Source organism: Mycobacterium sp. AMU20-3851 (genome assembly GCF_043974665.1).
Classification (GTDB): domain Bacteria; phylum Actinomycetota; class Actinomycetes; order Mycobacteriales; family Mycobacteriaceae; genus Mycobacterium.
This window is the reverse complement of record NZ_CP146371.1, coordinates 4,554,092-4,782,085: the sequence shown is the minus strand read 5'-3', so window position 1 is coordinate 4,782,085 and position 227,994 is coordinate 4,554,092. Positions and strand designations below refer to the sequence as shown.

The window sequence follows — 227,994 nt, the reverse complement described above, 5'->3', positions numbered from 1 at the left end:
GGCGCCGGCCGGCATGCTCCGGGCACGGCGCGAGAGCGAGGCGCTGGCCGCCAGTGCCGCGCGTGAGGGGTCGGCATAGTCATGGCTGAACTGAAGATCACCCAGGTGCGCGGGACCATCGGCGCACGCTGGAAGCAGCGCGAAAGCCTGCGGACGCTCGGGCTGCGGAAGATCCGCCAGTCCGTCGTCCGTGAGGACAACGCTCAGACCAGGGGTCTGATCAAGACCGTGCATCACCTCGTCGACGTCGAGGTCGTCGGCGATGAGCGCCCGCGCGAAGAGCAGAAGGGCTAGGAATCATGAGTGTCATCAAGCTTCACGACCTGAAGCCGGCCCCCGGGTCGAAGACCAAGAAGACCCGCGTCGGTCGCGGTGAGGGCTCCAAGGGTAAGACCGCCGGTCGCGGCACCAAGGGCACCAAGGCCCGCAAGAACGTCCCGTCGACGTTTGAGGGTGGCCAGATGCCGATCCACATGCGGCTGCCGAAGCTCAAGGGCTTCAAGAACCGCTTCCGCACCGAGTACCAGGTCGTCAATGTCGGCGATATCGCCAAGGCGTTCCCGCAGGGCGGCACCATCGGTGTCGACGAGCTGGTCGGCAAGGGTCTGGTTCGCAAGAACACCCTGGTGAAGGTCCTCGGCGACGGCAAGCTGGCCGTCAAGGTGGACGTCACCGCCAACAAGTTCAGCGGCAGCGCCCGCGAGGCCATCACCGCCGCCGGCGGTTCGGCCACCGAACTGTAAACAGCTCGACGTCAGAAGGCCCCTGCTCCGGCAGGGGCCTTTTGCGTTGCGGAGGTATGTGGCGTGTCCGGCGCGGTCGCCGAGTGTGCATCCGTTGCGGGGGTCTGGGCGATTTCCCGCAGTAGATGCACACTCGGTGCTGTCAGTCCGTCCCCAGCTGCCCCGACAGCCGGTCATGGCGTTCCGCGGAGTCCCGGTTGAGGCCCACGATCTCGACGCGCTTGCCGCGCGCCCGGTACTTGGTGGTGATGGCGTCCAGGGCGGCCACCGTGGACGCGTCCCAGATATGTGACTGCGACACGTCGATGACCACGGTGTCCGGGTCCGCGGCGTAGTCGAACTGATAGACCAGGTCGTTGCTGGAGGCGAAGAACAGTTCCCCGGACACCCGGTAGGTCACCCTGGCCGCATCCTCGTCGACCACGCGCTCGACGGTCATGAAGTGCGCGACCCGCCGGGCGAAGAGCACCATCGCGGTGACCGACCCGACGATGACGCCGTAGGCCAGGTTGTGGGTGGCCACCGTGACCGCGACGGTGGCCAGCATGACCAGGGTCTCGCTGCGCGGCATCCGGCGCAGCGTCGCCGGGTTGATGCTGTGCCAGTCGAAGGTGGCCACCGACACCATGATCATCACCGCCACCAGCGCGGCCATCGGGATAAGCCCGACGACGTCGCCGAGCCCGACCACCAGGATCAGCAGGAACACGCCGGCCACGAAGGTGGAGATCCGGGTCCGGGCGCCGGACACCTTCACGTTGATCATGGTCTGGCCGATCATGGCGCAGCCGCCCATTCCACCGAAGAACCCGGTCACCAGGTTGGCCACGCCCTGGCCCCAGCCCTCCCGGGTCTTGTCGGAGTGGGTGTCGGTGATGTCGTCGACGAGTTTGGCGGTCATCAACGACTCCAGCAGACCGACCAGCGCCATCGCCAACGCGTACGGGCCCACGATCTGCAGCGTCTCCCAGGTCAACGGCACCTGCGGAAGGAACAGGCTGGGCAGACTGGACGGCAGTTCGCCCTGATCCCCGACATTGGGGATGTCCAGGCCGAACGCCACCACCGCCGCGGTCAGCAACACGATCGCCACCAGCGGGGCCGGCACCGCGGTGGTCAGCCTGGGCAGCAGGATCAGGATGAGCAGGGCGACCGCGACGAAGGGATAGACCAGTGCCGGCACCCCGAGCAGATGCGGAAGTTGGGCGGTGAAGATCAGGATCGCCAGCGCGTTGACGAAACCCACCATCACGCTGCGCGGGATGAAGCGCATCAACCGGGCCACCCCGAGCACACTCAGCAGAACCTGCAGTGCCCCGGCCAGGATGACCGCGGCGACGAAGTAGTCGACCCCGTACTCGCGGGCCAGCGGGGCGATCACCAGGGCGATCGCGCCGGTCGCGGCCGAGATCATGGCGGGCCGGCCGCCGACGACAGCGATCGTGACGGCCATCGTGAACGAGGCGAACAACCCGACCCTGGGGTCGACGCCGGCGATGATGGAGAACGAGATGGCCTCGGGGATCAGCGCGAGCGCAACCACCAGACCAGCCAGCACCTCGGTCTTCAGCCGCCGAGGGGAGCGTAGGGCGCTGCGCACGGACGTCGAGTCGGCGAGACGTATCTGAGACGCCATGGGGCTCCGATCACTGCAGCATGAGAGATACCCGACGCGCGAAGGGCCGGCGGCACTGCCGGTACGGGGCCGGCGGGAAGCCGGGGCGGTCTGCGACCACGCCCGCGGACGGACCAACCCTACTCCCGGCGCCGGGAGCGACCGAAATCCCGGCAACCGCCGCGGCGGTTTCACGATCGGCGAAAATGGCGGGCCTACCTGCGCCGGTAGGCTCGGGACATGTTCGGATTCCTTCCCAACCTGCCCGGCCCCGACACTCTGTCGGCCCTGGCCCGCAAGGTCGACACCGCCCGCCACAACGGGGTGCCCGACGGCTGCGTGCTCGAGCTCGATCTGCAGACCGCACCGCCGGAGTCCACCGGTTTCGACCCGCTGACCATGCTCTCGCTCGGCGGCAGGCCGCTCACGCTGCGGCAGACCGTCGATGCGCTGCACCGCGCCGCCGAGGATGACCGGGTGGCCGGGCTCATCGCGCGGATCCAGCTGCCCGCTGCCGCGCCCGGCCCGGTGCAGGAACTGCGCGATGCCATCGCGGCGTTCGGGAAGGCCAAGCCGACGCTGGCCTGGGCGGAGACCTACCCGGGCACGCTGTCCTACTACCTGGCTTCGGCCTTCCGCGAGGTGTGGATGCAGCCGTCCGGCACCGTCGGGCTGATCGGGTTCGCCACCAGCGCGCTGTTCCTGCGCGGCGCGCTCGACAAGGCCGGTATCGAGGCTCAGTTCGTGGCGCGCGGCGAGTACAAGTCGGCGGCCAACCTGTTCACCCAGGACAGTTACACCGAGGCGCACCGGGAGGCCGATAGCGCACTGATCGGTAGCCTGCACGCACAGGTGTTCGCCGCGGTGGCCCAGGCCCGGGGCCTGCAGGTCGACGAGATCAACGCACTCGCCGACAAGGCGCCGCTGCTGCGCGACGCCGCGGTCGAGGCGAAGCTCGTCGACCGCATCGGATTCCGGGACGAGGCCTACGCGCGCATCGCCGAACTCACCGGCGCCCCCGCCCGCGCCGACGGGGAGGACGCCCCGCCGCGGCTGTTCCTGGCCCGGTACGCGAAGACGAACCCCGCCCTGCCGACGCCCCCGATCCCGGGACGCAAGGCCAAGCCGGGCATCGCCGTGGTGACCCTGGACGGGCCGATCGTCAGCGGTCGCGGCGGCCCGCAGATGCTGCCGATCGGGAACTCCAGCGCCGGCGGCGACACCATCGCCGCGGCCCTGCGCGAGGCGGTCGCCGACGACGATGTGTCGGCCATCGTGCTGCGGGTCAACAGCCCTGGCGGTGCGGTCACCGGGTCGGAGACCGTCTGGCGGGAGGTGGTCCGGGCCACCGAGGCGGGCAAACCGGTGATCGCCTCGATGGGCGCGGTCGCCGCGTCCGGCGGGTACTACGTATCGATGGCCGCCGACGAGATCGTCGCCAATGCGGGCACCATCACCGGCTCGATCGGCGTGGTGACCGGCAAGCTGGTCTCCCGGCAGCTCAAGGACAAGCTCGGTGTCGGATCGGATTCCGTGCGTACCAACGCGAACGCCGACGCCTGGTCGAGCAACGAACGCTTCACCGCCGAGCAGCAGGAGCATGTGGAGGCCGAGGCCGACCTGTTCTACACCGACTTCGTCGAGCGGGTGGCGGCCGGCCGGAACCTCACCGTCGAGGCGGTCGAAGAGGTGGCCCGCGGCCGGGTCTGGACCGGCGCCGACGCCAAGGAGCGGGGTCTGGTCGATGAACTCGGTGGCCTGCAGACCGCCATCGTCCGGGCGAAGGTCCGCGCCGGACTCGCACCCGACGCCGACGTGCGGATCGTGAACTATCCGGGATCCTCGGTGCTGGACATGTTGCGGCCCAAGGCCTCCTCGCAACCCGCAGCGGCCTCGGTGCCCCAGGCCCTCGGCGCGCTGCTGGGCGGCTCCGTCGCCGGGATCGTCGACCAGGTGGAGCGTTCCGTCACCGGTGCGCACGCACTGTGGCTGGGGGACCACCGGTTCTGAGCGGGCCCGGGTCGATCCGGGATGTTTAGCTCTCCTCACCGTCGGGCACAGCCCAACGATGAGCGCAGCGCAGCAAAGTAGGTCGGCACCGCCGCCGGACGTGGTGAAGAAGGCGGTGGCGGCCTCGGCGATCGGGAACGCCACCGAATGGTTCGACTACGGCATCTACGCCTTCGGCGTCAGCTACATTTCGGCCGCCATCTTCCCGGGGGACAGCCAGACCGCGACGTTGTTCGCGTTGATGACGTTTGCGGTGTCCTTCGTGGTCCGCCCGCTCGGCGGTTTCGTGTGGGGTCCACTCGGTGACCGGATCGGGCGCAAACGGGTCTTGGCGCTGACGATCCTGCTGATGGCGGGCGCGACCCTGGGTGTCGGGCTGGTGCCGAGCTACGCGGCCATCGGTATCTGGGCGCCGGTGCTGATGGTGGTGCTGCGGATGATCCAGGGCTTCTCCACCGGCGGTGAGTACGGCGGCGCCGCGACCTTCATGGCCGAGTACGCGCCGTCCCGCAGGCGGGGGTTCCTGGGCAGCTTCCTGGAGTTCGGGACGCTGGCCGGACTGTCGCTGGGCGCAGCCCTGATGCTCGGCTGTTCGTTGGTGCTGGGCGAGGAGCAGATGGCGGACTGGGGCTGGCGGCTACCCTTCCTGGTCGCCGCGCCGCTCGGACTGGTCGGTGTGTACCTGCGGTCGCGGCTGCAGGAGACCCCGGTGTTCCAGGAACTGGCCGAGACCGATGGGACCGAGGACGACACCGCCGGCCAGTTCAAGGATCTGGTGACCGGCTTCTGGCGGCCCATCCTGCAGTTGGGCGCTCTGGTGGTGGCGCTCAACGTCGTCAACTACACGCTGCTGACCTACATGCCGACCTATCTGGAGCGCACCATCGGCTTGTCCGCGAGCGCCTCGCTGGTGGTGCCGATCGTCGGGATGCTGACGATGATGGTGTTCCTGCCGTTCGCCGGCCGGTTGTCCGACCGGGTGGGCCGAAAACCGATGTGGTGGTTCTCGCTGGCCGGGTTGTTCCTCGCGGGAGTGCCGATGTTCCTGCTGATGGGCACCGGGGTGGCGGGCGCGATCGTCGGCTTCGCGGTGCTGGGCCTGCTCTATGTCCCGCAGCTGGCCACGATCTCGGCGACCTTCCCGGCGATGTTCCCGACCCAGGTCCGGTTCGCGGGTTTCGCCATTTCCTACAACGTGTCGACGGCGATCTTCGGTGGGACCGCGCCCGCGCTCAACGACTGGCTGGTCTCCTTCACCGGCAGCAACCTCGTCCCGGCTTTCTACATGATGTTCGCCTGCGTGGTGGGCGCCGTCGGGCTGATCGGTATCCCGGAGACCGCCCGCTGCCCGATCGGCGGTACCGAGACGCCCGGCACCCCGGAGGCGCCGGCACAGCTGGAGTACGTCGACAGCCGGGCCGGCTAACCCCGGGGCAGGACGCCGCTGACGTAGACGATCTCGCCGAGCACGTCGTGCTCACCGAGATCCGGTGTGGGCAGGCCGTACCGGTGGAACAGTTCGGTGCGCGGCACGCCGGTGACCTGCCAGCCCTTGCCGGTCAGATCGTCCGCCGCGGAACGACGTTCACCGTGGTAGGTCAGCGACGGCATGTCCATGTCCAGCCCCAGCCGGGAGAACGTGTCGGTCGCGGCGCGAGCGCGTTCCGGGTCGAAATCGCGCATGCCGGGCACGAACTCGGTGGCCACCGTGCTGCCGGGCGCGCTCAGCGCGTGGATGTTGTCGAACAACCGGTCCTGCGCATCCGGCGGCAGATAGATCAGCAGCCCCTCGGCACACCAGGCCGTCGGCTGCGCCGGGTCCAGGCCGGCGGCGCGCATCGCCGCGGGCCAGTCCTCACGCAGATCGATCGGAACGGTGCGGCGCACGGCGGTGGGAGCGGCACCCAGATCCTCCAGCGTGCGGGTCTTGAACTCGATGACCTGCGGCTGGTCCACCTCGTAGACGACGGTGCCGTCCGCCCACGGCAACCGGTAGGCCCGCGAGTCCAGGCCGGACGCCAGGATCACCGCCTGCCGGACGCCCTGTTGGCCCGCCGCGACGAAGTAGTCGTCGAAGAACTTCGTCCGCACGGCCATCTCGTCGATGTTCGACTTCACCTGGGCCGCCGCTTCCGGCGCGACGTCGGCGATGTTCAGCGTGCCGTCCACCATCATGGTGAACGCGGGGATGCCGACCGCACGCACCAGGGGAGCGGCGAACGGGTCGTCGATCAGTGCGTGCTCTTCGGCGCTGGCGACGGCGCGTCCGACGGCCACCATCGTCGCCGTCGCCCCCACGCTGGAGGCCAGGTCCCAGCTGTCACCCTCGGTTCGTGCCATCGCCAGCCCCCTGGTTCCGTGTCGCGGTCAGATATCCAGAATCCCCGATCATCCCCGTGATCCGGTCGCCGGGCGGCGGGAAACCGTTGGCCGTGTAGGCCTGCGCGGTCGGCAGCAGTTCCACCTGCCAGCCTGCCGCGTCGAGGTGCTCGGCCGCCGGGGTGCGCGGTCCGGTGTAGAACAACTCGGTCAGGTCGATGTCACTGCCGAATCGGCGGCTACGCGCGGTGAGTTCCTTGGCCCAGTCCCCGGTGAAGGCTTTGCTGTCGATGTGTTCGGTGGCCAGCGCGCTGCCCGGCCCGCTCAGCGCGGTGATGCTGTCCAGCAGCCGGTCCTGGGCGTCGGGCGGCAGATACGGCAGCAGACCCTCGGCGATCCACGCGGTCGGCAGTGCGGGATCGAAGCCCGAGTCCCGCAGCTTGGCCGGCCAGTCGTCGCGCAGATCGACGCCCACCGTGCGGCGGTCGGCGGCGGGGGAGGCGCCGGCCTCGGCCAGCACCCGGGTCTTGAATTCGATGACCTCGGGCTGGTCGACCTCGAACACCACGGTGCCGGCCGGCCAGTCCAGGCGGTAGGCGCGGGTGTCGAGCCCGGAGGCCAGGATGACGGCCTGCCGGATGCCGTCTGCGACCGCGGTCCGCAGGAATTCATCGAAGAACCGGGTGCGCACCGCGATCTGATGCAGCATCACATCGGGGCCGAACAGCGGGTCTCGGGCGTCCGGCCCGGCGGCCGCCGCCGCGGGCGCCTCGATCTCACCTCGGGCCACCTTCACGAAGTGCGGCAGTCCGACGGCCTCCACGAGTAGCGCCGCGTACGGATCGTCGATCAACGGGTCGGGGCCGCGGCTGGCGAAGGCCCGGGTGGCGGCCACCGATGTCGCGGTGGCCCCCACACTGGACGCGAGATCCCAGCTGTCGCCTTCGGAGCGCGTCGTCATCGCAGCGCGGTGAGGTAGGAAGCCTGCCCGACCTGCTGGTCCTCGTCGATTGTCGGCAGATCCAGCCGGTCCAGCAATTCGTTGGCCGACTGCGCGGAGGTGGTCCAGCCGAGCTCGCTCAGGTGCTCGGCCGCATCCTTGCGGTCACCGAGGTAGACGAGCTCGCTGAAGTCCAGATCGAAGCCGTGCGAGGCCCACTTGTCCTTCACCGACTGCATCCGTTCCCGGACGGTCTCCTCATCGACGTCGGCGGTGCTCGGGACGGCCTCGGCGGCGATCCGGCTGCCCGGGGCGCTGTTCTCGGTGATCAGTTCGAGCAGTCGGTCCTGGGCCTCGGGCGGCAGGTACCCGAACAGGCCCTCGGCGATCCACGCGGTCGGTGCCGTCGGGTCGAAGCCGGCTGCCCGCAGCGCCGACACCCAGTCGTCACGCAGGTCCACCGCCACGGCGCGCCGCTCGGTGGTCGGCTGGGCGCCGAGGTCGGCCAGGGTCTGCGACTTGAACGCGATCACCTCGGGCTGGTCGATCTCGAACACCACGGTGCCGGACGGCCAGTCCAGGCGGTAGGCCCGGGAGTCCAGTCCGGCGGCCAGGATGACCGCCTGCCGGACGCCGGCAGCGGCGGCCTGATCGAAGAACTCGTCGAAGAACCGGGTGCGCGCGGCCATCGCATTGGCGAACCGCGCGATGTTCATCTGCGGGTCGTCACCGAGGTCGGCCTCGGTGATCTCGCCGTCGACGAGCTTGGTGAAGAACTCCACACCCACCGCACGGACCAGGGGAGCGGCGAACTGGTCGTTGATCACGGGGTCGGGCCGGGAGGAGGCCATCGCGCGGGCCGCCGCGACCATTGTCGCGGTGGCACCCACGCTGGAGGCCAGGTCCCAGGTGTCTCCGTCGGTGCGTGCCATGTGGTCTCCTTGCCGAATTAATTAGCTTATGTAATGAACATGATCGACTGTACGCTCCGAACCTGAACGGCAACTGAGACCGATCTGCGCCCCGGTCGGATACGGGGGGCGCGGAGTTGAACTGTTACTCTCGTAGACTGTTTGACGCGCGGCTGCGCTGGTGATGAACCTGCAGGTAGATTGCGCGAGACTTAACCAAACGCTGGAACGATTCCAGCCCCATCGGCACGCCGCGCGATTGAAGTCGGCTGCGCAGGAGGAAGAGTGCTTTCGGCTTTCATCTCGTCGCTGCGGACTGCCGACCTCAGGCGCAAGATCCTGTTCACCCTCGGGTTGGTCATTCTGTACCGCGTCGGCGCGACCATCCCGTCGCCGGGCGTCAACTACCCGAACGTGCAGCAGTGCATCGAGCAGGTCAGCGGGGGTGACTCCGCGCAGATCTACAGCCTGATCAACCTGTTCTCGGGTGGCGCGCTGCTGCAGCTGTCGGTGTTCGCGGTGGGCGTCATGCCCTACATCACCGCGAGCATCATCGTGCAGCTGCTCACCGTGGTCATCCCGCGGTTCGAGCAGCTCAAGAAGGAGGGTCAGGCCGGCCAGGCCAAGATGACCCAGTACACCCGGTACCTGTCGATTGCTTTGGCGATCCTGCAGGCCACCAGCATCGTCGCGCTGGCCGCCAACGGCGGCCTGATGCAGGGCTGCAGCCTGGACATCATCGACGACTCCTCGATCTTCGGTCTGATCGTCATCGTCATCGTCATGACCGCGGGTGCCGCGCTGGTGATGTGGATGGGCGAGCTGGTCACCGAGCGTGGCGTCGGCAACGGCATGTCGCTGCTGATCTTCGCCGGTATCGCCGCGCGCATCCCGGCCGAGGGCAAGGCCATCCTGGACGGCCGCGGCGGCATGGTGTTCACCTTCGTCTGCATCGGCGCCCTGGCCATCCTGGTCGGTGTGGTCTTCGTCGAGCAGGGCCAGCGCCGTATCCCGGTGCAGTACGCCAAGCGCATGGTCGGCCGGCGGATGTACGGCGGCACCTCGACCTACCTGCCGCTCAAGGTCAACCAGGCCGGCGTCATCCCGGTGATCTTCGCGTCCTCGCTGATCTACATCCCGCAGCTGGTCACCCAGCTCATCGACAGCGGCCGCGACAATCCGGGCACCGGATGGTGGAGCTCGTTCGTCGCCAACCATCTGTCCAACCCGACCAGCCCGACGCATATCGCCTTCTACTTCGGTCTGATCATCTTCTTCACGTACTTCTACGTATCGATCACGTTCAACCCCGAAGAGCGGGCCGACGAGATGAAGAAGTTCGGCGGGTTCATCCCGGGCATCCGCCCGGGCAAGCCCACCGCCGACTACCTGCGGTTCGTGCTGAGTCGCATCACCCTGCCGGGCTCCATCTACCTCGGTGTGATCGCCGTCCTGCCGAACGTGGTCCTGCAGGCGGGCAGCGGTGGCGCCACCCTGCAGAACCTGCCGTTCGGCGGCGTCGCGGTGCTGATCATGATCGGCGTGGGCTTGGACACCGTCAAACAAATCGAGAGCCAGCTCATGCAGCGCAACTATGAAGGGTTCCTCAAGTGAGAATCGTTTTGCTCGGACCTCCCGGTGCCGGAAAAGGAACCCAGGCGGAGAAGCTCGCCGCCCAGCTAGGCATCCCGCAGATCTCCACCGGCGACCTGTTCCGGCACAACATCGGTGCGGGCACCCCGCTCGGTGTCGAGGCCAAGAAGTACCTGGACGCCGGTGACCTGGTGCCCGCCTCGCTGACCAACGCCCTCGTCGACGACCGCATCGACCACGAGGACGCCGCCGGGGGATTCATCCTGGACGGGTTCCCGCGTTCGGTGGAACAGGCCGAGGCGCTCAAGGAGATGCTGGCCAAGCGCGGCCTGAAGCTCGACGCCGTGCTGGAGTTCCGGGTCTCCGAGGACGAACTGCTCGAACGCCTCAAGGGTCGCGGCCGCGCCGACGACACCGAGGAGATCATCCGCAACCGGATGAAGGTGTACAACGACGAGACCGCGCCGCTGCTGGATTACTACGCCGGCGAACTCAAGACCGTCGAAGCCGTCGGCACGCTGGACGAGGTGTTCGCCCGGGCGCTGGCCGCCCTCGGCAAGTAGCACCGGTGATCGGTCGCTCATGATCAACGTGCCGGGCCTACGTCGCAAGGTCGTCCCCCGCCGCAGTCCCGGCGAGTTGGACGCGATGGCCGCCGCCGGTGCGCTGGTGGCCGCGGCGCTGAAGGCGGTCCGCGAGGCTGCCGTGCCCGGTGTCTCGACCGGTGAGCTGGACCGGATCGCCGAGTCGGTGATCCGGGACGGCGGCGGTGTGCCGTCGTTCCTCGGTTATCACGGGTTCCCGGCCACCGTCTGCGCCTCGGTCAACGACCGGGTGGTGCACGGCATCCCGTCCGACGCCGAGAAACTGGTCGACGGTGACCTGGTCTCCATCGACTGCGGGGCGATCCTGGACGACTGGCACGGCGATTCGGCGGTCACCTTCGGGGTCGGCACCGTGATCCCGGCCGACGAACTGTTGTCCGAGGCCACCCGGACCTCCATGGAGGCCGGCATCGCCGCGATGCTGCCCGGCAACCGGCTCACCGACGTGTCGCACGCCATCGAGGTCGGCACGCACGCCGCCGAGGCACGCGACGGGCGCAAGTACGGCATCGTCGCCGGGTACGGCGGGCACGGCATCGGACGCGAGATGCACATGGATCCGTTCCTGCCCAATGAGGGCGCCCCGGGCCGCGGGCCCTACCTGGAGGTGGGGTCGGTCCTGGCGATCGAACCCATGCTGACCCTGGGAACCACGAACACCAAGGTGCTCGACGACGACTGGACGGTCGTCACCACCGATGGTTCGCGGGCGGCGCACTGGGAGCACACCGTGGCCGTCACCGACGACGGCCCGCGCATCCTGACGCTCTGAGGGCCGCTGCCCGACATCGGGTCTCCTGCGCGGAAACGCACAGCCGGTAGGCAGCGTTCGCACGGTCGGGTCGACCTACTCTGGATTGAACCGGGTCGTTTGCTGATGTCTGAGCCCGGTTGAACTCGATCACCACTCACGTCGTGTCAGAGACGGAGGTTGGAGTGGACGATCCGGAGGCCGCGATGATGCGGGTTCTCTATGACGAACACGCAGGCGCGCTGTGGCGATATGCCCTGCGGTTGACCGGCGATGCCGCCCGGGCGGAAGACGTGGTGCAGGAGACCCTGCTGCGCGCCTGGCGGCACCCGGAAGTGACTGCCGACCCGGACCGGTCGGCCCGGGCGTGGCTGTTCACCGTCGCGCGTAATCTGGTCATCGACGACCGTCGCAGCGCACGGTTCCGCAACGAGACCGGCACGCCCGATGTCGAAACGGTCGCCGGCGCATCCGCTGCCGGCCCCGACGAAGTGGATACGGCGTTGGATCGACTATTGATCAGTACCGCTCTGAGTGAATTGTCCCCAGACCACCGCGCAGTGATCCGGCGAGCGTATTACCAGGGATGGAGTACCGCCCAGATTGCCGATGACCTCGGCATCGCAGAGGGAACGGTGAAATCGAGATTGCACTATGCGGTGCGCGCGCTGAGACTGAACCTGCAGGAGATGGGGGTGACCCGATGACCGGCCCCGAGCGGACCTCTGCGGGTGAGCCGGCCGACCGGTACCTCACCTGGGACGCCAGCTACGTGCTGGGCGCGTTGTCGCCAGGGGAACGCCGCGAGTTCGAGGCGCACCTGCAGACCTGTGCCCGCTGCGCCACCTCGGTCGCCGAACTCACCGGGATGCCGGCGCTGCTGGCGATGGTGGACCTGCAGGATGTGGAGGCGCTGGACGGACAGGCCCCCGATCCGCCGCTGCGACCCGCGCTACGCGAACAGCTTCTGGCCCGGGTGCGCCGGCGCCGTGAGCGCACCCGGTGGGTGACCGCCGCCGCACTCGGCGTGGCGGCCGCACTCCTGATCCTCGGGTTGGTCGCCGTCATCCGGCCGGAAACCCTGGGCCTGCAACAGGGTTCGCCGCAGACCGTGGCGATGCTGGAGATGAGCAAGGTCAACGAGACCCCGATCAACGCGAGCATCGCGATGTCCAGCTACACCTGGGGTACCCGCATCGACATGGCCTGCAGCTACGGCGACTGGGGTCAACGCGACGCCCCCGCCCAGAATCTGGGCATGGTGGTCGTCGGCCGCGACGGCAGCCATACGCAGATAGCCACGTGGCTGGGTTTGTCCGGTGCCACCGCACTGCCCAGTGGGAACACCCCCATGCCCGCCCATGAGATCGCCGCCGTGCAACTGGTTTCCGCAGACGACGGGAAAGTGCTGCTCGAGAAGAACCTGTGAATTCCCTGCCCGGGTGAACCCCAGCGCGCCGCGTTGCGTGTCACCTGCTGAACGGGAAGGCAGGTACGCCGATGGTCAGCACACACCGAGTGGTCGACCACATCGTCGAGCAATTGGCGCAACACGGTGTCAGTCACATCTTCGGGGTCGACGGCGCCAACATCGAGGATCTGTACGACGCCGCGGCCGTGCGCACCGACATCACCGCCGTGCTGGCCAAACACGAGTTCTCCGCCGCGACAATGGCCGACGGGTACAGCAGGGCCACCTCGGCGCTGGGCGTCGTGGCCGCCACATCCGGCGGTGGAAGTCTGAATCTGGTTGCCGGGCTTGGCGAATCGCTGACCAGCCGGGTGCCCGTACTGGCCTTGGTCGGCCAGCCGCCCAGCACGATGGACGGCCGGGGCAGCTTCCAGGACACCAGTGGTCACAACGGGTCGCTGGATGCCGAGGCGTTGTTCTCCGCGGTGTCGGTCTTCTGTCGGCGCATCCTGCGCCCCGACGAGATCGGCGTGGCCCTGCCGGAGGCGATCGCCGCGGCCCGGCGCGGGGGCCCGGCGGTGTTGTTGCTGCCGAAGGACATCCAGCAGGGCACGTTCGGCGGCGCATCCGTCCAGGCCGGACTGAACGGCCGGCAGCTGGGAGACCCGGGCCCGATCGCCGCGCGGCTGCGCAGCACGTGCGGCCCGGTGACCATCATCGCCGGGGAACAGGTGGCCCGCGATGATGCGCGCGACGAGCTGGAACGGTTGCGCGCGACGCTGCGGGCGCGGGTGGCCACCGTCCCCGACGCCAAGGATGTCAGCGGCGCCCCTGGGCTCGGCAGTTCCTCGGCGCTGGGCGTCACCGGGGTGATGGGGCATCCCGGGGTGGCCCAGGTGATCGCCGACAGTGCGGCCTGCCTGCTGGTGGGCACCCGGCTGTCGGTGACCGCACGGGCCGGCCTGGACGCTGCCCTGGCCGCCGTGCCGGTGTTCTCGCTCGGGTACGCGGTGCCCTATGTGCCGAGCACCCATGTCCACACCGAGGACCTGCGCGCTTCCCTGGTGCTGCTCAACGCTGCGCTCACCGGCGCCGGGCGGCCGACCGGAATCTCTGTGCCCGAACGTATTCCGCATACCGAGCTGAGCCCGCCGGGCCACCACGGGCCCGGGATCCGCTACCGCGATGCGGTCGACGCGCTGGATCGGGCCCTGCCCGACGGTGCCGATGTGGTGGTGGACGCCGGCAACTGTGGGGCGTCGGCGATCCACCGGTTGCGGGCCCGCCGCGACGGGCGCTTCCTGGTGGCGCTGGGCATGGGTGGTATGGGTTACAGCTTCGGCGCGGGAATCGGCATGTGCTTCGCGCGGGGCCGCCGCACCGTGGTGATCGCCGGGGACGGGGCATTCTTCATGCACGGTCTGGAATTGCACACCGCCATCCAGTACCGGCTGCCGGTCACCGTGGTGCTGTTCAACAACAATGCCCACGCCATGTGCGTGACCCGCGAGCAACTGTTCTACGGAGATCGCTACAGCTACAACCGGTTCACCGCCAGCCGCCTCGGCGCCGGTCTGTCGGCCATGTTCCCCGGCCTGCCCTCGGTCGACGTCACCGACCTCGACGCGCTGCCCGCGGCGTTGCGTGCGGCGCTGGCGGTGGCCGGACCTTCGGTCGTCAACATCGAATGCTCAGCCGACGAAATACCCACGTTCGCACCGTTTCTCATCAACCAGGAGGTCAAAGAACATGTCGCTGCCCGCACTTGACGATATCGCCGAACCGATCGACGGATTGATCCGCATCGAAACCTCTCCCCGGGAGAGCGCCACCCCGATCATCATGGAGATGATGCGCTCGGTGTATCCGCACGATGAGGTGTTCGGCGCATTCTGCACGGTCAACAGTTTCATCGACTGCCCCCCGGCCGAATTGTTCGACTATCTCGCCGACACTCGGTCGTTGGAGGAATGGACCTACAGTCTGCGCGGGTTCGTTCCCGCCGGTGAACCGGGGCTGTGGCTGGCCCACGACCGGTTGGGTTCGCAGACTCAGATCTTCACGCGCACGGTCGCCAACCGCGAGGCGATGACCGTCGACTACCACTGCGCCTGGGATCAGGGCCACCACCTGTGGATGATCTATCTGATGCGGGTGGTCGACGCGCAGGTGGTGTTGAACAAGCCCGGGTCGGTGGTGCTGTGGACCAACTGTCATCACCCGTTCTACGACCAGAATCCGTACCCGGAGACCGCACCCCCGGAGCGTCCGGTGTGGGTCGGTGACTTCTGGGACATGTTCGGGGCCGGTCACGAACTGGAGTTGCGCAACCTCAAGGCGATCGCCGAGTACCGGCACCGGCACGGCCTGCCGGTCAGGCCGGCCTGGATGACCGGGGCGCACCGATGAACACCACGGCGGTCAGCCTGCTCGATGTCTCGACCTACCTGCCCGGCGAGCCGATCGGCGCCGACTATTACGCGCAGTACGCCGAATCCGATGATCTCCGAGACAATCTCATGTTCCGGGCGCCGCGGTTCCGTCATCACGTCGGCCCCGACGAGACCGCCACCGACATGGTCGAACGGGCCGCCGCCGGACTCATCGAACGGCACGGCGCCGACACGCTGGCCGATATCGACGTGCTGATCACCCACACCCAGCTGCCCGACATGCCGTTCTACGGCGGCGGCGGGGCGGTGGCACACCGTCTCGGTATCAAACCGAACTGGGTGCTGGATCTGCACAATGGCGGATGCGCGTCGTTCGTGCTCGGACTCAAACTGGCGCGCAATCTGCTGGCGAGCGGGGAAGGCCGCACCGCGCTGATCGCGGTGGTGCAGAACGCGGCCGGGCAGATCTTCGACCAGGAGACGATCCGGCGCAAGGCGCAGGCCTCGGTGCCCGGCGACGGAGCCGCGGTGGGGCTGGTCGCCCGCTCGGACCGATCGCCGATCCTGGACGTCGAATGCCGCACCTACGGCGAATTCGCCGGCGATATGACCATCGCGGTGGACCCGCCCCGCAAGTGGTGGGCGGCCGGCCCGGGGGAGGGGTGCATCGGATTCACCGAGTCCAAGATCACCAAGGTGCTGGCCCGCGGCAACCGCCAGGTGCCCGAGGTCTGCTACGCGGTGTGCGACCGGATCGGCATGGCGCCCAGGGACATCGACCTGCTGGTGACCAACCAGCCCAACCGGGTGTTCCTGCGCAATTGGCGCGATGCCCTGGAACTGTCCGCATCCCGCCACGTCGATACCTTCGATGAGTGCGGCAACCTGTTCGCCGCCGGTATCCCGGTCAATCTGGACCGGGCGGTGACCGAGGGCCGGCTCGAGGCCGGCGACACCGTGCTGATGGCCGCCTTCGCCCACGCCGGGGACTTCGCCGGCGCCGCCGCGGTCCGGTGGGGTGGACGATGAGCATGCCAGACGGGCTGCCCGACCTGCGCGCCGCGGTTCCCACGGCGATCGACCCGTTGGCGCTGTCGCTCAACGAGAACCCGTTCCCGCCGCTGCCCTCGGTCCGCGCCGCATTGGCCGACTGCCTGGGCGCGGCCAACCGTTACCCGGAGTTCCTACCGGAACGGATGCGGGCACTGATCGCCGCCCGGATCGGGGTCCGCGACGATCAGGTGGTCGTGGGCACCGGCGCCACCGGGGTCATCCTGCAGGTGCTGCACGCGCTCACCACGCCGGGGGACACCATGGTGACGACCGCGCCCACCTTCGATGGCTACCCGATCTTCGCGCAGATGGCCCGATTGCGTCCGGTGACGGTGCCACTGGACGTCCACGGGCGCCACGATCTCGATGCGATGGCCGCGGCGGCCGCGACCGCGCGGGTGGTGGTGCTGTGCCGTCCGCACAACCCGACCGGCACCATCGAACCGGCGGGCGACATCGAACAGTTCCTGGCCCGGGTGCGGCCGGACACCGCGGTGCTGCTGGACGAGGCGTACGTGGAGTTTCTGGCCCCGTCCGACCGGATCGACACCCGGGAGCTGGTACTGCGCTTTCCGAATGTGGTTGTGATACGCACCTTCTCGAAGGCCTACGGGTTGGCCGGCTTGCGCGTCGGCTACGGCTTCTGCGCGCCGGAACTGGCCCGCCGGCTGTGGACGATGCAGCTGCCGTTCGGCATCGGGTTGACCGGCCTGGTTGCCGCCGCCGCCTGCTACCGCGCCGAAGACGAACTCCAGCAACGTATCCGGTCCATCGCGGCCGAGCGCCGCAGGCTGCGGGCCCGGCTGTCGGCGATGGGCGTGTACTGCACCGACGCGCGGGCCAACTTCATCTACCTGCCCGGCGATGAGCGCGGCCGCCACGGCTGGCCCGCGGTGTTCGACGGCACCGGGGTTCGGGTGCGCGCCTACGCCGACGGCGGGGTGCGGATCACAGTGGGAACCGAGCAGTCCACCCGCGCGGTGTTGTCGGCGGTGGCGGCGGCGATGGTATGAAAAGGGCATGCCCTCACACGCCGGCAAACGGGACCCGATCACGCTGGCCCGCGCCAACTGGGAGCGCGCCGGCTGGGGCGACGTCGCCGACGGCATGGTGGCCGTCACCTCGGTGATGCGCGCCCATCAGATCCTGCTGGCCCGGGTGGAGAACGCGTTGCGGCCGTACGACCTGAGCTTCTCCCGCTTCGAACTGCTGCGTCTGCTGGCCTTCAGCGCCAACGGTGAACTACCCATCACCAAGGCATCGGACCGGCTGCAGGTGCACGTCACCAGCGTCACCCATGCGATCCGGCGGCTGGAGAGCGACGGGCTGGTGGAGCGCCTGCCGCACCCGACCGATGGCCGCACCACCCTGGTGCGGCTGACTGAACTGGGTCGTTCCACCGTCGAGGACGCCACCGAGACGCTGAACAAGGACGTGTTCGCCGACATCGGGATCTCCCCCGAACAGTCACGGGCGCTGGCCACCTCGATCGAGACGCTGCGCCGGCACGCCGGCGACTTCTGAGCCGTCAGGAACTGGTCAGCGGGATCGTCGCGGTGACCGTCGTCCCGGCGTCCGGCCGGGACCGGATGTGCAGTCGGCCGCCGACGATCTCGGCGCGTTCGGCCATCGACAGCAGCCCGTAGCCGCCCATCTCGTCGCTGCCCAGCGGATGCTCGAAGGTGTCGAACCCGACGCCGTCGTCCACGATCTCGAGGCGGGCGGATTCGGTGTCGCCGTCCCGCAGGACCGCGAAGGTGAGTCGTGCGCGGCCGGCCCGGGCGTGTTTGACGACGTTCTGCAGGCACTCCTGGGCGATCCGGTACAACGCCAGCTCGATGTGATCGGGCAGCCGGTCCCGGGCCAGGTCGACCTCGATGCTCGGTTCGGGGATCGAGCGGGCCAGACTCGCCAGGCCTCCGGCCAGCCCCAGATCGTCGAGCACGGGCGGACGCAGTCCGCTGATCGCGGCGCGGGCCTCCTGCAGGGTGAGGTCCACCAGTTCGCGGGCCTTGGTCAGGTGGTCGACGGCGAACTCCGAGGGCCGGCCGGTACCGTCGGCGACCGCCCGGGTGGCCGCGTCCAACCAGTACGACAGGGTGACCAATCGCTGTGAGATGCCGTCGTGGATGTCCCCGGCGAGTCGCCGGCGCTCCAGTTCCTGGGCCTGGATGACCTGCTCGACGAAGTTCTCGTGGGCACGTTCGCGGGCCACCAGCTGACGGTGCAGCCGGGCCTGGTGCAGCGCGCCGGCGATCAGCCGCCCGATGACCAGCAGCAGCTCCACATCGCGTTCGGTGAATTCGCGACGGTGCACGGTGTGCACGTTGAGCACCCCGACCAGGCCACCCGGATCGGTCTCCATCGGCACCGAGACCATCGAGGTGAAGTCGGAGCCGCGCAACGATTCGAACGGCAGATAGCGCGGGTCGGACTCCTTGTCGTGGCTGATCACCACGGGCTGCCGGTTGCTGGCCACCCAGCCGGAGATGCCCTGGCCCAACGGCAGCCGGATCTTGCCGACCTCCAGATCGAACGGCGGGGTGGCGCCGGTCAGGGTCAGCGACCGTTCGGTGTCGTCGAGCACGTGGACGAAACACACGTCGGTGGCGGTGGCGTCGGTGATCATCCGGGCCGCCGCGGCGGCCAGCGGTTCCACCCCCGGGCCGCGGGAGGCGGCCTCGATGAGCTCGCGCAGCAGGGTCAGTTCGCGGTCGGCGGTGAGGACCTGCCCCCGGGTGGGTGGTTTGGCGCGGCTCATCTGTAGATGCCCTCGCGCAGCGCGGTGGCCACGGCGCCGGTGCGATCGCTGACCCCGAGCTTGCGGTAGATGGAACTCAGGTGGGTCTTGACGGTCTCGTCCCCGATCACCAGCTTATTGGCGATGCCGCGGTTGGACAGCCCGCTGACCACGTAGGACAGGATCTCACTCTCGCGCTGGGTGAGCCCCTGCCGCACCCCGGGCCAGAACTCGTCGCGCTGCAGGCGGGCCGCCGTGTCGGCGGCCCGGGCCGCCATCCCCGGGTCGATGGCCGTCTGCCCACGGTGCACGAATTCCAGCTGGCGTACCAGTTCGTCGCTGCTGATGCTCTTCAGCAGATATCCCGAGGCGCCCACCCGCAGCGCCTGGAAGAGGTACTGCTCGTCGTCGTAGACCGACAGCATGACCACCTTGCGCTCCGGGTCGAGCTCGCGCAGTTTCAGGCACAGGTCGAGTCCGCTGGAGCCCTGCATGCGGACATCGCAGAGCACGATATCGGGTGCCAGCGCGGTCACCACCTCGACGGCCTGCTCGGCGCCGATGGCCTGACCGACCACCTGGACGCGGTCATCGAAGGTGGTCAGCATGGCCTTGAGGCCCTCGATGACCATCTCGTGGTCATCGACCAGCACAAGACGCAACGGGCTGGAGGGCGCCATGGCATCACCTTAAAGGTGGACGGCGGCGCTGCTGGGAAAAGTTGACGAGTCCGACCTGGCCTGCCCAATCCCCCTAGCGGGGGACGCGGCCACGATGTGACATGGGCCACTCTGAGCGGGTGATCATGCATCAGGAGAAAACACGGCCCACCGTCGGTCAGTTCTGGTGGCTCGGCGACGAACCCGAGGACCCCGCGGCGTACCCGCTGCGTGGGGTGATCTTCGACCTCGATGCACTGGCGGACCTGGACCTCGACGGGCACCGGGTGGTCTACAACGCGGCGTTCGCCGCGCTCGGGCTGTCCCTGCAGTGGAGCGTCGAGCGCTACCGTCAGCTGCTGGCACTGTCCGATGAACGCCAACGCGTCACCGCCGAACTGCGCAAACGCTGTGTGGGCACCGAGTGCGACGTGCTGGTGAACATGCTGGTCGACGAGATCTGCGCGACCAAGGAGATGATGTTCGAGGAGATGATCCTCGACGCCGGGGTGACACCCCGGCCGGGTCTGCATGACCTGGTGATGGACGCCTTCGTCGCGCACATCCCGGTCAGTGTGGTGACCAACGGGCGGCGCAGCTGGGCCGAGCCGCTGGTCCGTCAGCTCGTCGGCGAAGGTCTCGTCGAATCCGTGGTGACCGCCGATGACCTGGTCGGCACCGACATGTTCGGTCACGCGCTGGCCGAACTCGGGGTGGCGTCGCACGATGCGCTGGCGATCACGGGGTCGGCCGCCGGGCTGCGCACCGCGAATGCGGCCGGACTGGCCACCGTGCTCATCGAGACCGCCGCCGGCGGGAACCGGCCGGCGGCCGCGGTGCGGGCCGGGTACACCGGGGTCACGGACCCGCTGCGGCTGGCGAGCTGTCGACGCCTACACGCCCGCTGGTGGGACCAGCACAGCCCGTCCGCCGCGTAGGCGGCAATCCGGGTCCAGCCGCGTAGGCGGCAATCCGGGTCCAGCCGCGTAGCGGCTATCCGTTGCGGATGTACTCGATGACCGCGCTGAAATCCTTGTCCGCGTGGTCTTGAGCGAATTTGGCGTAGATCTCGGCGGCATGGGTGCCCAGCGGGGCCGATGAGCCGCTGGATTGCACGGCGGCCATCGCCAGACCGAGATCCTTGTTCATCAGCGCCGTCGCGAAACCGGGCTTGAAATCGTTGTTCGCCGGCGACGTCGGTACCGGGCCGGGGACCGGGCAGTTGGTGTGCACCGCCCAGCAGTTGCCGGTGGCCCCGGTGATCACGTCGAACAGCGACTGCTTGTCCAGCCCGAGCTTCTCGGCGAGCACGAACGCCTCGCCGATGGCGATCTGCTGGACGGCCAGCACCATGTTGTTGCACACCTTGGCGGCCTGGCCGGCGCCGGAGGCGCCGCAGTGGATGATCTTGCCCGCCATGGCTTCCAGGATTGGGCGGGCGGCCTCGACAGCATCATCGGGACCGCCGACCATGAAGGCCAGGGTGCCGGCCACCGCACCCTTCACGCCGCCGGAGACGGGTGCGTCGAGTTGGGCGAACCCGTGCTCGGCGGCCTGCTTGTGCACCTCGCGGGCGTCGTCGACGGAGATGGTGGAGCTGTCGATGAACAGCGCGCCCGCAGCGGCCACCGGCAGGATCTCGGCGTAGCAGCTCTTCACCAGGGCGCCGTTGGGCAGCATGGTGATGACTACGTCGGCCCCGGCAACGGCCTCGGCGCCGCTGTCGAAGACGCTGGCGCCGTTGGCCTTCGCCGCATCCTTGGCCGCGGGGACCGGGTCGAAGCCCTGTACGGCGTGGCCGGCCGCCAGCAGGTTGGCGGCCATCGGCCCACCCATGTTGCCCAGTCCCAGAAAAGCGACAACTTTTGTCTGAAAGCTCATTCGGCCGACCTTCCTAACCGGCGGCCCGGGCCCGGGCGGCTTCTGCCCGGCCGATGACCACACGCATGATTTCGTTGGTGCCCTCCAGGATGCGATGCACCCGAAGGTCGCGGACGATCTTCTCCAGTCCGTACTCCTTGAGATAGCCGTATCCGCCGTGCAGCTGCAGTGCGGAGTCGGCGACCTCGTAGCACGCGTCGGTCACGTAGCGCTTGGCCATGGCGCACAGCTCGACCTTGTCCGGGGATCCGGCGTCGAGCGCGGATGCCGCCCGCCACAACATCATCCGCGACGTCTCCAGCGCCGTGGCCATATCGGCCAGCGTGAACCGGATGGTGGGCTCGTCGATCAACGCGCCACCGAAGGCCTGACGGTCGCGCACGTAGCCGGCCGCCTTCTCGTAGGCCGTCCGCGCGCCGCCCAACGATGAGGCCGCGATGTTGATGCGGCCGCCGTTGAGCCCGTTCATCGCGATCCCGAAACCGGCGCCTTCACCGTCGAGCCCACCGAGCATCGCGTCGGCGGGCACCCGCGCGCCCTCCATGATGACCTGTGCGGTGGGCTGGGTGTTCCAACCCATCTTGGCCTCGTTGGTCCCGAAACTCAGTCCCGGCGTGTCCTTTTCGATCAGGAAAGCGGACAGGCCCTTGGGCCCGTCGGCGCCGGTGCGGGCGATCACCAGGTAGATGTCGGAGACACCGGCGCCGGAGATGAACTGCTTGACACCGTCGAGGACCCACTCGTCGCCGTCGCGGACCGCCTTGGTCCGCACCGCGGACGCATCCGAGCCGGCCCCGGGTTCGGTGAGGCAGTAGCTCGCCAGGGCCTCCATGCTCGCCAGCCGGGGAATCCAGGTCTTGCGCTGTTCCTGGCTACCGTAGGTGTCGACCATCCAGGCGCACATGTTGTGGATCGAGATGAACGAGGCCAGCGCCGGATCGGCGGCGGACAGTTCCTCGAAGATGCGCACGGCGTCGATGCGGCGCAGGCCGCTGCCGCCGACATCCTCGCCGCAGTAGATCGCACCCATGCCCAGTTCGCCGGCCTCGCGCAGCACATCGGTGGGGAAGTGTTTGGTCTCGTCCCACTCCAGAGCGTGCGGCGCAAGGCGTTTGGCGGCGAACGCGGCAGCCGTCTCGGTGATGACGCGTTCGTCGTCGTCGAGTTCGAACACGGCCGACTACTTCATGGTCGGGATGACGAATTCGGCGCCATCCTTGATGCCGGAGGGCCAGCGCTCGGTGACGGTCTTGACCTTGGTGTAGAACTGGATCGAAGCCGGGCCGTGCTGGTTGAGGTCGCCGAAGCCGGAGCGCTTCCAGCCGCCGAAGGTGTGGTAGGCCACCGGAACCGGGATCGGCACGTTCACGCCGACCATGCCGACCTGGACCCGGGAGACGAAGTCGCGGGCGGCGTCACCGTCGCGGGTGAAGATCGCCACGCCGTTGCCGTACTCGTGCTTGGTGGGCAGGCTCAGCGCCTCTTCGTAATCCTCGGCGCGCACGATGCACAGCACCGGGCCGAAGATCTCGTCGGTGTAGATCGACATGTCGGTGGTGACATGGTCGAACAGGGTGGGGCCGATGAAGTAGCCGCCTTCGAGGCTCTGATCGTCGAAGGTCAGTTCGTCGGTGGCACGCTCACGGCCGTCGACCACGATCTCGGCACCGGCTTCCACGCCCTGGTTGATGTAGTCGCGGACCCGCTCAAGGGCGGCGCCGGTGACCAGTGGCCCGTAATCGGCCTTGGGATCCAGGCTGTGCCCGACGCGCAGCTGCTTGACCCGCTCGACGAGCTTGGCGCGCAGCCGGTCCGCGGTTTCCTTGCCCACCGGCACGGCGACGCTGATCGCCATGCAGCGCTCACCCGCGCTGCCGTAGCCGGCGCCGATGAGCGCGTCGACGGCCTGGTCGAGGTCGGCGTCGGGCAGCACGATCATGTGGTTCTTGGCCCCACCGAAGCACTGCGAACGCTTCCCGTGCGCGGCGGCGGTCGAGTAGATGTACTGCGCGATGTCGGAGCTGCCGACGAATCCGACGGCCTGGATGTCGGGGTGGGTCAGGATGGCGTCGACGGCCTCCTTGTCGCCTTGGACCACCTGGAACACACCGGCGGGCAGGCCGGCCTCGATGAACAGCTCGGCCAGCCGCAGCGGCACCGACGGGTCGCGCTCGGAAGGCTTGAGGATGAACGCGTTTCCGCATGCCAGGGCGGGTCCGGCCTTCCACAGCGGGATCATCGCCGGGAAGTTGAACGGGGTGATGCCGGCGACGACGCCGAGCGGCTGGCGGATCGAGTAGACGTCGATGCCGGTTCCGGCGCCCTCGGTGAATTCGCCCTTGAGCAGGTGCGGGATGCCGATGGCGAACTCGATGACCTCGATGCCGCGCTGGATGTCACCCAGCGAGTCGGCGACGGTTTTGCCGTGCTCGATGGACAGCAGTTCGGCCAGTTCCTGGGAGTTCTGGTTGACCAGGTCGATGAACTTCATGAACACCCGGGCGCGGCGCTGGGGGTTGAACGCGGCCCAGGTCTTCTGGGCTTCGACGGCGGAGGCGACGGCGGTGTCCACGTCGGCCTTGCTGGCCAGCAGCACCTGGGCCTGGACCTCGCCGGTGCTGGGGTTGAGCACATCGGCGGTGCGGGTGGAAGCCAGGTTGCTGCGCTGGCCGTCGATGAAGTGCGGAATCTGTGTGGTCATGACATCCGTCCAAAGGTGTGCAGATTTAGAAGTCCGGCGGAAAGCCGAGATACTTGCATATCCTAGTAATCGAGCGAGGGCTTTGGCAAGGGCCCATTGTGAGGTCGGCCGGCCGGGGGTCCGACTGTGAGCCAGAAGACGAAATCGGTGTACAGGTATGCGATCTTGTTCACGTGTGCCGACGGTGCGGCCCGGCGCGAGCCCGTCAGTCGCCGAGTTGTGCGGCGCGCAGGTTCTGCACGAACGCCTGGCTGTCGGCCCAGGTCGGGAGCAGCCCGGCGGCGCGCACCTCGTCGAGGGTCGGTGCGGCCGCGTCACGCTCGGACAGCACGGGAGTATGCCCGGCGGGCCACTCGATACCCAGTGAGGTGGCCAGGATGGTGTGTTCGCGCTGCGGTGCGTAACCCGTCGAACACAGATACATCACCGTCGAATTGTCTTCCAACGCAAGGAAAGCGTGCCCGAGCCCCTCGGACAGATACACCGTGTTGTGGGTGTGTTCGTCGAGTAACACCGCATCCCACTGCCCGTAGGTGGGGGAGCCGACGCGGATGTCGACGACCACGTCGTACACCGACCCGCGCAAACAGGTGACGTATTTGGCCTGGCTGGGCGGCAACTCGGCGAAGTGCACACCGCGCAGCACCCCGGCCGCGGACACCGAGCAGTTGGCCTGCGCCAGGTCGAAGCGATGCCCGGTCATCGAGGTGAAACCGGGAGCGGTGAACCACTCGAAGAACAGCCCGCGCGCATCGGTGTGCACCGTCGGGGTGATCTCCCAGGCTCCCGGGACCGCGAGTTCGCGCGCCGTCACTGGCCGCGCTCCGCATATTTGGCCTCGACGTCGTTCTTCAAAGGGCCCCACCAGGATTCGTTGTCCCGATACCAGTCGATGGTGGCCCGCAGACCGGCCTCGAAGTCGGTGTGGGCCGGCCGCCAGCCCAGTTCGTCACGCAGCGCCGAAGCGTCGATCGCATAGCGCAGATCGTGGCCGGCCCGGTCGGTGACGTGCTCGAAATCGTCCGGGTCGCGGTCCATCAGCCGCAGCAGGGTGCGCAGGACCGAGAGATTGTCGCGCTCCCCGTCGGCACCGATCAGATAGGTGCGCCCGATCTGGCCCTCGGTCAGGATCCGCCACACCGCGGCGTTGTGATCGTCGACGTGGATCCAGTCCCGCACATTGGCCCCGGCCCCGTACAGCTTCGCGCGGCGCCCGGTGAGCACGTTGGTGATCTGGCGGGGGATGAACTTCTCCACATGCTGGTAGGGCCCATAGTTGTTGGAGCAGTTGGAGATTGTCGCTCGCACGCGAAAGGACCGCACCCAGGCCCGCACCAGCAGATCCGCGGACGCCTTGGTCGAGGAATAGGGACTGGACGGGTTGTACGGGGTGTCCTCGGTGAAACGGGCCGGATCGTCGAGCTCCAGATCGCCGTATACCTCGTCGGTCGAGACGTGGTGCAACCGCGTCCCGTGCCGGCGCACCGCCTCCAACACCGTGAAGGTCCCGATCACGTTGGAGCGCAGGAACGGGGCCGGGTCGGCCAGTCCGTTGTCGACGTGGGTCTCGGCGGCGAAGTGCACCACCGCGTCGGTCGCGCCGACCAGCGCGTCGACCAGCGGATCGTCGGTGATGTCCCCGGTGACCAGGCGGATCCGGTCGGCCACCGGGGCCAGCGATTCCCGGCTGCCGGCGTAGGTGAGGGCATCGAGCACCGTCACCTCGACCTCGGGATTCTCGCGCAGCATCAGGTGCACGAAGTTGGCGCCGATGAACCCGGCGCCACCGGTGACCAGCAGGCGCATGGGCTAAACCCTAGTGGTCTACCCCCGCAGCCCCAGCGGGCCGGCCAGTTCGGTCAACGTCGGGATCAGCTTGTCCCAGCCACCCAGCACCTGGATGGTCACGTGATCGGCGCCGGCGTGCAGATGCTCGCCGAGCCTCGCCGCGATCGCGGACGCGCCGCCGTGCGCCACCACCGCGTCGATCAACCGGTCGCTGCCCGGCTTGGCGATGTCCTCCTCGGTGAACCCGAGCCGACGCCAGTTGTTCAGGTAGTTGCTCAGATTGAGGTAGAAGTCCACGGTGTCGCGGCCGACAGCGCGGGCCTGCTCGGCGGCATCGGGCGAAGCGTCGGTGAGCACCACCTTGTGCTCGGGTGCCAGGAACACGGTGTTGCCGATGAGATTACGGGCCTGCCCGGTGTGTTCGGGTGTGGTCAGGTACGGGTGGGCGCCGGCACTGCGGGCGGCCGCCAGCTTGAGCACCTTGGGCCCGAGCGCGGCGATCACCCGCCGGCTGGTCGGCACCTTCTGCGCGTCGAGCACGTCGAGATACTCGACCAGCACGTCGTAGGGCTTGCGGTACTCCTCGGTGTGTTCTGGGTGGCCGATCCCGATCCCGAGCAGGAAGCGGCCGGGGAAAGCCTTCTCCACCCGGTGATAGGCCTCGGCGACCTCCTCGGCCGCGGCCGTCCACACGTTGACGATGCCGGTGGCGACCTGAAGGTTCTCGGTGGCCTCCAGCAGCGGTTCGACGTAGTTGAGGTCCCCGGCCGGCGAGCCGCCGATCCAGATCGCGCCGTAGCCGAGCCGCTCGATCTCGGCGGCCTGTTCGGGCTTGGGGGTGCCGAACGTCCAGACGCCGTAGCGGCCGAGGTCGGGTTTGAGCGAGACAGCGTCAGTCATGTGCGTCCTTACGTCGGAAATTCGTCTACTGCAGGCCGAGCGGCCCGGCCAGGTCGGCCAGCACCGGTATCAGCTTGTCAGTACCCGTCAGGACCTGAACCGGAACGTGATCGGCGCCGGCGGTGAGATGCTCGCGCAGGCGGGCGGCGATCGCCTCGGTGCTGCCGTAGGCCACCACGGCGTCCACCAGCGCGTCACTGCCCGGTTTGGCCACGTCCTCGTCGGTGAACCCGAGCCGCTTCCAATTGTTGAGATAGTTCGCGAGATCGAGGTAGACCGCCAGGGCCTTACGCCCGATGGCGCGGGCGGCGTCGGCGTCGGTGGTGGGCACCACCTTGTGCTCCGGGGCCAGGAACGCGTCGGGTCCGATGAGCTCGCGCGCGGTGGCGGTGTGCTCCGGGGTGGTCAGGTAGGGGTGGGCGCCGGCGCTGCGGCGCGCCGAGAGCTTGAGCACCTGCGGGCCCAGCGCGGCGACCACCACCCGGTCGGAGGGCACATCGTGCGCGGCCAGGGTTTCGAGGTACTCGGTGAGCGCGTCGTAAGGCTTCTTGTACTCGGTCTGGGCCTCGGGATGGCCGACGCCGATGCCGAGCAGGAAGCGGCCCGGATACTGCTTGTCGATGCGGTGGAACGATTCGGCGACCGGCCCGGCCGCCGCGGTCCAGATGTTCACGATGCCGGTGGCGACCCTCAGCGAATCGGTGGCGGCCAGGATGGGTTCGACCCAGTCCAACTCGGCGGGCGGGGAACCGCCGGCCCACAGCGCTCCGTATCCGAGCGCCTCGATGTCACGGAGCTGTTCCCGGGAGAGCTGTTGCCACTGTGCGTAGTGGCCGAAGACGCCGAACGTGCCCAAGTCTGGTTTCGTCATGTCCGCGTCAACGACGGCGACCCGGTGCACATTCCGATTCGCGCGCGCTGATCCGAACTACTCGGTGCCGGCGGACGCGAGTTCGCCCGGGGTCGGGGTGATCGGTGCCGGGGCGATCAACGGCAGGCAGACCGCGAAGCGGGTGTCACCGGGCTTGGACTGCACCGAGATGTTGCCGCCGTGCTTCTCCACCACGATCCGCCAGGCCAGATCCAGGCCGAGCCCGGTGCCCTCACCGAACGGTTTCGTGGTGAAGAACGGGGTGAAGATCCGGTCGATGATCTCCTCCGGGATGCCTGGGCCGTCATCGCAGATCTCCACCCGGATCATCTGTTCGCTCTCTCGGGAGGTGCGGAGAGTCAGCGTGCCCTCGCCGTCCATCGCCTGGATCGCGTTGTCGATGATGTTGGTCCACACCTGGTTGAGATCGCCTGGATAGCACTGCAGTTCGGGCAGTGTCTTGTCCAGGTCCTTGACGATGGACACCGGCTTGCCCTTGCCCGGGCCGCCGATCTTGTCGCCGAACATCATGATCGTGCTGCGCAGCAGTTCGTGGACGTCGGCACTGCCGTAGGCGCCGCGGTCCATCTGCGAGTACTGCTTGGCGCCGGCCAGCAGGGCCGAGATCCGCTTGCTGGCCTCGGCGATCTCGTTCATCCGCAGTTCGTTGTCGATGGTGTACTTCAGCCAGCCGATCGCGCTCTGCAGCGACGCGGTCGCGTCGACCTCGTCCACCGAGGCGAGCACCTTCTCCAACCAGTCGGTGTCGAGCCCGGCTTCGACAAAAGTCGGGGCGTAGTCCCAGGCCAGCGCGATGCCGTGGTCCTCCAGCCAGTCACCGATCGCGTCCTCGCGGTCGGAGGCCTCCAGCGCGGTGAGATCGACGTCGCGGTTCTTGGCCACCTGCTCGGCGACCTCGTCCTGGATGCGGATCAGCACACACAGCGCCTCGGGGGAGAACTTGCCGTCAGCCAGCATGGCCAGCTTGTGCCGCATCTTGCCGACGGTCTCACGCAGATCGGCGACCGCCCGGGCGGTCGCGGCGGCCGGATTGTTGAGCTGATGGGTCAACCCGGCGGTGATGGTGCCTAGCGCCAGCAACTTCTCCCGCTGCCCGATGATCTGGCTCTGCCTGCGACTGCCGACGAGGTGGCCTTCGAGCAGGTGTACGGCCATCGGGAACTGGGTGCGCATGAACTCGGCGAAGTCGTTGGCGTCCAGTACGAAGCAGCGCGACGGCCGGGTCAGCTGTACCGAGGCCTGATAGCTCTGTTCCTCACCGGGGATGTAGGCCGACCACGCGCCGAAGTACACGCCCCGTTGCGAGGTGCGGTTGGTCTGGATGTCGACGCCGCCGGACCGCTTGGACATGATCAGTTCGCCGTCGATCATGACGTAGAAGCAGGTGGCGGGTTCACCCTCCTGGGACAGCGGGCCGGCCGGGAATGTCTCGATGTGTCCGGCCTCGCAGAGGATGTCCAGCTGTTCGTCGGCGAGGTGCTCGAACAGGAACAGTGTCCGCAGTTCGTCGCGGACACACGGCTCGTCGCTCGCTGTGACCGCGTTCGCTGTGACCGCGGCGTCTGGGCCCGCGCCGTTGCTGGAAGCCATGTGTCCTTCTCTCCGCGTCGTTCTAGGTCTCGGCCAGATACCTGTGCACCAACATCACCGCCATGGACCCCTCACCGACGGCGGCGGCGACCCGCTTGGCCGATTCCGAGCGCACGTCCCCGGCGACGAACACCCCCGGAACGCTGGTTTCCAGGTGATGGGGCGGACGGTCCAGCGTCCACCCGACCTTGTCGCGCAGATCGGGCCCCGACAAGATGAAGCCGTGATCGTCGCGGGCTATTCCCGCCTCCTCCAGCCACTGGGTACGCGGGGTCGCGCCGATGAAGCAGCACATCCGGTCGCAGCGCACGGTTTCGGTCTCTCCGGTCCGCTTGTTCAGCAGGGTCAGCCCGGCCAGGTGATCGTCCTCGGCGATGGTGCCGACGACTTCGGTGCAGGTCTTCACGGCGATGTTCGGGGTCGCGGTGATCCGGTCCACCAGGTACTGCGACATCCCCGCTTCCAGGGACTGCCCGCGGATCAGCATGGTCACCGACCTAGCGGTCTGCGACATGTACATCGCCGCCTGGCCCGCCGAGTTGGCGCCACCGACGATGAAGACGTCCTCACCGGCGCATTCGGTGTTGTCCGAGACCGAGGCGCCGTAGTAGACGCCCCGGCCGATGTAGTTCGCGCAGTCCGGGTCGTCGGGGTTCTCCCAGCAGCCGTTGATCTGCAGCTGGCGGTAGTCCACCCCGGTGGCGAGGATGACCGCCCGTGCCCCGATGGTCGCGTCGTCGTTGAGATGGATCGTGTGCGCGGCGCCGATGCCGCCGGACTTCAGCCGGCCCGCCTCCTGGGTGGTGATCACCTCGGCGCCGAAGCGCTCGGCCTGCCGGCGCGCCGTCGTGGTCAATGCGGCGCCGCCGACGCCGTTCTCGAATCCGAGGTAGTTCTCGATCCTGGAGCTTCGCCCGGCCTGGCCGCCGGTGGTGGCCTTCTCGATCAGGACGGTCTTGAGGCCCTCGGAGGCGCCGTACACCGCGGCCGCCAGACCGGCGGGACCGCCGCCGATGACGGCCAGGTCGTACATCTCCAGCTGTGGGCTGGTGGACAGCCCGAGCAGCGCGGCCAGTTCCGCGTCGGTCGGCGCGACCAGTTTCTCGCCCTTCTCGGTGATGACGACCGGTAGCCGGCTGTCGTCGAGGCCGGCGGCGTCGAGCAGTTGCATGCCCTTGGGTTCGTCGGCGTTCACACTGCGGAACGAATACTGATTGCGCGCCAGGAACTGCCGGACCTCCCAGGACCGGTCGTTGTACCGGTGCCCGATCACCTTGGTGTAGGGCATGCCCCGGTCACCGACGGTGCGCCATTCCTCCAGCAGCCCGTCGATGACGGGGTAGAGCTTCTCCTCCGGCGGGTCCCACGGCTTGAGCAGGTAATGGTCCAGGTCGACGACATTGATGGCGTCGATCGCGGCGGTCGTGTCGGCGTAGGCGGTGAGCAGCACTCGCCGTGCCAGCGGGAAGACGTCCATCGCCTTCTCCAGGAACTCGATGCCGCTCATCTGCGGCATCCGGTAGTCGGCGACCAGCACCGCGACGGTGTCCCCGCGCAGCTTGAGCTCTTTGAGCGCGTCGATGGCGTCGGCACCGGATTCGGCGCGGATGATGCGATACCGCTCCCCGTAGTGACGGCGCAGATCGCGCGCGACCGCGCGCGACACCGCGGGATCGTCGTCCACGGTGAGAATTGCTGGCAAGCGAGGCTGATCAGATCCGGGCATCGCCTATAAGTATGCGCCGACGGTCCAGCGGATATCGGCGCCCCGGAGCAGTTCGGCGGGGCCGCCTAGACTCCGGGACGTGACCGCCCTCGAATTCTCCGACTCGATCGACCTCCCGCTGGACCCGGACGCCACGTACGCCTTGGTCTCCGACATCACCCGGATGGGGCAGTGGAGCCCGGTCTGCAAGGAGTGCTGGTGGGACGACCCGGCTGCCGGTGCCGTCGCCGGAGCCTGGTTCACCGGCCGGAACGTGCTGCCCGAGCGGACCTGGGAGACACGCAGCCAGGTGGTTGCCGCCGACCCCGGCCGCGAGTTCGCCTGGGAGGTCAACGAGGGCTGGGTGCGGTGGGGTTTCACCATTGAAGCCGCCGAAGGCGGTTCCCGGCTGACCCAGTACTGGCGGTTCCTGCCCAAGGGGCTGGCCGGCTTCCGGGAGCGTTTCGGTGAGGACGCCGACGCCCAGATCGCCGCGCGGTCCGAACTGGCGCACAGCGGAATCCCGCAGACCCTCGCCACGATCAAGGCGACCGCCCAGCGGTAGACGGGGCCGGGGCGGCGGCGATCAGGATGAGCGCGCGACGATCACCGGTGCATCGGCCGATTCGGCCACCGTGCGGCTGACCGATCCGAGCAGCATCCCGGCGAACCCGCCACGGCCGTGACTGCCGACGACGACGAGTTGGGCCGAGGCCGCCTGGGCCAGCAGTTGATGGTCGGGCCTGTCGCAGACCACCACCCGCCGTATGGTCACGTCGGGGTAGCGCTCCTGCCAACCCGCCAGACGCTCGGCCAGCACCTCCTCGGCCCGGGGCTGGAAGGTCAGCCACTCCTCGGCGGGGTACGCGTACACCGTCAGATCGCTCCAGGCGTGCACCGCAACGAGTTCCACTCCGCGCCGGGACGCCTCGTCGAAGGCGACCGCCACCGCGGCCTCGGAGGCCGTGGATCCGTCGATGCCGACCACGACCGGAGCCTGCGCGGAATGCAGTTCGGGATCGGCCGGCGGATGGATCACCGCGACAGGGCAGTGCGCATGGCGGATCAGCGCGGCGCTGACCGAACCCAGCAGCACGCGACCCACCCGGCCGAGTCCCCGACTGCCGACCACGATCATCTGGGCGCTGCCGGACAGGTCGGTCAACACCGACACCGCATTGCCTTCGCCGACGTGCTCGCGCAGCGTGAGCGGTCCGCCATCGGTCACCGACCGCTCGGCGAGGGTTGTTGTGCTGTCGAGGATTTCGCGACCACGCTGGACGGAGATCCGGGCAAGTTCCTCGGCGACGGAGATCTCGTACCAGGTGTAGGCCCGGGTGTCGGGTCTGATGTGTGCCAGAGTGAGCGGCACATCGTGCAGGGCGGCTTCCTTCGCGGCCCACACCACAGCGTTCTCGGAGTCCGGTGAACCGTCGACTCCGACGACTATCCCGTGATGTGTCGTCATCTCGTCTCCCTCGGACCTGATCGGAACCTGTGCTCGGGTCTTTTTCGACCTTAGAACGCCGGTGCCCGAAAGCGCGGCGCAAGCAAGGACTTGGGTATCTGATGAAGCGGGCGGCGACGTCAGGCAATGTGTAGTACCGCGGCGCCGGTGACCGATCCGGATTCGAGGTCGGCCAACGCGTCGTCGGCCCGGTCCAGCGGGTAGGACGGGCCGCTGATCTCGATCCGGTGACGTTCGGCGAAGGCCAGGAACTCGCGGGCATCGTTGCGGGTATTCGATGTGACCGAGCGGATCTGGCGCTCTTGGAAGAGGTGGTGCTGGTAGTTGAGCACCGGGATGTCGCTGAGGTGGATGCCCGCGATGGCCAGGGTGCCGCCGCGGTCGAGAGCCGCGAGCGCCGGTAATACCAATTCGCCTGCGGGTGCGAACAGGATCGCGGAGTCCAACGGCACGGGTGGGGGAGCGTCGGCCCCCTGCGCGGAGGCGGCGCCGAGCTCGAGCGCCAACCTGCGGGCGTGCTCGCCCCGGGTCATCACATGGACTTCGGCGCCCTCGGCCAGCGCGACCTGCGCGGTGATGTGTGCGCTGCCGCCGAAGCCGTAGATCCCCAGCCGGCCACCGGCCGGCAGCGCGGCGCGGCGCAGTGACCGGTAGCCGATGATCCCGGCGCACAGCAGTGGCGCCAGTTCCTGGTCGTTGTAACCGGCCGGCAGGTCGTACACGTAGGCAGCGGGTGCGGTGACGAACTCCGCATAGCCACCGTCTGCGTCCCAACCGGTGTACCGGCTGTGCGGGCAGAGGTTCTCCCGACCGGCCCGGCAGTAGCGGCACCGCCCGCAGGTGTGCCGCAGCCACGCCACGCCCACCCGCGCACCGGTGGCGGGTGCGGTGACATCGCGTCCGCGCGCCACCACCTCCCCGACCACCTCGTGTCCCGGCGTGACGTGTGGACGGTGCACGGGCAGGTCGCCCTCGGTGACGTGCAGGTCGGTGCGGCATACCCCGCAGGTACGCACGGCGATGAGGACTTCGTCGTCGGCGGGCACGGGCACCTCGGTGGTGACGAACTCCAACGGGCGCGTGTCGATCGGCGCCGGTGTGCGCACCCGCCACGCTCTCATCGTCGAAAGGGGCATTCGCACCTCCGTGTCTGCGCAGGTCACCGTCCAGTCTGCCGCCGGGCGGGTGAAGCGGCCGGTTATCTGGCCACGATCACCGGAACCTTGACCGCCTGGACGACCGAGTTGCTCACCGAGCCCAGCAGGGCGCTCATGACGGCGCCGTGTCCGCGGCTGCCGACGACGACCAGCTGAGTCGATGCCGATCGCTCGACGATCCGGCGGGCGGGTTCATCGGCGACCACGACACGTTCGACCGGCACCGCGGGATGGCGCTGCTCCCAGGTGGCGAGCTGATCGCGGATCTGCGCATCGACTTCGGGACGTACCGTCTCCCAGTCGAACCCCGGAAGTTCGAACACGCCGGGGGACCACCAGGCGTGCATCGCGATCAAACCCACCTTGCGTCGGGACGCCTCGCCGAAGGCCAATGCGATGGCCGATCGGGAAGCGGGTGACCCGTCGAAACCCAACAGCACCGGCGCATCGGTGGCGGGGGCGGGTTCGTCGTCGTGGATCACCGCCACCGGACAGTGGGCGCGATGTATCAGCCCCGTGCTGACGCTGCCCAGCAAGCCGCGCGTGAATGCGCCGTTACCGCGTGAACCCACCACCACCATTGCAGCCGTGCGCGACGCCTCCACGAGGGTTGCCGTCGGGGTGGCGACGGCGAACCGGGTCGTCACCGGAACGGCCCCGCCGGTTCGTTCCGCCACGACTCGAGCAGCCTCGTCGAGGAGTTCGCGGCCGTGCTCGGCCTGCCAGTCCAGGTACTCGTCGGGGACGGGCGCCACGGGCCACACGCTGACCGGCAGCGCGCCGGCATGCACCACGGTCAGCGGGGCCCCGTGTAGTTCGGCTTCCGAAGCGGCCCATTCCAACGCGGGTAGGCATGCTTGCGAGCCATCGATCCCGACGACGATTGTTCCGGCGTCCTGCGTTCCTCCGGCCGAGTCGACCATCATGCTCCCTTCCAGAACCGCTGAACATGTCACGTTGCCCGTTCGCGGCCGCCTCGACAAGGGTCAACGCCGGTCGGCAGAGTGGGACGGCCCTGGTCTGGTGAGACCTGCGGCCTTCCCGTACCGGGCCGGTGTCAGCGGCCCGGTAGGGCATTCCCGCACGATTTTGGCGCAGGCCAGAACAGCGGGTATCGTGGACCAACGGTGCGGCCTCCGCGCCGACTCTTTGCGTGCCCTGTCCTGGAACTCGTGGTCTAGTACTTCGTCGTTCTGCCGATCCGGCCCACGTTGTGCAGTCGGTTTGGGGTTGCGCCGGTAACGGGCGCATAAGAGATACGAAACGAAGACAAGGATCGCCAACCAGTATGGCCAAGAAAGACGGTGCCATCGAGGTCGAGGGCCGCGTGGTCGAGCCTCTGCCCAATGCGATGTTCCGCATTGAGCTGGAGAACGGACACAAGGTTCTGGCCCACATCAGCGGCAAGATGCGGCAGCACTACATCCGCATCCTGCCCGAGGACCGCGTCGTGGTGGAGCTCTCTCCGTACGACCTGTCCCGGGGCCGCATCGTGTACCGGTACAAGTAACCCGCGTCCACAACCGCAACAACCACGACCTGTGGCGAGCACTCTTGTGCGAGTCACGACCGAACTGTGGCGAGCGTCCGCGCGAGTCACAAATGAACACAGAAGGATCGCGAAGCCGTGAAGGTGAACCCGAGCGTCAAGCCGATCTGCGACAAGTGCAGGGTGATCCGCCGGCACGGGCGGGTCATGGTGATCTGCTCTGACCCCCGCCACAAGCAGCGGCAGGGCTAGGTCTCGATTTTCGAGGCTGAACCAGCACCACCCACAACTGAATGCAGACCTCCCAGTACCACTGAACTGTTGGCATCTGAATGAGATGGGCAGTTCAAACCACGTCCGGCACGGAGGCCGGACCCCGATACGACGGGGAACGGACTGGGATCAGACCTCCGCATAGAAAAGGAAACACTGCCTGATGGCACGTCTCATGGGCGTTGATCTCCCGCGCGACAAGCGCATGGAGATCGCGCTGACCTACATCTACGGCGTTGGCCGTACCCGCTCCCAGGAGATCCTGGAAGCCACCGGCATCAGCCGGGACCTGCGCACCAAGGACCTGACCGATGATCAGGTGACCCAGCTGCGCGACTACATCGAAGCCAACCTCAAGGTCGAGGGTGACCTGCGCCGCGAGGTTCAGGCCGATATCCGTCGCAAGATCGAGATCGGCTGCTACCAGGGCCTGCGGCACCGTCGCGGCCTGCCCGTGCGTGGACAGCGCACCAAGACCAATGCGCGTACCCGCAAGGGCCCGAAGCGCACCATCGCCGGCAAGAAGAAGGCCAGGTAACCCCGGATGGCACAGGCAAAGAAGGGCGGCACCGCCGCCAAGAAGGGTCAGAAGACCCGCCGCAGGGAAAAGAAGAACGTCCCGCACGGCGCCGCTCACATCAAGAGCACGTTCAACAACACGATCGTCTCGATCACCGATCCCCAGGGCAACGTCATCGCCTGGGCATCGTCGGGCCATGTCGGCTTCAAGGGTTCGCGCAAGTCGACCCCGTTCGCCGCGCAGCTCGCCGCCGAGAACGCTGCCCGCAAGGCGCAGGAGCACGGCGTGAAGAAGGTCGACGTCTTCGTGAAGGGCCCGGGTTCGGGCCGCGAGACCGCGATCCGTTCGCTGCAGGCCGCCGGCCTGGAGGTCGGCGCGATCTCTGACGTCACACCGCAGCCGCACAATGGCTGCCGTCCGCCCAAGCGGCGCCGGGTCTAGGGAGGATAAGAGAAAATGGCTCGTTATACCGGACCCGCGACCCGCAAGTCGCGTCGCCTCGGCGTCGACCTCATCGGCGGCGATCAGTCCTTCGAGAAGCGCCCCTACCCGCCCGGCCAGCACGGCCGCGCGCGGATCAAGGAGAGCGAATACCGCACCCAGCTGCAGGAGAAGCAGAAGGCTCGCTTCACCTACGGCGTCATGGAGAAGCAGTTCCGCAAGTACTACGAAGAGGCCAATCGCCAGACGGGTAAGACCGGCGAGAACCTGCTGCAGATCCTGGAAAGCCGCCTGGACAACGTCGTCTACCGGGCCGGCCTGGCCCGCACCCGGCGGATGGCGCGCCAGCTGGTCAGCCACGGCCACTTCCTGGTCAATGGTGTGAAGGTCGACATCCCGAGCTACCGGGTGTCGCAGTACGACATCATCGACATCAAGGAAAAGTCGATCAACACGTTCCCGTTCGAGGCTGCCCGTCAGGCCGCGGGCGAGCGCCCGATCCCGGGTTGGTTGCAGGTCGTCGGCGAGCGTCAGCGCATCCTGGTGCACCAGCTCCCCGAGCGCGCGCAGATCCAGGTGCCGCTGGCCGAGCAGCTCATCGTCGAGTTCTACTCGAAGTAACCGGTCCGCACCCAGCCCGGGTGCGGCCACCCCAGACGGCATCAAATAGCGGGTGCCGAGAAGGAGATACACAACATGCTGATTTCTCAGCGACCCACACTGTCCGAAGATGTGTTGGCCGACAACCGGTCCCGGTTCACCATCGAACCGTTGGAGCCCGGTTTCGGTTACACCCTCGGTAACTCGCTGCGGCGCACGCTGCTGTCGTCCATCCCGGGCGCAGCGGTCACCAGCATCCGCATCGACGGTGTGCTGCACGAGTTCACCACCGTCCCCGGGGTGAAGGAAGACGTCACCGACATCATCCTGAACCTCAAGGGTCTGGTCGTGTCCTCCGAGGAGGACGAGCCGGTCACCATGTACCTGCGGAAGCAGGGCCCGGGTGCGGTCACCGCCGGTGACATCGTGCCGCCGGCCGGTGTGACGGTGCACAACCCGGATCTGCACATCGCGGCTCTCAACGACAAGGGCAAGCTCGAGGTCGAGCTGGTCGTCGAGCGGGGCCGTGGCTACGTGCCCGCCGTGCAGAACAAGGCCTCCGGCGCGGAGATCGGCCGGATCCCGGTCGACTCCATCTACTCGCCGGTCCTCAAGGTCACCTACAAGGTGGAGGCCACCCGTGTCGAGCAGCGCACCGACTTCGACAAGTTGATCCTCGATGTCGAGACCAAGAACTCGATCAGCCCGCGCGACGCCCTGGCCTCGGCCGGTAAGACGCTGGTTGAACTGTTCGGTCTGGCACGCGAACTCAACGTCGAGGCCGAAGGCATCGAGATCGGGCCGTCGCCGGCCGAGGCGGATCACATCGCCTCGTTCGCGCTGCCCATCGACGATCTGGACCTGACGGTCCGGTCGTACAACTGCCTCAAGCGCGAGGGAGTGCACACTGTCGGCGAGCTGGTGTCGCGTACCGAGTCCGATCTGCTCGACATCCGCAACTTCGGGCAGAAGTCCATCGACGAGGTCAAGATCAAGCTGCATCAGCTCGGTCTGTCGCTGAAGGACAGCCCGGCCAGCTTCGATCCGTCCGAGGTGGCCGGTTACGACGTGGCCACCGGCACCTGGACCGGTGACACCGGGTATGACTCGGACGCCGACCAGGACTTCGCCGAAACCGAACAGCTCTAAGCCCACCAGGGCCTGGGCACATACCCACCCAGCTTCGCCCGCCCGAAAGAGAATCGTCCCGGTCCTACCTGATACGGGGACCGGCCCCACTTAGGAGATAGTCGCAATGCCCAAACCCACCAAGGGTCCTCGCCTCGGCGGGTCGTCCTCGCACCAGAAGGCGCTGCTGGCCAACCTGGCCACCGCACTGTTCGAGCATGGCCGCATCAAGACCACTGAGCCGAAGGCCCGGGCGTTGCGTCCGTACGCCGAGAAGCTGATCACGCACGCCAAGAAGGGCCAGCTGCACAACCGGCGTGAGGTCATGAAGAAGATCCGCGACAAGGACGTGGTGCACGCCCTGTTCGCCGAGATCGGACCCTTCTTCGCCGACCGCGAGGGCGGCTACACCCGGATCATCAAGGTGGAGGCACGCAAGGGCGACAACGCCCCGATGGCCGTCATCGAGCTGGTCCGGGAGAAGACCGTGACGTCCGAGGCCAATCGTGCGCGTCGTGCGGACGCTGCGCAGAAGGTGGCCGCGGCTGCCGCGCCGCAGGCCGCTGTCGAGCCCGAGGCCACCGAGGGCCCGACGGTCGATGAGGCTGCCGAGGAGACCACCGAGGCTCCTGCCGAGGAAGCCAAGTCTGACGACAAGTAGTCATCCGATGAACATGCCCGTCACCGATTCCGGTGGCGGGCATGTTCATTTGGATTCCACCGAGGCTGGATCTCCCGTCGCTACACTCGCCGCGGTCCGGCTGCGTCTGGACATCGCCTACGACGGGACCGACTTCGCCGGCTGGGCCGCCCAGGAGGGGCAGCGCACGGTGGCCGGTGTGCTGGAGGAGTCGCTGTCGACGGTGTTCCGCACTCCGATCGTGCTGCGGGCCGCCGGACGCACCGATGCCGGGGTGCACGCCACCGGCCAGGTCGTGCATGTCGACATCCCCCGTGACGCGTTGGTGCATGCCTTCCCGCGTACCCCGCGGCCACCGGCCGAGCCCGAGTTCCTGCCGCTGGTACGCCGGCTGGCGCGGTTCGTCCCCGAGGACGTCCGGGTGCTCGGGATACGTCGGGCCCCGGCCGGATTCGACGCCCGGTTCTCGGCACTGCGCCGGCACTACGAATACCGGCTCAGCACAGCCCCATACGGAGCCACCCCGCAGCAGGCCCGGTTCGTCACCCCGTGGGCGCGGCCACTGGACGTGGACGCGATGGCGGCCGCCTCGCAGCGGTTGATCGGCCTGCACGACTTCGCCGCCTTCTGCAAGCACCGCGAGGGCGCCACCACCATCCGGGAGATGCAGCGACTCGACTGGGTGCGCGATGGCGATCTGATCACCGCGCATGTCAGTGCCGACGCGTTCTGCTGGAACATGGTGCGCTCCTTGGTCGGTGCGCTGCTGGCGGTCGGGATGGGCCGCCGGGACGCGGACTGGTGCGCGGCCCTGCTGGACGCGTCGAAGCGTTCCAGCGATTTCGCGGCGGCCCCGGCGCGTGGCCTGACCCTGGTCGGGGTGGACTACCCGGCCGACGAGGATCTTGCGGCGCGCACGGTGGTGACGCGGGACCTGCGCACGCTCTGAGAGTAGCGGGCGTCCTCAGAGCCGCGGCGAGACGAAGTCGGCGGCCTGGTTCACCATGCCGGCGCGGACATAGGCCGGGGCGAGGTGATCGGCCCAATAGTCCTGCCAGTTCTCCGGGTCGGTGGGGTTGCAGATCGGGTCGTCACCGTGGCACAGCTCGATGGTGCGTTCCTGATACAGCGGATTGAAGTTCGAGATCGGGCCGACCCATGCGATTCCGTTGCCGAACAACGCAACTGCGGCGACCTTCTGATCGGCTCCGGGCGGCAGTGGCCTCTCGAAGCCGAAGGCGGCGAACGGGACGGCCAGCACGACGTCGGTGACGGCCGCGCCGAGCGAGTAGCCGCCCAGCACCAGCCGGGTACCGGGACAGTTGTCCATCATGTACTGCACACGGCCGCTCATATCGTTGGCGCCGATGTCGATCTCGGTGTCGGCGGGGTAGCGCACCGCGTACAGCGCGACGTCCTTGCCCGTCTTGGAGCGCAGCGCGCTGACGAGGGCGTTACCGATCTGGCCGGCGCCGGGGGATTCGTGCCGGCCACGTGCGAAGATCAGCTCGGCGTCGGGGCAGGAGACCGCTCCCGCCGTCGGCAGCAACGCGGGCGCGGTCGTTATCGGTGTGGTCAGGGCTGCCAGCGCGATGAGCACTGCAGAAGTCAGCACGGTGAATCGGCGGACCTGACCTCTCAGCTTCAAGATCACCGCACCGATTGTAGCTGCCGGAATTGACGGTGGTGTTGCGAAGTTTCGCGGCTACCGCACCCGGGCGGCGGCGAACTCGGCACCCTGGTCGATGAATCCACCGCCGATGTAGCCGTCCTGCAGGTGGTTCTGCCAATCGCTGGCCAGTTCGGCGATGCTCGCCGGCCGGGAGTTGGAGCACACCGGGTCGGTCCCGTTGCAGAGATCGATCGTGCGGTCGCGGTAGGCCGGCGCGATCCCGTCGACACCCATCCGGTTCGAGAAATTGCCCACCAGGACGACGGCGGCCACGTGCGCGTCCATTCCGGGCGGCAACGGCCGGCCGAAGCCGAACCCCTTCTGGGTGGCCGAGAGCGCCATGACCGCGGCCGCGGCGCCCAGCGAGTAGCCGCCGACGATCAGCCGGGTGTTCGGGCATGCGCCCGCCATGTACTGGATGCGGTTGCTGATGTCGTTGGCGCCGCGCGCGAACTCGTTGTTGGCCGCGTAGTTGACGGCGTAGACGCCGACCGGCTGGGGGAGTCGCGCGTTCAGCGCACCGACCAGCGCGTCGCCGATCCGTCCGATGCCGGGTTGTTCGTTACGTCCCCGCGCGAAGATCAGCTCGGCCGGGGCGCAGGGCTCTGCCGAGGCGGCGGCCAGCTGACCGGTCGGGGGTGCGGCGACAGAGGCGATGAAGCCACCGACGGCCACCGTCGCCGCGGTGAGGACGGTGCCGATCTTGGTCGGGCGGCGCTTTGCTGACGTTCGGGTGAACACCGAACCGAGTGTACGGCGCGGTCAGAGTAGGCCGGCGACGAATCCGGCCGCCTGCTCTACCGGGCCACCGTCATAGGCGCGGTGGGCGGCGACGTCCTCGCCGCTGGTGCACACCGGATCGCCGGGATTGCACAGGTCGATGGCGCGGCCGCCCCAGACCGGGCTGGCGGTGAGCGGGAGCCCGACCTTGGCCGAGGGGTTGCCGAACACCGCGAGCGCGGCGACGTGCTGGGGTGTGTTCGGGGGCAGCGGCGCGTTGAAGCCGATGGCCGGCACCGGGACCGCCGCGATGACGTCCATGACGGCGGCGCCCTGGGAGTAGCCGCCGAGCACCAGTCGGGTGCCGGGGCAGTTGTTCATCACCCATTGGACGCGGGCGCTGGCGTCGTTGGCGCCGTTGGCGGCGGCCAGGAAGTCATAGCTGGCCGGATAGTTCACCGCGTAGCTGCCAACCGACCGTCCGCCGACCTTGCTGCGCAGCGACTCGACGAATGCGTTGCCGATGCGGCCGAGACCGGGGGCCTCGTTCGTTCCGCGGGCGAACACCACCTCGATGTCGGAGCAGTCGGCGGCCCGGGCCGGCGCCGCCGGGGTGAGGGCGATGCCGCTGACGGCTGTGAGGGCGGCTGCGGCCAGCAGGGTGAAACGAGACATGACGCGACGACGGTCCACTTGGATGCTCACGCCACACTTTAACGCGAAGCCGGGCTAAGTATTTCCCCTCGAGGCGGCGGTCACACCCGGCCGGCGATGAACCCGGCGGCCTGCGGGACGTACATCGAGGATTCGTACTTGGTGTGCGCGAACGGATTGCGGCCGCGCGAACAGATCGGATCGCCGTCGGCGCACAGGTCGATACCGCGGCCGCTGAATGGCGGGCCGGCGGCGGTCAGCGGGTGGCCGAACTTGGCGCCGGCATTGCCGAACACCGCCATGGCGGCCACGTTCCCGGCCAGGTTGCCGGGCAGCGGGGGTGCCGAGCCGATGTCGCCGATGCGGTCGCCGACCGGCGGGAGCCCGGCCAACATGCTGACGATCGCCGCGCCCTGTGAGTACCCGCCGAGGACCACTCGGGTGTTCGGGCAGTTGTCGGCCAGGTAGGCGATGCGCGCGGTGGCGTCGTAGGCGCCGTCGGCGGCCCGGAAGAAGTCGTAGGTGGCCGGGTAGTTGATCCCGTAGGTGCTCAGCGTGCGGCCTCCGAGTTGCGGACGCAGCGCCTGCTCGAGTGCGAAGCCGACCCGACCGATGCCGGGAGGTTCGCTGGTGCCCCGGGCGAAGATCAGTTCGACATCCGAGCACGGTTCGGCGGCGGCCACCGGTGCCGGACCGGCCAGGACGGCGAGGGCGGCTACCAGTGCAGATCCCAGTGCGGCCGACCGGGCCGCCATCGTGCGCAGCTTCACGATCAACATCTTCACATCTCGCGGTCAGGTGCGGGTAATCGGTTGTTCCACGGGCGGGTGTGCGGGCGGAACATCCGGCCAGTTGGCCTGCGTCACCTGGTCGCTGCGATCACCTTGGCGGGCCAGGGCGAGGCCGAGCAGCACCACCGCTCCGCCGACGGTCTGGGTGACGGTGATCGCCTCACCCACCAGGGCCCATGCGGTGAGCACGGCGAACAGCACCTCGGACAGCCCGACCAGGGAGGCGAAGCGAGGGCGCAGCCGGGCGACGCCCATGATGCCCAGGGTGTAGGCCAGCGCGGTCGGGATGAGGCCGAGGGCGATGACCGGGACGAACCAGGGCAGCGTGAAGCCGGCCACCACGGTGTCCTGCACGCTGAACCGCAACGGCAACGCGCCGGAGGCGCCGAGGGCGGCGACGGCGACCGTCCCCACGACCAGACCGCCCGCGGCCAGTGTGACGGGGCTCAGGCCGGTCCCGTCGGAACTGGCCTTCTCCGACATCATGAAGTAGCAGGCCGCGCAAATCGCAGCCGCCAAACCCCACAGCACACCGATCGAGTTGACGTGGGCACCGGCGAAGACGTCGAGCACCAGCATGATGCCGACGATGGCGAGCGCGACACCGCCCAAGGTCAGATTGCCGGGCCGACGCCGGGTGGTGGCCCACAGCCAGCCCACCACCAGGACCGGCGCGGTGTACTCGAGCAGCAGCGCGACGCCCACGGACAGATGCGAGACGGCGTTGTAGTAACAGAGTTGCGCGCCGGCGATCGGGACGACGCCGTAGGCGATGACGGTGCGACGGTGGTGCAGCGCCTCGCGGACCCAGCCCGACCGGGCGAAACTCGCGAAGACCGCCATGGCCAGCGCACCGCCTGCGAGGCGGGCGGTGACGGCTGCGGTGGGGGTCCAGCCGGCCTCCATGAGCGCCTTCGCCAACGGGCCGGACAGGCCGAAGGCGAAGGCCGACGTGATCGCGAACAGCAGGCCGAGCTGGAACCGGTTCGTGGACCGCGCGTCGGTCACCGTCATCGAGCACCTCAGGATGTAATGAGTAAAGTGGATATTGCTCATGACGTTATCGGTGACGGGAGTCATGCGTCAAATGATTTTTACTTATGACACGGAGCTCACATTGCGGGCGGCCTGCACCCTGGTCAACAGCAACCGCGGGGCGTCCGGCGGGGCCGACGGGACCACCGACACCATCGGCGGCATCCCGGGCCTGGACGCCTATCTGGCCGAGTTCGGCTGGACCGGTCGCCGCGACGGGGACGCCGCCGAACTCGCCGAGGTGCACCGGCTGCGGGAACGGATCGGTCGTATCTGGGCGGTGGCCGAGGACGAGGAACGCACCGTCGGGCAGGTGAACGCGTTGTTGTCCGACACCAAGGCCTCGCCCTGGCTGACCCGGCACGCCGAGATGCCGGAGTGGCATCTGCACCTGGCCTCGATCCACGATCCGCTCGCCCAGCGGATGGGTGCCGAGATGGCCATGGCGCTGGCCGATCTCATCCGTGGCGGGGAGCTACGCCGGCTCAAGATCTGTGCGGCGCCGGATTGTGAGGCCGTGCTCTTCGACGTGTCCCGGAACCGGTCGAAGATCTTCTGCGACACCGGCAACTGCGGGAACCGTCAGCACGTGGCGGCCTATCGGGCGAGGTCTCGGGAAGGCTGAATCAGCTCCAGTCGCGGGTGCAGCGACAGGTCCTGTCGCAGCGGGGCGACGTGCTGCGGGTTGTCCGGAGGTTTCAGCCCGGTCGATGACCCGTCACCCTTGTCCTCGGACGGCCCGGTCTGTTGGGTCTGATCCTCCTCGGCGGGCGGCTGGTGCTCGGCCTTGGATGCACTCGCCTTCGTCGAGGGCATCGCCGGTGCGGGGCTCGGGCCGGCCTGCCACCATTCGGTGGTCGGGCTCGGCGCAGGCTGCGCCGCAGACGAATACAACGATTTCGGCGTCGGCCCGACATCGCCTCCCTCGCCCTGCAAGGCCGTCTCGGGCGGGTAGGCGGACCCCGGACGCAGTCGCGGCAGTACGTCGGCCGGTGACGGGTCCGGCGCACTGCGGCCGACGTCGTCGAGGTACGGCGCGGCGACCACCACCTTCGTCGCCGGGGTGGCCGGCGGGCCAGGAGGTGCGGCCGCGGCCGGCGCGCGGGTGGCCGTAGCGGTGCGCGTCGAGGTCTCCAGGTAGTGGCGCCAGGCCTGCAGGGTGTTCAACAGCTGCTGGATGTAGTCGGGCGACGGACCCGCCGGCGGCGGTGCCGCAGCGGGCGGCAGCGGCGGCATCGCCGGCGGCATGAGTGGGTTCACCGGCGGCTGGGGCAGGCCGGGGAACGCGAGGCCTGGGACGGTCAGGCCGGGGGCGGCTGCCGCGCCGGCCAGCTGCTCCAGATACTGCCGCCAGGCCTGCAGATAGGCCAGCAGGTTCGGGTCGAAATGCGGTGTTGTCATCTTCGTGCCTCCGGGACAGGTGACGGGAAACCATTGCGGCCCACGGGCGGTGGGGTGGGAACGTCCGAAGCTGGTGGGGAGGGAACGTCCCCGGGCGACGGCGCGGGCAGGTCCAGCGGGTGCGGCATCGACTGCGCGGCATAGCGGGAGTCCAGGTTGCGCAGCGGGCGGGTGTCGGCGGGTTCGCGGTTCTCCAGGTCGAAGATGTAGCAGTAGTCTCCGGCCGGCGTGGGCATCCGGATCGGACTCGACAGATTCTGGTCGAGGAAGCCATAGGGGAACCGCCAGTCCAATGTGGTGTGCTCGCGGCGGTCGACACCGCCGGTCCCGACCCAGATGTAGTGATCCAGAATGGCGTTCACGGCATGCCGGCCCGACTCGCAGGCGGCCTCCATCGACGTCATGCGGGTGAACGTCTTCGTCCAGGTGCCCGCGAAGACGACCGAATTGTGGTGCACCTGGTAGCCGCCGTGCCGGGCCTGCCAGACGTGCCGGCGCCACAGATCGTCCAGCCACACCTCTTCGGTCGGCCGGGTTGTCCAGGAGGAGCCGTGCGGATTCCACGGGTCACCCCCGGGACGGGTCGGCCAGTCGCCGAGTATCGGTATCAGGTAAGGGGTTTCGTTGCGGACGATGCGACCGCCGTCCGGCGCCATGCGCAGCCCGCTGTCCAGGGTGTACCAGGCAGGGCAGGGCAGGACCGATTTCGAGTCGGCACCGTTGACCGCGGTGAGCGCACCGGCGATCTGGCGCCACACCTCGGCCGCGATCTCGTCGGTGCTGCAGTCGCGGGCTGCCTTCGGGCGCCCCGACGCATCCCGCAGATGTGTGGAGGGCGTGTTGAAATCACCGATGTCCACCGACAGCACCGACACGTAGCCGTCGCGCGCCAGGCTCGGGCGGTGTTCCCACATCCCGTGCTGATTGATCGAGGACAGCGCCCATTCGGTTCCCGAGTAGTACATGTGGCCGCGCAGCAGCTGAAACTCGGTGTCGAAGAAGAACTGTATGCCGGACAGTGTCTGGAACCGGTCCCACGGGACCCGCCCCATGTGATCCATGGCGTAGGGGTCCCGGCGACTGGGCGGTCTGGTCTCGCCGGGCTGCAACGGACCGCGGGGAGGCGCTGCGGACGTGGTGAACCCGTCGAGTCCGGCGACCGTACCCCCGGTCCCGGCGGCCCGCAGGGCTGCGGTCACCCGCTCGGCACCCGGCGCGTCGAGGGCCACCACGACGTAGTCCGAGATCACCTCGGTGCTGTCGGCCATCCGCACCCGCACCCGGGGCCGAAGATGCGGCGGCTGCCGCGGGTCGATGACCGGCGGGTCGATGCCCTCGACCACCGCCCGGACGAAGCGGACACCGATCTGGACCAGGTGGCGGTACCAGTGGTCGAACCACGAGTCGGTGGTGGGCCCGTTGAGGACACCGTCAGCCTTGTTGTCGCGGCGGTCCATCTGTAACTGAAGCTGAAGGTACGTGGTCAGATTGGTGCGCGCGTCGCCCCATTGCACGTCGAACGCGGCCAGCACCTTGGGCATCTCCCGCAGATAATTGTCGAACTCGGCGGTGTAGTAGAACCGGCGGGTCCCGTCGGGCTGCCTGCCGACGAAGAAATCGTAGGCCGACTGGTTCTGCAGTTCGGCGGCCCGGCGCACCGGGCTGGTCACCAGATACTGCAGCAGGCGGCTGATGAAGTTGTACACGTCGGTGGGCGCGAACCCGAGACTGGTCAGTTGTCTTCCGATGCTGACCAATTCGGCCGCGTTGCGGGGGGCCTCACGCGGGAAGACCAGCGAGGGCTTGCCGTTGACGGTGGTGCCCTGGGTGACCACCCGGCGGACGTTGTCGAGCATGGTGCGTGAGGTCGGTGTCCAGCGCGGCGAGCCGTCGGGGGAGACGGACCGGTGGTAGATCGGGATGCGATTGAACAGGTCCCAGGTGTGCAGGTAGTAGGCCGGGAAGAAGCGGAACCCGTGCTCGCCGGCGATGGCGCCGCCGGGCACCGGCGTCGTCCCGTGCCGGCCCGGGAACGGTCGCAACTGAGCGCAATTACCGTGGCCGGGGCCAGCTTTCGCGTACTGCGATGCGGCGAGCCCGCCGAGTTTCACCGGGGGGCGGTCGGCGCCGTCGCGTTCGTCCGCGCGGGCTTCGTAGACGGTGACCTCGAAGCCGCGTTCGGTGAGGGCCTGTGCGGCGGTGAGCCCGGCGATACCGGCGCCCAGGACGGCCACGGTGGGCCGGCGTGGGCACGAGGCCGGGGTGGTGAGCGAGTGGGTCATGGCGTGTCCGCCCGGAGTGCATCCATGAGCCCGGGCTGCGACGGTGCCCGGACCGCTGCGTGGACGTAGGCCCGCAACGTGTCGTGTGCGCGCAGCACATCGTCGAGGGCGCCGCGTACGTCGACCGCGCCGGTCTCGATCGCCTCGTCGAGAGTGACTGCAGCGTCGAGGATATCGAGGATGGCGGTCCGGGACGTGACGACCCGGGTGCCGGCCGATTCGTCGGCGCCCTCGCTGACCGTGAGCCGGTGGCCACCCCGCAGTGTGCAGCGTTCCTCATCGACGTCGAGGGTGACCACCAGCGGGCCGAGGGTGTCGAGGACGTGTCGGTAGCTGGCCGGGACCTCATCGGCGAGGTGCCCGACCGATCGCCCCAGCAGGGATGAAACCGATTCAGCCATGGAGGAACTCGAATACGCCGGTGCCCCGGAAATCCATCCGGCGGCCGTTGATCGAGCCGGTGACCCGGGCGGTGCCGCTGGACTCGCAGAGCACGGTCGACCCGTCCAAGGACAGTTCACTGGGCTGGGCGAGCCGCGCATAGGACTGTGGCCGGAACTGCAGATGTGCAGTGTCACCGGCCCGGTGCGCGGTCACCGCGATGTGCTCCGGTACGCCGGGCACCTCCCCGTCGAGCAGCAGGCGCATCGGCGCGGGCAGGGTGCAGTCCGCCGGCCGGCGCAGCACACCGGAGGTCTGGACCGCCACGGCCGCGTGCCGGAATATGGCCGCCGGTTCATTGTGGTGCCACACGTACAACGCTTGGGCCAGGTAGCGCAGCCGGCGCCGGTCGGTCATCCGCAGGAACACCAGCGACCACGGCTGGTCCGGGTCGCACGGCAGGACGGTGGCCCATTCCCAACCGAAGTCGTCGCCCCACCGGAATCGGCCCCAGTTGTGGTCGTGGTAGGCGATGTCGCGGTCGAACCGGTGCTCCCGGTCGCCGATGCGCAACCAACCGGTGGCGTGTAGGCGCGGGACGAACAGCCAACTCATCCGCCCGGATCCGACCGGCTGGTTGTTCACGACGAACGGCTTGCTGGCCGAGACGAAGGAGAGTTCCCCGGTGATACCGCGGGCCGGGAGGTCGATGATCAGGTGGTACCCGTCGGGCCGGATGAGCATCCGGTTGCCGCCGACGACCAACTCGCCGAGGTCGGGGGCGATGGCGAGCGCGGACTCCGGGAAGCGTTCGACGGCGCCGGACCAGCGGTCGTCATGGGCGATGACGATGACGCGTGGCGCCAGGCGGTACCGACCGTCCGGCGCGACCTCGGTGTTCAGGCTGAAGTTCACCAGCAGCCGGCAGAAGTCGGCGTGGATGACGAAGTGATGCCACTCCTTGAATGCCTCGGGGTCCGCCGTGCCCATGGTGGGTGTGCGCAGAAAGTCGGCGGTGGTGAGGGTGGCCGTCATCGTGACGACCTCGGCGTGGCGGCGTCCGGGGTGCTTTCGGCCAGGGCTTCGATGGACGACCCCAGGCTGGCGATACCGAGCAGTAGGTGGACGAAGTCATCTGCGGCGCCGGCGCCGGTCCGGTCGGGGTCGGCCACGGCGTGCACCAGGCGGCCCAGACCGGCCAGGCCGGTGAGATAGCTGATGAAACTGCAGTCGTCGGCCAGTGCGGCAACGGGGTCGGTGAGGGTCATGCGAAGCCCTCCGGGCGCAACCGGGACAGCACGGAATCGTCGAGGCCATGTCCGATGACCGCGTCGGCGAGCAGGTCGGCCCAGGCGGTGGGGGCGGCCTTGGGGTCCCGGGGACCGTCGAGGACGTTGAGGCTCAGGGTCTCCCAGATGCGCCGGAGGTTCTCGACAGCCTCGGAGGCGACCAGCCCGTCACGCAGCTTCGCACCCTCGGCTGTGCGGGCATACCGCTCACCCTCGGCCACGAGCATGTCGTGCACGCTGCGGGCGGCCGCCGGGTTGCCCAGGACGGCCCGCCGGGCGCCGAGCAGTAGGTCGAAGGCCGCGCGTTCGGGTCCGGTGTGCTCGGGCGGTGCGGGCAGCAGTGCGGGGGCGTTGCGTTCGACCAGATCCAGGGTGGCCTCCCGGATCCGCTCCAGTTCGGCCAACATGCCGATCAGCTGTTCCGGGTTCATCGGGTGCGCTCGTGGACGAAGCCGATCAGGTGGGTGAGCATGTCGCGGTGCCGGCTCGGCGGCAGCCAGTCCATGCCGGAGAGCACGGCCTCGGCGGCCTGCGCGTGTTCGGCTGCCACTGTGCGGGCATGGTCGAGCGACCCTGTGCGCTGCATCAGGTCGAACAGCCAGCGGATGTCATCGAGTGTCTTCGGGTCGCAATGTTGTTGAGTGCGTAGGAAGTTCGCGATCGCGGTGCGGCCGGAGCGGGACAGTTCGCCCTGGCCGGCCAGCCGGTCCAACAGTTCGGTGAGGCTGAGTTCGCCGTCCATGCTGGGGCGGCGCTTCCCCAGGACATTTACGGCGCGATCGCGGTCCTGCGCTGTGGCATGCCGCAGGGTGTGCAGCAGCATCAAGGTGCGCTTGCCCTCCCAGAGGTCGCCGCCGATCTCTTTGCCGTAGTCCTCCGGGTCGGCCCGCAGGTTCAGCAGGTCGTCGGTGATCTGGAACGCGGCGCCGACGTGCCTGCCGAGCGCCTCCAGTGGTGCGAGGCGGTCGATTCCGGCCCCGGCGGCGATGGCTCCGGCCTGCAGTGGGGTGATGAAGGAATACCAACTCGTCTTGAGTTCCACCATCTTCAGATAGTCCGCGTCGGCGAGTTCCCAGGTGTTGTCGCGCACCCACTCCAACTCGATGGCTTGGCCGTCGACGGTCTGGCGGGTCATGTGCGCGACCGCGCGCAGGATGCGCAGTGCCGGCCCGAGGCCGACGCGCCCGACGTTGTCGAGCAGCGGTTGCAGGGTGAGCGACAGCATCGCATCGCCGACATTGACGGCGATGGGGATGCCGTGGTCGATGTGCATCGTGGGTCTGCCTCGGCGCCACCACGATTCATCCTCGATGTCATCGTGGATGAGGAAGGCGTTGTGGTACAGCTCCAGGGTGGCCGCGGTCGGCAGTACCGCGTCGAGATGCCCGCCGAGCCCGAGGCAGATGGCGATGGCCAACGCGGGCCGCAACGCCTTCCCGCCGCGCTGCGGATAGTCGAGGATCAGGTCGTACAGGCTGCTGGAACCGTGCTGTCCTGAGCCGTACAGCTTTTCGATCTCGGCGTCGCAGGTTTCTTTGCAATCGGCGAGGTAGGCCTCCAACCGATCTGTAGGTAGCTCGACGAGAGTCGCCGTTCTATCCTTTGGTTCGCCCAGCAAGACCATCTGGATCTTTGACCCTGGTTGCGTACCTGACGCGGACGGACAGTTCGATGGTGCCCGTGGCGGTTTCGCCGACCACTTCCAGACTCGGGAATACGCTCACCGCGAGGTCTGCCGGCTCTTCGCCAGGCGACGCGTCTGTGGCCGAGCAGTGAGGTATCAGTTGCCTTCGGCCGATCAGCAGGATGCGTATGGCCTTAGCCGGGGCTGCCGGGTCCAAAGCGTCGGTTCGGTGCAGCGAGTTCACGTTCGCCGCGGCTAGCAGTTGCCGCAGAATCGTCGTGTCGCCGACGATCGTATTGAGAAGCTTCAATCCGTTCAAATTCGTGAGAAGGCAGGACGGGGCGCGATAGCCGGCATCTTCCAAGAGGGCTCTGGCCTCGATCAGAGCGTCTTGTAGGTCTTGAGGGCCCGTGCTCGTGATGGCGACGGAGGCTTTCGCCTTCAGGAGCTTAGGTAGCACGTCACGGTCTACTTTTGCGGCGAGAGCGACGGTTGTTGCAGTCGCGGCGGCAATCAGCGAGTCGGGAGTAGGCGCAGTCGCTTGGGCCACCGTTATTTGTAAGGGCTCTTGCTGGGGCAGCACGTCGACAAAAAGAGGAGAGCTGATGTCGCCGTTCGGAACTCTTGTCTTGCCTGGGTCGCAGATGTCCCAGTGCGGTATCGCTTGCCAGGCGATGGAGGTGCGCGCGAAATTCTCCCGTATCTCTTTGTTGACAAGAGCCAACCGCTCGGCGCTCAGGTACATACCGCGACCCCCCTAAGGTCCAGTGTGTGTTTTGAATGATCGCAGATCACGGCGTTGCGCGTACCGAAACCGAGTGTCCGCCGATCGAACTATTTCTGGTGTAGCGCCACCTCTCGGCCCGGGGGCAACTCCCCGCGGGCAGCTGCCTCGCAATGCGCCAGATGCAACGTGGCGACCGGATCACCCGGCAACAGAATGCGGCAGCTGTCGAAGGCCTCCCGCGCCCGTGCCACATCACCGGCGTCGAACAGTGCGAAGGCCTCATCGAAGGCGGGCTGTGCAGCGCGTTTGGCGTCGCGCAGGGGCTCCGGGTCCTCGTCGTACACCTCGTAGACGGTCACCGGCCGGCGCCTGTTGACCACCATCACGCGCTCCATCCGGCGGATGTGGAACAGGTCCGGCCGGGCCAGCCGCTCATAAGTCGCATCGGAGATGAGCATCGCCGAGTCGTAGCGCTTGGTGGTGCCCTCGATCCGGGCGGCCAGGTTCACCGCGTCACCGATGACGCTGAGCACCATGCGGTTCACCCCGCCGACGAGCCCGAGACCCACGACACCGGTATTGATGCCGATGCCCACCCGGAACGCATGTGATCCGTGCGCCTGGCGCTCCCGGTTGTGTTCCTGCAGCGAGCGCAACATGCCGAGTCCGGCCCGCAGGGCGTTGTCGGGCTCGGATTCGAACACCGCGAGAATCTCGTCCCCGCGCAGATCCTGGATCACCCCGTTGCAGGCGATGATCGGCAGCTCCACGGCCCGGAAGAATCCGGTCGCGAGGTTGTTCGCCTCGGCGATGTCCATGTCTTCGAGCAGCGTGGTGTAGCCCCGGATGTCGGAGACCAGGACCGTCATCTCGCGTTCCACGCGACGGCCGCTGCGGACCCGGCGAATATCGTCCAACTCCAGGATGCGCAACAACTCGTTGGGCACGAACCGCGACTGCATGTCCAGAAGCGACTGTCGTTGCTCGTCGGCCGCCCGCAGCCGCGCCTCCAACTGGAAGTTCCACAGCGGTGCGGCGCACTGGGCACACACGAACGACACCGCCTCCTCATGCTCGGGGGTGAAGGTGCGATCCGGGTCCTCCTGCTCGGCATAGATCACGCCGATCACGTTGTCCTGCAGGCAGATCGGCACCGCAAGGATCGCCGGAGTCTCCTGAACCGGGTCACCGGTGACCCGGACCGGAGCGCGGGAGCCCAGCACCTGGTCGATGATCTCCTCGTGGTACGGCACCTGAGTCCACGGACCCTCGACGGTGGAGGTGCCGCCGTGTTCGTGCACGGCCCGCACGGCGAGCCGGTCGGCCTCGCCGGTGAGCCCGATGATCCGGCTCGCCCCCGTCATGGCCGCGACGGTGCCCAGGGCCAACCCGGCCAGGCCGTCGGGCGTCCGCGCCGCCGACAATGTGCGCACCAACTGGTGTGCGCTGACCGGGTCGATGCCGGTCACCTCGTCCTGCACCAGATCCCGGCTGAGCAGCCAGGGATGCGCGTGGGCCAGCCGGTCGGTGCGCACCGTCATGCCGACGCTGAGGAAACCCTGATACGCCGCGCGGAGCATGTGCTGGTGCAATCTGGTCCGGCCGGTCTGCGCGTACAGGATCGCCGCCTCTTCGTACGCGGTGGCGGCGATCAGCGGAAGCTGATGTAACTCGGCCAGCTCGATCGCCTGCTCCAACAGCCGTTCGGCCCTGCGGTGGTCCTTACGTGCCCGCGCCCACGCCCCGTCGATCAGCGCATACGGCGCCGCATAGTTCGCCGGTGAGTCGGCGGCCCAATTGCGGTGCAGGGTAAGAGCGGTGCGGACCGCCCGCCTGGTGGACCGGTCCTCGGGCGCGGCGTGGATCCGGGTGAGCGCGCACTTCAGATGGATGAGCTGCATGACGGGATTCCCGTCCATGCCGGCGATCTGCTCCATGGCGTCGTCCACGACGGCGAGTGCCCCGGTGTAATCGCCCGACCAGAAATGCAGGCCGAGTTTCATGGTGGCCGCCACGCTGAGGGCCACCCCGTCGCTTTCCATCCGCGCGGCGGGGACCACCACCCGCTCGTCGTAGCCGCTCTCCCCGGCCAACAGGTAGGCATCCTCGCTGCGGCCCATCAGGTTGAGGCAGATCTGCTGGACGGCCTGACACAGCGTGGCCGGCGTCGGCTGGGAGCGGATGCCGGGGATCACCGACTGGGCCAGCGCGTCGATCTCGGTCAGCGGTCGGCCCACCCAGAAGGACTGCGACAGCAGCGCCGCGGCCTGGTAGCCGGCGAACTCCTGGTCACCCTGGTCGAGAGCGTGACCGATCGCGTCGTGCAGCCGGCTCAGGTTCTGCCGGACCGGCTCTTTCCAGTGCCGGATGAAGTGCAGATAGATGAACAGCGTGTGCGGGTACGCCTCGCGGAACTCCTCACGCTCGGCCAGCGCCAGCGCCACCTCGCCGAACCGCTGACTGCCGGTGCGGTCTCCGGTCACCACCAGCAGAATCGCGTAGTTGGCCAGCATGAGCGGCGACGCCGGGGTGTGCCCGTGTGCCAGCGTGAGGTTGAGCTGCTTGCGCACCAGGAGCGGGAAGTAGTTCGGCTGGATGCTGTAGCAGACGTGGAAGAGCTCACCGAGGATGCGCTGGATCTCGATCACCCGCGGGTCCTCGCAGTAGGACAGTTCGAGCAGCCGCTGATTACCCCAGTGCCGCATGGTCAGCTTCATGGTCGCCACCGCGACGCCCATCCGTGGCTTGCCCGGATTGCGTGGCAACGGCTCGCCCAGTTCCTCCAGGGCTTGCAACCCGGCCTCCAGGGCGTCCTGCAGGCGGTTCTGCGCAATCCGGCCCTTGATCCGGAAGAACGCCAACCGGGCCCGGTCGGCCGGGTCGTGCAACACATCCTCGGCCTCGTCGAGCAGGCTGTGCAGGGCAGGCGCATCGCAAACCAGCAGGGCCGCCTCCGCCGCATCGAGATGCAGTTCGCGGCTCTGCTCGAAGGATGTCGTCCAACGTTGCTCACCGAGCAGTTCCAGCGCATGGCGGCAGTAATCCAGCGCGAGCGGGAAGGACGCCTGGGCCCGGGCCCTGCGCGCGGCGCGGCGCAGGACCTCGACGAAGCGTGCGCGTTCGGACGCCTCGATCAACCCGCGGCCCCCGATGCCGATGTGCCGCGCCGCTTCGAAGAGGCGGTCGTCGCCGAGGGCGACCAATCGGCGGCCGAGACGGAGATGGGTGCGGCGCGCGTCCTCATCGGAGAGACCGTTCCGCGCGGCTTCTGCCACCCGGTCGTGGCTGAACCGGTAGCGCGCCTCCCGGCTGATCGCATTGGCGATGCGCCGACCTGACCTGTCCAGGGCATCGAGCAGCCGAAGTTCGAGTGCCGCCCACAGGGCCTGCGCCACCACGTCGGGGGGCTGGGCGGCGGCGGCGATGGCGTCGTCGAGGTCGAATTCGGCACCGATGCAGGTCAACGACCGCAGCGCGGCTCGATGCGCGGGGTCCAGTTGGTCGAGGTAGCGGCCCATCGACTCGGCGGCCGACGCGGTGACCTCGAGCGCGGTGAGTGCGCGCAGATCCCAACCCGGCGCTCTGCCCGGCCCCACCGGGGCCAGCGCACCCGCCTGCTGCGCCCGGTACAGCAGCTGGCGGATCTGAAAGGGATTGCCCTCTGTGCGGTGGTGGAACTCGGTCGCGACGTCGGCGAGCTCGACGGTGCGGCCGCTGACCGTGGCCAGCAGCTCCTCGATGTCCGGGCGGGACAAGGGTTGCAGGTGCATCTCCCGCAGGTTGGCCGAAGCGAAACCGGCTGTCTGCGCGTCGAATTCACCGGCCCGGTGGGCGCCGAGGACCAGCACGTCACGCGGTGAGACCGCCAGCAGTTCCGATAGCATCAACAGCGTGTCACGGTCGGCCCACTGCAGATCGTCGACGGCGAGGACCACCGGCCGGTAGGCCGCGGTCTCCGAGATCAGCCGGATCGCCGCGCGGTGTAGCCGGCGCCGGGAGTCGGCGGCGTTCAGTTCGGTGATGCGCGGGGATTGTCGAAGGGTGGACGCCAATTCGGGTACGAGTTCCTCGAGCACGCCGGGTAGCGTCGCCATCCCGGTGCTCAACTGCTCGCGCCACCGATCGCGCTCGGCCGGCGGGGTCGCCTCCATGGTGTGCACGAGCGCGGCGAAGGCATCCCGCAGGGCGGAGTAGGGGGCCGGTGCGTGATCACGGCACCGCCCGTAGGCGAAGACGCAGTTGCGGTCGGCGACCTCGCTGCCGAATGCCTGGAGCAGGGTCGACTTGCCGACGCCGGGGACCCCGCTGAGCAAGACGCATGCGCCGTCACGACCGGCGGCGTCGACGGCGGCCCGCAACTCTTCGAGTTCGTGCTTGCGGCTGACCATCCGGCCGTCGAAGTCGTACAGGGGTGTCGTCATGGACGGTGTCTCCGCACGCCCGGGTCGGACGAAGACCGGCGGAACTGAACGGTCGGCCGCATCGTCCGATCGCCCCGCGAGGATGCCGATATGAGGCCCATGACCTGACCGAATCTCCTCACAACCGCCGCTGCAGGGGTGAACGTCTCATGATCGAGATGTGCCGAAGCTTAGCTCCGTTTCGGGGCCGACGGGCCTTTTGGGACGGCCTCTGACCAGATCCGGAGATCGCGGTATGAGCTCTCGGCTAACGACTTTGGGTCCCGGATGCCGGCGCCCGAGGGCTCGGGGCCGCCGTCCCGAGAAACCCTTGATCACGCAAATAAGTTGCTGCTCAACGTATCCGTCGTGATCGGCCGCCTTGATCTCTTCGCCATTGTGGCCGCGGGGCCCAACTGCGGCGGCAGATTCCCGGCTGTGGCGTCAATCCTGGCAGACGGCTGTGAACGCTACCGGCGAACTCGCGTTCGGTAGCAACTGGTGCGACCCGGGCCGCCCGGCGACGGTTAGGTTCGAACCGGGGGGGACACATGGTTCGGCACACGGTGACACGGCTGCAGGCCAGCGGCTACCGGTTCTTGCGGCGCAGGATGGAGTACGCGCTGGCCTGCCGGGACACCCGCATGCTCGACGACCCGATCCGGAATCAAGCGATCGCATTGACCGCCGGTGTGGTGCTGGCCGCCATCGTGCTCGTTGCCTGCGTCGCGCTGGCGCTGCTGCGGCCGCACGGGAGTCTGGGGACCGACCCGATCGTCATGGTCCGCGAGTCGGGTGCGTTGTACGTCCGGGTGGGTGACACCTTGCACCCGGCGCCGAATCTGGCATCCGCCCGGCTGATCGCCGGGGCACCGGGCCTGCCACGGCTGGTGAGCGCCCAGATGATCGCCGGCGCCAAAGACGGCCCGGCGATGGGCATCCCGGGCGCGCCGGGCACCATCGCGCCCGCGCTGGAACCGGACCACACGGTCTGGACGGTCTGCGATGACGACGCCGGCCGCACCACCGTGTCCATCGGCCCGCCCGCCGACCTGCCGGTGGCCCGACCGGTGCTGGTCACCACGGCGCAGGAACATGCCCCGGGGGTGTATCTGCTGCACGGCGGCAGGCGCGCCGCCGTGGATATCCGCGACCGCGCCGCGGTGCGTGCGCTACGTCTGGACGGTGTTGTCCCACGCCGGGTTTCACCGGCGCTGCTGGACATTCTTCCGGACGCGACGCCGATCACCGCACCGCGCATCCCCGGCGCCGGAGAACCCGGTCCCGCTGCGCTGCGGGACTTTCGGGTCGGTGAGGTCCTGCGGGTCCCGCGCGCCGACGGTGCCGATCACTACCTGGTCCTGGCCGACGGCGTGCAGCGGGTGGAGCGGGTCGCCGCCGACCTGATCCGATTCGCCGGGACGCACGCCGACAGGTCGATTCCCGATGTGGCGGCGTCACGTCTCGCCCCGGTGCCGGTGGTGCAGGCGGTGCCGGTGACCGATCTGCGCGAGACGGTGGCACCGGGATCCACCGGTGCGGTCCTGTGTGCACGCTGGCATGCCCAGGCGGGCACGTCAGATCCGGATACCGCGGTGCTGACGTCCGCCGTCCTGCCGGCACAGCACTCGCTCGACCTGGTCCAGGCCGATGGCAGCGGGCCGCGGGTCGATGCCGTCGCCGTCCCGGCCGGACGCAGCGCCTACGTCCGGGCTGCCGGAGTGGCCGGTGACGGTGTGCCGGCCGGGCCGCGCTACCTGGTCACCGGTGCGGGTGTGGCCCACGGCATCGGTGACAGCCGCGACGCGGCATCGCTCGGGCTGCCGCAGTCGCCGGGCCTCGCACCCTGGCCGCTGCTCGCACTGCTACCGCGCGGACCCGAACTCAGCGCCGCCCGGGCCTCGGTCGTCCGGGACAGCATCATCGGTGCGCCGTCGTGACCGGCGGCCGGGCAACAGCACCGCGGACACCGCCAGCACCGCGCAGACCGCCGCGCCGGTCAGCGCGAACCGGCCCGCACGGCCGTCGGCCGCGGCGACCGTAGTCGGCGCCGACGGGCGGCGGGAACCCGGCGGCGCGGGCTCGCCGATACCGCGAACCGCCGCCAGCACATCGACCACACCGTGCCCCACCGACGGGTTCCAGCCGGAGGCCGGCCGACGCGCCGTGCTCTCGATCCGCTGCATCACCTGCCGCGCGGTCAGCTCCGGGGCGGCCGCGCGAATCAGCGCCGCGATCCCCGATACCACCGGTGCGGCGTAGCTGGTACCGGAGATGGGTTGCGGCTGACCGGGATCGGGCATGGTGTCGACCAGACCCTCACCGGTCGCGCTCAGGGACGTCACCGCTTCGCCCGGCGCCGCCACATCGACCCACGGCCCGGCGAGACTGAACGTCGATGGCGCTCCGCCGGCGTCCACCGACCCGACCGTCAAGACGTAGTCGTCGTACCAACTCGGGCTCGCGACGACCTCGACGCGGTCCCAATCCGGTCGGGACGGTGCCGCCGGGTCGGGCAGCGGATTCTGCTCGGGGCAGGTGCCCCGCCCGCCCACATTGCCCGCGGCGGCCACCACAACCGCATTCCGGATGTCCACCGCATAGGCCAGGGCCGCCCCGAGTGCCCGGTCGTCGAGTGCGTCGGCGACCCCGAGACAGGCGACCGACGATATGTTGATCACCGTGGCTCCCTGATCGGCGGCGGCGCGCACCGCGGCTGCCAACGAATCCACATCACCGACCCCGCTGCCCGTGGACCCGTCGGCGACACGAAACTTCATGCTGGACTGCCGAATCCCCAGAATCGTCGCTTCGGGGGCGACCCCACTGAAGCTGCCCGGATCGGAGGCCGCCCCGATGATCCCGGCGACGATGGTGCCGTGACCGTCGCAGTCGGCGGTCCCGTCCCCGTCAGCGACATAGTCCCCGCCGGGCACCAGATGCGGCAGCAGTCGGTGCCGCGCCACCCCGGTGTCGATGACGGCGACGATCTGTCCGGCGCCGCGGGTACGGACCCAGGCAGCGCGCAGATCGGGCCGGTCGACCTTGGGCACCGTCCGCGCAACCGGCGCTGCCGCACACGATTCGGATTGTGTCGTGGGGTGGCGCGGGGCGGCCGGCCCCGCGCGGGGGAGCAGCCGGTCGTCGACCGGTGGCGGTGTCACCGCACGCACCGGAGCGGCGCTGAGGACGGGGGCGCCGATCAGCAACGCCGCCGCCAGGACCCGGATGAATCCGCTCCTCATCCCAGACTCAACGATCGGACCACCTGGTAGAGCCCCGCCACCCAGCAGGCCAACGGCACCACGGCGGCCATCAACAGGTATTCGGCGATGTCCACGGTGCGCGACCAGGACGGCGCCCGTGCGGCCCGCCCGGCGTAGCACCAACCCGCCAGCGCCAGCACCGCCGCCGGCCCGCCGTAACGCGGCACCGAAACCGTTGCCAGTGCGACCGTGGCGGCGGCGCCCAGCAGGCCACACCACCCCGCGGCGGACCGGCAGGCCGGGTCGGCGTAGAAGCGCACCCGCAGCAACAGCAGCGCCGAGATGACTGCGGCCAGCGCCACGGCCTGCGGCCACGACGGTGAGCCCCTGCTGCCGAGCGCGAGCATCCCGACGGCCAGGGCGGCGGCCACCGAGCTGCCGGCCACCACGCCGGTGAACACCGCGCGGCCGCGGACAGCGGCGTCATCGGAGACGGGACCGGTGTCATCGCTGCGCCCCGGCAGCCTGGGTCGCGGCCCGGCCAGGCCGATCGCGAGCCGACCGGCGACGGTCAACACTCCCAGCGACAGCACGCCCAACACCGCGCCGTGGCTGCCGAGACCGGCCGGCAGCAGCAGCCGTGGCGCACCCACCGCCGTCAGCAGCGCGAGAGCCGTGGCGGTGGCGGTGCCGAATCGGACATCGGCGCCGCAGGTACGCAGCAGCCACACCGACACCGCGCAACCCACCGCGGCCCCCAGTACCACGCCGGGCATGCCCGCCGGGGCCGGCACAGCGAGAAATCCGGTGATGCAACCGAATCCGATGGCAGCGCCGTGCAGAGTCAGCCGCATCGCGGTGGCCGAGCGGCGCGCGATCAACACGCAGGCCACGCTCGCCGCGGCAGCGAGGAAAACCACGACCGGCGTCGGATCCGCGGCGCCGGAGTATCCCAGCGCGACCGCCGCCACCGTGCAGGCACCGGCCCAGGCCGCGGCCGGTGCCACCGATGCCTCGGGCCGGGCATCCGCGGTCGCCACCGCGCGGAACACATTCTGCGGCAGCGGGCCCGGAGGCGGGGCCGCCCACGGGGAGAGCACGATGACGTCACCGTCGACGATCCCGCTCTCGTGCAGCGACATCGACTCGTCGCACCGCCCGCCGCAGATGCGGTCCAACCGCCATCCCCGGGGCGCCGCCGCGTCGGGGGCGGAGCCGACGTCTGCGGTGACGAGTCCGACGATGTCGGGCAGCAGCACCCCCAGCGCCGCGTGCCGGGGCAGGGCAACGTCGACGGCACGCGCCGCGTCGGCGCACTGAATCGAGACCCGGCACAACGGATCGTCCACCCCGCCACCCCCTGACAAGCTCCCCGGGATCACGCTAGCCGCGCCACCGACCCCCACTGCGCACCAAAATTCGATGGAACCGTCGCCACCTCCGTCGCGTCTGAACAACATGGAGTTCCGGTCGGAAAGGCGGTCTGCGGCCCCACCCATGCCCGCCGGGCAGATACCGGTGCGCCAGCCGCCGGAGGTGCCCGTCATCGAACCGGCAGGCCCGGTGGCGCGGCTGCTGCCGATCCTCATGCTCGTCGCCGTCGGCGGCATGATCGTGCTGTACCTGAGCTCGCCGGCCGGTTCGGGCGCATCGGCCACCCGTAACCCGATGTATCTGATCTTCCCGGTGATGATGGTGGTGTCGGCGCTGGGCACGCTGGCCCACGCCGGGCGTGGACGCACCGCAGAACTGGACGCCGGCCGCCGCACCTATCTGCGCTACCTCGACGAACTGGCCGATCAAACCGCGGAAACCGCAGCGCTTCAACACCTTTGCCTGCACCAGCGGCATCCGGACCCGGCGATGTTGTGGACGATACCCGGGAGCGGGCGGATGTGGGAGCGTCGCCCCGACGATCCGGACTTCGGTCGGGTCCGGGTGGGTCTGGCGCCGGGACCGCCGGCCACCCCACTGGTCGCCGCGGCCCCGGATCCGGCGACCGAGAGCGACCCGGTGACCGCGGGCGCGCTGGAAGCTCTGGTGACGGCCCGGTCGAGCGTGCCGGACCTGCCGGTCACCGTGGAGCTGACCGGGCGCATCGGGTTCGGTCCCGACCCGTCTGCCGCTCACGGTCTGGTGCGCGCCATCGTCTGCCAACTCGCGGTGTGGCACGCGCCCGCCGACCTTGGTGTCGCGGTCATCGGAGACGTTGAACAGCAATGGGACTGGCTGAAATGGTTGCCGCACCACGTGCGGCACCCCGGTACCCGCGGACCGGCGCGCACCGTGGTGGTCCGCGCCGGTGCCGGGGCGGTGCCGGCCGGTCCCGATGTCGTGGTGCTCGACCTCGCCGGGGACGGTGACACCGTCATCGACCCGGCAGGTCTCACCCACCCGGATGCGCTGTCCACCGCCCAGGCGACGATGTGTGCGCGCCGGCTGGCTCGGTGGCGTGCGGGCAGCGGCGGCGCACAGTGCCGGGGGTGGGCGCAGTTGATGGGCGTGCGCACCGTCGCCGACCTCGACCCGGCGGTGCTGTGGCGAACCCGCCCGGACCGGGACCGGTTGCGGGTACCCATCGGGCTCGGTGCGGGGCCCGAGGATCGGGACGGGCCGGTATACCTGGACCTCAAGGAGGCCGCCGAACACGGTATGGGCCCGCACGGTCTCTGCGTCGGGGCGACCGGATCCGGGAAATCCGAGTTCCTGCGCACCTTGATCCTGGGCCTGGTCGCCACCCATGCGCCCGACGATCTGAACCTCGCTCTGATCGATTTCAAGGGCGGCGCCACCTTCCTGGGCTTCGACCGGTTGTCGCACGTCTCGGCGGTGATCACCAACCTGGCCGAGGAGGCGTATCTGGTCAGCCGGATGCACGACGCGCTCGCCGGCGAGATGAACCGCCGACAGCAGATCCTGCGGGCCGCGGGCAATCTCGGCAATATCGCCGACTACCGCCGGGCCCGCCGAGCCGACAGCGGTCTGCCCGCGCTGCCGGCGCTGCTCATCGTCATCGACGAGTTCTCCGAACTGCTCAGCAAGCACCCGGATTTCGCGGAGTTGTTCGTGGCGATCGGACGGCTGGGCCGGTCGCTGGGCATGCATCTGCTGCTGGCCAGCCAACGCTTGGACGAGGGCAGGCTGCGCGGCCTGGAGACCCACCTGTCCTACCGGATATGCCTGAAGACGTTCTCGGCCGCGGAATCCCGCGCGATCCTCGGTGTCCCGGATGCCTACGAATTGCCCGCCGCGCCGGGTGCGGCGTACCTGAAGACGTCGGACGGACGGCTGCTCCGGCTGCGCACGGCCTTCGTCTCCGGGCCGGACATCCGGGTCGGGACGCTCCGGAACGCCCGGCCGCGATTGTTCACCTGCGCGTCCGACCCGGCGGAGGATGGCCCGGCCCCGGACGGTCACGACAGCCCGACGGTTCTGGACATCGCGCTGGACCGGTTGGTCGGGCACGGCACCCCGGCGCACCGGATGTGGCTGCCCGTGCCGGCGACGTCGCCCACCCTGGATGACCTGCTTGCCCGGCATGACCACACGCCGCTGAGTGCACCGATAGCTCTGGTGGACAATGCTTTCGCGCAGCGCCGGGATGTGCTCACCGTCGATCTGGCCGCCGCCGGTGGACATGCGGCGGTCATCGGGGCGACCCGGTCGGGCAAGTCCGAACTGCTGTGCACACTGCTGTTGGCGCTGGCCGCCAGGCACACACCCGCCGAGGTGCAGTTCTACTGCCTGGACTTCGGCGGCGGAGCACTTGCCGCACTGCAGGACCTTCCGCACACCGGCGTGGTGGCCGGCCCCGGTGACGGCGAGTTGGCCCGTCGCACGCTGGCGCAGCTGCAGGCGCTCATCCGGCGCCGGGAGAGCGGCGGTCGGGAACCGGCCCCGGACGGTTACGGCGAGGTGTTCCTGGTGGTGGACGGGTGGGGCGCGATGCGCACCGCCGACACCGAGGGCCAGGACGGCATGGAGGACGCCATCACCGCGATGGCGATGTACGGGCTGGCCTACCGGGTGCACGTGATCGTGGCCGCGTCGCGGTGGGCCGAGCTGCGACCGGCGCTCAAGGACCAGCTCGGCAGCCGTATCGAACTGCGCCTTGGCGAGCCGGCGGAATCGGAGATGGACCGCAAAGCGGCGCGCCATCTCACCGACAGCCCGCCGGGGACCGGCATCACCCGCGACGGCCGGCTGTTCCGGGTGGCGCGACCACGGCTGCACGGAGCGGATCCCGCCACCGCCGCGGCCGCGATACGTGCGGAGTCCGCTGGACATGCAGCCGTACCGGTCCGGCTGCTGCCGACGTCGGTGCTGCGCAGCTCGGTCCCGGCGGCCGGGGCGAGCGCCACGCATGTGACGATCGGGATCGGTGAATCCGAACTACGGCCACTGGCCGTGGATTTCGCGGCGTCCCCGCATCTGATCGTGCTCGGGGACGCCTGCTGCGGCAAGACTTCGACCCTGCGCACCCTGTGCGCTCAGCTGACCTCCAGCTGTACGCCGCAGCAGGTCGAGTTGCACATCGTCGATGTGCGCCGGACCCTGCTCGGAGCGGTCGACAGCGGGCACCTCGCGGGCTATCTCTTGTCGGCCGCCATGCTGGCCGAGCACCTCGGCGGGTTGATCGAGCGGCTCCGCACCCGGCTGCCGGGTGCGGCGGTGACCCACCAGCAATTGCGCGACCGGTCGTGGTGGTCGGGCCCGGAGGTCTACCTCATCGTCGACGACTACGAGTTGATCACCGGCGCCGGGCACGACCCGCTGGCGGCACTGCTGGAACTGCTGCCGCATGCCCGCGACATCGGTCTGCACCTGGTGCTCGCCCGGCGGGCCGGGGGCGCGGCCCGGGCGATGTTCACCGCGGTGCCGTCCACCCTGCGCGAGCTGGGGAGCGCCGGCCTGCTGATGAGTGCGGGACCCGAGGAGGGCACGCTGCTGGGTTCGGTCCGGCCCGTTCGCCTGCCATCCGGGCGGGGCACCCTGATCGTGCGGGGGCGCGCCGATGAACGGGTGCAGATCGGATGGACCGCACCGCCGTGACCGCACTCGTGATCGGCCCGGCGGCGGTATCGGGCGGGGAACCGGTTGCGAATGAAATGGTCTGTGCGGCAATCGATGCGATCGACGACCGGCACACCATCGTCGAGGACCGGGTGGTGGACGTCGACGCGCTGTGGGAGACGGTCATCGCCGCGGCCGTGCCGGGCCCGGTGCCCCGACTCACCCTGGTGTGCCCGGGCTGGTGGGATGACGACCGGGTGGCCCGCATCCGTCGGGCGGCCGGCCCGGACCGGACGATCGTCGTCCGGCGGCGGCACGAGATCCACCGGCCCGGTGGATGCCGGGTGGAGATCGCACCGGATTTCGTGTTGTGCCGCACCGCGGGCCGACCGGTCGCCGCGATACCGAGATCGGGGACGCCCGGGGACGTCGCCCGGGCGGTCGTGGCCTCCATCGGTAGCGGCGGTCCGGTGCTCATCGATGTGCCCGCACGCGTTGCCGGAGCCAATGACCTGGCCGCCGCAGTCGCCCGCGGGCTTCGCGGAGGCGGTCTGGAGGTCGAGATGATCGACGATGCGGCCCTGGGTACGGCGGAACTCGACGGTCCCCCCGACGGCCGGCCGCGTCGGGGGATGGTCTGGGCGGTGTCGGCGGGGGTGCTGCTGACCTGCGGTGCGCTGCTCGGCGCCGGCGGGCTCGGGCCACCCGGGCAGGACGCCGAGGAGCCGGTGGTGCTGTTCACCGAGGGGCGGGTGACGGTCCGGCTGCCCGCCGGCTGGAACATCACCCGCGTCACCGGCAGCGCGGGTTCGCCACGCGTACAGGCGGATTCGCCGGGCGACCAGCGCGCCGCGATACTGCTCACCCAGTCGCCGGCCGGTCCCGACCCGGCACGTACCGCCGCCGTGATCGAAGCGGCGCTGGACCGCCAGCCCGCAGGGGTATTCACCGAGTTTCGTGCCGAAGACTTCCGCGGCGGCCGTGCCGTCACCAGCTACATCGAGGTACGCGATCGACGCGAGATCGCCTGGGCGGTCTTCGTGGACGGCCCGGTGCGCATCGCCGTCGGATGCCAGCAGCCCGCGGGCGGCCACGGGCCGATCCGTGCGCAATGTGACGAGGCGATCCGGTCGGCACGTGGCACGCCGTGAAATCGATTTCGGCGCAGACGGAACCGAATCGGGCGTCGCTGCGTCCTACTCACAACGGCACCACACCGAACACGGGGGAGAGCGATGATGTCCGCATTGAACACCGACCTGGAACTCATGCATTCGGTCTCGGGCCAGATCGACGCCCGCAACGAGGAGGTCCGGGCCATGCTGGGCGCCTTCATCGGGCGCATGTGCAGCGTGCCCGCATCGGTATGGGGCGGTGCGGCAGCGGTGCGCTTCCGGGAGGTCGTGGACAGGTGGAACGCGGAATCGATGGCGCTGCATACCGCGCTGGAACGGATCGCCGAGACCATCCGGCTCAATGAGCGGACCCTGCGTGAGGCCGGTGACGGTCACTCGCACCGGATCGGCGCCGTGAGCAGCGAGCTGTAGAGGAACCGGACCGATGGACATGATGCTGACCTACAACTTCGACGAGATCGAGTACACGGTGCGCCAGGAGATCCACACCACCTCGGCCCGGTTCAACGCGGCGCTGGAGGAACTGCGCGCCCAGATCGCCCCGCTTCAGCAGACCTGGACCGCCGAGGCCGCCGAAGCGTACCGGGCCGAGCAGGTGCGCTGGAACCAGTCGGCCGCTGCACTCAACGACATCCTGTTCCGGCTGGGCAACGCGGTGCGCGAGGGTACCGAGGACGTCTCGGCCACCGACCGCCGCGCCGCGACCGCCTGGGGGAGGTGACGCGGGCGCCTGGTGGTGATGACCCTGTGCGGTCCCGTCTCGGGGGGAGAGACCGGCGGGACCGCACAGTCATCGACGGTCCGGTCGGTGAACACGGGTGGCCGCCCTCGGCCGTCAACTATCCTGGGCACATGCGCTGCCTCGAGTGGTCGGCGCAGTGCCGGGACAGTGGCGTCGGCTCGACGCCGGGAGTGTGAGCATGGTGGCGATATCGGACACTGCCGGCGGCTGCGGGCCGTCGGCGAAAGTGCGTGCGCTCCATGAGCTCTTCGTCGCAGGTCAGGTCGACGCTTCCTATCTGGATTCGGTACCGCTGCGCCGGGTGGTGGCCGAGAGCTGGCAACGCAGTCTGGCGACCGGGGTGGACCCCGATGGCACGGGTCGGCACGCCGCCGCCCTGACCGCGCTGGAGGAGGCACGCAGTTCCCATCCGCTGGCGCCGACCCTGCCGCTGATCCGCCGGTTGCTCGTCGAGGATGCCGTGGACTCCGGTGTCGTGGTCGCCATCACCGCCGCGGACGGCACCCTGCTCTGGGTCGAGGGGGACCGGCGCGCCTGCCAGAAGGCCGAGGCGATGAACTTCGTTCCCGGTACGAACTGGAGTGAGAACGTCGCGGGTACCAACGCCCCGGGCACCGCGCTGGCACTGGGCAAAGAGGTGCAGATCCGTGGGTCCGAGCACTACTCGCGCATCGTGCACCCGTGGAACTGCACTGCCGTACCGGTCCACGACCCGACCACCGGCGTGGTGCTGGGCGCCATCGACCTCACCGGTGGACCCCGCGTCGCCGCCCCGGAGACCCTGGCGTTGGTCCGGGCCACCGCCGTCGCCGTGGAGAACCAGCTGGCGCTGCTGCGGCTGACCCGCCCGGCCATCGACACCGACACCGGCACCGCGAGACTGTCGGTCCTCGGTGCGGACCGGCCCCGCTGGCAGGCCGGCGGCTCCACCCCCGTCACCCTCACCGGCAGGCACGCCGACATCCTGGTGCTGCTGATCCGCCATCCCGAAGGTCTGAGCGCCGACCATCTGGCGATCCTGCTCGACGAGAAGGACCTCGACGTGGTCACCATCCGCGCCGAGATGTCGCGGCTGCGCCGGGTGATCGGCAAGAACTTCGTCGAGTCGCGTCCTTACCGGCTGCAGGAACCGGTGACCAGTGACCTCGGTGATGTGCTCGACGCGCTACAGGCCGGCAACGTGAACGGCGCGTTGAACGCCTACACCGGAGCGCTGCTACCCCAGTCGGTGTCCCCGGCCGTCGGGCGGCTGCGCAACGAGCTGTTGGCCAGCCTGCGCGGCGCCGTGCTGGCCGAATCCAAGGGCGGCAACGTCAGCCTGTTGCGGCGTTGGCTGCAGTTGCCGGAGGGCCGCGAGGACCGGCACGGCTGGAAGCTGCTGCACGACCACGCCGCCACCGATCCGGTCGCGCGGGCCAGGGCCCGTGCACATCTGGCCGGTCTGGACGCCGAACTCGGCTGAAACCCGAGCAACACTCCGCGCACCCCGGTTGAACTGGGGTTTCGTCGCTCGAAAAGCGAGTTGTCGGGGCCGATGCGCCGTCCCAGGATCGAGGCATGGACATCGACAGCTACGCAGCCTTCCTGCCGCCCCACCGCCGCGAAATGGCGATGGCGCTACCCCGGTCGACCTGGCTGCCCTGGCGCGGCCGGCGCATCCACATCGCTCGCGCCGGTGCGCCGGGCGCCCCGGTGCGAGCAATCCTGGTGCACGGCGGTGGCGGATACTCCGGTGCGCTCTGGCCGCTGGCCGGTCTGGTCGCCGCCGACCCGGAGATCGACGTCGAGGTGCTCGCACCGGACCTACCGCTGTACGGCTACACCGAGGAACCCGACCCCGGATCCGTGCGCTACACCGACTGGATCGATCTGCTGTGCGACATCGTCGCCGCCGAACGGGCCCGCGACGACCGTCCGATCATCCTGTTCGGCGCCAGCATGGGCGGGATGCTGGCCTATGAGGTCGCCCACCGGACAGGCCTGGTTGACGCGGTACTGGCGACCTGTCTGCTGGACACCGCCGATCCCGTCGTGCGCCGCGCGGTGGCCCGTCACCCGTCCCTCGGACGCGTCGGTGCCCGCGCTTTGCGCGCCATCAGCCCGCTGCTCGGGTCGGTACGGCTGCCGATCCGCTGGCTGGCCGACATGTCGGCGATGAGCAACGACCCGGCGCTGTCGCGGCTGTGCGCCGCGGACCCGCGCGGCGGTGGGGCGCGGGTGCCGCTCGGCTTTCTGTCGAGTTGGCTCAACCATCGGCACACGGCGCCGAAACAATATCGCGGCGCACCGGTCACCCTGGTCGCTCCGGCCGCGGACGCTTGGACGCCCCCGGAGCTGAGTCTGCGCTTTCTGCAACAGATTTCGGGGGACACGACGGCGGTGCTGCTGCAACGCTGCGGGCACTATCCGATCGAGGAACCCGGACTCACCCAGCTGGAGGCGGCGGGCCGTCAGGTGGTGCGGGCCGTGCTGGGGCAAGACGCGCAACGGTGAGTCGCAGCTGCTCGATGTCGTAACCGTGGTGCGGCATCACCCGGTGCAGCTGGGCGTCGACCAGCGCCACGATACTGCGCGCGGTCCGTTCCGGATCCTCGTCGGCATATCCCGTCGCTTCGCTCGCCCCGACGGTGCCCCGGTCACATCGCTTGAGGTGATAGGCGACCTCGGCGCAGAGCCGGTCCTCGAACATCCGCATCTCGTCCAGATCCGCGGCCGTCGTCGCCACCCGGTGCAGCAGGGCATGCAACCGGGGGTGCTCGGCGTGCAGGTCCACCAATTCGTGCAACACCTGATCCATGGTGTCCTCGAAGGACGGGGCGGTGACCCGGAGCTGTTCGAACAGCGCTGTCAGCCGGGCGTCGGCGTCGCGCACGTGCCGCGCGGCCACCGCGTGCAGCAGCGCGCCCTTGTCCGGGAAGTACTGGTAGAGGGTGCCGATCGAGAGTCCGGCCCGCTCGGCGATGCGGTTGGTGGTGGCCGATATGCCCTCCCGGGAGAAGACCTGCGCAGCCGCCTCCACCAGGATGGCCAGCGTCTCCTTGGACCGGGCCTGAAGCGGACGTCTGCGTGCGGTACCGATACCGGCGATGTTCTCCGAAGTCGCGGCCCGTTGCAACCATGATGCAACGGTGCAACCCCTAGGTTGAGTGACGAGCGACACACCGCCAGTGTCCCGATCAGGAGAATGCCATGACTGTTTATGCACGCCCGGGCGCCGACGGTGCCCTGATGTCGTTCGATGCCCGCTACGACAACTTCATCGGCGGTCAATGGGTCGCCCCCACGGCCGGCCGGTACTTCGAGAACCCCACCCCGGTCACCGGTCAGGTGTTCTGCGAGGTGGCCCGGTCCGACGAATCCGATATCGAGAAGGCGCTCGACGCCGCGCACGCCGCCGCACCTGCCTGGGGCAAGACCTCGGTCGCCGAGCGGGCACTGATCCTCAACCGGATCGCCGACCGGATCGAGGAGAACCTCGAATCCATCGCGCTGGCCGAGTCCTGGGACAACGGCAAGCCGATCCGCGAGACCCTGAACGCCGACATCCCGCTGGCGGTCGATCACTTCCGGTACTTCGCCGGGGCGATCCGCGCCCAGGAGGGTTCGCTGTCGGAGATCGACGACGACACCGTCGCCTACCACTTCCACGAGCCGCTCGGCGTGGTCGGCCAGATCATCCCGTGGAACTTCCCCATCCTGATGGCGGTGTGGAAGCTGGCCCCCGCCCTGGCCGCGGGCAACGCCGTGGTGCTCAAGCCGGCCGAGCAGACCCCGGCCTCGATCCTGTATCTGGTGTCGTTGATCGGTGACCTGCTGCCGGCCGGCGTGCTCAACGTCGTCAACGGCTTCGGTGTCGAGGCCGGCAAGCCGCTGGCCTCGAGCAACCGCATCGCCAAGATCGCCTTCACCGGTGAGACCACCACCGGCCGACTGATCATGCAGTACGCCAGCCAGAACCTGATCCCGGTCACCCTGGAGCTGGGCGGCAAGAGCCCGAACATCTTCTTCAACGATGTGCTGGCTGCCAACGACGCCTACCAGGACAAGGCGCTCGAAGGGTTCACCATGTTCGCCCTCAACCAGGGTGAGGTGTGCACCTGCCCGTCGCGCAGCCTGGTGCAGGCCGATATCTATGACGAGTTCCTCGCGATGGCGGCCATCCGCACCAAGGCCGTCCGTCAGGGTGACCCGCTGGACACCGAGACGATGATCGGCGCGCAGGCCTCCAACGACCAGCTGGAGAAGATCCTGTCCTACATCGAGATCGGCAAGAACGAGGGCGCGCAGGTGGTCACCGGCGGTGAGCGCGCGCAGCTCGGCGGCGATCTGAACGGCGGATACTACGTCGCGCCAACGATTTTCACCGGCAACAACAAGATGCGGGTCTTCCAGGAGGAGATCTTCGGCCCGGTGGTCGCGGTCACGTCGTTCACCGACTACGACAATGCGATCGAGATCGCCAACGACACCCTGTACGGCCTCGGCGCCGGGGTGTGGTCGCGCAACGGCAACACCGCCTACCGTGCGGGCCGCGACATCAAGGCCGGCCGGGTGTGGACGAACTGCTACCACCAGTACCCGGCGCACGCCGCGTTCGGTGGGTACAAGCAATCCGGCATCGGGCGCGAGAACCACAAGATGATGCTCGACCACTACCAGCAGACCAAGAACCTGCTGGTGAGCTACAGCAACAACGCGCAGGGATTCTTCTGATGAACCCCATGAACGCTTGCGTGAAGAGTCGAGTGATCTGATGGAGACCGCGGCGGCCCGGGTTTCGATCACCCGGGCCGCTGCGGCTCTGGTGGTGCACCTGCAGAATCGGCACGGGGCGTTGATGTTTCGGCAATCCGAAGCCAGTGGCGATGATCCCGCGCCGGTGTGCTGCCCGGTCGGTGAGTTCTCGGTCGGAGACAGTGACGTCCTGCTGGGCATGCTCGACGTGGTCTCCGCGCGGCAGCCCTACGGGGTGCCGGTATGGGTGTCGGGGCCGGCGTTCCCGGTGTGGGAGCACAGCCAGATGGTGATCGATGTGGCCCCCGGACGCGGTGCCGGATTCAGCCTCGAAGCATCCGAAGGTGTGCGATTCTTGTCGCTGGCCCGCATCGTCCCGGCGCGCCACGTCGAGGCGAGTCACGGTGATTCTGCCCGGGGCCAACCGTCTAGAGGTTAGGAGCAGTGTTGCCGGATTTCGTCGCGGCCATCGATCAGGGGACCACCAGCACGCGCGCCATGATCTTCGATCACGCCGGTGCCGAGGTCGGGCGCCACCAGTTGGAGCATGAGCAGATCATGCCGCAGGCCGGCTGGGTGGAGCACAACCCGGTGGAGATCTGGGAGCGCACCGCATCGGTGCTGATGTCGGCGCTCAACAACACCAATCTGCAGCCCGAAGACCTTGCGGCGCTCGGGATCACCAATCAGCGCGAGACGACGCTGGTATGGAACCGGCGGACCGGCCGGCCGTACTACAACGCCATCGTCTGGCAGGACACCCGCACCGACCGGATCGCCACCGCACTGGACCGCGACGGCCGCGGCGACGTGATCCGCCGCAAGGCCGGCCTGCCGCCGGCCACCTACTTCTCCGGCGGCAAGATCCAGTGGATCCTGGAGAACGTCGACGGGGTCGCCGAAGCCGCCGCGAAGGGCGATGCACTGTTCGGCACCAGCGACACCTGGGTGCTGTGGAATCTGACCGGCGGAACCCGCGGAGGCGTGCACATCACCGATGTGACCAACGCCAGCCGCACCATGCTGATGAATCTGGAGACCCTGGACTGGGACGATGAGTTGTTGTCCTTCTTCGGGATTCCCCGGCAGATGCTGCCGCAGATCTGCCCCTCCTCATCGCCGGAGCCCTACGGTGTGACGTTGGCCGCCGGACCGATGGGTGGCGAGGTGCCGGTGACCGGCATCCTCGGTGACCAGCAGGCCGCGATGGTCGGGCAGGTGTGTCTGAAGGCCGGCGAGGCCAAGAACACCTACGGCACAGGGAATTTCCTGCTGCTGAACACCGGAGAGAAGATCGTCCGCTCGGAGAACGGGCTGCTGACCACGGTCTGCTACCAGTTCGGGGACGCCAAACCGGTGTATGCCCTTGAGGGTTCTATCGCCGTCACCGGGTCGGCCGTGCAGTGGTTACGCGATCAGTTGGGCATCATCAGCGGTGCCGCCCAGAGTGAGGCGCTGGCCCGCCAGGTCGAGGACAACGGTGGGGTGTACTTCGTGCCGGCATTCTCCGGATTGTTTGCGCCGTATTGGCGTTCCGACGCCCGGGGCGCGATCGTCGGGCTGAGCCGGTTCAACAGCAATGCCCACGTGGCGCGCGCGACCCTGGAGGCGATCTGCTACCAGAGCCGCGATGTCATCGACGCCATGGAAGCCGATTCCGGAGTGCACCTTGATGTTCTGAAGGTGGATGGTGGTATCACCGCCAACAATCTGTGCATGCAGATTCAGGCCGACGTGCTGGGGGTGGATGTCGTCAAACCGGTGGTGGCCGAGACGACCGCACTCGGTGCGGCCTACGCCGCGGGCCTGGCGGTCGGCTTCTGGGACAACGCCGACGACTTGCGCACCAACTGGCAGGAGGGTCAGCGGTGGAGCGCGCGGTGGTCCGATCAACAGCGAAGCGACGGCTACGCAGGCTGGCAGAAGGCGGTGCAGCGCACGCTGGACTGGGTGGACGTGTCCTAGCGAGGTATGTTCCCGCCCCGCGCAAGGAGAGCTGCGGGGCGGGAGCATTCACGATCGACAGCCGAACTACAGCGCGGCCACACCGGCCTCGGCCACGGTGACATCCTGTTCGACGCTTCCCGCGCTGACGCCGATGGCACCTACGACTATCCCGTCGACGGTCAGCGGGATACCGCCACCGAAGACCACCAGGCCGCCGGCCGTCTGCTCCAGACCGTAGAGCTCGGCACCGGGCTGTGCGAGCGGCATCAGGGCGCCGGTGGGCGCGTTCATCAGGATGGACGTGCGAGCCTTCTTGATCGAGATGTCGATGCTGGCCTTGATGGCGCCGTCCATCCGGGCGAACGCCACCAGGTGCCCGCCGTCGTCGACCACCGCGATGTTCATCGGCTGGCCGATCTCGCCGGCCTTGTCGATGGCCGCGTTGACCACCTTGGTTGCACTGGTCAAGCTGATGGCGCTCATGACGAACCTTTCGAATGGGTTTTCCCGCAACGAGTTTTGACGTTATCGGGGTACTCTGTCGCACTTCGATGATAATCGGAACATCGCTGCCTCGGCGGCAGATTGCGGCGGACGCACCGGCGCCCATTCAGGCCCTAGCCAAATACTGACCCAAAGTTGTGTTCCGGCAGTACTTCCGGATGGTTGCCGGCCCGGGATACGTCAGAAGCCGCACGGACATCCACGGCTCGGCAAACGCTGGTGGCAAAGCGTTCTATGCCGATTGGGTTAGGTGGTTCAGTGGCGAACATCGACATCTTCGTATGGGAGTTCCTCGGCACGGCGGTGCTGTGTCTGCTCGGCAGCGGCTCGGTGGCTGCGGTCGTACTCAAGAACTCGTATTCCCATGGTGGGGGCGGTGATTGGTTGATCATCGTGCTCGGGTGGGGATTCGCGGTGTTCACCGGCGCCAGTATCGCTGCACCGGCCGGCGCGCATATCAACCCGGCCGTGACCTTGGCGGTGGCGATATCGGGCGGGGTGCCGTGGGCGCAGGTACCGGTCTACTGGGCGGCGCAGGTGCTCGGTGCCTGCATCGGAGCCTCATTGGCCTGGGCGGCCTTCAAGCTGCAGTTCGACAATATGGACGACAATTCCGGTACCCGGGGGATCTTCTGCACCTCACCGTCGGTACGCAGTTTCGGCTGGAACGTCGTCACCGAGGTCATCGCCACGTTCGTGCTGATCTTCTGGATCCTGACCAACCCCGAGGTCAACACGACATTGGGCTACGCAGCCGTGTCCTTCGTCGTGATCACCATCGGCTTCGGGCTGGGTGGACCGACCGGCTACGCCATCAACCCCGCCCGCGATCTGGGTCCTCGTATCGCATACGCGCTGTTGCCGATTCGGGGCAAGGCGAATGCCGACTGGGGCTACTCCTGGGTGCCGGTACTCGGACCGCTGGTGGGTGCCGCGCTGGCCGCCGGACTGGTCGCGGTGTTACCTGCCTGACCGATGCTCGGATGCGGCCCGTCAGAGCGCAATAGCGCTCTGCGGGCGCATCGCCGGCGGTACGGCCGACCCGGGCACGAATCCGGCCACTGCGCCGATCACGGTGGTTGCCGGTGGCCGCACCGAGCCGTCCCGTGCGGCGGACGCGATGGTGGCCAGGTCGGCGCGGATCTCCTGCTGGCCGGCCAGCGTGCCGTCGGCGATCAACGCCGCCGGGGTATCGGGCGGCATCCCGGCTTCGATGAGGGTCCGGGCGATCGCCTCGAGATTGGCAACGGCCATCATCAGCACGATCGTGGTGTTGGCCGACGCCAGCGCCGCGTAGTTCACCGTGCACTGCGGATCATCAGGCGGCACATGCCCGGACACCACGGTGAATCCCTGTGTCAGACCTCGGTGCGTGACGGGGATGAGCGCCGCGGCGGGTGCGGCGATGGCCGAACTCACACCGGGTATCACCTCCACCGCGATCCCGGCGCGCACACAGTCGTCGACCTCCTCACCGCCGCGGCCGAAGACGAAACCGTCCCCGCCCTTGAGACGCACCACCGTGCGCCCGGCGCCGGCGTGCTCGATCAGCAGCGCATTGATGGCGTCTTGCTCGGTCCGGTGGCCCCCGGGGATCTTGGACACGTCGATGATCTGTGCCTGCGGCGCAACCTCATTGAGTGCTCCCACCGGCGCCAGTCGGTCCGTGACGATGACGTCGGCGCCGGCCAGCGCCGCTCGTCCGGCGACGGTGAGCAACCCCGGATCCCCGGGTCCGCCGCCCACGATGACCACCCGGCCGGCCCGTTCGTGCGCGGCGGGGCCGCGCTTGCCATCGTGTGCGTCGATGCAGAACATCCCGCGCGCTGTTCCCTGGGTGACGGCCCGGCGTTCGCAGTCGGTCAGGCCGCCGCAGTCGAACAGCACTTCGGTGTGATCGAGGTCGGTAACCTCGAAATAGCGCGGGTACCAATCGATCAGCCCGCGATCGGCGAGATCGGCCACATAGGCCGAGGGCTCAGGTGTGAATACCGCGACGACGGCACCCGCGGCGACCAGCGCGCCGACCACCGGCACGGAGTGCTCGGCGCAGCCGAGCACCGCGACCGTGCGGCCGCGCACCGGCAAATGGACCCCAACCCCCTCAGGCATGATCGCGCGCCCGCAACACCGTGGCAACCAGCGCCGCCCGACTGCGCACGTCGAACTTCGTCTTGATGTTGTGCAGATGGAATTTCACGGTGGCCTCCGAGATGAACAGGGAACCGGCGACGGCGCGGTTGTCGAGGCCCTCGACGACCAGGTCGAGTACCTCACGTTCGCGACGGGTCAGGGTGCCGGGGGCCCGGGCCTCGGACTGCCGGCGAAGTTCGTCGACGAGGGTTTGTGCGCTGCGCGCATCCAGTGCGCGGTGACCGTCGATGACGCGCACGACGGCGCGGCGCAACTCCGCAGTCGAGGATCTGCGGTCGACCACACCGTCGGCGCCCGCGGTGATCATCGGTAGTGCGCGTTCGCGGGGGTCCTCACCGTCGATGACGGCGACCACGCGGGGAGGCGGGTCGAGGCCCGCCAACAGGGCCGGCAGGACGGGGCCCATTTCGGCGTCGACGACGAGTAACTGCGGTGCCAGGCCGAGCAGTCGCTGTAGGAGTCCGGGTCCGTGCGCAAGATCACCGACCACCGCGACACCGACTCCTTGTGTCATGACGTGGATCAGCCCGTGCCGCAGCAGCTCGTCGTTCATGACGAACACCGTGCGCGGGGCGGCGTGTGCCGCGAAAGGCAGTGGAATACTTGGATTTTCGACTCGGCCATCGGATTCGACGGCGTTGTTGTCCCGCTCGGTCGGTGCAACGCGGGTCTGTGGCCAGCCCATGGTCAACTCCGTCCTGCTCATGAAGCGGCGAATGGTAGCGGAACCGGCGTTGCAAAGAGGTTGCAGCCCGTTACCGAGTGGCGGGGATCAGCACGCAATCTCCGCACAGCATGCCGCCCGGCCGCTGGTAGTACAGACAACAGCTGTTGCGGCGGAAGCGATCGCCGGCGAACGAGCCCGTCCCGGTCAGCGGCTCGAGTGCCAGCAGCTGGCTCACCAGGGCCCGCCCCGCAGCTTCGGATTGCGGTCGTGACATGGCCAGTACCGTCACCGCACCGTTGGATGCCGAGGTGATATTGCCCAGCGTGACCCGAGATGAGAGCGAGGCCAGCGCCTCCAGCCTGCAGCCGAGTTCGACCAGAACCTGCACCACGGTGTCGACGATGGTGGCCGCGCCGGCGGGTCTCCACTCGGGACTGGCGACGGCGAACTGTGGGGCGTGCGTATCCGCCGGGCGCCACCGCACCGCGGCGGCGTCGAGCACCGGCACGGCGCCGGAGCACACCGCGGCCCCGATCACCGGAGAAAGCAGGCGGGCAGCCACGCCCAGGTGAAACGACGATGCCGCCATCCGTACCGGCACCTCAGTTGACTCGCAGCCCGCGGCGGCCGCGATGGCCGACCGGGTGGCCTCGACATGTCCGGTCAGCACCGAGTCGCCGAAAAGCTCTGGTAGAGGGCGCCATTGCTGCTGCGCGGAAGCGACGGACAGGGTGAAGTAGCCGCCCAGGTCTGCCAACGTCGCCAGGTATCCGGCGGTGGCGCGCGGCGCGTCGAATGGGGGAGTCACGGTGGTTGCAGGTTAACCACGGGCGGCGAGCCGGGGCGAGGGTATGGCCGGAACCGGCCGAGAAGTCGGGGTCATTTCGGCCGCCCGGGTGAGGTCGGCAACTGTCTGCAACCTTGTTGCAACGTGACGGGAGCCACAATGGCCACAGTGCGGTACCCCGCCCCATATGGACACAGTCAGGTGACCTCACCTGGGTCATCCCTCTCACCTGGGAGCAGTGCATGACAGAACCGACCCTCGATCCGACGGTGGATTACCCGTTGAGCCTGAACCGGCAGGATCTGCTGTTCACCCCCAACGGCAAGCCCATCGCCGACATCACCATGGAGGCCGTGATGTCTGGTGACGTCACGGCTTCGGACCTGCGCATCACACCGCAGACGCTGCGCCTGCAGGCGCAGATCGCCGAGAAGGTGGGTCGCAGCCAGCTGGGCGCAAACCTGCGCCGGGCGGCCGAGATGACGGCGATCAGCGATGAGCGTGTTCTACAGATCTATAACGCGTTGCGGCCCAACGCTTCGACCAAACCGGAGCTCGACGCGATCGCCGACGAACTGGAGAACCAGTACGGGGCCACCATGCTGGCCGGACTCGTCCGCGACGCCGCCGACGTCTACGAACGTCGCGACATCCTGGCCACCAACGAATAGGAGTTGAACCGGTGACCGCAGTTTCGCCTGAACAGGCACCCGCGCCGAAGCGGCAGTCCGAACGCACCCGGGTGCTCGAAGAACGTCCGGTCAACCTGGACGGTTTCGTGCAGGAGTGGCCCGAGGTCGGGATGGTCGCCCTCGACAGCGCGTTCGACCCCGAGCCCAGCGTGCGGGTGGTCGACGGGGTGATCGTCGAGATGGACGGCCGAGCCCGCGCCGACTTCGACTTCCTCGACCAGTTCATCGCCGACCACGCGATCGACGTGCAGACCACCGAGCAGTCGATGGCGATTCCGGCACAGGAGATCGCCGCGATGCTGGTCGATCCCCGGGTCAGCCGTGACGAGGTCATCGCGGTGACCCGCGGCCTGACCCCGGCCAAGCTGCTTGAGGTCGTCAAGACGATGAACATCGTCGAGATCATGATGGGCATGCAGAAGATGCGGGCCCGCCGTACCCCGGCGAACCAGGCGCACTGCACCAGCGCCCGCGACAACCCACTGCAGGTGGCGTGCGAGGCCGCCGAGGCGTCGCTGCGCGGATTCTCCGAAGTGGAGACCACGTTGGGCGTCGTGCGCTACGCACCGTTGGTGGCGATGGCCCTGCAGATCGGTAGCCAGGTGGGCACCGGCGGCCGCCTCACCCAGTGCGCGCTGGAGGAGGCCACCGAGCTCGAGCTGGGCATGCGCGGTATCACTGCCTACGCCGAGACGATCTCGGTCTACGGCACCGAGTCGGTGTTCGTCGACGGCGACGACACCCCGTACTCGAAGGCGTTCCTGGCCGCGGCCTACGCCTCGCGCGGTATCAAGATGCGGTTCACCTCGGGCACCGGATCGGAAGTACAGATGGGCAACGCCGAAGGGCGTTCGATGCTCTACCTGGAGATCCGCTGCATCCTGGTCACCAAGGGAGCCGGTGTGCAGGGCCTGCAGAACGGTTCGATCTCCTGCATCGGTGTCCCGGGCGCGGTGCCCGCCGGTATCCGGGCTGTCGCGGCCGAGAACCTGATCGCGTCCGCGGTCGATCTGGAATGCGCATCCGGCAACGATCAGTCGTTCTCGCATTCACCGATGCGCCGCGTGGCGCGCCTGCTGCCGCAGTTGATGCCGGGCACCGATTTCATCACTTCGGGCTACTCGGCAACACCCAACTACGACAACATGTTCGCCGGGTCGAACGTCGACGCCGAGGACTTCGACGATTTCAACACCATCCAGCGGGACCTGCAGATCGACGGTGGCCTGCAGCATGTGAAGGAGGCCGACATCCTCGCGGCCCGCCATCGTGCCGGTAAGGCCTTGCAGGCGGTGTTCCGGTATCTGGATCTGCCGGCCATCAGCGATGCCGAGATCGAGGCGGCGGTCTACGCGCACGGCAGTCGGGAACTGATCCCGCGCGATGTGTTGGAGGATCTCAAGGGTGCCCAGCAGGTGATGGACCGCAACGTGACGGGTCTGGATCTGGTCAAGGCGCTGGAGTCGACCGGCTTCTCGGATATCGCCGAGAATCTGCTGACCGTTCTGCGCCAACGCGTCTCGGGTGACCTGCTACAGACCTCGGCCATCATGACGCGCGACCTGCAGCCGTTGTCGGCGGTCAACGATCGCAACGACTACGCCGGCCCCGGCACCGGTTATCGCCCGACGGGGGCGCGCTGGGAGGAGATGAAGCGCCTGCGTCACGTGACGAGCGCCGAGAACCCGGAAGTTGAGGTGGAGTGAAATGACAGGCAGACTCCTGACATTCGCCGATGAGAAGCCGGCCGAGCCCGGCAAACGAACCGACGAGGTGCTCGTCGGCATCTCGCCAGCCTTCGCGGATTTCTTCAGCCAGACGATCACCGGGCTGTCACATGCCGACGTGATCCGCCAGATCCTGGCCGGTATCGAGGAGCAGGAGGTGTCGGCGCGCATCGTGCGGGTCAGGCACAGCAGCGACCTCGCGGTCGTCGCGCACACTGCGGCGAAGCTGTCCGGCTCGGGGATCGCCATCGGGTTGCTGTCGCGCGGTACCACGATGATCCACCAGCGGGATCTGCCGAGGTTGTCGAGCCTGGAACTGTTCCCGCAGTCTCCCCTGATGACGCTGGAAACCTACCGACAGGTCGGCTCGAACGCGGCGCAATACGCCAAAGGCGAGTCACCCGAACCGGTTCCGACGCTCAACGACCAGATGGCCCGCCCGCGCTGGCAGGCCAAGGCCGCGCTGCTGCACCTGAAGGAGACCGAGCAGATCGTCCAGGGCGCCAAGCCGGTCGAGGTGATTCCGCAGTTCGCGCAAGCGCTGGCGACGAACTGATGCTCACCGTTGTCGGTGTCGACATCGGCAACTCGACGACGGAGGCCAGCGCAGCGACCATCGGTCCCGGCGGTTCGATAACGTTCCTCGGGGCGGCCCTGGCGCCGACCACCGGTGTCAAGGGCACCCCGAGCAATGTCGAAGGTGTCGCCGATGTGGTGGACCGGGCACTTCGGGCGGCCGGTGTCGCCCTGGGCGATCTGGATACCGTGCTGCTCAACGAGGCGACCCCGGTGATCAGCGGGATGGCGATGGAGACCATCACCGAGACGATCATCACCGAGTCGACGATGATCGGGCATGATCCCCGCACTCCGGGCGGCCGGGGTCTGGGCGTGGGCACCACGGTGGCGTTCGAGGCGCTCGCCGACATCACCGGCGGCGACCCGGTGATCGCGGTGGTGCCCAGCGGGGTGGACTTCGAGGTCGCCGCGGAGACGATCAATGCAGCGGCCCGACGCGGGGTCGTCATCGCCGGCGCCATCCTCGGTAATGACGACGCCGTCCTGGTGGTCAACCGGCTCGATACGGCCATCCCGGTCATCGACGAGGTGTCTCGCATCGATGCCGTCCCACTGGACATGCTGGCCGCGGTGGAGGTGGCCGGCCCGGGCCAGTCGATACGCACCCTGTCCAATGCCTACGGTCTGGCCACCATCTTCGAACTCGACGCCACCGCGACCAAAATGGTGTCCCCGGTGGCGCGCGCGTTGACCGGCAACCGCTCCGCCGTCGTCGTGCGCACTCCGGCCGGTGACGTCGCCGACCGCACCATTCCGGCGGGATCCCTTGAACTCAACGGGGAGAGCCGCCGCGCGACGGTCGACGTGTCGCGCGGCGCGGTTGAGATCATGGCGGCGGTCGAGCGGGTGAGCCCGCTGTCCGATGTGAACGGGGAGGCGGGCACCAATACCGGCGGCATGATCGCCAACGTGCGTCAAGGCATGGCCGACCTGTCCGGTCACGCGGTCGCCGATGTGCACATCAAGGATCTGCTCGCGGTCGATACCTTTGTGCCGCAGGAGGTCCGTGGCGGCGTCGCCGGCGAGGTGGCGCTGGAGAACGCGGTCGCACTGGCCGCGATGGTGCGTACCCGGGAGAGCGGGATGCAGGCCGTGGCCGCCGCGGTGGCCGGTCGATTGCGCGACGCGGGCGCCGAGCGGGTCCAGGTGATCGTCGGCGGCGTCGAGGCCGAGATGGCCGTCCGGGGAGCGCTGACCACCCCAGGAACCGACAAGCCACTGGTGGTGCTGGACCTCGGTGGGGGATCGACGGATGCCGCGCTCATCGAGACCGACGACACGATCACTGCGATGCATCTGGCGGGCGCCGGTGATCTGGTCACCAAGCTCATCGATGCCGAACTGGGACTGGACAACCTGGAACTGGCCGAGGACATCAAACGCTTCCCACTCGGCAAGGCCGAGAGCTTCTTTCACGTCCGGTTGGAGAACGGCACCGTGCAGTTCTTCGAGAAGCCGCTTCCGGCAACTGCGTTCGCCCGCGTGGTGACGTTGGACGGGTCGGGTATGAATCCGATTCCGGGCCGTCATTCGATGGAGCGGATCGCCACGGTGCGCCGCACCGCCAAGGAACGCATCTTCGTCGTCAATGCGTTGCGGGCGCTGCGCAGCGTGGCACCCGGCGGCGACCTGCGTCAGATCGGCTTCGTGGTGCTGCTCGGTGGCTGTGCGCTGGACTTCGAGATTCCCGACCAGATTGCCGATGCCTTGGCGCCATATGGGATTGTGTGCGGCACAGGGAATGTCCGTGGTACCGACGGTCCCCGTAACGCGGTGGCAACGGGGCTGGTGGCGGCCTACGCCGCCGAGGTCGCCGACCGTGGCTGACGGCTTCCGGAAAACGAGCGGGCAACCGCAGCGACCAGCCATCGTGGTGCTCACCGGCGGCAGCGCAGCGGCGCTGCGTGAGGTGCTGGCCGGTATCGAGGAGGAAGGCGTGCCGCACGTGGTGCAGCCGGGCGGGTCGGCGGATGCGGCCGAGCTCGCCATCCGGGCCGCAGCCGAGTCCCCGCTGCAGGTGGGCGTCGGAATCGGCGCCGCGGGGGATGTGAGCGTCTGCCACGCCAAACTCGAACAGCCGATCTTCGAGCTCCCTGCCGCAGCGGCACCGGGCCAGTTGCGGACTCTGGGGCACAACTCCGCCCGGATCGTGGCGGGACTACCCCTGAAAACGCTCACCGACCGTGCCATCAGCCATCTTTGAGGCCCTTTTGAGGCCATATTGGGGTGGACAGCGCGGGGTTTACCGACGATACTGCTCTATCAAAGGTCGGTAAACATACCTTTAGGCTGACTCGTCTTTCGGGCAGTCGAACGTGCCCGGTCAGCCCGGTGGCTGACAGATGCTCCAGACGCCGACCCGGCGCCCCCGATCACCGTCGATCGACCGCATTGCACTGTCAACAAAGGAGTTTTGAAGTGGCCGGTGTCGAAGAACACCTCGAGAGTGCGGACTATCTGCAGAAACGCCAACTGAAGTCCGGCAGCGCGGGCTGGTTGCTGCTGGCCGGTCTCGGCGTCAGCTATGTCATCTCCGGTGACTACTCCGGCTGGAACTTCGGGCTGGAGCAGGGCGGTTTCGGCGGCCTGGCCATCGCCGCGGTCATCATCGCCGGCATGTACCTGGCTCTGGTGCTGGGCATGGCCGAGCTGTCCTCGGCGCTGCCCGCCGCCGGTGGCGGTTACACCTTCGCCCGGCGCGCGTTGGGTCCATGGGGTGGATTCGCCACCGGCACTGCAATTCTCATCGAGTATGCGATCGCCCCTGCGGCCATCGCGACCTTCATCGGTGCCTACGTCGAGTCGCTCGGGCTGTTCGGCATCACCAACGGCTGGTGGATCTATCTGGCCGCGTACGCGCTGTTCATCGGCATCCACCTGTCCGGTGTCGGGGAAGCGCTCAAAGTGATGTTCGTGATCACCGCCATCGCGCTGGTCGGCCTGCTGGTCTTCGCGATCGCCGCGATCGGGCATTTCGACATCGCCAACCTGACCAACATGGCCGTCGACGAGACCGCCGCCGGCGCATCCAGCTGGCTGCCGCACGGTTACATCGGGATCTGGGCCGCGATCCCGTTCGCCATCTGGTTCTTCCTCGCCATCGAAGGAGTGCCGCTGGCCGCCGAGGAGACCGCCAACCCCGAACGTAACGTCCCGCGCGGCATCATCGCCGGCATGGGCGTCCTGCTGATCACCTGTGTCGCCGTGTTGTTCCTGACCACCGGAGCCGGTGGCGCAGAAGCGATGTCGACCTCGGGCAACCCGCTGGTGGAGGCGCTCGGTGACGGCACCGCGGCCAAGGTGGTCAACTACATCGGGTTGGCCGGCCTGATCGCGAGCTTCTTCTCGATCATCTACGCCTACTCGCGGCAGCTGTTCGCCCTCTCCCGTGCCGGGTACCTGCCGAGGGCGCTGTCGGTGACCAACAAACGCAAGGCACCCACCCTGGCGCTGATCATCCCCGGCATCATCGGTTTCGTGTTGTCGCTGACCGGCCAGGGCGACCTGCTGCTGAACATGGCGGTGTTCGGGGCGGCGCTCAGCTACGTGCTGATGATGGTCAGCCACATCGTGCTGCGGGTGCGCGAGCCCGATATGCCGCGGCCCTACCGCACCCCGGGCGGCGCGGTGACCACCGGTTTCGCCCTGGTGATCGCCGTCCTCGCCGTCATCGCGACCTTCCTGGTCAACCCGGTCGCCGCCGGCTGGTGCCTGGCCGTGTTCGCCGCGTTCATGCTGTATTTCGCGGTCTACAGCCGGCACAAGTTGGTGGCCAACTCGCCCGATGAGGAATTCGCCATGCTCGCGAGTGCGGAGAGTGAACTGAAGTGATCTACCGGCAGCAGATCTCGGGCGTGAACTACGCCTTCGACGGACTCGTGGAGGTGATGGCCAAGGCCACACCGCTGCGCTCGGGCGACCAGCTCGCCGGGTGCGCAGCCGAGCACGACGCCGAACGGGCAGCCGCCGCCTGGGTGCTCGCGGATCTGCCGCTGCAGACCTTCCTCAACGAGGACATCGTCGCGTACGAGACCGACGAGGTCACCCGACTGATCATGGATACCCATGACCGGCAAGCCTTTTCGGCGATCTCTTCGCTGACCGTCGGTGGCCTGCGGGACTGGCTGCTGGAAACCTCCTCGCACGACGACAGCGCGGCCCGGATCGCCGCCGTCGCGCCGGGGCTGACCCCCGAGATGGTGGCCGCGGTCAGCAAGATCATGCGCAACCAGGACCTGATCGCGGTCGCGGCCGCCACCGAGGTGACGGCCGCGTTCCGCACCACCGTCGGGCTGCCCGGCACCCTGGCGACCCGGCTACAGCCCAACCATCCCACCGACGACCCCCGCGGTATCGCCGCGGCGGTGCTGGACGGGTTGCTGCTGGGGTGCGGTGACGCGGTGATCGGCATCAACCCGGCCACCGATTCCCCGCACGCCACCGCGGATCTGCTGCACCTGCTCGACTCCATCCGGACCCGCTACGACATCCCGGTGCAGTCCTGCGTGCTCTCCCACATCACCACCACCATCGGTCTGATCGAGGAAGGGGCGCCGGTCGATCTGGTGTTCCAGTCCATCGCCGGCACCGAAGGCGCCAATTCAGCCTTCGGCGTGAACATCGCACTGCTGCGCGAAGGGCGGGACGCCGCGACGGCTCTCGGGCGCGGCACCGTCGGGGACAACGTGATGTACCTGGAGACCGGGCAGGGGTCCGCGCTGAGTTCAGGGGCACACCTGGGGGTGGGGGACAAGCCGGTGGACCAGCAGACCCTGGAGACCAGGGCCTACGCGGTGGCGCGTGACCTGAACCCGCTGCTGGTCAACACCGTCGTCGGTTTCATCGGCCCGGAGTACCTCTACGACGGTAAGCAGATCATCCGGGCCGGGCTGGAGGACCACTTCTGTGGCAAGCTGCTCGGCCTGCCCATGGGCGTGGACGTCTGCTACACCAACCACGCCGAAGCCGACCAGAACGATATGGACACCCTGTTGACGCTGCTGGCCGCGGCCCGGGCCGCATTCGTGATCACGGTGCCCGGCGCCGACGATGTGATGCTCGGCTACCAGAGTCTGTCCTTCCACGATGTGCTGACCACCCGGCGGACCCTGGGGTTGCGCCCGGCCCCGGAATTCGAGGCCTGGCTGCAACGCGTCGGCATGGTCGACGACGCCGGCCGGCTCACCCCGTTCGATCTGGCCCACTCACCGCTGCGCGCACTCACCCAGGCGCCCGCATGAGTGAGCAGGATCCGGCTGTGCGGGAGTTCTGGGCCGACCTGCGCAAGACCACCCAGGCCCGGATCGGGCTGGGCCGGGCCGGGACCGCGCTGCCCACCCGGGAGGTGCTCGAACTGGCCGCCGCGCACGCCGCGGCCCGCGACGCCGTGCACATCCCGCTGGACGTGGAACAACTCGGCGCGGCTGTCGGCTCGGTCGGCATCGGCGAGCCGATTGTGGCCACCAGCCGGGCCACTTCCCGCGACGAATATCTGCGCCGGCCCGACCTGGGCCGGGCGCCGGCCGAGGACATGGACATCCCGCACGCCCCGGCCGACATCGGTTTCGTCCTGGCCGACGGGCTGTCGCCGACGGCGCTGAGCCACCACGGCGCCGCGCTGCTGGGCGCTCTGGTGGAACAGCTCGGCGACCGGTACACCCTGGCGCCGCCGGTCATCGCCACCCAGGCCCGGGTCGCCCTCGGCGATCACATCGCCGCCCGGCAGGGGGTGCGCACCGTGGCGGTGATCATCGGGGAACGCCCCGGCCTGAGTGTGGCGGACAGCCTCGGCATCTACCTCACCCACCTGCCGCGGCCGGGATGCACCGACGCCGACCGCAACTGCATCTCCAACATCCATCCCCCCGACGGGCTGGGCTACGCCGAGGCGGCGCGGGTGGCGGCCGGGCTGGTCCGCGGCGCGGTGGCGCTCGGACGCTCGGGTGTCGCCCTGAAGGACACCTCGCGCCTGGAACTGGACGCCCAGAGTGCACTGGACCGGGAAATCTCCTGAGGGGCCGGGTTCACGGCCGTCCGGACGCGTTTTGACCTGGGCGGATAACGGCCGGTAAGCTGCTCGGTTGGCGTGAGCTGCCCTTCGCCGGGCGCACGGGTCCCGGGTCAACGTCGGTCGCCGGAATCCTGAATCGCGCCCGCCTGACCGGCATCAACAACCCGAGAGTAGAAGGTAAGCACTGTGCCTACTTACACGCCGAAGGCGGGTGACACCACGCGTTCGTGGTACGTCATCGACGCCCAAGACGTGGTGCTCGGCCGTCTCGCCGTCGAAGCAGCCAAGCTGCTCCGCGGCAAGCACAAGCCGACATTCACGCCCAACGTCGACGGTGGCGACTTCGTCATCGTGATCAATGCCGAGAAGATCGCCGTCAGCGGCGACAAGCTCACCAACAAGTTCGCTTACAGCCACTCGGGTTACCCCGGCGGTCTGCGTAAGCGTTCCATCGGTGAACTGCTGGAGAAGCACCCCACCCGTGTCGTGGAAAACGCCATCATCGGGATGCTGCCGCACACCAAGCTGAGCCGCCAGGTTCAGAAGAAGCTGAAGGTGTACGCCGGCCCGGATCATCCGCACGCCGCGCAGCAGCCGATTCCGTTCGAGATCAAGCAGGTGGCCCAGTGACTGAGCTGAACGAAACCGAGGCCGTGGTCGAGGTGACCGAGGACGCCGCTGAGGCGCCCGAGGTGACCGAGAGCTACGAGACCGCTGCTGTCGAAGGTGACGCAGTCGAGGAAGCCGCTCCGCGTGAGCCGGTCTACATCGACCGCCCGATCCAGACCGTTGGCCGCCGCAAGGAAGCCGTCGTCCGCGTCCGCCTGGTGCCCGGCACCGGCAAGTTCCACCTGGATGGCCGTTCGTTGGAGGCCTACTTCCCGAACAAGGTGCATCAGCAGCTGATCAAGGCTCCGTTGGTGACCGTGGACCGGGTCGATAGCTTCGACATCTACGCACACCTCGACGGTGGCGGCCCGTCCGGGCAGGCCGGTGCACTGCGCCTGGCCATCGCCCGTGCACTGATCCTGGTGCAGCCCGAGGACCGTCCGGCCCTGAAGAAGGCCGGCTTCCTCACCCGCGACCCGCGTGCCATCGAGCGCAAGAAGTACGGCCTCAAGAAGGCCCGTAAGGCTCCGCAGTACAGCAAGCGCTGATCTGCTCTGCTTTACGCCGCCGGGTGTGGATTCCGATCCACACCCGGCGGTTTCTTTTTTCGTGACCTTCTTTGCTCGCCGCCGTGGGATCCGATCGCTCGGCTCGCCGTCGAGCCGTGCGCAGCCCCGCACTTCGCCACTGTTCAACGGGAAATCCGCAGTGATACGGCGGACACGGGCGCCGAGCACAACCCGCACGCCGAGGAGTTGGCTCATTCGGCGGTGTTTGCGGCAGATCGGGCCGGGCAGGTTTGACAACGCCGCCGACGGTGCAAACCCTGGGAGTGGAGCGGGGACGCCGTCGTGCGTCCGAGGCAGACCGAATCTGTCGCCGGAACGAGTCAGTCAGCTCGTGGGGGACCGGACCGCTTCACTGACTGAAAGGATGAGTTTCTTGACGAAGAGCACTTTGACCCGCATCACTGCCGGCGCCGCCATGGGCGGAGCGTTTCTGCTGTTCGGAGGTGCCGCGGCGGCCAACGCCGAGCCGGCCGACGGACGCGTGGACCTCGCCATCGGGACGGCAGGCGTGCTGACCAGCGTGCCCATCGAGACGGCCTCGCAGATCGCCGCCGGTGTCTGCGACACCGACCTGCCCACCATCGCCTCGACCGCCGAGGGCGTGGACTCCAGCGGCACCCAGGCCAGCGTGTGCACCAGCGCCGAGATCGGGGCGGTCGACTTCCGCCAGAACACCGCCGGTGCCGAGGACGGCACCTCCGGCGTGATCGACGCGCCGGGTACCGCCGAGGGCACCTCGTACTCCGAGGAGCCCACCGAGGAGCCGGCACCTGATGTGACCGGCGACGAGGAGCCGGCCGTCGAGGGTGAGACTCCGGTCACCACCACGACAGTTCCCGCACCGAGCCCGGTCGGCTGATCTGGTCCGATAGCGCCACCACCGCCCGCACCCACCTGGGGTGCGGGCGGTGCCGCGTTTCGGGCCGGTCCCGGATATCGATTCGGTACCGACTGCGGCGCACGTGTTGCCGGTTGGCTCTTTCGGTGCTGTCTGTGAGAAATTTATGGGCATGGCTCGACTGTTCGGCACCGATGGCGTGCGCGGAGTCGCCAATCGCGATCTGACCGCGGAATTGGCGGTGGCCCTCGGTTCGGCCGCCGCCCGCCGGCTGACGTCCGCCGGGACCGCCCGGCGCCGGATCGCGGTGGTGGGCCGCGACCCGCGGGCCAGCGGCGAGATGCTGGAGGCGGCCGTGATCGCCGGGATCACCAGCGAGGGTATCGATGCGCTGCGGGTCGGGGTGCTGCCGACACCCGCGGTGGCCTATCTGACCAATGCCTACGACGCCGACTTCGGCGTGATGATCTCCGCATCGCACAATCCGATGCCCGACAACGGCATCAAGATCTTCGGTCCCGGCGGGCACAAGCTGGACGACGCCACCGAGGACCGCATCGAGGAACTGCTGAACTCCGGCCCGGGGACTCGCCCGGTGGGTGCCGGGATCGGGCGTGTCGTCGATGCCGAGGATGCCCTGGACCGGTACCTGCGCCACGTCGCCAAGGCCGTCACCGCCCGGTTGGATGGCATCAAGGTCGTGGTCGACTGCGCCAACGGCGCCGCTTCGGTTGCCGCGCCGTTGGCCTACCGCGCCGCCGGGGCCGAGGTGATCACGCTGCACGCCGACCCGAACGGTCTCAACATCAACGACCGCTGCGGTTCGACGCACATGGAGGTTCTGCAGGAGGCCGTGGTGGCGCACGGGGCCGACCTCGGGCTGGCCCACGACGGTGACGCCGACCGCTGCCTGGCCGTCGATGGCACCGGGGCACTCATCGACGGCGACGCCATCATGGTGATGATGGCGCTGGCCATGCAGGAGGCCGGCGAACTGGCGTCGGACACCCTGGTCGCCACTGTGATGAGCAATCTCGGCCTGCACCTGGCGATGCGTGCGGCCGGGATCGAGGTTCGCACCACCGCCGTCGGCGACCGATATGTGCTCGAGGAACTGCGGGCCGGCGAGTTCTCGCTGGGCGGCGAGCAGTCCGGCCACATCGTGCTGCCGACCTTCGGAACCACCGGTGACGGGATCGTGACCGGCCTGCGGGTGATGTCGCGGATGGCCCAGACCGGGGCGTCGCTGGCGGCGCTGTGTGCGCCGATGCAAACCCTGCCGCAGGTGTTGATCAACGTGGCGGTCGCCGACAAGGCCACCGTCGCCGACGCCGTCTCGGTGCGCGCGGCCGTCGCCGAGGCAGAGGCCGAGCTCGGCGATACCGGCCGGATTCTGTTGCGGCCGTCGGGAACCGAGCAGGTGGTGCGGGTCATGGTGGAGGCCGCCGACGAGGTGACCGCGCGTCAGCTTGCGGTCCGGGTGGCCGAATCGGTCAGCCGGCAGGGCTAGTTCGGCTCAGCAGGGAACCGATCGCGGTGCTGCCGCGTCCAACTCGGGTATGGGATTCATCGACGCTGCCCGGGTGGATGTCGCCGCCGTACTCGATGCCGCGCACCGCTATGACACCGTGGCCGCGACGCTGGACGGTGCGGCCCAGCGGTGCCTGACGGTGTTGGCCTTCGGCGGCGCGCGGGCCGGGCGCGAGTACAGCGCCGAGGGCGAGGACCTGCGCCGGGCCGTCGACCGGACGGTCGACGCGCTGCGGGACTGGTCCCGCGGCTGCCGGGACCTGGCCGCGCAGTTGAGGGTGTCGGCCGCCGAGTACGTGCAGGTCGACGACCGCGCGGCACGCCGGATCGGGTGAGGCGATGAGTGAGCTCGCGCCGGGTTTGCCTGCCGTGCAGGTGATGTCCGAATATGTCCGGGCGGTCCGACTGCTAGGGCACCCCACCCCGGAACCGACCCGTCTGCACGCCGCCTACACCGCGGAGGACGGGATGGATCTGCAGGCGCTGGACGCCGACGCCCGCGCGCTGTCGGTGGCGGCCGCCACCGCCGAGGAGACGCTGCTGCTGCAGGATCAGGTGCGCCGCGCACTGGACGGGGCCTGGCGGGGCGTCGGGGCGCAGGCGGCCGTCGAAGAGCTGCGCCGCCACGCCATGGCGGCCGCCGGTGTCGTCGACGGTCTGCGCGGTGCGGCGGTGGCACTCGATGAGCTGCGAAACCGGCTGCGGCAGTTGGTCGATGACAAGCTGGAAGCCACGCTGGAGGTCGAAGCTCGCGGAACGCGAACGGAATGGCTGGGCGCCGCCCGCACCGTGACCACCGGCGCCGGGGACCGCGCCGCGGCCAGCGAGCTGGTGGACCAACGGGTCGCACCGTTCGTGGCACACGACATCGGCGTCGACTGGGTCTCGTCGATGCGGGATACCGAGGACGCCATCCGGCGGGCATACCGGGAGGCTGCCGCCGGGACCGTGGCCGCTACGTTCGACCACCCCGGTCCGTTCACGCCACCGAGGGCGGAACCTGCTGCTGCCGAAAGGGTTTGGGCGCCACCCCCGGCGCCGGCCGCGATGACTGCCCCGGCCGCCTACATTCCCGCGCCACCGGCACCCGACCCGGCGGCGGGTCCCGCCCCCGCCGAGGCGGCCCCGCCGACCATGCCGGCTCCGGTGATGCCGGCCGCAGCACCCGCAGCCGCACCCGCGTCGGTGGACCCGGGAGTCCTGTCCGGCGGAGCAGTGTCTCCGCTGGGATCCGGAATGTCCGGGATGTCGGGGCTCTCCGGACTGGGCCAGTCCTTCGCCGACCTGCTCGGCGGCCTGCTTGGCACCGGGGGAGCGGCGCTGGGCGACAGCGTCGGCGGGACGGACGGTCTGGACCTCGGGCCGGACGATGATCCGGAGGACCTCGAGATCGATGGCCCCACCGGAGACGCAGAAACCGGAGACGACGTTGCTGAAGACGACGTTGCTGAAGACGACGTTGCCGACGACGAAAAACCCGGGGACGAAGAACCCGGGGACGAGGCACCCGACGATGAAGAACCCGAAGATGAAGAGCCCGGGGACGACCGAGTCGAGCCCGGTGACGACGTAAGTGCGGAGTCCGCCGAGTCGGACGCGCCCGTCGCACCGATCGAACCCGTTGTCCCGCAACCGGAACCGCCGGCACCGCCACCCGTGCCCGATCCGCCGGCCGATCCGGTCGTCGTCCCCGTCGAGCCGGCCCCGCCGCAGACCCCGTGCGAGATCGCGGCTGACGAATTGCCGCAGGCCGGGCCGTGACCGGTCCCCGCTACGGTGTCATCCGGCTGGTGACCAGATCCCAGCCCTCGACCGGGTTACCGCGAATCACAAAGTATCCGGTGTTCTGCAGGGGTGCGGTCAGAAACGTGCCGGCGTCGGCGCCACGCACGTTCATGGCGACCCACATCATGATGGCGGCCCCGTGCGAATACGCCACGGCGTTGTTGTCCCCGCTGTCGTAGATGGTCGCGACGGCCTCGTCGTAGCGCGCGTCGAACTCGTTGCCGTCGATGGAACCGGGTATGCGGGCGGCGCGGTCCCCGCTCACCCATCGCAGCGGTGCCTGGGCGTAGGTGGTGCCGGCGTCGGCCTCCGGCAGGCCCTCATAGTCGCCGGCCTCGATCTCGCGCAGCCCGGGCAGTACCACGATGGTTTCCCGCAGCGCAGTGGCCATTGGCTGGGCGGTCTGCTGCGTCCGGACCATGGTGGACGCGTAGACGCCGTCGTAGGTGTTGCCCTTGCCGCGCAGGGCGATGGTGATGGCGTCGGCTTGCCGCCGGCCGAGGTCGGTGAGTTCGGGGCCCGGGGTGGAACTGTCGATGAGTCCCGAGGCGTTACCGGCGGACTGTGCGTGCCGAACGAGGGTCAGCGTGATGTCGCGCAGCTGGGCTGCGGCGATCGGCGCCGATACCAGCGTCAGCGCGAAGGTCAGCAGCAGGGCCGCGATCGCCCGCCCGAGCCCGGTGGTGGTTGGCACAGTGCCTCCCTCAGGTGAACACGAAAATGGTCGCCGTCAACGTATCTGACGGCGACCATCTTCTCGGTCTCGATCCGCCGAAGCGGATCAGCGGGTGCCGGAGCGCGCGGTGCCCGACCCGCTGCGGCGCGGACGCCCGCGCCCGCCGGCCTGGCCGCCGCCGGAGTGGCCGCCCTGGCCGTGGCCGCCGCCCGAGTGTCCCGATCCGCCCGAGCCGCGCTGCGGCCGGCGCCGGCGTCCGGGCTGCTGCGAAGTGCGTGCCGGTGCTTCCGGGGTTTCGATGACCAGACCACCGCTGAAGGAGCGCTCGCCGGGGGCGATCTCCTGCAGCACCGGGTGCGTGGCACCGCTGAACTTGGTGATGGTCGGCTTCACGCCCGCCTTGCGGGTCAGCACCCGGACATCGGCGACCTGATCGTCGAGCATCAGGGTGACCACGGTGCCGTCGTTGCCGGCACGCGCGGTGCGACCGGACCGGTGCAGGTAGGCCTTGTGCTCCACCGGCGGATCGGCGTGCACCACCAGGTTGACGTCGTCGACGTGGATACCGCGCGCGGCGATGTCGGTGGCCACGAGCACCGAGGCCGATCCGTCGGAGAACGCGCCGAGGTTACGGGTACGGGCATTCTGGGACAGGTTGCCGTGCAGCTCGACTGCCGGGACGCCACGCGAGTTCAGCTTGCGGGCAAGGCCTTTGGCGCCGTACTTGGTACGGGCGAACACGATGGTGCGACCGGGTGAGGCAGCCAGGTCGGCCAGCACCTCGAAGCGGGCGGCGCCGTCCACATGAAGGACGTGATGCACCATGGCCGAAACCGGGGACTGCTCGGAGTCGACGCTGTGCACGATCGGGTCGTGCAGGTAGCGGTCGACCAGGACGTCGATGCCGTTGTCCAGGGTGGCCGAGAACAGCAGCCGCTGGCAGTTGCGGGGGGTGCGGTCCAGCAGGCGCTTCACTGGCGGCAGGAAGCCCAGATCGGCCATGTGGTCGGCCTCGTCGAGCACGGTGATCTCCACCGCGGACAGGTCGGCATGACCGGACTTGACGTGATCTTCCAGCCGTCCGGGGCAGGCGATGACGATATCGACGCCGTCGCGCAACTTCTGGATCTGGGGTCCGGCGCTGACGCCGCCGAACACGGTGGCCGAACGCAGGTTGGTGGCCTTGGCCAGCGGCGCCAGCGAGGCGTCGATCTGGGTGGCCAGTTCCCGAGTCGGGGCCAGGATCAGCGCGCGGGGCTTGCCGGAACGCCGCGGGGCGGCAGAGGCCGCCAGCCGAGTGACGACGGGAAGCAGGAACGCGTAGGTCTTGCCGGATCCGGTGCGACCGCGGCCGAGCACGTCACGGCCGGCCAGCGAATCGGGCAGCGTCGCAGCCTGGATGGGGAAGGGGGTCTCGATACCGTTGGCAGCGAGCGTGGTGACAACGGCCTCGGGCAAGCCGAGGTCGGCAAAGGTAGACAAGTAGATGCTCCAGAAATAGAAACGGTCGTCCTGCCCGGCGCGGATGGTCCCGCGGCGCTCGGTGTGACGATCAGCAGAGCTCAAGAATGGCCCTGGCGAAGCGGCAAAAGGCAGAACAGACGATGCCGCTGTTACTCAGGATACCCAATGATGTCGCCAGCCCCCAATTGTGAGGCGAGCGTCACCCCGCACGCTGGAGCTACAGGTCGCGGGTCAGCGACACCAGTTCCTCGGTGAACCGCACGGCCTCGGCATCGTCGGTGGCCAGCGGGTGTACCAGCATGGTGGTCACGCCGGCCTCCTTGTAGGCCGCCAGCCGGTCCTTCACGAAGCCGCGCGGACCGACCAGTGAGACCTGGCGCACCAACTCGTCGGGCACCGCGGCGATTGCTTCGGATTTCTTGCCGGCCAGGAACAGGTCCTGGATGTGATCGGCCACCTCGCCGAATCCGTACCGGGTCGCGAGGTTGTGGTAAAAGTTCTTTCCGCGGGCGCCCATGCCCCCGATGTACAGCGCCAGTTGGGGCTTGGCCCAGGCCAACCGGTCGTCGAGATCCTCACCGATGGCAAGGCTGGCGCTGACCATTATGTCCAGCGGTCCCAGGGCCGGGTCGCGTTTGGCGAAGCCGGCGCGCAGCGCATCGCCCCACACCTCGTCGGCCTTCTCCGGGTAGAAGAACACCGGCTGCCACCCTTCGGCGATTTCCGCGGTCAGCTCAACGTTTTTCGGCCCCAGCGCGGCGATCGTGATCGGGATGTTCTCCCGCACAGGGTGATTGATGAGGCGAAGCGGTTTGCCCAGGCCGGTGCCGCGGTCGGCGGGCAGCGGGATCTGGTAATGCTTGCCGTCGTAGTTCACCTTCTCGCGGCGCCACACCTGGCGGCAGATGTCCACCACCTCGCGGGTACGGCCCATCGGCGCGTCGAACGGCACCCCGTGGAAGCCCTCCATGACCTGGGGGCCGGAGGTACCGATGCCGAGCCGGAAGCGGCCGTCGGAAACGTAGTCCAGCCCGGCCGCCGTCATCGCCAGCAGGGTGGGGGTGCGCACATAGATGGGCACCACACCGGAGCCGAGCTCGATGGTCGAGGTCTTGGCGGCCAGGTAGCCGAGCTGGCTGATGGCGTCATAGGAGTACGCCTCGGCGACCAGCGCGATATCGGCGCCGATCTTCTCCAGTTCGACGACCTGCTCGACCGCCTGCTTGAACCCGCCCGCGTAGCTCATGAAGATGCCTGTCCGCATCCGTCAGTTATACACCAACCAGTTGGTTGACCACCCGCCGTGTGTCCGTTGCGACACGCCTGCCCCGGAGATGGACGGATCGTGCACGGTGTTCGAGCACGACCCGGAACATCTGCCCGAGGTGCGGCGAGGCCTGCGGCCGATGACCAAACCCGTTGTCACACCGGCCATTTGCCAGTTCTGGATCCGCCTGTCCCATCAGGATTTCGATCGCAGCCGATGACCACTGAGACATGCACGGGCGCTCCGCCCGACGGGCGGCTGCGCAATGATGGCGGGATGCGCGAAACAACCGGTTCAAGCGCGATCGTCGATGGCTTCGCCCATGCCGCGGCCAACACCGATGTCATGGTCATGGATCAGATGAACGACCTGTTCGCTGGCCTGCTGCTCGAGCCGGAGGACGTCGGTAACCGGTGACACCCCGGTAAGCCCTGCTCAGCCCTTCAGCAGGGCGGCCACCTTGTCCTCAAGGGTGGGCTGCTCGGCGTCCGGCACCGGCGCCACGGTCTTGGGCAGCAACACGTCGGGATCGGCGAAATCGCGATAGGTCTTGTCGCCGGCGAGCACGTGCAGCAGGTAACCGGTGAGCAGGGCGCGGGTGGCCTTTTGCGTGCCGCGGTCCGCACCGGGCAGCCCGAACGCCTTGGCCAGCCGGCGTCCCTCGATCAGGCCCCCGGGCTCGGCCTTGTGCACAGTCCGCAGGATGGCCGTGGGCCAGGCCCGCGACAGCGCGTCGGCGTTGGAACGGATGGCGGTGCCGTCGGCCGGTGCCCGCAGGATCAGCCCGGAGCTCTTCAGCGTCGCGGCGGGCTGTTCGGCCGGCGGGCTGCTGACCGCGGGGTAGAGGGCGGCGACCGCCTGCAGCCGGGACCCCAGCCCGGCGGCGGCGAACACCGCGGCCGAGCCACCGAAACCATGGCCGACCAGGCCCAGCTTGGTCGGGTGCACGCTGATCTTGCCGGGCCCCAGCCGCACCCCGGCGATGATGTCCAGGGTGGTGCCAAGGTCGAAGGCGAGATTGAGCACCGACGGTGCGAACGACCGCTCGGTGTCGGGCGCCGCGGCGACGATGCCCCAGGACGCCAGGTGCTCCAGGGTGCCGGAATACCGGTCGGTCCCGGTCAGCCAGTCGTGACCGAACGCGATACCGGGCAGATTCAGCCCCGACTCGGGGGTGTAGACGACGCCGGGCTGGCCGGCGAACGCGAGATCTCCGCGCAGCACGCGATGCGGTCCGCGCCGGGTCAGAGCAGCGAAGAGCTGCTTCGTCTTGGCCACCCGTTGACCGTAGCCCACGGCCGCCCGGCCTACGTTGCAGGTGTGACGTTGCGGCCGACGGCGATGTCGGTGCTGTCCCTCGTCGGCGGGGCGGCCGCGCTGCCCGGTGGCCACGCTCACATGGTGCGGGGCACCACGTCCTGTACTTCGCGTTTGGGGTGGTCGCGGGCCCTGCTGGGCCAGTTGACATCCGCGCGAGCGAAAGCCGGGCCGTCGCTGCACTACCCTTGACGCCTATGTGTGGAATCGTCGGCTATGTCGGGCAGCGCCCTGCCTGCGAGATCGTCGTCGATGCGCTGCGCCGGATGGAATACCGCGGCTACGACTCCTCGGGGGTCGCCGTCCTCGACGGTGCCGGTGGCCTCGCCGTGCAGCGCCGTGCGGGGCGGCTGGCCAACCTCGAAGACGCTTTGAAAGACGCGGCCGAATCCGGTGAGGCGCTCGGCGGCACCTCCGGGATGGGGCACACCCGGTGGGCCACCCATGGTCGGCCCACCGACCGCAATGCCCACCCGCACCGTGACACCAGCGGCAAGTTCGCCGTCGTGCACAACGGCATCATCGAGAACTTCGCCTCGCTGCGCGCCGAGTTGGAGGTTGCCGGGATCGAGTTCGCCAGCGACACCGACTCCGAGGTGGCCGTGCACCTGGTGGCGCAGGCCTACCGCAACGGAGAGACCGCGGGCGACTTCGTGGGGTCGGTGCTGTCGGTGCTGCGCCGGCTCGAAGGCCATTTCACCCTGGTGTTCGCCTTCGCCGACGAACCCGGCACCATCGTCGCCGCGCGCCGCTCGACCCCGCTGGTGGTCGGCGTCGGCGACGGCGAGATGTTCATCGGCTCCGATGTGGCGGCGTTCATCGAATACACCCGAGAAGCCGTCGAACTCGGCCAGGACCAAGCGGTCGTCATCACCGCCGACGGGTACACGATCAGCGACTTCTCCGGCAACACGGACGTCCCGACGCGGCCGTTCCACATCGACTGGGACCTGAGCGCCGCCGAAAAGGGCGGTTACGAGTACTTCATGCTCAAGGAGATCGCCGAGCAGCCCGCCGCGGTGTCGGACACCCTGCTGGGGCACTTCGTCGACGGCCGCATCGTGCTCGACGAGCAGCGCCTCTCCGATCAGGAGCTCCGCGAGGTCGACAAGGTCTTCATCGTGGCGTGCGGCACCGCCTACCACTCCGGCATGCTGGCCAAATACGCCATCGAGCATTGGACCCGGCTGCCCGTCGAGGTCGAACTCGCCAGCGAATTTCGGTACCGCGACCCGGTTCTGGACCGCAGCACCCTGGTGATCGCGATCTCGCAGTCCGGCGAGACCGCCGACACCCTGGAGGCCGTGCGGCACGCCAAGGAGCAGAAGGCCAAGGTTCTGGCCATCTGCAACACCAACGGCAGCCAGATCCCGCGGGAGGCCGACGCCGTGCTCTACACCCGGGCCGGCCCGGAGATCGGCGTGGCGTCCACCAAGACGTTCCTGGCGCAGCTGACCGCGAACTATCTGGTCGGGCTGGCGCTGGCACAGGCCCGCGGCACCAAGTACGCCGATGAGGTGGCCCGCGAGTACCACGACCTGGAGGCCATGGCCGATCAGGTGTCGCGGGTGCTCACCTGCATGGAGCCGGTGACCGCGCTGGCGCAGCGATTCGCCCAGGCTTCGGCGGTGCTGTTCCTCGGTCGCCACGTGGGCTACCCGGTGGCGCTGGAAGGCGCGCTCAAGCTCAAGGAACTGGCCTACATGCACGCCGAAGGGTTCGCCGCCGGCGAGCTCAAGCACGGACCCATCGCGCTGATCGAGGATGATCTGCCGGTCATCGTGGTGATGCCGTCGCCCAAGAGTGCGGCCACCCTGCACGCGAAGCTGCTGAGCAATATCCGCGAGATCCAGGCCCGCGGTGCCATCACCGTCGTCATCGCCGAGGAAGGCGACGACACGGTGGCCCCGTACGCCGATCACCTCATCGAGATCCCGGCCGTGTCAACGCTTTTCCAGCCGCTGCTGTCGACGATTCCGATGCAGGTGTTCGCGGCCGGGGTGGCGCAGGCGCGCGGCTATGACGTCGACAAACCGCGAAACCTGGCCAAGTCGGTCACCGTCGAATAGCGCTGTGGGAGTCGGGCATTGGCGTAGCGAGGCGGCCCGTGCACATTTCGCTGCCGCCTACGACGCCGCGCTGGCCAGACTTCCCGCGGTCGAAGAAACCTGCGATGTACCGACCACTTTCGGTGATGTCCGGGTCTACCGGTTCGGCGGTGGCCCGGGCCGGCCGGTAGTGCTGCTGCCCGGTCGTAACGCCTCGACCCCGATGTGGGCGGACAACCTGCCCGGACTGCTCGCGCACCGCAGCGTGTATTGCCTTGACCTGCTGGGGGAGCCCGGCATGTCGGTGCAGCGATCGCCGATCACCGGCGTCGAGGACCAGGCGCGCTGGTTCGATGAGCTGCTGATCGGCCTCGGCCTGGAATCGGTGCACCTGATGGGGGTTTCGTTCGGGGGTTGGACCGCGGTCAACTACGCGGTACACAACCCGGCCCGAGTCGCCTCTTTGGTGCTGCTGGATCCGGTGATGACCTTCGCGCGCATACCGATTCGGACCATGCTGGCCTTCATTCCGATGGGCCTGCCGGGGGTTCCGCAGGGGTTGCGCCGTCGGGTCCTGCGCTGGATGTCCGGCGGGGTGGAGATCGACGAATCCGAACCGGTGCTGAAGTTGATCAACTCCGGCACAGAGAATTTCGTGCTGCAGCAGCCGGCGCCGACCCGCTTCACGCCGGAGCAGTTACGCGGTCTGCAGATGCCTGTGCTGGCGATCCTTGCCGGTCGCAGCGTCATACATGACGCCGACCGGGCGGCGAGGTCCGCGCGGGAACTGTTGCCCAATGGTCAGGTGGAGTTGTGGGGAGCGGCATCGCATGCACTCACCGGCGAGTTTCCCGATGAGATCACGGCTTCGGCCGGCGCATTCTGGACGCGTGTCGACGGTTCGTGAACCGGACCGTCACCCGGCCTGGGCTGCCCATTGGCTGGGCGGCTGGCCGAAGTGACGGCGAAATGCCCGATTGAACGTTCCCGGGTCGGTGAAACCGCTGGAGTGGCAGGCGTGTCTCACCGAGGCGCCCTGGGCGATCAGTGTGCTCGCGAGTTCCAGTCGCCTGCACCGGATCTCGTTGGCCGGCGATCGACCGTCCTCGGCCAGTAACTGCTGCACCGTGCGCAGTGAGAGGTGGAATTCGGCCGCCAGCCGGGCCGCGGTGAACTCCGGGTCTCGGAAGCAGGCGTCGATATGGGTCAGTAGACGTGCCCGCAGCGCTGTGCGGTGCCCATAATCGCGGTGTCGGTCTGACGCGATCCGTTCGGAGGCATCGGCGAACGCCAGTAGCCGGGTGCCGTCGGTACCGAGGGGTCGTGCCGACCAGGTGACCGGGATCGGTTGGCCCGCCCGGGTGATGAACCATTCGTGCGCCCTGTCGGCAGCGGAGCCGCAGCCGTCGAGTATCGGGCAGGAGTCCGACGGGTACCGCGACCCGTCGGGATGCCATTCATGCAGGGTGTCGTGGCTTGGGGCGCCGATCACGTCGTCATCGCTGCGGTAGCCGAGCATCCTCAGCGCGGCCTGATTCGCCAATGCCACCGTGCCGTCCGGGCCGATCACCCACAGTGGGGTCGGCGCGACGTCGATCACCGCCGAGAGGGTGCCGGCGTCGAGGACGGTTTGGTTCAACACGCTCCCACCTGGCTTCCGATTTGTGCTCACGCTAGGGGCGGCGGGTTTCGACGGCTTTCTCCGCTCGTTACGGCGTGGTTAAACGGTGTCACCCGTGCGCAAAATGCCGTACTCCCTGCGTGTTTTGCCATGGGCAAACCGCCCCGGCGATTGTTGTCATGGGGTTACCACCACTGCGAAGGAGAGTGCCGATGGCCTACGACCCCACCTCACCCGTGATCGACGAGATCGAACGACGTCGTCTGGAAACCGGGATCAGTTGGCAGAAGCTCGCCGACCACGTCGACCGGCCGCTGGTGTGGACGGTGGCCGCGATGCTGGGCAGTCACCCGATGCCCAACGCCGAGGCCCGCGCCGTCGGTGACCTGCTGGGTCTCGGCCCGGAAACCGTTGCAGCCCTGCAGCGCCAGCCGTACCGGACCGAGAACACGGCCGTGCTGACCGACCCGACGATCTACCGCTTCGTCGAACTGATCAATGTGTACGGTCCGGCGTTCAAGGCGCTGATCCACGAGGAATTCGGTGACGGCATCATGAGCGCGATCAACTGCAACGTGAACTTCGAACGCCGGGCCGACCCGGATGGGGACCGGGTCGTCGTGACCATCGACGGCAAGTTTCTGCCGTACCACTGGTGATTGCGGGCAAAGGAGATAGCTCATGTCATACGTCAAACCGGCCGACCTCGCTGTGCGGATCATCGATGCCGGTGAATCGAAGGTGTTCATGTCCACCCGCGACACCCTGATCCGGTCCTTCATGGCCGGCGCCATTCTGGCGCTGGCCGCGGCTTTCGCGGTGACGATCTCGGTGAAGACCGGGGAGCCGCTGTTGGGCGCGGTGTTGTTCCCGGTGGGTTTCTGCATGCTGCATCTGCTCGGGTTCGACCTTCTCACAGCGGTGTTCACGCTGGTGCCGCTGGCCTGGCTGGACAAGCGCCCGGGGGTGACGGTCGGCCCGATGCTGCGGAACTGGGGACTGGTGTTCCTGGGCAATCTGGCCGGAGCGCTGACCGTCGCGGTGTTCATGGCGATCTACTTCACCTACGGGTTCAGCGTGGAACCCGACGCCGTCGGGCAGGCGATCGGTCAGATCGGCGAGGGCCGCACCGTGGGCTATGCCGATCACGGCGCCGCCGGGATGCTGGCGCTGTTCATCCGCGGCGTGATGTGCAACTGGATGGTGTCGATGGGTGTGGTGGGAGCCATGATGTCGGACAGCCTGCCGGGCAAGGTGATCGCCATGTGGATGCCGATCATGGTGTTCTTCTACCTTGGCTTCGAGCACTCGATCGTCAACATGTTCCTGTTCCCGTCCGGGCTGCTGCTCGGCGGTGAGTTCACCATCATGGACTATCTCCTGTGGAACGAGATCCCCACGGTGATCGGGAATCTCGTGGGGGGACTGGCGTTCGTGGGCCTGGTGATCTACGCGACTCACGGCAAGACCGGCCCGCTGCGTAAGCGCTCCACCGACCTGGTCACGGTCGATCCGGCCCCGCTTTCGGTGCCGAGCAAGGTCTGAACCGTTCGGGCTCGCGGACCGGCGCTCGTCGGTCCGCGAGCCCGTCGGTTGAGATCCGTCCCACGAAGGCCGCCCGAAGTGTCACCGATGTCCTGATACATCACAGTCAATTGTCGGACCCTCGAGGCATAATCGAAACTATGTTCGATAGGGCTGCGTTGGCGGAGATGAGTGGGGAACAGCTCATCTGCGCGGTGACGGCCGCGACCCGGGCCGAGGCCATGGCCGCCGCGGACCGGTTGGCCTTGATCGCCGAGGTGGCCGCACGGCAGTGCGACAGCGAGGACGAGGTCAGTGCCTGTCAGGTGATCGACGGCTGGGCGTACGCCAAAGCCCAGGTGAGCGCCGCGTGCAACGTGAGTGCGCACGCCGCGTCGACGCAGATGCGGATCGGGGTGACCCTGCGCGAGCGGCTGCCGCAGGCGGCTGCACTGTTCGCGACGGGTGCCCTGTCGGCGAAGGTGATCGGGGAGATCACCTGGCGCACCAAACTGGTCACCGACGAAGAGGCGCTGGCCTTGATCGATGACGGTATCGCCGGAGAAGCCGCCCGGTACGGGATGTTGTCGGAGGCGGCGTTGATCCGGGCGGTGGATCTCTGGGTGGAAAAGTATGACCCGATCGCGGTGATCCGGTCCAAGGCCGTCGCCAAGGACCTGTACGTCGAGTTCGACGATCGGGACGACCCCAACGGGGTGTGCTCGTTCTGGGGTCGGCTGCGGGCCACCGACAAGGAAGCGGTCAAGCAGCGCCTGCATGATCTGGCCGCCACCGTGTGCCCGAACGATCCGCGGCCGCTGCGGGAACGTCTCTCCGCTGCCATGGGTGCCCTCGGAGTGGTGGGGCCGTCGCTGCAGCGGTTGGCCTGCCAATGCGGTGACCCGGATTGTGAAGGCAGCGGCAAAGACCCGCGGTCGACGGCGGTCGTCATCTATGCGCTCACCGATCAGGTGCCCGGAGCGCAAGCACGCCCCGGACCCGGGCTCGGGCCGACGCCTGAGCCCGCGCCGGAGGGGGTCGCGGGGCGTACTCCGTCTGCGGAGCACGCCACCGAAATAGCGCCCGAGCCCGCCGCGGAACCCGATATCCCGGGCCAACCCGCTGCCCATGCCGAGCCCCGGCCTCGGCCCGCGGCCACAATGCCAGGCGCGGGTGCCGGAATCACCCTCGACGGCGCCATCATCCCCGCCGCCATGCTCGCCGACCTCATCGCCACCGGCGCCAAAGTCCGCACCATCGCCGAGGCCGCGAACCTACCCACCGAACGCCAATACCGGCCCTCCACCGCACTGACCGCATTCGTGCGCATGCAATCGCAAACCTGCAGCTTCCCCGGTTGTTCGAAACCGGCGCACCGCTGCGATCTGGACCATGTCGCGCCGTGGCCGGCCGGGGCCACCCATCCGGGCAATCTGCGTCCACTCTGCCGTGAACATCATCTACTCAAAACATTCCGCACCGGGCCGAACGGCTGGACCGTCACCGCCCGCCCCGACGGCCGTACGGAGTGGACTTCACCGACCGGGCACACCTATGTCACCACTCCGGGCGCGTCGATTCTGTTCCCGCACTGGAACGTTCACACCGACGTGCCGCCGCCACGACACATCAGCCTGATCGACCGCGGTGCCGAAGATTCCAAGATGCCCACCCGGGCCCGCACCCGCGCCCAAGACCGCGAATACCGCATCAACGCCGAACGCACCCGCAACGCAACCGAACTCGCCCTCGCGGCAGCATCAAGGGAACGGAATGAGGACCGAATCACCAAGGGGGTCACCACGCCAGACGACATGTTCGCCAGTCGGGCCGGCAGCGGCGGCGACCCGGACCCACCACCTTTCTAGTCGGCCGTCACGCTCGCAGTACGCTGGGGCCCAGCGCCTCGTACCGATGCGCCTCCGCGCTCGGCAACTCGGTGCCGGTGATGATCGACTCGAAATCGGAGATCTCGGCGAATCGGCAGAAACTGGTCTGGCCGAACTTGGAGTGCGCGGCCACCAGAATTCTTCGCGAAGCCACCCGCACCGCGGTCTGTTTCACCGCTGCCACCGCCGGATCCGGGGTGGTGAGGCCGTGGTCCAATGCGATGGCGTTGGTGCCCAGGAACGCCACGTCGATGACCAGGGAACGAAGTCGTTCCAGCGCCCATTCATCCACCGTGGCAAGCGTTCTGCCGCGCATCCGACCGCCCAGCAGCAGCACGGTGACGGTGCTGCTGTGGGCCAGCGCCTCGGCCGCCAACAGTGACGAGGTGACCACCGTCAGCTCCCGCTCGGCGAGCAACTCGGCGATCAGGCGGGGGGTGAAACCCTCATCGAGGTATACGGTCTCGGCGCCGTGCAGCTGGTCTGCCGCGGCGCCGGCGATCCGGTGCTTCTGGGCCAGGTCGACCTGGCTGCGGTACTCGACACCGGATTCGAAAGCCACCGTCTCCAGCGGGATCGCCCCGCCGTGCACCCGCTTGAGCAGTCGGCGGCCGGCCAGCACCTTGAGGTCACGGCGGATCGTCTCCGTCGCCACCTGCAGTTCCTCGGCCAGCGCGGGTACCTCGACACGCCCCCGGTCGCGGGCGAACTCGACGATCTGGCGCTGGCGGCTATCCGAATCCACGGTCACATTCTGGTCGGTGTCATGCCCCGGCGTTCAGCACGGCCTGGATTTCCTCCGCGGTGCCGGCCGAGCGGAGTTGGGCCACCCGATCCTTGTCCAGGAAGACGTGGGCGATGCGGGTCAGTAGCGCCATGTGATCGTTGCCGGCACCGGCGATCCCGACCACGAACGCGGCGGGCTTACCGTTCCAGTCGATGGGTTCGGGGTAGCGCACGAACGAGATACCGGTGCGGCGGATCGCGGTCTTGGCATCGTTGGTGCCGTGCGGGATGGCCAGCCCGTTACCCATGTAGGTCGAGACCGACTTCTCCCGCTCGTGCATGGCGTCGACGTAGGCGGGTTCGACCGCGCCCGCGGCGACCAGGAGCGCGCCCGCCTCGTCGATGGCCTGTGCGGCGGTGCCGCCGCTGCCGTCGAGCACGATCGAGGACAGCGGCAGCACCTCGGTGGCATCCCCGGCCGGCGTCTCGGAGGGGGCTTCCGCAGTGGGCGCCGGCGCGGCAGCCCCTTCGGTGTTGGTCTGCCGCAACCGCTCGACGATCTCGTCGTAGCGCGGGCTGCTCATGAAGTCGTCGACGGACACCTGCACGGCGGACCCGGTCTTCTGGGTGGCACGGGCGGTCAGGTCCCGGTGCGTCACCACCAGATCGTAGGTGTCGCTCAGGTTGGAGATCGCCGAGTTGGTCACCTTGACGTCACCGAAGCCGGCCTGCTGAATCTTCTTACGCAGCACCGAGGCTCCCATCGCAGAGGAACCCATGCCGGCGTCGCAGGCGAACACGATGGTCTTGATCGGACCGGTGTGGCCGGCTCCGGCGCCCACCAGGGCGGCCGAGACACTGGACTTCTTGCCCTTCATGGATTCCATCGACGCGGTGGCCGCGGCCAGATCGGGTTCATCGGTGGCCTTGTCGGTCTTGAGCAGGAATGCCGCCACGATGAACGACACCGCGGTGGCGCCGAGCACCGCCAGCGTCACCCCGAGGAAGCTGCCGCTGGCGGTCTGGGCGTAGATCGCGATGATCGATCCCGGTGCGGCCGGTGCGCGCAGACCCGACCCGAACAGCACGTTGATGAACACGCCGGTCATGCCGCCGAGGATGGTGGCCACGATCAGCTTGGGCTTCATCAGGACATACGGGAAGTAGATCTCGTGGATGCCGCCGAAGAACTGGATGATGGCGGCCCCGGGAGCGGACGCGCGCGCCGCGCCCCTGCCGAACACCATGTAGGCCAACAGGATTCCCAGGCCGGGCCCGGGATTGGTCTCCAACAGGAACAGGATCGACTTGCCGGTCTCCAACGCCTGGGTGGTCCCCAGCGGGGTCAGCACACCGTGGTTGATCGCGTTGTTGAGGAACAGCACCTTGGCCGGCTCGATGAGGATCGAGGTGAGTGGCAGCAGATCGTTGTTGACCAGAAAGTCGACGGCGTTGCCGGCGCCCCGGGTGAACGAGGACACGATGGGACCGATGCCGAAGAACCCGAAGATGGCCAGCAGCATCCCGAGGATGCCCGCGGAGAAGTTGTCCACCAGCATCTCGAAGCCGGGCCGGATCTTGCCTTCCCACAGTGCATCCAGCTTTTTCATGCACCACCCGCCGAGTGGGCCCATGATCATGGCCCCCATGAACATCGGCACGTCGGCGCCGGCGACCACGCCCATGGTGGCGATGGCGCCGACGACGGCACCGCGGTTGCCGTGGATCATCCGGCCGCCGGTGTAGCCGATCAGCACCGGCAGCAGGTAGGTGATCATCGGGCCGACGATCCCGGCGCCGTCATAGGCGCCCCAACCGCCGATCTTGGCGACCCACCCCTCCGGATTCTTCAGGTCGGAGAAGATCGCCTGCAGCCAGCCCTGTTCGATGAACAGGGCGGTGATCAATCCCCAGGCGATGAATGCGCCGATATTGGGCATCACCATGTTCGACAGGGCGGTGCCCAGTTTCTGCACCCGCACCCGCACACCGGTCCGCGGCGAGTCTGCGGCTGACGCTTCCAAGGTGGACATCCGATGACCTCCGGTTCCGCCGGCAGATGGGTGATGCCGGTCACAAGTATCACCAGTACACCGCATACTCGGGCAGCTTTGCAAGCGATTCGGGCAAAAACGGGCATAGAAATCTGTGGTTTTATGACCGGATCGGCGTTAGGCTCCTGGCAAGCCCACCGAAAGGACCGCGCATGCTAGCCCTGCGTTTCTATGCCCCCGAAGACGTCCGGCTGGAGGACGTACCAGAGCCACAGTGCGGTCCCGACGAAGTGAAAATGCGGGTCCGCAACTGCTCCACCTGCGGCACCGACGTGAAGATCTTCTACAACGGGCACCAGAACCTGACGCCGCCGCGCACCATCGGCCACGAGATCGCCGGCGAGATCGTCGAGGTCGGCGCCAATGTGAACTCGGCCCACGGGACCGATTGGAAGGCCGGTGACCGCGTCCAGGTGATCGCCGCGGTGCCGTGCGGGGAGTGCCATGAGTGCCGCAAGGGTTGGATGGCGGTCTGCCAGAACCAGACCTCGATGGGCTATCAGTACGACGGCGGATTCGCCGAGTACATGATCGTGCCCGAGCAGGTCCTCAAGGTCGACGGACTCAACAGGATCCCGGACAACGTGGGCTTCGACGAGGCCTCGGCCGCAGAGCCTTTCGCGTGCGCCATCAACGCCCAGGAACTGCTCGGCATCGAGGAGGGCGACACCGTGGTGGTGTTCGGCGCCGGCCCCATCGGCTGCATGCACATCCGGATCGCGCGCGGTGTGCACAAATGCGGACCGATTTATCTGGTCGACGTGAACGACGCCCGGCTGAAGATGTCGGCCGACGCTGTCAACCCCGACGGGGTCATCAACGCCGCCGAGGTCGACGTCGTCGAGAAGGTCATGGAACTCACCGGTGGCCGCGGCGCGGACATCGTGATCACCGCGACCGCCGCCAACATCGCCCAGGAGCAGGCCATCGCGATGGCCGCACGCAACGGCCGGATCTCCTTCTTCGGCGGGCTGCCCAAGACCGATCCGACGATCACCTGCGACTCCAATGTCGTGCACTACCGCCAACTGCACATCCACGGCGCCAACGGTTCTGCGCCCGAACACAACAAGCGCGCGCTGCAGTACATCTCCACCGGGCAGGTGCCGGTCAAGGATCTGATCACCCGCCACATTCCGCTGCAGAACGTGCTCGACGCGTTCGGCATCGTCAAGAACGGCGAAGCCATCAAGGTCACCGTCGAGCCGTAACCCGCCGGGCGGGACAGGTCAGCCGCCGACCGCGACCAGATAACCGGCGATGCCCAGCACGCATGCTGCTGCGCACAGTCCCAGGGTCCCGACCGCGTAGGGCCAGGCCCGGGACCGCCGCACCAGCTGGGCGATGGTGACCACCAGGCCGGTGGCCCACAGGCCCGCGGCGGCGATGAAGCCGGTGAACATGGCGCTCACCCCGGCGTCGATATCGCACGTCTCGGGTGGGCAGGTGTCGGTGAACGCCATGAAGAAGATCCCGAAGAAAGCCGCGACGGCGCCGCCGACGAGGGCCAGCGCCAGCGCGGTGACCGACACGGCGATGTCGACCCCGGAAACGGGTGGCTTGGCTGCGGGTGGGGGACCGTAGGTCACGGGGTCTGATCGTATGGCCTGGCGTGCGCCGCGGCCGCTGGATCGGTCCCACAGATCGACCGGCCCGCGTAACCTGTTGGCGCGCGCCTATCGACGGAACGGGAGCTGATGCGGCACTACTACACCGCCGAGGCCATCCGGGCCGCCGAAGCGCCATTGCTCGCCTCGCAACCAGAGGGCACCCTGATGCGCCGGGCCGCCTACGGGCTGGCCCGGGTCATCGCCGGCGAGCTCGCGCAACGCACCGGTGGCGTCAACGGCCGGCAGGTGTGTGCGGTCGTCGGCTCCGGGGACAACGGCGGCGACGCCCTGTGGGCGGCGACCTTCCTGCGCCGCCGCGGCGCCCAGGTTTCGGCGGTGCTGCTCAGACCCGGACACACCCACCCCGCGGCGCTGGCGGCGTTCCGCCGCGCCGGCGGCCGGCCGGTACAGAACATCCCGGCGGCAACGGATCTGGTGATCGACGGGGTGGTCGGGATCTCCGGGCGCGGCCCGCTGCGCCCCGATGCCGCCGCCGTCTTCGCAGAGTGTGCCGCGCCCGTCGTCGCTGTCGACATCCCGAGCGGCATCGACGTGCACACCGGTGCCGCCGACGGGCCGCACGTGCGGGCGGCCGTCACGGTCACCTTCGGTGGTCGCAAACCCGTACACGCGCTGGCCGATTGCGGCCGGGTCGAACTCATCGACATCGGACTGGACCTCGCACCCAGCGACGTCGTCGGGTTGGAGGCGGCCGACGTCGCGGCCCGCTGGCCGGTGCCGGGACCTCGTGACGACAAGTACACCCAGGGTGTCACCGGAATCCTGGCCGGCTCCGCGACCTATCCGGGTGCCGCCATTCTCAGTACCGGCGCCGCCGTGGCGGCGACCTCCGGCATGGTCCGTTACGCGGGCAGCGCGGCGCACGAGGTGGTCACCCGGTGGCCCGAAGTGATCGCCACAGCCGATGTCGAATCGGCCGGCCGGGTACAGGCCTGGGTGGTCGGGCCCGGGCTCGGCACCGATGAAAAGGCCGCGGCCGCATTGCGGTTCGCGCTGTCCACCGACCTACCGGTGATCGTGGACGCGGATGCGCTGACGCTGTTGGCCGCCGAACCCGCGCTGGTGACCGACCGGCGTGCTCCCACCGTGCTCACCCCGCACGCGGGGGAGTACCGCCGGCTGGCCGCAGCGGAAGTGGGCACCGACCGTGTCGCCGCGGCCCGCGCCCTGGCCGAAACTCTCGGTGCCACCGTGCTGCTCAAGGGCAACGTCACCGTCATCGCCGACCCCGGGGCGAGCGAAGAACCGAGCGGCACCTACCTGAATCCGGCCGGGCAGTCCTGGGCCGCCACGGCCGGCTCCGGTGACCTGCTGTCCGGGGTGGTCGGGTCCTTGCTGGCCGCCGGGATCCCCGCCGCCGAAGCCGCGGCGATGGCCGCCTTCGTCCACGCCCGGGCCGCCCGGCTTGCCGCCGAGGACCCGGGCCCGCACCCCGCGCCCACCTCGGCCGGGGGCATCCTGGCCCACCTACGCACCGCCATCGCATCGTTGAACGGAAAGGGAAATCCCGAATGACCCGCAGGCACAAGCCCAGAACGCACATCGCCCCCGCCTACACCGGACGGTTGTCGACCGACCCGGTGCCCGCACTGCGGCTGCCCGGCGAATCGATGGATCCGCAGGCGGCCTACCGCTACATCCACGACGAGCTGATGCTCGACGGCAGTTCGCGGCTGAACCTGGCGACGTTCGTCACGACCTGGATGGACCCCGAAGCCGAACGGTTGATGGCCGAGACGTTCGACAAGAACATGATCGACAAGGACGAGTACCCGGCGACCGCCGCGATCGAATCGCGGTGTGTGGCCATGGTGGCCGACCTGTTCCACGCCGAAGACCTGCGCGACGACGATCCCGCCACGGCCATCGGGGTGTCCACCGTCGGGTCCAGCGAGGCGGTCATGCTCGCCGGGCTGGCCATGAAGTGGCGGTGGCGCGAGAAGGTTGGTGGTGCCAAGGGCGAGAGCTGGAAGGGACGCACCCCCAACCTGGTCATGGGCTCCAACGTGCAGGTCGTCTGGGAGAAGTTCTGCCGCTACTTCGACGTCGAACCGCGCTATCTGCCGATGGCGCAGGACCGTTTCGTCATCACCCCCGACCAGGTGCTGGACGCGGTCGACGAGGACACCATCGGCGTGGTCGGCATCCTGGGCACCACCTTCACCGGTGAGCTGGAGCCGATCGCCGAGATCTGCGCGGCACTGGACACCTTGGCCGCCGACGGCGGGGTGGACGTCCCGGTGCACGTCGACGCGGCCAGCGGCGGGTTCGTGGTGCCGTTCCTGCATCCCGATCTGGTCTGGGATTTCCGGCTGCCGCGGGTGGTGTCGATCAACGTCAGCGGCCACAAGTACGGGCTGACCTACCCGGGGATCGGGTTCGTGGTCTGGCGCAACGCCGAGCACCTGCCCGAGGATCTGGTGTTCCGGGTCAACTACCTGGGCGGGGACATGCCCACGTTCACGCTGAACTTCTCCCGCCCGGGCAACCAGGTCGTCGGCCAGTATTACAACTTCCTGCGCCTGGGACGGGCCGGATACTCGCAGGTCATGCACTGCCTGTCGGACACCGCGCGGTGGCTGGGGGACCAGCTGCGGGAGAGCGAGCATTTCGACGTGATCACCGACGGGTCGGCCATCCCGGTGGTCAGCTTCCGGCTGCGCGGCGACCGCGCCTACACCGAGTTCGACGTCTCGCACGCCCTGCGCGCGTACGGCTGGCAGGTACCGGCCTACACCATGCCCGAGGGCGCCGAGGACGTCGCGGTGCTGCGGGTCGTGGTCCGGGAAGGCTTCTCCGCGGATCTGGCCCGCGCCCTCAAGGACGACCTGATCACCGCGCTGAAGAACCTGGACGAGCTCAAACCCGACGGTCAGTACGACACGGTGCGGCCCTTCGCGCACTGACACGAACCGGAGTCACTGGGCCCGGCATGAGAAAATCGGGTCGATGCACGCCACCGACCCGACCCCGCCGACCGGACCTCAGGTCGTCGTGGACCTCGACGCCATCGCCCACAACGTGCGGGTCCTGCGTGAACATGCCGGCCCGGCCGCGGTCATGGCGGTGGTCAAGGCCGACGGATACGGTCACGGCGCCGCCGCGGTGGCACGGGCCGCGCTGGCAGCCGGGGCGAGCGAGGTCGGGGTGGTCACGGTCGGCGAGGCGCTCGCACTGCGCCGCGACGGCATCGCCGCCCCGATCCTGAGCTGGCTGCACCCCCCGGGCACCGATTTCGCGCCCGCCCTGGACGCCGATGTGCAGATCGCGGTGTCCTCGTCGGCCCAGCTGGACGACCTCGTCGATGCGGCGCGGCGCACCGGGGTCACCGCCGTGGTCACGGTCAAGGCGGACACCGGACTGAGCCGCAACGGCGTCAGCGCCGCCGATTACCCGGCGCTGCTGACGGCGCTGGCCCGCGCGCAGGCCGACGGGGCGGTGCGGGTGCGCGGCCTGATGAGCCATCTGGTGCACGGCGACGACCCCGACAACCCGTTCAACGCGGTCCAGGCGCAGCGGCTGACCGGGATGCGGGAGCAGGCCCGCGAGCAGGGCGTGCATTTCGAGGTGGCCCATCTGAGCAACTCCCCGGCCGCGCTGACCCGCCCGGATCTGCGCTTCGACATGGTGCGCCCGGGCATCGCGCTGTACGGGCAGACCCCGATCCCGGCGCTCGGGGATATGGGCCTGCGCCCGGCGATGACGCTGAAGGCCCCGGTGGTGATGGTGCGGCCGATCAAGGCCGGTGACGGGGTGTCCTACGGACATACCTGGGTCGCATCGCGCGACACCACCCTGGCCCTGGTGCCCCTGGGCTACGCGGACGGCATCTTCCGCACCCTGAGCGGCCGGTTCGAGGTGTCCATCAACGGACGGCGGCGGCCCAACGTCGGGCGGGTCTGTATGGATCAGTTCGTCGTCGACCTCGGCCCCGGTCCGGTGGACGTCGGCATCGGCGACGAGGCGATCCTGTTCGGGCCCGGCGACTCCGGTGAACCGACCGCCCAGGACTGGGCGGAGCTCATCGGGACCATCAACTACGAGGTGGTGACCAGCCCGCGGGGCCGGATCACCCGCGTCTACCGCGGCGAGACGGGCTGAGACCATTGGCCGACGACGACGACGCGCGCTGGCCGGTGGCCGGCTGGCTGGCCGGCCTGGCCGGGCTGACCGCGGTCGGTTCGGTGGCCGGGGCCTCGGTGGCGCGTTCACTGGCCCGCCGGGTCAGCGCCGACGACCCGTATGCGGGTGAGGATTTCGGACTGCTGCACTCCGACCGCAGCACCGTGGTCACCACGAATGACGGTGTGCCACTGGCGGTGCGCGAATGCGGACCGGAGAACGCCCCGTTGACGGTGGTGTTCTGTCACGGCTTCTGTCTGCGGATGGGGGCGTTCCACTTCCAGCGGGACATGCTCGCGCGGCAGTGGGGCGATCAGGTCCGCATGGTGTTCTATGACCAGCGCGGTCACGGTCTGTCCGGCGATGCGTCGCCGGACACCTTCACCGTGCCCCAACTCGGCCAGGACCTGGAGTCGGTGCTGGCGGTGATGGCGCCGCGCGGGCCCGTCGTACTGGTCGGGCACTCGATGGGCGGTATGACGGTGCTGGCGCACGCCCGGCAGTACCCGCAGCGCTACCCGACCCGCATCGTCGGCGCGGCATTGATCGCGTCTGCCGCGGAAGGGGTTTCGCGGTCTCCGCTCGGGGAGATCCTGCGTAACCCGGCGCTGGAGGCGGCCCGGTTCATCGTGCGGTACGCCCCCGGGGTCGTGCACAACGGACGTGGCGTGGCCCGATCCATCATCGGGCCGGTGCTGCGTGCCGCGTCCTACGGCGACGAGGACGTCAGCCCCAGCGTGGTGGCCTTCAGTGAATCGATGATGCACGACACCTCGGTGCACACGCTGGTCGGATTCCTGCACGCGCTGGAGGTACACGACGAGACCGAAGGCCTCCGGTCACTGGCGAAGATCCCGACGCTGATCGCCTGCGGCGACCGGGATCTGCTCACCCCCAAAGAATATTCCCAACAGATGGCCGTGGCGCTGCCCAAGGCCGAGCTGGTGATCGCCGAAGGCGCCGGGCATCTCGTCCAGTTGGAGCGGCCCGAACTCATCGACGAGGCACTGGTACGTCTGGTGGAACGGGCCACACCGTCCAAACTGGTGGCGCTGACCCGCAAGATCAAGGAACGGACCCGCAACCATGGCTGAACGCAGCGGCGGTACCGCCGAACTGCTCACCCCCGAGGACACCGTCGCCCTCGGCGCGCGGCTCGGCGCCGAACTGCGCGCCGGCGACGTGGTGGTGCTCTCCGGTCCGCTGGGCGCCGGGAAAACCATGTTCACCAAGGGAATCGCGGCGGGGATGGATGTCGAGGGGCCGGTCACCTCGCCCACCTATGTGCTGGCCCGGGTGCATCGCGCCCGCCGGGACGGGGCCCCCGCCCTGGTGCACGTGGACATCTACCGACTGCTCGATCACGGTGGCGACCTGCTCGGTGAACTCGATTCGCTGGATCTGGACACCGATCTCGAGGACGCCGTGGTGGTCGTGGAGTGGGGAGAAGGGCTGGCCGAACGGCTCTCGGAGAATCATCTGGACATTCAGTTGCATCGTGACGCCGATTCCGAGAAGCGCACCGCGACATGGCGATGGAGCGTTTCATGATCGTACTGGCCATCGACACCGCCACTGCAGCGGTGACCGCCGGCATCGTCGAGGTGGGTGAGAAGATCACCACCCTGGCCGAGCGGACCGTCATCGACGCGCGCGCCCACGCCGAGCGCCTGACCCCGAACATCGTTGCCGCACTTGCTGATTGCGGTAAGACGATGAGCGACCTGGATGCCGTGGTGGTGGGCTGCGGCCCCGGGCCGTTCACCGGGCTGCGGGTCGGGATGGCGACCGCCGCCGCCTACGGGCAGGCGCTGGGGATCCCGGTACACGGGGTGTGCACGCTGGATGCCATCGCCCGCGCGACCGACGGTGAGGTCCTCGTCGTCACCGACGCCCGTCGCCGCGAGGTGTACTGGGCGCGCTACCGCGACGGTGTGCGGGTGGCCGGACCGCAGGTCGACGCACCGGCCGCGGTGGATGCCGGGGGTGTGCAGCGGGTGGCCGGGTCGCCGACCCTGGGCGCGACGTTCGGGTTACCGGTCATCGAACCGGAGTATCCGTCGGCGGCCGAACTCGTTGCCGCCGTCGCGGACTGGTCGGCAGAGCCGGAGCCGCTGGTGCCGCTGTATCTACGCCGCCCGGACGCCAAGACCCTGGCCGAACGAGGGCTGGCGTGACGGGACCCGACATCACGGTCGACGCCATGACCCGCGCCGATGCGGTCCGCTGCGCCGAACTGGAATCGCAGTTGTTCGCCGGGGACGACCCGTGGCCACCGGCGGCCTTTCTGCACGGGCTGAGCGGCAAGCACAACCACTATGTGGCGGCCCGGGCGGACGGTCGGCTGATCGGTTACGCAGGGATCTCCCGGCTGGGCCGCATCCCGCCGTTCGAATACGAGGTGCACACCATCGGGGTCGACCCGACCTATCAGGGCCGCGGCATCGGGCGGCGGCTGCTCGAGGAGCTGCTGCGCTTCGCCAAGGGCGGCGAGGTGTTCCTGGAGGTGCGTACCGACAACGAAGCCGCCATCAACCTGTACCAAAGCGTCGGATTCGCCACGGTGGGCGTGCGCAAGCGGTACTACAAGGTCAGCGGCGCTGATGCCTACACCATGAAGCGAGACCCGGCATGATCATTTTGGCCATCGAAAGTTCCTGCGACGAAACCGGAGTCGGGATCGCCCGGCTCGACGACGACGGTGCTGTCACCCTGCTGGCCGACGAGGTCGCCTCCAGCGTGGACGAGCACGCCCGCTTCGGCGGTGTGGTGCCCGAGATCGCGTCGCGGGCGCACCTGGAGGCCCTCGGCCCGACCATGCGGCGGGCGCTCGACACCGCCGGGGTGACGCGCCCGGACGTCGTGGCCGCCACCATCGGCCCGGGCCTCGCCGGTGCCCTGCTGGTGGGAGTGGCTGCGGCCAAAGCGTATTCGGCCGCCTGGGAGGTGCCGTTCTACGCCGTCAACCATCTCGGTGGGCACCTGGCCGCCGACGTGTACGACCACGGACCGCTGCCCGAATGCGTGGGGCTGCTGGTTTCCGGCGGGCACACCGAGCTGCTGCATGTGCGTTCGCTCGGTCAGCCGATCATCGAATTGGGCAGCACCGTGGACGACGCGGCGGGGGAGGCCTACGACAAGGTGGCCCGCCTGCTGGGCCTCGGGTATCCGGGCGGCAAACCGCTCGATGACCTGGCCCGCACCGGCGACCGGGACGCCATCGTCTTTCCCCGCGGCATGACCGGACCCCGCGACGAGCCCTACGTCTTCAGCTTCTCCGGGCTCAAGACCGCAGTGGCCCGGCACCTGGAGCGCAACCCGGACGCACCGCGTGCCGATGTGGCCGCGGGCTTCCAGGAAGCCGTCGCCGATGTGTTGACCGCGAAGGCGGTGCGCGCCGCGACCGACCTGGGCGTGTCGACGTTGTTGATCGCCGGTGGGGTGGCGGCCAACTCGCGGGTACGTGAACTCGCCGAGCAACGGTGCGCGGCGGCCGGGCTGACGCTGCGGGTGCCCCGCCCGCGGCTGTGCACCGACAACGGGGCCATGATCGCGTCGTTCGCGGCGCACCTGATCGCCGCGGGGGCGCCGCCGTCCGGGCTGGACGCGGCCAGCGATCCCGGGCTCCCGGTGGTCAAGGGTCAGGTGGCATGAGCCGAGCAGCCGATCCCGCCGATCGATTGGCCGTGCACGAACTGCTCTACCGGTACGCCGAGCTGATCGATGCGGGTGATTTCGACGGCGTCGGGGTGTTGCTGGGCCGCGGCACCTTCATGGGCGTCGCGGGAGCCGAGGCGATCGCCACGCTGTTCGCGACGACCACCCGCCGGTTCCCCGAGCACGGCAACCGGACCCGGACCCGCCATCTGGTGCTCAATCCGATCGTCGAGATCGAGGGGGCCCGGGCGTGGGCCCGGTCGACGTTCTGCGTCGTGCAGCAGACCGACCGGGTGGCGCTGGCACCCATCGTCGTCGGCCGCTACGCCGACACCTTCGCCCGCGACGAGCAGAGTTGGTACTTCACCGAGCGGAAGGTCGACGTCGAGATGATCGGGGACGTAACCGATCACCTGCTGATCGATCCGCGCTCATTCGGTTGAGCCGGAACCGATCCGCGCCTCGTTGATCTGGTGCACGCGCACGCTGACCTCCAGTTGGAAGCGGTCGGCGGGATTCTTCAGCGACAGGCCGGTCAGCTCCTCGATGAGCTTGATCCGGTACAGCAGCGAGTGCCGATTCAGATACAGCGCCCGGGCGGCGGCGCTGGTGTTGATGGCCTCGTTCAGCAGGATTTCCAGGGTGTGCACCAGCTGTCCCCTGCGGGTCTTGTCGTAATCGACCAGCGGCTGCAGCGTCTTCAGGATGGTCGCCATGCTCCGGGGATGCTGGCGCAGCACCTCGGCGAACTGCTGCGGCCCCACCGACCCGTCGGGTACCGGCGCGGCGGCGACGGTCACCGAGTGGCCCTGCCCCGGCGGCAGCAGCACCCAGCTGACCAGGCTCTCCGGCAGGCCGCTGAGCTGCCAGGCGGATTCGACGAGTCCGGAACCGGCCGAGGCGGACAGCGGCGCCGAAAAGTGCGTCATCACCAGATCGTCGGTGATCGAGGTCTTCGGGGTGACGCCGGAACTGCTCGCCAACCGTCTCAGCGTCTCGGCGAAATCGTGCGCGTGCTCGGCCCAGTGCGGGTCCTCGTCTTCGCGGCGGCCGATCACCATCTGGATCGGTGCGTCCTCGGGCGCGCTGACGAGCGGGAGCAGTTGCTTCTGCACGTCGGCGAAGGGGACCTCCCACGGCAGCATCACCAGCGGGAACTCGTGGCGGTCGGCCAACGGCACCAGCTCGGACAGCAGCTCGCGGGTGTCGATGTCCGGCGGCCCGCCGAGCGCCACCCCCGCGGCGGGCGAGGACATCAGGAAGGTGAGGAACTCACGCACGCCGGGCTGGCGAACATCGGTACCGGTCGTCAGGACGAAGTCGCCGGCGCGCACGAACGCTTCGGCGGGTGCGTGCATGATGTCCACCCACAGCACCTCGCGGGTCAGCCCCCGGTGCCCGGCGAGCACCGAGCCCTGATCCAGCGGTGGGACCGTCAGGGCCCTCGCCACGGTCAGCGGCGCACCCTGAGACATGTCGCCCTTTTCCTCTCGAACTCGACGGGTCGCTGATACCGCCGCATTTCGACGGTATCAGCGACCCGCATGGTGCCGAGAACGCTCCTCGGTCAGGCAGCCGGGGTCGGCGCGTCGTCCGGTGCCCGTCCGCTCAGGGCGGCGCCGATCGCCAGGAACACCACCGGCGCGATGCCGAAGATGAGCGCCAGCGTCGTCGATCCGCCGACGACCAGGGTCAGGTTCGCGATGATCATGGCGACCACCGCGGCCAGCACGATCGCCGCCACCACGGACAGGACGATGATGTTCGTCGGGCCGCCCCGGCGCTTGAAGAAGATGCCGACCGAGATCGTCGTCAGCAGCCACAGGATGGACAGTCCCCAGATGCCGAGGCCGCCGAGCGGGCCGAAGATCTGCAGCACCGGGTCCAGCCCGATAACCACGAACACACCCATGATCACCATGGACAGCACGGTGACCAGGATCGACGCGTTCGCCGGGGAACCGAGTTTCGGGTGCACCTCGCCGAGCTTGCGCGGCAGCACATTGTCGCGACCCAGCACGAAGGTGTACCGCGCGGCGATGTTGTGGAAGGCCAGCGCGCAGGCGAACACACTGACGAACCAGAACAGCGTGGTCAGGTCCTTGCCCAGGATGCCGAGGTACTTCTCGGCGGTGTTGACCATGTAGTTGTCCGGGTCGTCCTTGGCGACCTGGATGGCGTCGTTGCCGCCGTTGCCCTCGACCAGCGCCCAGCTGGAGAAGGCATAGAAGGTGGCAACGATCCCGACGGCCCAATAGGTGGCGCGGGGGACGGTGCGGTCGGGATCGCGGGCCTCGTCCCGGAAGACGGCGGTGGCCTCGACACCGACGAATCCCCACAGCGCGTAGAGCAGCGCGATGCCGAATGCCCCGGAGATGCCGGACGGGGTGAAGGAATCACCGGTGATGCCCTTGTCGCCGCCCTGAAGCACGATGACGAGGTCGAGCACCACCAGGATGGCGACCTCCGACACCAGGAAGATGCCCAGCACTTTGGCGCTGAGGTCGATGTCCCGGTAGCCGAGGAATGCGATCACCAGCAGCACCACACCGGTCAGCACCCACCACGGGACCGCCGGGCCGCCGACGATCTCCAGGAGGCTGGACAGGATGACCCCGTCGTAGGCCGCCACCGCCAGCAGCGTCGCCATGTAGGCGGGCAGCGCGAGCACCGCGGCGCCGGTGCCGACGGCTTTGCCCAGGCCCTTCTGGATGTAGGCGTAGAAGGCGCCGGTATCGGAGACGTACTTGGACATCGCCACGAAGCTGGCCGCGAACAGCAGGAAGATCACCCCGGCGACGAGGAACGCCACCGGAATACCCGTGGTGTCGCCGAGCGCCATCGCGATCGGGACATTGCCGCCCACGGTCGACAGCGGCGCGGCCGCGGCCACCACCATCAGCACGATGGCGGGTACGCCCAGGTTGCCACGCAGATGGCCGCGGGTATCCGGTGGCTTTGTACCGCTGGGCTTTTCGCCGGCGTTGACAGCTTCAGTCATGGGTTGAACCTCCTCTGCGCACGGAGCAGGCGTTCATCGGCTCCGAGTCCGGGGAAAGTCTGCGAGACGGAAAGGGTGTCTGCCATAGGTCTGCGTCAGTTTCCAACATTTTGTTGTAATCGGTTCTCAACTTCGGGCGTTCCGGTGTGGTGTTCTCACACATGTTGTTGGAAGGTCGCCGCGTACCGTTGTCCGTCGCCGGTGCCCGGGTCGATGCTGTGTCCACCGCCATGAGATGTCCACCTCGACGATGATGCCCACCCGCGACGTAGAGAGGCCACCAGTGAACAGCCCCGAACCCGAGCCGGACCACCGGCTCGGACGCATTCGTCTGCTCGACGAGCAACGCGTCAACCTCGACGGCTTCGCCGAACCGGACCCCGCGCTGGGCATGATCTCGCATCTTTCCCCGCACGACCCGGAACCGTCCTGGGTGGTCGACGACGCAGGCAGGGTGCTGGAGATGGATTCCACCCCGGCGGCCGACTTCGACACGATCGACGAGTTCATCGTGGGGCACGCGATCGACCACGCCCAGGCACCCGAGTCGATGGCGATGTCCGAGGTGGAGCTGGCGCGGCTGATCGTCGACTCCAGCGTGCCGCGCGCGGACGTGCTGAAAGTGTGCTCCGGGCTGACCCCGGCGAAGATGGCGCGGGTGGTGGCGGCCCTGCATCCCGTCGAGATCCAGATGGCGATGATGAAGATGCGTGCCCGCAAGACGCCGGCCAATCAGGCCCACGTCACGAACCGCCTCGATGATCCGCTGCTCATCGCCGCCGACGCGGCCACCGCCGTCGCGTACGGCTTTCGGGAGCTCGAGGCGACGGTGCCGGTGCTCGACGACGCGCCGGCGGTGGCGGTCGGGTTGCTGATCGGCTCGCAGGTGCCGGCGCCGGGGGCATTGACGCAGTGCTCGGTGGAGGAGGCCCGCGAGCTGGAACTCGGTGTGCGCGGCCTGGTCTCGTACGCCGAGACGGTGTCGGTCTACGGCACCGAGCAGGTGTTCACCGATGGTGACGACACCCCGTGGTCCAAGGCGTTCCTGACGTCGTCGTATGCGTCCCGCGGTATCAAGATGCGGTTGTCCAGCGGCGCCGGCTCCGAAGTGCTGATGGGTGCCGCCGAAGGTAAGTCCATGAACTACCTGGAGTCCCGGTGTGTCGCCCTGGCCAAGGGCATCGGCGCCCAAGGCGTTCAGAACGGCGGCGTCGACGGCGCGGCGATCACCGCCTCGGTGCCCGGCGGTGTCAAGGAACTGCACGCCGAGAACCTGATGGTCATGCTGCGCGGGCTCGAATCCTGCAGTGGTAACGACTCTTTGATGAGCGAATCGACGATGCGCCGGACCAGTCGCACGCTGCCGACGCTGTTGTCCGGATCGGACTTCATCTTCTCCGGTTTCGGCTCGGTGGTCTCCTACGACAACATGTTCGGGCCGTCGAACTTCAACGCCGACGATCTCGACGATTACCTGGTGATGCAGCGCGACTGGGGCGTGGACGGCGGGCTGCGGTCCTGCGACCCGACGACGCTGGAAGCCATGCGCCGCCAGGCCGCCGAGGCCACCCGCGCCGTGTTCGAATACCTGGGTTTGGCCGACTTCGACGACGACCACGTGGAAGCCGTTGTCGCAGCGGCGGGTTCGAAGGACCTCCCGGAGAACGACGGGGTCAAGGTGCTCAGCGCGGCACGGATGATCGACCAGTCGGGGCTGACGGTGCTCGACGTCGTCGCCGCGCTCGCCGAGACCGGGTTCACCGAGCTCGCGGACCGGGTGCTGGGGATGTCCCGGGCGCGGGTGATCGGCGACTACCTGCAGACGGCGGCGATCTTCGACGAGGAGATGAACGTGCTGTCCGCCCTGGAGGACCCGAACGACTACCGCGGGCCCGGCACCGGGTACCGGCCCACGCGCGAGCGGCAGGCCCAGATCGACACCGTGCGTCAGGCCCGGTCGGTCGCCGACCTCGTCCGGGAGCAGGCGGCCTTCGCCGAGGACGAGCGGCTACGGGTGCTGGGCCCGGCCCAGGTGGGTTCGGACCCGCGCGAGGTGGTCGTCGGTGTGTCTCCGGCGTTCGGCACCCAGCTGTTCCGCACGTTGTCCGGGATGACGATCTATGACGTGCTCGAACAGATCCTCGCCGGCCTGGAGGAAGAGAAGTGCGTGCCCCGGCTGGTCCGGATCGCCGACAGCATCGACCTCGGGGCGATCGGCAAGACGGCCGCGGGTCTGTCCGGGTCCGGTATCGGGGTCGGGCTGCAGGCCAAGGGCACCACGCTGATCCACCGTCGTGACCTGCCGCCGCTGGCCAACCTGGAACTGCTCAGCGTGGCGCCGCTGATCACCCCGGAGATGTACCGGACCATCGGGATCAACGCGGGTCGGCATGCCAAGGGCGCCACACCGGCCCCGATGCGCAACGCCTACACCGACGAGGCGATCACGGCGCGGTATCACACCCGGGTGGTCTCGATGGTCGCCATCGAGCGGTCCGAAAGCCTTGCCCTCGACGGCGGTCAGCGCCGTCGGCACGTCGAGATGGAGTTCAAGCGATGACCGCGATTTCGCATTCGGGCCGCCACGTCACCGAGGTCACCGTCGAGGCCGCACGCGACGGGGAACTCGTCCTGGACGACATCCGGATCAGCCGGGAGACGCTGCTGCGGCAGGCGGAGAATGCCGAGCGCAGCGGATCGGCGCAGCTGGGCCTGAACCTGCGCCGCGCGGCCGAGATGACCGCGCTGAGCGCCGAGGACATGCTCGCGTCCTATGAGGCGCTGCGCCCCGGCCGTTCGTCGTTCGAGGAGCTGGAAGAACTGGCCGGGCGCCTCGACGCGCACGATGCGCCCACCTGCGCCGCGCTGGTCCGCGAGGCCGCGGTCGTGTATCGGCGGCGCGGCCTGCTGCGATGACCGTGTGGGCCGGTGTCGACATCGGCAACGCGACCACCGAGGTGGTGCTGTGCCGCGACCAGGTCGTCGTGGCCGGCGGGCGAACGCCCACCCGTGGCGGCAAGGGCTCGCCGCGTGCGATTCACGGTGCCGCACAATTGGTCCGGCGACTGGCGGACAAGCACGGCGTGACCGTCGACCGGGCGGCGTTCGCGCCGACCCCGCCGGTGCATTCGACCGTCGAGCAGGTGCGGTTGCAGGCACAGCGCACCGGTCGGCTCACCATCGTGACCCGGTCCGCGGCCACCACCGCCGGTGACGCCGCGGGGGTGGGCACCCCGGTGCCGGTCGACTGCCTCGACACGGTCGAGCGGGGTCGTCCCGTGATCGTCTGCGCGGGCCCCGAACACGGTTACGCAGCGGTGGCCGGCCTGGTCAATGCGGCCGTCGCGGCCGGATGTGACATCACCGCGGTGCTCACCGCCAACGACGAGGCGGTGCTGGTGTCCAACCGGCTGCTGACCCCGCTGCCGGTCGTCGACGACGTCGACGTCGAGCAGGTACTGAGAGCGGAGCTGGTCGCCGTCGAAGTGCGCGACGGGGTGTCGCCGCTGCAGCGGCTCACCGATCCGTTCTGGCTCGCCGACGCGTTCGGGCTGGGCGACGCCGAGCGGCCCGATGCGCGCGTCATCGCCGATCAGCTCTTCGACAGCGTGTGCGCGGTGGTGGCCTTGGGTGACCGTGCCGACGCGGACGAGCCGGCGCCGCCGGCCCCCGAGCTGCCCGGCGGATCGGTCCACGTCGTGCGGTTGGCCGATATTGCCGGCGAAGCGAATTCGCGTCGCGGGTCGGTGTCCGTCGACAGCCTGGTGATGGCGAGGATGGCCGGCGACGGAGAACCGCCCGCCGAGGCCGAGGCGCTCGCCGACGCGCTCGGGGTGCCCGTCACCCGCATCGACTCCGAAGCGGGGGCGGCCCGGGCCGGTGCACTGACCACCCCCGGCCTGCCGGCTGAGGTCGTGGTGGTGGATGTCGGCGGCGGCACCGTCGACGTCGTGGCCGAGGAAGACCGGATCGTGCTACCGGGTGCGGGTCAACTGTTGACCACCGCGACGGCGGCGGCGCTGGACATCTCGACGAGCGCCGCCGAGTACGCCAAACGTGCCGAGGCGGTCACCGCGGTCACGGTGCAGCTCGTGGAGGACGAGCACGGCCGGCGCCGGTTCCTGGACCGCCCGCTCGACGGCCGCAGTACCGGCTGGCTGTTGACCGAAGCGCCCAGCGGTCTGCTGCCCTTCACCTCGGCGCTGTCCGGCGCGGAGTGGCGCAGCTGGCGGTTGGCGGCCAAGCGGCTGGTGATCGGCGGCAATGTGCTGCGCGGCCTGCAACAGGTGGCCACCGGTGCGACGGGGGTACTGCTGGTCGGCGGCGGAGCGGGCGACGACGAACTCGTCCGGGCACTGGCCGAGCGGCTTGGCCACGAGGTCACGGTGGGGCGCGGCAACGTCGCTGGTGAGCTGGGGCACCGCTTCGCGGTGGCCTACGGGCTCGTGGTCCTGGCGTCCGCCGGCGCTGCGTAGGCACAACCCACCCTTGAGTGCTAGCACTCTCGTGTATAGAGTGCTAGGTGGCACGCGGCCCACCCCAGCGCCGGCACCCGCGACGACGGAGCGAAGGTACGGACGCATGCCGAACACCTGGTAAATCCGAGGTCCCGGAGCAATCCCGGACTCACACTCAACTAAGTGGAGGGCTCCCATCGTGGCAGTCAACATCAAGCCACTCGAGGACAAGATCCTCGTTCAGGCCAACGAGGCCGAGACCACGACCGCTTCCGGTCTGGTCATCCCGGACACCGCCAAGGAAAAGCCGCAGGAAGGCACCGTCGTCGCAGTTGGCCCCGGCCGCTGGGATGAGGATGGCGAGAAGCGGATCCCCCTGGATGTTGCCGAGGGTGACACCGTCATCTACAGCAAGTACGGCGGCACCGAGATCAAGTACGGCGGCGAGGAGTACCTGATCCTCTCCGCGCGCGACGTGCTGGCTGTCGTCAACAAGTAAGCACTCGTGTATCGCCCCGGATGTCCCCGTCGTATCGGGTGACGTCCGGGGCGCTATGCATCAGGCCAAAGGACATTTATGAGCAAGCAGATCGAATTCAATGAAACTGCGCGCCGCGCCATGGAGGCCGGCGTAGACAAGCTCGCCGATGCCGTCCGCGTCACCCTCGGCCCGCGCGGCCGCCACGTGGTGCTGGCCAAGGCGTTCGGCGGACCAGTCGTGACCAACGACGGCGTCACGATTGCCCGCGAGATCGACCTGGAGGACCCCTTCGAGAACCTGGGCGCCCAACTGGTCAAGTCGGTCGCCACCAAGACCAACGACGTCGCCGGTGACGGCACCACCACCGCGACCGTGCTCGCCCAGGCCATCGTGAAGGCCGGCCTGCGCAACGTCGCGGCCGGTGCCAACCCGATCGCGCTGGGTTCGGGCATCAGCAAGGCCGCCGACGCCGTGTCGGAGGCGCTGCTCGCCGCCGCCAAGCCGGTCAGCGACAAGACCGCCATCGCGCAGGTCGCCACCGTGTCCTCGCGGGACGAACTGGTCGGCGACCTCGTCGGCCAGGCGATGACCACCGTCGGCGCCGACGGCGTCGTCACCGTCGAGGAGTCCTCGACGCTGGAGACCGCGCTCGAGGTCACCGAGGGTGTCGGCTTCGACAAGGGCTACGTCTCGGCGTACTTCGTCACCGACTTCGACGCCCAGGAAGCCGTGCTGGAGGACGCGCTGGTGCTGCTGCACCGCGACAAGATCAGCTCGCTCCCGGACCTGCTGCCGCTGCTGGAGAAGGTGGCCGAAGCCGGTAAGCCGCTGCTGATCATCGCCGAGGACGTCGAGGGAGAGGCGTTGTCGACCCTGGTCGTCAACGCCATCCGCAAGACCCTCAAGGCCGTCGCCGTCAAGGCGCCGTTCTTCGGTGACCGCCGCAAGGCGTTCCTCGAGGACCTCGCCGTGGTGACCTCCGCCCAGGTGGTCAACCCCGACGTCGGCCTGGCGCTGCGCGAAGCCGGTCTCGACGTGCTGGGCTCGGCACGCCGGGTCGTGGTGACCAAGGACAGCACCGTCATCGTCGACGGTGCGGGCACCCAGGACGACATCGATGCCCGCAAGGCGCAGCTGCGCAGCGAGATCGAGGCCACCGATTCGGATTGGGACCGCGAGAAGCTCGAAGAGCGCCTCGCCAAGCTGTCCGGTGGCGTCGCGGTCATCAAGGTCGGCGCGGCCACCGAGACGGACCTGAAGAAGCGCAAGGAAGCCGTCGAGGACGCCGTCGCAGCGGCCAAGGCGGCCGTCGAGGAGGGCATCGTCACCGGTGGTGGCGCGGCGCTGGTGCAGGCACGGTCCGCACTCGACAGCCTGCGTGGATCGCTGTCCGGTGATGAGCTCGTCGGCCTCGAGGTGTTCGCCACCGCGCTGTCGGCCCCGCTGCACTGGATCGCGACCAACGCCGGTCTCGACGGTGCCGTCGTGGTTAGCAAGGTCGGCGAACTGCCGGCCGGGCAGGGCTTCAACGCCGCCACGCTGACCTACGGTGATCTGCTCGCCGAGGGCATCGTCGACCCGGCCAAGGTGACCCGCTCCGCGGTGCTCAACGCGGCGTCGGTCGCCCGGATGATTCTCACCACCGAGACGGCAGTCGTGGACAAGCCGGCCCAGGAAGAGGATCACGGCCACGGCCACCACGGTCACGCGCACTAGTTCATAGCTCGACGTGAACACCCCCGGTCCTGTTGGACCGGGGGTGTTTTCGTGCAAGCATGCAACGCCGCGGGTGTCACGCAACCAGTTTGAGCGGCGGGCTCCCGGGCATGCGGCCGGCTGGCACGCTGCGGGTGTGAGCGGAAACCGACGACCCCGTACGCACGACCCCGATCGGCCCGGCCCGGACGTAACGCGTCAATTCCATTGTGTGCAAGGCCATCCGCGCGCGTGCCTGGCGGTAGCCCAGCCGCACGCCGGTCGCCGCGGCGGCGAGCAGCCCGCTCAGCCCCGGCAGCGCGGCGGAGAGCAGCGCCCACAGCGAGATCGCCGCCAGGGCGGTGACCACACCGCGGACCGGTGTCGGGTGCGTCCCGTCGGCATCCCGGGAGCCGGTGAGCGCCATCGCGGCGGGCAGCGACGAGGTGAACGCCAGGGCCGCACCGAGTCTCAGGCCGGCGGCGAGCGCGTTGTCGAGCGTCGATGAACCCCGCTTCGGTGACAACGACCGCGACAGGATCCGCTCCAGGACGAGCACGATCGAGTTGGCCGGGAGGAATGCGCTCGGCACTCGCGCATCGCCACCACCCTGGCCGGCCCACGGAATGCCGAGTGTGGCACGGAAGTCCGTGACCATCTGGATGACTGCGGTGACGATGTCGAGGGCGGTGGCGACCAGATTGCTCAACAGGTAGGCGACGGCTGCTCCGAGTCCCGGTGCGGCAACGGAGACGACCGTAGGTTTCGGTATCGCACTCACGGGTGCCGGTGGGCCCTGGGCGGGAGCGGCGTCCGGGATCGGTGCCGGCGCAGGCTCGGGCGCGGCCTGCGGGCCGCTCAGGGCGGCCGCCATCGGAGCCGTCAGCTCTGCCGTCTGCTGTGCGACCGACGACGGGGCCACGGTCTCGGTTCCGGTTTTCACTTCGGTGGTGTCCGACCCGTGCCCGGCAGCGGCGGGCTCGGGGACGGCGACGACCGGGTCGGCCACGGGGGCCGGTGCGTCCGTCGGCGGTGTGTCATCCGAATCGTTCGATGGCGCGAACACGGGGGAGCGAGGTTCGGTGTCCTCATTTGCCCCGGCAGATGTGCCCGATTCCTCATCGTCAGGACCGGTGCTGCCGCCGGAATCGTCAGACGCCGATGGGCTGTCGTCCCTGGCCGAGGGGGTCGGGGTGTTGTCGCTGTCGCCGCCGGATTCGCTGGTGCTGTGACTCGAATCCGATGAGGCCGGGCCGTCGGGTTCGGCCGATGCGACCGCACCGTTGATACTGCCCATCACGAGTCCGGTGGACAGTAGGCATGCACCCGTGATCAGGTGAATACGCGTGGCAATCGGGGTCTCCTACGTGACGCCGTAAATCGGCACCCAGCAAACAACATATGTGTGACCCACCTCACAGCAGGGCTCAATTCTCCGTGCCCGACCCGAATGCTGTCAATGGATCCTTTTGCCGCGGGTGTGCACGGGTCGCGGAATCAGCTGAACGCACGGTCATGCATGCTCATGCTGTGTTTGCGATGAGTAAAGTCTGCGACGCCGACTCCGCTGGGTCCAGGGAGAACTAGTTCCTGCGTCGTCGACGCGCGCTCACGCTGGCGCGAGGGCGGGTAACTCGATGTTCGCGATGCAGGACCGGTCCACACCGGGTCCGGGCTCATCGACGAACGCGGTCATGATCGACTGGGCGCACGACGAGTCCGGTATGACACCGTGTCCGCTGCCAGGGAAGTGCAGCACCGTGGAGTTGGGCAGCCCCCCGGTGACCTCGTCCACCCAGGCCGGCGCGGTGCTGGCGTCGAAGGTGCCCGACAGGATCAGCGTGGGTACCGCGCTGTATACCGGCTGCCGGGCGGTGGGGTCGGATCTGCCGACATCCCACGCGCGGCACTCGTCGAAGATGTAGCTGCCCGTCGGGGTCATCCGCAGGACGGCGTCGGGCAGGCCCGGCATCGCCTTGCGCGCTCCGGCCAGGGCGTCCTGCGGGGTCGTCCAGTTGGCCATCTCCTGGCAGTAGGTGCCCAGCGTCAGCCCGTAGCCCAGCAGTCCGCGCTGCTCTGCCGGCAGGTCGCTCGCGGCGATCGCCTCGGCCGCCGGGGTCACGTCGCCTCGCGACGCGGCGTAGATCATCCGCGCGATATCGGCCACCTTGGTGGCGTCCCTGCTCCAGTCGACCACCAGCGGGACGAGCTTCGACCCGTCGACGGTGACGGGCACGTCGCGCCCCGCCGGGTCGGTCACCCGGACCTGTGCCGGTGCCCGGTCCAGGGCGTCGACGGTCCTGGAGAAGGTCTGCTGCAGATCGGGATACACAGCGACGCAATGGGGTTGATCGGCGCACGCTTCGGCGATCGCGGCCAGTGCGCCGGCTGGGGCCTCCCACCATCGGTCGACGATGTCGATGTTCGGCGGCACCACCGAATCCAGCACCACCGACCGGATGCCCTCCGGGTGGTCCCGCAGGATCTGCAATGCCAGGTCCGAGCCGTAGGACACCCCGTAGAGGTTCCATTCCCTAATGCCCAGTGCGCTGCGCAGATCGGCATGGTCGGCGGCGTTCTCCAGGGAGTTGTAGGCCGCGAAGTCGACGCCCGAGCCGGCCAACCGGTCCCGGCAGGCTGCCACGGCGGCCGCGGCGAGATCCGCGGTCGACTGCCGGGCGAAGACCAGATCGATTGACTGCGTGGCGAACTCGTCGGTCTCCGGGCAGGACAGGAAGGGGTCGCTGTGGATGGTGCCGCGCGGGTTGACGAAGATGACGTCGCGGTCGGCGTTCATTCCGCCTGCGATGACCGCGGGGGCGCTGAGTGTCCCGGCGCCGCCCGGACCGCCGGCCAGATAGACGATCGGATCCTCGGCGGGCACGTCGCTGAGCGCCTCGGCCCGGGCCACCAGGATCCGGATGGTGCGCCCATCGGCCACGCTACGGTTCTCCGGGACGGTCAGGTACCCGCAGGTGAACTCCGGCCCGAGGTTGGCCTCGGCCGCTCCGGGGAAGTTCGGTCGCGGACACGGGGCAGACGCATACAACAGTCGGGTCGTCTCGCGGGGACCGGCGGTGTCCTGCGCGCAACCCGCCACCGCGGCGGTGAGCACGGCCGACAGGATTGCGCTGAGCGCCGTTCGGGATTCGCCCAAGCGCATCGTTGCTGGCCTCCCACCGGACTGTCCCCTGCTCGGACGGTAGCCGACCTCGGAAATCGGCGGGGCCGTTCGGCGTCGATATCTGCCGTGCCGGGGGTGTTTTCGACCGGCGCCCGGCGGTACCCTCGAGTCATCGAGGTGAGAGACGATGAAACTTCTTCACACGGCCGCAGCAGGCGTATTGGCACTCGGTATCGGCGCCGGAACGGTGATCGGCGCGAGCGTGGCGAGTGCCGCTCCCGGTGCTCCCGGCATCGACTTCCCGCAAAAGCCCCACCATGGTGGTGGATGGGATGACTGGGGTCCCAAACCGGGCAACGGGCATGGCCCGTGGGGCAAAGGGGGTTTCGGTTTCGACGGTATCGACGCGTGTATCAGCGCGACCGCCCCGTACGGCAACGTGTCGGGCTTCGTCTGTATCTAGAGTCCGCTTGAGACACAAAGGTGTTCGCGCATCCGCTGCCCCACCTGCGGGCTGTCCACGATGCTGCCGAGGCCAGGATGCCGTCGTGCCGCGCGCACGGACACCGAGGGTTGTACGCCCGGTGTGTCAATCGTGTAGATCGCCCACCGGTGCGGGCTGAATGGTCACCAGACGGTATGTGCCCGGTCGGGTCTCGTCGGTCACGAACCGCACCACCAGGGTGTCCGGCGGGAACCGGGTGGCCAGACCGTTGAGGGTTCTGGACAGGAACACCTGCGCTTTGGCGTTGCCATACCAGTTGGGATCGGCCGGGTCGGTACGGAGACCGCTGACCTGCTCGATCGCCTCGTCCCAATCCCGCACCGCTTCCGGGAGGGGATCGGGGAACCCCGTGGACTTGCGGTACGCGTCGTGCTGTCCGGCAAGCGTTATCGGGGCTGCGGTGCCGACCGGTGTTCCGGTGATGGTGCCGTCGACGACGTCGGCCGTCACCGATACCAACCGGGCGGTGCAGACACCGTCGGGATCGCAGGTATCGAGCGGGTTCGCCTGCGCGGGCGAGACCGCGGCCATGGCCGGGACCGTCAACGCGGCGACAGCGGCCAGTGCGCGGCCACGGATGTTCAGCACGGGACCTCCTCCCGGGGTTCGACGTCACTGAACTTCTATTCGGTGAAGCCGTCTCCGGAGTTACAGTCCGCTGCCCGCGCGGCGGGGTCAGGCGCTGCGGCGCATCCCCCGCTTGAGCAACAGTTCGCGCTCGGACTCGGACAGCCCGCCCCAGATGCCGTAGGGCTCACCGACCGCCAGCGCGTGCGAGCGGCACTGGGTGATCACCGGGCAGGCCCGGCACAGTTCCTTGGCGCGCATCTCGCGCTGGGAGCGGGCCCGGCCACGCTCACCGTCGGGGTGGAAGAACACCGAGGAATCGACACCCCGGCATTGGCCCTGCATTTGCCAGTCCCAGATGTCGGCGTTGGGTCCGGGCAGTTGCTGCGGTTGTGGCATTGGAAAACCCCTCTCTTCGCACACATTTCGCGAAGACGCGTGAGTGCGTGAGTCGCGGAACTGAACCGAGCTCTTGTCGCCGATGACTACTCGTGCACACAACGTAGAAGGGCTACCGAAAAGTCGTCAATAGCCTCGCCCGTCAGGAAATCGCATAACCGCAGGGTGCGAATTTACTTCACGTTCATCATGTTCACTTGCGGGCAACGGAACAGGTGCTTTATATCCCGGCCCGGAATGCGCGATGGGAGCATTTTCCCAGTTCGCCCGGATTTCATCCATTTCGCGAACGCGGGCCCGTTGATCTCTCGGTAACTTTGCGAACACCAACTGTTAACCAAGGTCGATTTGATCACCTTTTCCGGCGATTGCGGGGCGTTGATAGCGTCCGTGTGCGATGTCTACCCCGATCACCAGCCCCACTGCGGCCCTCACCGAGGCGGCCTTCGGGGGCAATCCCGAGCTGTGGCCGCTTCCGCCGGCATCCGATCCGCGCGACCGCTGGCTGCGTGCGGTGGCCGCCGGCGGACAGGGTCACTACGGTGTCGCGCTGACCGAACTCGATGCGATCACCCGGCACCACGGCGGTCCCATCGTCTCGCTGGCGCACAGCACGCGGGCGTCGTTCCTGCGTCAACTCGGCGGTCACGACCTCGCCCGCGGATGGGACGGCCGGGCCTGGGCGGCGGCCGGCACCGACCCTGAGGCCGGAGCGGACGCGCTCGTCGGTCTGGCCGCCGATGCCCTCGGGGTCGGCCGGCTGGCCGCGTCGGCGCGGCTGCTGGAGCGCGCGCAGCAGGTGCCCGGCACGCCTCGCGGCGCGGTCCGGTCGGGATGGGTGTCCGCGGAGCTGGCGATGGCCGGCGGCGACGGCGCGGTTGCCGTCACACACGCCGAACGTGCCGTCGAACTCGCCGACACCCTGGGCTCCACCCGGCACCGGGTGAAATCTCAGGTGGTGCTCTCTGCGGCGCTGTGCTGCGCCGGTCGACTCGACGAGTCACGTGAGGTTGCCGACACCGCGTTCGCCGAGACGGCCGCGTTCGGGCTCATCCCGCTGCGCTGGGCGCTCGGGTGCCTGCTGGCCGATATCGGCAGTAGCAGGCATTCCGCCCAGCAGGTCGCGGTCATCCGTGACGAGGCCGCCGATACAGTGCGACGCGGAGGCGGCGTGTGGACGCGTCGCTGAACCGGTTCACCCCGTCTCGGTCGTTAGTGTTTACCTGACGCAATCGTCCGCGCGAGTCCTCATCACCGAGAACGCCCCATCCGTAACGCTGGAGAGATCAACCACGATGACAATTTCGGGAGAACGTCTCGATGATGTCGTCGCTGATGCTGTAGCGGGGGATCGTGACGCTCTTCGGGTGGTCTTGGAGACCATCCGCCCGATCATCGTCCGGTACTGCCGGGCACGGATCGGGTCTGCCGAACGAAGTGGTCTGTCCGCAGACGACATTGCGCAGGAGGTGTGCTTGGCCGCCATCACGGCGTTGCCGCGCTACAAGGATCAGGGACGTCCGTTCCTGGCCTTCGTGTACGGCATAGCGGCGCACAAGCTTGCCGATGCGCACCGAGCATCGGCACGCAACCGCGCCGAGCCCACCGACAACGTGCCGGAGCGGTTCTCCGGCGAGGCCGGCCCCGAACAGTTGGCCCTCGACGCCGACGCGTCGGCCCGGATGGAGCGGCTGCTGGCCATCCTTCCGGAGAAGCAGCGGGAGATCCTCATCCTGCGTGTCGTCGTCGGGATGAGCGCCGAGGAAACCGCGGAAGCGGTCGGTAGTACCCCCGGCGCGGTGCGGGTCGCCCAGCACCGTGCCCTGGCCAAACTCAAGTCGGAGATCACTGCGGGAGGTGAACATGCCTGATTTCGGTCGCTGGACCGCCAACGGCGGTGACCCCTCCCTCAATGACATCAACCGCGCCGACAAGTTCCTGGATGCGCTCGCCGCCGAACAGGCGCCGTTCGCCACCGACCGCGGTGACGCCGATCTGGCCTTCCTGCTGTCGGGCTGGCGCGACGAGGTCCGTCACGTCCCGATGGATCACATCCTCACCCCGTCGCAGGCGGGCGCGGCACTCGTCGACGCGACGACCGTGCGGCGCCGGCCGAACCGGCTGTCGCTGGCGGTCGTCGGCTCGGCCGCCGCGGCGGTGCTCTGCCTCGGCGGTTTCGGCGCCGCGGTGTTCGCGGCGGGCCCGGGCGACGGTCTTTACGGCGTGCGCAGCATGTTCTTCGGCGACGAGCGGGCCACCCGCGACGACGCGGTGGTGCTGGCCGCGCAGACCGAGCTCGCCCAGGTGCAGCAGCTGGTCGAACAGGGGCAGTGGGATCAGGCCCAGGACAAGCTGGCTGCATTGTCGTCGACGGTGCAGAGCGTCGACCGGGTCGAGCAGAAGCAAGAACTGATCGAACAGTGGAATGCGTTGACCTACAAGGTCGTCGAGCAGAATCCGGCCGCGACCCTGCCCCCGCCGGGGGAGCCGTTGCCGGTACTGCCCGCATCGCCTCTGACACTGCTGCCCGTGCCGGTGATCGAGGATCCCGCCACGGTCACCACCGAGCCCGCAGATGGGTCCGCGACCACCGAGCCGGCGACGACCGAGCCGGCCACCACGTCGGCCGAGACGACGCCGCCGGAGACCACGAGTCCTTCGGAGACCAGCCCGTCGGAGACCTCGCCGGTCGAGACCAGCACGGCACCGACGACCACCGCACCGACGGCCACGACGCAGCCGAGCACGACGCAGCCGACCACGACGGTGGCCCCGACCACGACTGCCTCGCCGACGAGCACGGCGGCACAGACACCGGTCACCACCACCGCACCGACGACCACGGCGCCGAGCACCACGAGTGCGGCCGCGACCACGACGGCACCGAGGACCACGACGGCACCGCCCGCCGCGACGACCACGACGACGATCGTGCAGTCGAGCGCCTCGGCCCCGCCGCGGGCCAGCGCACCGCCGGCCTCCGCACCCGCGGAGCCGAGCACCGTCCAGGAAGCGCCTGTCGTGGAGGAGGAGCCGGTCATCGAGCAGCCGACGCAGCAGCGTCCGGCAGAGACGGTTCCGCCGGTGGTCACCACGACGACGGTCGTTGTGCCGTCAGACGGCGAGGAGTAACCCGCGGGTCAGCGGTAGCCGTCGGATTCCGAGGCCGCCTCGTTGAGCGAGGCGTCGGCATATCCGCGGCAGTAATCCCAGGTCACGTAGGCGTCGGGCTCGGGATCGTAGGCGGGCTCATGCGGGCGGACCGTGCCGTCGACCAGCAGCTGCAGCAGATTCGCGCGCAGCATGTCCCAGTCGTGGTAGTGGTCCTGCTGGCATTCGTCGCAGCACACCACCAGGCCGCGAATTCCCCTGTGCGCCAACAACGCCTCATAGACCGCCAGGTCAGCCAGGTCCGCTTCGACGGCACTGCGTTCCTGCGCGTCCAGCGGCAGGCCGGGCTCAAGCGCATCCAGCGCCGCCGACGGATCGTGCGGGTCGTCGGCGAACGGGTCTGGTGGCAGGCCAGGCGGGAGGTCATCTCGCACGGATCTAGCCTACGCAGCCCCGCTGGCTTCGCGCCACCGGTTCACCCGGTAGCGCGCCGCATGTCGCACCGAGACGACGTCGTACGGCGTGGCGGTGAGCGATGTGGCCGGTGCCGATAGACTGGCAACCTAGATTCGCGACTGTTCTTAGTGGAGGCTCCACCCATGTCGATCGCTGAAAGCAGCGTCCCGCTCGCCATCCCGGTTCCGACCGGCGGCGATGATCCGACCAAGATCGCCATGCTGGGGTTGACCTTCGACGATGTCCTGCTGCTGCCGGCGGCCTCGGACGTGGTGCCGGCCAATGTGGACACCTCCAGCCAGCTCACCAAGCGCATCCGGTTGCGGGTGCCGCTGGTCAGTTCGGCCATGGACACCGTCACCGAGTCGCGGATGGCCATCGCCATGGCGCGTGCCGGCGGCATGGGCGTGCTGCACCGCAACCTGTCCATCGCCGAGCAGGCCGGCCAGGTCGAGACCGTCAAGCGGTCCGAGGCCGGGATGGTCACCGACCCGGTCACCTGCTCGCCGGAGAACACCCTGGCCGAGGTCGACGCCATGTGCGCGCGGTTCCGGATCTCCGGGCTGCCTGTGGTCGACAGCGCGGGCGCTCTGGTGGGCATCATCACCAACCGCGACATGCGCTTCGAGGTCGACCAGAACAAGCCCGTCGCCGAGGTGATGACCAAGGCCCCGCTGATCACCGCGCAGGCCGGCGTCTCGGCCGAGGCGGCGCTCGGGTTGCTGCGCCGACACAAGATCGAGAAGCTGCCGATCGTCGACGGGAACGGCAAGCTGACCGGCCTGATCACCGTCAAGGACTTCGTCAAGACCGAGCAGTTCCCGCTGTCCACCAAGGACAGCGACGGCCGCCTGCTGGTCGGTGCGGCCGTCGGTATCGGCGATGACGCCTGGACCCGGGCCATGACGCTGGTCGAGGCCGGGGTCGACGTGCTGATCGTGGACACCGCGCACGCACACAACCGGATGGTGCTCGACATGGTGAGCCGGTTGAAGGCCACCGTCGGCGAGCGCGTCGACGTGGTCGGCGGCAACGTCGCCACCCGCGCCGCCGCCGCCGCGCTGTGCGATGCCGGCGCCGACGCGGTCAAGGTCGGGGTGGGTCCCGGCTCCATCTGCACCACCCGCGTGGTCGCCGGTGTCGGTGCCCCGCAGATCACCGCCATCCTGGAGGCCGTCGCGGCCTGCTCGCGCAAGGGCGTCCCGGTGATCGCCGACGGCGGTCTGCAGTACTCCGGCGACATCGCCAAGGCGCTGGCCGCCGGCGCCTCGACGGCGATGCTGGGCTCGCTGCTGGCGGGTACCGCCGAATCCCCGGGGGAACTGATCTTCGTCAACGGCAAGCAGTTCAAGAGCTACCGGGGCATGGGCTCGCTGGGCGCCATGCAGGGCCGTGGCTCGCAGAAGAGCTTCTCCAAGGACCGTTACTTCCAGGACGACGTACTTTCCGAGGACAAGCTGGTGCCCGAGGGCATCGAGGGCCGGGTCCCGTTCCGCGGCCCGCTCGGCACCGTCATCCACCAGCTGACCGGCGGCCTGCGGGCTGCCATGGGCTACACCGGGTCGGACACCATCGAGCATCTGCAGCAGGCGCAGTTCGTGCAGATCACCGCGGCGGGGCTGAAGGAAAGCCACCCGCACGACATCACGATGACCGTCGAAGCCCCGAACTACTACGCGCGCTGACGAGCGCCTGCGCGAGGAACCGACAACTCAGTAGCCCGAAAGGCATCCCGTACATGCGCGACATGGTTGAGATCGGCATGGGCAGAACCGCCCGCCGGACCTACGAACTCAGCGACATCAACATCGTCCCGGCCCGCCGGACCCGTTCCTCCAAGGACGTCTCGACCGCCTGGCAGTTGGATGCCTACCGGTTCGAGATCCCGGTGCTGGCCCACCCGACCGACGCGCTGGTATCGGTCGAGTTCGCCATCGAGATGGGCCGGCTCGGCGGTCTCGGGGTGCTCAACGGGGAAGGGCTGATCGGTCGGCACCGCGATGTCGAGGCGAAGATCGCCCAGGTCATCGACGTCGCGAAGACCTCCGAGGACGAGTCGGCCTCGATCCGGCTGCTGCAGGAACTGCACGCCGCCCCGCTGGACCCCGAACTGTTGGGGGCGGCGGTGGCGCGCATCCGGGAATCCGGTGTCACCACCGCGGTGCGGGTGAGCCCGCAGAACGCCGCGGCCCTGACCCCGGCGCTGGTGGCGGCGGGCCTGGACCTGCTGGTCATCCAGGGCACCATCATCTCGGCCGAGCGCGTCGCCAACGACGGTGAGCCGCTCAACCTAAAGACCTTCATCTCCGAACTCGACGTGCCGGTGGTCGCCGGCGGCGTGCTCGACCACCGCACCGCACTGCACCTGATGCGTACCGGCGCGGCCGGCGTCATCGTCGGCTACGGCTCCACCGCGGGAGTGACCACCAGCGACGAGGTCCTCGGCATCAGCGTGCCGATGGCCACCGCGATCGCCGATGCAGCCGCGGCGCGGCGCGAGTACCTCGACGAGACCGGCGGACGGTACGTGCACGTGCTGGCCGACGGGGACATCCAGACCTCCGGCGACCTGGCCAAGGCGATCGCCTGCGGCGCGGACGCCGTGCTGCTCGGCCCGCCCCTGTCGGTGGCCGCCGAGGCGCAGGGCGACGGGTGGTTCTGGCCGTCCGCCGCCGCGCACCCGTCGTTGCCGCGCGGTGCCCTGCTGCAGATCGCGCTCGGTGAGCGCCCGCCGCTGGATCAGGTGCTCAACGGCCCGTCCGACGATCCGTTCGGTTCGCTGAACCTGGTAGGTGGGCTGCGCCGGTCGATGGCCAAGGCCGGGTACTGCGACCTGAAGGAATTCCAGAAGGTCGGGCTGACCGTCGGGTCGTAGTCCGTTCGGCGGCTCTTTACAAGTTAGGCACTCCTGTCTAGAAGTTACCGACCGGTAGCGCCATACTGGGAGCATGCGGACTGACTCGACCACGCACTACGACGTTCTCATCGTCGGCTCGGGCTTCGGCGGCAGCGTCAGCGCCCTGCGGCTCACCGAGAAGGGCTACCGCGTCGGCGTGCTGGAAGCGGGCCGCCGGTTCTCCGACGAGGAGTTCGCCAAGACCTCGTGGAACCTGCGTAAGTTCCTGTGGGCCCCGCAGTTCGGCATGTACGGCATCCAGCGGATCCACCTGCTGCGCAATGTGATGATCCTGGCCGGCGCGGGCGTGGGCGGCGGATCGCTGAACTACGCCAACACCCTCTATGTGCCGCCGGAGCCGTTCTTCAACGACCCGCAGTGGAAGGGCATCACCGACTGGCAGGCCGAACTGCTGCCGCACTACGAACAGGCCAAGCGGATGCTCGGGGTGGTCACCAACCCGACGTTCACCGACGCCGACCGGATCATGAAGGAGGTCGCCGACGACATGGGCGTGGGCGACACCTTCGTGCCCACGCCGGTCGGGGTGTTCTTCGGTGAGGGCGAGAAGACCCCCGGCAAGACCGTGCCCGATCCGTACTTCGGCGGGGTCGGCCCGGCTCGCACCGGCTGCATCGAGTGCGGCGGCTGCATGACCGGCTGCCGCTACAACGCCAAGAACACCCTGCTGAAGAACTACCTGGGCCTCGCCGAATCCGCTGGTGCCCAAGTGCATCCGCTCACCTCCGTGCGCGAGTTCGAACAACGCCCGGACGGGGTGTGGGAGGTGCGCACGGTCCGCACCGGCGGCAAGCTGCGGCGCACCAGGAAGACCTTCACCGCCGACCACCTGATCCTGGCCGCGGGTACCTACGGCACCCAGAAGCTGCTCTTCCGGATGCGGGACAAGGGCATGCTGCCGGAGCTGTCGGATCGCCTCGGCGTGCTCACCCGCACCAACTCCGAGTCCATCGTGGGCGCCGGGCGGCTCACCGTGGGCGACGACCTCGACCTGACCCACGGCGTGGCGATCACCTCATCGATCCATCCCACCCCGGACACCCACGTCGAACCGGTGCGCTACGGCAAGGGCTCCAACGCGATGGGCCTGTTGCAGACGCTGATGACCGATGGCACCGGACCCGAAGGCACCGACGTGCCGCGCTGGCGGCAGCTGGTCGAGACCGCCCGCAACGACCCGCGCGGCACCCTGCGACTGCTCAACCCGCGGCGGTGGAGCGAGCGCACCATGATCGCGCTGGTCATGCAGCACCTGGACAATTCGATCACCACCTTCACCCGCAAGACCTGGTTCGGCTACCGGATGCTGGACAGCAAGCAGGGCCACGGACTGCCCAACCCGACCTGGATCCCGGCCGGTAACGAGGTCACCCGCCGGATCGCGGAGAAGATCGACGGGGTGGCCGGTGGCACCTGGGGCGAGCTGTTCAACATCCCGCTGACAGCGCACTTCCTCGGCGGCGCGGCCATCGGCGACAGCCCCGACACCGGCGTCATCGATCCTTACCACCGGGTGTACCGGTATCCGACGCTGCACGTCACCGACGGTGCGGCCATCTCGGCCAACCTCGGCGTCAACCCCTCGCTGTCCATCGCCGCGCAGGCCGAGCGGTCGGCCGCGCTGTGGCCGAACAAGGGCGAGGCGGATGCCCGTCCGGCGCAGGGCGAGCCGTATCAGCGGCTGTCGCCGGTCGCCCCGGTCCGCCCGGTGGTGCCCGCCGATGCGCCCGGCGCGCTGCGCCGGCTGCCGATCGAACCGGTCAGCTCGGCGGGGTAGGCCAGACCGGCCGGGTCGGCCGCCGACGCATCGGCTCGCGCCCGGGCGGCTGCGGAGGCGGGGGCAACAGCGGATGCCGGAGTTGCACCGGCACCGTGGTCGGCGCGTTGGTCCCGATGACGAGTTCCTCGCCGGCATGCCGGATCGTCAGCGCATGATCCGGCCCGTCCCGAACGGTGTAGGTGACCTGGTCGTGCTGGGCCTCCACGGTCACCCGGAAGTCCCGCCAGCGCAGCCGGAATCGCAGACACGCGATGCCATCGGGTAGGTGGGGATCCAGCGACAGCACCCCCTGGTCGTCACGCAACCCGCCGAAGCCGGCGACCAGCGCGGTCCAAGCGCCGGCCAGTGAAGCCATGTGCAACCCGTCGCGGGTGTTGTGGTGCAGATCCCGCAGATCGATCAGGGCCGCCTCGTAGGCGTAGTCGTGGGCCAGCTCCAGGTGGCCGACATCCGCGCACATGACCGCCTGGGTACAGGCCGACAGCGACGAGTCGCGGGTGGTGCGTCGCTCGTAGTAGTCGACATTGCGTGCCTTCTGTTCCGGGCTGAAGGAGTGGCTCTGCCACTGCATCGCCAACACCAGATCCGCCTGTTTGAGGACCTGGGCGGGGTAGAGCCGCACGTACGGTTCGTGCATCAGCAGCGGATAGGTGGTGTTGGCGGTGAAATCCCATTCGGCCAGCGTGGTGAATCCTTCACACTGCGGGTGGACGCCGAGCTCCTCGTCATAGGGGACGTGTGCGGCGTCGGCGGCATCGCGCCAGGCGGCGGTCTCCTCGGTGGTCACCCCGAGCTGATACGACGAGTCGGGATGGCGGGTGCACGCGTCGGCGGCCACCCGGAGATTGTGGGCGGCCATCAAATTGGTGAACACGTTGTCCCGCACCACCGCGGTGTACTCGTCCGGTCCGGTCACCCCGTCCAGATGCCAAACTCCGTGCCGGTCATGGTGGCCCAGGGACATCCACAGCCGGGCGGTCTCCACCAACACCTCGAGTCCGCATTCGATCTCCAGCGAATGATCGCCGGTGACACTGCGATAGCGCTCGAACGCCATTGCGATGTCGGCGTTGATGTGCCACGCGGCGGTGCCGGCCGGCCAGTAGGCCGAGCACTCCTCACCCCGGATGGTGCGCCACGGGAAACTGGCTCCCTGCAGGTCGAGCAGAGCCGCGCGTTCGCGCGCGAGATCCAGCGTGGACGCCCGCCAGCGCAACGCGTCCGCAGCGGCTTGCGGCACCGTGTACGTCAGCACCGGCAGCACGAAACCTTCACTGTCCCAGAAGGTGTGACCGTCGTAGCCGGTGCCGGTCAACCCCTTGCCTGCGATGGCGCGCCGCTCCGCACGGGCGCTTGCCTGCAGCACGTGGAACAACCCGAAACGCACCGCCTGCTGACAGTCCGGATCCCCTTCGACCTCGACATCGGCGCAGTCCCAGAACTCGTCGAGGTAGGCGCGTTGGGAGTCCAGCAGTCCCTGCCATCCGCTGTACCGTGCACCGGTGATGGCCGCGGCGGCCTGATCGCGCAACGCCGGCCGGGACCGCAGGCTCGACCACCCGTAACCCAGGTACTTGACCAGGCGCAGCCGCTGTCCCGGCCGCAGCCCGCAGATGACGGTGGTGCGGGCGATGTCCTCCCGGACGTCGGTGCTGACCTCGACCCGGCCCGGTACGTGCACATCGTGGTCCATCGCGGCGGCCATCATGAGCTCGCTGCCGCGGGTGCGGTGCACCAGCAACGCTCCATGATCGGCGCCCTCGTGGTGGACGGCTTCCAGGGGTTGCCGCAGCACCGCGGCGACGCGCGGGTCCTCGGAGGTCTCCGGGACGTCCTCGTTGGTGACGAGCTCCGATTGCACTGTCACCCGGACGAATTGGTCCAATGCCTCCACGACGTACTCGATGGCGGCCACGCCGCGGTGCGCCAGCGACACCAGCCGGGTGGAGGTGACGCGGATCTGCTTGCCCGCCGGCGAGCACCAGTGCGCGTGCCGGGTCACCGTGCCGGCCCGCAAGTCCAGCACACGCTCGTGGCCGATCAGATCGCCGTACCGGACATCGAAGGGCTCGTCGTCGACGAGCAGCCGCAGGATCTTGCCGTTGGTGACGTTGACGACGGTCTGGCCGGCCTCGGGATAACCGAACCCGGCCTCGGCGTAGGGCAACGAGCGAACCTCGAAAAAGCCGGCCAGATAGGTGCCGGGCAGACCGTAGGGTTCACCCTCGTCGAGATTGCCACGCAGTCCGATATGCCCGTTGGACAGTGCGAACAACGACTCCGACTGGGCCAGCAGCCCGAGATCGAGCCGAGTCTCCCGGATCTGCCAGGGTTCCACCGGGTAGGCGTCGTCGGTGATCATCATGGCGGCTACAGCAATTCGGCCAGATCAGAGACCACGGCGTCGGCCCCGGCGCGGCGCAGCTCATCGGCCTGGCCCACCCGGTCGACTCCCACCACGAATCCGAATTGCCCGGCCCGGCCCGCAGAGACCCCGGACAACGCATCTTCGAACACCGCGGCCTGCGTCGGCGGGACGCCGAGAAGCGCTGCAGCATGCAGGAATCCGGCCGGGGAGGGTTTGCCCGGTAGGTGTTCCTCGCGCAATGTGACGCCGTCCACCCGCTGCTCGAAGTACCCGGCCAGACCGGTCACCTCCAGCACCTGTCCGGTGTTCGAACTCGAGGACACCACCGCGCAGCGCAGTCCGGCGGCCGCCGCGGCGTCCAGGTACCGTCGAGACCCTTCGAACACCTCCACCCCGTCCGTTTCCAGCGTCGTGTGGAACCGCGCGTTCTTGGCGTTACCGAGTCCGTACACCGTTTCGGTATCGGGGCCGTCATCGGCGGTGCCGTCGGGCAACGTGATGCCCCGGCTGGCCAAGAAGGACCGGACGCCGTCCTCGCGCAGCTTGCCGTCGATGTGGCGCAGATAGTCCGAGTCCACGTCGAACGGCACGAACTCGGTGCCGGTGCGTTTTGCACGTTCGCGCAGGTAGTCGTCGAACATCGCCTTCCAGGCCTTCTTGTGCACGCTGGCGGTGTCGGTCAGCACACCGTCGAGGTCGAAAAGCCCGGCCTTCGTCTGGTCCGGCAAACCCAACATGTTCCCCTCCCGTGACCCGTCCGATAACCACGGGCCCCGGCTACCACTTCACCATGCAGGCGTCGGTGCGGGTGCCTACTTCGGCAATCGTTTCCCGATCCGATGCGGATTCACCTGCCGGCCGCACGCCCGGACCGTCCCGCCATCGGCTGCCGCGGGGCCCGGCACCGGTGACTTCGGCGGGTCCTCGCGGCCCGATCTGTCCGCCGAAGGTATTGGCCTTCAATGGCATTGGAGCGACGAGTCACGGTGCTCCGATGCCCGGCAGAGTCGGTTTCGCGCTGATACGATGCGGGTGACAACGGCGCCGGCGGCGCTCGCCCCCTGAGGAGGTGCCGACGTGGCATTCGATACCCCAGTGGGCGGACAGCGAGCAGCCCGGCACATCCGGCTCACCTCGCACAGCGCGGGAGCCAATGCGCCGGTCATCCACTGGGGCGCGGCCACCGCGGCCGAACGCGGCCCGGTGGTGGGGACCACCGGTAGTCGGGAGCACCGCAACGTCATCGGCACCCACAGCGGGTCCTACGGCGTGTACCGGGCGCTGGCGGTGGCCGCTGGCGCGCTGTCCCCGCAGCACCGGGCCGACCTGACCAACACCGCGCCGACCGACGTCATCGGCCCGCACCCGCAGTGGCGGGATCCGGCCGCCATCGTCAGCCTCGACCCGTGGGGTGCCGCCGTGGCAGACGTCTTCGCCGCGGAACTCGAGGCCGGCAGTGACATCCGGCCGACCATCGCCGTCACCAAGGCCCATGTGATGCTGCCCGAGGTCGCCACCGCGCTGCAGCAGGGTCGGCTGCGCCCCGACGGCAAGGTGCTGCTGGACAACGGGGCCGCGGTGGTGACGAAGGTGGCCGTGGAACCGGTCTGGCATCTGCCGGGCGTCGCGGCGAGATTCGGGTGCACCGAGGCCACGCTGCGCCGGGCGCTGTTCGAGGAGACCGGCGGTATGTATTCGGAACTGGTCACCCGCGGCGACCTGGAGGTGTTCCTGCCCCCGATCGGCGGCCAGACGGTCTACATCTTCGGCAACCCGCGCGATCTGGCCGACGCCGGTGTGGAACTGACGGCGCGGGTGCACGACGAGTGCAACGGTTCCGACGTCTTCGGCTCCGACATCTGCACCTGCCGGCCCTACCTGACCCACGCCATCGAGGAGTGCATCGCCGGCACCCAGCGCGGCGGGGTCGGGATGGTGGCGTACTCCCGCAAGGAGGGCCGGGCGCTGGGGGAGGTCACCAAGTTCCTGGTCTACAACGCCCGCAAGCGCCAGGCCGGGGGTGACACCGCCGACCAGTACTTCGCCCGCACCGAATGCGTTGCGGGCGTGCAAGATATGCGCTTCCAGGAGCTGATGCCCGACGTGCTGCACTGGCTGGGCATCACCCGGATCCACCGGTTGGTGTCGATGAGCAACATGAAGTACGACGCCATCACCGGCTCCGGTATCACCGTCGACGAACGCGTCAACATCCCCGACGAGCTCATCCCGGCCGACGCCAGGGTCGAGATCGACGCCAAGATGGCTGCCGGTTATTTCACCCCGGGGCCGGTGCCCGACGCCGAGGACCTGAAGAACACGGTGGGCCGGGGATTGGCGTGAACCCGGCGGCGACATTGCGCAGCACCGCCGAGATCCGGTCCCGCGCGAACCACCTGCTGGCCCGCGCCCGGGACGGCGCGTCGGCCTGGTTCACCGTGCACGATGACGCGATGGACGGGGCCGCCGCCGAGGTCGCCGAACTGACCGCCGCCAGATTCCCGGACCTCGACATCCCCTTCCACAGCCGTTGGCGGCACTTCGAGGCCGGCGGGGTGGACCGCAAAGGCGACCTCGACCGCCTGCTCGTCGACCTGGACCCGGCCGGGCAGGCCCGCGCGATGATCGATCTGGCCGTGGTCAGCGTGCTGCTCGACGCCGGCGCCGGACCGGACTGGACCTACCGCGAAACCGACACCGGACTGCAGTTCAGCCGTTCCGAGGGGCTCGGGGTGGCCAGCTGGCATGCGTTCACCGCCGGCGTGTTCTCCTCCGATCCGGCGCGCCCGCTGCAGGCCGACGCCGCGGGCCTGATCGGGCTGGACACCGCGCGGCTGGCCGGGCACCTGCAGCTGGGTCCGGACAACCCGCTGGTCGGCTTCGAGGGCCGCGCCGAGCTGTTGCGTCGGCTCGGCGCCGCGCTGGCCGCGCAGCCCGCGGTGTTCGGGATCCCGGGCCGGCCCGGGGGCCTGTTCGACCTGCTGGCCCCCGCGCCGACCGCCGATCACCTGCTGGGCGTCCTGCTGGCGGCGCTGTCGGGAATCTGGCCCGCGGGCAACACCATCGACGGCGAGCCGCTCGGCGACTGCTGGCCGCACCCCGCCGTGCCGGGGGCGGGGCGCACGCAGGGCTGGATGCCGTTCCACAAACTGTCCCAGTGGCTGACGTACTCCCTGCTCGAACCGTTCGGGTGGGCCGGTGCTCCGGTCGGTGGCACCGACGCGCTGACCGGGCTGCCCGAGTACCGCAACGGCGGACTGTTCCTGGACACCGGGGTACTGACGCTGCGCGACCCGGGCTGGGCCGAGCGCGGATGGACCCCGGCCGACGAACTGATCGTCGAGTGGCGTGCGTGCACGGTCGCGTTACTCGACGAACTCGCCGTGCTGGTGCGCCGGCGGCTCGGCGTCACCGCCGACCGGCTCCCCCTGGCGTGTGTGCTCGAGGGCGGCAGCTGGGCCGCCGGGCGGGCATCGGCGCAACGACTACGCGGCGGACTACCCCCGCTGACCGTCCACAGCGACGGCACCGTCTTCTAGAGAGGAGCTTGGAAGATGACGCCCGAAGTGCATGTGATCGAGCATCCGCTGGTTGTCCACAAGCTGAACACACTGCGTCGTAAAAGTGTGTCCACCAACAGTTTCCGGCGCCTCGTCAGCGAAGTATCGGCGCTGATGGCCTACGAGGTGCTGCGTGACATCCCGCTGCACGAAGAGGAGATCGAAACCCCGCTGGAGACCATGACCGCGAGGGTGATCGACGGTAAGAAGCTGGTGTTCGTCTCCATCCTGCGGGCCGGCGGCGGGATCCTGGACGGCATGCTGGGCCTGGTCCCCAGCGCCCGGGTCGGCCACATCGGGCTCTACCGTGACCCGCGGACCCACGTCGCGGTCGAGTACTACTTCAAGGTGCCGGGCGATCTGCACGAGCGCGACGTGGTGGTGGTCGACCCGATGCTGGCCACCGGGCACACCGCGGTCGCCGCGATCGACCGGCTCAAGGAGCACCACCCGCGCTCGATCAAGTTCGTCTGCCTGCTGGCCTGCCCGGAAGGACTGGCCGTGCTGCACGGAGCGCACCCCGACGTCCCGGTGTACACCGCGGCCGTCGACCGGGAACTCGACGAACACGGCTACATCGTTCCCGGCCTGGGTGACGCCGGGGACCGGCTCTTCGGTACCTGACGACTAGACTGTCCGGGTGGAACCAGCCGCTACTCGCCCCGTTCTCGTCATCGACTTCGGCGCCCAGTACGCCCAGTTGATCGCCCGACGCGTCCGCGAGGCGCGGGTGTTCTCCGAGGTTCTCCCGCACACCGCGACGGTGGAGGAGATCAAGGCGCGCGACCCGCAGGCGATCGTGCTGTCCGGCGGCCCGGCCAGCGTGTACGCCGAGGGTGCACCGCGGCTGGATCCGGCGCTGTTCGACCTGGAGGTGCCGGTCTTCGGTATCTGCTACGGCTTCCAGGCGATGGCACAGGCCCTCGGCGGGACCGTCGCGCACACCGGGACCAGCGAATACGGCCGTACCGAACTGAATGTCACCGGCGGCCAGCTGCATTCGGACCTGCCCGAGACCCAGCCGGTGTGGATGAGCCACGGTGACGCGGTCACCGAGGCCCCCGAAGGCTTCGAGGTGGTCGCGGCCAGCTCCGGCGCACCGGTGGCGGCCTTCGAGAACCGGGCCCGTCGGCTGGCCGGCGTGCAGTACCACCCGGAGGTACTGCATTCCCCGCACGGTCAGCAGGTGCTCAGCCGGTTCCTGCACGAGTTCGCCGGGATCGGCCCGGCCTGGACGCCGGCCAACATCGCCGACCAGCTGATCACCCAGGTGCGTGAACAGATCGGCGACGGCCGCGCGATCTGCGGACTCTCCGGCGGCGTGGACTCCGCGGTGGCCGCGGCGCTGGTGCAGCGCGCCATCGGGGACCGGCTGACCTGTGTGTTCGTCGACCACGGTCTGCTTCGCGCCGGGGAGCGCGCCCAGGTGGAGCGCGACTTCGTCGCGGCCACCGGCGCCAAGCTGGTCACCGTCGACGTGGCCGACCGCTTCCTGGAGGCTTTGAGCGGGGTGACCAACCCGGAGGGCAAACGCAAGATCATCGGCCGCGAGTTCATCCGCGCCTTCGAGGGGGCGGTGCGCGACGCACTCGGTGACGCCGAGGGCGAGGTCGAATTCCTGGTGCAGGGCACCCTGTATCCCGATGTCGTGGAGTCCGGCGGCGGTTCCGGCACGGCGAACATCAAGAGCCACCACAACGTCGGCGGCCTGCCCGACGACCTGAAGTTCAAACTCGTCGAACCGCTGCGCCTGCTGTTCAAGGACGAGGTGCGCGCGGTCGGGCGCGAACTGGGTCTGCCGGAGGAAATCGTTGGGCGCCAACCGTTCCCGGGTCCCGGTCTGGGCATCCGCATCGTCGGTGAGGTGACCGCGTCCCGGCTGGACACCCTGCGCCGCGCCGATGCGATCGCCCGCGAGGAGCTCACCTCCGCCGGCCTGGACCAGCAGATCTGGCAGTGCCCGGTGGTGCTGCTGGCCGATGTCCGCTCGGTCGGTGTGCAGGGCGACGGCCGTACCTACGGGCACCCGATCGTGCTGCGTCCGGTGTCCAGCGAGGACGCCATGACCGCGGACTGGACCCGGGTGCCCTACGAGGTGCTGGAGCGGATCTCGACCCGGATCACCAACGAGGTGCCCGAGGTCAACCGGGTCGTGCTGGACGTCACCAGCAAGCCGCCGGGCACGATCGAGTGGGAGTAGCCTGCTTCTCGGCGTCCAGCGCTGACTCAGCCCTCGGGCTCGGCTTCCTTGTCGATGAGGTCGCCGAGGATCTGGCCGACCGCCGACTCGATGGTCGACTCGATCGAGAACGCCAGCGTCGCCGACACCGCCGACACCGCCTGGGTGCGGAATCGCACCAGCGTGGTGAGCAATTCGGCGATCTCGGTATCCGGCGGCAGCGCAGCGCCGGGGTTGATCCGGTGCAGCACCTCCTCGATTCCGGCCTGTACCAGCAGCCCGCTGATCTGATCGACCAGCGGGGCGATCTGCTCGTGCAGGCCGATGAGTTTGTCGATGGACACCCCGTACTGGCGGATGTCGTTGAACGCCTCGATCAGCTTGGGGCGCACCACCACGGCCTCGTCGTCCTCGAGCTTGATCACGCCGAGCGCGACCAGGCGCTCGAAGCCCGGATCGTCGTCGAGGAGGCTTCGCGCATCGGCCGCGCTCATCCGTTCCGGCTTCTCGGTGGCCCAGCTGCCGACGATCGCCGATTCCAGACCGAGCAGCTCACCCACGCCCTTGCCCTGCTCCCAGGCCGAGAGCATCTCGTGCACGTGAGCGATGTTGTAACCGCGGTCCAGTAGCGAGGTGATCAGCCGCAGTCGGGTCAGATGGGTGTCGTTGAACAACGCGATGCGCCCCACCCGCAGTGGGGGATGCAGCAGGCCGCGGTCCCGGTAGACCCGGATGTTGCGGGTGGTGGTCCCGGCCAGCTGCGCCAACTCGTCGATGCGGTACTCGCCGGAGGCGGCGACGCCGTGCGGCTGCACGGCGGCGTCGAACAGCTGGGTGACCGCGTTCTCGACGACATCGCGGGAACTGCGGCGGATCTGGCGGGGGGCACGGCGCAACCCGGTGAGGATCGTGGAGATCGCGGCGGCCGACTGCCGGGGTGGCTTGGCCACCATCAGCCGGTGCGGGTTGTCGTGCGCGCCGCGCGCTCCACCGCCGTGTAGTCACCGAATCGGAAATCCCGCATCTGTCGAAGATACTGGGTCGCGAATCCGGGGTACATCGATGCGTTGAATCCGTCCGCGGTCAGATACCAGCTGGTGCAGCCGCTCATCCAGGTGGTCCTGCGCAGCCGGCGCTGCAGCGCGGCATTGTGGCGCTGCTGGACCTCGGCGCGGACGTCGAGATACCGCAGATCGTCCCGCAGGATGGTGCCGATCGCGTTGACGGCGTAGTCGATCTGGCCCTCCGAGTACACCAGCAGCGAATTGTGGCCCGGGCCGGAATTGGGCCCGGTCATCATGAACAGGTTCGGGTAGCCGTGCGCCTGAATGCTCTTGTACGCCTGGGCCCCGGCGGCCCACTCCTCGGCGAGCAGCCGTCCGCCCAGCCCGGAAACCGGGAACGGCGGGCCGGACAGGTGCACGTCGTAACCGGTGGCGAACACGATCGCGTCGAGGTGGTGTTCGATACCGTCGCTGGTGCGGATACCGACCGGGCTGATGGTGGCGATCGGCCAGTCGACGAGCTTGCAGTTGTCCTTCTGCAAGGCGGGGTAGTAGTCGCTGGAGATCAGCATGCGCTTGCAACCCGGGGTGAAATCCGGGGTGAGCTGGCGGCGCAACCACGGATCACTGACCTGGCTGTGCAGATGCGCCTTGCCCAGCCGGGCGACCAGGCCGGTCAGCGGTGTGTCCCAGACCAGTGCGGTGGCGGTGATCTCGTGGCCCCAGAAGAGCAACTGCCGGGCGAGGTCCTGGGTGGCCGGCACCTTGGCGAACAGGGCCTTGGCGGCCGGCGGGGTGGCGATGTCCAACCGTGGCATGACCCAGCCCGGGGTGCGCTGGAAGACCTTCACGAAACCGGCCTGCTTGACCAGTTCGGGCACGATCTGCACGGCACTGGCCCCGGTACCGATGACCGCGACCCGCTTGCCGGTGAAGTCGTAGTCGTGATCCCAACGGGCACTGTGGATCTTGTGACCCCGGTAGGTGTCCAGGCCGCGGATATCCGGAAACTTGTGGTCGGTGAGCGGTCCGGAGGCCAGCACCACGGTGCGGGCGCGCAGCTGTTTGTGACCGGCGGTCTCGACGGTCCAGACGCCGGCGGTCTCATTGAAGGACAGTCCGTTTACCTCGACACCGAATTGGATCCGGCGGCGTAGGTCGAAGTCGTCGACCATCTCCTCGATGTGTGCGCAGATCTCCCCGGCCGGCGAGTACGCCCGAGACCAGTTCGGGTTCTTCGCAAACGAGTACGAGTACAGCAGCGACGGGATATCGCAGGCCGCACCGGGATAGGTGTTGTCCCGCCAGGTGCCACCGACCCGGTCGCCTCGCTCGAGGATGACGAAGTCCTCGACGCCGGCCTCGACGAGTTTGATGGCGGTGCCGATGCCGCTGAACCCGGCACCGACGATGATCGTGTCGTGAACCTCGGGTGCCATCTCAGGCCGCCGGCTTGTAGGTAAGTTCCTTGAACCAGGACGGGATCGGTTTCAGCAGGGCCTTCGGCAGGTGATCCGATGCGGCCACCATCGGATTGGCCACCCAATGGTAAGGATTTCGGGCGTTGACAACCATCCGCGAATGCAGCTTCAGAATCTGGTAGGTCGGCACCTTCCAGGTGTGTTCGGCGCGGCCACCGAGGTCCTTGAACCGCATCATCGCCTTGTAGAGGCGTTCGGGTTCCAGGCCCATGTCGACGATGTTGTTGCGCATCCGGTTGAGCAGCGGGACGTAGATGATCATGCCGATGATCAGCCCGGGGGAGGCGACGCTGCCCACGAAATCGATGGCCAGCTTGCGGGCCTTGGCGTGACCGATCATGTTCAATACCTCGAAATCCACGGCGATGTGCCGGGATTCGTCATTGTTGATCTTCTCGAAGACCTGATGACAGACCGGGTCGTCGACCTCGTCGAGCAGGAACTTCAGCAGCGCGCCGTCCAGTGCCACCTCGAGCATCGGGATGACGGTCCCCAGCACCGACAGCGACATATCGTCGGCGTAGGTGTCCAGCCAGTCGATGGCCAGCCGGATGTTGACATTCGGTTCGGGCATCTCCCCGTCTTCGAGCATGCCCCAACGCTTCATCAGCGCCAGTTCGGCGTTCGCGTGCCGCTGCTCCTCGGCATGGAAGTAGCGGTAGATCTCGGCCAGCGTCGGGGTCGGCGCCTTCTTGGCCAGCGCGGCGAATCCACGGGCACCGACGTTCTCGATCCAGCACAGGTCGGCCATGAAAGCCTTGAGCTTGGGCCGGAATTCGTCACTGATGGTCTCCGCGCCGGGCGCATCCCAGTCGATATCGGCCAGCGCCCATTGCCGATCCTTGATCTTCGCCAGCATGACATCCATGTCGAGCGCCACGGTCAGACCTCCTGGGGTGCGGTGATGCGGGTGGTGAGGCCGACGGCACGGGTGTATACCGTCGGGGTGAAACGTTTGATGCCCCAGCCGATCCGGGCGTCGGGTTGGGGCATGCAGTACAGGCCGCCGCGGTCGTTGGTGTCCAGGCACATCCGGGCCACCCTCTGCGGGGAGAACCCGACCCAGCGCATCAGCTTGTCGGCCAGCTGATTCGACTGGTCGGTAATCCGGTCGGAATTGAGGATGTTCGTCTTGACGAAGGTCGGGCACAGCGCGGTGACGTTGATCCCGGTGCCGGCCAGTTCGGCGGCCAGGGTCTCCGACAGGGACAGGGTTCCGGCCTTGCTCACGTTGTAGGCGGCCATCCCGGGTGCGGCCCCGAACGCCGCCGCGGAGGCGACATTGATGATGCCGCGCGGCTGGTCGGTCTGCGCGGCGCGCAGGATCGGGGTGAAGACGTGGCAGCCGTGGATCGGGCCCCACAGGTTGACCCCGAGGACGAAGTTCCAGTCGTCCAGGCTGACCTCGCCGATCGGGGAGCCACCTGCCCCGACCCCGGCATTGTTGATGACCAGGGTAGGGGGGCCGGCGAACCAATCCTGGGCGGCGTCGGCGAGGGCCTGAACGTCGTCGATCTGCGAGACATCGCAGCGGACCGCGGTGGCCTTACCGCCGTTGTCGATGATGGCGGTCGCGGTGGCCTGCGCGCCAGCTTCATCGATGTCGCTGCAGACCACCCGACCGCCTCGGGCAGCGAGCTCGAGGGCGAATGCGGCGCCGATACCGCTGCCGGCGCCGGTGACGACGGCAGCGGCGCCCTTGCTCCTGCGGCGCGGGCCGGCGAACGGGTTCATCCGGCCACCTCGACAACCTGATTGCCCTGCAAGGCTTTTGAGATGAACGCGGTGGCCGTGCGCATGGCGGGTGCGGCTTCGGGGGTGAGTCTGGGCAGGGCCTGGAAGACATGCACCTGGTCTGGCCAGATCTGCAGCTCACTGTGCCCACCGGCGGCGCGGATCTGCGCGTCGAGGGTGCGGGCGTCGGCCTGCAGCATCTCGGCGCCACCCGCCTGGATCAGGGTGGGTGGCATCCGGCGGCCGCCGGAGACGTCGAGGGTCAGCCGGGGATGGTCGAGATCGGTCCCGGCGCAGTACAAACCGATGAGGCGCGCGGCGTCGGCGGCGCGGATCGCCGGATCGTCGCGCAGGGCCTCGCGGGCGCGGGCCAGCCCGAAGGTGAGATCGAACAGCGGGGAGAACAACGCCATGGCCGCCGGATGCGGGTTGTCGGGTTGCAGCAGCAGATCCACGGCCAGGTGCCCGCCGGCGGAATCCCCGGCGATCACCATCCGGTCCGGGTCGTGCCCGCAATCGGTACGCAACCAATCCCACCCCGCGCGCACATCGTCGGCCGCGGTGGGGAAGCGGTACTTCGGTGCCAGCCGGTAGTCGATGCAGAAGACCGGCATGCCGGTCAGTCGGGACAGCCAGGCGGTCAGCCTGCGGTGTGTGCGCGGCGAACACAGCGCGTACCCGCTGCCGTGAATGTAGTAGATGGCTGGTGAGTGGTCGGTTGCGCGAGCGCTGCGGACCCACTCGCCGACGACGCGGCGACCGTCGGCGAGCCTGACGTCCACCGGTTCGACCCGGGTGCCCGCCAGCGAGGGCCCGAAGGTGTCCATGACGCGCGCCACGATCTGCCGCGAGGCCCACAAGCCCCAGGCCTGCTCGGGCGGGAGCACCGCGCTGATCTGGCGCAGAGTGGCGTGGCTGACGCCGGCGGCGCCCCGGGAACGCAGGGATCCCCGCGCGGGCAGGGTCGGTTCGGGCATGCGGACCTCCGTTATCGGAATGTCCGAGGAGTACACCCCCAATGGTGACATTTGTCAATGTCACCATTGGTCGCTGCGACTATCGCGGCGGGTCGCCGCGCCAGCTGAAGCTGTTGACGTACTTACCCATGTCCAACGCCAGCTGCAGGTTGGCGGCCGACGGCTTGCCGGAACCGAAGTCCGGGCCGAAGGCACGGTACGGGCCGACGGCCGCGGCCACCAGGGCCAGGTCGTTCTTGACGGCGACCATCACCATGACGCGCATCCGGGTGGAACTGCTCATCGCGCCCTGCGGCCACAGGTCGGCCACCAGCCCGTAGCCGGGTTGGTAACCGACCATGGTGTTCGGGATCTCGTAGGCGGTCTTGGTGTCCGGGTAGGTCCTGTTCACCAGATCGACGGCGATCTCTCGTGGGCTGCGCCCCTCGGCCGGCTGGCTGAACAACTGCATCGTGCCGCCGTCGCCGGCCTGCAGCACGGCGGTGACGCCGTTGTCGTGTTTGGCGACCTCGTAGGCCGCGCCCGCCACCGGGTAGGACACCGAGAAGGCGCCGTCGGTCGAGGTGAAGCGCGGATTGATCTCCACGGCGCGGCTCATCGGCGGGCTGCCGCAGTCCGGCGGGCAGATGTACTTGGGCGCGGGCTTGGAGATCGCCCCGGACAGCGCGACCAGACCGCCGGCCAACACCACGATGGCGATACCCAGGACCAGCGCCACGTGGCGGAAGGAGGTCTTGGGCGGTTGCAGTGTCTCGAACGTGCCAGAGTGCAACGAATAACCGGGCGCCAACCCGACGACGATCTCCCCCGACGCGGGCTCTTCGGCGAGCCGGATCGGGCGGTCCTCACGGCGGGTGCGCCGGGACCGGCGTGAGGATGCGTGCATGGCCGCACCGCAATTCGCGCAGAACGGTGCATCGGGCACCACGTGGTCGCACTCCAGGCACAGGATCGGTTCGTCGGTGCGGATCTCGTCCTGCGCCTCGTGCAGCAAGGCCAGGTGCAGGCCGATCCGCAGGGCGAACAACGCCAACCCGGTCAGCGTCAGGTGCAGGACCAGCTGGAGCAGCTGGGGGAGTTGGGCGACGTCGACCACACCCAGTGCGGCGTACACCGCGATCACCACGAGTGCGATCAGGATGAGGACCCCGCGGACGAACCCGCGGTTCTTGAGAACCTTCGACGGCGGCCGGGTGAACCACAGCGCGGTACCGATCAATCCACCGACGGCAGCGGCGGTCAGCGGCATGGCGATTCCGCGGATCCCCGCCTCCACGAGCAGACCGTCCAGCGGTCGCACCCGGTTGATCATCCCGGTGGTGAACTGCGGCGCCAACCGGGTCAGGGTGGCCGCTGCGGTGAAGGTCAGGGCGCCCAGCGCGCCGATCGCGTAGCCGTCCAGGGATTCCCGATTTCCCCGCCACGCGAACCTGGCCACCAGTGCGGGTACCAGCATGAGCATCATGCTGCCCACCGGCACCCCGATCCCGTCGCGCAGGATCCGGCCGCCGGCGATACCGGCGCCCAGTGGGACACCGTAGGCACGCGCCAGTGCCGCGCCGGTGAGCAGCACCCACCCGACGCCGAGGATGATCCCGAGCGTCACCGTCAGGGCCAGGGTGCTGCGCGGAATATCCCGGGACACACCGGATTCGCGGAGGTACAGGGCGAACAGCAGCGGAAGGCCGAGGGAGGCGATCGCGATCAGCGCCGCGGGCATCCGCAGGACCGTGGCCACCGTCAGGGCGGCCGCCAGCAGGCCCAGCCCCATCAGGAAGACCTTGCGTGATCGCGGCGGCAGATGCGGGAACAGCGAACTGGTCAGCGCGGGGGAGAGCAGACGCTGACCGGGCGCGGCGCTGAAGGCGCGGGCGCGCAGCCAGTGCGGGCCGTCGCCGCTCTTGTGCTCGGCCAGTGGCACGCCGCAGAGCCCGCAGTACTCGCCTGCGGGAACATCGATCTGGCAGACCTGGCATTCGACCATGCCCGGAGCGCTCATCGGTGTTCTCGCTTCTTCGCGCAAGCGCTCATCAGGCCTGCACCTGCTGTGCGATCTGGAGGTTGCGCACCAGATTGTCGACGTCCGGGGTGCCCAGTCCGGTGACCAGGTCGTAGCCCGGACCGGCGTTGTCGACGGCGTTGCCGCCCAACGTGACGTCGCGGAAGGCGGGCCGCGGTGCGCCCTGGGCGATGCGGTAGAGCAATGGGTTGATGTCGCCGATCAAGCTGCCGTTGTTCTCCAGCAGGTACTGGTTCATCACGGCGGTCAGGGCGGCCCAGATGGGCGCCGACTGTGAGGTGCCGCCGCCGACGACCATCTGGTCGTTGAGGACGATCTTCACACCGGTGAACGGGTCGGCCACCGCAGCGATGTCCGGTGTCATGCGCTTGCCGATATTGCGCTGGGGCGGGACCGCACCGGCCGCGAGACGCTGCCAGGGCGGCAGATCGAACAGTGCGGAGACACCACCACCGGTGCCCTGGGACAGTGGGACGTCGAACCAGGTCTGCTCGGACACCCATCTCCCGTCGGCGTCGGTGGACAGGGTGGTGCCGCCGACGCTGGTCATCTCGGGTAGGGAGGCGATCGAGTCCAGCCCGATGTCATCTGTGCTCGGCGGTGACGACCAGTCTTGTCCGCCACGGCATTCCATACCGGCCAGGTCGCCGCTGGCGTTGTAGGCGGTGGTGCCGTGCGACTGGGCGGTGCGCAGCGCGGACCGGACCGGGGCCAGATCGGCGGCGGTGATGAGTTTGTCGCAGCCCCAGCCGATGGAGAAACTCCACACCGCACCGGGGAATCGGCGGTCGGTGTCCTCGAGCATCTCGCCGATCTTGCGGTAGCCGCCGCCACCTTCGACGGTGGGGCGGGCGTTCACCACGATCTTGCGCGCATCGGGGGCAATGGCATGTGCCACTTGAAGATCCATCGAGAGTTCGCCGCGCGGCTCGCCGGGCGACCCGCCGACGACCTCCGGGGTGAACTGCGGAAGCCCGTAGGTGGAGCTGAACTTGTCCAGGTCGGACTGGTGGAAACCGTCGAAGGCGAAGATCACGATGTCGATGCCCTTGCCGGTGAATCCGGCCCGGGCCAGATCGTCGGCGTTGTAGGTGTTCAGTAACGCGCTGGGGGACAGCCCCTGGTCGGGGACATCGAGGGGGATGTGGTCGGGCCGGGACATGTGATGGGGTGTGTAACTGAGGATCCGGCCCATCTCGGACACCTCGGCACGCAGGTGCTCGGGCACCGCCGGCTGATGCGGTGAAGCGTAGAAGAGCTGTCCCCGGCGTCCTCGGTAGTCGCGCACGGAGACATCGAATGCCCGCTCGACGGCATCGGGTGAACCTTCGACGATGACCCAGTCGTCACCGGGACGCCACTGGACCGACAGCGATTGGTCACGGGCCCAATCCATCAGTGCGGTGGGGCGCGATTCATCGGTGAGGGTGGCGGTGAGCTCGATGCTCTGTTCGCGGGCGGGTCCGAGGTCGGTGGACGCGCCCAGCAGCGAGGCGAAGGGACCCTCGATGAGTTTGTCGTCGGGGTGGTGGTCACCGAGGGAGAGATCGACGGCGAGTAGCCCTGCTCCGATGAGGAGCAGGGCGGTCAGGGAGCGGGCGAGCACCGTTTTCATGGCTGTGCTGCGAACGAAGGGCGGGTCCGAATGGCATCCGGACCCGCCCCGTTCATGATGGTTGCGCTCAGTCGTTCTGCTGCGGGTCGAAGGTCTGCTGAGGCGCGGTCACCGGCGGGGTGAAGACGCCGCCACCGGGGTTGATCGACTTCTCGGTCGGCGTCAGCGTGGGCTCCGTGGTGGTGGTCGTCGTGGTGGGCGACTCTTCGGGCTTGTCGCTGTCGGTGCTGCACGCTGCGGTGAAGCCGATCATCGCGAGGATGGCGGCACCGCCCACCGCTGCCGAGATGCGACGACTCAGTTGTGATGCCATGTTCGGTCCTTTACTCGTATCTGTGAGGTGAATCGTCGGTCTGCGCGATGGTTCGCGAAAACCGTGTGCAGCAGTCCCATTCGGAGATCGGGATCTGGTGTCAGAGACTGTAACGCAGCGCCTGTATCAGTGCATTCCCTTCTCGCGGACCTTGATCAACGGACGCGCGGCGCCGATCTGGGCGGTCCGGTCACCGCTTGACTGTCGGGGCCGGCGCGGTGTTTACTCGAGGCATCGAACAGGTGTTCGAATATGGACTGTTTCCGATGATGCTGGAGGTGCTGCTGTGGTGGCGGCAATGGACCTGGAGAAGCATCGGAAAGAGCGCGCTGAACAGGTAGAACAGCTCCGTCGAAGGATAGCCGAAGTCTCCGGGAGAATGGCGACCCCGGATGTGCGCAGGGTATCCGGAGATACCCTGCAATCCGTCCCGGAGAGTTTGCTGAAAACCTCGGAGCGGCCGTTCAATGCCGCCGTCGAGGAGTTGCCGGAGCCCGAGGTCCCCGGCCCGCTTCCGCAGCTGTTGCCCAGGGGGACGGTGGCGGTGTTGTCCGGGGCCCGGTCGCTGGCCCTGCGGATGGTGGCCGCCGCCACCGCCGAGGGCGGGCACGTGGCGATCGTCGGGCAGCCCGATGTCGGTCTGATGGCGGCCGTCGAGATGGGAGCGGACCTGAGCCGGGTCGCGGTGATTCCGTACCCGGGTTCGGATCCGGTCGAGGTGGCCGCGGTTCTGCTGGACGGCCTGGACCTGGTGGTGCTGGGGCTGGGGGGTCGCTCGGTGCCGATGAGCAGGGCGCGGGCGGTGACCGCGCGCGCACGGCAGAAGGGGTGCACCCTGCTGGTCACCGGCGGGGAATGGCACGGAGCCTCGGCACGGCTGGACGCCCGGGTCTGCGGGTACGAGATGGTCGGCGCCGGTGACGTGGCCGTCCCCGGACGAGGCCGGATCGGTCGGGTCCGGGTGGACACCCGGACCAGGAGCCGGATCCCCGGACGGCCGCGCCTTGCAGCCGGTGGTTGACGATGTCCCGGGTACTCGCGCTCTGGTGCATGGACTGGCCCGCGGTCGCCGCGGCTGCTGCCGCGGGGTTACCCGCCACCGATCCGGTGGCTGTCACCCTGGCCAACCGGGTCATCGCCTGCTCGGCGGCGGCCAGGGCGGTCGGGGTCCGGCGCGGGTTGCGTCGCCGCGAGGCGCAGGCCCGTTGTCCGCAACTGCATGTCGTCACCGCCGATCCGGCGCGCGACGCCCGTCACTTCGAGGCGGTGACATCGGCGGTGGACGACGTGGTGCCGCGGGTGGAGGTGCTGCGCCCCGGCCTGCTCGTGGTCGCGGTCCGCGGGGCGGCGCGCTACTTCGGGTCCGAACACACCGCCGCCGAACGGCTGGTGGATGCGGTGGCCGCGGCAGGGGCCGAATGTCAGACCGGTATCGCCGATCAGTTGCCCACCGCGGTCTTCGCGGCCAGGGCCGGATGCATCGTCGAGCCGGGGCAGGATGCGTCCTTCCTGTCCGGGTTGTCCATCCGGCAGCTGGCCGCCGAGCCCAGTCTCGCCGGGGCGGGGCGAGAGGAGCTGGCAGATCTGTTGTGGCGGATGGGTATCCGCACCCTCGGGCAGTTCGCCGAATTGTCGCGAACCGATGTTGCGTCCCGGTTCGGCGCGGACGCGATCAGCGCTCATCGGTTCGCATGCGGCGAACCCGACCGCGGACCGTCCGGACGGGATCAACCCGTCGAGTTGGATGCCGTGCTGGACTGCGACCCGCCGATCGATCGGGTGGATGCGGCGGCCTTCGCCGGCCGGTCCCTGGCCAGGGAACTGCACCGCCGGCTGGAGGGGGCCGGGGTGGGTTGCACCCGGCTGGCCATCTCGGCCGTCACCGCCAATGGTGAAGAAATGGACCGGGTTTGGCGGTGCGCAGAACCCTTGACCGAGGATGCCACCGCCGACCGGGTACGGTGGCAACTGGACGGCTGGCTGACTCGGCGGGCTGGAGCGCAGCGACTCGGGGAATCGGATCGGCGGCGTGACGACCGTCCGACGGCTCCCATCGTCACCCTGCGACTGCTTCCGGTGGAGGTGGTCTCGGCCGGGGCGCTGCAGCTTCCGCTGTGGGGATCTTCCGGCGATGACGATCGGTTACGGGCCCGCCGGGCCCTGGTGCGGGTGCAGGGGCTGCTCGGGCCAGAGGCGGTCCAGGTGCCGGTGCTCAGCGGCGGGCGGGGCCCGGCGGAACGGATCACCTTCACCGCGCTGGGGGACGAGCCGGTCCCACAGTCCGACCCGACCCAGCCCTGGCCCGGACAGTTGCCCGAGCCGTCGCCGGTCGTATTGCTCGACGATCCGGTGGAAGTGCTTGATGCCGAAGGGAAACCGGTACGGGTGACACACCGGGGCATGTTCTCCTCGGATCCGGTGCGGCTGGAATCATCGGGGCACGGCGGTGACCTGAGCTGGTGGACCGGGCCCTGGCCGGTCGATGAACGGTGGTGGGACCCGGAACGCAAGCCGGTGGGCCGGACCGCACGGGCCCAGGTGCTCGTCGAAGGAAAGGACACCGGGGCCGGTCGCGCCATGCTGCTGTGCTACCGGCAGAGCCGCTGGTATGTGGAGGGCATCTACGAGTAGTCCGCGTTCAGGTCAAACGGCGGGCGAACGGGCCGACCCGCTCGATGAACCGGTCGAAGAACGCCGTCGGATCCACCCCGATACCGATGCGCGCGTTGTGATCCCGGCCCCAGTGCCCGCGCCAGTCGGCGACCGTCATCCCGCGGGTCAGGGTGCCGGTCAGCTCGACATCGACGGTCGCCTGCTGGTACTGCACGAGATCGGGGTCCAGGGCGACGGCCGCGGCCAGCGGGTCGTGCAGGTGCGCGAGATAGCCCTCGCCCTGGTCGAAATGGAATTCGAAGTAGAAGCGCAGCGCATCCTCGAGCACCGCGATCAGCGGGTTGGACGCCGTCGAACGGGTGCCCCGCTCGTCGAGCACGCTCAGCTGCGCGGAGTCCGAACCCGCTGCGGCAGCCAGCCGGCGGAGGATCGACGGAGTTATCGCCACATTCTCGGTGAGATTGAGCCCCAACACGATCGGCAGGTGTGTCGGCGCATGCAGACCCCACGCCGCACCCCAGACGGCGAATACCTCGGCTGCGGCCTCCGGGTCGACGTGGGTGTTCCACTCCGCGACCGCGGTGGTGTTGCCGCGGTAGTCGAACGCACCGCCCATGATCACCAGCCGGCGCAGCAGCCGGGGCAGGGCGGGCTCCACGCGCAGCGCCAAGGCCAGGTTGGTCAGCGGGCCGGTGGCCAAGCCGATGAGCTCTCCCGGATGCTCGCGGGCGGCGGTGACCCAGGCGTGGGCGGCGTCATACGAGGTGAGTGAGCGGTCGGTATGCGGCAGCCGGGCGTAGCCCAGCCCCTCGGGCCCGTGGGTGTCCTCGGCGGTGCGCAACGGAATGCTCAGCGGGGCCGCCGCACCCAGGGACACCGGGATGTCATCGGCCCCGAACAATTCGAGTAACCCCAGGTTGTTGACCGCCACCTGAGCGGCGGGCACGTTGCCCGCGGTCGACGCGATGCCCACAACCTGCGCGTCCGGGCTGGCGAACAGATACGCCAGCGCCATCGCATCGTCCACTCCGGTGTCTACATCGGCGAACACCGGTAGCGGTCGGTCAATCACCCTGCCCACGATAGGGCGGGGCGATCACCAGTGCACACCCGGAATCGTCCGCACGGCGCGTTTGAGCGGCCGGGGGACACGTACCGAACGGGTCGCGCGGGCCGGTCGCCGCGGTCGGCGTTGCGGCGAACCGGCGTCGGGGACCGTCTCGCCGCGTGCGGCCGCCGAATCCGGGTAGCCCAGGTACAGCTGATGCAGCACCCGGCGGGACAACCGCGGCGTGAAGTACGTGCCCAGATCCGCCAGCGTGCCCAGCGGGGTGTCGATCCGGGCGGGCTTGTCGACCAACCCGCGCACCACCATCGCCGCGGCATGCTCGGCGGAGATCGGCGGCACCGGGTTGAGCCGGCGCGACGGTGTGATCATCGGGGTACTCACCAGCGGCATATGGATGTTGGTGAAGGTGATGTGATCCGACAACGTCTCCGTCCCGACCACTTCGGAGAACGCATCCAGCGCCGCCTTGGTCGGCAGATAGGCGCTGTATTTGGGGCTGTTGGCCTGCACGCCGGCGCTGGACACGTTGACCACATGGCCGAACCGGCGTTCCCGCCAGTGCGGCAGCAGCGCGAGCACCATCCGGACCGCGCCGAAGTAGTTCACGGCCATCACCCGTTCGTAGTCGTGCAGCCGGTCGGTGGACGCGGCCACCGACCGGCGGATGGACCGGCCGGCGTTGTTGACCAGGTAATCGACATGGCCGAACCGGCCCAGGATGTCCTTCACCGTATGGTCGACGGACCCGGAATCGGTGACGTCACAGGTGAATGCGTGCGCATCGCCGCCCGCGGCGCGGATCTCGGCGATCAACTCATCGAGCGCGTCGCCGTTGCGGGCCAGCGCGAACACCGTGGCGCCACGCCGTGCGACGGCGAGCGCTGAGGCCCGCCCGATACCGCTGGAGGCGCCGGTGATGATCACGTGCTTGCCGACCAGCGGGCCGGTCGGGTCATCGCGCCGCGCCCGGTCGGGGTCCAGGTGTTCGGCCCAGTAGCGCCACAGTCTTCCTGCGTAGGAACCGAACTCGGGCACCTCGATCCCGGTCCCGGCCAGCGCAGCCGCGGTCCGGTCCGCGGTGAACGTCGGTGCCAGGTCGACCACATCGAGGATCTCGGCGGGCAGGCCCAGCTGGGTGGCTGCCATGTTGCGCAACACTCTGGTCCGGCCGGTGGCCTTCAGCACCGGGGCCACGGCGGCCCCGGGTATCGGCACACTCAGCGGGGGCAGCCCGGCTTCCTTGGCGACGCCACGGTAGATGCCCTGCAGGCCAATGGCTTTCGGAGCGGTGAGATGGAACGTCTGCCCGTCGGCGCCGTCGGCGTGCATGAGGTGGACCAGCGCCTGGACCACGAAATCCACCGGCACGATATTGGTGCGCCCGGCGTCGGGCACTGCCATCGGGGTCACCCGCGGCAGCACCGCCAGTTTGGACAGCACGCCGAAGAAGTAGTACGGCCCGTCCACCTTGTCCATCTCACCGGTGCGCGAATCCCCGACCACGACACCGGGACGGTAGATCCGGTACCGCAGCCCGGCGCTTGAGCGCACCAACTGCTCGGCCTCGAACTTGGTCCGGTGGTACGGACTCGGCAGGTTCTGGGCCACGTCGAAATCGTCCTCGGTGTACTGCCCGGGAAAATCGCCGGCCACCGCGATCGAGGACAGATGGTGCAGGGTCGCGCCGAGCCGCCGAGTCAGCCCGATCACGGCCCGGGTGCCCTCGACGTTGGCGGCGCGCTGCGCCTGCTCGGGGGCGGTCATGTCATAGATCGCGGCGCTGTGCACTACGTGGTCGACGGTGCCGAGCTCGGCGGTGTCCACGCCCAGCCCGGGTTCAGACAGGTCGCCGACCAGCGGTTTCACCCGCGGGCCCCAGTCGCGAGCGAGGCGCTCGAAGCGTTCCAGGGACTCGCGCCGGACCAGCACCGACACTTGTGCGTCCGGATGTTCGGTCAGGATCCGGGTCACCACACGTCTGCCAATAAACCCGGTACCGCCGGTAACGACATAGTGCATGTGGTCATGGTGGTCCCCGGGTGGGGAAAGGTCAACTGTAGATTCTCAGAACCAGTGTCATATTCTCGCGATGGCTGTCATGTCGATTTCATATATGACACGAATCTGAGACAACTTCGCTGCGGGTGCCTGGTGTGAAAGGGGTTGGCCGCTCGGTCAAATGCCCTACTAGTAGGGCTACGATCGATGGGTGAACGAAGTCAACGAAGGCGAAACGGACCCCTCTACGGGATCCGGGCGCGCGGGAGTTTCGGAGCGCCGACGTCGTTACGTCGGATCGCGCATTACCCACCTGCGCGAGGATCGCGGACTCAGTCTGGAGGACCTAGGCCGGCGGGTCGGGCTGCTGGCCGGCGTCATGAAGGCTGTCGAAAGTGGTAGACGCGGAGTCACCTTTGAGTGCTTGATCGATATCGCCAACGAGCTCGGTGTGACTGCTTCCGAACTCATCGAGGGCATGGAATAGCAGTCCAGGCGTGATGGACATTGCCGTTAAGTCGTGCCGTGCCTGATAACTTAAGGACGTGCCGACCCGCCCCAGCCAGGACGATCCCAAACGTGTGAAAGTTTGGGAGAAGCGGCGGCGTGCAGTAGGTGCTCGCATCGTCGAACTACGCATCGAAAGAGGGCTGACGCAAGAGCAACTCTCGCTCAAGTCTGGCGTCTCCAGGAACATCATCATCGATGTTGAATTCGGCCGACGTGGGCTCCTGTACGAGCGCCTTGGGGACTTGGCGAAGGCGCTGGGTGTGACGGCTTCCGACTTGCTGGAGGGGATCAAATAGTGCAGTCCGGCACATCAATCGCTGTCTGATCCAGGGACTGCCCCGGGTTTGGTGGTGTCGCCATACTTGGTTTCAGGCCGCGGTTGCGACTGGTGTGTGGAGCAGTTCGAACTCTATCGGGGTGAGTCTGCCGAGGGCGCGTTGACGCCGGCAGCGGTGGTAGGTCCGCTCGATCCACGTGACGATGGCCAGGCGTAGCTCGGCCCGGGTGGACCATCGTTTTCGGTTGAGCACATTGCGTTGCAGCAGGGCGAAGAACGACTCCATGGCTGCGTTGTCTCCGCAGGCGCCGACGCGGCCCATCGATCCGTGTAATCCGTTGTACAACAGCGCGTGGACAAACTTCGCGATCGGAACTGACTACCTCTGTCGGAGTGGACGACCGTCTCGACCGGTGAGCGCACGCCACGGCGTGATCCAGGGCGGCAACCGCGAGTGAGGACTTCATTCGTGAGTCGATTGAGTAGCCATTGATCCGGTCGGATGGTCCAAGGCAAACGAGAGTTGTCACCGGGTTACGGCGGTGAGCCTAGCGGGTCCTTGCGTGACTACCTACGGCCCCGCAGGTCACGTCATGGTGTCGGGTTCCGGAGGGTCTGGGCGGCTCAGACTCTGTTTCACGTGATGCCGGGTTGGCCGGTGTTCAATTTCTTGCCCGAAGCCCGAGGTTCGACGGACCGAATTGGCAAATTTCTCCGAGCCTACGCCCGGGACGTGCCGCCTGTTGACGACGGTTGAAAATCCGGCCAGTCGCGACGGTTGAAAAGTAGGCCACCCAATCAGATTGGATGGGTGATCTCCTTGGAAGACTGGGCCTTGATCCGGCACCTTCACCGCAGCGAAGGGTTGTCGCAGCGGGCTATCGCACGAGAGCTGAGCATCGCGCGAGACACGGTGGCCAGCGCGTTGGCCAGTGATGGTCCGCCGAAGTACGAGCGGGCGGCAGGTCCGTCGGCGATCACCGAGGTGGAGCCGCGGCTTCGGGCGTTGTTGTCGGTTTATCCCCGGATGCCGGCGACGGTGCTCGCCGAGCGGGTCGGCTGGACCGGCTCGATCTCCTGGTTCCGGGAGCGGGTCCGGGCGATCCGTCCGGAGTATCTGCCTGCTGATCCGGTCGATCGCCTCGAGCATCCGCCGGGTCGGGTGATCCAGTGCGACCTGTGGTTCCCGGCACCGAGGATTGCGGTCGGGTTCGGTCAGGAGGCGATGCTGCCGGTGCTGGTGATGGTGGCCGCGTTCTCGCGGTTCGTCGCCGCGGTGATGCTGCCCTCGCGCCAAACCATGGACCTCGTGGCCGGGATGTGGCAGCTGCTCTCGCAGAACTTCACCACGGTGCCCCACGAGTTGTGGTGGGACAACGAAGCCGGGATCGGCCGTCGCGGCCGATTGAGCGAACCCGTGACGGCCTTGGTGGGCACGCTGGGGTCGCGACTGGTGCAGATGAAGCCTAACGACCCCGAATCCAAAGGAATGGTGGAGCGAGTCAACCGGTATCTGGAGACCTCGTTTCTGCCCGGTCGCAGCTTCAGCTCACCGCACGACTTCAATGATCAGCTCGGGCAGTGGCTTCCGCTTGCCAACAACCGACGGGTGCGGGTGTTGGATGGTCGTCCGGTCGACTTCCTCGATATCGATCGCGCGCACATGCTGGCGCTACCACCGGTGCCGCCGACCGTCGAGACGGTGACCTCGGTGCGGCTGGGACGCGACTACTACGTGCGGGTGGCCGGCAATGACTACTCCGTGGACCCCCATGCGATCGGCCAACTCGTCGAGGTGAGCACCACCCTGAGCCGTGTGACGGTGACCCGGTCAGGGCGCCTGCTGGCGGCTCACGACCGCTGCTGGGCGGCGCGACAAACCCTCACCGATCCCACCCACGTGCAGGCTGCCGCGGTGCTGCGCCACCAGTTCCAGGCCGGCCCGCCTCCGGCGGCAGGTGATCAGCTGGTGCGCGACCTGGCTGACTACGACCGGGCGTTCGGCGTCGACTTCACGACGGGCACAGTCACTTCCGATGGTGAGGTGGCATAAGCATGGCCGAGGATCCGATGAAGGCCGTCCTGCACTACGCCCAGGCTCTCAAGGCGCCGCGCATCCGCGACTCGGCTGCCCGGCTGGCCGAGCAAGCCCGCGACGCGGGCTGGACCCACGAGGAATACCTCGCCGCGGTCCTGTCACGGGAGGTCGCGGCCCGGGAAGCCTCCGGCGCGGCGACGCGTATCCGATCCGCCGGTTTCCCGACTCGCAAATCGTTGGAGGACTTCAACTTCGATCACCAGCCGGCGCTGAACCGGGACATGATCGCCCACCTGGGCACCGGCGCGTTCCTGGCCAAGGCCTCCAACGTCGTTCTCCTCGGGCCGCCCGGAACTGGCAAGACCCACCTCGCGATCGGATTAGCGGTCAAAGCTGCCCAGACCGGGCACCGCATCGCGTTCGCCACCGCGGTGGATTGGGTGGCCCGACTCAAAGCCGCCCACAACGCCGGGCGGCTCCCTGCCGAGCTGGTCAAGCTGCGGCGCATCGGTCTGCTCGTCGTCGACGAGGTCGGCTACATCCCCTTCGAGCAGGACGCGGCGAACCTGTTCTTCCAACTCGTCTCCAGCCGCTACGAGCACGCCTCACTGATCCTGACCTCGAACCTGCCCTTCGCCCGCTGGGGCGACGTGTTTGGAGACCAAGTGGTGGCCGCGGCGATGATCGACCGCATCGTGCACCACGCCGACGTCCTGACCCTCAAAGGCTCCAGCTATCGGCTCAAAGACACCGGAATCGACACCTTGCCCTCCGCCAGAGCCGACAACACGGCACAATAACCACGACCACGTGGCCTACTTTTCACCGTCGCTTCTGGCCTACTTTTCGACCGTCGTCAACACCGCCGAATTAAGCATCGGCGCGCAGCCGCAGCGCCGGACCCGCCCGAGGCGAGTCCGGCGCTGCGGCGTCAGCTATCGCGCTCAGCTCTGTACGCACAAGACTCGTGGCGGAAGTGGCATAGATTATGGCAGACGAGGCTTTATTGACATCCTGTCAGTAAAGGGTCACTCTTGTGATCTGTGTCATCCATCTGATGCGAGACGCACCCGATTGCGGGAACTTCGGTGGAGGTGTGAACGTGCGGACTGTTCCGATATGCAGCGATGAGGTCGCCATACGCCAAGAGCAACGCGCTCGGAACTTTCGGCGCGTTGACCCGCAGTCGGCGGAGTTCCGAAGGATTCGAGACGCCTTTCTCTGCTCGGGAGTGGCCGACGGTGACGACCTCCAGGCGCTCGGCATCGCCCCCGCGGTACTCCAGTCCTGGCGCCGGAGCTTGCAGTACGGACTCTCAGCGCAGTCGCTGCACCCACTTGCCATCGGTGTGGTCGATAACGACAGTCCGCTCGTCCGAGCAGCCCATTCGGTCATCTCCCATCGGGAACTTATGTTGAAGCAGTCGATGTGCGGACTCTCGCTGACTGACAACAACGGCGTCGTCCTGCGTCAATGGGTTCGAGACCCATCCCTTGACCGGTGGCTGGGCGATCATGGACTCGTCCCGTCTGCATCTGTCGACGAGACCACGATCGGCACCACTAGCGGAATCTGTTTGCTCAATGAACGACCAACAATGATCTGCGGTCCTGAACATTTCTTCGACGGCTACGCCGCCGTCACCTCCGCCGGCGTACCGGTGGTGCACCCGGTGACCCGACGAACCGTCGGATCGCTGAATCTGACCAGTCGGGTACGCGATACCAGCCCGGTGTTGTTGTCATGGTTGATGGAACTTGTCCGCGATATCGAGGGCGTCCTGCAGGCTTCAGCAACACAGCGCGAGCGCGCACTCTTGGATGCGTACCTCAGTGAAAACCGCGACACCCGCCATCCTCTCGTCGCACTCAACGATCACACAATCATTACCAATGCCACCGCTGCTCGCCTGCTCAGCTCAGTCGATCAAGCGTTGCTGTGGGAGCACGCATCGCGTGCCATTGGCGAACGGATCCAGGACCCTCGCGAGGTGATTCTTACCAACGGGACCCTGGTGTCGATCCATTGCCGCGAGATCCTCGGCGCCACCGAATCCGCCGGCGCAGTGGTCCGCATCCGACACGTCCCGGAATCCCGAATCCGAGCCCTACAGGCACCGCAACCTGTCTCTCTGCCCGGTCTGGTTGGCGAGGGTCTGCAGTGGCGTGAACTTTGCCGAGCCGCCGCGGCGGCCGACCGGCAAGAGCGGGTTCTTCTCGTCGGCGAACGCGGAACCGGGAAAACGGCAGTGGCGCGGGCGATGGCGGGCGAAAATGCTATGGTGCTCGATGCGTGTGAGGTCGCGGTGACGGGCACCGCTGCGTGGCTGCAGCGACTCGCTCACACGCTGCAATCTGACGCGGTGTCCGCAGTCATCATTCGGCGCTGCGACGAACTCGACCCGGCAACCGCCGACTCGGTGACTAATGCACTACTCACACAACGTAATCGGGCCATTCGAGTGTTGGCCACAACGCGTGACTCTGTCGAACACAGCCACTCAACTAGCCTGGGTACCGCGTTTGCACTGGTTCTGAGTGTTCCACCGCTCAGGGAACGGTACGAGGACCTGCCGGTACTGCTGGACGCCCTGACCCGCAAAGCCTGCCGGCGCCTCGGCAGAACGACGGGGGAGGTCCGATGGATGCCCGATGCGGTACAAGCGCTCTCACGCCTGCAGTGGCAGGGAAACATCACCTCACTCGACACCGTTGTCAACCGAGTGCTGCAATCCACGAGCAATCAGTACATCAATACCGCGGACCTACCCGCCGACGTCGTTGCGAGCGCGTCGCGGCGGAAACTCGCTGGTCTAGAACACGTCGAAGCGAACGCCATCACCGCCGCACTTCGCGCAACCGGCGGCAACAAAAACCGGGCCGCCGAGAATCTCGGCATCGCACGTTCCACGCTGGACCGCAAGATCCGATCGCTTGGGATCGACCTCACCACCGCGGCGTTTTAGGCGCAGCAAGCCAGCACCTCGCACCGTTAACTGACGCGCGGTCACTGTGTAGGCGATGTCGTGGAAATCGTCGATTGGGTTCGAACCTTACTAATCACGTTGAAAAGGAAGAGCTTTGCACCATTAGATGTAGCGTTGGTGAAGAGTCCAGGTCCGGCTGGTAGCCGTGACGAGGACGCTGCAGCAGCCTGGTGGAGGGCAGGCGGGGACCGGCGAGGGCATCGGCTTGGGTCGGTCGGGATACGTGCCCGACCCGGCGCCTCACCTTAGCCCCTAGCCTTCGAGGTGCACCTTGATCCGCATGTGCGTTAGCTGCAGCTGCGCGGCCACGCACAGTGCGGCTGTGGACACAGGCCGGCCGCGGTCATCCTCACGGCCGACGATCTTGAGGCAATGGTGCGAGCAGGCTGCGAAGTGCCGAAATCCCCTGCAATCTCGCGTATTAGAGCCTTAGCCTGCGGCCCACGGCGATGACATCGGCTCGGAGCTCGAGGTACAGGACGTTGGCACGAAACTGGCCGCTTTCATAAAGATAAATCCTCATGGGAAGTCAGTCAGAAACTGAGGCAGCCCTAGCGGAGAGGATCGCGGGGGAAGTACGTCGCCGGAGCTACAGAAAGCAATTCGCGGCGGGGCTCGCTATGACTGTAGCGAAACGCAACACCGCGTCTGTGGGGGGCGTTCTAGCGTGGAGACGTCGGTTGAGTGTCGTTAATGCTCGACATTATCGAAGGGAGACAACGTGGGTCGGCTCGATGGCAAAGTTGCCTTCATCGCCGGTGCGGCACGCGGACAAGGTCGCGCGCACGCCATTGCTCTCGCCCGCGAAGGGGCCGATATCGTAGCGACGGACATTTGCGGCCAGATCGCCTCAGTCGACTATGACATGGCATCTGCCGACGATCTTCAGACGCCGGTAGAGCTTGTCGAGCAACAGGGTCGGCGGGCGATCGCAGTGCAGGCAGACGCCCGATCTCAAGCGCAGCTCGACGGCGCTGTGGCCGGATCCCTGGCCGAGTTCGGATCGCTTGATGTTGTCGTGATCAACCACGGTATCTGGACCCGCGGTCAACTTCGGGAGCTCGCAGAGCAGACGTGGAGCACTCGGTCAGTCGATGGGAGTGTGCCGACCAATCTGGGTGAACACCGTGTTGCAACGCCGGGAAACTGATGAGGCCGTCAACGGATCTCTTTGATCTCCACGGCCGCGTAGCCGTTGTCACCGGAGCTGCTGGTGGTCTCGGATCATCGTTCTCGCGGACCCTGGCCCAGGCCGGGGCGCGAGTCGTGTGCGCCGATTTCGACACCGAGAAGGCCTGCCACGTGGCGGAAAACTTAGTTGCCTCTGGATTTAGCGCGACCGCCGTCGGCGTCGATGTCACCGATGAAACCTCGGTGGCAGCCTTGGTAGACATTGCTCTTAGGCGATATGGGCAGGTCGACATTCTGGTCAACAACGCCGGAATCGGTGATATGCGCGCCGTACCTATGCACCGAGTGCGAGTCGAACACTGGCGGCAAGTTCTCGCTGTCGACCTGGACGGTGTATTCCTCTGCAGCAGGGCGATTCTCGGTCACATGGCTGATCGCAAATCGGGGAAGGTAATAAATATTGCCTCGATGTATGGACTGCAGGGCTCCGTAGTGACTCCGATGCCGGCGTACACTGCGGCAAAGGGCGCGGTGGTGAACCTGACCCGCGAATGCGCTTTACAGTACGCCGCCCACAATGTGCAGATCAATGCGTTGTGCCCCGGGTACGTCCGCACCGGACTGGCCGGGGGTGTATACAGTGACCCAGCCTTCGTCTCGAAGCTCACGGCTCAGGTGCCGATGGGACGTATCGCCGAAGCACACGAACTCGACGGTGCGATCCTGATGCTGGCGTCAGCCGCCTCGGACTACATGACCGGTCAAACATTGGTTCTCGACGGCGGCGTCTCGGCCGGGTGACGGCCTCCGGCAGGAATGCTGGTGCGAATTGGAACAGCGCATGCCATCGCGAGGGGCTTAGCGTTGAGAAACATACTCTGCGCCCTGAAACTACGAACCCCGAGGATCATTTCATGAGTCATTCCTGTAGGTCGATTGATGAACCGGTGTCTTCGCAGGCGCCGCGGCCGGAGCGCTCGGCGACGACCCGATGAGTGTCGGCCAGGTGATCTACGAGGTCAAGGACGCCGTGGCGACGGTGACACTCGACCGCCCGGACGCACTGAATGCGCTCACCATTCGAATGATGCGTGAGCTTGCCGATGCCTTCGATTCCGCAGCGACCGATGACTCGGTACGTGCGATCGTGATCACCGGCGCCGGGGACCGCGCGTTCTGCGCCGGCGGCGATATGGCCGAACTAATTCCGAGGCTGACCGCCGGAGAGCTTGAGATCATGGTGCCAGACGCCGGAAAGCGCCATTTCAGTGACGTTTTCAAGCCTATCGTGGCGGCCGTCAATGGTGTGTGTGTCGGTGGTGGCCTTGAGATTCTCCTGGGTACCGACCTGCGCGTCGCCGCAGACGCCGCGGTGTTCGGAGTGCCGGAGGTGCGGTGGGGTTTGATCGCCGGTGGGGGAAGCCATATCCGGCTGCCGCAGCAGGTGCCATGGGCAATCGCCATGCAGCTGTTGATCACCGGCGATCACATCGCCGCTGACCGTGCCTACCAAGCAGGTCTGATCAACGAGGTTGTCACCGACGGTGCTGTGCTGGCCCGAGCGACGGAAATCGCTGTGGCGATAGCACGTAACGCGCCGCTTGCGGTACGAACCGCCAAAGAGATCGCGGTGCGGGGTCTTGCCAACGAGTCGGCCTTTCATCTGGAATACGCACTCAACCGCCAGATCATCACCTCCGATGACGCAACGGAGGGTCCGCGGGCGTTCCTTGAGAAGCGTCCCCCGCATTTCACCGGTAAGTAAGCGTGCCGCTCTGGAGCACCCGGCGGACCGGAGAGCCGAAGGGCGATGGGGGGCCTCTGTTCAAGGGGCTCGCTCAGCACCTCGTTGACAAGGAGGCGCCGTGCAGGTGAAAGGTGTGCTCGGCGAGAGTCTCCAGATGGCGATCGCCCCGAGTAATCGGTAGGCGATCCTGTTGTGATGGACACTAAGGTGTTTTGCGCACCGTAGGCCAGTGACGCCGCAGTGGCGTAGCGCCGGGGCAGTTTGCCGAGCTGATCACATGACATCCAGGTACTGTCGGGGCAATGGCGCGGCAGCGCAAGAAAGAGCCAAAGCTGCGGAAATCTGGACCGGCGGGTGCGTCTTGGCGTACGCGCCGGCTACGGCACCGGCTGCCGAGAACCGCAGGACGTGGGAACGGGGAACTTGTCGGCTGTCGTCTCGACCAGCTGCACCGGGCAGATGGTCCATCAGTCGACGTAAACTCCACGCCGGTTCAGTACGGGCGAGACTTTCTCGACCCTGGCTTGGTGGACGGGAACGCTCGGGCCGACCGCCACAGGGCCGCCGAAGATCAGCGATAGCCGCATTCCGTGAGTTCATAGTTCATCGGTGTATCACCACGGCTCGATGATCTGGATGCGTTGGACTGCTGCTGGCGAGACGAACGGTTGGGGCGCGGGGACTCGCGCCTGAGACAAGGACCTGTCTCAGGCGCGAGCGGACCTGACGACCTACAACGTCGTTCCGGCATCCACCGGTATCGCCGCCCCGGTGATGTATCGCGCGTTTTCCGAAACCAGGAACAGCAAGGCATTGCTGACATCCTCGGGCTCGACCCACGGGACGGGTAGCTTGTTGGTTGCAGTCGATGCGACCTCGAAGTCTGCCCGGCTAGGATTTGGGTTGTCGGGACAGAAGATTCGGTACGTTCCCTCGTTCTGGATCATCGGAGTGTCCACCTGGGTGGGATGCAGCGAATTTACCCGGATTCGATGTGGCGCGAGCTCGACAGCCAGGCTGCGCATTAGGCCGACCAACCCATGTTTGGCCGCCGTGTAGTGCGAGATATGCGCGTATCCCTTGAGTCCGGCCGCCGAGCTGGTGAGCACGATCGCCCCGCCGCGCTGTCCGCCCAAGATGTGGGGAATAGCGACCGTGGTGGTGTGCCATACCCCGGTCAGGTTGATGTCGACCATCTGTTGCCACGTTCGGGATGAGATCTCGTGGGACAGGTATGGCTTGCTAGCGATGCCGGCATTGGCCGAGACGATGTCGAGGCGTCCCAGCTCAAGAACCGCATCGTTGACGGCCTTTTCGAGCACATCGAGATCCCGGACATCGGCTTCGATGCGAATGGCGTGACGTCCGAGTTCTTCCACAGCTGCCGCGGTCTCGGCCAACTCTTCGGCGGTCCCGGATGGATAACCTGTGTCGACGATCTCGCGAGGCACGTCGACCAAGATGGCGTGGGCGCCTTCCGCGGCCAGCTTGAGTGCGTGCGAGCGGCCTTGACCGCGGGCCGCGCCGGTGACGAGGGCGACCTGGCCTTCAAGTGCAGACATGACTTCTCCCGATTTCGTCAGGCGGGCTCAGCGGGCGTTGGAGGTGCGTTCGGCGTCGAATCGCTTCTGCGCCTCCGCTTGGCCCGCTTGGGTGATGTCGGCCGCGGATTTGTTGCTGTTGACGGTCTGATCGAACCCGCGCTTGCGGGAGGCGAGGTCACCGTTGAAGTGCGGAGCAACCTGCTGGGCGATGAGTTCGAAGCTGCGCAGCGCCGCCTGTGTCGAGGCCCATTCGCCGTGCAGGACAAGGAACTTGCCGAATCCTCCTGACTTCTCCTGGAGCCGACGGATCTGGTTGATGGCCATCTCCGGAGTGCCGATGACGGCCAGCCCGGACTCGTTGATGGAGTCGATGAGGCTGTCGACGTCTGCGGATTCCTCGAATCCGGGTGTGATGTGCGCCAGGTAGTTCATCAGTTCGAGCAGACCGTGCCGTACGTCGGCACGCGCCTGCTCTTCGGTGTCGGCGACATGCATGATGCCGGTGAGCCGCCATTCCTCACGGCGGACTGACTTGCCGTTCTCAGCGGCGATTTCCTCAGCGATCTGCCAGTGGTTGGCCAACAGTTCCACGCCGACCGGGTTGGTTGCGGCAAGTGACAGAATGCCGGTGCCGAACTTGCCTGCAAGTTTCGGTCCGGTCGGGGAAACTGTTGCTGTGACGGCTATCTGGAAATCGGAGTAGGGAGCGACGTGCAGGTAGGCGTCGCGGCAGGTGTACCAGTCGGCTTCTTCGGTGACGGTTTCGCCGGCGAGCAGGCGGTTGATCACCGAGAAGGACTCTTCCATCTTCCGACGGTTGTCGAGCGGGTCGATTCCGATCATCTTTGCGTCGTCAGCGAGCTGGCCGGGGCCGGCGCCGAAGATCATCCGCCCGTTGCTCAGGTGATCGAGCATGACCAGACGATCGGCCAGCATGAACGGGTGATGGTAGGGCAGGGAGACGACGCCGAGGCCCAGCTTGATCCGATGGGTCCGCTGTGATGCGGCGGCAACGAAAAGCTCGGGGGAGGCGATGATCTCTACGCCGCCGGAGTGATGTTCGCCCATCCAGAACTCGGCGAAGCCGAGGCGGTCGAGGTGCTCGACCAGTTCGAGATCGTTCTGGATGGAGAAGTGGGCGTCAGAGGTGGGGAGATGCCAGGGAGCCAGGAAGGCCCCGAACTCAACGTGCGGGTGCAGGACGGTCATGGGTGTTGTCCGATCGTGGTGAGTGGCCGAGGGGGATTGGTAATGCTCAGCCGCGCAGGGACACCTGCACGGCCTCTTCGAACTCGCGCAGGTCGAAGTAGTCGCGCCACCCGATGATTTTTCCGTCGCGCAGTTGCAACACGCCCAGGACCGCGAGTGGGTAGGTTTTGCCGGTCAGTAAGGCGGTGAGCACGTCCACGCGTTCGGTGTAGACGAAGCCGTTGGCCGATGCGATGTGATACGTCTCGACCGCTTCGATCTTCATGACACCGAACAGTCCGGTCAGTGTGGCGTGGACAGCCTCCCGGCCGTAGGCCGGCGCCAATGGCATGTTCTGGTACATGCCGTCCTCGGCGAAATAGGTGATCAGTCGGTCGGCGTCGTTGGTGGTCAGGTCCTGCATGAATCGCAGAACCAGCGACTCGTCCGCGTTGGCGGCCTGCTGATCGGCTTGGTCCGCGGACACCCACTTCGGAACTTCAACCTCAAGCGTCATTGCTTCGAACTCCTATCTAGCGCAGGGAACATGGCAGGACACCCACGCTATGTGGGCTGCATCACCACGGTTGTCGCAGTTCGCAACAGCGTCAGGACGTGCTGGTGGCGCCGCGGCTGCGCAGTGCGCTCAGTCCGGCCGACACCAGCTCAGGGACGCACGCCGCGGCGGCTGACGCGGTGTGGTCGGCGGATGCGCCCGCCTCGGTGCGGAAGGCGATTCCCTCCGCGATCACGGCCAGCTTGAAGTGCGCAAGGGCGATGTAGAACGACCAGTGGTTCAGGTCCGTGCCGGACGCGAGCGCATAGTGCTGGGCAAGGGTGTCCGGAGACGGCAGCCGCGGGCTGGTCCAGGCTGCATGGGTGCCGAGAATGGTGTCCAATGCCGTGGAGCGGTAGACGCACATGAGTGCGACGTCTGTCAGCGGATCGCCGATGGTCGACAGCTCCCAGTCCACGACTGCACGCACCAGGCTGGGGCCGGAAAGATCAACGATTGTGTTATCGATACGGAAGTCTCCGTGGACGATGGCAGGCCCCAGTGATCTTGCCGGAATGCGTTCTGCGAGTGCCGCAGCCAGCAGGTCGACGTCGGTGAGATCGCGGGTCCGTACCCGATGCCACTGCTTGGTCCAGAGGGTGACCTGCCTGGCGAGAAATCCGTCCGGTCGGCCGAAGTCGTCGAGTCCGACCGCGCGGTAGTCCACCTCGTGTAGGTCGACCAAGGTGTGGATGAGTTCGCTGGTCAGTGCTTCGATCTGCTGGTCGCTGAGATCGTCGAGGTCGGTGCTGTCGCGAATCACCTGTCCTGCGACGAATTCGGCGACTGTGATTGGTGCGCCGGTGTACGAGCCGTTGACGTCGCAGGCCACTGTCGCCGCCACAGGCACCGCGGTGCCTTGCAGGGCGCGCATCACTCGATACTCCCGGGCGACGTCATGGGCCGAAGGCGTCAACCCCCGCGCCGGCGGACGGCGCACCACCCACACCGACGATCCGTCGGTCACCCGATAGGTCAGGTTGGAGCGCCCCCCGGCAAGTAGTTGTGCCGACAGAGATCCGGACAGGGCTATACCGTTGTTGATCAGCAGGGCCTGCAGCTGAGCCAGGTTCAACGCGTGGTCGCTCATTCGGAGTCTTCCGCTTGTCGACGTGCAGCGCGGATGGCGCGCTTGGCAATGGCCCAGCGGTGAACCTCCGATGGGCCGTCGTAGACCCGGAAGGGGCGCACTTCGCGCGAGATGCGCGCCACCGGGTAGTCGTCGGATACTCCCAGCCCGCCACACATCTGCACACTTCGGTCGACGACTCGGTCGATGGCTTCAGCTGCAAACGTCTTCGCAATCGATGTCTGGGTGGACGCGGCCTCGCCCTGGTCGAGGTGCCAACAGGCCTGGACGAGCAACGCCCTGGTCGCGGCGAGGTCGATTTCGTTGTCGGCGACCATCTTTTGGATCATGCCCAGATCGCCGAGCTTGCCGCCGAATCCGCCCCGCGCCGCGACATGTGAGAGAGCGGTGTCATGGGCGCGCCGCGCCGATCCCAACCACCGCATGACATGGGTCATGCGCGCTGGACCGAGGCGGATCTGTGCATACTGGAATCCCGCATCGACTGCACCGAGGACGGCGTCGTCACCGACGCTGACCTCGTCGAAGGTGACTTCGCAGTGTCCTCCGAGCATGGACTTGTCCATGGTCGCAATATGCCTGCCGACGGTCAGTCCGGTGGCATGCGCATCGACGAGGAACATGGTGGCTCCGCCGCGATCGCCAGGGCGACCGGAGGTGCGTGCCATGACTATGAAGAAGTGTGCGCCGTCGGCGCCGGTGATGAACCACTTCCGGCCCGAGATGTGCCACCGTCCGGCGCGGTATGTCGCAGTGGTGCACAGCATTGACGGATCCGAACCCGCACCCGGCGAGGGTTCGGTCATGGCAAAGGCAGACCGGCAGTCCCCGGCCGCCAGCGGCTGTAGGTACGTTACCTTCTGCTCTGGGCTGGCCGCATGGGCCAACAGGTGTAGGTTTCCTTCGTCCGGTGCGGCGATGTTGAGGCTGAGTGGGCCGAACAGCGAGTAGCCGGCTTCCTCGAAAAGCGTTGCCCGATCCACCATTCCGAGTCCCAGACCGCCGTACTCACGTGGCGCGTGCGGTGCGAACACCCCCGCCGCCCGTGCCTCTTCCTGCAATCGGACCCGCAGCACGTCGTTGCCTGCGGCGTGGATGTCGCCGTTGTGCTCGTCATCGACCGGCAGCACGACATCGCGGATGAACGTCGCAGTCCGCGCGGCGAGCTCTGACACGTGCTGGGGAAAGCTCAGACTCACAGCCATCGGAGATCCTCGGGTAGGGGGCAAGAGGCGGGCGAATGCCGGGCAGGGGCTACGGTGCAGCTATCGCCGGCACTTTGGACCGTAATGAGCAGCTCAAACGACGAGTGTCGCAATTCGAGACGGGGCGGCCACGGCGCGACCGCGCCAGCGATGAGTGTTGTTAATTGCGACACAAGCCCGGCCCGTGGCAGATCTATGGTTCGGATCTGACCTCGGGAAAGACGATCAAACTGCACCCGGGCGAGCGAATTCGAAGTCGAAGGAAGATCGGCATGAACCTTGCGAGTGTGTTCCACCATCAGGCGGTAAAACATCCGACCAAGCTCGCCATCCGCGACGCACAAGTCCAGCTGTCGTACGCGTCGCTGGACGATCAGTCGGCGCGAGTGGCGGCGTTTCTGGCCGGCGAATCGATCAAACCCGGGGACCGGGTCGCCATCTACATGGCCAATAGTGCGCAGTACATCGTTGTAGCACTTGGCATTTGGAAGGCCGGCGGTGTCCTGGTGCCGTTGAACACCGCAATTCCGCCGGCTCCGCTGCGGCACGCCGTCGCCGATTCCGGGGCGCGCATCGTCTTCGCCGACCCACAGACGGCCCCTCGGCTCGTGCGCGACTTCGAGGGGTTTGAGATCGCCGACCGGCTCGTGGTCTGCGGCCCGGTCGGCGAGGACGTACGGCCACAGTGGACCTACGAACAGGTCCTCACTGCCCCGCCGGCACCGACCATTGAACCGCGGCTCGACGGCGACGACGCGATGATCATGTACACCAGCGGCTCCTCCGGCACCCCGAAGGGCGTTCGACAGACCCACCGCAATATCACGGCGTACATTTCGGCGATCACCCAGATCTGGGACTTCTCCGTCGACGACTTCGCCGTCATCTGCACGCCGTTCTTCCACGTCGGCGGCATGCAGTTGATGATCCTGCCGATGCTGCTTAACGGCGCCTCGGCCTACACCCTGGCGCGATGGAACGCGGCGCAGTGGCGACAGGCGGTCCAGGATTGCAACGCCACCTATACGGCGCTGGTACCGACCATGGTCGTCGATGTCGCCAATGCCTTCGAGGACGACCCGGCGGATCTGTCGTCGGTGCGACTGTGTGCGATCGGCGGCTCGGTGCTGCCTGAAGGTCCGGTGCGGCGGTTCCTCGGTGCGACCGGTATCCGCAACGCCGTCAACATCTATGGCCAAACCGAACAGTCCGGTGTGGCGATCTGTGAGCGACCGGGCGAGCAGGACCACCCTCGTGTGCTGGGCCGGCCGCTGGAACAGCTCCTGTCCTGGAAGCTGGTCGACGTCGGCACCGGCGCCGACGTCAGTGACCACCCCGGCCAGGTCGGCGAGCTCCGGGTGCGCGGCGATGCAGTCACTCCGGGTTACTGGAATCTTCCCGACGTCAACGCCGAGAAATTCGTCGACGGGTGGTTGAGGACCGGCGACCTGATGCGGACCGACACCGACGGTGTACTGCATTTCGTCGAGCGATCCGACGAGATGATCATCTCGGGCGGCGAGAACGTTTACCCGCAGATGATCGAGAACAGCCTGGCATCCTGCCCGGATGTCGCCGAAGTCGCGGTCATCGGCACTCACCACGAACGCTGGATTCAGCAGGTGACGGCGATCGTGGTCCCACGTTCGGCCGCCGTCACCAGGGACGACATCATCGCCTACTGTGCGGATCACCCCGACCTGCAGGGTCTGCAACGGCCACGCCGAATAGAACTGGTGGCGGCGCTGCCGCGTACCGGCAACAACAAGATCGACCGCACGCAGCTCAAGCGCGACTTCGTCTGACGATGAGCCACCTCCGACTGTTGTGGATCAATGGCAAGCCCGTCGAACCACGCGATCCGACAACCCGACGGCGGCGCCTGCCCGTGGAGACCACCAGCGACGGATGCCGAATCGCGTGGCTGGTGGTCCCGGTGGCGGCGTCTACCGCACTGACTGTCCGCGACTCTGCTGCGCGGCGACGGCCGAGAAAGGCACTGCGACGCATCAGCATCGTGGTGCTGCTCGCCGCGTTGATGGTGTTCATGTTCAACCTGATTGCGGCAGTTGGCATGCACAGCGTGCTCTCCCGTTCGACACCGAGCACCTCTATGGGGCCGGCGCTACCAAGTTAAGGATCGCGTGATGGACAGATCTGACGAGATGAGCTTCGCCTGGGCGCTGGCTGATGCCGCCAAGCCGTTCATCAGTGCCGGTGCGTACACCTGGCTGTGCGTGAAGATCGGGGCCGGCGAATACCGCCACGCGATCCTGGAACTGCTGGAAAGATTTGTCGCCCGAGACGCGGAGTTTCCACTCGCGCTGGCGCCGTCGCTATGGGCGTGGGTGAGTGGATTCGCCGGCTGCAGCGCCGAGGAGCGGTTGCGGACACTGGGGATGGGTCTCAGACTCGGCCCCTATGTCCCCGAGCCCGTGCCGCCGCCCCCGCCGCCGCTGGTGGCACGACGTCCCTACGCCGCCACGAAGAATCGGGCCACCCGACTGCGATTGATCTCGACGCAGGCACACGCATCCTGACCGGTGCGCGAAGGCGTGCCGTCTGAGTGATTTCTTGCCGTAACGTTGTACAACACAAAGCCGCCCCGCCGTACGGCGGGGCGGCTTTGCTTGTTCAGGCGATCAGAGGCGTTCGATGATGGTGGCGTTCGCCATTCCGCCGCCTTCGCACATGGTCTGCAGCCCGTATCGTGCTCCGCTGCGCTCCAGGTTGTTCACCATCGTGGTCAAGAGGCGAGTTCCCGAGGCGCCGAGGGCGTGTCCGAGCGCGATGGCACCGCCGCGCGGATTGAGCTTGGCGGGGTCGGCATTCAGTGATCCGGCCCAGGCCAGCGGGACCGGCGCGAAAGCCTCGTTGACCTCGAATGAATCGATATCGTCAATGCTCAATCCCGAGCGTTCCAGCACCTTTGTCGTCGCCGGAATCACCCCCGTCAGCATGTAGAGCGGGTCGCTGCCGGTGACGGCGAAGCTGTGAAAGCGAGCCCGCGGGCGCAGGCCCAGCTCGTTGGCTTTGTCCTCGGACATGATCAGGACTGCCGAAGCTCCGTCGGTCAGTGGTGACGAGTTTCCGGCGGTGATGGACCACTCGATCTGGGGGAACCGCGCGCTGTACTCGTCGGCGGCGAATGACGGGCGCAACCCGCCCAGTCCCTCCGCAGTTGTGGAGGCGCGCACCGTCTCGTCGATGGTATGGACGCTGCCGTCTGGCAGGGTCACCGGCACGATCTCGTTGTCGAACTCGCCGGCGCGGTACGCCTCATCGGCAAGTCGATGCGACCGCGCGGCGTATTCGTCGAGTGCTGCGCGGTCCAACTTCCAGTCCGCAGCGATCAACTCGGCCGAGATACCCTGTCCGACAAGGCCATCAGGGAAGCGCTCCGCCAACGGCTTGACGTTGGCGTCTTGGCCCTGCGAGCTGGCACCCATCGGGATCCGGCTCATCGACTCCACGCCGCACGCGACGACGATGTCGTAGGCGCCGGCGAGCACCCCTTGCGCCGCGAAATGCGCCGCCTGCTGGCTTGAGCCGCACTGCCGATCCACGCTGGTGCCCGGTACCGACTCGGGCAGCCCCGCGGCAAGCGCCGCTGTCCGGGCGATGTTCAGTGCCTGCTCGCCGGTCTGAGACACACATCCGGCGATGACGTCGTCGATGAGTGCGGGATCGAAGTCGTTGCGTGCCAGCAGAGCTTGCAGGGTCTGCTGTAGCAGGTTCACCGGGTGCACGCCCGACAGCGCCCCGCCAGGCTTGCCCTTGCCTGAGCCGGTGCGCACGGCATCGACGATCACTGCGTTGATGGTCATGTTTTTCTCCAATCGAGAGGTGTTGCTGTCGAGAACTTCTCGGGTCAGGCGCGCCAAAGGCTGGGCCCGGGACGAGTCAGGGGTAGGTAGGGCACGGTCACCTTCTTGGTGAGCCGGGTCAGGCATACGGTGGCTTCGGCGACGTCGGCGGCGGTCATCATGTCCGCCGGATCGACGCCGGGGAGTGCGGCTGTCATGTCGGTGGCGACATAGCCCGGGCACACCGCCGAGGCATTGACCCCGTGAACGTACTCTTCAACCGATAAGGTTTCGCAGAGGGAGATCATTGCCGCCTTGGTGGCACCGTAGGCAGAGTTCAGCGGTTCCCCCGCCAGTCCGGTCATTGAGGCCATAGCGATCACGCGGGCGCCGAACGGCGACTGTTGTCCGGCTCGTCGCAGTGCTGGTAACAAACTCTGAATCAGCGCATAGGGTGCCCGCAGGTTGATGGCGAGCAGCTTGTCCAGCCGTCGTAACGGAAAGTCGGACAGCGCGCCTATGGTGCCCATTGCCGCGTTGAGGATGAGGGCGTCGATCGTGTCCAGGTCCGCGGTCGCTTCTGAGATGATCTCCACCGCATCCGGATCGGCCATGTCGGCCGCGACCGGAGTGATCCGACGCCCGCTCTCGGCGCTCAGCGCGGAGGCGAAATCTGCGATACCGCTGGGATTTCGAGCGGTGACGAGGAGATCCCAGCCCTCCGCGGCCAGCTTGGTACAGATCTGGGCACCGATTCCGCGACTGGCGCCGGTCACCACGGCGGTCCGTCGGCTCACTTGGGAGCCATTCTGATGGCGCCGTCGAGGCGAATGGTCTCGCCGTTGAGCATGGGGTTGACCACGATGTGCTCGACCAGTGCGGCAAACTCGTCGGGGTGCCCGAGGCGCCGAGGATGAGGGACCTGGCTGGCGATGGATTCCCTCGCAGGAGCAGATAATCCCTGCAGGATCGGCGTGTCGAACATGCCGGGAGCGATGGTCATGACCCGGATCAGTTGGCTGGAGAGATCGCGTGCGAGCGGCAGGGTCATGCTGGCGATCGCGCCTTTGGACGCGGCGTAGGACGCCTGCCCGATCTGGCCGTCAAAGGCTGCCACCGATGCGGTGTTGACGATGATTCCGCGCTCGCCGTCGACGGGTTCTGTTGCCGCAATCGCAGCTGCCGCCAAGCGGGTGACGTTGAATGTGCCGATCAGGTTGATATCGATGACGCGACGGAAGCGGTCCAGCTCGAGCGGGCCGTCCTTGCTGATGGTTCGGGCCGGGTCGCCCACACCGGCACAGCTGACGACGATGCGCAGCTCGCCCCAGCCGGTCGCTTCGTCGATGGCGGCTTGGACCGTTTCCGGATCGCGCACGTCGGCTCCGAGCAGGCGGATGCGCGAGTCCGGCGCGGGGGACTGTGCGACGGCGCTCGGCAGATCGATCCCCACCACGCGGGCTCCCGCCGAGACGAGCCGTCGGGCGGTGGCGTGGCCGAGTCCGGAAGCGGCGCCGGTGATCAACGCAAGGGAATTCTCTAACTTCACTGTGGTGGTGTCGCTTTCGCTGCGCGCCCCAAAAGGGCTGGTTGGCGTTTTCAACCTCGCACCTCGTATTGCATCGTGGTCGTCGCAATCCGCGACAGTCGGGCCAGGGTGTAGTGATGTGCGACATAGTCGGGGGCCTCGGCTTTTCTAGGGTTGGGTCATCAGCACGCCACGATCCACGCAGGAGGCGACACCATGAGCAGTCCACAGCAGCAGACGGATCTGCCACATCACATGACACATTCAGGATCGGACCCAGCGTCTGCGCCGGTGCGTCGCCTGCACCCGCGCTCCACCGTCCAGTCAGCTCATCGCTCCGCCCCGCACGACGCCGTTGGGATCGCCGTCCAACGGTTACAGGCCGGCGAGATGGTCATCGTCATCGACGACCCGGACCGGGAGAACGAGGGCGATCTGGTGATGGCTGCGCAGTACGTCACTCCGGCGGATATGGCGTTCATCGTCAGGCACACCACAGGAATCATCTGTGCGCCCATGACCGACGCGCGTGCTGATCAACTGGGTCTGCCGCTGATGGTCACCACCAATACCGACCCGCACGGTACCGCGTTCACGGTGTCGGTCGACGCCTCCGGGACCGGTACCGGCGTCAGCGCGAGTGCCCGGGCGGCGACGGTTGCCGCCCTCGCCGCAACCACGACGAGCGCTCACGATCTGCGCGTCCCGGGGCACATCTTTCCGCTGCGTGCGCGCGCCGGTGGCGTGCTCGAACGGGGCGGGCACACCGAAGCCGCCGTGGATCTGCTGCGCCTGGCTGAGCTGTACGAAGTCGCGGTAATCAGCGAGCTGGTGGCAGACGACGGCGACATGATGCGCGGGCCGGATCTCATGCGCTTCGCCGCTCAGCACGATCTGGCGGTAGTCTCCATCGCGGAACTGGTGGCCCACCGCCAGCAGGCTGAGGCGACGGTGCGGTTGTGCGGGCGGGCGGACCTGCCGACCGCCTATGGGGTGTTCGAGGCCCAGTCCTACCGCGACGACGCTGCTGGGCTGGAGCATCTGGTGCTGATCGCCGGCGACCACAACGAGCTGATGGACCGTCCCGATGGCGTCCTGACACGGGTGCACAGCGAGTGCCTGACCGGCGATCTGGCAGCGTCGCTGCGCTGTGACTGCGGAGATCAGCTGCGCGAATCGCTGCAGCTGATCTCTCGCGACGGCGGCATTCTGATCTACCTGCGGGGCCAGGAAGGCCGCGGAATCGGCCTCGGTGACAAACTTCGCGCCTACACGCTGCAGCAGGCGGGCCGCGACACCGTGGACGCCAACCTTGAGCTCGGTCTTCCGGTTGACAGTCGCGACTACGCGGCGGCCGCGCAGATACTTCACCAGCTCGGCGCGACGCGTATTCGGTTGATTTCCAACAATCCTGTCAAGAGCGAGACGCTGGCCGGGTACGGCATCGAGGTGCTCGACTGCGTGCACCTACCCAGCCGGGCCACCGCGCACAACATCAACTATCTGCGCACCAAGAAAGACCGCCTCGGACATGCGATCAATCTCGGTCCGAGCGAGCAGGCGCCGTGCGGGTGACTCGCTGCACCGTTGCGGCGCCGAGCAGTTCGAGCGTCGCACCGGGGTGGAGGTCGGTCAGCTGAAGTAGCGGTACACAGCCTGCGCAACACAGACCGGCTTGACCTGACCTTCAGCCTCCAGACTGGCGTGCACCGTGACGCTGAGGCCGCCGGTGACCTCGGTGACCTGCACGATTCGCGACTGGAGGCGCACCCGGGTACCAGCTGGCAGGGGCGCCGGAAACCGCACCTTTTCCAGGCCGTAGTTGAGAACCTGCGAACAGTTGTGCACGGTCAACACAGTTGCGAGCATCGGACCCACGAGAGACAGCGACAGATATCCGTGTGCGATCGTGCCGCCGAAGGCGCTCGTGGCCGCGCGCGCGACATCGACGTGAATCCACTGGTGATCGCGCGTGGCGTCGGCGAACTGGTTGATGACCGTCTGGTCGATCAGCCACCAGTCGCTGGTTGGTAGGTCGCAGCCTTCCAAACGGCGAAGAGCGTCAAGATCATCGCAGGTGACAACGTCACCGGTTGAATTGTCAAAAGTCATCGACTCACGTCCTCAGGTAGGCCAAGCGGTTGAGCGTCGACCGTTGAGCGTAGGGACCGGCGGGCACTCTGGAGTGTCCCAACCCGCGACACCGGCATCCACGGCACTGACTCAGACTGCGACATCCACACACCGGCGGGCGCGGCACGATCGGCAGTGTGGTCACGCATGTGTGATCCCCACTCCAGGAGGACAACCGACCCATGAGCGATGAGTCGCCGGAGGTGGCACTAACCCGTGCCGCCGAGGATTTCCTAGTTCAGCACGACCCCGCGACGACCGAGCGCACAGACTTCCTGCGTGCTCGTTTCGATGCCGGCCTCGCGTGGGTGCACTATCCGGAGGGCCTGGGCGGCCGGGGCGCCGATTCTGAATTGCAGCAGGTCGTCGATGCAGTCTTCGACGCCGCCGGCGCACCCGATAATGCGCCGCACCGCAACGTGATCGGACTAGGGATGGCGGCGCCCACGATCCTGCGGTTCGCGAGCGAGGAGTTGCAGACGCGCTGGCTCAAGCCGCTGTGGACCGGTGAAGAGATCTGGTGTCAGCTGTTCAGTGAGCCCGGTGCCGGTTCGGATCTGGCCGCCGTCGCAACCCGCGCGGTGCGCGACGGCGACGGCTGGCGAGTCTCGGGACAGAAGGTGTGGACCTCACTGGCGCACGACGCCGCCTGGGCGCTGCTCGTTGCGCGCACCGACCCCGGCCAAACCAAACACCGTGGTTTGACCTATTTCGTCTGCGACATGGCCAGTGCCGGTGTGGACGTCCGACCGCTGCGGCAGTTGACCGGGGAAGCCGAGTTCAATGAGGTGTTCCTCGACGAGGTCTACATTCCCGATGCACTGCGGTTGGGAGAGCCTGGCGAGGGCTGGAAGGTCACCCAGTTGACGTTGATGAACGAAAGGGTCGCCATCGGAGCGGGTAACACGCCGCGCGAAGGTGGTCCCATCGGATTCCTGGCCAGGTCGTGGCGGGAGAGCACCGAACCATGGAATCCCGCATTGTATGACGACGTCCTCAAGCTGTGGATCGACGCGGAGGCGGCACGCCTGACGACAGCACGGCTGCGCCAACAGATGGAGGCGGGCTTGCCCGGGCCCGAGGGTTCGGGCGCCAAGCTTTCCTATGCCCGCCTGGCTCAGCAGGTCGCCAGCATCGAGATCGATCTGGCCGGCGCTGACGGGCTGCGTTACGACGACTACAGCATGCGCAGGCCTGATCTGGACGTGGAGGAAAATCGTCCTGCGGCTTACCGATTCCTGCGGACCAAAGGTAACTCGATCGAAGGCGGTACCTCGGAGATCATGCGCAACATCATTGCCGAGCGGGTGCTCGGACTTCCCGCCGAGCAGCGGGTCGACGTCGACATCGCATGGAAGGATCTACCCCGATGACCCTGGCCAATCCGCCGGTACCGGACTTGTTGTACGCCGAACTGGAAGATGAGCTGCGCGAGACGGTTCGCGATGTACTGAAGAGCAAAGCCGAATGGGCTGATGTGTTGGCGCGAACCGAATCGACAGCGACCGTCGACACCGAACTGTGGACGACGTTGGCCGCCGATGTCGGACTGGCGGGGTTGGTCGTCGCCGAGGAGCACGGCGGTGCGGGCGCATCGTGGCGGGAGGTTGCCGTGGTGCTCGAAGAGCTTGGGCGTGCGGTCGCGCCGGTTCCGTTTCTCGGTGCGGCGGTGACAACGCCGGCGCTGTTGACTGCACTGCACCTGCACGATGAGCTGGCCGCCGCGGCATCCGGTGAAACCGTTCTCGCAGTGGCTGTTCCCGCCGACCGGCTGCCGTGGAGCGATGCTGAGTTAACCGATTTCACAGCAGATTCCGACGGGCGTTTGACCGGGACCGTGCGATCGGTGTGCGATGTCGGGAACGCCGACAGCTTGCTCATCCCTGTCGGTAACACGCTCTACGCCGTCGATCGGTCTGCCGCACAGATCGAACCGGTGGTCTCGCTGGACATGACCCGCCAACTCAGCGATATCTCGCTGGACGGTGCCGTGGCGCGCCGCTTGGGCGCCCACGAGGTCGGTGCGGCGGTGCGGTCTGCCCTGACGGTTTCCAGCGCGCTGCTGGCATCCGAGCAACTCGGACTCGCCGAGCAGTGCCTGGAGATGACCGTTGACTACCTCAAGGATCGCCGCCAGTTCGGTCGGGTGTTGGGTTCTTATCAGAGCATCAAGCACCGACTGGCCGATTTGTGGGTTGACATCACCCAGGCCCGGGCGGTCGCGCGCTACGCTGCGGCCTGCGCAGCATTGGGTAGCCCGGACCTGCCGATGGCCAGTTCACTGGCCCACGTGGTGTGCTCGGCGACTGCGGTGCGTGCGGCCGAGGAGTGCATCCAACTGCACGGTGGTATCGGCTTCACGTGGGAGCACCCGGCCCACCTCTACCTCAAGCGCGCCAAGTCAACTCAGCTGCTTTTCGGCTCTACCGCAGCCCACCGGCGCCGAATTGGTGAACTGGCGGCGTTGGACGCAGCGTCGGTGCAGGCACTTGCAGGAGTGTCGGCGTGACCGATTTGAGTGGACGCAGCGCCGTCGTCACCGGCGGGAACAGCGGCATCGGATTGGCGCTGGCGGTAGGGCTTGCGCGCGCGGGTGCAGATGTCGCTGTGTGGGCGCGCAATCCGGAGCGCAGTCGCGCTGCCGTCGATGAGCTGGAATCCTATGGTGTGCGGGCCCTTGCGGTGGCCTGCGATATCGGTGACGAACAGTCGGTCGTCGAAGCCACCGCGCAGACGGTGCAGGCCTTTGACAAGATCGACATCCTGATCGCCAACGCCGGGATCGCGGACGCGAAGGGATATCTGGACACATCGGTTGAAGATTGGCATCACGTGATGCGTACCAATGTGGACGGGACCTTCTTGACCACCCGTGAGGTGGGCAGACATATGGTCGAGCGCGGTCAGGGTGGCGCGATGGTGGTGGTGTCGTCCACGGTGGCCCGGTACGGCGCGGCGACCCAGGCTGCCTACGCGGCCAGCAAGAGCGCATGTGCATCACTGGGGCGCACGATCGCCGTAGAATTCGCTCGCCATCAGATTCGCTGCAACATCCTGATTCCTGGCTGGGTGGCCACACCGATGAACGATCACCTGCGTGCCAATGAGAAGTTCTTCGACGTCACCGTGCGACGGACCCCGGCACGGCGTTGGGCTGAAGCGTCTGAATTTCACGATGTTGCAGCATTTCTCGCTGATCCTGCACTGACATTTCACACCGGCAATGAAGTCGTCGTCGACGGCGGCTACACCATCTTCTGACCATCGACAGTCGAAGACCACACCCAGAGGGGACACATGACCATCAGCTTCGATTTCGCTCAGCGCACAGTACTGATCACCGGCGCCGCGCAGGGCATCGGGAAGGCGTTGGCCCAGCACTTCGCGGGGTCCAATGCCCGGGTAGCTGTCGTCGATCGGGACGAAACCCTGCTCCGGTCGGAATGGGCGGGACACGGTGCGAACATCTTGCTGATCGCAGCAGATGTGGCCGATGCAGAGGACGTGGGGCGCGCGGTGGCCGCAGTCGTCGAGACCTGGGGCAGTATCGACGTCGTGGTCAACAATGCCGGCATCGCGCGTGACGCCGTGGTGTGGAAGCTGTCCGACGAGCAGTGGGCGTCGGTACTGGCTGTCCATCTGGGTGGCACGTTCAACATCACCCGTGCCGCCGTTTCGCATATGCGTGCCAACGGTTTTGGACGGATCATCAACGTGACCTCCTACACCGGTATGCACGGGAACATCGGCCAGTCGAATTATGCGGCGGCCAAGGGGGGAATCATCGGGTTCACCAAGTCCGTGGCCAAGGAGACTGCCCGGTTCGGAATCACCAGCAACGCCATCTCGCCCAACGCTGCGACGGCCATGGTCGCCGCGGTGCCTGCCGACAAACTCGCAGAGATGACCGCCACCGTCCCGCAAGGTCGCTTTGCCGATCCTTCCGAAATGGCGGCAGCCGTGGCCTTCCTGGCCTCCGAAGAGGCTGCGTACATCACCGGTGTAGTGCTACCGGTCGATGGAGGTGTCTCGATGTAGCCCTCCCAGGCGTCAGCACTGCCGACCCCATACCTGTTGCCCCCCGGCCGAAGATGTCCGGGGGGCAACTGCTTTTAGCCGTTTCTGCGTCGGCGTGCGCTGACTCGTCGAAACCATTGAGGGCGAGGTTCGGTGTCCGAACCTCGCCCTCAATGAGTCTTTGGCACGTCTAGCCGAACAGCCCAAGCGCGGTCTTGCCGATCAGGTCATAGGCCTGGTTGCTGTTGACAGGGTGGTAGATGCCCGCGCGTGCGTCGCGGAACAGTTTCTCCAGTGGTGCACCCCGCCGGATACCACCGCCACCGAGCAGTCGCAACGCGGTGTCGGTGACATTGATCGCGGCCTCGGTTGCTGCGACCTTGCCAATGGACACCCGTGCTGGACGTTCGATGGGATTCCAGTTGGCGTCGGCACCGTCGAACAGGGCCTCAGCGGTACCGCGGACGGCCCACTCGGCGGTCTGCAGCTCGGTCCAGGCCTTGCCGAGCTCGTACTGGACATAGCCCACGTCACGGACTGCCTTCTCTTCGCCTTCCTGCGTGCGGCCCAGGCTCTTCTTGCTCAACGATTCACTGACCAGCCTGAGCGCGCGCTCACCCACGCCGAGGTAGACGCCGGCGAACGGGAAGCAGGCCCATTCGATTTCGTTGAACAGGCCGTTGCGGTAGGAGCCGCTGTAGGCCTCGGCGGGCACCGGTACCTTGTCCAGGATCAGTGTCTGGGTTCCGCTGGCGCGCATCGACATCGTGTTCCAGGTCCGCCGGATCGACAGACCCGGGGTGTCGGCGGGAATCACGAAAACAGCTTCACGCTCGGCATGCTCGCTGAATGTCTCGGGCAGGCTGCCGTCCTCGTTGCTGATCACCGCGGTGAAGGCCACGATGTCGGCGTTCTCGATGTAGGTCGCCCAGTTCTTGGCACCGCTGGCAAGCCAGCCTCCGTTACCGTCCGGCACGCAGACAGTGTCGGACAGGCCGCTGATTCCGGCCCGTTCCTCACTGAGGGTGCCCGACAGCATGGAGCCGTCCTCGACGATCTTGCTGAACAGTCGTTCGCGGGCCGGTTCGTCGAGCAGCTCGCGGAAAATGCCGACCATCACGTGATGCATGTTGAACGAGAGCGTGATTGCCGGGTCGCCATAGGAGGCCAGTTCCTTCTCGACCAGCGCAGCGGTCCACACGTCGGCACCGAGACCGCCATACTTCTTCGGGATGACCAGTTTGGGTAGGCCGCTCTCCTTGTACAGCGGGACCAATTCCGACGGGAACAAATTGTCCTCGTCGGCCCGCTTGCCGAATTTCTCGAATTCGACGGCGAGTTTGCGCGCGCGAGCCACGAGTTCTGCGCGCTCTTCCGCGGTGACTTCGACAACATGCTTGGGGGTGGTGGACATATCAGCCTTCCTTACTTTGCTTTTGAATGCTTTTGATGGTGTGAATCTGTCACTACGACTTGCTTGCGAGTCCTTTACTGTGAATGTTTGCGGTTATAGATGAATGTTCGCCGACCGAATGCCAGGTCCGGTCCTGATAAACCAGCCGACTTCCGTCTGCTGTCCGGACGTGCTCGGGGCGGCGACGTGCTTCGATCACGTCCGCGATAACAATTGTGGAACCCGCCGTACGGATCTTCTCGATGCTGCGGATCAGCAGGATGTCTGCGGCGGAAGGGAAGTATGGTTCGCCGGAGGGCAATCGGTCCCACAGTGTGGTATCCGCGAACCGGTCGATCCCACTGGTGGCGCAGAGCTGCGCCAGTGCCAGATCATGTGCATCGAGCAGATGCACAACGGCCGTGTCGGATTCGATGAGCGTGGGCGCGCTCGACGAGGCGTCGGTCACCGTGAATATCAGCCGCGGGGGGTCTGCGCTGAGTGAGGTGACCGAGGTGGCGGTCAAGCCCACTGGGCCTGACCCGCAGTCGGCAGTGATGACGGCAACGCCTCCTGGGTGGCGACGGAACGCGTTCTTGAAGTGTTCGCCGATCGGTCGCTCGTCATCGGTCTCATCGTGTTGGCGTGCGTTGGTCATGCCCGGGAGTCCCTTCCGGTTGATTGCGGCGTTCCATTTCGGCCGGTGAATGGCGCGGAGGTGTGTCCCGATATACTCAATTGGTGCGAATAAATATCGATGATTCGCCCTTCTCGATTGAGGGCCTCGACATTTTCACGGAATTCTCTGCGGTCACCGCTGATGAGCAGTGGCGCACGAGAACCAGACCCGGTGTGCGCGTGGACATAGAGAGCGAACACGTCTGGATCGACTCCGATCTGATCGCTGCCGCAGCGGACCGCGCCGAGTTGCCGCCGTCCTGGCGCGAGGGCTTCGAGCGCATGCGCAGCTTTGCCGACACCAAGGGTTGGCTGGATGACCGCGGTTGGATTCGTGCTCACGTGGTCACCGGCGGATGAGAACCGGCCTGCGCTGATGGTGCAACCTGTCTCGACGAACACCTTGTTGGCCTCTCAGGGGTTCCGGGAAGGTGCACTGCGCGCCCTCGCTGACCGTGACCACACGCTATGTTCAGCGGTACGTTGTGAGGTGTCGCACAATGAAACGGTGCCGGACGGCGAGGGAGCGATGTTCACTCAGTGGCGGCGGTGTAGCGCCTGCCGGCCGACCCTCAACGCGGGCAGGTGTTTTCGATGACCGGATTGGCGTCGTCCAACGCCGGCTCGCCGGCAAAGCGGACGCGACTGGAAGCCGATGATCGGCGCGACCAGATAGTGGCCGCCGCCCGGCAGTTGTTCGCGCAACGGGCTTACGAACAGGTGTCCACCGGTGAGATCGCGGCGGCGGCGGGTACTACCCGTACCAACGTGTTGTATTACTTCAAGTCCAAGCGGGATCTGTTCCTCGAGATCGTCGATCGCTTCTCGCGGATACCCGATGCCGGAACCGTCGGTGAGACCGACGCCGATGTGCGCACCCGGGTGCGCACGGTTCTGTTGCGGTGGCTCGACGGCGTGGAGCGCAATCGGGGTACTTACCTCACAATGGTGCACGCGTCGTCGAGTTCCGATCCGAAAGTCAGTGGTGCACTTCGCAACAGCATGCAGACCTGGGAAGAGAAGCTGCTGCGCATCGTAGCCCTCGATATCGACGATCCGGCCAACCATGCGATGGTTCGTAGCTTTCAGTCCATGGTGACCGACGCGACCAAGGCGTGGCTGGAGTCTGGCGAACTGGACAAGGCGCAGGTCTTGGCGTTGTTGACCAACTGCTTGATCGCGGTGGCGCAGAGCGCATCGGAATCGGTGTAGGGCCCGCCCGTCCCCGGATCAGAGGACGGCGTTGTCCATATCGATACCCAATGAACGCATCTTGCGGTACAGCGTCGAGCGGGCGATGCCGAGCATCTCGGCGGCCTGGTGCTTGTTGCCACCTGAAGTGCGGATTGCGTCGACGATCGCTGTTGCTTCGGCGCGCTCCAAGCCGACGAGCCGGCGACGCGAGGTGATCGCCGCCAGATGTGTGGGAAGTTCGTTCGCGCTGACGTAGTTATACCCGGTCTCGGAAACAATCTGTGTGACAAGTCGTTTCAGGCCTGCGATGTTGTCGGGCCAGTCAACCCGCGCCAGGGCACGCAGCGCATCAGGCATCCACTGCACGGGGTCGCGGTCGGCGCCCGCTTCGGCGGTGAAGTGCGCCACCAAAGTCGGGATGTCGGTCGGGCGCTCGGAAAGCGGTGGCACAGAGATCACGGACGGGAAGGTGGCGAGCGCGGCGTCGGTGACATGCTGGCGATGTGGCCACGTCGCGGATGTGGCGATGATGCGGGTACTTGTGGCGCGATGGGCCAGCAGGTCGCACATCGATGCCACCATTTCCGGGGCCAGCTGGTCGAGGTGGTGGAGGAGCACCGTAACGTTTTCGGGTCGGCACAATGCCGGCGCGGCGGTCGTGCTCAACCAATGTGGGTTCGCCGCGGAGGCAGCAGCGTCGAGCTCAATCGTCGGCTGGCCCTGGCTGCATGCGCGGGCCAGCGCGGACTTGCCCACGCCTCGTTCACCCACCAGAAGTAGGCCGGGGGACCCCTTCGCACGGGCGATCTGGTCGACCACGGAGGTCCATCGCTCGCTGTGACCGATGAGCCCGGGCAGTTCGACCGCGGTGACGCTACCCCCAGGACGGGTCTCGGCCCGCTTGAGCTTGAGTACCACGCCGATCACGGAGCCGTCGCTGACAACCGTGTGGTGATCGACGACCACTGGTTGGGGGCCGCCCAGTGCGGCGGGTCGGCCGGCGCTGTCCGGATCGCTGAGCACCCGTGCGGCGTACTCCCACAGCACCGCTTGATCGACGGAGCCGAGCATGCGGGTGGCGGCGGCGTTGGCGACCACAGTCTTCTCGTTGACGGCCACCACCGCGTGTCGGGCGTCGCGCCGCTCGTTGACGAACGCCCGCATGAGCCCCTGTTCGGCGGTGGTGGCCGAATCCAAGAGGCACCGTTCGACTTCGGTGGCGATATCGCAGACCCAGGGCACCGCCAACGGCGAGGTATCGCGGAAACGGGTGATGAGATTGACACTGCCCACGACGCGTTGGGTCACGGGGTGGGTGATCACCATGCCGGCGGAGGTGAACTCGACGAACTGGGCGCCGAAGTGTTCGGGTCCGCGCACGAAGGTGGGTGCGGAGGTGATCAGTGTGCTGCCGCTGGTGGTTCCCAAAGTGGTCTCCGAAACCAGGAATCCCGGCTCGACGTCCAGGCGCGCAAGGCGAGCCATCAGATCGGCGTCGCCGACCCAGTGCCGGAGAATGACACCCGCCGCGTTTGTGAGGAACAGACACGACTCTGCGGCAGACAGGCCGTCCATGCGTTTGCCCATGACCGTGACGGCCGCATCGAGAAGGCGTAGGTCTTGCTCGGGGGTGGGTTCCCCGCTCGGTCCGACCCGAGCGGGGCTCAACCCGTAGCGGACGCTGCGCAGCCACGATTTCAGCACGGTGTCCGAAATTTGCCGGTCCTCGCCAAGCGCTCGCTGGCGCTCGCGAAGCATCTGCTGAATATGCTCGGTGACGGGACCGGTATCACTCAGGTTCGAGTCTGTGACGTGACGCACATCGTCATTATGACGCTGCTACTGACACCCTGTCAAGGTACTTGAACTGTGCGTTCGGCAGCGATGGGAACAAAGTGTGCGATGTCCAGGATCTGGCCCGTGCGCTCGGAAGACCACTGCGCGCGCACACGGGTGCCGAACGGCAGGGCGTCACGGACATCTTTGCTGGGGTCGAATTCCACGCCGACCACCCAATGCATCAACAGGGTGCTGGCGCCGTCGAGCCGGATGGCGCCGACTGCGTACGGGGGCTCGGGGCTGCCACGGAATCCGTGCCAGGCAACAGTGAATACCTCGACGGTGCCCTCTGCGGGCAGCTCCACCCACTCGCCGGTGGGCACGAAGCAGGATTCGCAGTAGGCCTGCGGCGGCACGAATACCCGGTCACAGTCCGGGCAGCTGTTGCCCAGGATCTTCTGCTCCTGCAGACCTTCCATGAAGCGGCTCCACGTCGCGCCGAGGTGAATGTCGTAGTGCAGGTCCCAGTGGACGGCCTGCGTGCGTGCGGTCATGACGTGGAGCTCCTTTGGTAGGTTTCGAACACAGCCAGGTTCTCGAACTGGAAGAACGTGCCACCGGTGCCGTGGGCCAGGGACCGACGAGCGCCGCTGACCTGAATCGGTGCCGGGGCGTCACCCATGACCTGCAGTGCGGCATAGGCGTAGGGGGCCAATTCCCCGGCGACACCGGCGTTGGTGCATTTCGGTCCACCGGACATGTTGACCGGCAGGCTGCCGCCCAGATCGGTCGCACCGGATCGAATCAGTTCGATGCCCTGGCCTGGGCCGGCGAATCCAAGTGCCTCCAGGGCCAGCGGCTGCATATGGGCGTAGGGAGCGAAGATCTCGACGACATCGAAGTCGCGCAACGGATCCCTGACATCGGCGAGCGCGTAAACCCTACGGGTCAAGATGGCCAGATTCTGCATCTGCGAGAAGTCGCCCTTACCTCCGCCCAGATAGGGGTCACTGGACATGCCCATGGCTTTGATCAGTGCCGGGGTGGCCGAAAGATCATCACCATCGTCGGGATCGGCGACCACCATGGCCACCGCCGAGGTCGACACCGGGCACACCATCGGTTGCGTCAGCGGTGAGGACAGCGGGCGACCGCTGACAACGTCCTCCTTGGACACGGGGTAGCGCAGGTGCGCGTGTGGATTGCGTTGCGCCTTTGTGTGATCGGCGACGACCACGGTGGCCAGATCGTCGGCGGACATGCCGAATCGTGCTTGATAGGCACTTGCAGCGAAGGCGCCCATGTGGTAAGCACCCATGCCCAGCGGTTGCTCGATGATCATCGGCGAGTTCGTGTTGATCGCGGCCTGCAGGTCCGATGCCCCGAAGAATGTGGGCCCACCGACCACCAGGACACGGCGGTGGGTGCCGGCGCGCACCATCCGTGCGGCCACCTGCATCAGGTTGCCGCCTGTGGTTCCGCCGGTGTTGATGATGGTCAGCGGCAGATGGTCGCCGACGCCGAGCAACCGCGTCTGGCTCTTGCCCGCCAGCACGGTGCCTTCGAATCCGTCGATGTTGCCGGTGACCACAGCGTCGAGGCTGTCGGGTCGAACACCACTGTGTTCGAGGGCCGCCCAAGCAGCCTGCTGGCACAGTTCCAGGACAGAACTCTCTTGTTTACGCGGGGAGGTCGCGTCGGTCAGGCCGACGCCGACGACTGCGGCACGGTAAGGCATCAGGCCGCCTCCACCACGAACGTCGTGACATCATCAGAGATCGGACCGGTGATGGTGTCCACTGAATGAGCGACCCCTACCGCGCCGGCCGGTGTGTCTTGCAAACCCTCGACGACCTCCAGCAGTCGCAGCGCGCCGTTGGCCAGGCCGGGGAAATTGGCGCGCACACCCCCGCTGGGATTGATGTCGGTGCCTGCGGATGCTCTGATTCCCAGCGCGGCCAGAATCGGGTCGTGCAGCGCAGGCGTCAAGGCGGTGGCTTCCAGGACGGTAGGAGCCAGCAAGTCGGCCGTCAAACCGGCACCTGCGTAGGCCTTTTCGGCCGCGCGCCGGGTGGTGGCGGCCGGATCCTTCAGCCATTCACCGGACCAGGTGTAGGAACCGGTGGCGTGACCGAAACCGGTGATCCGGGCAGTACGGCCCAAACAGCGACCGGCGCGAGCGGGCGAGGCGAGCACGACTGCGATCGCGCCGGTCGACTGCGCGGGCAGCATCAGTTCGTGCAAGGGCCAGGCGACGGCCGCAGAATCCAGCACGCCCTGGTGGTCCACCGGCGAACGGCGTATAGACCGCTCCCGTGATGCTCCACGATTGATCTCCGCTGCGGCCAGTTCTGCCATTTGTGTCACCGATACACGGTCCGAATCCACCTGGCGGCCGGCCTGCAGCGCCAACGCGATGTCGGCGGTCAGGCCGACGGGGCGGTCAAAGTGCGGCTCGAAAGCCAGATTGGACACCTGCGCGGCGAACCGGTCGCGTTGCACTGCATCGTGAGAACGGGTTTCGGGATTGTGAACCACCACCGCGACGGCGACCTCAGCATCGCCGGCGGCAATGGCCGCCGCGGCTGCACAAATCGCCACTCCCGAATCCCCTTCGACGCGGAACGCGTCAGCCAGGTAGCCCCCGGTAGCAGTCGTCGTAAGGCCGGCGGAAATGCTGCGCCCGTCAACCACATCCAGCGATGCCAGCACCGACAGGCCCACATCCTGCTTACGCAATCCCGCTTCCTTCAGTCCGCGAAACACGACGTCGAACACCAGCTCGTCGAGCATCGCGTCATGTTCGGGCACGAACGGCGTCGCGGCCAGGCCGACGACGTGGACCGGGTCCATCGGACGCGGTCCGGATCTCAAAGTCATCTCACTCCTCAAGGTCGAGTAGGCCAGACACTAAGAGCCTGGCCCGCCGGACGGATGTCCCATCCCGCGACAGAGACCTGAGCCGCAACTGACTCAAACTGCGACACAATTCACATCGGCGCCGATGGCAGCCTGCTGGACATGCCGACGCTCGATGAGGGGCTTCCAGCAAACGCTGACCCGAACGCCACCGCGCCACGGCCAGCAACCGATCAAGTGACGCCGACGTTAATTGTCGACGCGCTATTGGACACGACGGCCCAGCATGAGCTCCGCACGGCACTGCGCGACCTGCTTGCCGCAGCCGCAGTTATCGCCGCCCACGAACGTCCATCCAGCAACGCGGCTGAAGGCCCTTCGATCTGGCGGCTGATGACATCGCTTCTTGCCCGCGCCGCAGTGGCAACTGACGCAGATTCTCAACACCGACAACGGATGTGGGACACCCTGTCGGTGGTTGCACAGGAACTCGGGCGGGTCACCGTGGACGTTCCCTTTCTGACAAGCTCGGTCGCCGCGGTCACCATGACCGAGCGATCCGCCCAGCACGCACTGACCTCCGCACTGCGTCGAGGTGCCACCACAGCAGTGTTTCTAACCCCCTACGAACAGCCTTTTCGGCTGAACTCCACAGGTAGTTTCCACGACGGCAGGGTATGGGCGAGCGTTCCTGGCGTCGCAGGGGCCGGGCAGGCAGACCTGATGTTGATTCTCAGCGGCGACAAGCTCCTCTGCATCGACTCGGCCTGGGCCGAACTGAGGCTAACTGAGTCGCTCGACGCGACGCGCACGCTGGCCGACGTGACGCTGACTGGCGCGCACGCTACGGTCCTGGCCGAGGATGATCGAGCGCTGGCGGCAGTGGCGCGCGCATCCCAGGCAGCGTCAGCGATTTTGGCCGTCGAGCAGGCCAGTCTTGCCGAGACCAGTCTGCGGATCCTCTCCCGCGAACTTGAGGTAGCCTCCGTCGAGCAACTGCGGGCCGGCGTCGACAAAGCAGCCGGGGCGGCTCACTACGCCGTGCAATGCCTGGCCGCAGACGATCCCCACACGGACGTCGCCGTAGCGACCGCGCGGATGGTCTGCTCCACGGTCTCGGTCCGGGCGGCATCCGCAGTTCAACAAATGCGCTGCTCGCACGGCCGGGCGGTGTTCCCGCTCGCAGAGCGCGCCCTGGGCAGCGCCATGGCCTTCGGTGGACCGAAGTGGCATCGCCGTCGGCTCGCTCAGTTGCTCACTTCCCATGCCGTCCTAGATAACCCAAGTTAAGGAGCACCCGTTGACCTCATTACCTGTATCCGATCGTTCTGCCACGATTTCGTTGCAACCCACCGATGAAGAGGTTGCGCTGCGCGACGCGGTGCGCGGCGTCGTCTCGCGGTTCGGGCATTCCTACTTTCAGGAGTGCTCGCGCACCGGTGAGCCCATGCAGCGGCTGTGGGACACGCTGGGGCAGTTGGGCTTTCTCGGTCTGAACATTCCCGAGGAGTTCGGCGGGCAGGGCGCCGGGCTGACCGAGTTGGCCATCGTGCTCGAAGAGCTCTCTGCCGGTGGCTGCCCTGAATTGGCGATGGTGCTCAGCCAGGGAATCGTGGGGTCCATCCTGCCCCTGCACGGCAATGACGAACAGAAGCAGCGGTACCTGCCCGGTATCGCCAGTGGTGCAGAGAAGTTCGTGTTCGCCCTGACCGAACCCGACGCCGGGTCCAACTCGCACAATGTGTCGACCACCGCAGTTCGCGATGGCTCTGATTGGGTCGTCAACGGGACCAAGTACTACATCTCGGGCATCGACCATGCAGATCATTTCCTGTTGGTGGCCAAGACCGGGGTCGACGAGAAGACCGGGCGTGGTGAGCTCACCTTGTTCATCGTCGATGACGTGAACCTGCCCGGCTTCGACAAGCAACTAATTTCCACCGCGCTGCGCGCGCCGGAACGCCAGTACACTCTTTTCTTCGACGGGATGCGGCTGCCGGGGGACTGCGTGGTCGGCGAGGTGGGGCGCGGATTGCAGCCATTGTTCGACGGACTCAACCCCGAGCGGGTGCTCAGCGCCGTGATCTGCACCGGAATCGGTCGCTACGCTTTGGACAAGGCAACCGACTATGCCCGGACCCGGCGGGTCTGGGGCGGTGCGCCGATCGGCAGTCACCAGGGCGTCGCACATCCGCTGGCCGAGGCCGCCATCGAACTCGAGGCAGCCCGCACCATGGTTTGGCGCGCGGCGGCGCTGTTCGATGCTGGTTTGACCGCCGGCGAGGAGTCCAACATGGCCAAGTTCCTGGCCTCACGCGCCGGAATGAAGGCTCTGGACACCGCCATTCAGACCCACGGTGGTAACGGACTGGCCGAGGAATACGGGCTGGCCGACCTGTGGTCGATCGTGCGACTGCAGCAGATCGCCCCGGTCTCCACCCAGATGGTGCTCAACCACTACGCCCAGCACGCACTGAAACTGCCGAGGACCTACTGATGACCGTCAGCGTCGAGGAATTGCAGCAGCAGCTTTCCGGGAAGTCGCTACCGGGTGGCTCAATCGTGATCGAGGCGCACGAGGCGGCGATTGTCGATGACGCGCTTCGCGCCAACGACGTCGCCGACGGCGTGGCCCATCCCTTCTGGTTCATCGTGACGTCGCTGCGCTGCATGGGTATCTCTGTCGAAGAGCTGTGTGCTCTTGCAGTGCAGGGAGATTCGGATCTGCTGCTGTTTGGGCAATGCGAGGTCGAGCAGGACCAGCCGATGCTGGTGGGGCAGCGTTACAGTGCGGACGCGGTGATCTCTGCGGTCGGTTCGACCACCACCCGCGACGGATCGCGGCTGGACAACATCGATGTTGTGGTGAGCATCCGCGATGCTTCGCGCCTTGCGGTAGGAAGCGTGATGAGTCGCTACCTGTTCAAGAGAGGACGATGAGATGACGAGCTTACAGTCAGCGACCGTAGGGACCGAGCTGCCGCCCTGCACGGTCACCTGCGTCCGTGATGAGGACATCCGCATCGTGGCGTTGGTTCTGCGGGATCCCAATCCCATTCACTACGACCTCAAAGAGGTTGCACGCCTTGGTCTCGGTGACCGTGCGGTCAACCAGGGGGGCGCGACGATGGCCTACATCGCCGGCTACCTTGCCGAGCTGACCGGCAGTCGTGCCGCGATCAAAAAGCTGTCGTGCTCATTCCGCGGCAACGTGTTCGCCGGCGATGACGTGACTATCGGCGGCACAGTGACTTCGGTGACCTCCTCCGATCAGGGGCAGTTGGTGGGCTGTGACGTGTGGGCCGATGTCGTGGGCGGCAAGCGGGCGATAACCGGATCGGCACTGATCCGCGTCTGAGCATGGAAGGTGCTGGAGCACAGACCTTCACATCGGTCCTGACAAAGGGGATAGCAGTGGGTAGAACTAGGCAGAGCAGCCTGAGTGGCCGCGAGGGATGTCGATGATACAGCTCGGCTCGACACCCTTCGCCAAACCTCTTCGCGCAGTTGGCGGCTTCTTCGGAATGACGCTCGACGTCCTGGTGGGCATCTTCACCTCGCCTCTGGCATGGCGGGAGTACCTGGTGCAGTCGTGGTTCGTGGCCCGGGTATCGATGTTGCCGGCGGTGCTGATGATCATCCCGTACGCGGTCATCAACACCTTCATCTTCAACATCCTGCTCGGTGAATTCGGCGCCGCCGACTTCTCGGGGGCCGGTGCGGCATTCTTCAACGTCAATCAGATCGGGCCCATCGTGACAGTGCTGGTGACCGCCGGCGCCAGCGCCACCGCGATGTGCGCAGACCTGGGTGCGCGCACCATCCGCGAAGAACTGGATGCGCAACGGGTGATGGGTATCGACCCCATCCAGGCGATGGTCATCCCGCGGGTGTTGGCTGCGACCACGGTATCGGTCGCGCTCATGGGTCTGGTGGTTCTCGTCGGGATGCTGGCCTCGTTCTTCTTCTGTGTCTTCGCGCTCAACGTCTCGGCAGGTGTCTTCGTTTCCGGAATGACCGTGGTGACTGGTCTCGGCGACGTCGTTGTGTCGATCATCAAGGCCTTCTTGTTCGGGTTGGGCGCCGGTTTGATCGCCTGCTACAAGGGAATTTCGGTCGGTGGCGGGCCCGCCGGCGTCGGCAATGCCGTCAACGAAACCGTCGTCTTCTCGTTCATGGTGCTATTCACCATCAACATCATCGTCACCGCTATCGGTGTCCAATTCACGTTGCAATGATCCCGGACGGAATCAACTGATGACTTCTTCAGCCCCCGCCAAACGATTTCCGCGGCTGGCACGAACGCGCGTCCGCATGGTTGCGGGTTGGGACCGCGTCGCCGAACAAACCGAGTTCTACTTCCTCACGTTGGCGCGCATCCCTGACGCGGCGATCAACTATCGACCCGAGGTGCTGCGCTTAATTGCCCAAATGGGTCTCGGCTCAGGTGCATTGGCGTCTATCGGCGGAACGATCGTCATCGTCGGCTTCATGACAATGACGACCGGTGCGATCGTCGCGGCCCAGGGTTACACCCAATTCCAGTCCGTGGGCGTTGAGGCTTTCACCGGCTTCGCCTCGGCGTTCTTCATCCCGCGCCTCATCATTCCCGGCACGGCGCAGGTGACCTTGACCGCGACCATCGGCGCCGGCGCGACCGCCCAGATCGGCGCGATGAAGATCAACGAGGAAGTCGATGCACTGGAAGTGATCGGAATTCGCAGCGTCACCTACCTCGCCGCCACGAGAGTGCTGGCGGGCACCATCGTGGTGATCCCGCTGTACGCCACCGCCTTGATCATGGGGTTCATCGCCGCCCGGTACGGCACCACCCTTGTCTACGGGCAAGCAGGGGGCGTCTACGACCACTACTTCAACACGTTCCTCAACACCCAGGATCTGGTGGTCTCCTTCGCTCAGACCATCGCCATGATAGTGATCGTCATGCTCATCTGCACCTACTACGGGTACACCGCCGGTGGGGGACCGGCAGGGGTGGGCGAGGCAGTCGGCCGCGCTGTGCGGGCATCGATGGTGGTCGGCGCAATCGTGCTGATGGCCGTGACGCTGGCGGTCTACGGTCAGTCCGGCAACTTCCATCTGGCGGGATGAACAGATGAACCCAACTCACAAGAAGCGACGCATCTCCAAGCGATGGTGGCCTGTAGTTCTGATATTAGCCGTTGTCGCACTTGTTTTCGCGTCCGCGGCATCGTTTCTTGGTTCCTTCCGCTCCGTCGTGGCTGTGACGCTGAACTCTGATCGTTCCGGGCTAGTTCTGGAGACCGGCGCCAAGGTCAAACTGCGCGGCGTCGAGGTGGGCCGGGTTCGGACCATCAGTAGCGGCAGCCAGGGCGGCGCTCAGATGGCGCTGGACATCGATCGTGACCAGATCCGCTTCATCCCGGCCAATGTCGAGGCCAGGATTGCCGTGACGACGGTGTTCGGTGCCAAGTTCATCCAGTTGACCCTGCCGGAAGACCCCAGTCCGCAACGCCTTTCCTCCGGCGCGCAGTTGCAATCGTCTAATGTGACGCCCGAGGTCAACACGGTGTTCGAAAACGTTGTCGATCTACTGGAGATGGTCGACCCGGTCAAGCTCAATTCGGTGTTGACCGCCGTGGCTGACGCGTTGCGCGGGCGCGGGGAGCGCATTGGTCAGGCGACCACCGGCCTCAACGAGGTCCTGACGGCGCTCAACACCCGCAGTGATGTCTTCCGCGAGGACATCCGTGCGCTGGGTGACTTCAGCCAGACTTACGCGGCCGCGGCCGACGATATCGTCTCCATTCTGGACACGTTCTCGACCACGAGTGCCACGGTCACCGATCGCCAGGATGCGTTGGATGGCCTGTTGCTGAATACGATCGGCCTTTCTCAAGATGGAACGAGTCTGCTGACCTCCAGCAAGGACAACCTGGTCACCGCGATCAACAGCCTGGAGCCGACTACACGACTGCTGCAGATGTACAGCCCCACCTATACCTGCACGCTGCAGGGTGCCGACTGGCTGATCGAGAACGGAAAGGGACTCTGGGGAGGTGACGGACGGACCTTCGTCGTCGATGTCGCTCTGCTGCCCGGCAACGATCCCTACCGGTACCCCGACCATCTGCCCATCGTCGGCGCCAAAGGTGGTCCGGGCGGTAAGCCGGGCTGTGGATCGCTACCCGATGTGACCAAGAACTTCCCGGTGCGGCAGTTGATCACGAATACAGGCTGGGGGACGGGACTGGACATCCGGCCCAATCCCGGTATCGGCAGTCCCTGCTACGCCAACTATTTCCCGACCACGCGGGCAGTGCCGGAGGCGCCGAGTATCCGCAAGTGTCTGCCCGGCCCGGCCCCGGGTCCGCAACCCTACCCCGGGGCACCGCCCTACGGTGCGCCGCTCTATGGACCCGGCGGTGTGCCGCTCTGGCCAGGGGTTCCCCCTGCCCCGGCCCCGGCACCCGCCCCGCCTCCGGTCCAGGCTGGGCAGCCATGACGCCGCGAATCGACAACGACGTCGACAATGAGGAAGGACGGACGCGATGACCAAGGATCTTGTCGGAGTCATCTGGCGACTGGCGGCGTTCGTGACCGCCTGCGCGCTGGCTCTAGCTGCAACCATCATTGTGTTCGCGCAGTTCCGATTCGGTAGTGACACCGACGGATACAACGCACACTTCAGCAATGTCTCGGGCCTCCGCGAGGGCGACATGGTCCGGGTCGCAGGTGTCGAGGTCGGAAAGGTCAAAGGCATCGAGGTCAATCGCGATGCCACGGTGCGGGTCAACTTCACCGCAGGGCGCGAAGCGGTGCTGACCGATGGCACCCGCGCCGAGATCCGTTACGACGATCTCATCGGAGGGCGCTATATGGCACTTACCGACGGCGCGGCCAGCGCCAAGGTGCTTGCGCTGGGCTCGACGATCCCGCTGGACCGCACCCAACCGGCGCTGGACCTGGACTCGGTCACCGGCGGATTCCGGCCGTTGTTCCGTGCTCTGGACCCCGAACAGGTGAACGAACTCAGCGGTCAGCTGTTGGATGCATTGCAGGGTGAGGGTGCGACCATCGGCTCGTTTCTCAACCACGCGGCGGCGGTCACCAACACGCTGGCCGACCGCGACGTGCTAATCGGCCAGGTCGTTGACAATCTGAACGTTGTGCTGGGATCACTGGGCGGCCAGAGTGACCAGTTGGACAAAGCAGTGACCAACCTGTCGGAACTCGTGGCCGGACTGTCGGAGCGTCGGACCGACATCAGCAACGCCGTCGCACACACCAACGCCGCGGCGGGGTCGATCGCCGGACTCCTGGAGGAGACACGGCAGCCGGTGCAGCGTGTTCTGCACGAGACCGATCGGGTCGCCGGCAACGTGCTGCTCGACCACGAGTACTTCGACAAGATTCTCAACGAGCTCCCCGACAAATACCGAATGCTCAACCGGCAGGGTATGTATGGCGACTACTTCAGCTTCTATTTCTGCGATGTCGTCCTCAAACTCAACGGTAAAGGCGGCCAACCCGTCTTCGTCAAGGTGGCCGGCCAGAGCACGGGAAGGTGCGCGCCGCGATGAAGATGAACAGAACGTTCTCGGAACGAAACCCGCTCGTACTGGGCACTGTCGGTCTCCTAGTCGTGATCGTGTTGGCTGCCGCGGCGCTGGGCAACCAGATGCTCCCCTTCATCAACCAGAACAAAAGCCACACCGCATACTTTTCTGACGCCGGTGGGTTATTCACCGGTGCCATCGTGCAGGTCTCGGGCTACCCGGTCGGCAAGGTCACCGACATTGAACTGGAGGGACCGGGTGTCCTGGTCACCTTCAACGTCCCCGACGATTTGCACCTCGGTGAGCGAACCGAGGCCGCCATCACCACCAAGGGACTGCTCGGCACCAAAGAGTTGGACGTCATCCCGCATGGGGAGGCTGAGCTCGATGGAGCTATCCCGATGGATCGGACCACCTCTCCCTATCAGCTGCCCGATGCGCTCGGCGAACTCGCCACCACCATCAGCGGTCTTGACACCAATCAACTCTCGGACTCGTTGTCTACGCTAGCCCAGACATTCGCCGATACGCCTCCGCAACTGCGCGACGCTGTCCAAGGGGTGGCGAGGTTCGCCGACACCCTCAACAGTCGTGACGAACAGTTGCGCACGCTGCTGGACAACGCCGCCAAAGCGACCGGTGTGCTCGCCGAACGAACCGACCGGATCGTAAGCCTCATTCAGGACACCAACGCGGTTCTGACCCAGCTCCGTTCGCAGAGTGCCGCGCTGGATCAGCTGGCCGGCAACATCTCAGCGGTCTCGCAACAGCTTAAAGCGTTCATCGCAGAGAACCGCGCCGAACTTAAGCCTGCGCTGGAGAAGCTGAACGGTGTCCTAACTATCGTCGACAACCGCAAGGAACGCATTCAGGAAGCCGTCAAGGGGCTTAGTACCTACGCCATGTCCCTCGGCGAGACCGTGGCGTCAGGGCCGTTCTTCAAAGCCTACGTAGTGAATCTGCTGCCGGGTCAGTTCGTCCAGCCCTTCGTCGATGCCGCCTTCTCCGACCTCGGCTTGGACCCGAACGTCCTGTTGCCCTCCGAGCGAACAGACCCCCAGGTCGGCCAACCCGGTACGCCGGCGCTCCCAGTGCCGTACCCGCGAACTGGTCAGGGCGGGCCGCCGCGGCTCCACCTACCGGACGCCATCACCGGCAATCCCGGTGATCCGGGGTGCGGGCCGCCCGGGGTGCCGCTGCCCGGCCCGACAGGCTGCTACCCCTACCGCGAGCCGGAGCCGGCTCCGCCACCGGGTGGCCCACCACCGGGGCCCCCTGCCATCGATCCGACTGCTGCCCAATCAGTGCCCGAACCCACACCCTCGCCAGTCTTCGTACCGGCACCGGGTGAACCGCCCGTGCCAGGAGGACAGGGATGACCACGTGGATTCGACAACCGAAGGTTCTATTAGGCCTCGGCCTGGTCGTGGTTCTGGTGGCTGCCGGCTACCTCGCTGTCACCATCACCGAACGCATCGGCCGCACTTTGGTGGTCGGCTACTTCGACAACAGCACCGGACTATTCGAAGGTGACGACGTCCGCATCCGCGGAGTGAAAGTTGGACGAGTCGACAAGATCGAACCAGAGCCGGAGCGCACCAAAATCACGTTCTGGTTCGACAGCGAGTACAAAGTTCCCGCGGAGGTCAACGCCGTCATCCTGTCCCCACAGCTCGTGACCGGCAGGGCAATTCAGCTCACCCCGCCCTACGCGGACGGCCCTACAATGACTGCCGGGGCGGTGATCCCGCAGGACCGCACGGCGGTACCGGTGGAATGGGATGACGTGCGTGCTCAACTGGAACGGCTCACCGACATGCTTCAACCCACGCCCGGGGGACAGGTCAGCACGCTCGGCGCGTTGATCAACACTGCCGCCGACAACCTGCGCGGCCAAGGCGCTGATATCCGCGAAACAGTGGTCAAACTGTCCCAGACCGTGTCGGCACTGGGCGATCACAGCAAGGACATCTTCGGCAGCATCAAGAATCTGTCGACACTGGTCACCGCACTTAAAGACAGCGGGGATCTTCTCGGTCAACTCAACGTCAACCTCGCCGAGGTTTCCGGCCTGCTCGCTGACGACCCCCACGAGGTGGGCCAGGCAGTGCAAGATCTGAACTCGGTCGTCGGCGATGTGCAAACGTTCATTGCCGAGAATCGTGAACCCATCGGCATAGCCGCGGACAAGCTTTCATCCATCTCCACGGCGGTTGCCGCCAGCCGCGATGACCTGGAACAGGCTTTGCACATTCTGCCGACCGCGGCTGTGAACTTCAACAACATCTACGAACCTGCCAACGGGTCACTGACCGGCGCATTGTCGGTGAACAACTTCGCCAACCCGATCTCATTTCTGTGCGGAGCCATCCAGGCAGCGTCTCGGCTCGGGGCTGAACAAGCATCCAAGCTGTGCGTGCAGTACCTGGCTCCGATTGTGAAGAACAGGCAGTACAACTTCCCCCCGTTGGGGGAGAACCTCTTCGTCGGCACCCAAGCTAGGCCCAACGAAGTGACCTACAGCGAGGACTGGATGAGGCCCGATTTTGTTCCCCCAACACCGGTTGCACCAGCTGCGCCGGCAGGTCCGATGCCTGGGGCCGCACCGGCTCCGCTTGCGGCCGAGGCGCCACCGCCGGCCGTGTCCACCGACCCTGCCGCCGGCTTGACCGGCATGATGACCCCACCCGGAGGTGGATCGTGAGGACAGTGTGGGCACGACGGGCGACTGCAGTCGCCACAGCGCTGATCCTGGGCGTTTCCCAGGCAGGTTGTAGCTGGCGGGGCGTCAATTCGCTGCCGCTACCGGGCACCGAAGGAAAAGGCCCGGGCTCCTACACCATTCAGGCCCAGATGCCGGATGTGAACAACATCCAGCCCAACTCGCGGGTTCGGGTGGCCGACGTGACCGTCGGACACGTGTCGAAGATCGAATTGCAGGGCCATCACGCCCTGGTTTCCATGAAGCTCAATCGCGATGTCAATCTTCCCGAGAACGCAACGGTCAAGATCGGGACAACAACGATCTTTGGTTCTCTGCACATCGAGCTGGCCGCGCCCACCGACGAGCCTGCCCAGGGGCGACTGCGTCAAGGGTCCCTCATCCCATTGTCGCGAGCCGGTGCGTTTCCCACCCCGGAACAGACCCTCGCGTCACTTTCGTTAGTACTGAACGGAGGTGGGGTCGGGCAGCTCGGCGACATCACAGAGGCGCTGAGCACCGGGTTCCGGGGACGTGAGGGCGACGTTCGCAGCCTCATTCAACAGTCTGAGACGTTCGTCGCTACCCTCAACGACCAGAGCTCAGACATCATCACCGCCACCGAGAGTTTAAACGAACTAGTTGGCAAGTTCGCCGCCCAGCAACCGGTTCTCGACCGCGCCGTGACCGCTATTCCAAATGCTTTAGCGGTTCTGAACAGCCAGCGCGGCAACCTCGTTGAGGCCGCAGACCAGCTCGGCAAGTTCAGTGCGCTGACCACCGAAACGGTTAATCAGAGCAAGGAAAATCTGGTCAAGGAACTGCACCAGGTCGGCCCGGTGCTGGAGGCGTTGGCCAATGCCGGTCCCAGCCTGACCAAGTCGTTGGGTCTGATCCCCACTTACCCGTTCCCCAATGCCAATATCGACAAGTTCCAACGCGGTGACTACACCAACCTGACCGCAGTGATCGACCTGACGTTGAGTCGCATCGACGCCGGGCTGTTCACCGGGACGCGCTGGGAGTGTGACCTGACCTGGCTGGAGTTGCAGTGGGGCCGCACGATCGGCCAGTTCCCCAGCCCCTGTATGGCCGGCGGACCGGGCGGTGTGAGCAACCCGCTGACTGCCCCCTACCGGATGGATCAGGGGCGCTGACATGCATCTGAATCGCCAAGCACGCATCCAGCTGGCCATCTTCTCGGTGTTGGCTTTAATCGCGCTGGCCGCAATGAGTGTGAATTACATGAAGCTCCCGGCCAAACTATTCGGAATCGGTCACTACACAGTGTCGCTGAAGCTGCCTGTGACCGGCGGACTCTACGAAACCGGCAATGTTACCTACCGCGGGACCGAGATTGGGCGGGTGAAATCGGTACGCCTCGACGAGTCCGGTGTGGTTGCCGAGTTGATGCTGCGGTCCGACATACCGGTGCCCAGCGATCTGCGCGCCGAGGTGCACAGCCAGTCGGCAATCGGGGAACAGTACGTAGAACTGCTGCCCCGGGACGGAACGGCGCCCCCGTTGAAGAACGGGGATGTCATCGCCGAACACGACACCGCTGTGCCCGAAGACATCAACAATGTTCTCGACGCTGTCGTCACTGGGCTGCGGGCGGTACCCCGCGAGAATCTCCGCACTGTGGTTGACGAATCGTTCACCGCAGTTGGTGGCTTGGGCCCTGAACTGGCCAAGATCGTTGACGGCGGTATTGATCTCTCCATCGACGCGCGGGAGAACCTGGATCCGATGCTGTCACTGATCGACAATGTGAAGCCAGTGTTGGACTCGCAGACCGAGACGTCGGCGGCCATCACCAATTGGGCAGACCATGTGGCTACCGTCACCCGCGACCTGGCCGTACACGACGGTGACCTCGTAGGCGTCATCGACCAGGGCGGGCCGGCTCTGGGTGAGGCTCGTCGCCTCGTGCAGCGTCTGCAACCCACCTTGCCGGTCCTGATGGCAAACCTGGTCAGCGTGGGACAGGTCGGTCTTGCCTACCACGACAACATCGAACAAGTCCTGGTGCTGCTTCCACAACTGATGGCCATCAACCAAGGCTCGTTCGCCGCCAACGCGAACACCAAACAGGACTACGCGGGCGCGTACCTGAGCTTCAATCTCAACCTGAACCTGCCGCCGCCGTGCACGACGGGATACCTGCCGACTCAACAGATGAGAGCGGCTTCCGAGCAGGACTTTCCGGACCGCGCACCTGGCGATCTGTATTGCCGTGTCCCGCAGGATTCCCCGTTCAACGTACGCGGCGCGCGGAACACGCCCTGTGCGACCGTGCCCGGTAAGCGTGCCGCCACGGTCAAGGAGTGCGAGAGCGACGAGCCCTATGTGCCCTTGAACAACGGATTCAACTGGAAGGGTGACCCGAATGCCACCGCGACCGCACAGGACGTCCCCCAGTTGCGTCCCTCCACCGACCAGGGAGCTCCACCTCCACCCATTGCGATCGCCTATTACGACCAGACCACCGGCTCCTACGTCGGACCTGACGGACGCCGCTACACGCAGGCTGACCTAGCCCAAACTGCGCCAAAGGACAAAACATGGGAAACGATGATGCTTCCACCAGGACAATGACCGCTACCGAAGAACTGGGTACCGAGAACAGCGATCCCGCTGCGGATTTCGACGGCTCCGAGTCAACTGATCTGGCAGAACCGAATCGGCGGCAGGAGGCTCGCCGGCGATCCTTCTGGCACCCGGTGGCCTTCGGGGTTGTGATCATGGCAGCGTTTGCCGCAATCGCAACGTGGCAGGGGTACCGGTTCTACCAGGATCAGCAGGCCGTACGGCACAGCGAGCAGTTCCTGCAAGCAGCCCGCCAAGGCGCGCTCAACCTGACCACCATCGATTGGCAACACGCCGAGGCCGACGTGCAACGGATCATGGACGGTGCCGCAGGGGAATTTTACGACGATTTCGCGCAGCGGGCACAGCCGTTCGTGGAGGTCGTCAAGCAGGCTCAGTCGGTGTCGGTGGGCTCCGTCACCGAGGCTGCTTTGGAGTCACAGACAGGGGCCGAAGCGCAGGCGTTGGTGGCGGTCTCGGTTAAGACAAGCAGTACCGCGGGTGCAGAAGCTGTCCCCAGGGCGTGGCGCATGCGTATCTCCGTTCAACAGTCCGACGACCAGATGAAGGTGTCCCGCGTGGAGTTCGTGCCATGAAGCTGAATACATTTCCCCGAGGTGCCAACTCGAAGTATCTTGTCTCTGGCGCAGATCCAGTCGAGTCTGAAGACGACGCCGAACAGGCGAAGAGCCCGGATAGTCCTGTCGGAGAGTCGATTTCCGAAGCCAGCGAGATTTCTTCGGGGAGCCGACGCGCTCGATTGCGAAAGTTGGGCACGCGCGTCGGCATTCCCGCGCTGATCGCGTGTCTGTCCGCAGGGACCGGTTACGTCACCTGGCAGAACATTCAGCAGCAGCGAGACGTCGCTGCGGCATCCGAATCTGTGCGGGCGGCCACCGATACAACCGTTGCGCTGCTGACATATAAACCTGACACCGTCGACAAGGACCTCGAAGCGGCCCGAAATAGGCTCACAGGTCAGTTCCTAGACTCGTACACCACGTTGACCAGAGACGTGGTTATTCCTGGAGCTCAACAGAAGAAGATCGCCGCGACGGCGACGGTCCCTGCCGCAGCCCCGGTTTCGGCTTCAGATAGCCACGCGGTGGTACTGGTGTTCGTCAACCAGACCGTCACCGTCGGCGCGGACGCGCCGACCAGCAGCACATCCAGCGTGCGCGTTTCCCTTGATCGGGTCGATAGCCAATGGCTGGTGTCGGGGTTCGATCCCATCTGAGTACAGAGCGATAGCGTCGCAGAATGTTGCGTTTCAAACCTCTATGTATGGAGACAGAGCTCGATGAAATCTGGACACCTGCTCATCGCCGCCGCACTTATGGGCTCATCGCTGATCTTCTCACCTGCGAGCGCCGGCGCAGACAACGACAACAACACACTCGTGCCGAACAACAAGCGCCTCAACGACGGGGTGCTGGCCAACGTCTACACCGTGCAGCACCAAGCCGGCTGCGCAAACGACGTCAAGATGAACCGGCAACTGCAGACCGCTGCGCAGTGGCACAGCATCGATGTGTTGAACAACCGCGTCCTGAGCGGTGAACTCGGCACAGACGGGTCTTCGGCCCAATTTCGCGCGGAGGCAGCGGGATTCCGCGGACAGGTTGCGCAGACCGTTGCCATCAATCCCGCGTTGGCCATCAATGGGGTGGACATCATCAACCGCTGGTATCACGATCCTGTTGCGTTCGGGGTGATGTCTGACTGCTCGTACAGCGAGATGGGTGTGTGGTCGGTCAACAGTCTGGACCGCAGTGTGGTCGTCGCGGTGTACGGACGCCCAAACTGACTGCTGTTTTTTTGACTAACACATTTCACTAATTCCCCAGAGCAAAGGAAGCCTGCATGGACCCCAACCCGGACTACGACGCTAGCGACGAAATTGAGTTCTTCTTCAGCTGGCTGCCCTGGGCGCTCAGAGGGGTTCACCCTGCCCCCGCGTATCCGCCGGTGTAGACGTGCATACCATCATGGATGACCCGCTCGGGCCCATCGTCAGGCTAATGCGCGCCGTCCTGATCTGCATCTTGGCGCTCTGCCTGTGGAATTCCGGCCAAGCCCGCGCCGATACCGTCGAGACGTTGATGGTCCCATCGGCGGCGATGGGCCGAGACATTCCGGTCGCGTTTCAATCAGGGGGGCCGCGGGCCGTGTTCCTTTTGGACGCTTTCAACGCACCGCCCGATGTAAGCAACTGGGTTACCGCGGGCAACGCGATGAACACCTTCGCGGGTAAGGGTGTATCGGTCGTCGCCCCGGCTGGTGGGGCCTGGAGCCTGTACACCAACTGGGAACAGGACGGCTCCAAGCAGTGGGAGACCTTCCTGTCGCATGAACTGCCAGAATGGCTTGTCTCCCACAAGGGCCTGTCGCCCGCCGGGCACGCGATTGTGGGTGCCTCGCAGGGCGGCACAGCGGCTTTGGCGTTGGCGGCCTTCCACCCCGATCGCTTCGGCTATGCCGGATCATTGTCGGGATTCTTGAACCCCTCCGCGACGACCATGAACGGTGCAATCAATGCCGGTCTCAAGGTATTTGGCGGGGTCGATGCCAACCGGATGTGGGGTCCGGCGCAACTGGGGCGGTGGAAATGGCACGACCCCGATGTGCATCTGCAGCTTCTGCACGACAACAACACTCGGCTCTGGGTCTTCAGCCCCGCGACGACCGCCTGTAGTGACCCGGCCCCGATGATCGGCTACTGCGACCAGGCGCAGGGCAGCAACCGCAACTTCTACCAGCACTACCGAGCAGTCGGCGGACGGAACGGCCATTTCGACTTTCCCGTCGATGGACAGCATGATTGGGCGACATGGGCTTCCCAGTTGGACGGGATTGCCAATGACGTGGCAACAGCGCTACGCGAGGAGAGCTGATGCACAAGCCCTCAAACAGTGCTCGGCGCGGAATTATGGCCGGGACGGCGCTGCTGATACTCACCTCCCTGATGCCGGCGGTACCCGCGTCAGCCGATCCAGTATCGGATCCCTGCCAGTTGGCCTTCAGTCTCTTCTGCCGATTCGTTCCGATACTTCCGGAGTTGGAACATAGTGTGGATCTGACCTTGGACCAGCCGCCCGCAGATCCCGCGGTGCCGTTGCCCGAGTCGCTTCCGCCACCGAGCCCGTGCGCGGCGGGCTGCGTCTAGTACGACGTATCAGCGAATGAGAATGTGAGGAGAGAAGCCGATGGGTGTCCAAATCGACGTGACCAATCTGAGCAAGTCGTTCGGGTCGTCGAAGATCTGGGAAGACGTCACGATGTCGATTCCCGCGGGTGAGGTCAGCGTGCTGCTGGGCCCCTCGGGTACGGGTAAGTCGGTGTTCCTGAAGTCGCTGATCGGTCTGCTGCGCCCCGAGCGCGGATCGATCGTCATCGATGGCACCAACATTCTGGAGTGCTCGGCCAAGGAGCTCTACGAGATCCGCACCCTGTTCGGTGTGCTGTTCCAGGACGGCGCGCTGTTCGGCTCGATGAACATCTACGACAACACCGCCTTCCCGCTGCGCGAGCACACCAAGAAGAGCGAATCCGAGATCCGCAACATCGTGATGCAAAAGCTCGAGTTGGTCGGTATGCCCAACGACGGGCACAAGTTCCCCGGTGAGATCTCCGGTGGTATGCGCAAGCGTGCCGGTCTGGCCCGCGCGCTGGTGCTGGACCCGCAGATCATCCTGTGCGACGAGCCGGACTCCGGTCTGGACCCGGTCCGTACCGCCTATCTGTCGCAGTTGCTGATCGACATCAACGCCCAGATCGACGCGACGGTGCTGATCGTGACGCACAACATCAACATCGCCCGCACGGTGCCGGACAACATCGGCATGCTGTTCCGTAAGCAGTTGGTCATGTTCGGTCCGCGTGAGGTGCTGCTGACCTCCGAGGAGCCGGTGGTCAAGCAGTTCCTCAACGGTCGTCGTATCGGCCCGATCGGTATGTCGGAGGAGAAGGACGAGGCGACCGCGGCGGCCGAGGCGGCCATGCTCGACGCCGGCCAGCACGACGGTGGTGTCGAGGAGATCGAGGGTGTGCCGCCGCAGTTGACCGCGACGCCGGGTATGCCCGAACGCCAGGGTGTGGCCCGTCGTCAGGCCCGGGTGCGCGAGATCCTGCACACGCTGCCCCCGGCCGCCCAGGAAGCCATCCGCGTGGATCTCGAAAGCGCTGTTACGACCGCGCACGATCCGACCGCGCCGATCCCGGTCTTGGGCGGACCAAAATGACCGACACCGTTCCGAAGCGATGTGTGCGGCGGTTGTCTGTGATTGCGGCCGCGCTGGTGAGCGGTCCGCTTGCTACGGGCGTGGCGGTCCCGGCGGCAGCCGTTCCGGCTCCGGAGGTCGAGTACACCTACAACGTAATCGTCCGACGACACTTTGACTTTCCGTACAACGATGCACTCGGTTACGGTTTCTCCGTCTGCGACAAGGTGTCTCGTGGCGTTACCTATCGCGACGTGATGGCGGCGGTCAAGGCCGAGATTTTCCCGAACGACGAGCAGGCGGCGAACTACGTGGTGTCCTACTCCGTCGGCCTTCTGTGTCCGGCGCAGATCGCGCAGCTTCGGCAAACCGCGGCAAACGACGCGGCACCTTAAGGGTCGCTGTGAACAGGTCCGACGAGACAGCGTTTGCCTAGTAGGGCTCGATCAGGCCGGTGGGTAGTTGGACGAGGCAGACTCGGCTCGGCTATCTATTAGTGCAGGCAACGGTAAACAGCGCGAGGTGATTGTCGAGTTGTTACGCAGCTTTCTGGCCGCTGACACCGCGTTGCAACCAGTGTCGATGGCGTCGCTATGGTCGTGGTTTGGGGATTCGCCCAAAGCGGCACGGAGACATCTGTGCGGGATCTCGCAGGTCGCATCCGCGTTTCACACGACGGCCGCGCTGACGCTGTGCGGTTCGGTGTCCGCCGGTGCCCGTCCGCGCCGAAGCCTCGGCGACTTACTTCGATCGAGTGAGTCTGTGAGTCGACCGCAGATATTTTCTGTCGCTGCGAAAACCCCGGGCTTCGAGTCGCTTCGGTCTTGACCCGACACGGCGGGTGAGGGCCTCTTCCATTTGATGAAGGCGCCGTACTTAACTGAGCTCGGCCGATTGCTCGGCATTCATCTTCGCAAGCTCGTCGACCCGCGCGCGCCGCCAGGTGATCCCGGATGGTCGTCACAATGAACTCCCCGCGCCCCTGCAGATTGGTGCCGTAACCCTCAGCTGCACGGTGCCGCTAGCGATGACATCGCCTTCGATGATCGCTGCTTTCGGTAGCGGGTGGTGCCGTCGTCGTTGGTGTCGGCCACGACCCGCATGGGCCGTCCGCTCGGGCCGAGATCGATGGCGATGTCCCACTCGGTGTCGCGCTCGCGAGATAGAAGTTATGACCGTCGACTTCGCCGCACCATTGCTCGGGTGCATAGCCGCCGTGTTCGTGCACCACGACATTGTGACGATCCGCCAGCCACGACTGCAGACGTGCCTCATCGGCCTGCTGGGTAGCTCGCAGGTGCCGCCCTTCGGGGGTCTGCCAGAACTCGTTCATGTCATCGATGAACCTGCGGAACACGTCTGCCGGTCGCCACTGGCCGCCGGCAGTTACATCAAGTCCGTCATGCATCGGCGATCACCTCTCTGGATTTGAGCGCTTCGCGGCGGCCTTGGATCAACAGCAGCAGGTGCACGGGCCCGTGAAGTTACGCTTACATGGATAGGCGGCGGTTTGATCAGAAGCCCCAAGCCATCCGACTGAAGCGGTGCTGCCCTACTAGTGATACATTGACGGGGTCGGTGTGGCCCGTTTGTTCTGACTGCTGAGAAGCGGTGCACTCCCGCTGTCTCACAGGGGTTTGGTGATGGCCTTTCATGGTGCGCACTTGCGCACGCTTCCTCTTCGGGTGGAGCCGTGCCCCGGCGAAGCGATGGATTCATGGCTGGAAGCTGTTGGCCGCGCTCATCGTGTGACGTTTGGCTCTGTGCTGGATCGCTGTGGAATTGATACGCGCAATTCGAATCGCAGGCCATGGCAGCAGATTTTTCTCACGCCGCCTTCCGGCACGATCGATGACATTGCGTACGTAACCGGGGTGCCTGCCGACGCCGTGTGTGCGACAACCTTGGCGGCGGACGACGGTGAGGTCACACTGAGCAGTCATCGTTGGGCATGGCGGTGCAGCAGCCGGGCATGTCCCAGCTGTTTGGCTGAGTCAGGTGGTCGATGGCGTCTGCAGTGGCGGCACAATCTGTCTTTCCTTTGTGTCGCACACGCCTGTCTCCTCGTCGATACATGCGCGTCATGCCAGCGTCCCTGGCGGACACGGCGCCACCATGTCAGTGCAATACCGGAGATGAATCGCTGCGCTAATGTGTCACCGACTCCGTCGGCGACGGGCGCGATGTGTGGGGCGTTTCTACCGTCCGTGCGGTGCACAGTCCTGTCGGACAACCATCTAGCAGTTCGTGCGCAGCGGCTCTTAACTGACCTTGGTGGGTCGGGGACGGTGGCGTTGGGCCTCTACGGCGCACCGGTTCGAACCGTTTCTGTTCTGCAGGACGTCAGGGTGCTGGCTCAGTGGATGCTCAAAGCAGCGGACCTCACCGCCCTGGATGGGATCCTGTCGACTCTGGATGCGCCGGTGCTCGACGCGCAGGCCACGCACACTCCTGCTGAACCCGACCGGTTCACGCAGCGTGCCGGAATCCACCCGGTTGCAGTCGATATGGCGGTCGGCTGCACTCTGGCGATGGCGGTCCTGGACAGTCCCAGCCCCTGTGCGGCCGAGGAACTATTGTCGAGAGTCATGTCCGTTGTGCATCCCGAATGGGCATTGCGCCTGGTGCGGGGACGGGGGCGAACGCTACTGAGCGACTATGCCTCTACCGCGCTTGTGTCGGCATTCAACGGGGTCTTCCGGGCGCGGTCCGGTCCAATCGCCCTCGACACGAGGTAGCCGCGTTGTCGCCGCTGCAACAGAGGCGTCCCAGTGTGTCCGACGCGTATCACGTGACGGTGCGGGAAGCCGCGGGGGGGCTTCGGCGGGCCGGTCTTCACGGGAACCTCGGGGGGTCCGGGAGGCACAGCGGACGGTCGTTCGCAGCGCGGCTGATTCCTGTGTGGTCGACTTGCACCGCACTTGGCGACGCCGCGGAGCAGCCACTCCCGGCCACTTGACTAAGTACAACTAGTAAGGCGTATGACTAGTAGTGTGATCGGCACGGATTCCTCACTCCGAGCGGATCAGCTACTCAGACCTATTTCTGGCCCTCTGCCGCCCGGTCATGCGATGAAGTGAAGGCGAGATGCGCTGTGGAAGCCGATCGGCGCGGTCCTGGGTCGTCCGTTCGTAGTAGCAAACGGCCCCTCACGCAATCTTCCAGCCGTGATGCTAGCGGTGATTCGTGAGCGCTGGACTGTATGGTTCAATTTGTCGAACGATTACGCCGGACAATCGATTTCGATCGCTGAAGCAGAATGCGAAACAAGTTGCCGTGCAATCGGAATAGATACTGTTCTAACGATCCGCGCAGTGTATTAGTCGATCGAGCGTCCCGTTGATCGCACGAAAAACTCGCCGGTCATGGAAATGTTGCCAATAGCGGCAATAGATTTCGCTTGCGCTACTTGGCGATCTGACCCATGCAGGTGCGGATCGGCATCCAGTAGTCCCATCACTGATATTCAAAAGTGTTCTTGACGAACACAATTCACTAGGCGCATGATCAGCAACAAGGTTCCGGTAGCTGACTGCATGTAGCTGCCAAGAGGGACTCACTGCAACGTCCTCACATGGAGAAAGGGGGCAATCTGACAGAAACCCAGTAGGACGGGGTCGCGCGGGACCCCGCATCTTCTAGTGCAGTCAGGCCCACGCGGGGATCTGCTGCGCTCATCTTAAGAAGTACAGCGTGCCGGGCGGCCACCCGGCACGCTGTACTGCCTTCAGAGGTACTGCCTTCAGAGTCTCTGACAACTCTTGGCCCTTGAGGAGGACCATGTCAATTTCACTATGCTCGCGACCAACTGTCAAGCAACAAAACCGCATTGGCAGATCTGGTCTCACCACAGACATCCGAGATCATCTGCACCAGAGCTTCGCCGGCGGTCGTGGGTGGTCGCGATGATGCCCACCGCGCTCGCTGCCGCCGACGGGCCGGCGGTCGCGAATCCGACGATCACAGTCCGCGACGCTGACGGTGCCGAGCGCGAAAGCAGTTTCGGCAGCGCCTCCGAGGACGTGCTGCGTACTGCTCAGCCGTGGCGCACCTTTCGGTGGTACGACGGCCAGCGGCACTACTCCGGGACTTATGCCACTGCGACGATGAACCAGAGCGTGACCTATGAGTCCAGGCTTGAACTGGCTCGGTTGTTGCTGGCCGACTTCGACCCGGACGTCACTCATATGGTGTCGCAGCCATTCCTGATGCGCGCTGTCGTCGACGGCAAGACTCGCAGGCACGTGCCCGACTTCCTGCTGTTCGGTCAAAACAAAGTCACCGTGGTAGATGTCAAACCACGCTCGCATCTCGACGATCCGACCGTCGTGGCGACGTTCGCCTGGGTACGGAAGGTAGTGGAGAACCGCGGCTGGTTTTTCGAGATCGCATCCGAACCAGACCGCGTCCACTTGAACAACGTTCGGTTCTTGGCCGGTTTTCGCCACCCGAAGGGCATCTCTTCGGAGATCCTGCGCGATCTCCGAGACCAGGTGCTCGTTGGACGCACTTTGGCCGAATCGACCGCACTCATCGATGCACCCGCACCGTGCGTGCGGGCAGCCCTTTTCCACATGCTGTGGCGCCACGAGCTGTCAGTGGACCTGACACGCCGACTGTCATCGCATACCACCATGGAGGTAGTGAAATGAACGACAAATTTGTCCCTGTCCGTATCGGGACCCGATTCAGCTGCGAAGGCGCGATTTGGGAGTTGATCGAGATCAATTCGCAGTACGGCGGTGAGGTCGTGGCGGCCAACGGCGCGTACGTGCGGCGCATGACGATGACCGAACTCCTCCACGACACCCGCCACCGATTCCTGCCCATCGACCCGCACCGCGGTGAAGACGAGTTCAGGGAAACCTCTGCACTGCTCCTCGGACAGCTCTCAGCGAAGGAATCGGCCGAAGTTCACGATCGGGCCGGTCACATCCAGGAGGTTCTCACCGGGTACCGCTCCGGCAGCGCAGAGCTCGCGCTGCCACACGAACCCGCACCGCCGTACGACCCGACCCTGCCGCTGGAGTCCCGCTACGCCGCCAAAGCCGCCGAGCTCGGCGTCACCGCTAGGTCGGTGAAGCGTTGGACGGCGGACTTTCGTCGCTACGGGGAGGCGGGGCTGCTGACCAGCCGCAGCTACAAAGAGCCAGACGTCGATCACCGCTGGATGGCTGAAGCGCAGGCGGTGATGGGCAGCTTCGCTGACCGGTCGCGTCCCTCCAAAACCGCGGTGATCCGCCGAACCAACCGCAACTGCGTCGAGCGCTTCGGCGAGGGCGAAGTCGCCCAGCCGTCGCGAGCGACGGCGTTCCGCGCCTTGAAGATTCTGGAGAAACGCCAACCGCTGTTTCGGCACAGCACGAAACGCATCCGGGACATGCATCAGCGCCCGGCCCGCCCGTATGGGAACCTTCCCTGCGCCCGGCCGGGGGAGTACGTCTACCTCGACACCACCCCGTTGGATGTGTTCGCGATGGACCCGCTCACGTTGCGATGGCTGGGTGTGCAGCTGACAGTCGCCCTCGATAGGTACACGAGATGCGTCGTGGCGCTCGTGGTGACGGTCGGGGACGCCAAAGCCGTCGACATCGCGTCAGTGCTCTACGAATGCATGAAGCCCCGCCCCGCACCGGAGCATTGGCCGGCCTACGCGTCTTGGCCCGAACACGGTGTTCCGCGCTGCATCCTGATCGACCCAGACGCCATCGAACAGGCCCGCCCGAAACGCAATAAGGCCGGACGTGCCTCCAGTGGGCCCGCGATCACCCCGGACACGATCATCGTCGATCACGGCAAGGTGTATCTGTCTGAGCACGTGTGCAGTGCCTGCGCGCGGCTGGGGATCTCCATTCAGCCGGCCAGAGTCCGTGAGCCCCGCGACAAGGGGCCGGTGGAGCGGTTCTTCCGCACCCTCCGCGAGGACCTGATTCAGCACCTGGACGGCTATAAGGGACCTGACGTGTACTCCCGCGGCGTTGACGTCGAGAAACGCGCGTTCTATTACGTCGACGAACTCGAACAGATCATCCGCGAATGGGTGGCTACGGTGTATCACCACCGCCCCCATGAGGGACTGGTCGAACCAGGTTTGCCCGACGCGGCGTTCACGCCGGCGCAGATGTATCACCACGGGCTGGCCCGCGGCGGATACATCGAGACACCGAGCGACCCGCATCTCGCCATGGAGTTCCTCAAGGTCGTGCCACGAATCGTTCAGCACTACGGCATCGACTATAAGAACCGGATCTACGAGGGGCCCATCGCCGTCAAGCTGCACGGACAGCCCAGCCCGTACCACGGGAAGTTCAAGAACAAGTGGCCGGTGTACGTCGATCCTCACGACATCCGCTGCGTGTACATGCGCGACCCCGTCGACCACAGCTGGCACGCATTGGAGTGGAAGGACGCCAAAATGCTGGATCAGCCGCTGGCTGAGGAGGCATTGGAGTTCGCTCGTCGGCTCGCGGCCAAACGCCACCGGTTCATCAATGACGAACTAGCGATGGAGGAGCTGCTGACCCGGTGGGAGATCGGTAGCAAAAGCACCGCCGTCGAGCGCCGTGTCGCGATCAACATGGCCCGCCGCGACCGAAAGCTGCTCAGCGCGGACGCGCCCAAGACCGACACGGAGACGGCCACCGATCTGGCCTCCCGTGCCGGGTTGAGAAGGGCTGCTGCGCAACAACACCCGGAACCCGAAGCGGGGGACGACGACCTGGAAACCGAACTCCACGATGACTACACCGGAGGTGATGACGATGACTTCTACGCCGAGGCGTTCGAAGACGCCTGACACGCAGACCCACCGACGCTCGGCGTCGATGGCCAACATCAGCCTCACCCGCAAGGAGGACTGGCAACGATTCGTCACAGCCCCAGCCCGCACCCAGCCCGAACGGGTGAGCCGGGCCGAGCTGACCGCCCTGTCCGATACCGCACGCGCCCAGTACAACCGGATGCGCCGGGACTGGCACGCCAACCTGGGACCGTTCAAGACGCCGCAATTCAAGTCGGTGCGTGAGCAATTGTGGACGATCGTGGAGAGCAACCTTCATGACGGCGACAGGGTGAAGGGCGCCATCGCCCTCGATGCCGAGCCCGGTCTGGGCAAGACCACCGTCGGTCAGCAGTTTTGCAAGGAATTCCACCTCCAGCAGATCGCCGAGGACGGCGCACGCACCTCCGACGGGCACGAACGATGGCCAGTCTGTTGGGTATCCCTGACGGGCAACACCACACTGCGTGACCTCAACCGGGACATGTTGTCGTTCTACGCCCACCCCGGAGCGGATCGGGGCACGGCCAACCAGTACCTGCAGCGAGCGCTCGATTGTGTGTTGTACTGCGAAACAAGGCTATTGGTGATCGACGATCTGCATTTCCTGCGCTGGCCATCGGCCCAGAGTGTGCAGGTGAGCAATCACTTCAAGTTCATCGCCAACACGTTCCCGGTGACGCTGCTGTTCATCGGCGTCGAGCTGAAGAAATCCGGTCTCCTGGCCGACCGCACCGGCAGCAATGTCGTCGCCCAGACCGCACGGCGCACCACCCTGCTGGGGATGGACAACTTCGACATCGACGAACAGGAAGGCCGCGAGGTCTGGCGAGCCCTCCTAAAGACGATCGAGTCGAAGATCGTGCTGACCAACAGCGGCCAGGGCATGCTCGCCGACGTCCTGCCCGACTATCTCTGGGCACGGACCGATGGGCGCATCGGGTCGTTGATGACCTTGATCAACCGCGGCTGCTCGCAGGCGATCCGCACGGGAGTAGAAGTCTTGACCCAAGAATTGCTCGACACCATCCCGGTCGACGTCGCCGCCGAAGAAACCCGCTCAGGCAATGCCGCCGCCATCCGCAGCGGCCAAAAGAAGGCGAGAACCAACTGATCCGAACACTGCCGCTGCGCGCACAACCACAGGCCGGGGAAAGTCTCACCTCGTGGTTGTGCGCGTACGCGCACCTCAATGACGTCACCTGGCGCCAAATGCTGACCGCCGCCGGTCTGCATCGCCGCCGCGGCGACATGAAACACGTCGGCTGGGCCGGCTACCTGCACACCCACGAGATCGACACACTCGCCGCCGCCACCGCAGTCGATACCGACCAACTCCGCTCGATGACGCTGCACCGCTTCCAGCCCCTCGGCATCACCGCAGCCCGCCGCCCCACCCACACCGACTACGGCACGCTGACCACCACCGCACGTCCGACGCGCTACTGCCCACAATGCTTGGACGAGAACGACGGTCGATGGCAACTGGCATGGCTGCTGGGCTGGACCTTCGCCTGCACCCGGCACAACCGCCTACTCGCCGACACCTGCCCCCGATGCGGACGACCGCCCATGCGCTCCGCTCCGCTGACTGACGTCGTTCCCGACCTGCGCTTCTGCACCCAGTCCGGCGGACGGCACGGCCACACCGTCTGCGGAGCGGACCTGCGCGGCCACAAGCGCGGACTCGTCCCGTCGTCGGCCATACTCGACGCCCAACACACCATCAACACCCTGTCCGCCGGCGACACCACCACATTCACCCTCCACGACCAGCACGCCGCCACCCCCGCCCACGTCCTGGCCGACCTTCGTGCGCTCGCACGCGACATCGCCACCAGCTATGCAGCACCGAAGCACCGACCAGGGCAACCCAGCATCGATACCTGCATCGATCGGGTAGCCGACGCGTTCACCATCGCCACACGGACGCTCACCGCCCCCGACATCACCCGCGCAGCCACCGTCATTCGCACCACGTCGGCATCCACGCCGACGTCAGTGTCGGCCAGGCTTCAGCGAGCCGTCGACACCGCCTCCTCACATCCGCGGGTCGCGGCGGCCGAACTGGCCGCACTTGACCCAGACCTTCCCATCGCCGACGTGCTGCGCTACCGCACCTGCACGCCCCACCCGGCGATACCGCGGCGCCCCGAAGCCACGCTCACCTCGCTGACGCGGCGCCTGCCGACCCTGCTGTGGACGCCGTGGGTCACCTACCTTCTCGGCGACGGCCACGACTCTCCAACCACCCAGCGGATGCTGGCCTGCGCCGTCGCTCACGTCAGCACCACCGCACCCACGGCCGCCATCGCGACCATGCTCGGCAACACCGCCCATGACTCCGCGGACGTGTACGCCGCACTACGGTCGTTGGCGGAGTGCCCCAGTCGATCTGCAGTCGCCGGCCGCGTCATCGAACTGGCCGATCACCTCGCTGCGACGCCCGCCCGCATCGACTACCACCGCCGCCGCCGACTCGACTACAGCGATCTGCTCGCCGACCAACGGTCCGGAACACCCGTTGCCTTCGATGCTCAGCGCTGCCTCGCGTTCGAACATCTCAGCGGTCTCCCGAGGACCGGTGCGCACTGGTACCGCCAGACGCCTTCTTTCGCCCGGCGGTGCCACGCGGTCGCTGCGGCAGGTGCTCTGGACGGGCCGGGTGTGCATACAGCGATGGAAGAATTCCTGCAGCAGCAGGGGATCGACGAGCCTCTCATGGCCGTGCCGCCGCTTCACGTCACGCTGTTGTGACTATATATAGCAGCGTGGTTGGAATCAGCAGCCGCGGCCTTCAGCGCCGTCCTGGCGGCGACACGTCCGGCAGCGCGGTGATGGACACGATGGTCGAGGACTGTCGCCACAACTCGCGCTCGGCCAGAGCCTCCGGATCGTCAAACCACACCAACGACGTTCCACCCACTCGGGGCCAACGCTCAATCCTGCTGATCGGCATCGCACACTCATCGTGGGCGAAACCACCGGAGAGGCTCGTCGGCCCAGGCCTGCGGGTGTAGGTCATCGCGTCCAGGTCCCACACATGTGTGCTGCCTTGCGTCGTCACCAACCAGCATCCTGGCGAGTCAGGTGTCAGCGCTCCCACTTCTCGAATAGCAGGATTGGAGGGGGCTGTGTTGTTCGGCGGATCCGGGGACGTTGGCATGCGCAATCATCCTCGCTGGACAGGCTGCCGTCGCGCAGCGAGAAACGCCTGCACCGCAGCGGAGCGCCGATGATCGTCCGGGACGATTCGTCCCGCCAGTGCCGCTGATGCTTTCGTGGATCGCGCACCGGCCGTCTTCAACGCGGCCTTCGACACCACCACCTTCTTCGGGGTGTTGGGTGTCATGGGTGTACCTCCACAATGTCGCGATGTCGGTCGACGGTAGCGCTCGGTCACGCTGTCGGTGCCATTACTTTCTGGACTGCGGCGTTAGTTTGGCTGGGCAGGGACGTATCGGAGGGTGTCCGCGCACGAAGCGCACAACGTTTTCACCCGCGGGCCTGGCGCCTGGTGAAGGAAACCCGTCGCGCCGCATCGCTCACACGTGATAGCCGACGCACGCTCGGCGCCGTCTGTGATCGCATCCATCGCGTCCAAGGTCTCGTGGTCGACGTCCTCGCTGCTGGGCCGGTAGTAGTAGCGCAGCGTGCCGAACTTCTCTTTGACCTGATGCACCACATACTCGGCGTCGAGTCCCGCTAGTAGGGCATCGGTGGCGATAATTAGTGGGTACCAGCCCGCATCGACGCTGATCGAGCGACCCCACCCATCAGGAATGCGCCGCAGGATCACCTCGATCGCCCCGGCATGTTCGCCGGCGTCTGCTGGGACATGAAGTGCATTACGGTAAGTTTTCCAGTCGATATCCGACGACATCAGGCGTGCAAAGGCGCCGTCAACGTCGTCGGGGGTGGCGGAGCCATTGCGCAACCCCTCACCCATAGCCGCCACATCCGATTCAAGAGCGCGCCAACGGATTCTCTCGGCATCGGTGGGTTCTGGAATGTCACCCACTGACGGCATCAGAGCCCCGCCTGAACCACTCCGGCCATGTGCCATTCCGTGCGACCGGGAGTGCAGCCATGGTGGCACCGTCGTACATCGCTACGGTTGTTCGAGATTGTCAGCGGGCGTCAGGCCGAACCGGTTCGTCAGATAGTCCGAGGAAAGCGGCTGTTCGATGGGTCGGGGGGTGTCGTCGACTCTGGACACCTCCGATCCCCGTGGCGGCGTAGCCGGCTCACGCTCGTCCTCCGAGGAGGCACGTGTGGATGGTCGCGCGCGCTGATGCTCTTTGCGTGACTCGCGCCGCGCCTGGGCGTACGACATGCCCGGATGTGCCATCTGATACTCCAGCGCAGCATCCTTTGCTTTGCGGTTCTTGACCACAGCTCACCTCCAGCTCGGTGGACCGGTGTAACAAATCGTGTCGCCTGTCGAATTCTGTCGTCGACAACGACTGTAGACGTAGTGGATCGGATCTAAAGACAAAGCAGCGCAGACTGTTTCAATTTCCCGTGTGCGGAAACATTTCCTGTCCCGGGAACTTTTCCTTGTGCTGAAGCTTCAGACGTATTGCGGCCAGAGTTGAATGAGCACAGACTGGCGCTAACCCATATCGCTGCTCCGGCCAACGAGGTGATCACGATGCCCGACGACGACAAGACGCTGGGGGACAAGGGATCATCCTCGCCCAGTCGGTGGCGATCTGCAGGGACCTTCCAACAGTTTCTCGGACACATGCAGGAGTTCCGGCGGACGCCAGAGGGTCGGCAGTTTGAAGCCGCCAAGCAGGCCGCCGAGGCTGACCTCCAGGCATGGCTGGCTGATCAACCTGGCATCGTCATGCAGCGACACGAAGGGCAGGTGCCCGAGCAGTGGCAGGGCCAAGTCGACGGACGCAGCTTCCACTTTCGCGAGAGGGGCGGAGAATGGGCCATCGAATTGGACCTTCAGAAACAGCCAGATGGCTCTGCGCGGGGAGAACTCATCGCCACGGGCACGATCGCAGACGAAGAATATGGCGAAAGCCCACGGCAGCGGGCAATGTTCATCGCCACTACCATTCGCAATTGTGTGAAAAACCTACGGTTCGACGTAGCTTCGGCGAGGGGTTACACGTACCGAGTCGAGTGGTCACCGGAGGACGACGAGTTCGTTGGACTCGTTGCCGAGTTTCCGTTTCTCTCCTGGTTGGCGCCCACTGAGGGCGAGGCGTTGCGTGGCATCGTCGAACTCGTCCTGCAGATCACGGCTAATGGATCCGACAGCGATGGACTGGGACACTCGTGAATGCGTTTAGCGATGTGTCGGATCCGTCGGGTAGCTGAACTCTGAACTCCACAGCGCCGGACAGGGCTCTTGCTGCTCTACAGGCACGATGGGACGCACCTGCCGACGTGCTTGCCATCGCGCGGCACTGCGTTTCCGTGTCGTGTGGTGAAAGCGCAGCCAGCCCTGCTCGCTGCATAGGGATTGGTGCCCATTTCAGGAAGATAAATGCTGTACGAACTGACCGGTTTGATCCTGGTCGTACCCTGCTAGCAGGGCACGACCACGCGGTTGATATGACGATACAGACATGTATATGCCCGGAAGGCTGAATGACGATAGGCGAGCTCGGCGAAGGTGACACTCGTCGTCGAGAATCGAGCCGGGGCCACACATGGAAATGCCTCCGCGATCGCGGACCGCGGAGGCTTTCTCCGACCAAGCTGGCACTTGAATCGAAACGGGGTCTTGGCGAACCCCTTATCCTCTCCCCAGAAAGGTTGTCTTGGCGGACGGTGTACACGATAACCCGGATGGCGTCGCACAGTTGGCAACACGCGACGAGCGGTTTGAACGAGCGCGTCTGGTGAATGCGATTCTGCTTCAGAATGCCGCCGCGCCAACGCTGTGTTTACGGCTGAATCGAGAATGTGTACATCACGGCCCGGCGGCCAGGAAACCCTGCTAGTAGGGCTCAGGTAACTCAGTTACTTTAAGCGAAGCGAGCAAAGGCTAAGTACGACTAGCAGGGCTTTCCCGGCGCGCGATGCTAAATATGCCGGTGTCAGCCAGAGACCGATCGAACGGGGGAGGCAATCCAATGGTGTCTTCGAGAGACGCCACGCGGCAGGACGTGGTCAGCTTAATTCGTCACACCACAGAACTGGCGGGGTCACGTAGCACCGTCGCCACCCGGATTGATCAGCTGGCTTACATTCAAGGCGTGATCACGGCATCAGAACTGGTCGACCGCGTTCGCCGCCGGTACGGAGCCCCGTAGTCCGCCGAGCGTCTACAGCTCTATATGGAGAACAACTCCATATAGAGCCATATAAAGCCATAGACAACGATCTAACGCGGCAGACCGACGCGTGGGCGACCCGCTGCTTCGAGGTCGCGGCGCTAGGACCTCAGTTTTGGGATATCAGCGGGGGATTGCGGGGGATGTCCGTGCGCAGGGTGCCCGGGTAGCACGGTGAGGTGCCGATGAGCAGTGGTGAGGCGTTGGCGTTGTTCCTCGCCTCCAAGTGCAGCACGTAACCGGCCGGCGTGTAGCCGAATCTGTTGGGCTTTTCGAAGCCGTCGCGTTCGATGACTTGCCAGCCCCATTGTGTCCAGGTGTCTCCAGTCGCGGCGATGACGTGGTTGAAATCTGTTCCGGGTGGCAACTTGAGATCTCGCCAATCCTCCACGTGCACGGGGGAATCCGGTCCTGCCGGGTCGTCTTCGCAGTACCTGTCCATCCGCCCGATGCGATACCGCGAACCGTCCAGTGTGGTGCCCGCAGGCAAGATGTTGGCGGTGTCCTGGAGCAACCGCAGAACGGTGTCCTGGGCTTCCTGCTGACTGGTCGGGATCTTCGGGTTCGGCACGGTCGGTGTGGCCTCCATCGGACCTCCTGGGATCGTCGTGGCACCGGATGGTGACGCCCGCCCGAGGGGCGACGTGGGCTCTTGTGGCGGCGTAGAGCATGAGACCGCGGCGCCTGCCGCGAGAACGAGTGCCGCAATCCGCATCATCAATTGAATCCTCCCCAAGGCCGCCGACGAGGGCCACACCAAAACGACCATAAGCGTCCGCGTACCTCATTACGCTGCGGTGTGCAGGCAACGGGGGAGGATCTGCAGTGACTAATGCAACGTCGGGGTGGTATCGGGATCCGTGCGGTCACGCCGAACTGCGGCGGTGGACGGGCAGCGAGTGGACCAGCCGGACACAGGGCCCGCCGCTCGGCGCCGGTGAGTCGGAACGGCGCCGCGGCGGTAGCCACGCCCTGGTAGCCGGCTCGTACGTCGGTGACGCAGCTGGCGTCGTCCTTGCCGCCGTCCCTTCAACGTCGATAGCTCCGAATGTGAGGAGCCGCACAGGTGAAACCACCGCAGCCCCGGTCGGCCATTGTCCCTCCAGGGATCGTGGCCACGACGATCAAAACGGCAGCTCACGCAGTGTTTCGCGAGTGTTGGGGCAGGCCCGGATCGGTTGATGCGATCACGCCGGAGCGAGAGTGGGTGTTGAACAGCTATTTACCCGGGCCATTGCGATGACTTGAGGCGTTTTGTCGGTACGCCAGGGTAAACAGAATCTAGTAGTCCACAATTCGTGTCAGGGGGCTAGTTGAACGTGGTGGGCGCATGAAACCGGTTGCCGAATTGATAGTCGATCACAACACGCTTGTCGATGTCACCCGCAAACACGCGGCAGTCACCCTGCTCCGACTAGAGCACCCAGAGGTCCTCGTCACGGTGCTCGACAACACCTTCGCGCCCGACCGTGAAGCAATTCCCGCGGACGAGTTCGAGGGCGATGTTGAAACAGTCCTCCGAACACTGCGCCAGGCGGGAATCGCAACACCACGCGCCCGTGAAGTTGACGGCGGCAGCGCCTCCGTACAAGCTCTGTGTCGAAGCTGGGTTGACGGTGGTTGGCTATGGAAGACGCCTGACGGCGAAGCCGGAACACCGGTCTACAGCCGCACAGCAGAAACCCACGAATCCCTTGAATGGCTCCGACAGCTCACCACCGCGCGCCGCGACACCGGCGCCCGGCAGGTCGGCGTCCTCATCGAACAGATGGAGGATATGGCCGCCAAGGTCAGCGGCGACCGCGACCGCCAACTCGCCCGCATCCGCGCTGATATCGCCGCACTCCAAGAACGCGAACTACGTATCCTCAAAGGTGAAGAAGCGGGTATCACCCTCGATGACTTCCAACACTGGTACGACAACATTCGCGCCCTTCAACGCCGCATCAGACTCGGAATTGTGTATGCGGCGCAGCAACTCCCGAAAGAGCGCCGCAAGTTCCTCGACGAAATCGCCGCCGACGAGATGGACGGCATCACTCACATCCACGCCTACGACGAGGCATGGCGCAGGGTGCTCGACAACTCGCAAGGCCGCGCCGCCCGCGAGGCCAGCGACATCCTCTCCGATGCCGAACTGAGATTGAAGTTCGGGCGCAACACCGACGCCATCATCAACAGCGAGCAAGCCGAAGTGCTACTCGCCAACGAAATCCGTGAATTACGAGACTACCCCGTCGCCCTCTACAACCAGTTCGCCCCGCTCCTCACCGTATTCACCGACAACCTCGAAGACGCAGCAGACGCATTCCGGCGCCGAACAGAATCCCTCGCCCGCGGCGGGTGGACCGACGCACTGCGGCAAGCCTGGAAGGCGCTCCGCGACAACGACAGTCGCGCACTGCCTATGGATGCACTGCCCGAACCTGCGAACGCTGACATTGGCGCCTCGCCCGCCTTGCCAATCGTCCGCGCAGTCGCCGAAGACACCCCGCCATTGGACAAGGCAGACGTATCCACTGCCGCACCAATGAATGTGGAGTACCTAGCCCGTTGGGGTGAACCGCATCCACGCGAAATTGAGGCCCATATCAGCCGCACCCTGGCAGATGCAGACGACGGAGTAACGATCTCATTGGCCGACGTGTGGGCCGATGCACCGCACAATCTTCGCCGCTGGGTTGAACTGTTCCCGTACTTCACCTACGCCACCCGACACGGCGACGACGGTTCAATCCACGAACACGCTGGCAGGCGAGTGACTGTCGAAACCACCGGGCCAGAAGGAGAAGTGATCGCCTGCGTGGTGCCGGCCATATCCTTCGTCAAACTCACGGATACTCAACCATGAGCGAACTCGCAACACGCAACGAGCCACTATTCGACGGTGATCTCGGTACCGCCGACGCCGATGTCCGCCAGGTGATGATCCGCCTGCTCATGGATCGAGTCTTCAACGGCAACAAGCACCTTCAATTATGGGAGACTCTCGAAAAGCACGAGAAACTGATCCGGTCGCGTTTCCATGAGTTTTACATCGACATCATCATCAGCACCGAGCAGCGCATCGCGTACAAGGCGCAGATCACGCCATCCGACGACAAACACAAGCCGTTGAAGGTGTTGCGTTCACGGCGCATGAGCCGTGAATTCGCAGCCGGAGTGCTCACCGTCTACGACCGCTGGCACCGCGCTCGCCTCGCGAACCGCGCCACCACGAAAGTCACATTGCGCGACTTCGAGGAAGCATTCAACTCTCTGCTCACCGACGCAGACCGCAACCGCACTGCGCGCGCATCCAACGCCAGCGCAGCGCTCGAAGCGCTCCACGAAGCCGACCTGATCATCGGCGCCAAACCAAGCGACGGCGCAACAGAATGGGAGATTTCGCCGGCAGTTCCCGTCATCTACACAGCAGAGGCGCTGCACCACATGGCCGAAATGCTCGGCGGTCCCAACAGCGACGATGACACCGACGCCGAGGTCGGTGACGCGGAATGACAAGCGCGCTGCGGATGGATCGCTGGTGCCTGTACGGCATGCAAACCTACAACTGGGGCGGGTTCAACGGACATTTCCAACTCGACCCGGCGCCACCCACCGAGGTCACCGTCATCAGCGGCGACTCCGGTACCGGCAAATCAACCCTCATGGATGCCGTATCTG

Annotated in this window: 218 protein-coding genes and 4 pseudogenes (2 of these 222 only partly in view); 137 read left to right on the top strand and 85 right to left on the bottom strand. The window is 67.1% G+C overall.

Features of this window, described 5'->3' with window-relative positions:
- The 3 genes in view from rpsE to rplO are tightly spaced (at most 5 nt apart) and all read left to right on the top strand, a layout consistent with a single transcriptional unit that may run on beyond the window.
- On the top strand, positions 1–79 hold the 3' end of the coding sequence (rpsE, locus tag V4U86_RS22815) for a 30S ribosomal protein S5 (RefSeq protein WP_395308161.1). 590 nt of this gene lie to the left of the window's left edge; only the last 79 of its 669 coding nucleotides appear in the window; its start codon lies beyond the left edge, outside the window; it ends in the stop codon at positions 77–79.
- A 2-nt stretch (positions 80–81) separates the two neighbouring features.
- Entirely contained in the window at positions 82–294 is a 213-nt protein-coding gene (rpmD, locus tag V4U86_RS22810) for a 50S ribosomal protein L30 (protein WP_236433567.1), read from the top strand.
- Positions 295–299: 5 nt separating this feature from the next.
- Positions 300–743 (top strand): 50S ribosomal protein L15, encoded by a 444-nt coding sequence (gene rplO, locus V4U86_RS22805; RefSeq protein ID WP_395308160.1) that lies wholly within the window; start codon positions 300–302, stop codon positions 741–743.
- Between the two features lie 142 nt (positions 744–885).
- On the opposite strand, the gene V4U86_RS22800 is transcribed toward rplO, so the two are convergent.
- On the bottom strand, positions 886–2,379 hold the full coding sequence (locus V4U86_RS22800; protein WP_395308159.1) for a SulP family inorganic anion transporter: 1,494 nt from the start codon (positions 2,377–2,379) through the stop codon (positions 886–888).
- A gap of 219 nt (positions 2,380–2,598) precedes the next feature.
- On the opposite strand from V4U86_RS22800, the gene sppA reads away from it, so the two are divergent.
- Positions 2,599–4,368 (top strand): signal peptide peptidase SppA, encoded by a 1,770-nt coding sequence (sppA, locus tag V4U86_RS22795; protein WP_395308158.1) that lies wholly within the window; start codon positions 2,599–2,601, stop codon positions 4,366–4,368.
- Positions 4,369–4,426: 58 nt separating this feature from the next.
- Entirely contained in the window at positions 4,427–5,794 is a 1,368-nt protein-coding gene (locus tag V4U86_RS22790; RefSeq protein ID WP_395308157.1) for an MFS transporter, read from the top strand.
- Here V4U86_RS22790 and V4U86_RS22785 read toward each other — a convergent pair.
- The 3 genes from V4U86_RS22785 to V4U86_RS22775 are packed head-to-tail and all read right to left on the bottom strand — an operon-like array spanning position 5,791 to position 8,559.
- On the bottom strand, positions 5,791–6,708 hold the full coding sequence (locus V4U86_RS22785) for an SAM-dependent methyltransferase (protein WP_395308156.1): 918 nt from the start codon (positions 6,706–6,708) through the stop codon (positions 5,791–5,793). The two genes, V4U86_RS22790 and V4U86_RS22785, sit on opposite strands and share 4 nt — an antisense overlap.
- Complete coding sequence (locus V4U86_RS22780; protein ID WP_395308155.1) at positions 6,689–7,648, bottom strand: class I SAM-dependent methyltransferase; 960 nt, start codon at positions 7,646–7,648, stop codon at positions 6,689–6,691. The genes V4U86_RS22785 and V4U86_RS22780 overlap by 20 nt, the downstream gene beginning before the upstream one ends.
- Complete coding sequence (locus V4U86_RS22775) at positions 7,645–8,559, bottom strand: class I SAM-dependent methyltransferase (protein ID WP_395308154.1); 915 nt, start codon at positions 8,557–8,559, stop codon at positions 7,645–7,647. The genes V4U86_RS22780 and V4U86_RS22775 overlap by 4 nt, the downstream gene beginning before the upstream one ends.
- Before the next feature lie 264 nt (positions 8,560–8,823).
- Here V4U86_RS22775 and secY point away from each other — a divergent pair, with 264 nt between their 5' ends.
- The 10 genes from secY to V4U86_RS22725 all read left to right on the top strand — a co-directional run bounded on the left by secY (position 8,824) and on the right by V4U86_RS22725 (position 17,868).
- A complete protein-coding gene (gene secY / locus V4U86_RS22770) occupies positions 8,824–10,152 on the top strand; it encodes a preprotein translocase subunit SecY (RefSeq protein ID WP_395308153.1) in 1,329 nt (442 codons plus the stop codon).
- Positions 10,149–10,694: an adenylate kinase gene (locus tag V4U86_RS22765; protein ID WP_395308152.1), complete on the top strand. Its 546-nt coding sequence runs from the start codon at positions 10,149–10,151 to the stop codon at positions 10,692–10,694. Before secY ends, V4U86_RS22765 begins: the two co-directional genes overlap by 4 nt.
- Positions 10,695–10,713: 19 nt before the next feature.
- Complete coding sequence (gene map, locus V4U86_RS22760; protein ID WP_395308151.1) at positions 10,714–11,508, top strand: type I methionyl aminopeptidase; 795 nt, start codon at positions 10,714–10,716, stop codon at positions 11,506–11,508.
- A 164-nt stretch (positions 11,509–11,672) separates the two neighbouring features.
- Positions 11,673–12,194 carry a sigma-70 family RNA polymerase sigma factor gene (locus V4U86_RS22755; protein WP_395308150.1) on the top strand — a complete coding sequence of 174 codons (522 nt, stop codon included), beginning with the start codon at positions 11,673–11,675 and terminating at the stop codon, positions 12,192–12,194.
- Positions 12,191–12,916, top strand: a complete 726-nt coding sequence (locus V4U86_RS22750) for an anti-sigma factor family protein (protein ID WP_395308149.1) — start codon at positions 12,191–12,193, stop codon at positions 12,914–12,916. Before V4U86_RS22755 ends, V4U86_RS22750 begins: the two co-directional genes overlap by 4 nt.
- Positions 12,917–12,987: 71 nt before the next feature.
- The gene (locus V4U86_RS22745) at positions 12,988–14,667 is read left to right on the top strand and encodes a thiamine pyrophosphate-binding protein (protein WP_395308148.1); all 1,680 of its coding nucleotides are present in this window, start codon (positions 12,988–12,990) and stop codon (positions 14,665–14,667) included.
- Complete coding sequence (locus V4U86_RS22740) at positions 14,648–15,307, top strand: SRPBCC family protein (RefSeq protein WP_395308147.1); 660 nt, start codon at positions 14,648–14,650, stop codon at positions 15,305–15,307. The genes V4U86_RS22745 and V4U86_RS22740 overlap by 20 nt, the downstream gene beginning before the upstream one ends.
- Entirely contained in the window at positions 15,304–16,320 is a 1,017-nt protein-coding gene (locus V4U86_RS22735) for a 3-oxoacyl-ACP synthase III family protein (RefSeq protein WP_395308146.1), read from the top strand. Before V4U86_RS22740 ends, V4U86_RS22735 begins: the two co-directional genes overlap by 4 nt.
- Positions 16,317–17,357, top strand: coding sequence for a pyridoxal phosphate-dependent aminotransferase (locus V4U86_RS22730; RefSeq protein ID WP_395308145.1), 1,041 nt, complete (start codon positions 16,317–16,319; stop codon positions 17,355–17,357). The genes V4U86_RS22735 and V4U86_RS22730 overlap by 4 nt, the downstream gene beginning before the upstream one ends.
- Before the next feature lie 7 nt (positions 17,358–17,364).
- Positions 17,365–17,868, top strand: a complete 504-nt coding sequence (locus V4U86_RS22725; RefSeq protein ID WP_395308144.1) for a MarR family winged helix-turn-helix transcriptional regulator — start codon at positions 17,365–17,367, stop codon at positions 17,866–17,868.
- Between the two features lie 4 nt (positions 17,869–17,872).
- Here V4U86_RS22725 and V4U86_RS22720 read toward each other — a convergent pair whose 3' ends face one another.
- Positions 17,873–19,105: a GAF domain-containing protein gene (locus V4U86_RS22720; RefSeq protein WP_395308143.1), complete on the bottom strand. Its 1,233-nt coding sequence runs from the start codon at positions 19,103–19,105 to the stop codon at positions 17,873–17,875.
- Entirely contained in the window at positions 19,102–19,764 is a 663-nt protein-coding gene (locus V4U86_RS22715; RefSeq protein WP_395308142.1) for a response regulator, read from the bottom strand. Before V4U86_RS22715 ends, V4U86_RS22720 begins: the two co-directional genes overlap by 4 nt.
- A gap of 101 nt (positions 19,765–19,865) precedes the next feature.
- Between V4U86_RS22715 and V4U86_RS22710 the strand changes: the two genes are divergently transcribed.
- Positions 19,866–20,681 (top strand): HAD hydrolase-like protein, encoded by an 816-nt coding sequence (locus V4U86_RS22710; RefSeq protein ID WP_395308141.1) that lies wholly within the window; start codon positions 19,866–19,868, stop codon positions 20,679–20,681.
- Positions 20,682–20,736: 55 nt separating this feature from the next.
- Here V4U86_RS22710 and mmsB read toward each other — a convergent pair whose 3' ends face one another.
- The 9 genes from mmsB to V4U86_RS22665 all read right to left on the bottom strand — a co-directional run bounded on the left by mmsB (position 20,737) and on the right by V4U86_RS22665 (position 31,221).
- Entirely contained in the window at positions 20,737–21,624 is an 888-nt protein-coding gene (mmsB, locus tag V4U86_RS22705) for a 3-hydroxyisobutyrate dehydrogenase (protein WP_395308140.1), read from the bottom strand.
- 13 nt (positions 21,625–21,637) lie between these two features.
- On the bottom strand, positions 21,638–22,798 hold the full coding sequence (locus V4U86_RS22700; protein ID WP_395308139.1) for an acyl-CoA dehydrogenase family protein: 1,161 nt from the start codon (positions 22,796–22,798) through the stop codon (positions 21,638–21,640).
- A gap of 6 nt (positions 22,799–22,804) precedes the next feature.
- Positions 22,805–24,325: a CoA-acylating methylmalonate-semialdehyde dehydrogenase gene (locus V4U86_RS22695; RefSeq protein ID WP_395308138.1), complete on the bottom strand. Its 1,521-nt coding sequence runs from the start codon at positions 24,323–24,325 to the stop codon at positions 22,805–22,807.
- A 205-nt stretch (positions 24,326–24,530) separates the two neighbouring features.
- Positions 24,531–25,139 (bottom strand): dTDP-4-dehydrorhamnose 3,5-epimerase family protein, encoded by a 609-nt coding sequence (locus V4U86_RS22690; RefSeq protein WP_395308137.1) that lies wholly within the window; start codon positions 25,137–25,139, stop codon positions 24,531–24,533.
- Positions 25,136–26,131, bottom strand: a complete 996-nt coding sequence (rfbB, locus tag V4U86_RS22685; protein ID WP_395308136.1) for a dTDP-glucose 4,6-dehydratase — start codon at positions 26,129–26,131, stop codon at positions 25,136–25,138. The genes V4U86_RS22690 and rfbB overlap by 4 nt, the downstream gene beginning before the upstream one ends.
- A gap of 18 nt (positions 26,132–26,149) precedes the next feature.
- A complete protein-coding gene (locus tag V4U86_RS22680; RefSeq protein ID WP_395308135.1) occupies positions 26,150–27,013 on the bottom strand; it encodes an LLM class F420-dependent oxidoreductase in 864 nt (287 codons plus the stop codon).
- Positions 27,014–27,038: 25 nt separating this feature from the next.
- A complete protein-coding gene (locus V4U86_RS22675) occupies positions 27,039–27,884 on the bottom strand; it encodes an LLM class F420-dependent oxidoreductase (protein WP_395308134.1) in 846 nt (281 codons plus the stop codon).
- 57 nt (positions 27,885–27,941) lie between these two features.
- Positions 27,942–29,495, bottom strand: a complete 1,554-nt coding sequence (locus V4U86_RS22670; protein WP_395308133.1) for an ATP-binding protein — start codon at positions 29,493–29,495, stop codon at positions 27,942–27,944.
- 22 nt (positions 29,496–29,517) lie between these two features.
- Complete coding sequence (locus V4U86_RS22665; RefSeq protein WP_395308132.1) at positions 29,518–31,221, bottom strand: FAD-dependent oxidoreductase; 1,704 nt, start codon at positions 31,219–31,221, stop codon at positions 29,518–29,520.
- A gap of 79 nt (positions 31,222–31,300) precedes the next feature.
- On the opposite strand from V4U86_RS22665, the gene V4U86_RS22660 reads away from it, so the two are divergent.
- Complete coding sequence (locus V4U86_RS22660) at positions 31,301–31,765, top strand: SRPBCC family protein (RefSeq protein ID WP_395308131.1); 465 nt, start codon at positions 31,301–31,303, stop codon at positions 31,763–31,765.
- 21 nt (positions 31,766–31,786) lie between these two features.
- Here V4U86_RS22660 and V4U86_RS22655 read toward each other — a convergent pair whose 3' ends face one another.
- From V4U86_RS22655 to V4U86_RS22645, 3 genes are all read right to left on the bottom strand, one after another.
- Positions 31,787–32,668, bottom strand: coding sequence for a universal stress protein (locus V4U86_RS22655; protein WP_395308130.1), 882 nt, complete (start codon positions 32,666–32,668; stop codon positions 31,787–31,789).
- 119 nt (positions 32,669–32,787) lie between these two features.
- Positions 32,788–33,804 (bottom strand): zinc-binding alcohol dehydrogenase family protein, encoded by a 1,017-nt coding sequence (locus V4U86_RS22650; RefSeq protein ID WP_395308129.1) that lies wholly within the window; start codon positions 33,802–33,804, stop codon positions 32,788–32,790.
- A gap of 62 nt (positions 33,805–33,866) precedes the next feature.
- Positions 33,867–34,748 carry a universal stress protein gene (locus V4U86_RS22645; protein WP_395312172.1) on the bottom strand — a complete coding sequence of 294 codons (882 nt, stop codon included), beginning with the start codon at positions 34,746–34,748 and terminating at the stop codon, positions 33,867–33,869.
- A gap of 365 nt (positions 34,749–35,113) precedes the next feature.
- Between V4U86_RS22645 and infA the strand changes: the two genes are divergently transcribed.
- The 8 genes from infA to truA all read left to right on the top strand — a co-directional run bounded on the left by infA (position 35,114) and on the right by truA (position 39,865).
- A complete protein-coding gene (infA, locus tag V4U86_RS22640; protein ID WP_003418601.1) occupies positions 35,114–35,335 on the top strand; it encodes a translation initiation factor IF-1 in 222 nt (73 codons plus the stop codon).
- A 117-nt stretch (positions 35,336–35,452) separates the two neighbouring features.
- A complete protein-coding gene (rpmJ, locus tag V4U86_RS22635; protein WP_003879483.1) occupies positions 35,453–35,566 on the top strand; it encodes a 50S ribosomal protein L36 in 114 nt (37 codons plus the stop codon).
- Positions 35,567–35,750: 184 nt separating this feature from the next.
- On the top strand, positions 35,751–36,125 hold the full coding sequence (gene rpsM / locus V4U86_RS22630) for a 30S ribosomal protein S13 (RefSeq protein ID WP_067963615.1): 375 nt from the start codon (positions 35,751–35,753) through the stop codon (positions 36,123–36,125).
- 6 nt (positions 36,126–36,131) lie between these two features.
- Positions 36,132–36,548, top strand: a complete 417-nt coding sequence (gene rpsK / locus V4U86_RS22625; protein WP_019512358.1) for a 30S ribosomal protein S11 — start codon at positions 36,132–36,134, stop codon at positions 36,546–36,548.
- Positions 36,549–36,563: 15 nt separating this feature from the next.
- A complete protein-coding gene (gene rpsD / locus V4U86_RS22620; protein ID WP_395308128.1) occupies positions 36,564–37,169 on the top strand; it encodes a 30S ribosomal protein S4 in 606 nt (201 codons plus the stop codon).
- A 75-nt stretch (positions 37,170–37,244) separates the two neighbouring features.
- Positions 37,245–38,297, top strand: a complete 1,053-nt coding sequence (locus V4U86_RS22615; protein WP_395308127.1) for a DNA-directed RNA polymerase subunit alpha — start codon at positions 37,245–37,247, stop codon at positions 38,295–38,297.
- 106 nt (positions 38,298–38,403) lie between these two features.
- Positions 38,404–38,937, top strand: coding sequence for a 50S ribosomal protein L17 (rplQ, locus tag V4U86_RS22610; protein ID WP_395308126.1), 534 nt, complete (start codon positions 38,404–38,406; stop codon positions 38,935–38,937).
- A 7-nt stretch (positions 38,938–38,944) separates the two neighbouring features.
- Positions 38,945–39,865: a tRNA pseudouridine(38-40) synthase TruA gene (gene truA, locus V4U86_RS22605; protein ID WP_395308125.1), complete on the top strand. Its 921-nt coding sequence runs from the start codon at positions 38,945–38,947 to the stop codon at positions 39,863–39,865.
- Positions 39,866–39,880: 15 nt separating this feature from the next.
- Here the strand turns inward: truA and V4U86_RS22600 are convergent, their stop codons facing one another.
- The 5 genes from V4U86_RS22600 to V4U86_RS22580 all read right to left on the bottom strand — a co-directional run bounded on the left by V4U86_RS22600 (position 39,881) and on the right by V4U86_RS22580 (position 43,767).
- Entirely contained in the window at positions 39,881–40,579 is a 699-nt protein-coding gene (locus tag V4U86_RS22600) for a cutinase family protein (RefSeq protein WP_395312171.1), read from the bottom strand.
- A gap of 42 nt (positions 40,580–40,621) precedes the next feature.
- Complete coding sequence (locus V4U86_RS22595; RefSeq protein WP_395308124.1) at positions 40,622–41,329, bottom strand: cutinase family protein; 708 nt, start codon at positions 41,327–41,329, stop codon at positions 40,622–40,624.
- A 21-nt stretch (positions 41,330–41,350) separates the two neighbouring features.
- Entirely contained in the window at positions 41,351–41,983 is a 633-nt protein-coding gene (locus V4U86_RS22590) for a cutinase family protein (RefSeq protein ID WP_395312170.1), read from the bottom strand.
- Positions 41,984–42,063: 80 nt separating this feature from the next.
- Positions 42,064–42,741: a cutinase family protein gene (locus V4U86_RS22585; RefSeq protein WP_395308123.1), complete on the bottom strand. Its 678-nt coding sequence runs from the start codon at positions 42,739–42,741 to the stop codon at positions 42,064–42,066.
- A 15-nt stretch (positions 42,742–42,756) separates the two neighbouring features.
- Positions 42,757–43,767, bottom strand: a complete 1,011-nt coding sequence (locus V4U86_RS22580; RefSeq protein WP_395308122.1) for an EamA family transporter — start codon at positions 43,765–43,767, stop codon at positions 42,757–42,759.
- Between the two features lie 73 nt (positions 43,768–43,840).
- Here V4U86_RS22580 and V4U86_RS22575 point away from each other — a divergent pair, with 73 nt between their 5' ends.
- The gene (locus V4U86_RS22575; protein WP_395308121.1) at positions 43,841–44,413 is read left to right on the top strand and encodes a CGNR zinc finger domain-containing protein; all 573 of its coding nucleotides are present in this window, start codon (positions 43,841–43,843) and stop codon (positions 44,411–44,413) included.
- On the opposite strand, the pseudogene V4U86_RS22565 reads toward V4U86_RS22575, so the two are convergent.
- The 8 genes and pseudogenes from V4U86_RS22565 to V4U86_RS22530 form a co-directional block, all read right to left on the bottom strand.
- Positions 44,386–47,471 (bottom strand): annotated as a pseudogene (locus V4U86_RS22565) (FAD-dependent oxidoreductase). The gene V4U86_RS22575 and the pseudogene V4U86_RS22565 sit on opposite strands and share 28 nt — an antisense overlap.
- Positions 47,468–47,872 (bottom strand): SCP-2 sterol transfer family protein, encoded by a 405-nt coding sequence (locus V4U86_RS22560; RefSeq protein WP_395308118.1) that lies wholly within the window; start codon positions 47,870–47,872, stop codon positions 47,468–47,470. The pseudogene V4U86_RS22565 and the gene V4U86_RS22560 overlap by 4 nt, the downstream one beginning before the upstream one ends.
- Entirely contained in the window at positions 47,865–48,887 is a 1,023-nt protein-coding gene (locus tag V4U86_RS22555; RefSeq protein ID WP_395308117.1) for a hypothetical protein, read from the bottom strand. Before V4U86_RS22555 ends, V4U86_RS22560 begins: the two co-directional genes overlap by 8 nt.
- Positions 48,884–49,120 carry a hypothetical protein gene (locus tag V4U86_RS22550; protein ID WP_395308116.1) on the bottom strand — a complete coding sequence of 79 codons (237 nt, stop codon included), beginning with the start codon at positions 49,118–49,120 and terminating at the stop codon, positions 48,884–48,886. Before V4U86_RS22550 ends, V4U86_RS22555 begins: the two co-directional genes overlap by 4 nt.
- Complete coding sequence (locus tag V4U86_RS22545) at positions 49,117–49,572, bottom strand: hypothetical protein (RefSeq protein WP_395308115.1); 456 nt, start codon at positions 49,570–49,572, stop codon at positions 49,117–49,119. The genes V4U86_RS22550 and V4U86_RS22545 overlap by 4 nt, the downstream gene beginning before the upstream one ends.
- Positions 49,569–50,765, bottom strand: coding sequence for a polyprenyl synthetase family protein (locus V4U86_RS22540; RefSeq protein WP_395308114.1), 1,197 nt, complete (start codon positions 50,763–50,765; stop codon positions 49,569–49,571). Before V4U86_RS22540 ends, V4U86_RS22545 begins: the two co-directional genes overlap by 4 nt.
- Positions 50,737–51,510, bottom strand: a complete 774-nt coding sequence (locus V4U86_RS22535; RefSeq protein WP_395308113.1) for a hypothetical protein — start codon at positions 51,508–51,510, stop codon at positions 50,737–50,739. The genes V4U86_RS22540 and V4U86_RS22535 overlap by 29 nt, the downstream gene beginning before the upstream one ends.
- Before the next feature lie 89 nt (positions 51,511–51,599).
- Complete coding sequence (locus tag V4U86_RS22530) at positions 51,600–55,913, bottom strand: AAA family ATPase (RefSeq protein WP_395308112.1); 4,314 nt, start codon at positions 55,911–55,913, stop codon at positions 51,600–51,602.
- A gap of 530 nt (positions 55,914–56,443) precedes the next feature.
- Here V4U86_RS22530 and eccB point away from each other — a divergent pair.
- Positions 56,444–57,832, top strand: coding sequence for a type VII secretion protein EccB (gene eccB, locus V4U86_RS22525; RefSeq protein ID WP_395308111.1), 1,389 nt, complete (start codon positions 56,444–56,446; stop codon positions 57,830–57,832).
- Here the strand turns inward: eccB and mycP are convergent.
- Positions 57,758–59,137 carry a type VII secretion-associated serine protease mycosin gene (gene mycP / locus V4U86_RS22520; protein ID WP_395308110.1) on the bottom strand — a complete coding sequence of 460 codons (1,380 nt, stop codon included), beginning with the start codon at positions 59,135–59,137 and terminating at the stop codon, positions 57,758–57,760. The two genes, eccB and mycP, sit on opposite strands and share 75 nt — an antisense overlap.
- Complete coding sequence (eccD, locus tag V4U86_RS22515) at positions 59,134–60,447, bottom strand: type VII secretion integral membrane protein EccD (protein WP_395308109.1); 1,314 nt, start codon at positions 60,445–60,447, stop codon at positions 59,134–59,136. Before eccD ends, mycP begins: the two co-directional genes overlap by 4 nt.
- Before the next feature lie 109 nt (positions 60,448–60,556).
- Between eccD and eccCb the strand changes: the two genes are divergently transcribed.
- From eccCb to V4U86_RS22485, 6 genes are all read left to right on the top strand, one after another.
- Positions 60,557–64,150, top strand: coding sequence for a type VII secretion protein EccCb (eccCb, locus tag V4U86_RS22510; RefSeq protein ID WP_395312169.1), 3,594 nt, complete (start codon positions 60,557–60,559; stop codon positions 64,148–64,150).
- A complete protein-coding gene (locus V4U86_RS22505) occupies positions 64,132–65,262 on the top strand; it encodes a type VII secretion-associated protein (protein ID WP_395308108.1) in 1,131 nt (376 codons plus the stop codon). The genes eccCb and V4U86_RS22505 overlap by 19 nt, the downstream gene beginning before the upstream one ends.
- An 87-nt stretch (positions 65,263–65,349) precedes the next feature.
- Positions 65,350–65,658, top strand: a complete 309-nt coding sequence (locus tag V4U86_RS22500) for a WXG100 family type VII secretion target (protein WP_395308107.1) — start codon at positions 65,350–65,352, stop codon at positions 65,656–65,658.
- Positions 65,659–65,671: 13 nt separating this feature from the next.
- Positions 65,672–65,968: a WXG100 family type VII secretion target gene (locus tag V4U86_RS22495; RefSeq protein ID WP_395308106.1), complete on the top strand. Its 297-nt coding sequence runs from the start codon at positions 65,672–65,674 to the stop codon at positions 65,966–65,968.
- 199 nt (positions 65,969–66,167) lie between these two features.
- Entirely contained in the window at positions 66,168–67,451 is a 1,284-nt protein-coding gene (locus V4U86_RS22490) for a helix-turn-helix domain-containing protein (RefSeq protein ID WP_395308105.1), read from the top strand.
- Between the two features lie 95 nt (positions 67,452–67,546).
- Positions 67,547–68,482 carry an alpha/beta hydrolase gene (locus tag V4U86_RS22485; protein WP_395308104.1) on the top strand — a complete coding sequence of 312 codons (936 nt, stop codon included), beginning with the start codon at positions 67,547–67,549 and terminating at the stop codon, positions 68,480–68,482.
- On the opposite strand, the gene V4U86_RS22480 is transcribed toward V4U86_RS22485, so the two are convergent.
- Positions 68,415–69,104: a TetR/AcrR family transcriptional regulator gene (locus V4U86_RS22480; protein ID WP_395308103.1), complete on the bottom strand. Its 690-nt coding sequence runs from the start codon at positions 69,102–69,104 to the stop codon at positions 68,415–68,417. The genes V4U86_RS22485 and V4U86_RS22480 overlap by 68 nt on opposite strands.
- Positions 69,105–69,178: 74 nt before the next feature.
- Here V4U86_RS22480 and adh point away from each other — a divergent pair, with 74 nt between their 5' ends.
- From adh to glpK, 3 genes are read left to right on the top strand one after another with little or no spacing between them, the layout of a single operon-like run.
- On the top strand, positions 69,179–70,702 hold the full coding sequence (adh, locus tag V4U86_RS22475; protein WP_395308102.1) for an aldehyde dehydrogenase: 1,524 nt from the start codon (positions 69,179–69,181) through the stop codon (positions 70,700–70,702).
- A 40-nt stretch (positions 70,703–70,742) separates the two neighbouring features.
- Positions 70,743–71,162 carry a DUF779 domain-containing protein gene (locus V4U86_RS22470; RefSeq protein ID WP_395308101.1) on the top strand — a complete coding sequence of 140 codons (420 nt, stop codon included), beginning with the start codon at positions 70,743–70,745 and terminating at the stop codon, positions 71,160–71,162.
- Positions 71,163–71,221: 59 nt separating this feature from the next.
- The gene (gene glpK, locus V4U86_RS22465) at positions 71,222–72,688 is read left to right on the top strand and encodes a glycerol kinase GlpK (RefSeq protein WP_395312168.1); all 1,467 of its coding nucleotides are present in this window, start codon (positions 71,222–71,224) and stop codon (positions 72,686–72,688) included.
- 66 nt (positions 72,689–72,754) lie between these two features.
- On the opposite strand, the gene V4U86_RS22460 is transcribed toward glpK, so the two are convergent.
- The gene (locus V4U86_RS22460; RefSeq protein ID WP_395308100.1) at positions 72,755–73,153 is read right to left on the bottom strand and encodes a GlcG/HbpS family heme-binding protein; all 399 of its coding nucleotides are present in this window, start codon (positions 73,151–73,153) and stop codon (positions 72,755–72,757) included.
- Positions 73,154–73,432: 279 nt separating this feature from the next.
- Between V4U86_RS22460 and V4U86_RS22455 the strand changes: the two genes are divergently transcribed.
- Entirely contained in the window at positions 73,433–74,146 is a 714-nt protein-coding gene (locus V4U86_RS22455; protein ID WP_395308099.1) for an MIP/aquaporin family protein, read from the top strand.
- 21 nt (positions 74,147–74,167) lie between these two features.
- On the opposite strand, the gene cobA is transcribed toward V4U86_RS22455, so the two are convergent.
- The 3 genes from cobA to V4U86_RS22440 form a co-directional block, all read right to left on the bottom strand.
- Positions 74,168–75,256, bottom strand: coding sequence for a uroporphyrinogen-III C-methyltransferase (gene cobA / locus V4U86_RS22450; RefSeq protein ID WP_395308098.1), 1,089 nt, complete (start codon positions 75,254–75,256; stop codon positions 74,168–74,170).
- Between the two features lie 22 nt (positions 75,257–75,278).
- Positions 75,279–75,881 carry a LuxR C-terminal-related transcriptional regulator gene (locus V4U86_RS22445; protein ID WP_395308097.1) on the bottom strand — a complete coding sequence of 201 codons (603 nt, stop codon included), beginning with the start codon at positions 75,879–75,881 and terminating at the stop codon, positions 75,279–75,281.
- Between the two features lie 202 nt (positions 75,882–76,083).
- Positions 76,084–76,803, bottom strand: a complete 720-nt coding sequence (locus V4U86_RS22440) for a (2Fe-2S)-binding protein (RefSeq protein ID WP_395308096.1) — start codon at positions 76,801–76,803, stop codon at positions 76,084–76,086.
- 221 nt (positions 76,804–77,024) lie between these two features.
- Here V4U86_RS22440 and V4U86_RS22435 point away from each other — a divergent pair, with 221 nt between their 5' ends.
- From V4U86_RS22435 to V4U86_RS22370, 14 genes are all read left to right on the top strand, one after another.
- Positions 77,025–77,453, top strand: coding sequence for a diol dehydratase small subunit (locus V4U86_RS22435; RefSeq protein ID WP_395308095.1), 429 nt, complete (start codon positions 77,025–77,027; stop codon positions 77,451–77,453).
- 11 nt (positions 77,454–77,464) lie between these two features.
- Positions 77,465–79,180, top strand: coding sequence for a propanediol/glycerol family dehydratase large subunit (locus V4U86_RS22430; RefSeq protein ID WP_395308094.1), 1,716 nt, complete (start codon positions 77,465–77,467; stop codon positions 79,178–79,180).
- A 1-nt stretch (position 79,181) separates the two neighbouring features.
- On the top strand, positions 79,182–79,757 hold the full coding sequence (locus tag V4U86_RS22425; protein WP_395308093.1) for a propanediol/glycerol family dehydratase medium subunit: 576 nt from the start codon (positions 79,182–79,184) through the stop codon (positions 79,755–79,757).
- On the top strand, positions 79,757–81,607 hold the full coding sequence (locus tag V4U86_RS22420) for a diol dehydratase reactivase subunit alpha (RefSeq protein WP_395308092.1): 1,851 nt from the start codon (positions 79,757–79,759) through the stop codon (positions 81,605–81,607). Before V4U86_RS22425 ends, V4U86_RS22420 begins: the two co-directional genes overlap by 1 nt.
- On the top strand, positions 81,600–81,983 hold the full coding sequence (locus V4U86_RS22415) for a glycerol dehydratase reactivase beta/small subunit family protein (RefSeq protein WP_395308091.1): 384 nt from the start codon (positions 81,600–81,602) through the stop codon (positions 81,981–81,983). Before V4U86_RS22420 ends, V4U86_RS22415 begins: the two co-directional genes overlap by 8 nt.
- A gap of 215 nt (positions 81,984–82,198) precedes the next feature.
- On the top strand, positions 82,199–83,611 hold the full coding sequence (gene eat / locus V4U86_RS22410; RefSeq protein ID WP_395308090.1) for an ethanolamine permease: 1,413 nt from the start codon (positions 82,199–82,201) through the stop codon (positions 83,609–83,611).
- Entirely contained in the window at positions 83,608–85,020 is a 1,413-nt protein-coding gene (locus V4U86_RS22405) for an ethanolamine ammonia-lyase subunit EutB (protein WP_395308089.1), read from the top strand. The genes eat and V4U86_RS22405 overlap by 4 nt, the downstream gene beginning before the upstream one ends.
- Entirely contained in the window at positions 85,017–85,793 is a 777-nt protein-coding gene (gene eutC / locus V4U86_RS22400) for an ethanolamine ammonia-lyase subunit EutC (RefSeq protein WP_395308088.1), read from the top strand. The genes V4U86_RS22405 and eutC overlap by 4 nt, the downstream gene beginning before the upstream one ends.
- 183 nt (positions 85,794–85,976) lie before the next feature.
- Positions 85,977–86,420, top strand: coding sequence for a 50S ribosomal protein L13 (rplM, locus tag V4U86_RS22395; protein ID WP_073856408.1), 444 nt, complete (start codon positions 85,977–85,979; stop codon positions 86,418–86,420).
- A 62-nt stretch (positions 86,421–86,482) separates the two neighbouring features.
- A complete protein-coding gene (gene rpsI / locus V4U86_RS22390; RefSeq protein WP_395312167.1) occupies positions 86,483–86,947 on the top strand; it encodes a 30S ribosomal protein S9 in 465 nt (154 codons plus the stop codon).
- Between the two features lie 394 nt (positions 86,948–87,341).
- Complete coding sequence (locus tag V4U86_RS22385) at positions 87,342–87,827, top strand: hypothetical protein (protein WP_395308087.1); 486 nt, start codon at positions 87,342–87,344, stop codon at positions 87,825–87,827.
- A gap of 151 nt (positions 87,828–87,978) precedes the next feature.
- A complete protein-coding gene (gene glmM, locus V4U86_RS22380) occupies positions 87,979–89,316 on the top strand; it encodes a phosphoglucosamine mutase (protein WP_395308086.1) in 1,338 nt (445 codons plus the stop codon).
- Positions 89,317–89,365: 49 nt separating this feature from the next.
- On the top strand, positions 89,366–89,671 hold the full coding sequence (locus V4U86_RS22375; RefSeq protein ID WP_395308085.1) for a type VII secretion target: 306 nt from the start codon (positions 89,366–89,368) through the stop codon (positions 89,669–89,671).
- 4 nt (positions 89,672–89,675) lie between these two features.
- Positions 89,676–91,097, top strand: coding sequence for a hypothetical protein (locus V4U86_RS22370; RefSeq protein WP_395308084.1), 1,422 nt, complete (start codon positions 89,676–89,678; stop codon positions 91,095–91,097).
- Positions 91,098–91,107: 10 nt separating this feature from the next.
- Here V4U86_RS22370 and V4U86_RS22365 read toward each other — a convergent pair whose 3' ends face one another.
- From V4U86_RS22365 to V4U86_RS22355, 3 genes are all read right to left on the bottom strand, one after another.
- Positions 91,108–91,815, bottom strand: coding sequence for a histidine phosphatase family protein (locus V4U86_RS22365; protein WP_395308083.1), 708 nt, complete (start codon positions 91,813–91,815; stop codon positions 91,108–91,110).
- 87 nt (positions 91,816–91,902) lie between these two features.
- The gene (locus V4U86_RS22360) at positions 91,903–93,279 is read right to left on the bottom strand and encodes a DEAD/DEAH box helicase (protein WP_395312166.1); all 1,377 of its coding nucleotides are present in this window, start codon (positions 93,277–93,279) and stop codon (positions 91,903–91,905) included.
- A 199-nt stretch (positions 93,280–93,478) separates the two neighbouring features.
- Positions 93,479–94,525, bottom strand: coding sequence for an LLM class F420-dependent oxidoreductase (locus V4U86_RS22355; protein ID WP_395308082.1), 1,047 nt, complete (start codon positions 94,523–94,525; stop codon positions 93,479–93,481).
- A gap of 88 nt (positions 94,526–94,613) precedes the next feature.
- Here V4U86_RS22355 and V4U86_RS22350 point away from each other — a divergent pair, with 88 nt between their 5' ends.
- Positions 94,614–94,748 carry a hypothetical protein gene (locus tag V4U86_RS22350; RefSeq protein ID WP_395308081.1) on the top strand — a complete coding sequence of 45 codons (135 nt, stop codon included), beginning with the start codon at positions 94,614–94,616 and terminating at the stop codon, positions 94,746–94,748.
- A complete protein-coding gene (locus V4U86_RS22345; protein WP_395308080.1) occupies positions 94,745–94,945 on the top strand; it encodes a hypothetical protein in 201 nt (66 codons plus the stop codon). Before V4U86_RS22350 ends, V4U86_RS22345 begins: the two co-directional genes overlap by 4 nt.
- A gap of 18 nt (positions 94,946–94,963) precedes the next feature.
- On the opposite strand, the gene V4U86_RS22340 is transcribed toward V4U86_RS22345, so the two are convergent.
- Positions 94,964–95,806 (bottom strand): dienelactone hydrolase family protein, encoded by an 843-nt coding sequence (locus tag V4U86_RS22340; protein WP_395308079.1) that lies wholly within the window; start codon positions 95,804–95,806, stop codon positions 94,964–94,966.
- A 42-nt stretch (positions 95,807–95,848) separates the two neighbouring features.
- Here V4U86_RS22340 and V4U86_RS22335 point away from each other — a divergent pair, with 42 nt between their 5' ends.
- From V4U86_RS22335 to V4U86_RS22325, 3 genes are read left to right on the top strand one after another with little or no spacing between them, the layout of a single operon-like run.
- Positions 95,849–96,037: a hypothetical protein gene (locus V4U86_RS22335; protein ID WP_395308078.1), complete on the top strand. Its 189-nt coding sequence runs from the start codon at positions 95,849–95,851 to the stop codon at positions 96,035–96,037.
- Positions 96,038–96,042: 5 nt separating this feature from the next.
- Positions 96,043–97,914 (top strand): glutamine--fructose-6-phosphate transaminase (isomerizing), encoded by a 1,872-nt coding sequence (gene glmS / locus V4U86_RS22330; RefSeq protein ID WP_395308077.1) that lies wholly within the window; start codon positions 96,043–96,045, stop codon positions 97,912–97,914.
- A 4-nt stretch (positions 97,915–97,918) separates the two neighbouring features.
- Entirely contained in the window at positions 97,919–98,800 is an 882-nt protein-coding gene (locus V4U86_RS22325; RefSeq protein WP_395308076.1) for an alpha/beta fold hydrolase, read from the top strand.
- Positions 98,801–98,809: 9 nt separating this feature from the next.
- Here V4U86_RS22325 and V4U86_RS22320 read toward each other — a convergent pair whose 3' ends face one another.
- A complete protein-coding gene (locus V4U86_RS22320; RefSeq protein WP_395308075.1) occupies positions 98,810–99,535 on the bottom strand; it encodes a helix-turn-helix transcriptional regulator in 726 nt (241 codons plus the stop codon).
- Positions 99,536–99,726: 191 nt separating this feature from the next.
- On the opposite strand from V4U86_RS22320, the gene cynS reads away from it, so the two are divergent.
- The 3 genes from cynS to V4U86_RS22305 all read left to right on the top strand — a co-directional run bounded on the left by cynS (position 99,727) and on the right by V4U86_RS22305 (position 102,906).
- Positions 99,727–100,173 (top strand): cyanase, encoded by a 447-nt coding sequence (cynS, locus tag V4U86_RS22315; RefSeq protein WP_395308074.1) that lies wholly within the window; start codon positions 99,727–99,729, stop codon positions 100,171–100,173.
- Between the two features lie 22 nt (positions 100,174–100,195).
- Positions 100,196–101,059, top strand: a complete 864-nt coding sequence (locus tag V4U86_RS22310; protein WP_395308073.1) for a formate/nitrite transporter family protein — start codon at positions 100,196–100,198, stop codon at positions 101,057–101,059.
- A 140-nt stretch (positions 101,060–101,199) separates the two neighbouring features.
- Positions 101,200–102,906, top strand: a complete 1,707-nt coding sequence (locus V4U86_RS22305; protein WP_395308072.1) for a DUF222 domain-containing protein — start codon at positions 101,200–101,202, stop codon at positions 102,904–102,906.
- A gap of 7 nt (positions 102,907–102,913) precedes the next feature.
- Here the strand turns inward: V4U86_RS22305 and V4U86_RS22300 are convergent, their stop codons facing one another.
- Positions 102,914–103,672: a DeoR/GlpR family DNA-binding transcription regulator gene (locus V4U86_RS22300; RefSeq protein WP_395308071.1), complete on the bottom strand. Its 759-nt coding sequence runs from the start codon at positions 103,670–103,672 to the stop codon at positions 102,914–102,916.
- 19 nt (positions 103,673–103,691) lie between these two features.
- The gene (locus V4U86_RS22295; protein ID WP_395308070.1) at positions 103,692–105,686 is read right to left on the bottom strand and encodes a PTS mannitol transporter subunit IICBA; all 1,995 of its coding nucleotides are present in this window, start codon (positions 105,684–105,686) and stop codon (positions 103,692–103,694) included.
- A gap of 173 nt (positions 105,687–105,859) precedes the next feature.
- Between V4U86_RS22295 and V4U86_RS22290 the strand changes: the two genes are divergently transcribed.
- A complete protein-coding gene (locus V4U86_RS22290) occupies positions 105,860–106,918 on the top strand; it encodes a zinc-dependent dehydrogenase (protein WP_395308069.1) in 1,059 nt (352 codons plus the stop codon).
- 18 nt (positions 106,919–106,936) lie between these two features.
- On the opposite strand, the gene V4U86_RS22285 is transcribed toward V4U86_RS22290, so the two are convergent.
- Entirely contained in the window at positions 106,937–107,296 is a 360-nt protein-coding gene (locus V4U86_RS22285; RefSeq protein ID WP_395308068.1) for a hypothetical protein, read from the bottom strand.
- 108 nt (positions 107,297–107,404) lie between these two features.
- Here V4U86_RS22285 and V4U86_RS22280 point away from each other — a divergent pair, with 108 nt between their 5' ends.
- The 9 genes from V4U86_RS22280 to V4U86_RS22240 are packed head-to-tail and all read left to right on the top strand — an operon-like array spanning position 107,405 to position 115,560.
- Positions 107,405–108,853 (top strand): NAD(P)H-hydrate dehydratase, encoded by a 1,449-nt coding sequence (locus V4U86_RS22280; protein ID WP_395308067.1) that lies wholly within the window; start codon positions 107,405–107,407, stop codon positions 108,851–108,853.
- Entirely contained in the window at positions 108,850–110,244 is a 1,395-nt protein-coding gene (locus V4U86_RS22275; RefSeq protein ID WP_395308066.1) for a glutamate decarboxylase, read from the top strand. Before V4U86_RS22280 ends, V4U86_RS22275 begins: the two co-directional genes overlap by 4 nt.
- 43 nt (positions 110,245–110,287) lie before the next feature.
- On the top strand, positions 110,288–111,439 hold the full coding sequence (alr, locus tag V4U86_RS22270) for an alanine racemase (protein WP_395308065.1): 1,152 nt from the start codon (positions 110,288–110,290) through the stop codon (positions 111,437–111,439).
- A gap of 5 nt (positions 111,440–111,444) precedes the next feature.
- Positions 111,445–112,554: an alpha/beta fold hydrolase gene (locus V4U86_RS22265; protein WP_395308064.1), complete on the top strand. Its 1,110-nt coding sequence runs from the start codon at positions 111,445–111,447 to the stop codon at positions 112,552–112,554.
- Positions 112,547–113,011, top strand: a complete 465-nt coding sequence (gene tsaE, locus V4U86_RS22260; RefSeq protein ID WP_395308063.1) for a tRNA (adenosine(37)-N6)-threonylcarbamoyltransferase complex ATPase subunit type 1 TsaE — start codon at positions 112,547–112,549, stop codon at positions 113,009–113,011. Before V4U86_RS22265 ends, tsaE begins: the two co-directional genes overlap by 8 nt.
- Positions 113,008–113,637, top strand: coding sequence for a tRNA (adenosine(37)-N6)-threonylcarbamoyltransferase complex dimerization subunit type 1 TsaB (tsaB, locus tag V4U86_RS22255; RefSeq protein ID WP_395308062.1), 630 nt, complete (start codon positions 113,008–113,010; stop codon positions 113,635–113,637). The genes tsaE and tsaB overlap by 4 nt, the downstream gene beginning before the upstream one ends.
- A 26-nt stretch (positions 113,638–113,663) precedes the next feature.
- Entirely contained in the window at positions 113,664–114,095 is a 432-nt protein-coding gene (rimI, locus tag V4U86_RS22250; RefSeq protein ID WP_395312165.1) for a ribosomal protein S18-alanine N-acetyltransferase, read from the top strand.
- Positions 114,092–115,114 (top strand): tRNA (adenosine(37)-N6)-threonylcarbamoyltransferase complex transferase subunit TsaD, encoded by a 1,023-nt coding sequence (gene tsaD / locus V4U86_RS22245; protein ID WP_395308061.1) that lies wholly within the window; start codon positions 114,092–114,094, stop codon positions 115,112–115,114. Before rimI ends, tsaD begins: the two co-directional genes overlap by 4 nt.
- On the top strand, positions 115,111–115,560 hold the full coding sequence (locus tag V4U86_RS22240) for a nuclear transport factor 2 family protein (protein ID WP_395308060.1): 450 nt from the start codon (positions 115,111–115,113) through the stop codon (positions 115,558–115,560). Before tsaD ends, V4U86_RS22240 begins: the two co-directional genes overlap by 4 nt.
- Here the strand turns inward: V4U86_RS22240 and V4U86_RS22235 are convergent.
- Together V4U86_RS22235 and V4U86_RS22230 are read right to left on the bottom strand one after the other, a co-directional pair.
- Positions 115,549–116,592, bottom strand: a complete 1,044-nt coding sequence (locus V4U86_RS22235) for a PucR family transcriptional regulator (RefSeq protein ID WP_395308059.1) — start codon at positions 116,590–116,592, stop codon at positions 115,549–115,551. The genes V4U86_RS22240 and V4U86_RS22235 overlap by 12 nt on opposite strands.
- Positions 116,593–116,684: 92 nt before the next feature.
- The gene (locus tag V4U86_RS22230; protein WP_395308058.1) at positions 116,685–118,118 is read right to left on the bottom strand and encodes an APC family permease; all 1,434 of its coding nucleotides are present in this window, start codon (positions 118,116–118,118) and stop codon (positions 116,685–116,687) included.
- A gap of 283 nt (positions 118,119–118,401) precedes the next feature.
- Here V4U86_RS22230 and V4U86_RS22225 point away from each other — a divergent pair, with 283 nt between their 5' ends.
- The 5 genes from V4U86_RS22225 to groL all read left to right on the top strand — a co-directional run bounded on the left by V4U86_RS22225 (position 118,402) and on the right by groL (position 124,772).
- A complete protein-coding gene (locus tag V4U86_RS22225) occupies positions 118,402–120,678 on the top strand; it encodes a propanediol/glycerol family dehydratase large subunit (protein WP_395308057.1) in 2,277 nt (758 codons plus the stop codon).
- The gene (locus V4U86_RS22220; RefSeq protein ID WP_395308056.1) at positions 120,675–121,034 is read left to right on the top strand and encodes a diol dehydratase small subunit; all 360 of its coding nucleotides are present in this window, start codon (positions 120,675–120,677) and stop codon (positions 121,032–121,034) included. The genes V4U86_RS22225 and V4U86_RS22220 overlap by 4 nt, the downstream gene beginning before the upstream one ends.
- Positions 121,031–122,593: a diol dehydratase reactivase ATPase-like domain-containing protein gene (locus tag V4U86_RS22215; protein WP_395308055.1), complete on the top strand. Its 1,563-nt coding sequence runs from the start codon at positions 121,031–121,033 to the stop codon at positions 122,591–122,593. The genes V4U86_RS22220 and V4U86_RS22215 overlap by 4 nt, the downstream gene beginning before the upstream one ends.
- Before the next feature lie 178 nt (positions 122,594–122,771).
- Positions 122,772–123,074 carry a co-chaperone GroES gene (groES, locus tag V4U86_RS22210; protein ID WP_036421278.1) on the top strand — a complete coding sequence of 101 codons (303 nt, stop codon included), beginning with the start codon at positions 122,772–122,774 and terminating at the stop codon, positions 123,072–123,074.
- Between the two features lie 78 nt (positions 123,075–123,152).
- Positions 123,153–124,772, top strand: coding sequence for a chaperonin GroEL (gene groL / locus V4U86_RS22205; RefSeq protein ID WP_395308054.1), 1,620 nt, complete (start codon positions 123,153–123,155; stop codon positions 124,770–124,772).
- A 76-nt stretch (positions 124,773–124,848) separates the two neighbouring features.
- Here groL and V4U86_RS22200 read toward each other — a convergent pair whose 3' ends face one another.
- The gene (locus V4U86_RS22200) at positions 124,849–125,760 is read right to left on the bottom strand and encodes a hypothetical protein (RefSeq protein WP_395308053.1); all 912 of its coding nucleotides are present in this window, start codon (positions 125,758–125,760) and stop codon (positions 124,849–124,851) included.
- A gap of 73 nt (positions 125,761–125,833) precedes the next feature.
- Between V4U86_RS22200 and V4U86_RS22195 the strand changes: the two genes are divergently transcribed.
- Complete coding sequence (locus V4U86_RS22195) at positions 125,834–125,983, top strand: hypothetical protein (RefSeq protein ID WP_395308052.1); 150 nt, start codon at positions 125,834–125,836, stop codon at positions 125,981–125,983.
- A gap of 377 nt (positions 125,984–126,360) precedes the next feature.
- Here the strand turns inward: V4U86_RS22195 and V4U86_RS22190 are convergent, their stop codons facing one another.
- Complete coding sequence (locus tag V4U86_RS22190; RefSeq protein WP_395308051.1) at positions 126,361–127,914, bottom strand: alpha/beta fold hydrolase; 1,554 nt, start codon at positions 127,912–127,914, stop codon at positions 126,361–126,363.
- Positions 127,915–128,062: 148 nt separating this feature from the next.
- Here V4U86_RS22190 and V4U86_RS22185 point away from each other — a divergent pair, with 148 nt between their 5' ends.
- Positions 128,063–128,338, top strand: a complete 276-nt coding sequence (locus V4U86_RS22185) for a hypothetical protein (RefSeq protein ID WP_395308050.1) — start codon at positions 128,063–128,065, stop codon at positions 128,336–128,338.
- Between the two features lie 126 nt (positions 128,339–128,464).
- Here the strand turns inward: V4U86_RS22185 and V4U86_RS22180 are convergent, their stop codons facing one another.
- Both V4U86_RS22180 and V4U86_RS22175 read right to left on the bottom strand, forming a co-directional pair.
- Positions 128,465–128,968, bottom strand: a complete 504-nt coding sequence (locus tag V4U86_RS22180; RefSeq protein WP_395308049.1) for a hypothetical protein — start codon at positions 128,966–128,968, stop codon at positions 128,465–128,467.
- Positions 128,969–129,055: 87 nt separating this feature from the next.
- Complete coding sequence (locus tag V4U86_RS22175) at positions 129,056–129,346, bottom strand: WhiB family transcriptional regulator (protein ID WP_395308048.1); 291 nt, start codon at positions 129,344–129,346, stop codon at positions 129,056–129,058.
- A gap of 397 nt (positions 129,347–129,743) precedes the next feature.
- On the opposite strand from V4U86_RS22175, the gene V4U86_RS22170 reads away from it, so the two are divergent.
- The 3 genes from V4U86_RS22170 to V4U86_RS22160 all read left to right on the top strand — a co-directional run bounded on the left by V4U86_RS22170 (position 129,744) and on the right by V4U86_RS22160 (position 132,478).
- On the top strand, positions 129,744–130,535 hold the full coding sequence (locus V4U86_RS22170) for a hypothetical protein (protein WP_395308047.1): 792 nt from the start codon (positions 129,744–129,746) through the stop codon (positions 130,533–130,535).
- 106 nt (positions 130,536–130,641) lie between these two features.
- Entirely contained in the window at positions 130,642–131,217 is a 576-nt protein-coding gene (locus tag V4U86_RS22165; RefSeq protein ID WP_395308046.1) for a sigma-70 family RNA polymerase sigma factor, read from the top strand.
- Positions 131,210–132,478, top strand: coding sequence for an anti-sigma-D factor RsdA (locus V4U86_RS22160; RefSeq protein ID WP_395308045.1), 1,269 nt, complete (start codon positions 131,210–131,212; stop codon positions 132,476–132,478). Before V4U86_RS22165 ends, V4U86_RS22160 begins: the two co-directional genes overlap by 8 nt.
- Before the next feature lie 8 nt (positions 132,479–132,486).
- On the opposite strand, the gene V4U86_RS22155 is transcribed toward V4U86_RS22160, so the two are convergent.
- On the bottom strand, positions 132,487–132,891 hold the full coding sequence (locus tag V4U86_RS22155) for a DUF5319 domain-containing protein (RefSeq protein ID WP_087019751.1): 405 nt from the start codon (positions 132,889–132,891) through the stop codon (positions 132,487–132,489).
- A 165-nt stretch (positions 132,892–133,056) separates the two neighbouring features.
- Here V4U86_RS22155 and guaB point away from each other — a divergent pair, with 165 nt between their 5' ends.
- From guaB to V4U86_RS22140, 3 genes are all read left to right on the top strand, one after another.
- Positions 133,057–134,598, top strand: a complete 1,542-nt coding sequence (gene guaB / locus V4U86_RS22150; RefSeq protein WP_395308044.1) for an IMP dehydrogenase — start codon at positions 133,057–133,059, stop codon at positions 134,596–134,598.
- A 62-nt stretch (positions 134,599–134,660) separates the two neighbouring features.
- Positions 134,661–135,788, top strand: coding sequence for a GuaB3 family IMP dehydrogenase-related protein (locus V4U86_RS22145; RefSeq protein ID WP_395312164.1), 1,128 nt, complete (start codon positions 134,661–134,663; stop codon positions 135,786–135,788).
- Between the two features lie 73 nt (positions 135,789–135,861).
- A complete protein-coding gene (locus V4U86_RS22140) occupies positions 135,862–137,607 on the top strand; it encodes a GMC oxidoreductase (protein ID WP_395308043.1) in 1,746 nt (581 codons plus the stop codon).
- Here V4U86_RS22140 and V4U86_RS22135 read toward each other — a convergent pair.
- Entirely contained in the window at positions 137,591–139,972 is a 2,382-nt protein-coding gene (locus V4U86_RS22135) for a glycoside hydrolase family 65 protein (RefSeq protein WP_395312163.1), read from the bottom strand. The two genes, V4U86_RS22140 and V4U86_RS22135, sit on opposite strands and share 17 nt — an antisense overlap.
- 8 nt (positions 139,973–139,980) lie before the next feature.
- A complete protein-coding gene (locus tag V4U86_RS22130) occupies positions 139,981–140,715 on the bottom strand; it encodes a beta-phosphoglucomutase family hydrolase (protein ID WP_395308042.1) in 735 nt (244 codons plus the stop codon).
- Positions 140,716–141,055: 340 nt separating this feature from the next.
- On the opposite strand from V4U86_RS22130, the gene V4U86_RS22125 reads away from it, so the two are divergent.
- The 4 genes from V4U86_RS22125 to guaA are packed head-to-tail and all read left to right on the top strand — an operon-like array spanning position 141,056 to position 145,738.
- Positions 141,056–142,321: a GTP cyclohydrolase II gene (locus V4U86_RS22125; protein ID WP_395308041.1), complete on the top strand. Its 1,266-nt coding sequence runs from the start codon at positions 141,056–141,058 to the stop codon at positions 142,319–142,321.
- Entirely contained in the window at positions 142,318–143,517 is a 1,200-nt protein-coding gene (locus tag V4U86_RS22120) for a URC4/urg3 family protein (RefSeq protein WP_395308040.1), read from the top strand. Before V4U86_RS22125 ends, V4U86_RS22120 begins: the two co-directional genes overlap by 4 nt.
- 15 nt (positions 143,518–143,532) lie before the next feature.
- Positions 143,533–144,162, top strand: a complete 630-nt coding sequence (gene upp, locus V4U86_RS22115; protein ID WP_395308039.1) for a uracil phosphoribosyltransferase — start codon at positions 143,533–143,535, stop codon at positions 144,160–144,162.
- Between the two features lie 16 nt (positions 144,163–144,178).
- Entirely contained in the window at positions 144,179–145,738 is a 1,560-nt protein-coding gene (gene guaA, locus V4U86_RS22110; RefSeq protein ID WP_395308038.1) for a glutamine-hydrolyzing GMP synthase, read from the top strand.
- A 26-nt stretch (positions 145,739–145,764) separates the two neighbouring features.
- Here the strand turns inward: guaA and V4U86_RS22105 are convergent, their stop codons facing one another.
- From V4U86_RS22105 to V4U86_RS22070, 8 genes are all read right to left on the bottom strand, one after another.
- The gene (locus V4U86_RS22105; RefSeq protein WP_395308037.1) at positions 145,765–146,670 is read right to left on the bottom strand and encodes a MerR family transcriptional regulator; all 906 of its coding nucleotides are present in this window, start codon (positions 146,668–146,670) and stop codon (positions 145,765–145,767) included.
- Positions 146,670–148,160 carry a flavin-containing monooxygenase gene (locus V4U86_RS22100; protein WP_395308036.1) on the bottom strand — a complete coding sequence of 497 codons (1,491 nt, stop codon included), beginning with the start codon at positions 148,158–148,160 and terminating at the stop codon, positions 146,670–146,672. Before V4U86_RS22100 ends, V4U86_RS22105 begins: the two co-directional genes overlap by 1 nt.
- Before the next feature lies 1 nt (position 148,161).
- Positions 148,162–149,082, bottom strand: a complete 921-nt coding sequence (locus tag V4U86_RS22095; protein WP_395308035.1) for a ferritin-like domain-containing protein — start codon at positions 149,080–149,082, stop codon at positions 148,162–148,164.
- A gap of 2 nt (positions 149,083–149,084) precedes the next feature.
- On the bottom strand, positions 149,085–149,936 hold the full coding sequence (locus V4U86_RS22090) for an SDR family NAD(P)-dependent oxidoreductase (RefSeq protein ID WP_395308034.1): 852 nt from the start codon (positions 149,934–149,936) through the stop codon (positions 149,085–149,087).
- Positions 149,933–150,913, bottom strand: coding sequence for an alpha/beta hydrolase (locus V4U86_RS22085; protein WP_395308033.1), 981 nt, complete (start codon positions 150,911–150,913; stop codon positions 149,933–149,935). Before V4U86_RS22085 ends, V4U86_RS22090 begins: the two co-directional genes overlap by 4 nt.
- 79 nt (positions 150,914–150,992) lie before the next feature.
- A complete protein-coding gene (locus tag V4U86_RS22080) occupies positions 150,993–152,912 on the bottom strand; it encodes a zinc ribbon domain-containing protein (protein ID WP_395308032.1) in 1,920 nt (639 codons plus the stop codon).
- 31 nt (positions 152,913–152,943) lie between these two features.
- On the bottom strand, positions 152,944–154,548 hold the full coding sequence (locus V4U86_RS22075) for a S53 family peptidase (protein WP_395308031.1): 1,605 nt from the start codon (positions 154,546–154,548) through the stop codon (positions 152,944–152,946).
- Positions 154,549–154,615: 67 nt separating this feature from the next.
- Positions 154,616–154,861 carry a hypothetical protein gene (locus V4U86_RS22070; RefSeq protein WP_395308030.1) on the bottom strand — a complete coding sequence of 82 codons (246 nt, stop codon included), beginning with the start codon at positions 154,859–154,861 and terminating at the stop codon, positions 154,616–154,618.
- Between the two features lie 286 nt (positions 154,862–155,147).
- On the opposite strand from V4U86_RS22070, the gene V4U86_RS22065 reads away from it, so the two are divergent.
- Both V4U86_RS22065 and V4U86_RS22060 read left to right on the top strand, forming a co-directional pair.
- Complete coding sequence (locus V4U86_RS22065; RefSeq protein ID WP_395308029.1) at positions 155,148–155,882, top strand: hypothetical protein; 735 nt, start codon at positions 155,148–155,150, stop codon at positions 155,880–155,882.
- Positions 155,883–155,884: 2 nt separating this feature from the next.
- Entirely contained in the window at positions 155,885–157,492 is a 1,608-nt protein-coding gene (locus V4U86_RS22060; protein WP_395308028.1) for a DNA polymerase Y family protein, read from the top strand.
- Between the two features lie 7 nt (positions 157,493–157,499).
- Here V4U86_RS22060 and V4U86_RS22055 read toward each other — a convergent pair whose 3' ends face one another.
- Together V4U86_RS22055 and V4U86_RS22050 are read right to left on the bottom strand one after the other, a co-directional pair.
- Positions 157,500–158,489: a nucleoside hydrolase gene (locus V4U86_RS22055; protein ID WP_395312162.1), complete on the bottom strand. Its 990-nt coding sequence runs from the start codon at positions 158,487–158,489 to the stop codon at positions 157,500–157,502.
- Positions 158,490–158,570: 81 nt separating this feature from the next.
- Entirely contained in the window at positions 158,571–160,562 is a 1,992-nt protein-coding gene (locus V4U86_RS22050) for an SDR family oxidoreductase (protein ID WP_395308027.1), read from the bottom strand.
- A 190-nt stretch (positions 160,563–160,752) separates the two neighbouring features.
- On the opposite strand from V4U86_RS22050, the gene V4U86_RS22045 reads away from it, so the two are divergent.
- Both V4U86_RS22045 and V4U86_RS22040 read left to right on the top strand, forming a co-directional pair.
- Positions 160,753–161,028, top strand: a complete 276-nt coding sequence (locus V4U86_RS22045; RefSeq protein ID WP_395308026.1) for a helix-turn-helix domain-containing protein — start codon at positions 160,753–160,755, stop codon at positions 161,026–161,028.
- A gap of 58 nt (positions 161,029–161,086) precedes the next feature.
- A complete protein-coding gene (locus V4U86_RS22040; protein ID WP_395308025.1) occupies positions 161,087–161,347 on the top strand; it encodes a helix-turn-helix domain-containing protein in 261 nt (86 codons plus the stop codon).
- Between the two features lie 72 nt (positions 161,348–161,419).
- Here the strand turns inward: V4U86_RS22040 and V4U86_RS22035 are convergent.
- Positions 161,420–161,831 (bottom strand): annotated as a pseudogene (locus V4U86_RS22035) (DDE-type integrase/transposase/recombinase); the annotation flags it as partial.
- 317 nt (positions 161,832–162,148) lie between these two features.
- Between V4U86_RS22035 and istA the strand changes: the two are divergent.
- From istA to V4U86_RS22005, 6 genes are all read left to right on the top strand, one after another.
- Positions 162,149–163,381 carry an IS21 family transposase gene (gene istA / locus V4U86_RS22030; protein WP_395311938.1) on the top strand — a complete coding sequence of 411 codons (1,233 nt, stop codon included), beginning with the start codon at positions 162,149–162,151 and terminating at the stop codon, positions 163,379–163,381.
- A gap of 2 nt (positions 163,382–163,383) precedes the next feature.
- A complete protein-coding gene (gene istB / locus V4U86_RS22025) occupies positions 163,384–164,166 on the top strand; it encodes an IS21-like element helper ATPase IstB (protein ID WP_395307447.1) in 783 nt (260 codons plus the stop codon).
- 431 nt (positions 164,167–164,597) lie between these two features.
- Positions 164,598–166,331 carry a sigma-54-dependent Fis family transcriptional regulator gene (locus V4U86_RS22020; RefSeq protein ID WP_395308024.1) on the top strand — a complete coding sequence of 578 codons (1,734 nt, stop codon included), beginning with the start codon at positions 164,598–164,600 and terminating at the stop codon, positions 166,329–166,331.
- 742 nt (positions 166,332–167,073) lie between these two features.
- Positions 167,074–167,502 (top strand): SDR family NAD(P)-dependent oxidoreductase, encoded by a 429-nt coding sequence (locus tag V4U86_RS22015; protein ID WP_395308023.1) that lies wholly within the window; start codon positions 167,074–167,076, stop codon positions 167,500–167,502.
- On the top strand, positions 167,502–168,284 hold the full coding sequence (locus tag V4U86_RS22010) for an SDR family NAD(P)-dependent oxidoreductase (protein ID WP_395308022.1): 783 nt from the start codon (positions 167,502–167,504) through the stop codon (positions 168,282–168,284). The genes V4U86_RS22015 and V4U86_RS22010 overlap by 1 nt, the downstream gene beginning before the upstream one ends.
- A gap of 190 nt (positions 168,285–168,474) precedes the next feature.
- On the top strand, positions 168,475–169,248 hold the full coding sequence (locus V4U86_RS22005; protein WP_024453072.1) for an enoyl-CoA hydratase/isomerase family protein: 774 nt from the start codon (positions 168,475–168,477) through the stop codon (positions 169,246–169,248).
- Positions 169,249–169,961: 713 nt separating this feature from the next.
- Here the strand turns inward: V4U86_RS22005 and V4U86_RS22000 are convergent.
- From V4U86_RS22000 to V4U86_RS21980, 5 genes are all read right to left on the bottom strand, one after another.
- A complete protein-coding gene (locus V4U86_RS22000) occupies positions 169,962–170,792 on the bottom strand; it encodes a mycofactocin-coupled SDR family oxidoreductase (protein WP_395308021.1) in 831 nt (276 codons plus the stop codon).
- A gap of 27 nt (positions 170,793–170,819) precedes the next feature.
- The gene (locus V4U86_RS21995) at positions 170,820–171,983 is read right to left on the bottom strand and encodes an LLM class flavin-dependent oxidoreductase (RefSeq protein WP_395308020.1); all 1,164 of its coding nucleotides are present in this window, start codon (positions 171,981–171,983) and stop codon (positions 170,820–170,822) included.
- A gap of 46 nt (positions 171,984–172,029) precedes the next feature.
- Positions 172,030–172,479: a limonene-1,2-epoxide hydrolase family protein gene (locus V4U86_RS21990; RefSeq protein WP_395308019.1), complete on the bottom strand. Its 450-nt coding sequence runs from the start codon at positions 172,477–172,479 to the stop codon at positions 172,030–172,032.
- Between the two features lie 91 nt (positions 172,480–172,570).
- Entirely contained in the window at positions 172,571–173,608 is a 1,038-nt protein-coding gene (locus tag V4U86_RS21985) for a phosphotransferase family protein (RefSeq protein WP_395308018.1), read from the bottom strand.
- Positions 173,605–174,813: an acyl-CoA dehydrogenase family protein gene (locus tag V4U86_RS21980; RefSeq protein ID WP_395308017.1), complete on the bottom strand. Its 1,209-nt coding sequence runs from the start codon at positions 174,811–174,813 to the stop codon at positions 173,605–173,607. Before V4U86_RS21980 ends, V4U86_RS21985 begins: the two co-directional genes overlap by 4 nt.
- A 272-nt stretch (positions 174,814–175,085) precedes the next feature.
- On the opposite strand from V4U86_RS21980, the gene V4U86_RS21975 reads away from it, so the two are divergent.
- A complete protein-coding gene (locus V4U86_RS21975; protein ID WP_395308016.1) occupies positions 175,086–176,618 on the top strand; it encodes a class I adenylate-forming enzyme family protein in 1,533 nt (510 codons plus the stop codon).
- Positions 176,619–176,960: 342 nt separating this feature from the next.
- Positions 176,961–177,353: a hypothetical protein gene (locus V4U86_RS21970; RefSeq protein ID WP_395308015.1), complete on the top strand. Its 393-nt coding sequence runs from the start codon at positions 176,961–176,963 to the stop codon at positions 177,351–177,353.
- A gap of 102 nt (positions 177,354–177,455) precedes the next feature.
- On the opposite strand, the gene V4U86_RS21965 is transcribed toward V4U86_RS21970, so the two are convergent.
- Genes V4U86_RS21965 through V4U86_RS21955 form a run of 3 tightly spaced genes read right to left on the bottom strand, consistent with a single transcriptional unit; the run spans position 177,456 to position 180,168 of the window.
- Positions 177,456–178,640, bottom strand: a complete 1,185-nt coding sequence (locus V4U86_RS21965; RefSeq protein WP_395308014.1) for a thiolase family protein — start codon at positions 178,638–178,640, stop codon at positions 177,456–177,458.
- A gap of 44 nt (positions 178,641–178,684) precedes the next feature.
- Positions 178,685–179,395, bottom strand: a complete 711-nt coding sequence (locus V4U86_RS21960; RefSeq protein ID WP_395308013.1) for an SDR family NAD(P)-dependent oxidoreductase — start codon at positions 179,393–179,395, stop codon at positions 178,685–178,687.
- A gap of 17 nt (positions 179,396–179,412) precedes the next feature.
- On the bottom strand, positions 179,413–180,168 hold the full coding sequence (locus V4U86_RS21955) for an SDR family NAD(P)-dependent oxidoreductase (protein WP_395312161.1): 756 nt from the start codon (positions 180,166–180,168) through the stop codon (positions 179,413–179,415).
- A 369-nt stretch (positions 180,169–180,537) separates the two neighbouring features.
- On the opposite strand from V4U86_RS21955, the gene ribB reads away from it, so the two are divergent.
- On the top strand, positions 180,538–181,722 hold the full coding sequence (gene ribB / locus V4U86_RS21950) for a 3,4-dihydroxy-2-butanone-4-phosphate synthase (RefSeq protein ID WP_395308012.1): 1,185 nt from the start codon (positions 180,538–180,540) through the stop codon (positions 181,720–181,722).
- 57 nt (positions 181,723–181,779) lie between these two features.
- Here the strand turns inward: ribB and V4U86_RS21945 are convergent, their stop codons facing one another.
- Positions 181,780–182,259 (bottom strand): MaoC family dehydratase, encoded by a 480-nt coding sequence (locus tag V4U86_RS21945; RefSeq protein WP_395308011.1) that lies wholly within the window; start codon positions 182,257–182,259, stop codon positions 181,780–181,782.
- A 203-nt stretch (positions 182,260–182,462) separates the two neighbouring features.
- Here V4U86_RS21945 and V4U86_RS21940 point away from each other — a divergent pair, with 203 nt between their 5' ends.
- The 4 genes from V4U86_RS21940 to V4U86_RS21925 are packed head-to-tail and all read left to right on the top strand — an operon-like array spanning position 182,463 to position 186,318.
- Entirely contained in the window at positions 182,463–183,653 is a 1,191-nt protein-coding gene (locus V4U86_RS21940; RefSeq protein WP_395308010.1) for an acyl-CoA dehydrogenase family protein, read from the top strand.
- On the top strand, positions 183,650–184,789 hold the full coding sequence (locus tag V4U86_RS21935) for an acyl-CoA dehydrogenase family protein (protein WP_395308009.1): 1,140 nt from the start codon (positions 183,650–183,652) through the stop codon (positions 184,787–184,789). The genes V4U86_RS21940 and V4U86_RS21935 overlap by 4 nt, the downstream gene beginning before the upstream one ends.
- Positions 184,786–185,541: an SDR family NAD(P)-dependent oxidoreductase gene (locus tag V4U86_RS21930; protein ID WP_395308008.1), complete on the top strand. Its 756-nt coding sequence runs from the start codon at positions 184,786–184,788 to the stop codon at positions 185,539–185,541. Before V4U86_RS21935 ends, V4U86_RS21930 begins: the two co-directional genes overlap by 4 nt.
- Before the next feature lie 36 nt (positions 185,542–185,577).
- Positions 185,578–186,318 carry an SDR family oxidoreductase gene (locus V4U86_RS21925; RefSeq protein WP_395308007.1) on the top strand — a complete coding sequence of 247 codons (741 nt, stop codon included), beginning with the start codon at positions 185,578–185,580 and terminating at the stop codon, positions 186,316–186,318.
- A gap of 169 nt (positions 186,319–186,487) precedes the next feature.
- Here the strand turns inward: V4U86_RS21925 and V4U86_RS21920 are convergent, their stop codons facing one another.
- Entirely contained in the window at positions 186,488–187,711 is a 1,224-nt protein-coding gene (locus V4U86_RS21920) for an acyl-CoA dehydrogenase family protein (protein WP_395308006.1), read from the bottom strand.
- Positions 187,712–187,763: 52 nt separating this feature from the next.
- Positions 187,764–188,348 carry a flavin reductase family protein gene (locus V4U86_RS21915; protein ID WP_395308005.1) on the bottom strand — a complete coding sequence of 195 codons (585 nt, stop codon included), beginning with the start codon at positions 188,346–188,348 and terminating at the stop codon, positions 187,764–187,766.
- Positions 188,349–188,431: 83 nt separating this feature from the next.
- Between V4U86_RS21915 and V4U86_RS21910 the strand changes: the two genes are divergently transcribed.
- Both V4U86_RS21910 and V4U86_RS21905 read left to right on the top strand, forming a co-directional pair.
- Positions 188,432–188,728 carry a hypothetical protein gene (locus V4U86_RS21910; RefSeq protein WP_395308004.1) on the top strand — a complete coding sequence of 99 codons (297 nt, stop codon included), beginning with the start codon at positions 188,432–188,434 and terminating at the stop codon, positions 188,726–188,728.
- Between the two features lie 234 nt (positions 188,729–188,962).
- On the top strand, positions 188,963–189,580 hold the full coding sequence (locus tag V4U86_RS21905; RefSeq protein WP_395308003.1) for a TetR/AcrR family transcriptional regulator: 618 nt from the start codon (positions 188,963–188,965) through the stop codon (positions 189,578–189,580).
- 18 nt (positions 189,581–189,598) lie between these two features.
- Here V4U86_RS21905 and V4U86_RS21900 read toward each other — a convergent pair whose 3' ends face one another.
- From V4U86_RS21900 to V4U86_RS21885, 4 genes are read right to left on the bottom strand one after another with little or no spacing between them, the layout of a single operon-like run.
- Positions 189,599–191,383, bottom strand: a complete 1,785-nt coding sequence (locus V4U86_RS21900) for a sigma-54-dependent Fis family transcriptional regulator (protein WP_395308002.1) — start codon at positions 191,381–191,383, stop codon at positions 189,599–189,601.
- Positions 191,384–191,415: 32 nt separating this feature from the next.
- Positions 191,416–191,895 carry a Zn-ribbon domain-containing OB-fold protein gene (locus tag V4U86_RS21895; protein WP_395308001.1) on the bottom strand — a complete coding sequence of 160 codons (480 nt, stop codon included), beginning with the start codon at positions 191,893–191,895 and terminating at the stop codon, positions 191,416–191,418.
- Positions 191,892–193,079 (bottom strand): thiolase family protein, encoded by a 1,188-nt coding sequence (locus V4U86_RS21890; RefSeq protein ID WP_395308000.1) that lies wholly within the window; start codon positions 193,077–193,079, stop codon positions 191,892–191,894. Before V4U86_RS21890 ends, V4U86_RS21895 begins: the two co-directional genes overlap by 4 nt.
- Complete coding sequence (locus V4U86_RS21885) at positions 193,079–194,221, bottom strand: hypothetical protein (RefSeq protein ID WP_395307999.1); 1,143 nt, start codon at positions 194,219–194,221, stop codon at positions 193,079–193,081. The genes V4U86_RS21890 and V4U86_RS21885 overlap by 1 nt, the downstream gene beginning before the upstream one ends.
- A gap of 141 nt (positions 194,222–194,362) precedes the next feature.
- Between V4U86_RS21885 and V4U86_RS21880 the strand changes: the two genes are divergently transcribed.
- The 26 genes and pseudogenes from V4U86_RS21880 (at position 194,363) to V4U86_RS21755 (ending at position 220,786) form a co-directional block, all read left to right on the top strand.
- A complete protein-coding gene (locus V4U86_RS21880; protein WP_395307998.1) occupies positions 194,363–195,490 on the top strand; it encodes a hypothetical protein in 1,128 nt (375 codons plus the stop codon).
- A 46-nt stretch (positions 195,491–195,536) separates the two neighbouring features.
- Positions 195,537–196,697 carry an acyl-CoA dehydrogenase family protein gene (locus tag V4U86_RS21875; protein WP_395312160.1) on the top strand — a complete coding sequence of 387 codons (1,161 nt, stop codon included), beginning with the start codon at positions 195,537–195,539 and terminating at the stop codon, positions 196,695–196,697.
- A complete protein-coding gene (locus V4U86_RS21870) occupies positions 196,697–197,140 on the top strand; it encodes a hypothetical protein (protein ID WP_395307997.1) in 444 nt (147 codons plus the stop codon). Before V4U86_RS21875 ends, V4U86_RS21870 begins: the two co-directional genes overlap by 1 nt.
- Positions 197,141–197,225: 85 nt before the next feature.
- Positions 197,226–197,558 (top strand): MaoC/PaaZ C-terminal domain-containing protein, encoded by a 333-nt coding sequence (locus V4U86_RS21865; protein ID WP_395307996.1) that lies wholly within the window; start codon positions 197,226–197,228, stop codon positions 197,556–197,558.
- Between the two features lie 166 nt (positions 197,559–197,724).
- Entirely contained in the window at positions 197,725–198,438 is a 714-nt protein-coding gene (locus tag V4U86_RS21860; RefSeq protein WP_395307995.1) for an MlaE family ABC transporter permease, read from the top strand.
- Positions 198,439–198,457: 19 nt separating this feature from the next.
- Positions 198,458–199,312 (top strand): ABC transporter permease, encoded by an 855-nt coding sequence (locus tag V4U86_RS21855; RefSeq protein ID WP_395312159.1) that lies wholly within the window; start codon positions 198,458–198,460, stop codon positions 199,310–199,312.
- A gap of 4 nt (positions 199,313–199,316) precedes the next feature.
- Positions 199,317–200,687 carry an MCE family protein gene (locus tag V4U86_RS21850; RefSeq protein ID WP_395307994.1) on the top strand — a complete coding sequence of 457 codons (1,371 nt, stop codon included), beginning with the start codon at positions 199,317–199,319 and terminating at the stop codon, positions 200,685–200,687.
- 46 nt (positions 200,688–200,733) lie between these two features.
- Entirely contained in the window at positions 200,734–201,765 is a 1,032-nt protein-coding gene (locus V4U86_RS21845) for an MCE family protein (protein ID WP_395307993.1), read from the top strand.
- Positions 201,762–203,120 (top strand): MCE family protein, encoded by a 1,359-nt coding sequence (locus V4U86_RS21840; protein ID WP_395307992.1) that lies wholly within the window; start codon positions 201,762–201,764, stop codon positions 203,118–203,120. Before V4U86_RS21845 ends, V4U86_RS21840 begins: the two co-directional genes overlap by 4 nt.
- Positions 203,117–204,445 (top strand): virulence factor Mce family protein, encoded by a 1,329-nt coding sequence (locus V4U86_RS21835; protein ID WP_395307991.1) that lies wholly within the window; start codon positions 203,117–203,119, stop codon positions 204,443–204,445. Before V4U86_RS21840 ends, V4U86_RS21835 begins: the two co-directional genes overlap by 4 nt.
- Positions 204,446–204,450: 5 nt before the next feature.
- Entirely contained in the window at positions 204,451–205,599 is a 1,149-nt protein-coding gene (locus V4U86_RS21830) for a virulence factor Mce family protein (protein ID WP_395312158.1), read from the top strand.
- 1 nt (position 205,600) lies between these two features.
- A complete protein-coding gene (locus V4U86_RS21825) occupies positions 205,601–207,040 on the top strand; it encodes an MCE family protein (protein WP_395307990.1) in 1,440 nt (479 codons plus the stop codon).
- Positions 207,007–207,627, top strand: coding sequence for a mammalian cell entry protein (locus tag V4U86_RS21820; RefSeq protein WP_395307989.1), 621 nt, complete (start codon positions 207,007–207,009; stop codon positions 207,625–207,627). Before V4U86_RS21825 ends, V4U86_RS21820 begins: the two co-directional genes overlap by 34 nt.
- The gene (locus tag V4U86_RS21815) at positions 207,624–208,268 is read left to right on the top strand and encodes a hypothetical protein (RefSeq protein ID WP_395307988.1); all 645 of its coding nucleotides are present in this window, start codon (positions 207,624–207,626) and stop codon (positions 208,266–208,268) included. The genes V4U86_RS21820 and V4U86_RS21815 overlap by 4 nt, the downstream gene beginning before the upstream one ends.
- A 99-nt stretch (positions 208,269–208,367) precedes the next feature.
- Positions 208,368–208,833 (top strand): annotated as a pseudogene (locus V4U86_RS21810) (CAP domain-containing protein); the annotation flags it as partial.
- A 61-nt stretch (positions 208,834–208,894) separates the two neighbouring features.
- Complete coding sequence (locus tag V4U86_RS21805) at positions 208,895–209,005, top strand: hypothetical protein (RefSeq protein WP_395307987.1); 111 nt, start codon at positions 208,895–208,897, stop codon at positions 209,003–209,005.
- A 47-nt stretch (positions 209,006–209,052) separates the two neighbouring features.
- Positions 209,053–209,925: an alpha/beta hydrolase-fold protein gene (locus V4U86_RS21800; RefSeq protein WP_395312157.1), complete on the top strand. Its 873-nt coding sequence runs from the start codon at positions 209,053–209,055 to the stop codon at positions 209,923–209,925.
- 312 nt (positions 209,926–210,237) lie between these two features.
- The gene (locus V4U86_RS21795; RefSeq protein WP_395307986.1) at positions 210,238–211,272 is read left to right on the top strand and encodes an ABC transporter ATP-binding protein; all 1,035 of its coding nucleotides are present in this window, start codon (positions 210,238–210,240) and stop codon (positions 211,270–211,272) included.
- Positions 211,269–211,646 (top strand): DUF732 domain-containing protein, encoded by a 378-nt coding sequence (locus V4U86_RS21790; protein ID WP_395307985.1) that lies wholly within the window; start codon positions 211,269–211,271, stop codon positions 211,644–211,646. Before V4U86_RS21795 ends, V4U86_RS21790 begins: the two co-directional genes overlap by 4 nt.
- 776 nt (positions 211,647–212,422) lie before the next feature.
- Positions 212,423–212,683: a hypothetical protein gene (locus V4U86_RS21785; RefSeq protein ID WP_395307984.1), complete on the top strand. Its 261-nt coding sequence runs from the start codon at positions 212,423–212,425 to the stop codon at positions 212,681–212,683.
- A 211-nt stretch (positions 212,684–212,894) separates the two neighbouring features.
- A pseudogene (locus V4U86_RS21780) lies at positions 212,895–213,257 on the top strand (TniQ family protein); the annotation flags it as partial.
- Positions 213,258–213,539: 282 nt separating this feature from the next.
- Complete coding sequence (locus V4U86_RS21775) at positions 213,540–213,989, top strand: hypothetical protein (protein ID WP_395312281.1); 450 nt, start codon at positions 213,540–213,542, stop codon at positions 213,987–213,989.
- Positions 213,990–215,156: 1,167 nt separating this feature from the next.
- On the top strand, positions 215,157–215,903 hold the full coding sequence (locus tag V4U86_RS21770; protein ID WP_395307983.1) for a TnsA-like heteromeric transposase endonuclease subunit: 747 nt from the start codon (positions 215,157–215,159) through the stop codon (positions 215,901–215,903).
- Positions 215,904–216,001: 98 nt separating this feature from the next.
- The gene (locus V4U86_RS21765) at positions 216,002–218,047 is read left to right on the top strand and encodes a transposase (RefSeq protein ID WP_395307982.1); all 2,046 of its coding nucleotides are present in this window, start codon (positions 216,002–216,004) and stop codon (positions 218,045–218,047) included.
- A 28-nt stretch (positions 218,048–218,075) separates the two neighbouring features.
- Positions 218,076–219,143, top strand: coding sequence for an ATP-binding protein (locus tag V4U86_RS21760; RefSeq protein ID WP_395307981.1), 1,068 nt, complete (start codon positions 218,076–218,078; stop codon positions 219,141–219,143).
- A gap of 56 nt (positions 219,144–219,199) precedes the next feature.
- Entirely contained in the window at positions 219,200–220,786 is a 1,587-nt protein-coding gene (locus tag V4U86_RS21755; protein WP_395307980.1) for a TniQ family protein, read from the top strand.
- A gap of 40 nt (positions 220,787–220,826) precedes the next feature.
- Here the strand turns inward: V4U86_RS21755 and V4U86_RS21750 are convergent, their stop codons facing one another.
- The 3 genes from V4U86_RS21750 to V4U86_RS21740 all read right to left on the bottom strand — a co-directional run bounded on the left by V4U86_RS21750 (position 220,827) and on the right by V4U86_RS21740 (position 222,425).
- Positions 220,827–221,096, bottom strand: a complete 270-nt coding sequence (locus V4U86_RS21750; RefSeq protein WP_395307979.1) for a hypothetical protein — start codon at positions 221,094–221,096, stop codon at positions 220,827–220,829.
- A gap of 369 nt (positions 221,097–221,465) precedes the next feature.
- Positions 221,466–222,050 carry a hypothetical protein gene (locus V4U86_RS21745; protein WP_395307978.1) on the bottom strand — a complete coding sequence of 195 codons (585 nt, stop codon included), beginning with the start codon at positions 222,048–222,050 and terminating at the stop codon, positions 221,466–221,468.
- A gap of 90 nt (positions 222,051–222,140) precedes the next feature.
- Positions 222,141–222,425 carry a hypothetical protein gene (locus tag V4U86_RS21740; protein WP_395307977.1) on the bottom strand — a complete coding sequence of 95 codons (285 nt, stop codon included), beginning with the start codon at positions 222,423–222,425 and terminating at the stop codon, positions 222,141–222,143.
- A 258-nt stretch (positions 222,426–222,683) separates the two neighbouring features.
- Here V4U86_RS21740 and V4U86_RS21735 point away from each other — a divergent pair, with 258 nt between their 5' ends.
- Positions 222,684–223,328 carry a hypothetical protein gene (locus tag V4U86_RS21735; protein ID WP_395307976.1) on the top strand — a complete coding sequence of 215 codons (645 nt, stop codon included), beginning with the start codon at positions 222,684–222,686 and terminating at the stop codon, positions 223,326–223,328.
- A 745-nt stretch (positions 223,329–224,073) separates the two neighbouring features.
- On the top strand, positions 224,074–224,307 hold the full coding sequence (locus V4U86_RS21730; protein WP_395307975.1) for a hypothetical protein: 234 nt from the start codon (positions 224,074–224,076) through the stop codon (positions 224,305–224,307).
- 130 nt (positions 224,308–224,437) lie between these two features.
- Here the strand turns inward: V4U86_RS21730 and V4U86_RS21725 are convergent, their stop codons facing one another.
- On the bottom strand, positions 224,438–224,917 hold the full coding sequence (locus V4U86_RS21725) for a hypothetical protein (protein ID WP_395307974.1): 480 nt from the start codon (positions 224,915–224,917) through the stop codon (positions 224,438–224,440).
- A 236-nt stretch (positions 224,918–225,153) separates the two neighbouring features.
- Here V4U86_RS21725 and V4U86_RS21720 point away from each other — a divergent pair, with 236 nt between their 5' ends.
- The 4 genes from V4U86_RS21720 to V4U86_RS21705 form a co-directional block, all read left to right on the top strand.
- Positions 225,154–225,510 (top strand): DUF2510 domain-containing protein, encoded by a 357-nt coding sequence (locus tag V4U86_RS21720; protein ID WP_395307973.1) that lies wholly within the window; start codon positions 225,154–225,156, stop codon positions 225,508–225,510.
- A 148-nt stretch (positions 225,511–225,658) separates the two neighbouring features.
- Positions 225,659–227,179: a DUF3375 family protein gene (locus V4U86_RS21715; protein ID WP_395307972.1), complete on the top strand. Its 1,521-nt coding sequence runs from the start codon at positions 225,659–225,661 to the stop codon at positions 227,177–227,179.
- Entirely contained in the window at positions 227,176–227,829 is a 654-nt protein-coding gene (locus V4U86_RS21710; protein ID WP_395307971.1) for a DUF4194 domain-containing protein, read from the top strand. The genes V4U86_RS21715 and V4U86_RS21710 overlap by 4 nt, the downstream gene beginning before the upstream one ends.
- A protein-coding gene (locus V4U86_RS21705) for an ATP-binding protein (RefSeq protein ID WP_395307970.1) crosses the window boundary here: on the top strand, positions 227,826–227,994 show its 5' end (the start). Its footprint extends 3,224 nt past the window's final position; 169 of the gene's 3,393 nt are visible here — the first part of the coding sequence; its start codon is at positions 227,826–227,828; its stop codon lies beyond the right edge, outside the window. Before V4U86_RS21710 ends, V4U86_RS21705 begins: the two co-directional genes overlap by 4 nt.

Coding starts and splice junctions, on each gene's coding strand:
- rpmD (WP_236433567.1), top strand. CDS start 82: ATGGCTGAACTGAAGATCACCCAGGTGCGCGGGACCATCGGCGCACGC.
- rplO (WP_395308160.1), top strand. CDS start 300: ATGAGTGTCATCAAGCTTCACGACCTGAAGCCGGCCCCCGGGTCGAAG.
- V4U86_RS22800 (WP_395308159.1), bottom strand. CDS start 2,379: ATGGCGTCTCAGATACGTCTCGCCGACTCGACGTCCGTGCGCAGCGCC.
- sppA (WP_395308158.1), top strand. CDS start 2,599: ATGTTCGGATTCCTTCCCAACCTGCCCGGCCCCGACACTCTGTCGGCC.
- V4U86_RS22790 (WP_395308157.1), top strand. CDS start 4,427: ATGAGCGCAGCGCAGCAAAGTAGGTCGGCACCGCCGCCGGACGTGGTG.
- V4U86_RS22785 (WP_395308156.1), bottom strand. CDS start 6,708: ATGGCACGAACCGAGGGTGACAGCTGGGACCTGGCCTCCAGCGTGGGG.
- V4U86_RS22780 (WP_395308155.1), bottom strand. CDS start 7,648: ATGACGACGCGCTCCGAAGGCGACAGCTGGGATCTCGCGTCCAGTGTG.
- V4U86_RS22775 (WP_395308154.1), bottom strand. CDS start 8,559: ATGGCACGCACCGACGGAGACACCTGGGACCTGGCCTCCAGCGTGGGT.
- map (WP_395308151.1), top strand. CDS start 10,714: ATGATCAACGTGCCGGGCCTACGTCGCAAGGTCGTCCCCCGCCGCAGT.
- V4U86_RS22750 (WP_395308149.1), top strand. CDS start 12,191: ATGACCGGCCCCGAGCGGACCTCTGCGGGTGAGCCGGCCGACCGGTAC.
- V4U86_RS22745 (WP_395308148.1), top strand. CDS start 12,988: ATGGTCAGCACACACCGAGTGGTCGACCACATCGTCGAGCAATTGGCG.
- V4U86_RS22740 (WP_395308147.1), top strand. CDS start 14,648: ATGTCGCTGCCCGCACTTGACGATATCGCCGAACCGATCGACGGATTG.
- V4U86_RS22735 (WP_395308146.1), top strand. CDS start 15,304: ATGAACACCACGGCGGTCAGCCTGCTCGATGTCTCGACCTACCTGCCC.
- V4U86_RS22730 (WP_395308145.1), top strand. CDS start 16,317: ATGAGCATGCCAGACGGGCTGCCCGACCTGCGCGCCGCGGTTCCCACG.
- V4U86_RS22725 (WP_395308144.1), top strand. CDS start 17,365: ATGCCCTCACACGCCGGCAAACGGGACCCGATCACGCTGGCCCGCGCC.
- V4U86_RS22720 (WP_395308143.1), bottom strand. CDS start 19,105: ATGAGCCGCGCCAAACCACCCACCCGGGGGCAGGTCCTCACCGCCGAC.
- V4U86_RS22715 (WP_395308142.1), bottom strand. CDS start 19,764: ATGGCGCCCTCCAGCCCGTTGCGTCTTGTGCTGGTCGATGACCACGAG.
- V4U86_RS22710 (WP_395308141.1), top strand. CDS start 19,866: ATGGGCCACTCTGAGCGGGTGATCATGCATCAGGAGAAAACACGGCCC.
- mmsB (WP_395308140.1), bottom strand. CDS start 21,624: ATGAGCTTTCAGACAAAAGTTGTCGCTTTTCTGGGACTGGGCAACATG.
- V4U86_RS22695 (WP_395308138.1), bottom strand. CDS start 24,325: ATGACCACACAGATTCCGCACTTCATCGACGGCCAGCGCAGCAACCTG.
- rfbB (WP_395308136.1), bottom strand. CDS start 26,131: ATGCGCCTGCTGGTCACCGGTGGCGCCGGGTTCATCGGCGCCAACTTC.
- V4U86_RS22680 (WP_395308135.1), bottom strand. CDS start 27,013: ATGACTGACGCTGTCTCGCTCAAACCCGACCTCGGCCGCTACGGCGTC.
- V4U86_RS22675 (WP_395308134.1), bottom strand. CDS start 27,884: ATGACGAAACCAGACTTGGGCACGTTCGGCGTCTTCGGCCACTACGCA.
- V4U86_RS22670 (WP_395308133.1), bottom strand. CDS start 29,495: ATGGCTTCCAGCAACGGCGCGGGCCCAGACGCCGCGGTCACAGCGAAC.
- V4U86_RS22665 (WP_395308132.1), bottom strand. CDS start 31,221: ATGCCCGGATCTGATCAGCCTCGCTTGCCAGCAATTCTCACCGTGGAC.
- V4U86_RS22655 (WP_395308130.1), bottom strand. CDS start 32,668: ATGACGACACATCACGGGATAGTCGTCGGAGTCGACGGTTCACCGGAC.
- V4U86_RS22650 (WP_395308129.1), bottom strand. CDS start 33,804: ATGCCCCTTTCGACGATGAGAGCGTGGCGGGTGCGCACACCGGCGCCG.
- V4U86_RS22645 (WP_395312172.1), bottom strand. CDS start 34,748: ATGGTCGACTCGGCCGGAGGAACGCAGGACGCCGGAACAATCGTCGTC.
- infA (WP_003418601.1), top strand. CDS start 35,114: ATGGCCAAGAAAGACGGTGCCATCGAGGTCGAGGGCCGCGTGGTCGAG.
- rpsM (WP_067963615.1), top strand. CDS start 35,751: ATGGCACGTCTCATGGGCGTTGATCTCCCGCGCGACAAGCGCATGGAG.
- rpsK (WP_019512358.1), top strand. CDS start 36,132: ATGGCACAGGCAAAGAAGGGCGGCACCGCCGCCAAGAAGGGTCAGAAG.
- rpsD (WP_395308128.1), top strand. CDS start 36,564: ATGGCTCGTTATACCGGACCCGCGACCCGCAAGTCGCGTCGCCTCGGC.
- V4U86_RS22615 (WP_395308127.1), top strand. CDS start 37,245: ATGCTGATTTCTCAGCGACCCACACTGTCCGAAGATGTGTTGGCCGAC.
- rplQ (WP_395308126.1), top strand. CDS start 38,404: ATGCCCAAACCCACCAAGGGTCCTCGCCTCGGCGGGTCGTCCTCGCAC.
- truA (WP_395308125.1), top strand. CDS start 38,945: ATGAACATGCCCGTCACCGATTCCGGTGGCGGGCATGTTCATTTGGAT.
- V4U86_RS22590 (WP_395312170.1), bottom strand. CDS start 41,983: ATGTCTCGTTTCACCCTGCTGGCCGCAGCCGCCCTCACAGCCGTCAGC.
- V4U86_RS22585 (WP_395308123.1), bottom strand. CDS start 42,741: ATGTTGATCGTGAAGCTGCGCACGATGGCGGCCCGGTCGGCCGCACTG.
- V4U86_RS22580 (WP_395308122.1), bottom strand. CDS start 43,767: ATGACGGTGACCGACGCGCGGTCCACGAACCGGTTCCAGCTCGGCCTG.
- V4U86_RS22575 (WP_395308121.1), top strand. CDS start 43,841: ATGATTTTTACTTATGACACGGAGCTCACATTGCGGGCGGCCTGCACC.
- V4U86_RS22560 (WP_395308118.1), bottom strand. CDS start 47,872: ATGGCTGAATCGGTTTCATCCCTGCTGGGGCGATCGGTCGGGCACCTC.
- V4U86_RS22555 (WP_395308117.1), bottom strand. CDS start 48,887: ATGACGGCCACCCTCACCACCGCCGACTTTCTGCGCACACCCACCATG.
- V4U86_RS22550 (WP_395308116.1), bottom strand. CDS start 49,120: ATGACCCTCACCGACCCCGTTGCCGCACTGGCCGACGACTGCAGTTTC.
- V4U86_RS22545 (WP_395308115.1), bottom strand. CDS start 49,572: ATGAACCCGGAACAGCTGATCGGCATGTTGGCCGAACTGGAGCGGATC.
- V4U86_RS22540 (WP_395308114.1), bottom strand. CDS start 50,765: ATGGTCTTGCTGGGCGAACCAAAGGATAGAACGGCGACTCTCGTCGAG.
- V4U86_RS22535 (WP_395308113.1), bottom strand. CDS start 51,510: ATGTACCTGAGCGCCGAGCGGTTGGCTCTTGTCAACAAAGAGATACGG.
- V4U86_RS22530 (WP_395308112.1), bottom strand. CDS start 55,913: ATGACGACACCCCTGTACGACTTCGACGGCCGGATGGTCAGCCGCAAG.
- eccB (WP_395308111.1), top strand. CDS start 56,444: ATGGTTCGGCACACGGTGACACGGCTGCAGGCCAGCGGCTACCGGTTC.
- mycP (WP_395308110.1), bottom strand. CDS start 59,137: ATGAGGAGCGGATTCATCCGGGTCCTGGCGGCGGCGTTGCTGATCGGC.
- eccCb (WP_395312169.1), top strand. CDS start 60,557: ATGGAGTTCCGGTCGGAAAGGCGGTCTGCGGCCCCACCCATGCCCGCC.
- V4U86_RS22505 (WP_395308108.1), top strand. CDS start 64,132: ATGGACCGCACCGCCGTGACCGCACTCGTGATCGGCCCGGCGGCGGTA.
- V4U86_RS22500 (WP_395308107.1), top strand. CDS start 65,350: ATGTCCGCATTGAACACCGACCTGGAACTCATGCATTCGGTCTCGGGC.
- V4U86_RS22495 (WP_395308106.1), top strand. CDS start 65,672: ATGGACATGATGCTGACCTACAACTTCGACGAGATCGAGTACACGGTG.
- V4U86_RS22490 (WP_395308105.1), top strand. CDS start 66,168: ATGGTGGCGATATCGGACACTGCCGGCGGCTGCGGGCCGTCGGCGAAA.
- V4U86_RS22485 (WP_395308104.1), top strand. CDS start 67,547: ATGGACATCGACAGCTACGCAGCCTTCCTGCCGCCCCACCGCCGCGAA.
- adh (WP_395308102.1), top strand. CDS start 69,179: ATGACTGTTTATGCACGCCCGGGCGCCGACGGTGCCCTGATGTCGTTC.
- V4U86_RS22470 (WP_395308101.1), top strand. CDS start 70,743: ATGGAGACCGCGGCGGCCCGGGTTTCGATCACCCGGGCCGCTGCGGCT.
- glpK (WP_395312168.1), top strand. CDS start 71,222: ATGATCTTCGATCACGCCGGTGCCGAGGTCGGGCGCCACCAGTTGGAG.
- V4U86_RS22460 (WP_395308100.1), bottom strand. CDS start 73,153: ATGAGCGCCATCAGCTTGACCAGTGCAACCAAGGTGGTCAACGCGGCC.
- V4U86_RS22445 (WP_395308097.1), bottom strand. CDS start 75,881: ATGAACGACGAGCTGCTGCGGCACGGGCTGATCCACGTCATGACACAA.
- V4U86_RS22435 (WP_395308095.1), top strand. CDS start 77,025: ATGACAGAACCGACCCTCGATCCGACGGTGGATTACCCGTTGAGCCTG.
- V4U86_RS22425 (WP_395308093.1), top strand. CDS start 79,182: ATGACAGGCAGACTCCTGACATTCGCCGATGAGAAGCCGGCCGAGCCC.
- V4U86_RS22420 (WP_395308092.1), top strand. CDS start 79,757: ATGCTCACCGTTGTCGGTGTCGACATCGGCAACTCGACGACGGAGGCC.
- eutC (WP_395308088.1), top strand. CDS start 85,017: ATGAGTGAGCAGGATCCGGCTGTGCGGGAGTTCTGGGCCGACCTGCGC.
- glmM (WP_395308086.1), top strand. CDS start 87,979: ATGGCTCGACTGTTCGGCACCGATGGCGTGCGCGGAGTCGCCAATCGC.
- V4U86_RS22375 (WP_395308085.1), top strand. CDS start 89,366: ATGGGATTCATCGACGCTGCCCGGGTGGATGTCGCCGCCGTACTCGAT.
- V4U86_RS22370 (WP_395308084.1), top strand. CDS start 89,676: ATGAGTGAGCTCGCGCCGGGTTTGCCTGCCGTGCAGGTGATGTCCGAA.
- V4U86_RS22355 (WP_395308082.1), bottom strand. CDS start 94,525: ATGCGGACAGGCATCTTCATGAGCTACGCGGGCGGGTTCAAGCAGGCG.
- V4U86_RS22345 (WP_395308080.1), top strand. CDS start 94,745: ATGACCACTGAGACATGCACGGGCGCTCCGCCCGACGGGCGGCTGCGC.
- glmS (WP_395308077.1), top strand. CDS start 96,043: ATGTGTGGAATCGTCGGCTATGTCGGGCAGCGCCCTGCCTGCGAGATC.
- cynS (WP_395308074.1), top strand. CDS start 99,727: ATGGCCTACGACCCCACCTCACCCGTGATCGACGAGATCGAACGACGT.
- V4U86_RS22310 (WP_395308073.1), top strand. CDS start 100,196: ATGTCATACGTCAAACCGGCCGACCTCGCTGTGCGGATCATCGATGCC.
- V4U86_RS22305 (WP_395308072.1), top strand. CDS start 101,200: ATGTTCGATAGGGCTGCGTTGGCGGAGATGAGTGGGGAACAGCTCATC.
- V4U86_RS22295 (WP_395308070.1), bottom strand. CDS start 105,686: ATGTCCACCTTGGAAGCGTCAGCCGCAGACTCGCCGCGGACCGGTGTG.
- V4U86_RS22290 (WP_395308069.1), top strand. CDS start 105,860: ATGCTAGCCCTGCGTTTCTATGCCCCCGAAGACGTCCGGCTGGAGGAC.
- V4U86_RS22280 (WP_395308067.1), top strand. CDS start 107,405: ATGCGGCACTACTACACCGCCGAGGCCATCCGGGCCGCCGAAGCGCCA.
- V4U86_RS22275 (WP_395308066.1), top strand. CDS start 108,850: ATGACCCGCAGGCACAAGCCCAGAACGCACATCGCCCCCGCCTACACC.
- alr (WP_395308065.1), top strand. CDS start 110,288: ATGCACGCCACCGACCCGACCCCGCCGACCGGACCTCAGGTCGTCGTG.
- tsaE (WP_395308063.1), top strand. CDS start 112,547: ATGGCTGAACGCAGCGGCGGTACCGCCGAACTGCTCACCCCCGAGGAC.
- tsaB (WP_395308062.1), top strand. CDS start 113,008: ATGATCGTACTGGCCATCGACACCGCCACTGCAGCGGTGACCGCCGGC.
- rimI (WP_395312165.1), top strand. CDS start 113,664: ATGACCCGCGCCGATGCGGTCCGCTGCGCCGAACTGGAATCGCAGTTG.
- tsaD (WP_395308061.1), top strand. CDS start 114,092: ATGATCATTTTGGCCATCGAAAGTTCCTGCGACGAAACCGGAGTCGGG.
- V4U86_RS22240 (WP_395308060.1), top strand. CDS start 115,111: ATGAGCCGAGCAGCCGATCCCGCCGATCGATTGGCCGTGCACGAACTG.
- V4U86_RS22235 (WP_395308059.1), bottom strand. CDS start 116,592: ATGTCTCAGGGTGCGCCGCTGACCGTGGCGAGGGCCCTGACGGTCCCA.
- V4U86_RS22230 (WP_395308058.1), bottom strand. CDS start 118,118: ATGACTGAAGCTGTCAACGCCGGCGAAAAGCCCAGCGGTACAAAGCCA.
- V4U86_RS22220 (WP_395308056.1), top strand. CDS start 120,675: ATGACCGCGATTTCGCATTCGGGCCGCCACGTCACCGAGGTCACCGTC.
- V4U86_RS22215 (WP_395308055.1), top strand. CDS start 121,031: ATGACCGTGTGGGCCGGTGTCGACATCGGCAACGCGACCACCGAGGTG.
- groL (WP_395308054.1), top strand. CDS start 123,153: ATGAGCAAGCAGATCGAATTCAATGAAACTGCGCGCCGCGCCATGGAG.
- V4U86_RS22190 (WP_395308051.1), bottom strand. CDS start 127,914: ATGCGCTTGGGCGAATCCCGAACGGCGCTCAGCGCAATCCTGTCGGCC.
- V4U86_RS22185 (WP_395308050.1), top strand. CDS start 128,063: ATGAAACTTCTTCACACGGCCGCAGCAGGCGTATTGGCACTCGGTATC.
- V4U86_RS22175 (WP_395308048.1), bottom strand. CDS start 129,346: ATGCCACAACCGCAGCAACTGCCCGGACCCAACGCCGACATCTGGGAC.
- V4U86_RS22170 (WP_395308047.1), top strand. CDS start 129,744: ATGTCTACCCCGATCACCAGCCCCACTGCGGCCCTCACCGAGGCGGCC.
- V4U86_RS22165 (WP_395308046.1), top strand. CDS start 130,642: ATGACAATTTCGGGAGAACGTCTCGATGATGTCGTCGCTGATGCTGTA.
- V4U86_RS22160 (WP_395308045.1), top strand. CDS start 131,210: ATGCCTGATTTCGGTCGCTGGACCGCCAACGGCGGTGACCCCTCCCTC.
- guaB (WP_395308044.1), top strand. CDS start 133,057: ATGTCGATCGCTGAAAGCAGCGTCCCGCTCGCCATCCCGGTTCCGACC.
- V4U86_RS22145 (WP_395312164.1), top strand. CDS start 134,661: ATGGTTGAGATCGGCATGGGCAGAACCGCCCGCCGGACCTACGAACTC.
- V4U86_RS22140 (WP_395308043.1), top strand. CDS start 135,862: ATGCGGACTGACTCGACCACGCACTACGACGTTCTCATCGTCGGCTCG.
- V4U86_RS22135 (WP_395312163.1), bottom strand. CDS start 139,972: ATGATCACCGACGACGCCTACCCGGTGGAACCCTGGCAGATCCGGGAG.
- V4U86_RS22130 (WP_395308042.1), bottom strand. CDS start 140,715: ATGTTGGGTTTGCCGGACCAGACGAAGGCCGGGCTTTTCGACCTCGAC.
- upp (WP_395308039.1), top strand. CDS start 143,533: ATGACGCCCGAAGTGCATGTGATCGAGCATCCGCTGGTTGTCCACAAG.
- V4U86_RS22105 (WP_395308037.1), bottom strand. CDS start 146,670: ATGGTGGCCAAGCCACCCCGGCAGTCGGCCGCCGCGATCTCCACGATC.
- V4U86_RS22100 (WP_395308036.1), bottom strand. CDS start 148,160: ATGGCACCCGAGGTTCACGACACGATCATCGTCGGTGCCGGGTTCAGC.
- V4U86_RS22090 (WP_395308034.1), bottom strand. CDS start 149,936: ATGAACCCGTTCGCCGGCCCGCGCCGCAGGAGCAAGGGCGCCGCTGCC.
- V4U86_RS22085 (WP_395308033.1), bottom strand. CDS start 150,913: ATGCCCGAACCGACCCTGCCCGCGCGGGGATCCCTGCGTTCCCGGGGC.
- V4U86_RS22080 (WP_395308032.1), bottom strand. CDS start 152,912: ATGAGCGCTCCGGGCATGGTCGAATGCCAGGTCTGCCAGATCGATGTT.
- V4U86_RS22075 (WP_395308031.1), bottom strand. CDS start 154,548: ATGAAAACGGTGCTCGCCCGCTCCCTGACCGCCCTGCTCCTCATCGGA.
- V4U86_RS22070 (WP_395308030.1), bottom strand. CDS start 154,861: ATGGCATCACAACTGAGTCGTCGCATCTCGGCAGCGGTGGGCGGTGCC.
- V4U86_RS22060 (WP_395308028.1), top strand. CDS start 155,885: ATGTCCCGGGTACTCGCGCTCTGGTGCATGGACTGGCCCGCGGTCGCC.
- V4U86_RS22055 (WP_395312162.1), bottom strand. CDS start 158,489: ATGGCGCTGGCGTATCTGTTCGCCAGCCCGGACGCGCAGGTTGTGGGC.
- V4U86_RS22050 (WP_395308027.1), bottom strand. CDS start 160,562: ATGCACTATGTCGTTACCGGCGGTACCGGGTTTATTGGCAGACGTGTG.
- istB (WP_395307447.1), top strand. CDS start 163,384: ATGGCCGAGGATCCGATGAAGGCCGTCCTGCACTACGCCCAGGCTCTC.
- V4U86_RS22010 (WP_395308022.1), top strand. CDS start 167,502: ATGAGGCCGTCAACGGATCTCTTTGATCTCCACGGCCGCGTAGCCGTT.
- V4U86_RS22005 (WP_024453072.1), top strand. CDS start 168,475: ATGAGTGTCGGCCAGGTGATCTACGAGGTCAAGGACGCCGTGGCGACG.
- V4U86_RS22000 (WP_395308021.1), bottom strand. CDS start 170,792: ATGTCTGCACTTGAAGGCCAGGTCGCCCTCGTCACCGGCGCGGCCCGC.
- V4U86_RS21995 (WP_395308020.1), bottom strand. CDS start 171,983: ATGACCGTCCTGCACCCGCACGTTGAGTTCGGGGCCTTCCTGGCTCCC.
- V4U86_RS21990 (WP_395308019.1), bottom strand. CDS start 172,479: ATGACGCTTGAGGTTGAAGTTCCGAAGTGGGTGTCCGCGGACCAAGCC.
- V4U86_RS21985 (WP_395308018.1), bottom strand. CDS start 173,608: ATGAGCGACCACGCGTTGAACCTGGCTCAGCTGCAGGCCCTGCTGATC.
- V4U86_RS21980 (WP_395308017.1), bottom strand. CDS start 174,813: ATGGCTGTGAGTCTGAGCTTTCCCCAGCACGTGTCAGAGCTCGCCGCG.
- V4U86_RS21975 (WP_395308016.1), top strand. CDS start 175,086: ATGAACCTTGCGAGTGTGTTCCACCATCAGGCGGTAAAACATCCGACC.
- V4U86_RS21970 (WP_395308015.1), top strand. CDS start 176,961: ATGGACAGATCTGACGAGATGAGCTTCGCCTGGGCGCTGGCTGATGCC.
- V4U86_RS21965 (WP_395308014.1), bottom strand. CDS start 178,640: ATGACCATCAACGCAGTGATCGTCGATGCCGTGCGCACCGGCTCAGGC.
- ribB (WP_395308012.1), top strand. CDS start 180,538: ATGGTCATCGTCATCGACGACCCGGACCGGGAGAACGAGGGCGATCTG.
- V4U86_RS21945 (WP_395308011.1), bottom strand. CDS start 182,259: ATGACTTTTGACAATTCAACCGGTGACGTTGTCACCTGCGATGATCTT.
- V4U86_RS21940 (WP_395308010.1), top strand. CDS start 182,463: ATGAGCGATGAGTCGCCGGAGGTGGCACTAACCCGTGCCGCCGAGGAT.
- V4U86_RS21935 (WP_395308009.1), top strand. CDS start 183,650: ATGACCCTGGCCAATCCGCCGGTACCGGACTTGTTGTACGCCGAACTG.
- V4U86_RS21925 (WP_395308007.1), top strand. CDS start 185,578: ATGACCATCAGCTTCGATTTCGCTCAGCGCACAGTACTGATCACCGGC.
- V4U86_RS21920 (WP_395308006.1), bottom strand. CDS start 187,711: ATGTCCACCACCCCCAAGCATGTTGTCGAAGTCACCGCGGAAGAGCGC.
- V4U86_RS21915 (WP_395308005.1), bottom strand. CDS start 188,348: ATGACCAACGCACGCCAACACGATGAGACCGATGACGAGCGACCGATC.
- V4U86_RS21905 (WP_395308003.1), top strand. CDS start 188,963: ATGACCGGATTGGCGTCGTCCAACGCCGGCTCGCCGGCAAAGCGGACG.
- V4U86_RS21895 (WP_395308001.1), bottom strand. CDS start 191,895: ATGACCGCACGCACGCAGGCCGTCCACTGGGACCTGCACTACGACATT.
- V4U86_RS21890 (WP_395308000.1), bottom strand. CDS start 193,079: ATGCCTTACCGTGCCGCAGTCGTCGGCGTCGGCCTGACCGACGCGACC.
- V4U86_RS21885 (WP_395307999.1), bottom strand. CDS start 194,221: ATGACTTTGAGATCCGGACCGCGTCCGATGGACCCGGTCCACGTCGTC.
- V4U86_RS21880 (WP_395307998.1), top strand. CDS start 194,363: ATGCCGACGCTCGATGAGGGGCTTCCAGCAAACGCTGACCCGAACGCC.
- V4U86_RS21870 (WP_395307997.1), top strand. CDS start 196,697: ATGACCGTCAGCGTCGAGGAATTGCAGCAGCAGCTTTCCGGGAAGTCG.
- V4U86_RS21860 (WP_395307995.1), top strand. CDS start 197,725: ATGACGCTCGACGTCCTGGTGGGCATCTTCACCTCGCCTCTGGCATGG.
- V4U86_RS21855 (WP_395312159.1), top strand. CDS start 198,458: ATGACTTCTTCAGCCCCCGCCAAACGATTTCCGCGGCTGGCACGAACG.
- V4U86_RS21850 (WP_395307994.1), top strand. CDS start 199,317: ATGAACCCAACTCACAAGAAGCGACGCATCTCCAAGCGATGGTGGCCT.
- V4U86_RS21845 (WP_395307993.1), top strand. CDS start 200,734: ATGACCAAGGATCTTGTCGGAGTCATCTGGCGACTGGCGGCGTTCGTG.
- V4U86_RS21840 (WP_395307992.1), top strand. CDS start 201,762: ATGAAGATGAACAGAACGTTCTCGGAACGAAACCCGCTCGTACTGGGC.
- V4U86_RS21835 (WP_395307991.1), top strand. CDS start 203,117: ATGACCACGTGGATTCGACAACCGAAGGTTCTATTAGGCCTCGGCCTG.
- V4U86_RS21825 (WP_395307990.1), top strand. CDS start 205,601: ATGCATCTGAATCGCCAAGCACGCATCCAGCTGGCCATCTTCTCGGTG.
- V4U86_RS21820 (WP_395307989.1), top strand. CDS start 207,007: ATGGGAAACGATGATGCTTCCACCAGGACAATGACCGCTACCGAAGAA.
- V4U86_RS21815 (WP_395307988.1), top strand. CDS start 207,624: ATGAAGCTGAATACATTTCCCCGAGGTGCCAACTCGAAGTATCTTGTC.
- V4U86_RS21805 (WP_395307987.1), top strand. CDS start 208,895: ATGGACCCCAACCCGGACTACGACGCTAGCGACGAAATTGAGTTCTTC.
- V4U86_RS21800 (WP_395312157.1), top strand. CDS start 209,053: ATGCGCGCCGTCCTGATCTGCATCTTGGCGCTCTGCCTGTGGAATTCC.
- V4U86_RS21795 (WP_395307986.1), top strand. CDS start 210,238: ATGGGTGTCCAAATCGACGTGACCAATCTGAGCAAGTCGTTCGGGTCG.
- V4U86_RS21790 (WP_395307985.1), top strand. CDS start 211,269: ATGACCGACACCGTTCCGAAGCGATGTGTGCGGCGGTTGTCTGTGATT.
- V4U86_RS21785 (WP_395307984.1), top strand. CDS start 212,423: ATGACCGTCGACTTCGCCGCACCATTGCTCGGGTGCATAGCCGCCGTG.
- V4U86_RS21770 (WP_395307983.1), top strand. CDS start 215,157: ATGATGCCCACCGCGCTCGCTGCCGCCGACGGGCCGGCGGTCGCGAAT.
- V4U86_RS21760 (WP_395307981.1), top strand. CDS start 218,076: ATGGCCAACATCAGCCTCACCCGCAAGGAGGACTGGCAACGATTCGTC.
- V4U86_RS21735 (WP_395307976.1), top strand. CDS start 222,684: ATGCCCGACGACGACAAGACGCTGGGGGACAAGGGATCATCCTCGCCC.
- V4U86_RS21730 (WP_395307975.1), top strand. CDS start 224,074: ATGCTAAATATGCCGGTGTCAGCCAGAGACCGATCGAACGGGGGAGGC.
- V4U86_RS21725 (WP_395307974.1), bottom strand. CDS start 224,917: ATGGAGGCCACACCGACCGTGCCGAACCCGAAGATCCCGACCAGTCAG.
- V4U86_RS21715 (WP_395307972.1), top strand. CDS start 225,659: ATGAAACCGGTTGCCGAATTGATAGTCGATCACAACACGCTTGTCGAT.
- V4U86_RS21710 (WP_395307971.1), top strand. CDS start 227,176: ATGAGCGAACTCGCAACACGCAACGAGCCACTATTCGACGGTGATCTC.